General features: G+C 73.2%; 213 protein-coding genes and 2 pseudogenes (1 of these 215 only partly in view). 81 read left to right on the top strand and 134 right to left on the bottom strand.

All coding sequences use genetic code 11. The features are described from left to right. Positions 1-156 precede the first annotated feature (156 nt). Entirely contained in the window at positions 157-933 is a 777-nt protein-coding gene (locus IEZ27_RS28090; RefSeq protein ID WP_189650006.1) for a methyltransferase domain-containing protein, read from the bottom strand. Between the two features lie 85 nt (positions 934-1,018). Continuing rightward, the gene (locus tag IEZ27_RS28095; protein ID WP_189650007.1) at positions 1,019-2,131 is read right to left on the bottom strand and encodes a methyltransferase; all 1,113 of its coding nucleotides are present in this window, start codon (positions 2,129-2,131) and stop codon (positions 1,019-1,021) included. A gap of 321 nt (positions 2,132-2,452) precedes the next feature. On the opposite strand from IEZ27_RS28095, the gene IEZ27_RS28100 reads away from it, so the two are divergent. After that, a complete protein-coding gene (locus IEZ27_RS28100; protein WP_189650008.1) occupies positions 2,453-3,484 on the top strand; it encodes a hypothetical protein in 1,032 nt (343 codons plus the stop codon). A 28-nt stretch (positions 3,485-3,512) separates the two neighbouring features. Here IEZ27_RS28100 and IEZ27_RS28105 read toward each other — a convergent pair whose 3' ends face one another. The 10 genes from IEZ27_RS28105 to IEZ27_RS28150 form a co-directional block, all read right to left on the bottom strand. Continuing rightward, a complete protein-coding gene (locus tag IEZ27_RS28105; protein ID WP_229824406.1) occupies positions 3,513-3,968 on the bottom strand; it encodes a MarR family winged helix-turn-helix transcriptional regulator in 456 nt (151 codons plus the stop codon). A gap of 7 nt (positions 3,969-3,975) precedes the next feature. Further along, positions 3,976-4,599 (bottom strand): HPP family protein, encoded by a 624-nt coding sequence (locus IEZ27_RS28110; protein WP_189650009.1) that lies wholly within the window; start codon positions 4,597-4,599, stop codon positions 3,976-3,978. Positions 4,600-4,645: 46 nt separating this feature from the next. After that, on the bottom strand, positions 4,646-5,335 hold the full coding sequence (narI, locus tag IEZ27_RS28115) for a respiratory nitrate reductase subunit gamma (protein ID WP_189650010.1): 690 nt from the start codon (positions 5,333-5,335) through the stop codon (positions 4,646-4,648). Continuing rightward, positions 5,335-5,949: a nitrate reductase molybdenum cofactor assembly chaperone gene (gene narJ, locus IEZ27_RS28120; protein WP_229824407.1), complete on the bottom strand. Its 615-nt coding sequence runs from the start codon at positions 5,947-5,949 to the stop codon at positions 5,335-5,337. The genes narI and narJ overlap by 1 nt, the downstream gene beginning before the upstream one ends. Then, complete coding sequence (gene narH / locus IEZ27_RS28125; RefSeq protein WP_189650011.1) at positions 5,946-7,526, bottom strand: nitrate reductase subunit beta; 1,581 nt, start codon at positions 7,524-7,526, stop codon at positions 5,946-5,948. Before narH ends, narJ begins: the two co-directional genes overlap by 4 nt. Continuing rightward, positions 7,526-11,206, bottom strand: coding sequence for a nitrate reductase subunit alpha (locus tag IEZ27_RS28130; protein WP_189650012.1), 3,681 nt, complete (start codon positions 11,204-11,206; stop codon positions 7,526-7,528). The genes narH and IEZ27_RS28130 overlap by 1 nt, the downstream gene beginning before the upstream one ends. A 273-nt stretch (positions 11,207-11,479) precedes the next feature. Then, complete coding sequence (locus tag IEZ27_RS28135; RefSeq protein ID WP_185844879.1) at positions 11,480-11,896, bottom strand: MarR family winged helix-turn-helix transcriptional regulator; 417 nt, start codon at positions 11,894-11,896, stop codon at positions 11,480-11,482. Positions 11,897-12,180: 284 nt separating this feature from the next. Further along, complete coding sequence (locus IEZ27_RS28140; protein WP_189650013.1) at positions 12,181-13,134, bottom strand: CU044_5270 family protein; 954 nt, start codon at positions 13,132-13,134, stop codon at positions 12,181-12,183. Continuing rightward, positions 13,131-13,703: an RNA polymerase sigma factor gene (locus tag IEZ27_RS28145; RefSeq protein ID WP_229824408.1), complete on the bottom strand. Its 573-nt coding sequence runs from the start codon at positions 13,701-13,703 to the stop codon at positions 13,131-13,133. The genes IEZ27_RS28140 and IEZ27_RS28145 overlap by 4 nt, the downstream gene beginning before the upstream one ends. Positions 13,704-13,855: 152 nt before the next feature. After that, positions 13,856-14,689: an SAM-dependent methyltransferase gene (locus IEZ27_RS28150; RefSeq protein WP_189650014.1), complete on the bottom strand. Its 834-nt coding sequence runs from the start codon at positions 14,687-14,689 to the stop codon at positions 13,856-13,858. Positions 14,690-14,986: 297 nt separating this feature from the next. Between IEZ27_RS28150 and IEZ27_RS55055 the strand changes: the two are divergent. The 4 genes and pseudogenes from IEZ27_RS55055 to IEZ27_RS28165 form a co-directional block, all read left to right on the top strand. Then, positions 14,987-15,637: pseudogene (locus IEZ27_RS55055) on the top strand (CoA transferase); the annotation flags it as partial. Between the two features lie 137 nt (positions 15,638-15,774). Continuing rightward, positions 15,775-16,107 carry a CoA transferase gene (locus tag IEZ27_RS55060; protein ID WP_268246092.1) on the top strand — a complete coding sequence of 111 codons (333 nt, stop codon included), beginning with the start codon at positions 15,775-15,777 and terminating at the stop codon, positions 16,105-16,107. Between the two features lie 75 nt (positions 16,108-16,182). Next, positions 16,183-16,683 (top strand): SigE family RNA polymerase sigma factor, encoded by a 501-nt coding sequence (locus tag IEZ27_RS28160; RefSeq protein WP_189650015.1) that lies wholly within the window; start codon positions 16,183-16,185, stop codon positions 16,681-16,683. Continuing rightward, on the top strand, positions 16,680-17,552 hold the full coding sequence (locus IEZ27_RS28165; protein WP_189650016.1) for a PASTA domain-containing protein: 873 nt from the start codon (positions 16,680-16,682) through the stop codon (positions 17,550-17,552). The genes IEZ27_RS28160 and IEZ27_RS28165 overlap by 4 nt, the downstream gene beginning before the upstream one ends. A gap of 60 nt (positions 17,553-17,612) precedes the next feature. Here IEZ27_RS28165 and IEZ27_RS28170 read toward each other — a convergent pair whose 3' ends face one another. From IEZ27_RS28170 to IEZ27_RS28195, 6 genes are all read right to left on the bottom strand, one after another. Beyond that, positions 17,613-18,614: a hemolysin family protein gene (locus IEZ27_RS28170; RefSeq protein ID WP_189650017.1), complete on the bottom strand. Its 1,002-nt coding sequence runs from the start codon at positions 18,612-18,614 to the stop codon at positions 17,613-17,615. Then, positions 18,611-19,921, bottom strand: coding sequence for a hemolysin family protein (locus tag IEZ27_RS28175; protein WP_189650018.1), 1,311 nt, complete (start codon positions 19,919-19,921; stop codon positions 18,611-18,613). The genes IEZ27_RS28170 and IEZ27_RS28175 overlap by 4 nt, the downstream gene beginning before the upstream one ends. A gap of 182 nt (positions 19,922-20,103) precedes the next feature. Then, positions 20,104-20,508 carry a pyridoxamine 5'-phosphate oxidase family protein gene (locus IEZ27_RS28180; RefSeq protein WP_229824409.1) on the bottom strand — a complete coding sequence of 135 codons (405 nt, stop codon included), beginning with the start codon at positions 20,506-20,508 and terminating at the stop codon, positions 20,104-20,106. A 90-nt stretch (positions 20,509-20,598) separates the two neighbouring features. After that, positions 20,599-21,291, bottom strand: coding sequence for a sigma factor-like helix-turn-helix DNA-binding protein (locus tag IEZ27_RS28185; RefSeq protein ID WP_189650020.1), 693 nt, complete (start codon positions 21,289-21,291; stop codon positions 20,599-20,601). Next, positions 21,261-22,379 (bottom strand): hypothetical protein, encoded by a 1,119-nt coding sequence (locus tag IEZ27_RS28190; protein ID WP_189650021.1) that lies wholly within the window; start codon positions 22,377-22,379, stop codon positions 21,261-21,263. The genes IEZ27_RS28185 and IEZ27_RS28190 overlap by 31 nt, the downstream gene beginning before the upstream one ends. Further along, the gene (locus IEZ27_RS28195) at positions 22,376-23,554 is read right to left on the bottom strand and encodes a sensor histidine kinase (protein ID WP_189650022.1); all 1,179 of its coding nucleotides are present in this window, start codon (positions 23,552-23,554) and stop codon (positions 22,376-22,378) included. Before IEZ27_RS28195 ends, IEZ27_RS28190 begins: the two co-directional genes overlap by 4 nt. A gap of 294 nt (positions 23,555-23,848) precedes the next feature. Here IEZ27_RS28195 and IEZ27_RS28200 point away from each other — a divergent pair, with 294 nt between their 5' ends. Beyond that, on the top strand, positions 23,849-24,613 hold the full coding sequence (locus IEZ27_RS28200; protein WP_189650023.1) for a SpoIIE family protein phosphatase: 765 nt from the start codon (positions 23,849-23,851) through the stop codon (positions 24,611-24,613). A gap of 138 nt (positions 24,614-24,751) precedes the next feature. Here the strand turns inward: IEZ27_RS28200 and IEZ27_RS28205 are convergent, their stop codons facing one another. Continuing rightward, positions 24,752-25,285 carry a hypothetical protein gene (locus tag IEZ27_RS28205; protein WP_189650024.1) on the bottom strand — a complete coding sequence of 178 codons (534 nt, stop codon included), beginning with the start codon at positions 25,283-25,285 and terminating at the stop codon, positions 24,752-24,754. 45 nt (positions 25,286-25,330) lie between these two features. On the opposite strand from IEZ27_RS28205, the gene IEZ27_RS28210 reads away from it, so the two are divergent. The 3 genes from IEZ27_RS28210 (at position 25,331) to IEZ27_RS28220 (ending at position 29,022) form a co-directional block, all read left to right on the top strand. Continuing rightward, the gene (locus tag IEZ27_RS28210; protein ID WP_229824410.1) at positions 25,331-26,947 is read left to right on the top strand and encodes a PucR family transcriptional regulator; all 1,617 of its coding nucleotides are present in this window, start codon (positions 25,331-25,333) and stop codon (positions 26,945-26,947) included. 151 nt (positions 26,948-27,098) lie between these two features. Further along, the gene (locus IEZ27_RS28215; protein ID WP_229824411.1) at positions 27,099-28,469 is read left to right on the top strand and encodes a type III PLP-dependent enzyme domain-containing protein; all 1,371 of its coding nucleotides are present in this window, start codon (positions 27,099-27,101) and stop codon (positions 28,467-28,469) included. Positions 28,470-28,680: 211 nt separating this feature from the next. Next, entirely contained in the window at positions 28,681-29,022 is a 342-nt protein-coding gene (locus tag IEZ27_RS28220; protein ID WP_125637845.1) for a WGxxGxxG family protein, read from the top strand. Between the two features lie 83 nt (positions 29,023-29,105). Here IEZ27_RS28220 and IEZ27_RS28225 read toward each other — a convergent pair whose 3' ends face one another. After that, entirely contained in the window at positions 29,106-29,714 is a 609-nt protein-coding gene (locus tag IEZ27_RS28225) for a TetR/AcrR family transcriptional regulator C-terminal domain-containing protein (protein ID WP_229824412.1), read from the bottom strand. A gap of 22 nt (positions 29,715-29,736) precedes the next feature. Then, a complete protein-coding gene (locus tag IEZ27_RS28230; RefSeq protein WP_379478568.1) occupies positions 29,737-30,504 on the bottom strand; it encodes a putative protein N(5)-glutamine methyltransferase in 768 nt (255 codons plus the stop codon). Positions 30,505-30,713: 209 nt separating this feature from the next. Here IEZ27_RS28230 and IEZ27_RS28235 point away from each other — a divergent pair, with 209 nt between their 5' ends. Continuing rightward, positions 30,714-32,741, top strand: coding sequence for a S9 family peptidase (locus tag IEZ27_RS28235; protein ID WP_189650028.1), 2,028 nt, complete (start codon positions 30,714-30,716; stop codon positions 32,739-32,741). Next, positions 32,689-33,177, top strand: a complete 489-nt coding sequence (locus IEZ27_RS28240) for a YunG family protein (protein WP_189650029.1) — start codon at positions 32,689-32,691, stop codon at positions 33,175-33,177. The genes IEZ27_RS28235 and IEZ27_RS28240 overlap by 53 nt, the downstream gene beginning before the upstream one ends. On the opposite strand, the gene IEZ27_RS28245 is transcribed toward IEZ27_RS28240, so the two are convergent. Next, positions 33,073-34,077: an ArsR/SmtB family transcription factor gene (locus IEZ27_RS28245; protein ID WP_189650030.1), complete on the bottom strand. Its 1,005-nt coding sequence runs from the start codon at positions 34,075-34,077 to the stop codon at positions 33,073-33,075. The two genes, IEZ27_RS28240 and IEZ27_RS28245, sit on opposite strands and share 105 nt — an antisense overlap. Before the next feature lie 155 nt (positions 34,078-34,232). Here IEZ27_RS28245 and IEZ27_RS28250 point away from each other — a divergent pair, with 155 nt between their 5' ends. Then, positions 34,233-34,673, top strand: coding sequence for a hypothetical protein (locus tag IEZ27_RS28250; protein ID WP_189650031.1), 441 nt, complete (start codon positions 34,233-34,235; stop codon positions 34,671-34,673). An 11-nt stretch (positions 34,674-34,684) separates the two neighbouring features. Next, a complete protein-coding gene (locus IEZ27_RS28255; protein ID WP_189650032.1) occupies positions 34,685-35,119 on the top strand; it encodes a hypothetical protein in 435 nt (144 codons plus the stop codon). Positions 35,120-35,218: 99 nt separating this feature from the next. On the opposite strand, the gene IEZ27_RS28260 is transcribed toward IEZ27_RS28255, so the two are convergent. The 6 genes from IEZ27_RS28260 to IEZ27_RS28285 all read right to left on the bottom strand — a co-directional run bounded on the left by IEZ27_RS28260 (position 35,219) and on the right by IEZ27_RS28285 (position 40,235). Continuing rightward, on the bottom strand, positions 35,219-35,725 hold the full coding sequence (locus IEZ27_RS28260) for a DUF1707 SHOCT-like domain-containing protein (protein ID WP_189650033.1): 507 nt from the start codon (positions 35,723-35,725) through the stop codon (positions 35,219-35,221). Further along, the gene (locus tag IEZ27_RS28265) at positions 35,722-36,525 is read right to left on the bottom strand and encodes an ABC transporter permease (protein WP_189650034.1); all 804 of its coding nucleotides are present in this window, start codon (positions 36,523-36,525) and stop codon (positions 35,722-35,724) included. The genes IEZ27_RS28260 and IEZ27_RS28265 overlap by 4 nt, the downstream gene beginning before the upstream one ends. Beyond that, on the bottom strand, positions 36,522-37,487 hold the full coding sequence (locus IEZ27_RS28270; RefSeq protein ID WP_189650035.1) for an ATP-binding cassette domain-containing protein: 966 nt from the start codon (positions 37,485-37,487) through the stop codon (positions 36,522-36,524). Before IEZ27_RS28270 ends, IEZ27_RS28265 begins: the two co-directional genes overlap by 4 nt. Before the next feature lie 17 nt (positions 37,488-37,504). Continuing rightward, entirely contained in the window at positions 37,505-38,458 is a 954-nt protein-coding gene (locus IEZ27_RS28275) for a DUF4097 family beta strand repeat-containing protein (RefSeq protein WP_229824413.1), read from the bottom strand. Beyond that, a complete protein-coding gene (locus IEZ27_RS28280; RefSeq protein ID WP_189650036.1) occupies positions 38,446-38,976 on the bottom strand; it encodes a toxin-antitoxin system HicB family antitoxin in 531 nt (176 codons plus the stop codon). The genes IEZ27_RS28275 and IEZ27_RS28280 overlap by 13 nt, the downstream gene beginning before the upstream one ends. Positions 38,977-39,050: 74 nt before the next feature. Further along, positions 39,051-40,235, bottom strand: a complete 1,185-nt coding sequence (locus IEZ27_RS28285; RefSeq protein WP_189650037.1) for an MFS transporter — start codon at positions 40,233-40,235, stop codon at positions 39,051-39,053. Positions 40,236-40,302: 67 nt separating this feature from the next. On the opposite strand from IEZ27_RS28285, the gene IEZ27_RS28290 reads away from it, so the two are divergent. From IEZ27_RS28290 to IEZ27_RS28305, 4 genes are all read left to right on the top strand, one after another. Then, positions 40,303-40,650: an ArsR/SmtB family transcription factor gene (locus IEZ27_RS28290; RefSeq protein WP_229824414.1), complete on the top strand. Its 348-nt coding sequence runs from the start codon at positions 40,303-40,305 to the stop codon at positions 40,648-40,650. A 299-nt stretch (positions 40,651-40,949) separates the two neighbouring features. Next, on the top strand, positions 40,950-41,150 hold the full coding sequence (locus IEZ27_RS28295) for a ferredoxin (protein ID WP_189650038.1): 201 nt from the start codon (positions 40,950-40,952) through the stop codon (positions 41,148-41,150). Continuing rightward, on the top strand, positions 41,143-42,519 hold the full coding sequence (locus tag IEZ27_RS28300) for an NAD(P)/FAD-dependent oxidoreductase (RefSeq protein ID WP_189650039.1): 1,377 nt from the start codon (positions 41,143-41,145) through the stop codon (positions 42,517-42,519). Before IEZ27_RS28295 ends, IEZ27_RS28300 begins: the two co-directional genes overlap by 8 nt. A 16-nt stretch (positions 42,520-42,535) precedes the next feature. Further along, complete coding sequence (locus IEZ27_RS28305; RefSeq protein ID WP_189650040.1) at positions 42,536-43,774, top strand: cytochrome P450; 1,239 nt, start codon at positions 42,536-42,538, stop codon at positions 43,772-43,774. Positions 43,775-43,793: 19 nt separating this feature from the next. Here the strand turns inward: IEZ27_RS28305 and egtE are convergent, their stop codons facing one another. From egtE to IEZ27_RS28345, 8 genes are all read right to left on the bottom strand, one after another. After that, entirely contained in the window at positions 43,794-44,975 is a 1,182-nt protein-coding gene (egtE, locus tag IEZ27_RS28310; RefSeq protein WP_189650041.1) for an ergothioneine biosynthesis PLP-dependent enzyme EgtE, read from the bottom strand. Beyond that, positions 44,972-45,952, bottom strand: a complete 981-nt coding sequence (gene egtD, locus IEZ27_RS28315; protein ID WP_189650042.1) for an L-histidine N(alpha)-methyltransferase — start codon at positions 45,950-45,952, stop codon at positions 44,972-44,974. The genes egtE and egtD overlap by 4 nt, the downstream gene beginning before the upstream one ends. Positions 45,953-45,968: 16 nt before the next feature. After that, positions 45,969-46,679, bottom strand: coding sequence for an ergothioneine biosynthesis protein EgtC (gene egtC / locus IEZ27_RS28320; RefSeq protein ID WP_189650043.1), 711 nt, complete (start codon positions 46,677-46,679; stop codon positions 45,969-45,971). Further along, a complete protein-coding gene (egtB, locus tag IEZ27_RS28325) occupies positions 46,680-47,975 on the bottom strand; it encodes an ergothioneine biosynthesis protein EgtB (RefSeq protein WP_189650044.1) in 1,296 nt (431 codons plus the stop codon). Further along, complete coding sequence (gene egtA, locus IEZ27_RS28330; protein WP_229824415.1) at positions 47,972-49,237, bottom strand: ergothioneine biosynthesis glutamate--cysteine ligase EgtA; 1,266 nt, start codon at positions 49,235-49,237, stop codon at positions 47,972-47,974. The genes egtB and egtA overlap by 4 nt, the downstream gene beginning before the upstream one ends. Positions 49,238-49,413: 176 nt before the next feature. After that, positions 49,414-49,656: an anti-sigma factor family protein gene (locus tag IEZ27_RS28335; protein ID WP_189650045.1), complete on the bottom strand. Its 243-nt coding sequence runs from the start codon at positions 49,654-49,656 to the stop codon at positions 49,414-49,416. Between the two features lie 40 nt (positions 49,657-49,696). Then, positions 49,697-50,290, bottom strand: a complete 594-nt coding sequence (locus IEZ27_RS28340; protein WP_229824416.1) for an RNA polymerase sigma factor — start codon at positions 50,288-50,290, stop codon at positions 49,697-49,699. A gap of 233 nt (positions 50,291-50,523) precedes the next feature. Next, positions 50,524-50,922 carry a VOC family protein gene (locus tag IEZ27_RS28345; RefSeq protein ID WP_189650046.1) on the bottom strand — a complete coding sequence of 133 codons (399 nt, stop codon included), beginning with the start codon at positions 50,920-50,922 and terminating at the stop codon, positions 50,524-50,526. Between the two features lie 67 nt (positions 50,923-50,989). On the opposite strand from IEZ27_RS28345, the gene IEZ27_RS28350 reads away from it, so the two are divergent. Next, positions 50,990-51,478: a DinB family protein gene (locus IEZ27_RS28350; protein ID WP_125637823.1), complete on the top strand. Its 489-nt coding sequence runs from the start codon at positions 50,990-50,992 to the stop codon at positions 51,476-51,478. A 112-nt stretch (positions 51,479-51,590) separates the two neighbouring features. Here IEZ27_RS28350 and IEZ27_RS28355 read toward each other — a convergent pair whose 3' ends face one another. Both IEZ27_RS28355 and IEZ27_RS28360 read right to left on the bottom strand, forming a co-directional pair. Then, positions 51,591-52,454 (bottom strand): SMP-30/gluconolactonase/LRE family protein, encoded by an 864-nt coding sequence (locus IEZ27_RS28355; protein WP_189650047.1) that lies wholly within the window; start codon positions 52,452-52,454, stop codon positions 51,591-51,593. Between the two features lie 21 nt (positions 52,455-52,475). Then, a complete protein-coding gene (locus IEZ27_RS28360; RefSeq protein ID WP_189650048.1) occupies positions 52,476-53,402 on the bottom strand; it encodes an EamA family transporter in 927 nt (308 codons plus the stop codon). 77 nt (positions 53,403-53,479) lie between these two features. Here IEZ27_RS28360 and IEZ27_RS28365 point away from each other — a divergent pair, with 77 nt between their 5' ends. Then, entirely contained in the window at positions 53,480-53,977 is a 498-nt protein-coding gene (locus tag IEZ27_RS28365) for a MarR family winged helix-turn-helix transcriptional regulator (RefSeq protein ID WP_189650049.1), read from the top strand. Here the strand turns inward: IEZ27_RS28365 and IEZ27_RS28370 are convergent. From IEZ27_RS28370 to IEZ27_RS28395, 6 genes are all read right to left on the bottom strand, one after another. After that, positions 53,954-55,138 (bottom strand): MFS transporter, encoded by a 1,185-nt coding sequence (locus tag IEZ27_RS28370; protein ID WP_189650050.1) that lies wholly within the window; start codon positions 55,136-55,138, stop codon positions 53,954-53,956. The genes IEZ27_RS28365 and IEZ27_RS28370 overlap by 24 nt on opposite strands. Before the next feature lie 47 nt (positions 55,139-55,185). After that, complete coding sequence (locus IEZ27_RS28375; RefSeq protein ID WP_189650051.1) at positions 55,186-55,665, bottom strand: RrF2 family transcriptional regulator; 480 nt, start codon at positions 55,663-55,665, stop codon at positions 55,186-55,188. Positions 55,666-55,694: 29 nt separating this feature from the next. Next, a complete protein-coding gene (locus tag IEZ27_RS28380) occupies positions 55,695-56,606 on the bottom strand; it encodes a pentapeptide repeat-containing protein (RefSeq protein WP_189650052.1) in 912 nt (303 codons plus the stop codon). Positions 56,607-56,651: 45 nt separating this feature from the next. Further along, on the bottom strand, positions 56,652-57,419 hold the full coding sequence (locus IEZ27_RS28385; RefSeq protein WP_189650053.1) for a GNAT family N-acetyltransferase: 768 nt from the start codon (positions 57,417-57,419) through the stop codon (positions 56,652-56,654). A 41-nt stretch (positions 57,420-57,460) separates the two neighbouring features. Beyond that, entirely contained in the window at positions 57,461-58,435 is a 975-nt protein-coding gene (locus IEZ27_RS28390) for a small ribosomal subunit Rsm22 family protein (protein WP_189650054.1), read from the bottom strand. Positions 58,436-58,505: 70 nt separating this feature from the next. Then, positions 58,506-59,072, bottom strand: a complete 567-nt coding sequence (locus tag IEZ27_RS28395; RefSeq protein ID WP_189650055.1) for a TetR/AcrR family transcriptional regulator — start codon at positions 59,070-59,072, stop codon at positions 58,506-58,508. Between the two features lie 57 nt (positions 59,073-59,129). On the opposite strand from IEZ27_RS28395, the gene IEZ27_RS28400 reads away from it, so the two are divergent. After that, on the top strand, positions 59,130-60,095 hold the full coding sequence (locus IEZ27_RS28400) for a DsbA family protein (RefSeq protein ID WP_189650056.1): 966 nt from the start codon (positions 59,130-59,132) through the stop codon (positions 60,093-60,095). Positions 60,096-60,107: 12 nt separating this feature from the next. Here the strand turns inward: IEZ27_RS28400 and IEZ27_RS28405 are convergent, their stop codons facing one another. Beyond that, entirely contained in the window at positions 60,108-60,605 is a 498-nt protein-coding gene (locus IEZ27_RS28405; protein ID WP_189650057.1) for a MarR family winged helix-turn-helix transcriptional regulator, read from the bottom strand. Between the two features lie 98 nt (positions 60,606-60,703). Between IEZ27_RS28405 and IEZ27_RS55315 the strand changes: the two genes are divergently transcribed. After that, positions 60,704-62,143: an LLM class flavin-dependent oxidoreductase gene (locus tag IEZ27_RS55315; protein WP_189650058.1), complete on the top strand. Its 1,440-nt coding sequence runs from the start codon at positions 60,704-60,706 to the stop codon at positions 62,141-62,143. On the opposite strand, the gene IEZ27_RS28415 is transcribed toward IEZ27_RS55315, so the two are convergent. Beyond that, positions 62,067-63,311, bottom strand: coding sequence for an MFS transporter (locus IEZ27_RS28415; protein ID WP_189650059.1), 1,245 nt, complete (start codon positions 63,309-63,311; stop codon positions 62,067-62,069). The two genes, IEZ27_RS55315 and IEZ27_RS28415, sit on opposite strands and share 77 nt — an antisense overlap. A 55-nt stretch (positions 63,312-63,366) precedes the next feature. Here IEZ27_RS28415 and IEZ27_RS28420 point away from each other — a divergent pair, with 55 nt between their 5' ends. The 6 genes from IEZ27_RS28420 to IEZ27_RS28440 all read left to right on the top strand — a co-directional run bounded on the left by IEZ27_RS28420 (position 63,367) and on the right by IEZ27_RS28440 (position 66,543). Next, on the top strand, positions 63,367-63,756 hold the full coding sequence (locus IEZ27_RS28420; RefSeq protein WP_125637809.1) for a MerR family transcriptional regulator: 390 nt from the start codon (positions 63,367-63,369) through the stop codon (positions 63,754-63,756). Positions 63,757-63,778: 22 nt separating this feature from the next. Further along, complete coding sequence (locus IEZ27_RS28425; RefSeq protein WP_229824417.1) at positions 63,779-64,414, top strand: GNAT family N-acetyltransferase; 636 nt, start codon at positions 63,779-63,781, stop codon at positions 64,412-64,414. 70 nt (positions 64,415-64,484) lie between these two features. Further along, positions 64,485-64,889 (top strand): alpha/beta fold hydrolase, encoded by a 405-nt coding sequence (locus tag IEZ27_RS28430; RefSeq protein WP_229824418.1) that lies wholly within the window; start codon positions 64,485-64,487, stop codon positions 64,887-64,889. After that, positions 64,886-65,095: a hypothetical protein gene (locus IEZ27_RS54170; RefSeq protein ID WP_229824419.1), complete on the top strand. Its 210-nt coding sequence runs from the start codon at positions 64,886-64,888 to the stop codon at positions 65,093-65,095. Before IEZ27_RS28430 ends, IEZ27_RS54170 begins: the two co-directional genes overlap by 4 nt. A 162-nt stretch (positions 65,096-65,257) precedes the next feature. Next, positions 65,258-65,611: a hypothetical protein gene (locus tag IEZ27_RS28435; protein WP_189650061.1), complete on the top strand. Its 354-nt coding sequence runs from the start codon at positions 65,258-65,260 to the stop codon at positions 65,609-65,611. Positions 65,612-65,763: 152 nt separating this feature from the next. Next, the gene (locus IEZ27_RS28440) at positions 65,764-66,543 is read left to right on the top strand and encodes a TetR/AcrR family transcriptional regulator C-terminal domain-containing protein (protein WP_189650062.1); all 780 of its coding nucleotides are present in this window, start codon (positions 65,764-65,766) and stop codon (positions 66,541-66,543) included. A 21-nt stretch (positions 66,544-66,564) separates the two neighbouring features. Here IEZ27_RS28440 and IEZ27_RS28445 read toward each other — a convergent pair whose 3' ends face one another. The 4 genes from IEZ27_RS28445 to IEZ27_RS28460 are packed head-to-tail and all read right to left on the bottom strand — an operon-like array spanning position 66,565 to position 71,707. Next, complete coding sequence (locus tag IEZ27_RS28445) at positions 66,565-67,695, bottom strand: aminotransferase class I/II-fold pyridoxal phosphate-dependent enzyme (RefSeq protein ID WP_189650063.1); 1,131 nt, start codon at positions 67,693-67,695, stop codon at positions 66,565-66,567. Then, entirely contained in the window at positions 67,692-68,315 is a 624-nt protein-coding gene (locus tag IEZ27_RS28450; RefSeq protein WP_189650239.1) for a helix-turn-helix transcriptional regulator, read from the bottom strand. Before IEZ27_RS28450 ends, IEZ27_RS28445 begins: the two co-directional genes overlap by 4 nt. 47 nt (positions 68,316-68,362) lie before the next feature. Then, on the bottom strand, positions 68,363-69,487 hold the full coding sequence (locus IEZ27_RS28455) for a winged helix DNA-binding domain-containing protein (RefSeq protein WP_189650064.1): 1,125 nt from the start codon (positions 69,485-69,487) through the stop codon (positions 68,363-68,365). A gap of 60 nt (positions 69,488-69,547) precedes the next feature. Beyond that, on the bottom strand, positions 69,548-71,707 hold the full coding sequence (locus IEZ27_RS28460; RefSeq protein WP_189650065.1) for an alpha-L-fucosidase: 2,160 nt from the start codon (positions 71,705-71,707) through the stop codon (positions 69,548-69,550). A 150-nt stretch (positions 71,708-71,857) separates the two neighbouring features. Here IEZ27_RS28460 and IEZ27_RS28465 point away from each other — a divergent pair, with 150 nt between their 5' ends. Next, on the top strand, positions 71,858-75,229 hold the full coding sequence (locus IEZ27_RS28465) for an OmpL47-type beta-barrel domain-containing protein (protein WP_189650066.1): 3,372 nt from the start codon (positions 71,858-71,860) through the stop codon (positions 75,227-75,229). 91 nt (positions 75,230-75,320) lie between these two features. Next, positions 75,321-76,736: an amino acid permease gene (locus IEZ27_RS28470; RefSeq protein WP_189650067.1), complete on the top strand. Its 1,416-nt coding sequence runs from the start codon at positions 75,321-75,323 to the stop codon at positions 76,734-76,736. Positions 76,737-76,742: 6 nt separating this feature from the next. Here IEZ27_RS28470 and IEZ27_RS28475 read toward each other — a convergent pair whose 3' ends face one another. Genes IEZ27_RS28475 through IEZ27_RS28485 form a run of 3 tightly spaced genes read right to left on the bottom strand, consistent with a single transcriptional unit; the run spans position 76,743 to position 80,082 of the window. Beyond that, positions 76,743-78,482, bottom strand: a complete 1,740-nt coding sequence (locus tag IEZ27_RS28475; RefSeq protein ID WP_189650068.1) for a protein kinase family protein — start codon at positions 78,480-78,482, stop codon at positions 76,743-76,745. Continuing rightward, on the bottom strand, positions 78,479-79,378 hold the full coding sequence (locus tag IEZ27_RS28480; RefSeq protein ID WP_189650069.1) for a protein phosphatase 2C domain-containing protein: 900 nt from the start codon (positions 79,376-79,378) through the stop codon (positions 78,479-78,481). The genes IEZ27_RS28475 and IEZ27_RS28480 overlap by 4 nt, the downstream gene beginning before the upstream one ends. A 26-nt stretch (positions 79,379-79,404) precedes the next feature. After that, positions 79,405-80,082 (bottom strand): vWA domain-containing protein, encoded by a 678-nt coding sequence (locus IEZ27_RS28485; protein ID WP_189650070.1) that lies wholly within the window; start codon positions 80,080-80,082, stop codon positions 79,405-79,407. A gap of 234 nt (positions 80,083-80,316) precedes the next feature. Here IEZ27_RS28485 and IEZ27_RS28490 point away from each other — a divergent pair, with 234 nt between their 5' ends. The 4 genes from IEZ27_RS28490 to IEZ27_RS28505 all read left to right on the top strand — a co-directional run bounded on the left by IEZ27_RS28490 (position 80,317) and on the right by IEZ27_RS28505 (position 84,783). Next, complete coding sequence (locus IEZ27_RS28490; RefSeq protein WP_189650071.1) at positions 80,317-83,325, top strand: M4 family metallopeptidase; 3,009 nt, start codon at positions 80,317-80,319, stop codon at positions 83,323-83,325. 166 nt (positions 83,326-83,491) lie between these two features. Next, positions 83,492-83,977 carry a DUF4232 domain-containing protein gene (locus IEZ27_RS28495; protein WP_189650072.1) on the top strand — a complete coding sequence of 162 codons (486 nt, stop codon included), beginning with the start codon at positions 83,492-83,494 and terminating at the stop codon, positions 83,975-83,977. Positions 83,978-84,244: 267 nt separating this feature from the next. Further along, complete coding sequence (locus tag IEZ27_RS28500; protein WP_189650073.1) at positions 84,245-84,517, top strand: hypothetical protein; 273 nt, start codon at positions 84,245-84,247, stop codon at positions 84,515-84,517. Beyond that, positions 84,514-84,783 carry a type II toxin-antitoxin system RelE family toxin gene (locus IEZ27_RS28505; protein ID WP_125637793.1) on the top strand — a complete coding sequence of 90 codons (270 nt, stop codon included), beginning with the start codon at positions 84,514-84,516 and terminating at the stop codon, positions 84,781-84,783. Before IEZ27_RS28500 ends, IEZ27_RS28505 begins: the two co-directional genes overlap by 4 nt. Here IEZ27_RS28505 and IEZ27_RS28510 read toward each other — a convergent pair. From IEZ27_RS28510 to IEZ27_RS28525, 4 genes are all read right to left on the bottom strand, one after another. After that, the gene (locus IEZ27_RS28510) at positions 84,760-85,605 is read right to left on the bottom strand and encodes an FkbM family methyltransferase (protein ID WP_189650074.1); all 846 of its coding nucleotides are present in this window, start codon (positions 85,603-85,605) and stop codon (positions 84,760-84,762) included. The genes IEZ27_RS28505 and IEZ27_RS28510 overlap by 24 nt on opposite strands. Before the next feature lie 27 nt (positions 85,606-85,632). After that, a complete protein-coding gene (locus tag IEZ27_RS28515; protein ID WP_189650075.1) occupies positions 85,633-87,006 on the bottom strand; it encodes a hypothetical protein in 1,374 nt (457 codons plus the stop codon). Between the two features lie 131 nt (positions 87,007-87,137). Then, positions 87,138-87,710, bottom strand: a complete 573-nt coding sequence (locus IEZ27_RS28520) for a dienelactone hydrolase family protein (RefSeq protein ID WP_189650076.1) — start codon at positions 87,708-87,710, stop codon at positions 87,138-87,140. 127 nt (positions 87,711-87,837) lie between these two features. Then, the gene (locus tag IEZ27_RS28525) at positions 87,838-88,701 is read right to left on the bottom strand and encodes a TetR/AcrR family transcriptional regulator (protein WP_189650077.1); all 864 of its coding nucleotides are present in this window, start codon (positions 88,699-88,701) and stop codon (positions 87,838-87,840) included. Between the two features lie 63 nt (positions 88,702-88,764). Here IEZ27_RS28525 and IEZ27_RS28530 point away from each other — a divergent pair, with 63 nt between their 5' ends. Continuing rightward, a complete protein-coding gene (locus IEZ27_RS28530; RefSeq protein WP_189650078.1) occupies positions 88,765-90,480 on the top strand; it encodes a right-handed parallel beta-helix repeat-containing protein in 1,716 nt (571 codons plus the stop codon). A gap of 22 nt (positions 90,481-90,502) precedes the next feature. Here the strand turns inward: IEZ27_RS28530 and IEZ27_RS28535 are convergent, their stop codons facing one another. Then, entirely contained in the window at positions 90,503-90,820 is a 318-nt protein-coding gene (locus IEZ27_RS28535) for a helix-turn-helix transcriptional regulator (protein WP_189650079.1), read from the bottom strand. Between the two features lie 227 nt (positions 90,821-91,047). Here IEZ27_RS28535 and IEZ27_RS28540 point away from each other — a divergent pair, with 227 nt between their 5' ends. After that, positions 91,048-91,431, top strand: coding sequence for an STAS domain-containing protein (locus tag IEZ27_RS28540; protein WP_189650080.1), 384 nt, complete (start codon positions 91,048-91,050; stop codon positions 91,429-91,431). Further along, positions 91,431-91,817, top strand: coding sequence for an STAS domain-containing protein (locus IEZ27_RS28545; RefSeq protein WP_189650081.1), 387 nt, complete (start codon positions 91,431-91,433; stop codon positions 91,815-91,817). The genes IEZ27_RS28540 and IEZ27_RS28545 overlap by 1 nt, the downstream gene beginning before the upstream one ends. A 47-nt stretch (positions 91,818-91,864) precedes the next feature. Here the strand turns inward: IEZ27_RS28545 and IEZ27_RS28550 are convergent, their stop codons facing one another. From IEZ27_RS28550 to IEZ27_RS28560, 3 genes are read right to left on the bottom strand one after another with little or no spacing between them, the layout of a single operon-like run. Further along, a complete protein-coding gene (locus IEZ27_RS28550; protein ID WP_189650082.1) occupies positions 91,865-92,425 on the bottom strand; it encodes a YciI family protein in 561 nt (186 codons plus the stop codon). Positions 92,426-92,468: 43 nt separating this feature from the next. Further along, positions 92,469-93,641: a macrolide family glycosyltransferase gene (locus IEZ27_RS28555; RefSeq protein ID WP_229824420.1), complete on the bottom strand. Its 1,173-nt coding sequence runs from the start codon at positions 93,639-93,641 to the stop codon at positions 92,469-92,471. Between the two features lie 50 nt (positions 93,642-93,691). Next, on the bottom strand, positions 93,692-94,339 hold the full coding sequence (locus IEZ27_RS28560) for a CatB-related O-acetyltransferase (RefSeq protein ID WP_189650083.1): 648 nt from the start codon (positions 94,337-94,339) through the stop codon (positions 93,692-93,694). A 95-nt stretch (positions 94,340-94,434) separates the two neighbouring features. Between IEZ27_RS28560 and IEZ27_RS28565 the strand changes: the two genes are divergently transcribed. Then, on the top strand, positions 94,435-95,073 hold the full coding sequence (locus IEZ27_RS28565) for a TetR/AcrR family transcriptional regulator (protein ID WP_189650084.1): 639 nt from the start codon (positions 94,435-94,437) through the stop codon (positions 95,071-95,073). Between the two features lie 10 nt (positions 95,074-95,083). Here IEZ27_RS28565 and IEZ27_RS28570 read toward each other — a convergent pair whose 3' ends face one another. Further along, positions 95,084-95,446: an HAD domain-containing protein gene (locus IEZ27_RS28570; RefSeq protein ID WP_229824421.1), complete on the bottom strand. Its 363-nt coding sequence runs from the start codon at positions 95,444-95,446 to the stop codon at positions 95,084-95,086. Continuing rightward, complete coding sequence (locus IEZ27_RS28575) at positions 95,443-96,012, bottom strand: PadR family transcriptional regulator (protein ID WP_189650085.1); 570 nt, start codon at positions 96,010-96,012, stop codon at positions 95,443-95,445. Before IEZ27_RS28575 ends, IEZ27_RS28570 begins: the two co-directional genes overlap by 4 nt. Positions 96,013-96,094: 82 nt before the next feature. Here IEZ27_RS28575 and IEZ27_RS28580 point away from each other — a divergent pair, with 82 nt between their 5' ends. Further along, positions 96,095-97,420, top strand: a complete 1,326-nt coding sequence (locus IEZ27_RS28580) for a carotenoid oxygenase family protein (RefSeq protein ID WP_189650086.1) — start codon at positions 96,095-96,097, stop codon at positions 97,418-97,420. Here the strand turns inward: IEZ27_RS28580 and IEZ27_RS28585 are convergent. Continuing rightward, a complete protein-coding gene (locus IEZ27_RS28585; protein WP_189650087.1) occupies positions 97,417-97,875 on the bottom strand; it encodes an SgcJ/EcaC family oxidoreductase in 459 nt (152 codons plus the stop codon). The two genes, IEZ27_RS28580 and IEZ27_RS28585, sit on opposite strands and share 4 nt — an antisense overlap. A 140-nt stretch (positions 97,876-98,015) precedes the next feature. On the opposite strand from IEZ27_RS28585, the gene IEZ27_RS28590 reads away from it, so the two are divergent. Together IEZ27_RS28590 and IEZ27_RS28595 are read left to right on the top strand one after the other, a co-directional pair. Beyond that, complete coding sequence (locus IEZ27_RS28590; protein WP_189650088.1) at positions 98,016-98,441, top strand: MerR family transcriptional regulator; 426 nt, start codon at positions 98,016-98,018, stop codon at positions 98,439-98,441. A gap of 127 nt (positions 98,442-98,568) precedes the next feature. Then, entirely contained in the window at positions 98,569-99,759 is a 1,191-nt protein-coding gene (locus tag IEZ27_RS28595) for a MalY/PatB family protein (protein WP_229824422.1), read from the top strand. A gap of 67 nt (positions 99,760-99,826) precedes the next feature. Here the strand turns inward: IEZ27_RS28595 and menC are convergent, their stop codons facing one another. The 12 genes from menC to IEZ27_RS28655 all read right to left on the bottom strand — a co-directional run bounded on the left by menC (position 99,827) and on the right by IEZ27_RS28655 (position 114,715). After that, positions 99,827-100,948, bottom strand: a complete 1,122-nt coding sequence (gene menC, locus IEZ27_RS28600; RefSeq protein WP_189650089.1) for an o-succinylbenzoate synthase — start codon at positions 100,946-100,948, stop codon at positions 99,827-99,829. Further along, positions 100,945-101,697: a GNAT family N-acetyltransferase gene (locus tag IEZ27_RS28605; protein ID WP_189650090.1), complete on the bottom strand. Its 753-nt coding sequence runs from the start codon at positions 101,695-101,697 to the stop codon at positions 100,945-100,947. Before IEZ27_RS28605 ends, menC begins: the two co-directional genes overlap by 4 nt. 54 nt (positions 101,698-101,751) lie before the next feature. Beyond that, complete coding sequence (locus IEZ27_RS28610) at positions 101,752-103,341, bottom strand: PucR family transcriptional regulator (protein ID WP_189650091.1); 1,590 nt, start codon at positions 103,339-103,341, stop codon at positions 101,752-101,754. Beyond that, positions 103,338-104,927: an N-acyl-D-amino-acid deacylase family protein gene (locus IEZ27_RS28615; RefSeq protein WP_229824423.1), complete on the bottom strand. Its 1,590-nt coding sequence runs from the start codon at positions 104,925-104,927 to the stop codon at positions 103,338-103,340. Before IEZ27_RS28615 ends, IEZ27_RS28610 begins: the two co-directional genes overlap by 4 nt. A gap of 1 nt (position 104,928) precedes the next feature. Further along, positions 104,929-106,641, bottom strand: coding sequence for an ABC transporter ATP-binding protein (locus tag IEZ27_RS28620; protein WP_189650092.1), 1,713 nt, complete (start codon positions 106,639-106,641; stop codon positions 104,929-104,931). Continuing rightward, the gene (locus IEZ27_RS28625) at positions 106,634-107,491 is read right to left on the bottom strand and encodes an ABC transporter permease (RefSeq protein WP_229824424.1); all 858 of its coding nucleotides are present in this window, start codon (positions 107,489-107,491) and stop codon (positions 106,634-106,636) included. The genes IEZ27_RS28620 and IEZ27_RS28625 overlap by 8 nt, the downstream gene beginning before the upstream one ends. Beyond that, the gene (locus tag IEZ27_RS28630) at positions 107,488-108,435 is read right to left on the bottom strand and encodes an ABC transporter permease (protein ID WP_189650093.1); all 948 of its coding nucleotides are present in this window, start codon (positions 108,433-108,435) and stop codon (positions 107,488-107,490) included. Before IEZ27_RS28630 ends, IEZ27_RS28625 begins: the two co-directional genes overlap by 4 nt. Continuing rightward, on the bottom strand, positions 108,435-109,994 hold the full coding sequence (locus IEZ27_RS28635) for an ABC transporter substrate-binding protein (RefSeq protein WP_189650094.1): 1,560 nt from the start codon (positions 109,992-109,994) through the stop codon (positions 108,435-108,437). Before IEZ27_RS28635 ends, IEZ27_RS28630 begins: the two co-directional genes overlap by 1 nt. A 120-nt stretch (positions 109,995-110,114) precedes the next feature. Then, entirely contained in the window at positions 110,115-111,671 is a 1,557-nt protein-coding gene (locus tag IEZ27_RS28640; RefSeq protein WP_189650095.1) for a serine hydrolase domain-containing protein, read from the bottom strand. Between the two features lie 59 nt (positions 111,672-111,730). Further along, the gene (locus IEZ27_RS28645; protein ID WP_189650096.1) at positions 111,731-112,585 is read right to left on the bottom strand and encodes a M55 family metallopeptidase; all 855 of its coding nucleotides are present in this window, start codon (positions 112,583-112,585) and stop codon (positions 111,731-111,733) included. 12 nt (positions 112,586-112,597) lie between these two features. Beyond that, entirely contained in the window at positions 112,598-114,022 is a 1,425-nt protein-coding gene (locus IEZ27_RS28650) for an MFS transporter (RefSeq protein WP_189650097.1), read from the bottom strand. A gap of 63 nt (positions 114,023-114,085) precedes the next feature. Then, positions 114,086-114,715, bottom strand: a complete 630-nt coding sequence (locus IEZ27_RS28655) for a TetR/AcrR family transcriptional regulator (RefSeq protein WP_229824425.1) — start codon at positions 114,713-114,715, stop codon at positions 114,086-114,088. A 68-nt stretch (positions 114,716-114,783) separates the two neighbouring features. On the opposite strand from IEZ27_RS28655, the gene IEZ27_RS28660 reads away from it, so the two are divergent. Further along, entirely contained in the window at positions 114,784-116,097 is a 1,314-nt protein-coding gene (locus IEZ27_RS28660; protein WP_189650098.1) for a M14 family zinc carboxypeptidase, read from the top strand. 1 nt (position 116,098) lies between these two features. Here IEZ27_RS28660 and IEZ27_RS28665 read toward each other — a convergent pair whose 3' ends face one another. Genes IEZ27_RS28665 through IEZ27_RS28680 form a run of 4 tightly spaced genes read right to left on the bottom strand, consistent with a single transcriptional unit; the run spans position 116,099 to position 120,277 of the window. Next, positions 116,099-116,791: an alpha/beta hydrolase gene (locus tag IEZ27_RS28665; RefSeq protein ID WP_189650099.1), complete on the bottom strand. Its 693-nt coding sequence runs from the start codon at positions 116,789-116,791 to the stop codon at positions 116,099-116,101. Further along, a complete protein-coding gene (locus IEZ27_RS28670) occupies positions 116,788-118,113 on the bottom strand; it encodes an FAD-dependent oxidoreductase (protein ID WP_189650100.1) in 1,326 nt (441 codons plus the stop codon). Before IEZ27_RS28670 ends, IEZ27_RS28665 begins: the two co-directional genes overlap by 4 nt. Continuing rightward, positions 118,110-119,375 (bottom strand): kynureninase, encoded by a 1,266-nt coding sequence (kynU, locus tag IEZ27_RS28675; RefSeq protein ID WP_189650101.1) that lies wholly within the window; start codon positions 119,373-119,375, stop codon positions 118,110-118,112. Before kynU ends, IEZ27_RS28670 begins: the two co-directional genes overlap by 4 nt. 14 nt (positions 119,376-119,389) lie before the next feature. After that, positions 119,390-120,277, bottom strand: coding sequence for a tryptophan 2,3-dioxygenase (locus IEZ27_RS28680; RefSeq protein WP_229824426.1), 888 nt, complete (start codon positions 120,275-120,277; stop codon positions 119,390-119,392). A gap of 108 nt (positions 120,278-120,385) precedes the next feature. Between IEZ27_RS28680 and IEZ27_RS28685 the strand changes: the two genes are divergently transcribed. Continuing rightward, the gene (locus IEZ27_RS28685; protein WP_229824427.1) at positions 120,386-120,856 is read left to right on the top strand and encodes an Lrp/AsnC family transcriptional regulator; all 471 of its coding nucleotides are present in this window, start codon (positions 120,386-120,388) and stop codon (positions 120,854-120,856) included. An 11-nt stretch (positions 120,857-120,867) separates the two neighbouring features. Here IEZ27_RS28685 and IEZ27_RS28690 read toward each other — a convergent pair whose 3' ends face one another. The 7 genes from IEZ27_RS28690 to IEZ27_RS28720 are packed head-to-tail and all read right to left on the bottom strand — an operon-like array spanning position 120,868 to position 126,966. Then, positions 120,868-122,043, bottom strand: coding sequence for a carboxylesterase family protein (locus IEZ27_RS28690; protein WP_189650103.1), 1,176 nt, complete (start codon positions 122,041-122,043; stop codon positions 120,868-120,870). Then, a complete protein-coding gene (locus tag IEZ27_RS28695) occupies positions 122,040-123,017 on the bottom strand; it encodes an amidohydrolase family protein (protein ID WP_189650245.1) in 978 nt (325 codons plus the stop codon). Before IEZ27_RS28695 ends, IEZ27_RS28690 begins: the two co-directional genes overlap by 4 nt. 2 nt (positions 123,018-123,019) lie before the next feature. Further along, entirely contained in the window at positions 123,020-123,562 is a 543-nt protein-coding gene (locus tag IEZ27_RS28700) for a 3-hydroxyanthranilate 3,4-dioxygenase (protein WP_125637763.1), read from the bottom strand. Further along, entirely contained in the window at positions 123,559-123,987 is a 429-nt protein-coding gene (locus tag IEZ27_RS28705; RefSeq protein ID WP_189650104.1) for a RidA family protein, read from the bottom strand. Before IEZ27_RS28705 ends, IEZ27_RS28700 begins: the two co-directional genes overlap by 4 nt. After that, positions 123,984-124,730 carry a 2-keto-4-pentenoate hydratase gene (locus IEZ27_RS28710; protein WP_189650105.1) on the bottom strand — a complete coding sequence of 249 codons (747 nt, stop codon included), beginning with the start codon at positions 124,728-124,730 and terminating at the stop codon, positions 123,984-123,986. The genes IEZ27_RS28705 and IEZ27_RS28710 overlap by 4 nt, the downstream gene beginning before the upstream one ends. Beyond that, the gene (locus IEZ27_RS28715; protein ID WP_229824428.1) at positions 124,727-125,524 is read right to left on the bottom strand and encodes a 2-keto-4-pentenoate hydratase; all 798 of its coding nucleotides are present in this window, start codon (positions 125,522-125,524) and stop codon (positions 124,727-124,729) included. Before IEZ27_RS28715 ends, IEZ27_RS28710 begins: the two co-directional genes overlap by 4 nt. A gap of 8 nt (positions 125,525-125,532) precedes the next feature. Further along, positions 125,533-126,966, bottom strand: coding sequence for a 2-hydroxymuconic semialdehyde dehydrogenase (locus IEZ27_RS28720; RefSeq protein WP_229824429.1), 1,434 nt, complete (start codon positions 126,964-126,966; stop codon positions 125,533-125,535). Between the two features lie 173 nt (positions 126,967-127,139). Here IEZ27_RS28720 and IEZ27_RS28725 point away from each other — a divergent pair, with 173 nt between their 5' ends. The 3 genes from IEZ27_RS28725 to IEZ27_RS28735 are packed head-to-tail and all read left to right on the top strand — an operon-like array spanning position 127,140 to position 130,099. Continuing rightward, positions 127,140-128,450: an MFS transporter gene (locus IEZ27_RS28725; protein WP_189650108.1), complete on the top strand. Its 1,311-nt coding sequence runs from the start codon at positions 127,140-127,142 to the stop codon at positions 128,448-128,450. Positions 128,451-128,481: 31 nt separating this feature from the next. Beyond that, entirely contained in the window at positions 128,482-129,432 is a 951-nt protein-coding gene (locus IEZ27_RS28730; protein ID WP_229824430.1) for a LysR substrate-binding domain-containing protein, read from the top strand. A gap of 4 nt (positions 129,433-129,436) precedes the next feature. Next, positions 129,437-130,099 (top strand): GntR family transcriptional regulator, encoded by a 663-nt coding sequence (locus IEZ27_RS28735; protein ID WP_189650109.1) that lies wholly within the window; start codon positions 129,437-129,439, stop codon positions 130,097-130,099. Between the two features lie 30 nt (positions 130,100-130,129). Here the strand turns inward: IEZ27_RS28735 and IEZ27_RS28740 are convergent, their stop codons facing one another. Continuing rightward, positions 130,130-131,323: an amidohydrolase gene (locus tag IEZ27_RS28740; RefSeq protein ID WP_189650110.1), complete on the bottom strand. Its 1,194-nt coding sequence runs from the start codon at positions 131,321-131,323 to the stop codon at positions 130,130-130,132. Positions 131,324-131,469: 146 nt separating this feature from the next. Here IEZ27_RS28740 and IEZ27_RS28745 point away from each other — a divergent pair, with 146 nt between their 5' ends. From IEZ27_RS28745 to IEZ27_RS28780, 8 genes are all read left to right on the top strand, one after another. Next, positions 131,470-132,432, top strand: coding sequence for a helix-turn-helix transcriptional regulator (locus IEZ27_RS28745; protein WP_189650111.1), 963 nt, complete (start codon positions 131,470-131,472; stop codon positions 132,430-132,432). A 368-nt stretch (positions 132,433-132,800) separates the two neighbouring features. Then, on the top strand, positions 132,801-133,175 hold the full coding sequence (locus tag IEZ27_RS28750) for an STAS domain-containing protein (RefSeq protein WP_189650112.1): 375 nt from the start codon (positions 132,801-132,803) through the stop codon (positions 133,173-133,175). 176 nt (positions 133,176-133,351) lie between these two features. Continuing rightward, positions 133,352-133,648, top strand: a complete 297-nt coding sequence (locus tag IEZ27_RS28755; protein WP_229824431.1) for a hypothetical protein — start codon at positions 133,352-133,354, stop codon at positions 133,646-133,648. 8 nt (positions 133,649-133,656) lie between these two features. Then, the gene (locus tag IEZ27_RS28760) at positions 133,657-134,640 is read left to right on the top strand and encodes an ATP-binding protein (protein WP_268246093.1); all 984 of its coding nucleotides are present in this window, start codon (positions 133,657-133,659) and stop codon (positions 134,638-134,640) included. A gap of 129 nt (positions 134,641-134,769) precedes the next feature. Next, positions 134,770-135,114, top strand: a complete 345-nt coding sequence (locus IEZ27_RS28765) for a YciI family protein (protein ID WP_229824453.1) — start codon at positions 134,770-134,772, stop codon at positions 135,112-135,114. Continuing rightward, positions 135,111-136,337, top strand: a complete 1,227-nt coding sequence (locus IEZ27_RS28770) for an RNA polymerase sigma factor (protein ID WP_189650114.1) — start codon at positions 135,111-135,113, stop codon at positions 136,335-136,337. Before IEZ27_RS28765 ends, IEZ27_RS28770 begins: the two co-directional genes overlap by 4 nt. A 32-nt stretch (positions 136,338-136,369) precedes the next feature. Then, positions 136,370-136,957 carry an ArsR/SmtB family transcription factor gene (locus tag IEZ27_RS28775; RefSeq protein ID WP_189650115.1) on the top strand — a complete coding sequence of 196 codons (588 nt, stop codon included), beginning with the start codon at positions 136,370-136,372 and terminating at the stop codon, positions 136,955-136,957. A 1-nt stretch (position 136,958) separates the two neighbouring features. Further along, a complete protein-coding gene (locus IEZ27_RS28780) occupies positions 136,959-137,693 on the top strand; it encodes an SRPBCC family protein (protein WP_189650116.1) in 735 nt (244 codons plus the stop codon). Positions 137,694-137,800: 107 nt separating this feature from the next. On the opposite strand, the gene IEZ27_RS28790 is transcribed toward IEZ27_RS28780, so the two are convergent. From IEZ27_RS28790 to IEZ27_RS28825, 8 genes and pseudogenes are all read right to left on the bottom strand, one after another. Next, positions 137,801-139,897: a molybdopterin-dependent oxidoreductase gene (locus tag IEZ27_RS28790; protein WP_189650117.1), complete on the bottom strand. Its 2,097-nt coding sequence runs from the start codon at positions 139,895-139,897 to the stop codon at positions 137,801-137,803. 66 nt (positions 139,898-139,963) lie between these two features. After that, complete coding sequence (locus IEZ27_RS28795; RefSeq protein WP_189650247.1) at positions 139,964-141,259, bottom strand: M1 family metallopeptidase; 1,296 nt, start codon at positions 141,257-141,259, stop codon at positions 139,964-139,966. Continuing rightward, the gene (locus IEZ27_RS28800; protein ID WP_229824432.1) at positions 141,256-145,107 is read right to left on the bottom strand and encodes a Pls/PosA family non-ribosomal peptide synthetase; all 3,852 of its coding nucleotides are present in this window, start codon (positions 145,105-145,107) and stop codon (positions 141,256-141,258) included. Before IEZ27_RS28800 ends, IEZ27_RS28795 begins: the two co-directional genes overlap by 4 nt. 205 nt (positions 145,108-145,312) lie before the next feature. After that, entirely contained in the window at positions 145,313-146,251 is a 939-nt protein-coding gene (gene add / locus IEZ27_RS28805) for an adenosine deaminase (protein ID WP_125642809.1), read from the bottom strand. 11 nt (positions 146,252-146,262) lie between these two features. Then, positions 146,263-147,021, bottom strand: coding sequence for a class I SAM-dependent methyltransferase (locus IEZ27_RS28810; RefSeq protein WP_221762514.1), 759 nt, complete (start codon positions 147,019-147,021; stop codon positions 146,263-146,265). Between the two features lie 319 nt (positions 147,022-147,340). After that, positions 147,341-148,243 (bottom strand): annotated as a pseudogene (locus IEZ27_RS28815) (RNA polymerase sigma factor); the annotation flags it as partial. 458 nt (positions 148,244-148,701) lie between these two features. Next, a complete protein-coding gene (locus IEZ27_RS28820; protein WP_229824433.1) occupies positions 148,702-149,829 on the bottom strand; it encodes a winged helix DNA-binding domain-containing protein in 1,128 nt (375 codons plus the stop codon). Positions 149,830-149,968: 139 nt separating this feature from the next. Then, positions 149,969-151,024 carry a winged helix DNA-binding domain-containing protein gene (locus tag IEZ27_RS28825; RefSeq protein WP_189650120.1) on the bottom strand — a complete coding sequence of 352 codons (1,056 nt, stop codon included), beginning with the start codon at positions 151,022-151,024 and terminating at the stop codon, positions 149,969-149,971. Positions 151,025-151,033: 9 nt separating this feature from the next. Here IEZ27_RS28825 and IEZ27_RS28830 point away from each other — a divergent pair, with 9 nt between their 5' ends. Together IEZ27_RS28830 and IEZ27_RS28835 are read left to right on the top strand one after the other, a co-directional pair. Further along, positions 151,034-152,212: a cysteine desulfurase-like protein gene (locus tag IEZ27_RS28830; RefSeq protein ID WP_189650121.1), complete on the top strand. Its 1,179-nt coding sequence runs from the start codon at positions 151,034-151,036 to the stop codon at positions 152,210-152,212. Positions 152,213-152,299: 87 nt separating this feature from the next. Beyond that, a complete protein-coding gene (locus tag IEZ27_RS28835; RefSeq protein ID WP_189650122.1) occupies positions 152,300-152,896 on the top strand; it encodes an NUDIX hydrolase in 597 nt (198 codons plus the stop codon). A 22-nt stretch (positions 152,897-152,918) separates the two neighbouring features. Here the strand turns inward: IEZ27_RS28835 and IEZ27_RS28840 are convergent, their stop codons facing one another. From IEZ27_RS28840 to IEZ27_RS28850, 3 genes are all read right to left on the bottom strand, one after another. Beyond that, on the bottom strand, positions 152,919-154,574 hold the full coding sequence (locus IEZ27_RS28840) for an acetolactate synthase large subunit (protein WP_189650123.1): 1,656 nt from the start codon (positions 154,572-154,574) through the stop codon (positions 152,919-152,921). A 128-nt stretch (positions 154,575-154,702) separates the two neighbouring features. Beyond that, positions 154,703-155,014 (bottom strand): hypothetical protein, encoded by a 312-nt coding sequence (locus IEZ27_RS28845; RefSeq protein ID WP_189650124.1) that lies wholly within the window; start codon positions 155,012-155,014, stop codon positions 154,703-154,705. A 92-nt stretch (positions 155,015-155,106) separates the two neighbouring features. Further along, positions 155,107-157,068: a HelD family protein gene (locus tag IEZ27_RS28850; protein WP_189650125.1), complete on the bottom strand. Its 1,962-nt coding sequence runs from the start codon at positions 157,066-157,068 to the stop codon at positions 155,107-155,109. A 67-nt stretch (positions 157,069-157,135) separates the two neighbouring features. On the opposite strand from IEZ27_RS28850, the gene IEZ27_RS28855 reads away from it, so the two are divergent. The 5 genes from IEZ27_RS28855 to IEZ27_RS28875 all read left to right on the top strand — a co-directional run bounded on the left by IEZ27_RS28855 (position 157,136) and on the right by IEZ27_RS28875 (position 161,506). Further along, positions 157,136-157,750, top strand: coding sequence for a TetR family transcriptional regulator (locus IEZ27_RS28855; protein WP_189650126.1), 615 nt, complete (start codon positions 157,136-157,138; stop codon positions 157,748-157,750). Positions 157,751-158,006: 256 nt separating this feature from the next. Further along, positions 158,007-158,669 carry a lysophospholipid acyltransferase family protein gene (locus IEZ27_RS28860; protein ID WP_229824434.1) on the top strand — a complete coding sequence of 221 codons (663 nt, stop codon included), beginning with the start codon at positions 158,007-158,009 and terminating at the stop codon, positions 158,667-158,669. A gap of 78 nt (positions 158,670-158,747) precedes the next feature. Further along, positions 158,748-160,322, top strand: coding sequence for a penicillin-binding transpeptidase domain-containing protein (locus IEZ27_RS28865; RefSeq protein ID WP_229824435.1), 1,575 nt, complete (start codon positions 158,748-158,750; stop codon positions 160,320-160,322). 75 nt (positions 160,323-160,397) lie between these two features. After that, a complete protein-coding gene (locus IEZ27_RS28870; protein ID WP_189650129.1) occupies positions 160,398-161,042 on the top strand; it encodes a GntR family transcriptional regulator in 645 nt (214 codons plus the stop codon). Beyond that, positions 161,039-161,506: an OsmC family protein gene (locus tag IEZ27_RS28875; RefSeq protein WP_189650130.1), complete on the top strand. Its 468-nt coding sequence runs from the start codon at positions 161,039-161,041 to the stop codon at positions 161,504-161,506. The genes IEZ27_RS28870 and IEZ27_RS28875 overlap by 4 nt, the downstream gene beginning before the upstream one ends. A gap of 33 nt (positions 161,507-161,539) precedes the next feature. On the opposite strand, the gene IEZ27_RS28880 is transcribed toward IEZ27_RS28875, so the two are convergent. Then, the gene (locus IEZ27_RS28880) at positions 161,540-161,821 is read right to left on the bottom strand and encodes a DUF3040 domain-containing protein (RefSeq protein ID WP_125642768.1); all 282 of its coding nucleotides are present in this window, start codon (positions 161,819-161,821) and stop codon (positions 161,540-161,542) included. Positions 161,822-162,149: 328 nt separating this feature from the next. On the opposite strand from IEZ27_RS28880, the gene IEZ27_RS55320 reads away from it, so the two are divergent. From IEZ27_RS55320 to IEZ27_RS28895, 3 genes are all read left to right on the top strand, one after another. After that, a complete protein-coding gene (locus IEZ27_RS55320) occupies positions 162,150-164,324 on the top strand; it encodes an elongation factor G (RefSeq protein WP_189650131.1) in 2,175 nt (724 codons plus the stop codon). A gap of 276 nt (positions 164,325-164,600) precedes the next feature. Then, positions 164,601-167,771, top strand: coding sequence for a S41 family peptidase (locus IEZ27_RS28890; RefSeq protein ID WP_189650132.1), 3,171 nt, complete (start codon positions 164,601-164,603; stop codon positions 167,769-167,771). A 167-nt stretch (positions 167,772-167,938) separates the two neighbouring features. Next, positions 167,939-169,222 (top strand): glycosyltransferase family 4 protein, encoded by a 1,284-nt coding sequence (locus tag IEZ27_RS28895; protein WP_229824436.1) that lies wholly within the window; start codon positions 167,939-167,941, stop codon positions 169,220-169,222. A gap of 29 nt (positions 169,223-169,251) precedes the next feature. Here the strand turns inward: IEZ27_RS28895 and IEZ27_RS28900 are convergent, their stop codons facing one another. Continuing rightward, positions 169,252-170,172, bottom strand: a complete 921-nt coding sequence (locus tag IEZ27_RS28900) for a S1C family serine protease (protein ID WP_189650134.1) — start codon at positions 170,170-170,172, stop codon at positions 169,252-169,254. A gap of 152 nt (positions 170,173-170,324) precedes the next feature. On the opposite strand from IEZ27_RS28900, the gene IEZ27_RS28905 reads away from it, so the two are divergent. Beyond that, positions 170,325-171,038: an HNH endonuclease family protein gene (locus IEZ27_RS28905; RefSeq protein ID WP_189650135.1), complete on the top strand. Its 714-nt coding sequence runs from the start codon at positions 170,325-170,327 to the stop codon at positions 171,036-171,038. On the opposite strand, the gene IEZ27_RS28910 is transcribed toward IEZ27_RS28905, so the two are convergent. Next, positions 171,035-171,865 (bottom strand): SGNH/GDSL hydrolase family protein, encoded by an 831-nt coding sequence (locus IEZ27_RS28910; RefSeq protein WP_189650136.1) that lies wholly within the window; start codon positions 171,863-171,865, stop codon positions 171,035-171,037. The genes IEZ27_RS28905 and IEZ27_RS28910 overlap by 4 nt on opposite strands. Before the next feature lie 217 nt (positions 171,866-172,082). Here IEZ27_RS28910 and IEZ27_RS28915 point away from each other — a divergent pair, with 217 nt between their 5' ends. Continuing rightward, on the top strand, positions 172,083-173,312 hold the full coding sequence (locus IEZ27_RS28915; protein ID WP_189650137.1) for an isochorismate synthase: 1,230 nt from the start codon (positions 172,083-172,085) through the stop codon (positions 173,310-173,312). Between the two features lie 17 nt (positions 173,313-173,329). On the opposite strand, the gene IEZ27_RS28920 is transcribed toward IEZ27_RS28915, so the two are convergent. After that, positions 173,330-173,950, bottom strand: coding sequence for a YigZ family protein (locus IEZ27_RS28920; RefSeq protein ID WP_229824437.1), 621 nt, complete (start codon positions 173,948-173,950; stop codon positions 173,330-173,332). A gap of 133 nt (positions 173,951-174,083) precedes the next feature. On the opposite strand from IEZ27_RS28920, the gene IEZ27_RS28925 reads away from it, so the two are divergent. The 3 genes from IEZ27_RS28925 (at position 174,084) to IEZ27_RS28935 (ending at position 178,964) form a co-directional block, all read left to right on the top strand. Next, positions 174,084-176,111: a hydantoinase/oxoprolinase family protein gene (locus tag IEZ27_RS28925; RefSeq protein WP_189650139.1), complete on the top strand. Its 2,028-nt coding sequence runs from the start codon at positions 174,084-174,086 to the stop codon at positions 176,109-176,111. Next, entirely contained in the window at positions 176,108-177,760 is a 1,653-nt protein-coding gene (locus IEZ27_RS28930) for a hydantoinase B/oxoprolinase family protein (protein ID WP_189650140.1), read from the top strand. The genes IEZ27_RS28925 and IEZ27_RS28930 overlap by 4 nt, the downstream gene beginning before the upstream one ends. 124 nt (positions 177,761-177,884) lie before the next feature. Beyond that, positions 177,885-178,964 carry a right-handed parallel beta-helix repeat-containing protein gene (locus tag IEZ27_RS28935; protein WP_189650141.1) on the top strand — a complete coding sequence of 360 codons (1,080 nt, stop codon included), beginning with the start codon at positions 177,885-177,887 and terminating at the stop codon, positions 178,962-178,964. On the opposite strand, the gene IEZ27_RS28940 is transcribed toward IEZ27_RS28935, so the two are convergent. From IEZ27_RS28940 to IEZ27_RS28980, 9 genes are all read right to left on the bottom strand, one after another. Then, entirely contained in the window at positions 178,958-180,505 is a 1,548-nt protein-coding gene (locus tag IEZ27_RS28940) for a PucR family transcriptional regulator (RefSeq protein WP_189650142.1), read from the bottom strand. The two genes, IEZ27_RS28935 and IEZ27_RS28940, sit on opposite strands and share 7 nt — an antisense overlap. After that, positions 180,502-181,557 (bottom strand): DUF917 domain-containing protein, encoded by a 1,056-nt coding sequence (locus IEZ27_RS28945; RefSeq protein WP_189650143.1) that lies wholly within the window; start codon positions 181,555-181,557, stop codon positions 180,502-180,504. Before IEZ27_RS28945 ends, IEZ27_RS28940 begins: the two co-directional genes overlap by 4 nt. Beyond that, the gene (locus tag IEZ27_RS28950; RefSeq protein ID WP_189650144.1) at positions 181,554-182,489 is read right to left on the bottom strand and encodes a hypothetical protein; all 936 of its coding nucleotides are present in this window, start codon (positions 182,487-182,489) and stop codon (positions 181,554-181,556) included. Before IEZ27_RS28950 ends, IEZ27_RS28945 begins: the two co-directional genes overlap by 4 nt. Beyond that, complete coding sequence (locus IEZ27_RS28955) at positions 182,486-183,799, bottom strand: MFS transporter (protein ID WP_189650145.1); 1,314 nt, start codon at positions 183,797-183,799, stop codon at positions 182,486-182,488. Before IEZ27_RS28955 ends, IEZ27_RS28950 begins: the two co-directional genes overlap by 4 nt. Positions 183,800-183,932: 133 nt before the next feature. Further along, the gene (locus IEZ27_RS28960) at positions 183,933-184,313 is read right to left on the bottom strand and encodes a nuclear transport factor 2 family protein (protein WP_229824438.1); all 381 of its coding nucleotides are present in this window, start codon (positions 184,311-184,313) and stop codon (positions 183,933-183,935) included. Positions 184,314-184,398: 85 nt separating this feature from the next. Then, positions 184,399-185,358: an alpha/beta hydrolase gene (locus tag IEZ27_RS28965; RefSeq protein ID WP_189650250.1), complete on the bottom strand. Its 960-nt coding sequence runs from the start codon at positions 185,356-185,358 to the stop codon at positions 184,399-184,401. 108 nt (positions 185,359-185,466) lie between these two features. After that, on the bottom strand, positions 185,467-186,222 hold the full coding sequence (locus IEZ27_RS28970; protein ID WP_189650146.1) for an ATP-binding cassette domain-containing protein: 756 nt from the start codon (positions 186,220-186,222) through the stop codon (positions 185,467-185,469). After that, entirely contained in the window at positions 186,219-187,259 is a 1,041-nt protein-coding gene (locus IEZ27_RS28975; protein WP_189650147.1) for an ABC transporter permease, read from the bottom strand. The genes IEZ27_RS28970 and IEZ27_RS28975 overlap by 4 nt, the downstream gene beginning before the upstream one ends. Before the next feature lie 28 nt (positions 187,260-187,287). Then, entirely contained in the window at positions 187,288-188,268 is a 981-nt protein-coding gene (locus IEZ27_RS28980) for a sugar ABC transporter substrate-binding protein (protein WP_189650148.1), read from the bottom strand. A 129-nt stretch (positions 188,269-188,397) separates the two neighbouring features. Here IEZ27_RS28980 and IEZ27_RS28985 point away from each other — a divergent pair, with 129 nt between their 5' ends. Further along, entirely contained in the window at positions 188,398-189,036 is a 639-nt protein-coding gene (locus tag IEZ27_RS28985; protein WP_229824439.1) for a TetR/AcrR family transcriptional regulator, read from the top strand. Here IEZ27_RS28985 and IEZ27_RS28990 read toward each other — a convergent pair. Both IEZ27_RS28990 and IEZ27_RS28995 read right to left on the bottom strand, forming a co-directional pair. After that, positions 189,033-189,854, bottom strand: a complete 822-nt coding sequence (locus IEZ27_RS28990; protein ID WP_189650149.1) for an HpcH/HpaI aldolase/citrate lyase family protein — start codon at positions 189,852-189,854, stop codon at positions 189,033-189,035. The genes IEZ27_RS28985 and IEZ27_RS28990 overlap by 4 nt on opposite strands. Then, on the bottom strand, positions 189,851-191,038 hold the full coding sequence (locus tag IEZ27_RS28995; RefSeq protein WP_189650150.1) for a CaiB/BaiF CoA transferase family protein: 1,188 nt from the start codon (positions 191,036-191,038) through the stop codon (positions 189,851-189,853). Before IEZ27_RS28995 ends, IEZ27_RS28990 begins: the two co-directional genes overlap by 4 nt. Positions 191,039-191,097: 59 nt before the next feature. Here IEZ27_RS28995 and IEZ27_RS29000 point away from each other — a divergent pair, with 59 nt between their 5' ends. The 4 genes from IEZ27_RS29000 (at position 191,098) to IEZ27_RS29015 (ending at position 194,083) form a co-directional block, all read left to right on the top strand. Further along, positions 191,098-191,760: a GntR family transcriptional regulator gene (locus tag IEZ27_RS29000; protein ID WP_229824440.1), complete on the top strand. Its 663-nt coding sequence runs from the start codon at positions 191,098-191,100 to the stop codon at positions 191,758-191,760. A gap of 110 nt (positions 191,761-191,870) precedes the next feature. Next, positions 191,871-192,596, top strand: coding sequence for a hypothetical protein (locus IEZ27_RS29005; RefSeq protein WP_189650151.1), 726 nt, complete (start codon positions 191,871-191,873; stop codon positions 192,594-192,596). Then, positions 192,593-193,288, top strand: a complete 696-nt coding sequence (locus IEZ27_RS29010) for an HAD family hydrolase (RefSeq protein ID WP_189650152.1) — start codon at positions 192,593-192,595, stop codon at positions 193,286-193,288. The genes IEZ27_RS29005 and IEZ27_RS29010 overlap by 4 nt, the downstream gene beginning before the upstream one ends. 54 nt (positions 193,289-193,342) lie before the next feature. Next, positions 193,343-194,083 (top strand): GntR family transcriptional regulator, encoded by a 741-nt coding sequence (locus IEZ27_RS29015; RefSeq protein ID WP_125642707.1) that lies wholly within the window; start codon positions 193,343-193,345, stop codon positions 194,081-194,083. Here IEZ27_RS29015 and IEZ27_RS29020 read toward each other — a convergent pair. Further along, on the bottom strand, positions 194,027-194,674 hold the full coding sequence (locus IEZ27_RS29020) for a DedA family protein (RefSeq protein ID WP_125642704.1): 648 nt from the start codon (positions 194,672-194,674) through the stop codon (positions 194,027-194,029). The genes IEZ27_RS29015 and IEZ27_RS29020 overlap by 57 nt on opposite strands. 181 nt (positions 194,675-194,855) lie before the next feature. On the opposite strand from IEZ27_RS29020, the gene IEZ27_RS29025 reads away from it, so the two are divergent. The 5 genes from IEZ27_RS29025 to IEZ27_RS29045 all read left to right on the top strand — a co-directional run bounded on the left by IEZ27_RS29025 (position 194,856) and on the right by IEZ27_RS29045 (position 199,822). Then, positions 194,856-195,227 (top strand): hypothetical protein, encoded by a 372-nt coding sequence (locus IEZ27_RS29025; protein ID WP_148109016.1) that lies wholly within the window; start codon positions 194,856-194,858, stop codon positions 195,225-195,227. Between the two features lie 165 nt (positions 195,228-195,392). Continuing rightward, on the top strand, positions 195,393-196,472 hold the full coding sequence (locus tag IEZ27_RS29030; protein ID WP_189650153.1) for a hypothetical protein: 1,080 nt from the start codon (positions 195,393-195,395) through the stop codon (positions 196,470-196,472). Positions 196,473-196,501: 29 nt separating this feature from the next. Beyond that, positions 196,502-197,641 (top strand): toxic anion resistance protein, encoded by a 1,140-nt coding sequence (locus IEZ27_RS29035; protein WP_189650154.1) that lies wholly within the window; start codon positions 196,502-196,504, stop codon positions 197,639-197,641. Further along, positions 197,638-199,215 carry a VWA domain-containing protein gene (locus IEZ27_RS29040; protein WP_189650155.1) on the top strand — a complete coding sequence of 526 codons (1,578 nt, stop codon included), beginning with the start codon at positions 197,638-197,640 and terminating at the stop codon, positions 199,213-199,215. The genes IEZ27_RS29035 and IEZ27_RS29040 overlap by 4 nt, the downstream gene beginning before the upstream one ends. Next, positions 199,202-199,822 carry a hypothetical protein gene (locus IEZ27_RS29045; RefSeq protein ID WP_189650156.1) on the top strand — a complete coding sequence of 207 codons (621 nt, stop codon included), beginning with the start codon at positions 199,202-199,204 and terminating at the stop codon, positions 199,820-199,822. The genes IEZ27_RS29040 and IEZ27_RS29045 overlap by 14 nt, the downstream gene beginning before the upstream one ends. Here the strand turns inward: IEZ27_RS29045 and IEZ27_RS29050 are convergent. Further along, positions 199,819-201,924, bottom strand: coding sequence for an alpha-galactosidase (locus tag IEZ27_RS29050; protein ID WP_189650157.1), 2,106 nt, complete (start codon positions 201,922-201,924; stop codon positions 199,819-199,821). The genes IEZ27_RS29045 and IEZ27_RS29050 overlap by 4 nt on opposite strands. Before the next feature lie 332 nt (positions 201,925-202,256). Between IEZ27_RS29050 and IEZ27_RS29055 the strand changes: the two genes are divergently transcribed. Beyond that, a complete protein-coding gene (locus IEZ27_RS29055) occupies positions 202,257-202,589 on the top strand; it encodes an STAS domain-containing protein (RefSeq protein ID WP_189650158.1) in 333 nt (110 codons plus the stop codon). A 36-nt stretch (positions 202,590-202,625) separates the two neighbouring features. Beyond that, on the top strand, positions 202,626-204,038 hold the full coding sequence (locus IEZ27_RS29060) for an RNB domain-containing ribonuclease (protein ID WP_189650252.1): 1,413 nt from the start codon (positions 202,626-202,628) through the stop codon (positions 204,036-204,038). Positions 204,039-204,141: 103 nt separating this feature from the next. On the opposite strand, the gene IEZ27_RS29065 is transcribed toward IEZ27_RS29060, so the two are convergent. The 10 genes from IEZ27_RS29065 to IEZ27_RS29110 form a co-directional block, all read right to left on the bottom strand. Next, on the bottom strand, positions 204,142-204,312 hold the full coding sequence (locus IEZ27_RS29065) for a hypothetical protein (protein ID WP_185845040.1): 171 nt from the start codon (positions 204,310-204,312) through the stop codon (positions 204,142-204,144). 148 nt (positions 204,313-204,460) lie between these two features. Beyond that, positions 204,461-205,042 (bottom strand): TetR/AcrR family transcriptional regulator, encoded by a 582-nt coding sequence (locus IEZ27_RS29070; RefSeq protein ID WP_189650159.1) that lies wholly within the window; start codon positions 205,040-205,042, stop codon positions 204,461-204,463. A gap of 127 nt (positions 205,043-205,169) precedes the next feature. After that, entirely contained in the window at positions 205,170-206,849 is a 1,680-nt protein-coding gene (locus tag IEZ27_RS29075) for an ABC transporter ATP-binding protein (RefSeq protein ID WP_229824441.1), read from the bottom strand. A gap of 987 nt (positions 206,850-207,836) precedes the next feature. Beyond that, complete coding sequence (locus IEZ27_RS29080) at positions 207,837-210,563, bottom strand: DEAD/DEAH box helicase (protein ID WP_189650161.1); 2,727 nt, start codon at positions 210,561-210,563, stop codon at positions 207,837-207,839. A gap of 86 nt (positions 210,564-210,649) precedes the next feature. Continuing rightward, entirely contained in the window at positions 210,650-211,537 is an 888-nt protein-coding gene (locus IEZ27_RS29085) for a diacylglycerol/lipid kinase family protein (RefSeq protein ID WP_125642677.1), read from the bottom strand. Between the two features lie 16 nt (positions 211,538-211,553). Then, positions 211,554-212,423 carry a twin-arginine translocase subunit TatC gene (gene tatC, locus IEZ27_RS29090; protein ID WP_229824442.1) on the bottom strand — a complete coding sequence of 290 codons (870 nt, stop codon included), beginning with the start codon at positions 212,421-212,423 and terminating at the stop codon, positions 211,554-211,556. 32 nt (positions 212,424-212,455) lie between these two features. Continuing rightward, complete coding sequence (gene tatA / locus IEZ27_RS29095) at positions 212,456-212,812, bottom strand: Sec-independent protein translocase subunit TatA (protein ID WP_189650162.1); 357 nt, start codon at positions 212,810-212,812, stop codon at positions 212,456-212,458. A gap of 13 nt (positions 212,813-212,825) precedes the next feature. Further along, the gene (locus IEZ27_RS29100) at positions 212,826-213,044 is read right to left on the bottom strand and encodes a hypothetical protein (protein ID WP_189650163.1); all 219 of its coding nucleotides are present in this window, start codon (positions 213,042-213,044) and stop codon (positions 212,826-212,828) included. Beyond that, on the bottom strand, positions 213,041-214,012 hold the full coding sequence (locus tag IEZ27_RS29105) for a helix-turn-helix transcriptional regulator (protein WP_189650164.1): 972 nt from the start codon (positions 214,010-214,012) through the stop codon (positions 213,041-213,043). Before IEZ27_RS29105 ends, IEZ27_RS29100 begins: the two co-directional genes overlap by 4 nt. Further along, positions 214,009-214,971, bottom strand: a complete 963-nt coding sequence (locus tag IEZ27_RS29110) for a helix-turn-helix transcriptional regulator (RefSeq protein WP_189650165.1) — start codon at positions 214,969-214,971, stop codon at positions 214,009-214,011. The genes IEZ27_RS29105 and IEZ27_RS29110 overlap by 4 nt, the downstream gene beginning before the upstream one ends. Before the next feature lie 38 nt (positions 214,972-215,009). Here IEZ27_RS29110 and IEZ27_RS29115 point away from each other — a divergent pair, with 38 nt between their 5' ends. After that, a complete protein-coding gene (locus IEZ27_RS29115) occupies positions 215,010-216,077 on the top strand; it encodes a DUF3866 family protein (RefSeq protein WP_125642662.1) in 1,068 nt (355 codons plus the stop codon). On the opposite strand, the gene IEZ27_RS29120 is transcribed toward IEZ27_RS29115, so the two are convergent. From IEZ27_RS29120 to prcB, 8 genes are all read right to left on the bottom strand, one after another. After that, positions 216,023-216,502 (bottom strand): DUF3291 domain-containing protein, encoded by a 480-nt coding sequence (locus IEZ27_RS29120; protein ID WP_189650166.1) that lies wholly within the window; start codon positions 216,500-216,502, stop codon positions 216,023-216,025. The two genes, IEZ27_RS29115 and IEZ27_RS29120, sit on opposite strands and share 55 nt — an antisense overlap. A gap of 32 nt (positions 216,503-216,534) precedes the next feature. Next, positions 216,535-217,179 (bottom strand): helix-turn-helix transcriptional regulator, encoded by a 645-nt coding sequence (locus IEZ27_RS29125; RefSeq protein ID WP_189650167.1) that lies wholly within the window; start codon positions 217,177-217,179, stop codon positions 216,535-216,537. Positions 217,180-217,198: 19 nt separating this feature from the next. Then, the gene (locus IEZ27_RS29130; protein ID WP_189650168.1) at positions 217,199-218,098 is read right to left on the bottom strand and encodes an FKBP-type peptidyl-prolyl cis-trans isomerase; all 900 of its coding nucleotides are present in this window, start codon (positions 218,096-218,098) and stop codon (positions 217,199-217,201) included. A 79-nt stretch (positions 218,099-218,177) separates the two neighbouring features. Then, on the bottom strand, positions 218,178-219,119 hold the full coding sequence (locus IEZ27_RS29135) for an FKBP-type peptidyl-prolyl cis-trans isomerase (protein ID WP_189650169.1): 942 nt from the start codon (positions 219,117-219,119) through the stop codon (positions 218,178-218,180). Between the two features lie 87 nt (positions 219,120-219,206). Continuing rightward, positions 219,207-220,565, bottom strand: a complete 1,359-nt coding sequence (pafA, locus tag IEZ27_RS29140) for a Pup--protein ligase (protein WP_189650170.1) — start codon at positions 220,563-220,565, stop codon at positions 219,207-219,209. A 134-nt stretch (positions 220,566-220,699) separates the two neighbouring features. Next, positions 220,700-221,230 carry a hypothetical protein gene (locus IEZ27_RS29145; RefSeq protein WP_229824443.1) on the bottom strand — a complete coding sequence of 177 codons (531 nt, stop codon included), beginning with the start codon at positions 221,228-221,230 and terminating at the stop codon, positions 220,700-220,702. Positions 221,231-221,379: 149 nt separating this feature from the next. Next, positions 221,380-222,222, bottom strand: coding sequence for a proteasome subunit alpha (gene prcA, locus IEZ27_RS29150; protein ID WP_189650171.1), 843 nt, complete (start codon positions 222,220-222,222; stop codon positions 221,380-221,382). A gap of 21 nt (positions 222,223-222,243) precedes the next feature. Then, positions 222,244-222,858 carry the 3' portion of a proteasome subunit beta gene (gene prcB / locus IEZ27_RS29155; RefSeq protein WP_229824444.1) on the bottom strand. 234 nt of this gene lie beyond the right edge of the window, so the window shows 615 of its 849 coding nt (coding positions 235-849); the start codon falls outside the window, past its right edge; its stop codon occupies positions 222,244-222,246.

The raw sequence follows: 222,858 nt of genomic DNA on the forward strand, positions 1-222,858 counted from the left end.
TCGGCTCCCACCTCGCCCGCATGGAACTCCGCACCGCACTCGACGTCTGGCTCCAGCGCATCCCCGACTTCACCCTCGCCGACCCCGACGCCGTCACCTGGGCCACCGGTCAGGTACGCGGACCACGTACGCTCCCGCTGCGCATCGTCTGACCCGTCACGGTCCCACCTCGGCCGCGACCAGGAACAGCAGGGCCGAGGCCAGGAAGGGCCGGGAGGCGAGGTCGTCGAACCACTCCTCGGTGCCGGGTTCGAGACACCCGGCGCCGATCGCCCTGGCCACGTTGCGGCGCAGCCCGAGCACCCGGTCGGCGGTGGCGAGGTCGCGGAACACCGGCGCGACCGTCCCCACCGAACGCACCACGAGGCCGGCCTCGGCGCACAACCGGGCCAGGCGGCGGCCGACGGTGCCGTGGCGGACCACCCGGCGGGCGATGAACCGGGCCAGCGCCGGGCCGACGTCCGGGTCGGGCGAGTCGATCAGCATGCCCTCCCAGTCGGGCTCGGCCATGACGATCCGCGCCCCGGGACGGGCCACCCGGCGGAACTCCGCCAGCACCGCCGCCGGGTCGTCCACGTGCTGGAGCACCCGGTCGGTACGGGCCCGGTCGACGCTCCCGTCCGCCAGCGGCAGCGCGTGCACGTCCCCGGGACGCACCTCGACCAGGGGCCGTCCGGCCAGCCGGGTACGCGCCTCGGCGACCATCGCCGGGTCGCGGTCCACGCCGACGACCCGCCCGTGCGGGGCTACGGCGTCGGCCATGGCGGCCAGGTCGGTGCCGGGGCCGCAGCCGAGGTCGAGCACGGTCTGGCCGGGCCGCAGCTCCAGCAGGTCCAGGACCTGCCGCTTGTAGCCCCTGCCGACGTCGGTCGCGGCGACGTGGTCGAGGTAGGCGATCGGGTCCGGGCGGGACGAGGGGTCGATGTCGATCATGCGCACAGCCAACCAGACCGGTTCGCAGATCCCGGGGAGGCGAGGTGAGGATCTCGTGCAGCCTGGTGCTCCCGCCCGGACGCGGTCAGGTACGGCGCAGGCGCCACAGAGAGGTGATCTCGGCGGCACGGGCCGCGTGCAGGGGGTCGGTCGCGTCGGACGCGCGCGGGTGCCGGGGGCGCGTTTCGAGCCGGTCCACGACCCGCAGGCCCGCGTTCGCGAAGGCGGTCAGCAGGTCGGCGCGGGTCCGTAAGCCGAGCCGTTCGGCCAGGTCCGACAGGATCAGCCAGCCCTCGCCCGCCGGTTCCAGGTGCCCGCCCAGGCCGTCGAGGAAGCCGCGCAACATGCGGCCGCCGGGGTCGTACACCGCGTGGTCGAGGGGTGAGGCCGGTTTGGCCGGGAGCCACGGCGGGTTGCAGACGACGAGCTGCGCGCGTCCGGGCGGGAAGAGGTCGGCGTCCAGGACCTCGACGCGGCCGGCCAGCCCGAGCCGCCGCAGGTTGTCGCGGGCGCAGGCCACGGCGCGCGGGTCGCGGTCGGTGGCCACGAGGCGCTCGACGCCCCTGCGCGCGAGGACCGCGGCGAGCACGCCGGTCCCGGTGCCGACGTCGAACGCCCGCGCGAGCGGGCCGAGCGGCGCGCGGGCCACCAGATCGACGTACTCGCCGCGGACCGGCGAGAAGACGCCGTAGTGCGGATGGATGCGGTCGTTCAGGGCGGGCACCTCGACGCCCCTCCTGCGCCATTCGTGGGCCCCGACGATGCCCAGCAGCTCGCGCAGCGAGGTCACCGACGGCTCCGCGGCGGGGCCGTAGACCTCGGCGCAGGCCGGGCGCACGTCCGGGGCGCGGCGCAGGTGGACGGCGTGGTCCGGGCCGAGCGGCACCAGCAGCCGGCCGAGCGTGACGGCCCGCTGGGCGCGGTCCCGCCGGTGCCGGTGGAAGGCGTCGGCGGGCGACGGCGCGGGCCGGTGCGGTGGACGTTCGGTCCTGCGCGCCATGGCGCGCAGGAGCCGGCGGGCGGCCTGGAAGTCACCGCGCCAGAGCAGCGCCGTGCCCTCGCAGGCCAGTCGGTACGCGGTGGCGGCGGCGAGGCGGTCGTCGGCGACCACCACGCGGGCGGGCGGGGGCGAGCCGTTGGCGGAACGCCAGCGGGCGGACCGGGTCTCGCCGTCTTCGGTCCAGCGGATCTCGAGCACTCGGGCTCCTCATGATCGAACCAGTGATGGTCATGAAGAGCACTTCGACGCGGTGGATCAGCCTGTGGCGGCCTCCCGCGAGGAAGTGCGCGCCGGGGCGTCGCCGAGAACCATGCCGGGTGGTGGGAACGACATGATCGACCTCCTCGCTGGACGGGAACCCCTTCATCCTAGGGCCGCTCGCGCCCGGCGGACCTCACCGGCGCGGTCGAGCGGCGTCAGGTCCCTCTTGACCGCGTTTCGGAGACAGATCCGGTCCGGCCCGAATACGGTGGGCCGTTGACGCTCAGCCAACGCCCGTAAGCCTTCCGGAGTCTCTCCATGCGTACCGCAGCGGCAGTCCTCTCCTTCGTGCTCGCCCTCGCCACCCTGCTCGTCCTGCCGGTGAGCGCCGCGGTCGCCGCCGCGCCGCTGCCGGGCGGCAAGAGCACCTTCGTCGTCTCGCAGGGCCACCTCCAGGCCGCCTCCCGGCAGAACTGGGTACGCCTGGGCACCTACCGCTTCGCCGCGAACGGCACGGTGAGCGCCGCCCAGTACCTGTGGTGGCAGCGTTATCCGAAGGCCAGGCAGCGCACCGGCACCGTGCCCGACGCGAGCTGCACCACCAGGTCCGGCGGGGTGTCCTCGCGCCCGCGCGCCTGCGAGGTGCTCACCGCGGGCGGCTACACGGCCGGCCCGAACGAGACCCGCACCGGTACGTACACGCTGGCGGGCGACGTGCTCACCATCCGCTGGAAGATCGCCCAGACCTGGACGGAGCAGTGGTACGTGCGCACCTCGCCGGACCGCAAGCTGGCCCGCCTCGACCTCAAGCGCAGCACCCTGGCCACGCACGGCTACGGCTACGGCAGCAACGCCTCCCCCGCCACCCGCCGCGCGATGAGCTCGGTACGGGCCTTCCCCGGCTCGCTGCGCCAGGACCTGACGAGCTGGGCGAGCGGCACGCTGGTCAACTCCGGCAACCAGCCGTTCGGCCACTCCTCCTTCCGCGCCTGCGCCTCGGCCACCTCGTGCCTGACCTACCTCCAGCCGTCCTCGCGCGGGGCGTGCCAGAAGTCGGGCGGCTGCCCGAAGTACGGCGGCGGCACGAAGGCCAACGTCAGCTCCATCCAGTACTACCTGACGACGATCTCCAAGTCCGACCGTCGCGACACGCTGTGGCACTGGTGCACGTGCCTGGCGATGGAGCGCGGCGAGTTCTGCTACACGGGCAACTCCCACGTCAAGCCGCTGATGCAGATCATCGACGACTCGGGGGCCTTCCGGGGATGGGTCGGGGTGGAGGCGTCCTTCTCGACCGGCTCCCGGGCGACGGACATGCTCGCGGTCCTGCGCATCTCCGACTTCCGCTGACCGAGGGACGGCCGGGCCACGGCCGGGGTCAGGAGCCGGAGCGCAGGCGTTCGGCGGCCTCCTGGTAGGCCTGGGCGGCCCGGTCGAAGTAGTCGAAGAGCGCGTCGAGGTGCTCGGGCGGGCAGTCGGCCAGGATGTCGCCGATCTTCCGCCGGACGGGGTCCATGACCTGGTCGAGCTGGGCGGGCTTGCCGACCGGCTCGACGATCACCTTGCGGCGGTCGTCCGGGTCGGGGGCGCGGCGGACGTATCCGGCCTGCTCCAGCCGGTCGATGAGGCGGGTGGTCGGGCCGGTGGTCAGGCCGGTGCGGGTGCCGAGCTCGCCGGGGGTCATCGGGCCGGCCAGTTCGAGGATGTTCAGGGCGTACAGGTCGGTGGCGCCCAGACCGCAGGCCTTGGCGGCGGCGTGGCCGTGCAGCATGACCGCGCTGAGGTAGCGGCGGTAGAGCCGGCCGGCGTCCGGGCGGTCTGACGTGTTCGGCACGCGATCCTCACTTCCCGTTCCTCCTCCTGGAGAAGATAAATCTTCCAGGAAGTAGCTTCTCCAGAGAAGCTACCACGGAGGCGCGGCGCGGGCGTCCGAGAGCGAGCAGCACGAACGTCGTGAGCACGACGGCGGTGAGCAGGACGGCCAGGTTGAGCGGGGTGCGCAGGAAGCCCAGGGCCACGATGAGCGTGGTCGCGCCGCCCGGCGGGTGGGAGCTGTCGGTGGCCAGCATGCCCAGCGTCGTGCACGACAGCGCGATGACGACCGCGACCACCCGGCGGCCGTCGATGTGCCCCAGGTCGGGCGCGGTGCGCGTCAGCCCGGTGACGGTCAGGGCCAGGTAGCCGCCGGCGGCGCTGATGGCGTGCCCGGCGACCGTACGGCGGGGAGCCGACGCGGGCGCCCCCGGCGCGGTGAGCACCAGGTAGATCGTCGGCCCGAGGGAGGGGAAGACGAACGGCTGGCGGGCCAGCCAGGCGACGAGGGCGGGCACGCTGATGCACAGGGCGGCCTTCCAGGACACGGCGAGCGCGCCTGCCACCCGCGACCGCGCCCCGCCTCCCGCGCCTTCGGCCGCTCCCGGGCCTTCCGCCGATCCCAGGCCTTCCGCGGCGGCCTCGGCGCTCATGCCGTCCACCTCCTTCGGGCCGCCGGCGGCCGGGCGGGTCGGGTGCTCATCGGGGCAGGGCACCGCCGCGGGAGCGGTAGACGATGTACGGCCTGGCCAGATAGGTGACGGGCGCCGCGAAGGCGTGGACCAGGCGGCTGAAGGGCCACAACGCGAACAGGGCCATGCCGAGCAGCGTGTGCGCCTGGAAGACGAACGGCGCCGCCGCCATGGCGCCCACGTCCGGCTCCAGTTCGAGCAGGCTGCGGAACCACACCGACACCCCGAGCCGGTAGTCGTAGTGACCGGACGGCCCGAGCAGGGTGGCGATCAGCCCCGCCAGCAGCACGGTGGCCAGCACCGGGTACAGGACGCGGTCGGAGCGCCCGGTGGCGCGGCGTACGGCCCGCACCCGCAGCCGCCGCCACAGCAGCACCGCGAGCCCGGCCACGCTGGCCAGCCCCGCCAGCCCGCCGACGACCAGGGCGTTGAGCCGGTACATGGGCTCGGTCACGTGCACGGCCTCGGTGAGCCGCTCGGGCACGAGCAGGCCGACGAGATGACCGGCGATCACGAACAGCAGCCCGAAGTGGAACAGCGGCCCGCCCACCCGCAGCAGGCGGCTCTCGTGAAGCTGGGTGGAACGGGTGGTCAGCCCGAACCGGTCGTAGCGGTAACGCCAGATCACCCCGGCCACGAACAACACCAGGACGACGTACGGCGACACACCCCACAGGGCGATGTTCAGGTGCTTCATCAGCGGACTCCTCCGGGAACCTCGGGCAGGACGGTACGGCCGACCCGCTCGGCGGGCGGGCCGAGCGCCGCCCGCTCGCCCACGGCCCGGCGGTCGGCCGACGTGGGCCTCGGCAACGTCAGCAGCACGGCCTCCACGACGGCGGCGTAGCCGCTGCGCCGGTCGGCCAGACCGGCGTGCAGCAGGTCGAGACCGGGACGGTGGTCGCGCAGCAGCCGGCCGCCGGGGCCCGGCACGCGGGCGGCGAACTCCAGCATCACCGGCAGGAAGTCGGGCAGCTCGCCCGTGCCGGGCTGCCAGCCGTGGGCGCGGTAGAGGGTCTTGAGGTCCAGGAGCGACTCGCCGCGCCTGCGGGTGTCGCCGTCGCCGTAGTAGGTCATGTGGAGGGTCCGGCGGCCGCTGCGGTCGAAGGTGCTCACGTACGCGGCTCCGGCGTCGAGCGCGGACAGGGCCGCCGCCTCGGCGCAGAACGTACGCAGGCGCTCGCCCGCCGCACCACCCACAGGGCCGAGCGCGGTGCGTACCAGGTCGAGGCGGGCGGTCCAGTCCTCTTCCGGATAGCTCAGCAGGAGGGAGGCGGCCTGGTGGATCAGGCGGCCGTCGTGCCGGCTCACTCGGCCGCCTCGCCCCTGGACGGGAACAGGCCGTCGGGCGTGCCCTTGCCGTCCCAGTTGAGCAGGTTGACGCGGCCGCGCAACTGTTCGTCCTTGGTGACCGGCAGGCTGTGGAAGCCCTCGGCGAGCATGCCGGGGCCGCCGGGGACGTCGAGGCTGCAGCCCGCGCCCGCGGCGTGGTCGGAGGCGACGTAGGCGGTGGGGATGACGTACCGCTCGTCGTACTTGGCGAGGGCGAGCAGGCGGTACATGCGTTCCAGGCCGGCGGCGTCCAGACCGGTGCCGGCGCCGGCGTCCGGGTCGGGCTCGTCGCCGAGGTTGCGGGCCCGCATGTGGGCGCGCATGGCGGCCAGGCGCTGGAGCGCGGCCTCCACCGGGGCCGGATCGCCCGCGGTGAACAGCTCGGCGAGGTATTCGACGGGGATGCGCAGCGAGTCGATGGCGCCGAACAGGTTGCCCGCGTCCTCGCCGTCGTGCCCGGTGTCGGCGAGCGCGTCGACGATGGGCGACAGCGGCGGGACGTACCAGACCATGGGCATGGTGCGGTACTCCGGGTGGAGCGGCAGGGCGATCCGGAACTCGGTGATGAGCTGCCGTACGGGCGAGCGGCGGGCGGCCTCCAGCCAGTCGTGCGGGATGCCCGCCGCCTCGGCGGCGGCGATCACCCCCGGATCGGCGGGATCGAGGAAGCAGTCGAGCTGCGCCTGGTACAGGTCGCGCTCCTCGGGCACGGCGGCGGCCTCCCCGATGCGGTCGGCGTCGTAGAGCATGACGCCGAGGTAGCGCAGGCGGCCGACGCACGTCTCGGAGCAGACCGTGGGCTCCCCCGCCTCGATGCGCGGGTAGCAGAACGTGCACTTCTCGGCCTTGCCGGTCTGGTGGTTGAAGTACACCTTCTTGTACGGGCACCCCGACACGCACATGCGCCACCCCCGGCACCGGTCCTGGTCGACCAGGACGATGCCGTCCTCCATGCGCTTGTACATCGCCCCGGACGGGCAGGCGGCCACGCACGAGGGGTTGAGGCAGTGCTCGCAGATGCGCGGCAGGTGGAACATGAACGCCCGCTCGTAGTCCAGGCGTACGGTGTCGCTCACCTTGCGCAGGACGACGTCGGCGGCGAGCTGCTCCGGGCCGCCGCCCAGGTCGTCGTCCCAGTTCGGCCCCCAGGTGACGGCGGTGGGCCGGCCGTCGATCAGCGAACGGGGCGGCGCGGTCGGCACGTCGTCGCCGAGCGGCGCGCCGATGAGGTTGTCGTAGTCGTAGGTCCACGGCTCGTAGTAGTCGTCGAGGCCGGGGAACTCGGGGTTGGCGAAGAGCGTGGCCAGGCGGCGCAGCCGGCCGCCGGCCCTGGGCACCAGGCGGCCGTGGCGCAGCCGCCAGCCGCCCCGCCAGCGTTCCTGGTCCTGCCAGCCGCGCGGGTAGCCCTGGCCGGGACGGGTCTCGACGTTGTTGAACCAGACGTACTCGGTGCCCGGCCGGTTGGTCCACGTCTGCTTGCAGGTGACCGAGCAGGTGTGGCAGCCGATGCACTTGTCCAGGTTCATCACCATGGCGATCTGGGCCATCGGTCGCATCAGTAACGCACCTCCTGATCCCTGCGGCGGATGACGGTCACCGCGTCGCGCTGGTTGCCGGTGGGGCCGTAATAGTTGGGGGCGAAGGAGAGCTGGCCGTAGCCGCCGATCAGATGGGTCGGCTTGACGAGGAGCTTGGTGAGCGCGTTGTGCACGCCGCCGCGCCGGCCGGTGGCCTGCGACCTGGGCACGTTCACCAGGCGTTCCTGGACGTGGTACATGAACACGGTGCCGGCCGGCATGCGGTGGGAGACCACGGCGCGGGCCACGACGACGCCGTTGACGTTGACGGCCTCGATCCAGTCGTTGTCGGCCACGCCGATGGCGGCGGCGTCCTCGACGCTGATCCAGATGACCGGGCCGCCCCTGGCCAGCGTCTGCATGAGCAGGTTCTCCTGGTACTCCGAGTGGATCGACCACTTGGAATGCGGGGTGAGGTAGCGCACGTTCACCGCCTTGCCGCCGTCGGGCGCGGCGGGCAGGCTCTCGCCCAGCGCGTCGAGGTCGAGCGGCGGCCGGTAGACGGGGAGCTGCTCGCCCAGCTCGGCCATCCAGTCGTGGTCGAGGTAGAAGTGCTGGCGGCCGGTGAGCGTGTGCCAGGGCTTGCGGTGCTCGGTGTTGATGGTGAACGGCGCGTAGCGGCGGTCGTGCCCCTCGGCGCCCGACCACTCGAAGCTGGCCCCCGCGGCCACCGGCCGGTCCTGGGTGTCGGAGAACACCGTACGGTGCCCGGCGACCGACGCGCCGAGCTCCGACAACCCCGAGCCGGGGCCGCAGCGTTCGGCGAGCCGGTCGAAGCCCTCGGCGGCGATCCTGCCGTTGGTGGTGCCCGACAGGGCCAGGATCGCCTCGCACATCTTGACGTCGCTGTCCAGGAGCGGACGCCCTCCGGCGGGGCCGCCGTCGGCGGTGCCGCAGCGCGCGGCCAGCCAGGCCGACTCGGGGCCCGGCCGTACGGTGACGCCCTTGACGGTCATGCCCTGCCGCTCGGCCAGCGGCCCGAAGGCGGCCAGCTTGTCGGCGATCGCGGTGTAGTCCCGCTCGACCAGCGTCACGGCCGGCATGGTGCGTCCCGGCTCCGGCGTCGCGCCGCTCTGCCGCCAGTCGGGCACGCCGCCGCCCGGCTGGGCGATCTCGCCGGGCGTGTCGTGCTGGAGGGCGGTGCCGACCAGGTCGTGGGCGACGTCGAGGCGGCCCGCGGCCAGTTCGCTCAGCTTGCGGGCCAGGGAGTGGAAGATGTCGAAGTCGGTGCGGGCCTGCCAGGGCGGGTTGATCGCCGGGGTGAAGGCGTGCACGAACGGGTGCAGGTCGGTGCTGGACAGGTCGTGCTTCTCGTACCAGGTGGCGGCGGGCAGCACGAGGTCGGCGAACAGGGTCGTGGAGGTCATCCGGAAGTCGAGGGCGAGCAGCAGGTCGAGCTTGCCGCGCGGCGCCTGCCGCCAGGTGACCTCCCGGGGCCGGTCCGGCGGCGGGGCCTCCTCGGCGGTCGCGTTGTCGGCCGCGCCCAGCAGGTGGCGTAGGAAGTACTCGTTGCCCTTGGCCGAGGAGCCGATCAGGTTGGCCCGCCAGACGGTGAGCACCCGCGGCCAGTTCTCCGGCGCGTCGGGGTCCTCGCAGGCGAACGCCAGCCGCCCGGCCGCCACCTCATCGGCGATCCAGCGCGCCGGGTCCTGGCCGCTCTCGCGGGCACGGCGGCCCAGGTCGAGCGGGTTGGCCGAGAACGTGGGGTAGCTCGGCATCCAGCCCAGCCGGGCCGACTGGGCCACCAGGTCGGCGGTGTGCCGCCCGGCGAACCGGCGCGGCCCGGCGGGGCTGGACAGCGTCTCCGCCGAGAACCGTTCGTAGCGCCACTGGCCGGTGTGCAGATACCAGTACGGCGTGCCCGCCATCTGGCGCGAGGGGCGCACCCAGTCGGCCGCGGTGGACAGTTGTTGCCAGCCCGCCAGCGGCCGGACCTTCTCCTGGCCCACGTAATGGGCCCAGCCGCCGCCGTTGACGCCCTGGCAGCCGGTGAGCAGCAGCAGCGTCAGGAAGGAACGGTAGATGGTGTCGGAGTGGAACCAGTGGTTGGTGCCGGCGCCCATCACGATCATGGAGCGGCCGCCCGTGCGCTCGGCGGTGGCGGCGAACTCCCGCGCGATCCTGATCGCCTGCCCGGCGGGGGTGGAGGTGAGGCGCTCCTGCCAGGCCGGGGTGCCGGGGGCGTCGGCGTCGTCGTAGCCGGTGGGCCACCGGCCGGGCAGGCCGGGGCGGGCGACGCCGTACTGGGCCAGGAGCAGGTCGAAGACGGTGGTGACCAGCCGGTCGCCGACGCGCCGGACCGGCACGCCCCTGCTGATCACGCCGCCGGGCTCGTCGAAGCGCGGCAGGACCACCTCGGCGCTGTCGCAGCCGGGCTCGTGCAGGGTGAGCAGGGGATCGAGGTCGCCCAGGTCGAGGTTCCAGTGCCCCTGCTCGGTGCTCCAGCGGTCGGCCAGCGTGCCGTTGGGCGCGACCGGACGGCCGGAGGCGGCGTCGAGGATCATCGGCCGCCAGGCGGCCATCTCCTCCTGGCCGCCCGCCTGCGCCGAGGTCAGGAACTTGCCGGGACGCAGCCCGCCGTCGTCGTGCTCCTCCAGGGCGACCAGGAACGGCAGGTCGGTGAAGCGCCTGACGTAGGAGGCGAAGTGCGGCGCCTGCCGTTCGACGAAGAACTCGCGCAGGATGACGTGGCCCATCGCCACGGCGAGCGCGCCGTCGGTGCCGGGATGCGGGTGCAGCCACTCGTCGGCGAACTTGGTCGCGTCGGAGTAGTCGGGCGAGACCACGATCACCTTCTGGCCCCGGTAGCGGGCCTCGGTGACCCAGTGGGCGTCGGGGGTACGGGTGACCGGGACGTTGGAGCCCCACAACATGATGTAGGCCGCGTCCCACCAGTCGCCCGACTCGGGCACGTCGGTCTGGTCGCCGAACACCTGGGGCGAGGCGACGGGCAGGTCGGCGTACCAGTCGTAGAAGGACAACATCGGCGCGCCGATCAGGGACATGAACCGGGCGCCGACCGCGTGCGAGGCCATCGACATGGCGGGGATCGGCGAGAACCCGGCGACCCGGTCGGGCCCGTACGTCATGAGGGTGTGGACGTGGGCCGCCGCGGCGATCTCCAGCGCCTCGTCCCACTCGATCCGGACCAGGCCGCCCCGGCCGCGCGCCGACTGGTAGCGGTGCCGTTTGCGCGGGTCGGTGGTGATCTCCGCCCAGGCCGCGACCGGGTCGCCGAGGCGCGCCCTGGCCTCGCGGTAGAGCTCCACCAGGACGCCGCGGGCGTGCGGGTAGCGCACCCGGGTGGGCGAGTAGGTGTACCAGGAGAAGGCGGCGCCGCGGGGGCAGCCGCGCGGTTCGTACTCCGGCCGGTCGGGGCCGACGCTGGGGTAGTCGGTCTGCTGGGTCTCCCAGGTGATCAGGCCGTCCTTGACGTAGACCTTCCAGGAGCACGAGCCGGTGCAGTTGACGCCATGGGTGGAGCGCACGACCTTGTCGTGCGCCCATCGTCGCCGGTACGGGGAGTCGTTGACCTTGTCCTCGGCGCGGTACACCGCCCGCCGGTCCGGCGTGGTGTCGGCGCGCAGCAGCAGGGTGCCCGCCGCCAGCAGCCGCGCGGCCGCCGCGTCGGCGGCGCGCTCGGCTCGTGTCAGACGCATGCGTATTCCACCAGGCACGACGCATGACCCCCTTTATGTGGAAATGAGGCTTTTTTCGGTATCCGGGCTAGCTCTGCCGGGATGTGGCTCTCTTGCCGTGCCGCCGGACACCGGCGTATCGACTGACGGTGAGGTGCGCAGTCAGACGACTGTTTCTAGCATGCGACAGTGTCCATATGGAATGTGTTAGTTCCGCGAGAAGTTTTACCGCCCCCGAAAACGGCATTACACACATCGACCGTAATATCGGGAAAAGTCGACAGGTGGGGTGAATTAGGAGTCGGCCGCCTCGGTCAGCCTCCGCAGGACGTGCACCAGCGTCGTACGGTCGGCCGGGGCCAGCTTCTCCAGCGCGTGACCGATGCGCTGCCGCCGCGCCGCGCGCAATCGCTCCAGCACGTCCCGGCCCGCCTGCGTCGTGCTGATGCGGATCTCACGGCGGCTGTGGGCGGCGGGAGCCCTGCTCAGCAGCCCTGCCGTGTCCAGGCGGTCGACGACCCTGCCGGCCGCCGACAACGACATGTCCAGGCGCTCGGCGAGGGAACGCAGGTTCATCGGACCGTGCCGGTCTACCGCCAGCAGCACCCGCAGCCGGGGCACCGACAGGTCCCCGAGCGCGGCCATGGCGTCGAGCGTCGCCTCCACCAGCACCAGGGACGCCTCCTCGATGTGCCAGGCGGAGTCGTCCATCGCCGCATCCTCGAACGGGGTCACGGTACGACCAGAAAAGGTCGCTGGTCCGACATTTTTCCACATAACGGGCCACCTATTCATCGCTCTGCCGACGACGACCAGAAAGGACATGTCCTAGCAGCGGACGGCCCGTGACGCACCCCCGACCGGTTCGAACGCGAACGACACCGGACGACACCGAACGACACCGCCGCCCGGCCGGACGACGGTGTTCACCACCCATTACAGAGGTTTTCATCAACAGTTTAGTAAATGGCGGAGTATCGCGGGTGAGCCCGTTTTCAGGGCCGCCGTCCGGGCTCGTCCACGACGCCGGTCGTGAGCCGGGCCGACCAGGTGACCGGCGTGCCGGCGGGCACCTCGACGCCGCCCCCCGTCCAGGTGAAGGTCCTGTCGGCCACGCTCACGCCGTACACCCCCAGGTAGCGGTAGTCGCCGGGGCTGAGGATCAGGTCGTAGCGCGCCCAGTCGCCGGTGTAGCTGAAGGCGACGCCGTGCCGCCCGTCGGCGTCGACCGCGTCCGGGGTGACCTGGACGCCCGCGATCGTGGGCAGGGCCCGGAACAGCGCCGCCCGTACCTTGGGAGGCAGCGCCTGCTCGCCCATGAGCTGATAGATCGCCTGGAAGAGCCGTTCGTCGACGGACGGCGGCGGCTCCCCGGATCCCGGCTCGACCGGGCCCACCCGGGCGAGCGCGGCCCTGAGCCGGTCGAGCACGCTCTCCGGCGTGACCGGCTCCTCGGCCAGGTCGGCGGCGCCGAGGCCGGGATGGGTGCCCTGGACGAGGAGCTTGCCCTTCTCGTCGTACCAGGCCACCTGCCGGCCGTCGACGCTCGTCCACAGCTCGGAGATGATCCGCCTGCTCGCGTCCACGCCGTAGCCGCTGTAGGCGCCGGGGGCGGCGTTCCGTTCCTTGATGTAGAGCCACTGACCGCGGCTCGTTCCCGGGTCCGGGCCACCCTCGGCCGCGCCGGCCGCCCGTTCGCCCAGCGCCCGTACGCTCGCGACCGGGGCCGTCCCGTCCTCGCGGGTCGCGACCCAGGTGAGGCCGACCACGACGGCCAGGACGGCCGCCGTCGCCATCCGCCACGCCAGGCGCGGGAGCCGCGGGCGTCCCGGGCGCGGCCGTGACTCGCGCGCGGCGGCCAGCAGCCTGTCGCGGGCCGCCCGCTCCGCCTGCGGCGTCATCGCGGGGACGGAGCGGCGCACCTGCTTGACCGCGTTCAGGTCGTTCATCGGTTCTCCTCCTCCGCGGGGATCACGGCCTTGATCTTCTTGCGCGCGCGGTGCATGCGGGAGCGCGCCGTACCCGCCGGGATGCCGAGGGCCTGCGCGGCCTCCTCCAGGCTCATGTCCTCCCAGGCCACGAGCAGCAGGACGTCACGGTCGCCCGGCGACAGGGCGGCCAGCGCCGCCATCAGCCGGCGCTCCTCGGCCTGGGCCGCGACCCGCTGGGTGACGACGTCCCCGATCAGCTCGGGCAGCGGGTCCGCCCCGGTACGGCTCAGCGCGCGCAGCAGCCGCTCCTCGTCGCGCCGGTGCCGGGCGATCAGCTTGGTGGCGATGCCGTACAACCACGGCCTGGCCAGGCGGACGGAGGGATCGTAGGACTCGCGGCGGCGGAACGCGGCCAGGAACGTCTCGGCCACGATGTCGTCCGCCGCCTGTGTGCCGAGCCGGCGGGCGACGTACAGATGGATCTGCCGGGCGTAGCGGTCGAACACCGCGGCGAACTGTTCGGGGTCGTCCCTGGAACGGAGAATCACCTCCGCGTCGTCCTGCTCCGGGAGATTCAGCAGGGTCACATCGGTCCTTCCACGAGGATGGCGGTCACCCAGCTGTCTCCCGTGACCCGCGTCCGCGTTCGCGGCGGGGCCGGGGGCGGGTGCCGACAGGCGTGGAAGGCCCGGCGAGAGGATGCCCGCGGGCCGGCGACGGGCCGGCCCGCGGGGGCATGCTAGGGGATGTGAGCCACGGCGCCGTAGTTGCCCGACGAGCTGGGAGCGTCCGCGCAGGCGGGGTCGCCGTCTTCGGGACGCCACTCGGGCACCCACACCAGGCCGGGTTCCATCAGGTCGAGGCCGTCCAGCAGGTCCGCGACCTCGTCGCGGGTGCGCACGGTGAGGCCGGGCAGCGTCATGGCCAGCAGGCTGCGGATGGCGGGGGCCAGCTCCGGCGGCACCCCGTCGAACGTGATGTGCAACAGGCCGAGGAAGCTGCCTTCCGGCGCGGCGTGGCGCAGGCGTTTGATGGCGGTACGGGCGCACTCGTCATCCAGGCTGTGGGCCGACAGCAACAACACCGCCATGGGCCGGTCCCAGTCGAGGAACGTCTGGACCACCGGATCGCCGAGCATCTCGTCGATCTCCCGCACGTCGCCGTCCACCACGCGCACCAGGTCGCAGAACGGCTCAATGGTGGCCTGGGCCAGCGTCAACGCCATCGGGTCGCTCTCCACGTACACCACTCGTACGTCGGAGCCCGGGGAGGCCACCCGGGCCACCTCGTGCAGGCGGCTGCCGCCCGACGAGCCGTTCGGCACCCCGCTTCCCACGATCATGAATTGGTCCACGCCTTCGACAGCGGCCAAATGACGTACCACCCGGGACAGATATTCAAGTACTGCGCGGGCCGCGGTGGTGGCGACGGGAGTTACTTGATCGAAATGGCGAACCAGGTCCCGGTCGGCGAGGAAGTTGTTCTTCCCACCCGCGGCGGCGTCCAGAATCCGGGTGATCCTGGCGTGCGCCGTGCCGAGCCTGGCCAAGTTCCGGACAGCACGCTGGCGCATGAGCGTTGCCCCTTTCCCCTCGCCGCCACCCTCTTGCGGTAGGCGATCTTTGGACTTCACTCGTGACTCAGACCATATGTTCCAACAATTCCAGTTAATGACAATGGGGCAGACCGGTTATTTCGGGAAATGTTTGTTACCAGAACTTCCGTGTGAGATCTTGGGCCGCGTCCGCACATAAGATCAATGAGGTAATTGGAGGTGCTTGTGACGAACGTGACGGATGAGGAGATCGCGCCGCTGGCCGGAATGCGGGTGATCGAGCTGTCCAGCTTCGTCGCCGCGCCCCTCGGCGGAATGACGCTGGCCCAGCTCGGAGCGGATGTCGTACGTGTGGATCCGCTCGGCGGCGGGCCCGACGCGCGGCGCTGGCCGCTCGCGCCGTCCGGTCGCAGCCTCTACTGGGCGGGACTGAACAAGGGCAAGCGCTCGGTCACCGTCGATCTGCGTTCGGCCCGGGGGCGGGAGCTGGTCGCCGCCATGGCCGTCGCCGCCGGCACCGTGCTCACCAACGCGCCGCCCCGGGCCGGGCTGTCGTACGAGGAACTGGCCGAGCGCCGGCCCGACCTGGTGTACGCCCGCCTCCTCGGCCACCGCGACGGCCGGCCCGCCGTCGACTACACGGTCAACGCCGGGCTGGGCCTGCCGTACGTCACCGGGCCCGCCGGCCACGACGGCCCGGTCAACCACGTGCTCCCCGCCTGGGACGTGGCGTGCGGCCTCTACCTGGCCGTCGGCCTGCTCGCGGCCGAGCACCGCCGGGCCGCGACCGGACGGGGACGCCGCATCGACCTGGCCCTGCACGACGTGGCCCTGGCCACCGCTGGCAACCTGGGATTCCTGGCCGAGGCCCAGCTCCACGCCGCCGGCCGCCCGCGCATCGGCAACGACCTGTACGGCGACTTCGGCCGCGACTTCGTCACGGCCGACGGGCGGCGGCTCATGGTCCTGGTCCTCACCGAGCGGCACTGGCGCGACCTGGTCGCCGCGACCGGGCTGACGCGGGTGGTGTCGGCGCTGGAGCAGGCCCTGCCGACTTCCGCGCCGAGTCCGACCGGTACGCCCACCGCGAGGCGCTGGCCGGGCTGCTCGCGCCGTGGTTCGCCGCCCGTACGGCCGCCGAGGCTGAGGAGGGCCTGGAGGGCACGTCGGTGTTGTGGTCGCGCTACCGGACGTTCGAGGACCTGGCCGCCGGTGGGGCCGCGGCGCTGCGGGGCGAGCCGCTGATGGCCCCGCTCGACCAGCCGGGCGTCGGCCCCCACCTGGCGCCGGGCGGCCCGCTGCTCCTGGACGGCCGCCAGGTCCCGCCGTCGCCCGCCCCCGAGCTGGGCGAGCACACCGACGAGGTGCTGGCCGATCTGCTGTCCCTGTCGCCGCCGGAGCTGGCGTCCCTGCGCGCGGACGGCGTCGTCGCCTGACCACGAGCCCCCAAGAAGGCACTCAACCTCCGGGCGGGCTCGCGCGTTGGGGAGGGCGAAAGGGGACCTTCACTGATGACAGATGACGACGAGGCTGCCTTCGACGACTTCCTCGCCACCAGAAGCACCTCGTTGCTGCGTACCGCGATCCTGGTGTGCGGGGCGACGCGGCACGACGCCGAGGACCTGGTCCAGCACGCGCTGGAGAAGGTCTACCGGCACTGGCCTCGGATCAGGCACGACAACCCCGAGGCGTACGCGAGGAAGGTCGTCGTGAACGCGGCGATCAGCAGGGCGAGGCGGCGCAGGGTCGTCCAGGAGATCATGTTCGCCCGCCCGCCCGAGACCGCCGCCGACTCTCCCGACCTCGACCTGCGCGACACGCTCATCGGCGAGCTGCGCAGGCTGCCGCCCAGGATGCGCGCCGTGCTCGTCCTGCGCTACTGGGAGGACCAGTCCGAGCAGGCCACCGCGGCCCTGCTCGGCTGCTCGGCCGGGACGGTCAAGAGCCAGGCCGCGCGCGGGCTCGCCAGGATCCGCCAGAACATGGATGTCGCAGAGGAAGTGACGAGATGACGATCGAGGACGACCTCGCCGACGCCATGGCGGCGCACGTCGCCGATGTTCAGGCCGGGCCCGGACTGGGCGGCGCCGTACGCCGGGGGCACCGCGCCCGCGTGACCAGGCTCCGCGTGGCGGGGGCGGCGATCGTCACGGCGGCGGTGGCCGTGACCGTGCCGGTGATGCTGAATCCCGGCGAACCCGCCGACAGCGGCCAGAACCAGGTCGTGATGCGCAACGACGTGACCGTGCCCGACGTGACGGGCCGGCGCGCCACCGAGGCGGCGAAGGCGCTCCACGACGCCGGGCTGAAGGCCGCGCTCACCGGGATGCGGAGCGACAACGGCCTGGTGGGCACGCAGGAACCGGCCGCCGGCAAGGTCGTCGTGTGGGGCAGTACGGTCACGCTCGACGTCCAGTTGCCGCCCGCGCCGACGCCGCAGGCCCTGGGGGACCTCGGCGACGGGCGGGAGTTCGGCGGCATCCGGCTCACCTACCTGCCCGACGGGCTCGAATGGGGCAAATGGTCGAAGGACGATGTGGTCGGTCCCGGCAAGAGCTACACCACCAGCTTCCGGAAGCCGGGCCTCCAGCAGGCCGACTACGCCGTCCAGGTGATCGTGGCCCACGGCGCGTCCGCGGACGTGCTGTACGACTTCCGGCCGGAACGACAGACCAAGACGGCGGACCTCGGCGGGAGGCCTGCGAGGCTGTCCGGGGACGGCGACTCGGGGGCCGCCGGTGGCCCGGTCACGCCCACGGTCACCTGGAAGCTCCGCAAGGACCTGGCCGTCAAGCTGCTCATCGGCCCCGAGTACGCCAAGGAGATCGACGCCATGAGTGAGCTGAGGAAGATCGCGAAAGGCGTCCGCCCGGTCCGGTGACGCGCGGCGGCCGGCGCCGCCCGGCCCGGCCCGGTCGGCGTCGGCGTCGGCGTCGGCGCGTCAGCCGGTCAGGATGCCGCCGAGCACGTCGTCCAGGGTGACCACGCCGAGCACGCGTCCGGACTCGTCGGCGACGGCGGCGAGCTGGGCGCGGCGGGCGCGCATGACGGCCAGCACCTGGGCCAGGGTGGCGGTGGCGGGGACCTGCGGCAGGGCGCGCACGGGCAGCGGCTCGCGGGCGCCGTGCCCGTTCAGCGCGTCCAGGACGTGCAGGTAGCCGCGCAGCTCGGCGGGGTCGTCGCCGTGCACGGGGAAACGGGAGTGGCCGTGGCGGCCCGCGTAGTGTTGCAGGCCGGCGCTGTCGATGGTCTCGGGCACGCTGACGACCTCGCTCATCGGCACCATCACCGAGCCGGCCGGGCGGGCGTGCAGGGCGAGGGTGGCGATCATGCGGTCGCGTTCGTCCTGGCGGAGCAGGCGGTGGCGGCGCGACTCCTCGATGAGCACGGGCAGCTCGCCGGAGGTGTAGACCGTACGGACCTCCTCGGCGGAGGGGACGCGCAGCAGCCGCAGCACCACCCCGGCCATGGCCTTGACCAGCGCGAGCAGCGGGCGGGTCGCCCTGGCCAGCACGAACAGCGGCGGCACCAGCCACAGCGCGGCCACGTCCGGGGCGGACAGCGCCAGGTTCTTCGGCACCATCTCCCCGATGATCACGTGTGCGGCGACCACCAGCAGCAGGGCCAGCGCGAAGGCGACCGGATGGGTCAGCCGCTCGGGCAGCCCCACGGCGGCCAGCAGCGGCCCTACGGCCTCGGCCACCACCGGCTCGCCGACGGCCCCGAGCACGAGCGAGGCCAGCGTCACGCCGAGCTGCGCCGCCGCCAGCATGGTGGGGACGGCGTTCATGGCGGCGAGCACGGCCTGAGCCCGGCGCGAGCCCTCGCGCGCCCGCGGCTCGATCAGGGTGCGGCGGGCGGAGATGAGGGCGAACTCCGCGCCCACGAAGAAGCCGTTGACGGCCAGCAGTGACACGATGACCAGCCCGTCGGCGAGGGTCACGGCCGCTCCCCCGCCCGGCGCGGCGCGGTCAGGGTGACCTGCTCGACGCGGCGGCCCCGCATGGCCTCCACCCGCAGGGTCCACTCCCGCACCGCCACCTCGTCCCCCGGGCCGGGGATGCGGCCGAGCGCGGCCATCACCAGCCCGGCCAGCGTCTCGTACGGGCCTTCCGGCATGCGGAAGCCGGTTCGTTCCTCGACCTCGTCGGCGCGCAGCAGCGCGGGCAGGCCGACCGAGGCGCCCGGCGGGAGCAACACGGGCGAGGGCTCGTCGGAGTGCTCCTCAGGCAGGTCGTACTCGTCGGCGATGTCGCCGATCAGCTCCTCCACCAGGTCCTCGACGGTGACGACGCCGGCGAAGCCGCCGTACTCGTCGATCACGACGGCCATCTCGGCGCGGGCCGAGCCGAGGCGCTCCCGTACGATCTCCAGCCGCAGCGTCCCGGGCACCTGGAGGGCGGGCCTGGCGATCGCGGCCACCGGAGTGCCGTCGCGTTCGGCCAGGGGCACCGCGCACGCGCCCGGGACGCTCGCGATGCCGAGGATGTCGTCGCGTTCCTCGCCGCATACCGGGATGCGCAGGTGGCGGCGGCTCCTGGCCAGCTTGAGGAACTCGGTGACGCTGGTGGTGCCCGGCACGGTCACGCAGTCGGTACGGGGTGTCATGGCCTCGGCCGCGGTCTTGTCGCCGAAGCGCAGGGCCCGCTGGAGCATGGCGGCGGTGGAGGGCTGGAGCACGCCCGCCTCGGCGGACAGGCGTACCAGGAGGCCCAGTTCCTCGGGCGAGCGGGCGGAGGCCAGCTCCTCCTGCGGCTCGGCGCCGACCCAGCGTACGATCGCGTCGGCCACCGCGTTGCAGAGCCGGATCAGCGGCCCGAACGCCGCCGAGAACGCCCGCTGCGGCGGCGTCGCCAGCCGGGCCACGGCGAGCGGCCTGGACAGGGCGGCGTTCTTCGGCACCAGCTCGCCCAGCACCATCTGCGCCACCGTGGACAGGGCGATCGCGACCACCACCGGCACGACCTCGACGCCGCCGAGCAGCGGGTCGAGCAGGTCGGCGATGGCGGGTTCGGCGACGACGCCGAGCAGCAGAGAGGTGACCGTGATGCCGAGCTGGGCGCCCGACAGGTGGAACGACAACCGTTGCACCGCGGCCTCGATGCCCTGGGCGCCCCGGTCGCCGTCCTCGGCGAGCTGGCGGACCTGGCCGCGTTCGACGGTGACGAGGGAGAACTCGGCCGCGACGAAGACGCCGTTGGCCAGGATCAGGGCGAGGGCAGCGAGCAGGTAGACGGCGTCGAGGAGCACGTCAGCCGCGGCCCTGGGATAACACGGCGGGGGGTCGCGGACGGTCGGCCGCGGGATGTCGGCCGGGCTCAGACTTCACGGGCGAAAGCTAACATCCCTTCTTCGCCGCGCGGAAGACCACGACCTTCGCGCGGAAGACCACGACGACCCGCCTGCCCAGGGTCCCGACCGGCCGTCCGTGATCACACGTTGCCCAGCACGCGGGTCACCTGGATCTCCACCACCACCCGGGACGGGTTGGGCCGGGGCGGCTTGTAGCGGGCGGCGTAGCGGCGCTCGGCGTCGGCGACCAGCTCGGGGTCGGTGCGCAGCACGGCCCGCCCCTCCAGGGTGGACCAGCGGCGGCCGTCGACCTGGCACAGCGACACCAGAGCGCCGTCCTCGCCGATCAGCCGCGCCTTGTGCGAGGTCCCGGAGGTGATCACGCGGGCGGTCGCGGTCTCCAGGTCGAGGGTCGCGCCGACGGGCACCGCGTGCGGCGGGCCGCCGGGTCGCGCGGTGGCGAGCGTGCACAGGTGCCGCTCCTGCCAGAACACGGCGAACGCCTCGCCCAGCTCGGCCAGGTCCACGGTCCTCCTCAGGTCCACGGTCCTCCTCAGGTCTCGGGCGAGCGACATCGTACGCCCGCGCCGCCGCCGCCGGTGACCGGCGCTCCCGCCGGGGCCGGCCCGCGGGACTCAGGAGGCCGGGCCCTGGCGGGCGTGCGAGGTGTAGATCCCGACCTCGTCGGGCCGGATCAGGCCGTCCTGGATGGCGCAGATGAGCAGTTTCTCCTTCGTCGGCGCGGGCCGCCCGGCCGCCGCGTACTTGACCCTGGCCCGGTCGATGTACTGGCGTACGGTGCGTTCCTTGATGCCCATGCGGGCCGCGACCGACGCCTTCGACATCGACTGGAACCAGAACAGCAGCGCCGCCCGTTCCTTGTCGGACAGCTGGGGGCGGTGCGGGCCCTCGTCGGTGGCGATGGCCTGGGCCATGGGCAGCGTCACCGACGGCCGGTCGGCGGCCACCTCCATGATCGTCTCCAGGCAGGACTCCCGCGTGGCCCGGCCCTTGCCGATGAACGCCGACGCGCCCGCGTCCAGCACCGCCCGGACGATCTCGGGCTCCTCGTGCTCGGAGAAGACGATCACCCGCTGGCCCTCCGCGCACAGCCCGCCCACCCGGTCGGCGACCATCGTGCCGTTGAGGTTGAGGTCGAGCAGCAGCACGTCGGCGGCCACCCCCCGGACGGACTCGATCGTGGGCCCCTGCGCGACCAGCTCCACGCCGCTGCCCGGCCCGAACCACGAGCGCACGCCGTCCACCACCACCTGGTGGTCCTCCACCAGCGCGACCGTCACGGGCGCTGCCAGATGCTGTTGACCCATACCTCCCCTCCCTGGCGCTGGTAGGTGACCACGACCCCGCTGGGCTCGCGCACCGGGACGGGACTGACCGGCAGGTCGTCGTTGTCGGCGACGACGGCCACGCTCACCATGGCCGACATCGCCGACACGGTGACCCTGGCCCGCGAGCGGGCGCCGTCCAGCGCCAGGACGGGCGCCCTGAGCAGATCCTCCCGTACGCCCTCGGGCAGCGCGGGCAGGTTCTCCCCGAACGGCGGCGCGGTCACCAGCACCTGGCGGCGTTCGGCCGCGTCGATGCGCTCGCGCAGGGCCGACACCAGCGCGTCCGGCACGTCCTCGCGTTCGGTGATCAGGCGGCGCAGCCGCATGGCCCCGGCCGTGCAGTCCTCGCGCACCCGGGGGTCGCCGGGGTCGGCGCCGTCGGCGAGCTGCTGGAGCAGCGACTCGGCCACGTCCCGGATGGCGGCGTACCTGCGGATGCGGTCGGCGTGGATGCTCCTGGCCGACTCGCGCCAGGCGTCGTCGGCGGTGAGCCTGCGGGCCAGCAGCACGGCGTCCTCGGCGCGGGCGCGCAGCAGGGCGCAGCCGGCCGTGTAGCCGAGCTGCATGGTGACGCCGCCGACGATGACCACCAGGTACTTGGCGACCGAGACGCGGTCGAGCGTCCCCGCCACGGTCATCGCGGCCAGCATGACGACGGCGTTGACGGCCAGGAACGCGGCCAGCTCCGTGCGCCAGCGCGGCCGGTTCCAGGCCAGCATGACGCCCAGCCAGCCGACCGACCCCCACCCCCAGTCGCTGATGCCGAGCAGGTCCTGCGGGCGGCAGGCCACGATCACCGCGACGTCGGCGGCCAGCGCCGCGACGGCGAGCCAGAGGATCCGGCCGGGGCCGCGCGAGGTGCGCGAGAGCGACAGGCCGGCGACCACGCCGACGGCCGTGTAGAGGATCCAGGCCGCGGCGGCGAGCAGCGGCCAGCGGAAGGAGCTCCAGCCGGTGACGGTGACGGTGAGGTCGTAGCCGGTGTGCCAGAAGCCGGCGATGACGGCCGCGCCGAGCGCGGTGTAGCGGGCGTAGCGCTGGGCGACCTGCTCGATGTCGTCGGTCACGGCCGCCACCACAGGCTCACCCGGGTGCCGGTGTCGCCGGAGGAGATCCGGGCGCCGCCGCCGCGCAGCGCGTTCATCGTGTCGAGGATCGAGCCGCGTACGCCGAACCGGTCGGGCGGCAGGCGGTCCTGGTCGAACCCGTGCCCGGCGTCGGCGACCTCCACCCGGATCTCGCCGTCGTGCCTGCTGGAGACGAGGACGGCCTCGGCCACCCCGGCGTGCAGCGCGACGTTGGCCAGGGCCTCGGTGACGGCGCGGGCGAAGTGCTCGGCGACGTCGCCGGGGACGGTCTGCGGGGTCAGGCGGCGGCGTACGTCCAGGCCGGGCACGCGGCCGGCGACCTCGTCGAGCAGGGAGTCCAGGGCGATGGGCGCGGCCTCCGCGCGCGGCCGGTCGCGCAGCTTCTCCAGCGCCGCGAGGTCGGTGCGCACCTGGGAGCGCAGGGTGGCCGAGTGCTCGTCGTAGGTACCGAGGCCGACCATGGTCAGGGTGTGCAGGGCGGTCTCGTGGATGCTGGCGACCTGGCGTAACTCGTCCTCGCGGCGCAGCCGTTCGACCATGAGGGCGATCTCGGCCCGCGCGCTCTCCCGCAGGAACGCGTCGGCGGAGGCGGCCGAGCGGCGCAGCAGCGTCATCAGCATCACGATCGCGAGCAGCTGGACGGTGTGGATCCCCAGCGTGCCGGCCACGTCCTGGGAGGGCGCCGCGAGCCGCACCCCGGCCAGGTACGCCCCGGCCACGGCCAGTCCGGCGGGCACCGCCACCCGGGGCCGCCAGGTGACCCCGGCGACGATGATCGTCATGGTGACCAGCCCCGCGATCCAGCTCGATCCGGCGTCGAGCGCCTCGACGGCCACGAGGTGGCGCTGGGCCAGGCAGGCCGCCACGGTGGTCGCCGTGTCACCGGCCACCAGCCAGTTCGGCAGCGGCTCCTCGCGCCGCAGCCGGCGCAGGTACAGCCCGGTCCACACCAGACCGGCCGCCAGTACGGGCGCCAGCCACGCGAGCGAGACCGGCGGGACCGCGCCGAGCGCCGCCGCGACCACCGACACCAGGCCGACCGCGCCGCGCGCGCCCGCGGCGGTACGCGCGACGGCCTTCTCCAGCTGCCAGGTCGCGGAGTCGTATCTCGTGTCGGATCTCTTGCCGAGTCCGGTGGAGCCGGGGTGAGCCATGTGCGGTCCGCCCGCGAAGAGAGCACAGGACGGATCTCACGATATCGGTTATGAACAGGCTTGTTCCTGATATGACGGTCGGCAGCACGGCGGTTTCCATGGCTCTTTCCTCGGACCGGCGGCTCTCCGGTGGCGCGTGCGCCGCCCTGCCCCACTGTGGGCCGCCGGGGCCCGCCGGGACATGACGGCCGATCGGCCGTCGTGCCGCCACGACGGCCGATCAGCCGTCAGTCGCATCCCACGCAAGAGGGATGTACTGGGCAGGTGTCGTCGCGCGCGATGAGAGGGACGAACATGACCTTTTTCTCGATCTCGATTCTGCTCGGCTGCCTCTCCGTGATGGCGGTCCGCGGCCGCCGCGGGGGCTGGCCGCCGGGCATGCCCGCGGCGCGGCCCCGCCTGGTGACCGCGGGCGGCACGTACGACGGCTCGCACGGCCACCCCTCCGACGCCTACGTCGTCCAGGAACGGCTGATCGCGCTGGCCGACGGCCAGGGCGGCACGGAGGTCGCGCACACGGCCGCCGCCCTGGCCCTGGGCGCCGTGGTCTCCGCCCGCCCGCAGCACGCGGCCCGCCGCGACGAGGACATGGACGAGTGCGCCCAGTCCGCCCACCGGGCCCTGCGGCGGGCGGCGCTGCGCACGCCGTCCAAGCCGGGCCTGGTCACGACGCTGGACCTGCTGGTGCTCGACGCGGGTGAGACGCCGTGCCTGCGCTACGCCCACGTGGGCAACGGCGTGATCTGGCACTGCTCCAAGGGCGGCAAACCACAGCAGCTCACCACCTCGCACTCCTTCGACGACGGCCCGCTGCTGCGCGGGATCGGCCTGGCCTCCACGCTGAACCCCGAGATCGGCAGCGTGCCGCTGCGGCCGGGGGACCGCGTGGCCGTCGTCACCGACGGCGTGGTCAAGGCGCTGGGCATCCACCGTCTGACCGAGTTGCTGGCCGTCGGCCCGTCCGCCGCCGCCTGCCTGGACCGGCTGTACGACGAGATCTCCGCCGCCGCGCCCAAGGACGACTCCACGATCGTGGTCGCCGACTTCGTCACCGCCTGACCTCCGTCCCTCCCTGGAACGTGCCACCCGGTACGGCGGGGGCCGGGTGGCGCGGAGGGGATCAGGCCGGGCGCCGATATCGGCCGTATGCGGGAGGGGATCGGGCCGGGCGCCGATATCGGCCGTATGCGGGAGGCGTCAGGCCAGGCGCTGGTAGAGGCCGTACACGAACAGGGCGCGGCGGGGCGTGCCGTCGTGGGTGAAGTCGACCGCCCAGTGATGCGGGGCCGAGCCCTCGCCCTGGGCGCTCCCCGGGAAACCGGCGGCGACGTCGGCCACGACGCATCCCCACGGCGTCAGGTCCGCGAACGACACCGTCCGGCCGCCGCCCGGCCGCACGAACCACAGGTTCCACACCTCGCCGCCCGGACCGGTCAGCGCCTCGAACTCCAGCTCCGGCCAGGACGGCAGCCGCCAGCGCGCCACGTCGCAGGTCAGGCTGCCGAACTCGGCCGTGCCCGCGTACGGGGGCGGGCCGAGCGCCATCCGCAGCGCGGCCCGGCCCTTGGGCGCCGTCGCGGAGTGGGCCAGCCGCGTCCAGTGGGTGTGGGCGGCGCGCAGTTCGGCGCGGGTGGCGTCCAGGTCGGCCAGCGCCTGCTCGACGCGGAGGGGGTTGAGGTCGCGCATCCGGTGCATCAGGGCCAGCTCGAACTCTCGTACGCCGAATCGCATGGCCCCCAGCCTGCCAGGCGTCGCGACCTGCGTATGCTCGCCATCATGACCAAACGGGGGCAAATCACCCTCCGCGAGCTGCTCGCCTTCGACGAGGGCGGCGTGCTGCGGCTGCTGCTGGCGCCCTCGGGCCAGGACGTCCGCGTGACCGGGATGATCATCGGCGACGAAGGGCCCGCCCGCTCCTACGCGGGCCGGATCGTCCTGGCCGCCGGGCTGTTCCACTCCACCGGCGCGGCCACCGCCTCCATCCGCGAGGCGGCGCGGCGCGGCGCCGCGGCGGTCGTCGTGCGGGCGGGCGAGGACCTGGCCGCCGACGCGCTCGACGTGGCCGAGCAGGGCGGCATCGCGCTGCTGGCCCGCGCCGAGTGGGCCGACTGGGACGACGTCGCGACCATGCTGCGCTCGGCCGCCGCCTACGGCGAGGCCGGACGCGGCGACCGGATGGCCGAGGCCACGGCGGGCGGCGGGCTCGCCGCGCTGGCCTCGGTGGTCGCCGAGTTCACCGGCGGCTCGATCACCATCGAGGACACCCAGTTCCGCGTGCTGGCGCACTCGGCGACCGGGCCGGAGGCCGACGAGCTGCGCCGCTCCACCATCCTGGGCGGCCGGGTGCCGGACTGGCGGGTGGAGGAGCTGCGGCGCAGCGGCCTGCTGCGCACCCTGTGGTCCTCCGGCGAGGTGATCCACCGGCCCGCCGACGAGAGCACCCCCGAACGGCTGATCATCGCCATCCGGAGCGGGCGGGAGATGCTCGGGTCGATCTGGGCCGCCGCCGACGGCCGCAGCCTCACGCCCAACGCCGCGAGCGCGCTGAGCCGGGCCGCCGAGGTGGCGGTGCCGTACCTGGTGCAACACCGGCTGCGGGAGAGCGGCGCGCGGCGGCGCGAGGAGCACGCGCTGCGCGGGCTGCTGGCCGGGGAGGGCGACCTGAGCACCCACGCCTGGACCCTCGGCCTGCCGCCCGACCTGCGCTGCGCGGTCGTGCTCGCAGAGACCGGCCCCGACGCGCCCGCGCCGGGCGAGGGCGCGGCGGCCCGCGGGTCGGCCGCGGAGCGGGTGCTGGAGGTGCTCGCGCTGCACGCCGCCTCCTACCGTCCCGGGGTGCTGGTGCTGCGGGAGACCGGGCGGGTCGCGGCGCTGGTGCCGGTACGCGGCGGCGACGAGCGGGACGTGCTCGGGCTGGCCCGCGAACTGGACGCGCTGGCCGCCGCCACGCCGGGCGCGGCTCCGGTGTGGGTGGGGGCGGGGGCGGTGGCCCCCTCGCCGGCGGCCGCGTCCGGCTCGCGGGAGGAGGCCGACCTCGTCGTACGGGTCCTGCGCGCCCGGGACGGCGGCCCCCGCCACGCCCTCGCGGCCGACCTCGGCCCGGCCCTCGACGTGCTGCGCGTGCTGGACGCCGTACGCCCGGTGTGGGAGCGGGGCAGCGGCCCGGTGTACGACCTGGTCCGCACCGACCTGGCGGCGGGCGGCGAGCTGGTCCGCTCGATCGCCGCCTACCTCGACGCCGCCGGGGACGTCGGCCGCGCCGCCCGCCGCCTGGTCCTGCACCCGAACACCCTGCGCTACCGGCTGCGCCGCGCCCGCGAACGCTTCGGCGTCGACCTGGACGACCCCGACACCCGCCTTCTGCTCACCCTCGCCGTCCGCCTGGCCACCTGACCTGGGGCTCCGGGGTTTCCTTAGCCGGGTGGACAAAGCCGGAGGCGGGCTTTGGCCCATCGGATGAAGACTCGGCATGCGGTCATGCCCGAATCTCAGGTAGCCCCCCTCCGAAACTCTCTCTTTCCCGATGCATCCAGGAGCCTTGGACGTGATCCAGAGCAGTTCCACGCTCGCGCCCGCCCCTGCCCGCGGCACCACCGCCGAACGCGCCGCCCACGTGCTGCGCCACGCCGTACGCGGCGGCGCGCTCGGGCCGGGCGAGCCGGTCGCCGGTTTCATCGACACCGCCGGCGTGCGCGACTCGGTCAGCGCCCTGCACGAGGCGTTCGGGGACGTCCCGGACGTGCTGCACACCTTCGCGGCCAAGGCCGCGTCCCTGATCCCCGTCCTGCGGCTGCTCGCCGCGTCGGGCATGGGGTGCGAGGTGGCCAGCCCCGGCGAGCTGCGGATCGCCCTGGACGCCGGGTTCGCGCCGGGCACGATCGTCTTCGACTCCCCCGCCAAGACCCGCGAGGAGCTGCGCCAGGCCCTGTCGCTGGGCGTCGCGGTCAACGCCGACAGCCTCGACGAGCTGCGCCGCATCGACGAGCTGCGCGCGCCGGACTCCGCCTCCGTGCTGGGACTGCGGGTCAACCCGCAGGTCGGCACCGGCTCGATCGGCGCGATGAGCACCGCGACCGCGACCTCGAAGTTCGGCGTCGCGCTGCGCGACCCCGGTGCGCGCGAGGCCGTCGTCCGAGCCTTCGCCGAACGGCCCTGGCTGACCCGCCTGCACGCGCACGTCGGCTCCCAGGGTTGCCCGCTGGAGCTGATCGCGGCGGGCATCGCGGAGACGTACGAGCTGGCCGAGGAGATCAACGCCACGCTCGGCACCCGGCGGATCACCAGCATCGACATCGGCGGCGGCCTGCCGGTGAACTTCGCCGGCGACGAGGTGGCCCCCACCTACGCCGACTACGTCGCGACGCTGCGCGCGGCCGTCCCCGGGCTGTTCGACGGCCGGTACGCGCTGGTCACCGAGTTCGGCCGGTCGCTGCTGGCCAAGAACGGCTTCATCGCCGCGCTGGTGGAGTACACCAAGGACGCGGGCGGGCGGCGGATCGCGATCACCCACGCGGGCGCGCAGGTCGCCACCCGTACGGTGCTCATGCCGGACGCCTGGCCGCTGCGGATCGGCGCGTACGGACCGGCGGGCGACCCCAAGGACGGCCCCCGCCTGGCCCAGGACGTCGCGGGCCCGTGCTGCTTCGCCGGCGACGTGGTCGCGCACGCCAGGGAGCTGCCGGAGCTGGCCGAGGGCGACATCGTCGTGCTGCACGACACCGGCGCCTACTACTTCTCCACTCCCTGGGCCTACAACAGCCTGCCGTACCCGGCCGTGCACGGCTTCACCGTCACGGCGGACGGCGAGGTGCGGCTGAGCGAGGTGCGTCCGGCGCAGACCCTCGACGAGATCGCCGCGGCCAGCGGCCTGGCCCAGGCCGACGCCCTGACCGACCAGCTGGCCACCGCCTTCTGACCGCTCCCCCGGGGTCGGTGCGCCTTCCCGCTGCCTGTCCGTAGCGCGGCGGTATGTCCGGGTATGGGGGGATTGTTTTGGCGGGTGAGGGTATGTCTACCAGCGAGTATGGAGTCTCGCTCCATTTCGGGGGAACCTTCCGGGCCCTTGCCCGGAAGGCGCGACAGGCGGCCTCTCCGCCTTGAGAGCCGCCGGATCCGGGGGAACTCACATGCGCAAGACGCTCACCGGCCTGGGGCTGGCATTCTGCTTGGTGCTGGCCCCGGCCGCCACCGCTGTCGCGGACACGCCCGTCGCCCAGAGTCAGGCGACGCCGAGCCCGCAACCGACCGAGACCAAACACGAAGGGGGCGGCGGCAACGGCGGTCTGTGGGGCCTGCTGGGGCTGCTCGGACTGCTGGGCCTGGCGGGCCTGCGCAAGGGCCGCAACCCGGTAGGGACGGCTGAGCACATGTCCACCACCACCCGCACCACCGGCACCACAGGCACCGGCACGACAGGGACCACGACGACGGGGACCACCGCCAACCCCACCCGTCCGCAGCGTCCGTAGACAGGACGCGGACGGTGCCCGGCACGCTCCGGCGCGCCGGGCACCACACTGCCCCCACCTTCGGATCCGCCTGAGCCGATCCGTCAGGGCCGCCGGTCCGGCAGGGTGGCGCTCACCCCCGCGATGAGGGCCCGCAGCCCGAACGTGAACGCCTCGTCGCCCCCGGGCGTCCCGCCCTCGCGCACCCCCGCCACCAGCAGCGGGAACTCCGCCAGGTCCAGCCCGCTCGCCCGCTCGCCCCCGGCCTGCTCGCTGAGCACGAAACCGGTGGTGTAGTGGCTGACCGAGGCGATCGTGTGCAGCGCCTGGCCCGGCGTGAAGCCGAGCCCGGTGAGCACCCGCAACTCCTCCTCGAACGCGCGCGCGACGCCCGCCCCGGGATCGCTCCCGGCGACCAGGCGGGCCCCGTCGCGGTGGCTCAGCAGGACGCGCCGGTAGCGGTGGGCGCGGCGGGCGAGCCAGTCCTGCCAGGGCTCGCCGTCCTCCGGGCCGCCCATGTCCGGGGCCAGCAGGGCGCGGGTCATCTCGTCCAGCAGCTCCCGCTTGTTGCGGAAGTGCCAGTAGAGCGCCGGGTTCTGCACGCCGAGCGCGGCGGCCAGGCGGCGTACGGACAGGCCGTCGAGCCCCACCTCGTCGAGCAGTTCGAGCGCGGCGCGTACGACGCCCTCGCGCGCCAGTCCCTTCCGTGTCATAGCCCGACCACCCTAAGCCCGCTCAGGCGGGAAGGGTGCCGATGACGGCGGTGGCGTCCAGTTCCTCCGACACGGTGGCCCGCGCGGACAGGCCCGCGGCGACGGCGGCCTCGACGGTGGCCGCCGCCTGCCGTTCGCTGGTCTCCACCAGCAGGTGGCCGCCCGGCGCGAGCCACCCGGACGCCCCGGCGATCACCCTGCGCACCACGTCGAGCCCGTCGTCGCCGCCGTCGAGCGCCATCAGCGGCTCGTGCAGGCGGGCCTCGGGAGGCAGCAGGCCGACCGACTCGGTGGGCACGTAGGGCGGGCTGGCGATCAGGATGCCGACGCGGCCGCGGAGCGAGGCGGGCAGGGCGTCGTACAGGTCGCCCTGGTGGACGTGGCCGCCGGGGAGGTTGCTCCGGGCGCAGCGCACGGCGGCGGGGTCGAGGTCGGCGGCGTGCACCTCGGCCTCCCCGAGCGCCGCCGCGACCGCGGCGGCCATCGCGCCCGTGCCGCAGCACAGGTCGAGGACGACCGGCGGGCGGGCTGCCCTTCCGGCCAGCTCGACGGCCTGCCGGATGAGGAACTCGGTACGGGGCCTGGGCACGAACACCCCGGGCTCGACGACGACGCGCAACCCGCAGAACCGCGCCCAGCCCAGGACGTGCTCAAGAGGCAGGCCGCCGGCCCGGCGCTCGACCATCCCGGCCAGCTCGGACGGGGTACGGGCGGTGGAGACGAGGAGTTCGGCCTCGTCCTCGGCGAAGACGCACCCGGCGGCGCGCAGCCGGGTGACGACGGCGGACATGGAGACCTGAGTGGAGAAGACCGACATGGGGAGCCTTTCGGAATGCCTGTGGGCGCTCCCCGCGGTCACCTGGCTTCGGTGGGCCGCACGGCTGCCGGAAGGGAGCCCCGGACTGACACAGCGGTAATGGGTCTCACCTCCCAGGAACGACTCGGTCAGAGACCGTCACAGTACCAGAGCACGTATGGCCCGCCGGGGACGGCTCCTCGGTGTTGTTCCTGCGCAGCCGTGCCGGGGACGACCCGGCCTCCTGCCTGTGGGCGCTGGACGCCGGCACCGGCGAGGAACGCCTGCTCGCCGACCCCGCCGCCCTGCTCACGGCCCCCGCCGACGGCGGCGTCCCGGGGATCGGCGCCTATGCCGCCGACGAGGCGGGGACGCTGGCGGTGTTCGTGCTGGCGGGCGCGTTGTGGGCGGTGGACGTCGCCACCGGCCGCGTCCGCGGGCTGCCGGTGACCGGCACGCCCCGCGACCCGCGCCCCGACCCGTCGGGACGGCTGGTCGCCTACCTCTCCGGCGGCGCGCTGCGGGTGATCGGCGCCGACGGTACGGACGACCGCGCCGTGGCCGAGCCCGACGGGCCGGACGTACGGTTCGGCGCCGCCGAGTACGCCGCCTCCGGCTCGATGGGCCGTACCCGTGGCTACTGGTGGTCGCCGGACGGCACCCGCCTGCTGACCGCCCGCGTGGACGAGACCCGCGTCGCCCTCTGGCACGTCGGCGACCCCGCCGAGCCCGCGCGCCCGCCCCGCGCCGTGCGCTACCCGGCGGCCGGCACGTCCAACGCCGACGTCACCCTGCGGATCGCCGACCTGCGCGGCAGGCACGTCGAGGTCGCCTGGGACCGGGCCGCCTTCGAGTACGTCACGGCGGCGGGCTGGGACGCCCACGGCCCGTACATGTCGGTGCAGAGCCGGGACCAGCGGACGGTCCGGGTGCTGGCCGCCGACCCCGACTCCGGCAGGACACGGCTGCTGGCCGAGCAGTACGACAGGTGCTGGGTGCAGCTCGTCCCCGGCACGCCCGCCCGTACGGGATCGGGCCGCCTGGTGGCGCACGCCGACCTGGACGGCACCCGGCGGCTCACCCTCGACGGCGTCCCGCTCACGCCACCCGGCCTGCACCTGGAGGAGGTCCTCGGCGTGGACGGCGAGGAGATCCTGTTCACCGCCTCCGACGACCCGGCGCAGACGCACCTGTGGCTCCACACCCCGTCATCGGGCGCCCGCCGGATCAGCGTCACACCGGGCGTGCACGGCGGGACGCGCCGGGCGGGCACGCTCGTCCGCCTCAGCCGCACCGCCGAACACCCGGGAACACGCGTGCTCGTGGAACGCGGCGGGCGGCCCGGGATCGAGGTGGTGTCCCTGGCGCAGCGCCCGGTGTCGCCGTTGCGGCGGTTGTCGCTGGTCACCACCGCGCGCGAGCTGCGCAGCGACCTGCACCTGCCCTCCTGGCACCGCCCCGGCGACCCGGCCCTGCCCGTGCTGCTGGACCCGTACGCGGGGCCGGCCGCGCGCCGGGTCACCGCCGAGCAGGCGCCGATGATGTTCGTCTCGCAGTGGTTCGCCGAGCAGGGGTTCGCCGTCCTGGTCACCGACGGGGCCGGCACGCCCGGCCGCGGCCCGGACTGGGAGCGCGAGGTGCACGGCGACATGTTCGGCCCGGTGCTGGCCGACCAGGTGGCCGCCCTGCACGCGGTCGCGGCCCGCCGTCCGGAGCTGGACCTGGGCCGGGTCGCGATGCGCGGCTGGTCGTTCGGCGGCACGCTGGCCGTCATGGCGGTGCTGCGCCGGCCCGGCGTCTTCCACGCCGCCGTCGCCGGCGCCGGGACCAGCGACCAGCGCCTGTACGACACCCATTGGCGGGAACGTTTCCTCGGCCACCCCGACCGCCACCCCGAACGCTACGACGCCTGCTCGACGCTGACCGGGGCGGCGACCCTGTCCAGGCCGCTGCTGCTGATCCACGGCCTGTCCGACGACAACGTGTTCCCGGCGGGCACGTTGCGCCTGTCGTCGGCGCTGCTGGCCGCGGGCCGCCCGCACGAGGTGCTGCCGCTGGCCGGCGCCGCCCACGCGCCGACCTCCGACGAGGACGTGTTCGAGGGCATGCTGCTCCACCAGCTCGACTTCCTGCGCAGGCACCTCGGGGATTGTCGTACCCGTCTGCGAGGCTCGCGGGATGGTGAACCTGGACGTGTTGAAACCGGCCGTACGAGCCGCGTGGGGCCCTGACACCTGCGACACCGCCGCGCGGGAGGAGTGGCGGCCCGACAATCCGGCGAGAGGGCAGTGCGGCACGACCGCCCTGGTCGTCCATGACCTGCTCGGCGGCGACCTGATCCTGGCCGAGGTCCACGTCGACGGGGTCAAGGTGGGGCATCACTACTGGAACCGGCTGCCCGACGGCACCGAGATCGACCTCGCCGGTGACCAGTTCCATCCGGGCGAGGTCATCGTGGGCGGCGTCGTGCAACATCGGCCGCCGGACGCGCCCCGCCGGTGCCGTGAGGAGTACGAGCTGCTGCGCCACCGCGTCCTCACCGCGTTGTCGTCACCCCGTCCCTCAGGGGCGGGGCCGGTGGGCGAGGAGGGTGGCGCCGAGGCGGCTGACCTCGTGGATGACCATGTTGGCGTGGCGGGTGCTGGTGATCAGGCCGGTCCGGCGTAGCACCTGGGCGTGGGCGCTGGCCGACGACAACGACATCCCGGTACGCCGCGCGAGCTCGCTGGTGGTGCAGCCGTCGGTGGCCGCGACGCAGCGCAGGACCCGGGCCCGGTTCGCGCCGAGCAGGTCGGAGAGCACGTCGCCGGGCCCGGGTCCGGGTTCGGGGACGCGCCGGGGGGCCGGGAAGATCAGGACGGGCGGCAGGCTGGCGTCGGCCAGCGCGACCGGCGTGAAGCGGCAGAAGTAGGAGGGGATCAGGGTCAGGCCGCGGCCGCGCAGGTGGATCTCGTACCGGCCGGGGGCGTAGTCGGTCTCCAGGACCGGAGGCCGCCAGCGGGTACGCGGCGTCAGGGCCGACAACATGGCCTCCACGCCCTGGTCGGTGAGCAGGCGGGTGAGCCTGGCGCGTTCGCGGCCGAGCGCGTGCTCCATCGTGGCGCGGTGGGGGTCGAAGGCGACCTGGCAGTAGCGGCCCGCCAGCCGGGCCAGGTGGCGCAGCGGACGCCGGAGGCCCCGGCCCAGCTCGTCGAGGGTGCCGGGCAGGGTGACGTGCCGGCGTAGCCGGTCGATCTCGTGGCGTACGCGGACGGCCGGGGTGAGGGCGAGCGCGTCCAGGCCGTTCGCCGGCCCGGCCTGGGCCTCGTACGGGGTCAGGAAATCCGGGAAGTACGCCTTGATCGGCATCAGCGGCGCCAGCGTCTCGCGCACCGGCCGCAGCAGGCCCGATCCGGCCAGGTCGGCGCGGGCCCGCCGGCGCCAGTCCGCCATGTCGTCGCCCCCGCCGGGCCTCTGCAGCACGTGCAGGCTCATCGCCATCTCCCACAGCTCGTCCACGCGGGAGGCGATACGCACCCGGGCCAGGTCCTCGCCGGTAAAGACGATCTTCAAGGTTCCCCCGGTCATGCCCGCATTCTCCGGCGACCGGCTGGCAGCACGATCACCACCCGATTGCCGGCCTGCGACCTGGGTGTTCCGGCTCAGGCGGGAACAGGGTGACGTACACGACCGGCGCGGGGTGCACTTGGTCCCGAACCCACACCTCATGGAGAGGATCACGCATGACCCGTCGTGTCTTCATCCCGCTCGGCGCCGCCGTGCTGGCGCTGGGCTGTCTCGGCGCGCCGTCCGGGGCGACCGCGCAGAGCGCGTCCTGCTGGGGCGGCCCCACGGTCACCATCCCGAACGGCAAGACCTACTCGACCAAGGTCTGCCCGACCTGGACGCAGACCCGCGTCAGGGAACTGCCGGCGACGAACGGCGAGACGACCGGCTACCTGTTCCCGGCGAACAACTGGGTGGTCTGCCAGCGGTCGGGCGGCGAGAACGACCAGCTCGGCGGCGGCCGGAACAACATCTGGCTCTACACCGAGGGCGACACCACGCAGAACGAGTACAACGGCTGGGGCTGGATCCCCGCGACGTCCGTCTCCTACGGCGGCGACTACCAGGCCATCCCCGGCGTGCCGTGGTGCACCGGCACCAACCCCCGATTCCCGTGACAGGAGCGGTCATGAACCTTCGCCACACGCTCGCCGCGGGCGCCGTCCTGGCCGCGTCGCTGGCGCTCGCCACGCCCGCGGAGGCGCGGCAGGCGTCCGCGTCCTGCTGGGGCGGTCCGACCGTGACGGACTACAAGGGCCGTACGTTCTCCACCAGCACCTGCCCGACCTGGATCCAGACCTCCGTGCTCGACCAGGCGTCCCTGCCCGGCGCCGAGACGACGGGGGTGCTGTTCCCGGGCGACAACTGGATGGTCTGCCAGCGCAAGAGCGGCGAGAACCCGCAGTACGGCGGCGGGCGGAACAACTACTGGCTCTACACCCAGGGTGACACCAGCAGGATCCACGGCGGCTGGGGGTGGATCCCGGCGACGTCCGTCTCCTACGGCGGCGACTACCAGGCCATCCCCGGCGTGCGGATCTGCCCGGCGGACTTCTACGGCTGACGCGCCCCTGCCCGTACGGGAGGGGCAGGGTCGCGACGCCGGCGCGGGACGAGGGGACCGTCCCGCGCCGGCTCATCGGCGCCGGTCATCGGCGCCGGCTCATCCGCGTGCGGCGCGGATGCGGAGGCGGCCGTAGGGAAGGGCGCCGGTGACGTGGACGTGGGGCCTGCCGGGACGGGGGCGGCCGGGTGCCTTGCAGCTCACCCGGCCCCACTCGGAGCGCACCCCGTCGACGTTGGCGCTCGCGCCGGCGGGCACGATGATCGTGGCGCTGCCGTACGCCAGCCGCAGCTCGATGTCGATCCGCGCGTACGGCACGTACGCCCGCGACAGGTCGAGCCGCACGCTGCCGTACGCGGAGTCGACGCGCAGCCGGCGCGGGACGTCCCAGTCGCCGGCCCGCGTGACACTCCCGCCGGCGGAGGTGAGGTGCACCACCTCGTCCGGCAGGTCGGCGACGATCGGCTCCAGCTCGCCGGAGGAGGTGGCGGTGAGCGCCAGTTCGAGCCGCCGCTCCAGCTCGGCGGGGTCGAGCCGGCCGTCCGCGTACGCCTGCTGGACCAGCTCGACCGCGCGTTCGCGGTCCGGCCCCGTGACGCCGTTCACCGGCTGACGGCTCTCTTGTACAGCCGCGTGGCCAGCGGCACGAACACGACCAGGAGCACGACCGACCACAACAGCGACACCGGCACGGCGTGCCGCAGCGGCCACGCGCTGGGCTCGGGCAGGGCCGCGCTGGTGTTGCCGAACAGCTCGCGCGCGGCCTGCACGAGCGTGGAGACCGGGTTCCACTCGGCGATCGGCCGCAGCGGGCCGGGCAGGCGCGCGCTGTCGGCGAACGCGTTGGACAGGAACACCAGCGGCAGCGAGGCGATGGTGGCGATGTTGTTGAACACCTCGGGGGTGCGCAGGGCCAGCGCGACCGTGGCCGTCACCCAGGAGAAGGCGTAGGCGAACAGCAGCAGCATCAGGAAGCCGAGCGCGGCCTCCGGCGGGGAGCTGTTGATCCGCCATCCGACCAGCAGGCCGACCAGCGCCATCGTGACGATGCTGGTCACGTTCATGATCACGTCGCTGACGGTCTGGCCGGTGAGCACAGCCGAGGGGGACATCGGCAGCGTGCGGAACCGGTCGAAGATGCCCTTCTGGAGATCCTGGGTCAGCGTGTAGCCGGTGATCTGGGCGCTGGTGACGATCGTCATGACGAAGATCCCGGGCAGCAGGTACTCGCCGTAGGACATGCCGGGCAGCTCGATCATGCTGCCGAAGACGTAGGTGAACAGCAACACGAACACGATGGGCAACATCACCACGCCGCCCAGCAGGTCGGGGGCTCTGCGGATCTTCAGGGCGTTCCGCCTGGCGATCGTCATGCCGTCGGCGGCGGCCAGGCGCAGGGCGTTCATCGGACGGTCTCCTTGGTCTTCTCGTCGGCCTGGCGTCCCGTCAGGCTGAGGAACACGTCGTCCAGGGTGGGCCGGCGCAGGCCGGCGTCGCGTACGGCGACGCGCTCGGCGGCCAGGCGGCCGAGCGCCTCGGTGAGCGCGGCCGCGCCGCCCGCCACCGGGAGCGTCACCCGCAGGGCGGTGGCGTCGACCTGGACGTCACCGAGGGCCAGCGGCGCGAGGATCCGGGCAGCGCTCTCCAGGCCGGCCGTGCCGGTCACCGAGAGCTGGATGCGGTCGCCGCCGACCTGGTCCTTCAGCTCCTCGGCCGTGCCGCGCGCGATCACGCGCCCCTGGTCGACCACGACGATGCGGTCGGCGAGCCGGTCGGCCTCCTCCAGGTACTGGGTGGTGAGCAGCACGGTGGCGCCCTCCCGGACCAGCTCGGCGATGACGTCCCACAGGCCGATCCTGGCGCGGGGGTCGAGGCCGGTGGTGGGCTCGTCGAGGAACAACACGGGCGGGGCGGCGACCAGCGCGCCGGCCAGGTCGAGCCGGCGGCGCATGCCGCCGGAGTAACCCCGCACCGGGCGGTCGGCGGCGTCGGTCAGGTCGAAGCGCTCCAGCAGCTCGCGGGCGCGCTCGCGGCTGCGTCGCGGGCCCAGGTGGTAGAGGCGGCCGACCATCTCCAGGTTCTCGGCGCCGGTGAGGTGGTCGTCGACGGCGGCGTACTGGCCGGAGGCGCCGATGTGGGCCCGCAGCCGGCGCGCGTCGCGCACGACGTCGAACCCGGCCACGGTGGCACGCCCGGCGTCCGGTTTGAGCAGCGTGGTGAGGATCCGCGCCGTCGTGGTCTTCCCCGCGCCGTTGGGGCCGAGCAGCCCCAGCACCGTCCCCTCGGGGACGGTCAGGTCGATGCCGTCGAGGGCGGCGATCTCGCCGTACCTCTTGACCAGACCCTCGGCCACGATCGCGTCAGGCATGAGAACCTCCTCGGTTGTCAGGAACGGTGGACGACGATGTCGCCGTGGGTGGTGTGGGCCCGGACCTCGACGACGCGCTCGGCCGCGCCGGGGTCGTCGCCGGGTTCGAGGGAGACGGTCACGGTGCCGTACTCGGAGCTGACGTCCAGCCACGCGGCGGTGCCCTCCGGCACGCCGACGTCGAGGCCGCCGCCGGTGGTCTCCATGACGACCTTGCCGGACACCGCCTCCTCGATCTCCACCCCGGCGTACGCGGTCTTGGCGACCACGCCGGCCAGGGCCCGCTCCACGGTGATGTCGCCGTGGGCGCTGTTGAGCCGCAGCTCGCCGGTCACCTCGCCGATCCGTACGTCGCCGTGGGCGGTCTTGATGGCGGCGGTGCCGTCGATCTCGCCGGCGCGGATGCCGCCGTGGTCCGTGGTGATCTCGGCGTGGCCGCCGGCGTGGGTGACCGAGATGTCGCCGTAGGTGCTCTTCAGCCGTACGCGGGCGGCCTGCTCGACGCGGATGTCGCCGTAGGTGGTGGTGAGCGTCACCTCGCCGAGCGGGCCGCGGCACAACACGGTCCCGGCCGTCCTGGCGTCGAGGCGGGACCCGGCGGGCAGCTCGATCGTCACGTCCACCGAACCCGGTCCGAGCAGCAGTGAGCGCGCCCAGTCGGCGGGCGACTCGACGAGCTTGCCGAGCGAGAGCCCCCAGGAGGCGGCCGGTCCCGCGTGCTCCTTGTCGGGCCGGACCGTGAGCCTGCCGTCGGCGTACTGGACCTCGATCCGCCGGGCGGCCTGGACGTCGGCGTCGTTGTGCTCGTCGCTCGGGAGCACCTCGACGACGGTGTCGGCGCGGTCGCCCGCGATCACCCGTACGGTGGCGGTGGCCAGGTCGAGGCTCGCGACGATCGGTCGGGGCGTGTCGAACGCCGGCATTCCGGTCTCCCTGTCGTCATTGGTCGGCGAGATCATCAGCGCACCCATCCGCTGTAGCGTTTGCCGGTCTGCGGGGGCGGGCGCCGGGTGGACCGGCGGTCGGCGTCGCCGGGGTCGAGCGCGGCGGAGACGGCCCGGACCAGCCAGGCGTTGACCGACAGCCCGTCGCGGGCGGCCGCCTCCTCGATGCGCGGTTTGAGCGCCTCGGGAACCCGGAGCGAGATCCGGGACGTGCCGCCCTCGTCGGCCTCGGGGGGCGGCAGCGGGGCCCGCTCGCCGGCCGCCTCGGTGGGGACGGTCTCCTCGGGGAACGGGCGGGCGGCCGGCGGTGGCGTCACGACGAAGGCCGGGTCGCGCCCGCGCAGGCGCACTTCGACCGAGCCCGGCGCGAGGTCCTGGGTGATCTCGTCCGCGGCGGCCGACAGGGCCTCCAGCAGGGCGAGCCGGGTGGCCGACGCGAGCGTCGCGGCGAAGCGTTCGGCCAGCGCCCGAGCCTCCTCACCGCCGGTCCCGGCGGCGAGCATGAGCTCGCGGCGGAGTTGATCGACATACGGCGCAAGGTCCATGACGCCATCATGGCACGAGCTATGACGTCATGGCAATGCGAAGTGACGCCACAATGACGCCATAGCTGTCCGGGTTACCTCGGAAGCCTGCGCGACGCGACGGCCGTGAGCGCCGCGGCGGCCGCCGCCAGCGGCGCGGCCAGCCACGGCAGGCTGGCCGGGCCCTGCCATTCGAGGCCGATCGCCCCGGCGGCGCCCGACAGCGACACGGCGAGGTAGAGCGCCGACTGGTAGAGCGCGGTGACGGTTCCGGCGCCGGGGCCCGCCATAGTGATCACCAGGTGCTGCTGCGGCGCGGTGATGGAGAACGACAGGAAGCCGATCACCACGACGGCCGCCACGGCCGCCGCGAACACGTCGCGGCCCAGCGGGGTGAGGACGAGCGCGACGGCCAGGGCGAGCATCACGGTCACGACCACGCGCCGGGGCCCGTACCGGTCGGCCAGGCGGCCGGCGGTGAGGTTGCCCGCCGTACCGGACAGGCCGAAGACCAGCAGCAGGACCGCCAGCGTGGAGCCGTCGGGAGCGGCGGGGGCGAAGATCTGGCTGATGTAGGCGTACGGGATGTAGACGGCCACGAACGCCACGACCGTCGTCGCCAGCACGGCGACGATCCGCCGATCGCGCAGCGGGGCCAGGAAGGCTTGCAGGCCGCCCTTCCCGCCGCCGTGCACCGCCGGGAGGCGCAGCGCGATGGCCGGCGCCGCGAGCAGCCCCAGGGCGGTGACCGCCCACATCGTGACGCGCCAGTCCAGCAGCCCGCCGACCACCGTGCCGAGGGGGGCGCCCAGGACCAGCGAGGACGTCGCCCCGAGTATCACGGTCGAGATCGCCCGCCCGCGCTGACGCTCGCCCGCCAGCAGGGCCGCCGTGGCGGTCGCGGTGGCGGTGAACATCGCGGCGCCCGCCCCGGCGATCACCCGGGAGGCCAGGACCAGGCCGTAGCCGGACGCCAGCGCCGTGACGGCGTTGCCGGCGGCGAAGAGCGCGAGCGCCGTCACGAGGACCCGGCGCCGCGGCCACGACGTCGTCAGAGCGGCGAGCACGGGCGCGGACACCGCGTACGCGATCGCGAACACGGTCACGAGCTGCCCGGCCGCCGCCACGGTGACGTGCAGGGACGCGGCGATGGCCGGCAGCAGACCGGCGACCACGAACCCGTCGGTGCCGACGGCGAACGCCCCGAAGGCCAGGACGGCGGCATGCGGCCGCCAGCGCGCGAGAGGCAGGTCGGTGTACGACGTCGAGACCACGATCATCCTCCGATGAGCATCGTTAATTACGACCTTCATCGTAATACTGCTTCGACGGGTATCGTAAAGAGGGATGGCCATCGGAAGGAGCGGCGTGGTGGAGACCTGGATGGCTCAGCCGGACCTCGGTGAGATCGACGTGTCCACCGTGCTCCAGGCGCTGGCCGACCCGATACGGCTGCGCATCGTACGGTTGCTCGACCAGGTGGAGGAGTCCACCTGCACCGCGCTCGACCTGCCGGTGAAGGTCTCGACGGTGTCCCATCACGTCCACGTCCTGCGGCACAGCGGCATCGTCTCCACCCGCCTGGACGGCACGGCCCGGCCGAGCCGGCTGCGCAAGGACGACCTGGAACGCCGTTTCCCCGGGCTGCTGGCCTCGATCCTCGCCGCGTCCCCGCCCCGCCGCCCCGAGGACTGACGATCCGGAAAGCCTGACGATCCGGAAAGGCCGTACCGGTTGCCGGATGAGGGGAACCGGGCGGCCGTCGCGCGGGTCCAAGTCAAGGGCGACGTTCCGCGCCGGCGTCGGGCGCCCGGGACGCCGGACTGCTGTCCCGGTGGCGCAGACGGACCGGCCGACGCCGCGGGTGGCCCTTCCCACCCGGCGGCGCGAGGTGGACGCCGCCCCCTCCAACGGCCGCCGCCCAGACCGCATATCAGGAAAACTTGGGATCAGGTTGGAACGCGGCTGGAGCGGCCGTTCGTAACGTGGCGGACATGAGAGTGCTCGTCGACCTGAACCGCTGCCTGAGCTACGGGCAGTGCGTGTTCGCGGCGCCGTCGGTCTTCCGCTTCCACGGCGCCGAATCCCTCGAGTACGACTACGCCCCCGCCGACGCCCTGCGCGACCAGGTACGGGAGGCCGCCGCCGCCTGCCCGGTCCAGGCGATCACGTTCTCGCCGGGCGACCATGCGTAGCGCGGTGATCGTGGGCGCCTCGCTGGCCGGGCTGCGGGCCGCCGAGACGCTGCGCGCGGAGGGCTTCACCGGGGAGCTGACCCTGATCGGCGACGAGCCGTACGAACCCTACGACCGGCCGCCGCTGTCCAAGCAGGTGCTGGCCGGACGCGCCTCGCCCGGGGGCACCACGCTCGTCGCGGCCGAGGGGTTGCAGGCACGCTGGCTGCTCGGCGAGCCCGCCACCGCCCTCGACCTGCGGACACGGCAGGTACGCCTGGCCGGCGGGCGCGAGGTCGGCTTCGACCGGGTGCTGGTCGCCACCGGCACGCGGGCGCGCCCCTGGCCCGACCCCGCCGAGGCGGCCCTGGACGGCGTGTTCACCCTGCGCGGACGCGACGACGCCGCGCGCCTGAGGGCCGCCCTGGCCGCCGGGCCGAGCCGCGTACTGGTGATCGGCGGCGGGTTCACCGGCTCGGAGATCGCCTCCGTCTGCCGCGAGAAGGGCCTGGCCGTGACGGTCGCGGAACGCGGCCCGGCCCCGCTCGCCGGCGCCCTGGGCACGGCGGCCGGGAGCGTGGCCGCGCGGCTGCACCGCGAGCACGGCGTGGACCTGCGCGTGAACACCACGGTGATGGCCCTTGAGGGCGACGCGGCGGGCCGCCTGCGCGCGGCGCACCTGTCCGACGGCGACGTCCTGCCCGTCGAGGTCGCGGTGATCGCGCTAGGCGCGACCCGCAACACCGAATGGCTGGCCGGGTCCGGCCTGGCCGCGGACGCGCGCGGGGTGGTGTGCGACGCCGGGTGCCGGGCCTTCGACGCCGACGCGGTCGTCACCTCCGACGTGTTCGTCGCGGGGGACGTGGCCCGCTGGCCGCACCCGCACTACGACGGCCTGCTGCTGGCCGTGGAGCACTGGGACAACGCGGTGCGCCAGGCGGCCACCGCCGCGCACAACATGCTCGCCGACCGGCCGCGCCCGCACCGGGGGCTGCCGGCGTTCTGGTCCTACCAGTTCGGGGTGAGCATCAAGTCCGTCGGGCTGCCGACGATCGCCGACGAGGTGGTGGTCACGCAGGGTTCGGTGGCCGAACGCCGCTTCGTGGCCTGTTTCGGCCGGCGGGGCCGGTGCGTGGCGGCGGTCGCGGTGGACGCGCCGCGCTCGCTGCCCGCCTACGCCGCGCTCATCGAGTCGGCCGCGCCCTTCCCGCCCGACCTGCGGGCCGCCGACGGGCCGCGCACGCCGCTGCCGGTGCCCGCAGGACTGGCCGTGAACGGCCAGTCCACGCACAGCCCGACGGCCGCGGTGACCGGTCAGGGCCCGACCGCGCGCGAGGCGCCGCGCGAGCGCGACCCCCGCTCGCCGCTGACCGCGCCGCCCCTGGAATGAGAGCTGGAGGACGACCATGGCCCACCAGGTGACGCGGAACCTGTTCGCGCAGGTCCTGGACGAGGCGAGCCGCCCCGACCCGTACCCGCTGTACGCGCTGCTGCGCGAGACGCCCGTCGCGCGCCAGGGGAACGACCTGTACGCGGTCAGCACGTACGCCGAGATCGTCTCGCTGCTGTACGACCCGCGCGTCAGCTCCGACGAGCGCAAGAGCAGGAGCGGCTCGGGCTCCTTCGGCGCCTCCGGCAGGCTCATGGGCGGCGAGGACGGCCAGAACGCCCGCAAACCGGCGTTCATCTTCCTCGACCCGCCCGACCACGACCGGCTGCGGCGGATCGTGATGCGGCATTTCACCCCGGAACGGGTCGACCGGCTCGGCCGGCACATGTCGTCCCTGGTGGCCGAGCTGCTCGACCGGCGCGCCGGCCACGACTCCATGGACGTGGTGGACGACCTGGCCTACCCGCTGCCGGTCACGGTGATCTGCGAGCTGCTCGGGGTGCCCAAGGAGGACGAGCCGCGCTTCCACGGCTGGGCGTCGGCGCTGGCCCGTACGCTGGACCCGCCGGAGGGGTTGTCGGCCGAGGAGGTGCGGCAGGCCGAGGCCGCCGCGCCGGAGCTGCACGCCTACCTGGTCGACCTGGCCGGCGAGCGCCACGCCCGCCCGGCGGACGACCTGCTGTCGGCGCTGCTCACCGACCGCGCGGCCGAGCGGATGGACGGGCCGGAGATCATCGCGACGATGGCCCTGCTGCTCATCGCCGGCCACGAGACGACCGTCAACCTGATCGCCAACGGCATGCTGACGTTCCTCCGCAACCCGGACGCGCTGGCGCGGCTGCGCGCCGACCCCGGGCTGATCGTGCCCGCCGTCGAGGAGGTACTGCGCTACGACCCGCCGGTGCAGTTCCGCACCCGTACGACGCTGGCCGACATCGAGATCGCGGGCGTCACCATCCCCCAGGGGGCGGACGTGGCGCTGCTGCTGGCCTCGGGCAGCCGTGACCCGGCCCGCTTCCCCGGCGCGGACCGCTTCGACCCGGGGCGCCGGGACAACCAGCATCTGGGGTTCGGCGGGGGCGTCCACTACTGCGTGGGGGCGCCGCTGGCCAGGATCGAGGCGCGGGCCGCGCTGGGCGCGCTGGTCGGCAGGCTGGTCGGGCCGGAGCTGGCCGCCGATCCGCCGCCGTACCGGCACAGCGCGTCGTTGCGCGGGCCCGAACGTCTCGTGGTGGGCTTCGACCGGCTGCTCTGACGTCCGTCGACCGGCTGCTCTAACATCCGTCGAGGAAGCGGGCCAGCGCGTCCAGGGTCTCCTGCGGCGTGCCCGGGGGCGGGGAGACGCGCAGCACCGGCTCACGCAGGTCGAGCGGGGCTCGGGCGACCGGCGCGACGCTCACCAGCAGGCCCGCCCCGGCCGCCGCCGCGGCCGTCCGGACGGCGTCCGCGCCGGGCGGCGGGCGGAGGGTGACGACGGCCGAGGGCTCCTCGTACGGCTCCACCACCCGCCAGCCGCCCCTGCCGTCGAGGGTGTGCCGGGCCGCCGCGCCCAGCCCGGCGAGGTGGGCGCGGACCTCGGCCGGGCCCAGCGCGTGATGCTCCAGGACGGCGACGCCGAGGCCGACCCGGGCCGCGACGGCCGACTCGGAGCTCTCGTAGCGCGCGGCGCCGGGCAGCGGCCTGGTGACGGGACCCGGCTGCATCCCCGGCGGCATCCCCGGTGGCATCCCCGGCGGCGGGTCGGGCAGCCAGACGTGGCCGCCGAGCGTGGGCGCCGGGGCGTCCATGTCGCCGGTCAGGCCGGGCACGATCAGGAAGCCGACGCCGCGCGGCCCGGCCAGCCACTTGCGGGAGGTGCCGACGTAGGCGGTGGCGCCGGCGCCGGTGACGTCCACGTGGCCGAGCGACTGGCACACGTCCAGGACCAGCGGCACGCCGGCCTCCCGGCACAGCCGGCCGATCTCCCGTACCGGCTGGGCGGTGCCCCGGTGGGAGGGGAGGTGCGGGAGCGTGACCAGGTCCAGGCCGTGGCGCAGGGCGGCGGACAGGGCGTCGAGGTCGAGGCGGGCGTGGTCGTCGGCGGGCAGTTCGGCGAGGGTCCAGCCGCGTTCGCCGGCCAGGCGGCGCAGCAGCATGAGGGTGCTGCCGTACTCGGCGCGGGTGAAGCCGACGCGGGCGCCCGGCCGCAGGCGCCAGCCGCCGAGCAGCGCCGCCATGGCGGCCGTGCCGCTCTCCAGGAACGCGACGTCGGCCGCGCCGGCCCCGGTCAGGGCGGCCAGCGCGGACCTGGGCGCGGTGAAGCCGGGCACGGCGGCGTACCCGCCGCGCTCGCGTTCCCGCCTCAGGTGCGAGACCATCGCGTCCAGTACGCGGTCGCTGGGCACGTTGCAGCCGGCCGCGTCCAGGTGGCCGGGCGGGACGGACGAGCGCGCGGCCCGCCAGCGCTCGGCGATCACACCCCGGCCAGCAGCAGCCCGAAGTCGCCGTCGGGGTCGGTCCACGTCCGCAGGACGGTGAAGCCCGCGCCGGCCAGCTCCGCCCCCAGCGGCTCCAGCCGGAACTTGGCGCTGATCTCGGTCCGCATCTCCTCCCCCGCGGCGAAGTCCACGACCAGCCCGAGCGCGCCGACCGGCACCCGCATGTCCCGCGTGGCGCGCAGCCGCATCTCGATCCACTCGTTGCGCTGGTCGTACAGGGCGACGTGCTCGAACGCCTCCGGCTCGAACCCGGCCCGCAGCTCCCGGTTCACCACGCGCAGGACGTTCCGGTTGAACGCGGCCGTCACCCCGGCCGCGTCGTCGTAGGCGGCGACCAGCCGCCCGGTGTCCTTCACCAGGTCGGCGCCGAGCAGGAACGTGTCACCGGGCCGCAGCGTGGCGCGCACCTCCTTCAGGAACACCTGGCGGGCGGCCGGGTCGAGGTTGCCGATCGTGCCGCCGAGGAAGGCCACCATGCGCCGGCCCGAGCGGGGCAGCAGCCGCAGGTGCCGCTCGAAGTCGGCGCACACCGCCAGCACCTCCAGCCCGGGGTAGCGCCCGGCCAGCCGGCGCGCCGCCGCCTCCAGGGTGACGGCGTCCACGTCCACCGGCGTGTACGCGCGCAGCGTGCCCGCCCCGGTGAGCGCGTCGAGCAGCAGCACGGTCTTCTCGCTCGTGCCCGACCCCAGCTCGACCAGCGTGTCCGCGCCGGAGGCCGCGGCGATCTCGGCCGCCCGCGCCCGCAGGATCGTCAGCTCGCGGCGGGTCGGGTAGTACTCGGGCAACCGGGTGATGCGTGAGAACAGCTCGCTGCCCACCTCGTCGTAGAACCACTTGGGCGGCAGCCACTTCGGCGTGGCCGTCAGCCCGGTCCTGACGTCGTGTTCGAGCGCCTGGCGCAGGTAGCCGGGGTCAAGATGGTTGATCACATGGACGGTCGGCTGGGTGACGGGCACAGGGTCCTCCTGAAGATCACAACGGCTGGACGCGTACGTCGCCGGGCGCGGCGGTCAGCAGGCTGCGGTCGGGCACGGCCCGCCAGCCCGGCCGGTCGTCGAGCGGCTCGCTGGCCACGTACACGCCGTCCCGGTCGGCACGGAAGGAGAGGGTGTCGCCCCAGACGGTCGCGGCGAGCGCCGTGCCGTCGCAGGCGAGCAGGTTCAGGCGGGCGGCGGGGTCCTTCTCCCCCGCGCGGACGACGACGTCGGCCAGCGCCGCGGCCAGGCCGAGACCGGCGCGCCCGCGGGCGAACACGGCGGCGGCCAGCCAGGCCGAGTCACACGGGCTCTCGGGCAGGTCGTCGGCCAGGTCCCGGACCGCGTCGCGCTCGACCCGGCCGTTGTGGCTGAGCAGCCAGCCGCCGCCGGCGAACGGCGCGGTGGCGCTCTCCTCGACCGGCATGCCGGTCGTGGCGCAGCGTACGGCCGCGATCAGGCAGCCGGAGCGGGCGACCTCGGCGAGCGCGGGCAGGTTGGCGTCGGCCCAGATGGGGATCGCGCGGCGGTAGCGCACCGGTTCGGGACGGGCGGGGTCGTACCAGGCCATGCCGAAGCCGTCGGCGTTGACCGTGCCGTGGCGCTGCCGCCTGGGCGCGTACGACTGGGTGAGCAGGCCGTACGCCGGCTCGTGGATCAGCGTGGTCAGCGCGCGGGGAGCGCCCAGCCAGGCGGCGTGCCGGCACATCTAGGCCCGCTCGGCGTCGCGGGCGCAGCGGAAGCCGGTGAAGATCTGCCGCCGGATCGGATAGTCCCAGTTCCGGAACGTCGTGCGTACCGCCGCCGGGTCGGCCGCCCACGAGCCGCCGCGCAGCACCCGGTACTCCTGCCCGAAGAAGACCTCGCTGTACTCCTTGTACGGGAAGCTACGGAAGCCGGGATAAGGCTGGAACCACGACCCGGTCCACTCCCACACGTCCCCGACCATCTGCTCGGCCCCGTACGCGCTGGCCCCGGCCGGGTACGCGCCCAGCGGGGCAGGCCGGGCCGCCCGGTGACCGAGGTTGGCCAGGTCAGGACGGGGATCCTCGTCGCCCCACGGGTATTTGCGGGCCCGCCCGGCCGCCGGGTCCCAGCCGCAGGCCTTCTCCCATTCGGCCTCGGTCGGCAGCCGCCGGCCCGCCCAGCGGGCGTAGGCGTCGGCCTCGTACCAGCTCACGTGCTGGACCGGCTCGTCCATCGGGACCGGCTCGGTCCGGCCGAAGCGGGTGCGCCACCAGGTGTCGCCCTCCCGCGTCCAGAACAGCGGCGCGACGGCGCCGCTCTCCTGCCGCCAGCGCCAGCCGGCCGGATGCCACCAGCGCTGGTCGTCGTAGCCGCCGGACTCGATGAACGCGGCGTAGGCGGCGTTGCCGACGGGCAGGCGGTCGATCCAGTAGGCGGGCAGTTCGACCCGGTGCGCGGGGCGCTCGTTGTCGTAGGCCCAGGGCAGCGTCGCGGTGCCCATCTGGAAGGGGCCGGCGGGGACGTACACCTCGGCGGGGCCGGTGGCGCGGCCCGGCGGCAGGTCGCCGTCGCGGACCAGGCCGGGGCTGCGGGAGAGCTGCCAGGTGGCCAGCATCGTCTCGTCGTGCTGGTGCTCGTGCTGGATGACCAGGCCGAACACGAACCCGTCGCGGTGCAGCGGCGCGGCGGCCTCCAGGTCGATCGCGTCCAGCACGTCGAGCACGCGGCCCCGTACGCCGCCGATGTACGTTCTGGCCTCGTCCGGGCCGAGGATCGGCAGGGTGGGACGGTCCTTGCGGGGGTGCTTGAAGGCGTCGTAGATGTCGTCGATCTCGGGGCGCAGCGGGGTGATTCCGGCGGCCTCGCGCAGCACCCACAACTCCTCGTAGTTGCCGACGTGCGCGAGGTCCCACACCAGCGGGGACATCAGCGGGGAGTGCTGACGCAGCAGCAGGTCGTCCTCGGCCTCCGTATAGGTCAGCGAACGGTCGCGCACCGCGGTCAGCTCGGCGGCGATGCGTTCCTTGATGTCGTTCATGCCCGTCCTTCTCCGCTCAGCCAGGCCGGCAGGCGCCGTCCCGGGTCGGCCATCAGGTCCATCAGGTCGGCGGCCGGGGAGCGGCCCGCGCTCACGTACCGGGCGGCGAAGCCGGACACGGCGGCGACCAGGGCGGGGGACGCGCCGAGCCGGGGCAGCGCCTCGACGGCGGCGCGGAAGCACGCCTCGGCGGCACGGGCCAGGCGCGGGTCGGTCAGGCCGCACCTGGCGGCCACCTCGGCCAGACCCGCGACGGGCTCGGCGGCCGACAGGGCGGCGTCGGCGGCGCGATCGTCAGCGATCAGCGCGTGGGTGACGGCGACGCACACCGGCCAGTCGTCGGGGTGCTGGGCGTCGAGGTAGCGGATCTCCAGCCAGCCGCGCGGCCGGACCGGCGGGAAGACGGTGGTTGCGTGGTAGGCCAGGTCGTCGGGGGTGGGCGGGCGCTCACCCGCGCCGCCGAGCCAGTCGCGGAAGGTCGAGCCGTCGCCGACCGCGCGGTAGTGGTGCTCGTCCTCGCGGACGAGCATGAGCCGGGCGTCGAGCAGGTACGCCGCCCAGGCCGCCGCCGGATCGCCCGAGGCGGGCACGGGGGCGGTGCGCGTCGGGTCGAGGTTCTCCCAGACCGCCTGGCGGCCCGACATCCAGCCGCACGGACGGCCGCGGCTCAGCGGCGAGTTGGCGAAGGCCGCGGTCAGGACGGGGCCGAGCAGCCGCGCCCGCTCCCACCGGACCCCGGGTCGCTCCCCCAGGTCCACGTTGACCTGGACGGACGCGGTCGAGCACATCATCAGCGGACCGTACGGGCGGCCCAGGAACTCGGCCATGGCGTCGTAGCGGGGCTGGCGGAGTTGCCGCCTGGCCGGGCGCAGCGGGTCGAGCCCCACCCCGCCCAGCACCAGCCCGTCCTCCGCGAACGCCGTACGCACGGCGGCCACGTCGGCGGCCAGCCGGTCGATCGCCTCGGCCGGCGGCCCGGCCGGGCCCGACAACTCGATCTGCCCGCCCGGCTCGTACGTCACCCGGCTCCCGCCGGTCAGCGCCGGGACCGCCCGCCCGACGCGGTCCATCGGCACCTGCCGCGCCGGGTCCGCCCGGTCGAAGATCAGGAACTCCAGCTCCGCTCCCACCTGGTCCCCCGGGGCGGGGGCGAAGCACCGGCGTGCGAACTCCTCCACCTCCGGCACGCCCCTGAGCGGCTCGCCGGCCGCTCGCGAGGCGCCGGACCCGCCGGCCGCCTGGCCGGTCATCGCGTGGCGCATGGTCTTACAGACCCGCGAGCCCCGAGACCGTTACACGAAATCTGGGGACTTGTTGAAATTTGCCCCTTTCGCCCCCTCCCCCGGACCGGACGAGCCCGGGGGCGCGGATCAGCGGCAGCGGCGGGCCAGTGCGGCAGACCGGCGCGAGTGGCGGTGGCGGGTGGCGGGGGCGCGGGTCAGTGGCGGTGGCGGGCGCGGAAGGCGGACATCAGGCGGTCGCGTGTGCCGTCGGACAACTTGCGCTCCGGCGGCAGCTCGCCGAGGGCCCGGACCGTCTCGCGGAACTGGTCGAGCCGCCGCCCGCAGTCGGGACAGGAGCCCGCGTGCGCCTCGAACCCCTCGCGTTCGGCCCGGTCGAGGGCGTCGTCGAGGTAGGCGGTGATGAGTTCCACCAGTTCGTCGCAGGTGAACCGCTTCACGACGTTGACCGCCTTACCTCTGCACGTTGAACCGTTTAACCTATTCTGACCGCTTGACGGACTGGTAGTAGCCTTCGAGCCGGTCGCGTACCGTCGCCCTGGCACGATGGAGAAGAACCCGCTGGTTGGCGGCGGAGATCTCCAGGATCTCGCAAACCTCCTCGGACGTGCATCCCTCCACGTCACGCAGGGTGATCACGATCCGCTGCCGGGCCGGCAGCCCGGCCAGCGCCTCGCCGATGAGCCCGCGGGCCTCCGAGGCGAGCACCGCGCCCTCCGGCGTCGCGCCGTGCTCCTTCTGCACGGGCTCGGCGGGCGGCTCGAACGCGCTCCACGGCAGCGTACGGCTCTCGCGCAGGCCGCGCTTCTTGGCGGTGTTGACCAGGATGCGGTAGATCCACGTCTTGACCGAGGAACGCCCCTCGAACGCGTCGATGGCGCCGATGACCGCCAGCCACGTGTCCTGCACGACCTCCTCGGCCGAGTCGTCGGTGGACACGTAGGACCTGGCCGCCCGCAACATCCCGCGCGACCAGGTGTCGAGGAGCGCCGCGAACATCGACTCGTCCCCGGCCCGCAGCGCCGCGACGACGACGTCGTCCGGGGGCAGCCCACCGCCCGCGAAAGGCCCCACGATCGTTTCCTCCCGGTCGAGCGTCGGGGACATCATGACATCGGGCCGCGCGTCGTAAGCGCCCGGCCCGCCGCCGCGCCCGCGCGGGACGACACGCTCCAGGCTAGCCCTCGCCCCCTCGCACCTGAAGATCGCACACCGGTCCACGCCCGCACGTTATACGGCGGCACCGACAAGGAGCCTTCCCCCTCGGAGGCCGTCCAGCCCCCGGGCGCGGGACCGGGATCGGCGGGTCAGTCGCGGTCGTAGTGGCAGACGGCCTCCAGCATGACGCCGTGGGGGTCCAGCCAGAACGCGGCGTAGTAGGGCGGCGGGTACTCGGGGAACTCCTTGGGCTCGTGCAGAACCTCCGAGCCGAGCGCGACCGCCTGGGCGTGCGCCTGCTCGACCGCGGACCGGCCGCGCACCGCGAACGCGAGGTGCTGCAGCCCCGTACGGTGCCGCGAGTAGCCGCCGGGCTCCTGCGAGGGGTAGAGGAACAGGTACGTGCCGGGCTTGTCGTCCGCCGGCATGTAGCCGATCTCCTCCTCGCTGTTGAAGAACTCCTTGTAACCGAGGTAGGGCAGGAGGGCGTCGTAGTAGTCCTTGGCCGCCCGCATGTCGGGGACGTTGATGCCGATATGACCGATCATGCAGGGAGTATCGCGGTCCCCGTCCGGGCGCGGCAATGTGTCGGTCCCGGCTGTTACGGTCGCGGGCATGGGAAGAAGGGTTCCGCCGTCCGGCGGCGAGAAGGAGAGCCTGCGCGCCAGCCTCGACCGTCACCGCGACGTCATCCTGTGGAAGCTCCAGGGCCTCGGCGAGGAGGAGGTCAGGCGCCCGATGACGCCGTCGGGCACTTCCCTGCTCGGCATCGTCAAACACCTGGCCGCCGTCGAGTACGGCTGGTTCCGCACGACGTTCGGCCGGGCGGGCGAGCCGCTGTGGTTCGCCCCGGAGGACGACTTCGAGATCGGCGCGGAGGAGACCACCGAGCAGATCACCGCCTTCTACGGCCGCGCCCGCGCCGCCGCCGACGAGGTGATCTCCGACCTCGGCCTCGACGAGCCCGGCACCTCGTGGGCGGGCGAGCGGGTCACCCTGCGCTGGGTGCTCATCCACATGATCGAGGACACCGTGCGCCACGCCGGCCACATGGACATCCTGCGCGAGCTGATCGACGGCGCCACCGGCGACCACCCCCGCTGACCGCCGACCGGGCCGGAAAAGCGGCCGGTCAGAGCGTGGCGGGCAGCACGGGCCTCTCCCACACGCCGGGTCAGAGCGTGGTGGGCAGCACGGGCCTCTCCCACACGCCGGGTCAGAGCGTGGTGGGCAGCACGGGGCGGCCGCGTACGCCGGGGTCGGCCGCGAACAGCGCCCCCGCCTGCGGCTGCTCCCGCGGGTCCACGTCGAGCCTCGACGTCGTGACGTACAGCCGGTCGAGGTCCGCGCCGCCGAACGTGACCGCGGTGACCTTGCCGACCGGCAGCCTGACGACGGCGTCCAGCCGCCCGTCCGGGGTGTACCTGTGGACGGCGAAGCCCTGCCAGAGCGCCACCCACACCCCACCCTCCGCGTCGACCGTCAGCCCGTCGGGCGCGCCCCGCTCCGGCTCGATCGTCACGAACGGCCTGCGCCCGGTGAGCCCGCGTACAGGGTCGTGGTCGAGGACGTCCACCCGGCCGGTGTCGGTGTCGGCGTAGTAGGCCAGGCTTCCGTCGGGGCTGAAGTCGAGGCCGTTGGAAACGGTCACGCCGGTCAGCACCGGGCTCAGGGCGCCGCCGGGCCCGGCCACGTAGAGGGAGCCGCGTCCGCGGGTCCCGTCGTAGGCCATGCTGCCGATGTAGAAGCGGCCCTCGGGGTCGCAACCGCCGTCGTTCATGCGTACGGTGGGGTCGTTCCACGCCTGGCCGAGCGAGCGCAGCGGCGCGTCGAGGTCGTCGGAGTCGGCCAGCAGCAGCTCGCGCTCACCGGCGACCACGTAGCCGCCGGACACGCGAGGGCGCAGGGCCGCCGCGACCGCGCCCGCGTGCCGCCGGCGCACCCGGCCGGAGGCGTCGAGCGCGAGCACGTCGCCCGCGAGCATGTCCACCCAGCGCAGCCCGCCCCAGCGGCCGGACCACACGGGCCCTTCGCCGTGTTCGGCGACGGGCTCGGTCACGGGGTGCGCGACGATGTTCATACCGGCCTCCTCGTCGCGATCTTATCGGCGCGCGGTCAGGTCGTCTTCGGCGGGCACGCCGCGCAACGGCTGCGGCTGCGGCTCGGCTCGGCGCCGTACGGGCTGGACCTGCGCCGCGACGAGGGCGGCCAGCACGACGACCGCACCGATCACCTGGGCGAGCGTGAGCCGCTGGCCGAGCACCAGCCAGCCGAGCGCGGTGGCGACCACGGGGCTGAGCAGCCCGAGGAAGGTGACCTTGGTGGCCGACAGCTCGCGGATGCCGCGGAACCACAGGGTGTAGGCCAGGGCCGAGCCGATGATCGCGAGGTAGGCGTACCCGGCGAGGTTCTCGCCGGTCAGGTGGGCGGGCGGCGGGCCCTCGACGAGGAAGGTGACCGGGGCCAGCAGCAGGCCGCCGGCGGTGAGCTGCCAGCCGGTGGTGGCCAGCAGGGGCGCGGGCGACCTCCAGCGCTTGCTGAGCACGACCCCGAACGCCATCACCACCGCGCCGCCCAGCGCGGCGGCCACGCCCAGCAGGTCGAGCCGGGCGTCGGCGCGCAACACCAGCAGGCTCACCCCGGCCACGCCCGCCGCCGCGGCGACCGCGACCCGCCAGGTCAGCCGTTCACCCAGCAGTCCCGACGACAACAGGGCGACCAGCAGCGGCTGGATGGCGCCGACGGTCGCGGCCACCCCGCCGGGCAGCCGGTACGCGCCCACGAACAACAACGCGAAGAAGAACCCGATGTTGAGCGCTCCGAGCACCAGGGCGCGCCACCACCAGTTCCCCTGGGGCAGCTTGCGCGTGAGCGCGATCAGGATCAGTCCCGCGGGCAGGGCCCGGATCAACGCGGCCAGCAGGGGCCGGCCGGGCGGCAGCAGTTCGGTGGTGATCAGATAGGTGGTCCCCCAGATGGCGGGGGTGAGGGCGGTCAGCAGGACGATTCCCGTTCGATTACTTAGCACTAAGACAAATTAGCTCAGCGCCGGGCCGTGCTGCCAGGTGATTTTCCTCACCACTAAGACACTTGTAGGCTGCCAGGGTGGCTGACCAGGTCGACAACATCCTCAGGCAGTGGCATGCGCAGCGCCCTGACCTGGACGTTTCCCCCATGGCGGTGATCGGGCGACTGTCCCGGCTGTCCCGGCTGATCGACGCGGAGCTGACGCGCACGTTCGCCAGGCACGGGCTCGACCGGGCCTCGTTCGACGTGCTGGCGACCCTGCGGCGCAGCGACCCGCCCCACCGGCTGACCCCCGCCGCCCTGATGCGCGCCTCGATGGTCACCTCGGGGGCGGTCACCCAGCGGCTCGACCGGCTGGAGTCGCGGGGGCTGGTCCGGCGTACGCCCAGCGACTCCGACGGCCGGGCCGTGCACGTGACGCTCACGGACGAGGGCCTCGCGCTGATCGACCGCGTGCTGCCCGACCACCTGGCCACCGAGCAGCGGTTGTTGTCGGCGCTCAGCGGGCAGCGGCGCGAGAAGCTGGCCGCCACCCTGCGCGAGCTGCTCGAATCACTCGGCGACACCACCGGCTGACCGGGTGACCAGCGCGAACACCAGGGCCACGACCGCCAGCGCGGCGCCGGTCCCGTACGTGAACGCCGCCCCCGACGGCAGGGTGAGGCCGCCGAGCAGCGTGCCCGCGCCGATCCCCGCGTAGATCGCCGAGGAGTTGAGCGAGACGACCAGCGGCGCCTCCCGGGGCGCGGCGGCGATCAGCCGGTGTTGCTGCGGCGGCGTCTGGCACCAGCTGCTCGCGCCCCACCCGAGCACCAGCACGCCGATCGCCGCGCCGCCGATCGCCGCGCCGCCGGCCGCCGTCCAGGCGAGCAGGCCCAGGCTCACGGCCATGACCAGGTACGCGGCCGGGAGCACCCGCCCGGCGCCCCACCGGTCGGCGGCGTAACCGGCGGCCAGGTTGCCGAGGACGGCGCCGAGCCCGTACAGGAACAACATGCCCGCCGTGCCCTCGACGCCCACCGCGCGCAGGGCGGGGACGCTGTAGGCGTAGACCGTGTAACTGGCGCCCATCCCAAGCACCGTGAGCGGCAGGATGGCCATCACCGCGGGCCGCCTCAGCACGCCCAGCCGGGTACGCAGCGGCACCCGCGGCGCGCCCGGCAGCACCGGCATGATCGCGTACACGCCGGCCGCGACCGCCAGGCAGGCCGCGGCCACCGCGCCGAGGGCGTACCGCCAGCCGAGCCGTTCGCCGGCCAGGTCGCCGAGCGGCACGCCGAGCGCCGTGGCGACCGTCAGCCCGCCCACCACGACGGCCAGCGCCCGTGCCCGCAGCTCGGGCCGTACCAGGGCGGCCGCCACCGCGCCCGCGCCCGGTGTGTACGCCGCCGCCCCCGCCGCGGCCAGCACCCTGGTGGCGATCAGCACCGGGAAGGACGGCGCCAGCGCCGACCCCAGGTTGGCCAGCCCGAGCACGACGAGCGCCGCCACCAGCAGGGCCCGCCGCGGCACCCGGGCGGCGACGGTGGCCAGGACCGGCGACAACACGGCGTACGCCGCCGCGAACACCGTCACCGACTGCCCCGCCGCGCCCTCGGTGACCTCCAGCGAGGCGGCCAGGTCGGGCAGGAACCCGGCCACCACGAACGCGTCGGTCCCCACCGCGAACGTCCCCAATGCCAGCACCAGCGTCGGGGCGAGCCCTCGGGACTGCGTCTTGTTCGGGACATCCAACATCCCGATTCTCCTTCCACGTGTGCGCCCTGCGGGCGGTCATCGGAGGTTCAGCCGCGAAGGCGCGCGTAGTGGCGGCGGGCCCGGTCGGGGGCGTTCGCCGGGGCCGCGGCCATGAGGTCGGCCACGGTCTGGGCGGCCAGCTCGCGGCGCCAGGCGAGGTCGGCCCGGCGCATGGCCGCCGCCACCCCGCAGGCGTGCGCGAACTCGCGGGCGGGCGCCTCGGCCCCCGCCCCGCGCCGCCGGATCTCGGTGCACCTGAACGCCTCGTCCGGGCCCTCGACCGCGGCGACGACGTCCATGAGCGTGATCCGGGCGGGTGGCCTGGCCAGCTTGAACCCGCCCTGCGCGCCGGGCACCGAGGTCAGGATGCCGGCGCGGACCAGCGCCTGGAGCCGCTTCTTGAGGTAGACGGGCGGCAGCTCGAACAGCGCCGCCAGCCGCCCGGTGGACAGCGGGGCCTCGTCCTCCAGCCACGCCAGCACCAGGCAGCAGTGGAGCCCCCACTCGACGCCTTCGCCCATGCGCATGAAAGGGGATATTACCTGTCCCGTTCGGGTCAGCCTCGGCGGGGCGGCCTCTTGCGCGATCCGGCCCTGTTCCTGGGCCCCCGCGGCCCCGGCTCCCGGCCGGAAGCACGGTCGGAGGCGCGGTCGGGGGTCGTCCAGTGGGCGGGGTGGGTCAGGGAGGCGGGGAGTCGCGTGGCGGGGCTGCCCTTGGCGGCGTTGACCTGGGCCTGGGTGAGGAAGACGGAGCCGGTGAGGTCGGCACCGGACAGGTCGGCGCCCCTGAGGTCGGCGCCGATCAGGTCGGCCAGCCGCAGGTCGGCCCCGCGCAGGTCGGCCCCGATGAGGTAGGCGCCCCGCAGGTTGGCCGCGCGCAGGTCGGCGCCCTTGAGCCGGGCGCCGATCAGGTCGGCCCCGCGGTGCTCCCTGCCCCGGTGACCGGCCCTGACCAGCTCGCTCACGCGCAGCAGCAGCGTGTTGACCTCGGCCCGCCAGGCGGCCACGTCGAGCTTCTCCAGCACGCCGGGGCTCTCGCGGGTCAGGCGCTCGGTCGACTCGTACGCCGCGCGCAGCTCGGGGACGATCTCCGCGGCGGCGTCGAGGGTCAGCGCCTCGGCGAGGTACCACAGCAGCTCGTGGAGCTGCCGCATGACCGGGAACACCGTGAACATCTGGCCGGACGTCTCGGGCGCCTGTCGCCAGTCGCGGCCCTCGAAGGTGACCTGGGAGACCTTCTGCCCGGCGCCGAAGCAGTCGAAGACCGTGCAGCCGGGGAAACCGCGCTGCCTGAGCTGGGTGTGGATGCCGCAGCGGAAGTCGTCCTGGAGGTTGACGCAGGGGCGGCCGGCGTCCTTGGCGACGGCGAAGTCGGCCGAGGCGGAGAAGGGCAGGGCGACGCAGCACAGGCCGAAGCAGCTCTCGCAGTCGGCCAGCAGGCCGAGCTCGCGCGGGGTCCTCTCGGGCAACGCTCTCCTTCTCGCGTCGGGGGTACGCCCAGGGTACCGGCGCGGTCAGGACCGGACGTACGGCGTGGTCGTGGTCAGCGGGACGAACCCGAGCCCGAGCAGGATCGGCCGGCTCTGGTCGGTGGCGTCGACCTGGAGGTAGTCGTAGCCGCGGGCGGCGGCCACCCGGGCGCGCCAGGCGATCAGCGCCCGGTAGAGGCCACGCCCCCGCCAGCCGGGCACGGTGCCGCCGCCCCACAACCCGGCGAAGCTCGTGCCGGGGCACAGGTCCAGCCGGGCCGCGCTGACCGGCCGGTCGCCCGCCACGGCCAGGACGGGGACGACGGTGTCGTCGGACAGGCGTTCCAGCAAGTGGTCGCGGAGGCGGCGGCTGCTGGTCCCGAAGGCCAGCTCGTGCACCTCGGCCAGCGACTCCACGCCCGCCGCGTCGGTGACCGGCACCAGGCGCACGCCGTCGGGCGGCTCGACCGCGGTGTCGAGGTCGGCGACGCGGGCGACCATCACGGTCTCGGCGGGCTCGGCGGCGAACCCGGCCGCGAGGAGCCGGTCGGCCAGGTCGGCGGGCCGGTCGTGGGCGTAGAGCTTCCACTCGAACTCCAGGCCGCGCTCGCCGAAGAAGCGCACCTGGCGGGCGACGGCCGCGTCGGCGCCGTCCTCGTCGAGGCCGGACCAGAGCACGCCGTTCCAGGCGTGTGCGGGCCCGACCTGGCGGACGACGTCGCCGTCCCGCTCGACACTGACGCCCGGCCCGTCGGGGCGCGCCTCCCGCCGCATCTGCCGGTCGAACAGCGCCAGCACCTCGTCCTGATCCATTCCGCCGACCCTACCGGCGGGCGGACCACGGTGCGCCGGGGTCAGTCGGCGGCCGGCCAGTCGTCGCCCCAGTCCACGTCGCGGGCCAGCCGGTACAGCTCGCCCTGCCGCTTGGAGACGATCACGTCGCGTACGCCCTCGTCGCCGGTGCACAGGCGCAGCGACACCACGCCCTTACGTTTCTGCGGGTGGCGCAGCACCCGCGCCGCGGCCCGCGACCACTCCCCCCGTACGGCGGCCACGTAGGAGAACTTCTCGTCCTCGAAGCCGAGCGTGCCGGACTTGACCCTGCGGTGCAGGGACGTGCGCGGCAGGCGTACGGAGAAGTGGCACCAGTCGCGCCCCGGCTGGATCGGGCAGGGGCCGTCGTGCGGGCAGGGGGCGACGACGGTCAGGCCCGACTCGGACAGCGCCTGCCGGGCGGTGACGATGTTGGCCCAGCCGGCCGGGGTGCCTGGCTCGACGACGAGCACCATGGTCGCGTCCTTCGCCAGCCACCGCACGACGTCGGCGTGCCGGCGCGAGGGCAGCTCGTTCAGCGCGTACGACATGGTGACCAGGTCGGCCGCGGGCCGGTCGAGCCCGGGGTCGATCGAGGCGTGCCGCCAGGTGACGTCGCGCACGGGCGCGGTCCTGGCCAGCCGCCGGCCGAGGTCGATGATCTGGGGGTCGTGTTCGAGCACGGTGACGCGCTCCAGCGTGGGCCAGACGGCCCCGGCCGCCCAGAGCGCCGCCCCGGTGCCGCCGCCCACGTCGAGCTGGGTCCGCGGCGCGAAGCCCGGTGTCCTGGCGGCGGCCTGGCGCATGGCCGCGCCCGCGGCGGCGTACGTGGCGGGCATGCGGTAGGCGGCGTAGGCCGCGATGTCGGCCGGGGTGCGCAGGTGGGGGGCGGCGGCGGACGGGCCGGTGCGGTAGCGCTCGGCGAGCTGTTCCATGGCGCGGGACAGGTCGTGGGGCGCGTAGCGGGCCAGGGCCGAGTCGAGCGCGGTCCTGAGGTCGTCGGGCAGCAAGGTCATCGTGTCGTCCTGGAACGGGGGTGTGTCCCGCCGGGAGCGTACCAAGCGGGAGGGGTCGGATACGGGCGGGTCAACGGGCCGGGCCGGGGCTGCGGAACAGGCGCCAGAACGCCAGGGCCGCCCCCGCGTCCGGCCGCCCGTCGCACACACAGTGGGTGATCACGCCGATGAGCGCCCCGGCCAGGTAGGCGGCGTGCACGTCGGCGGGCACGTCCTCGAACCCGGACGGACGGCTGCCCGCGGCGAACCGGCCGGCCAGCTCGACGGTGAGCCGCTCGCGCATCCGGGCGGCGAAGCGGGCGCTGCCCTGGCCGCCCAGCATGCGCTCGTAGAGGGTGGCGTTGGCGGCCACGTGGTCGAACAGCTCCGCCAGCGGGGCCGGCGGCCGGTCGCGGGGGGCGTCGAGCGGGCACAGGGCCGCCGCGCGCGCCACGGCGGCGACGGCGTCCTCCATGGCGTCGGTGACCAGCGCGTCCACGTCGGGATAGTGCAGATAGACGGTGGCGCGGTTGACCTCGGCGTGCTGGGCGAGGGCGGACATGGTGATGCTGCCCAGCTCCTGCCGGGCGGCCAGCTCCAGCACGGCGGCCTTGAGGCGGGCGCGCGTACGCCGCGCGCGCGGATCATCCGGGTTCACGCCGCCACTATACGACACATGTTGACTAATCGACAGTTGTCGCATAGATTGCCGGTCATGCGAATCGAGATCTGGGCGGACATGGTCTGCGGGTGGGCCCATATCGGCAAGCGGCGGCTGGAGAAGGCCCTCGCGTCGTGGGAGGGCGAGCCGGTCGAGGTGGTCTGGCGGCCGTTCCAGATCGACCCGTCGGCGCCGGCCAAGGCCGAGCCCCTGGCCGGGCTGCTGAGCGACCCGATGGTCGAGGAGGCGTTGCAGGTCTGCTCGCCGGGCCTGTCCCCGTCCGACAACCGGGCCCGCGTGGCCGGCATCGCCGCCGGCGAAGGGCTGGGGGCGCAGTGGGGCGCGACCTGGCGGCCCAACACGCTGGACGCGCACCGGCTGATCGCCCTGGCGTACGAGACGGGCGGCGCGGCGCTGCAGTCGGCCGTGGTCGAGCGGGTGCTGACGGCCCACTTCGTCCAGACCCTCGACATCGGCGACCCCGGAGTGTTGTCGGCGATCGCCGCCGAGTCCGGGGTGCCGTGGGACGGGCGCGGCGCCGATCTGGTGCGGGAGCTGCTGCTCACGGGCAAGGCCAAGGGCGTGCGCACGTCGCCGACGATCGTGGTGGGCGGGCGTGCCCTGGCCGGGGCCCAGCCGCCCGACGTGATCAGGGACTTCCTGGCCGACGCCGCCGGTCAGCCGGCCAGGCGGCTGCCCGCCGAGGTGGAGCGCCTGCGGCACGCCGAGTCGCTGCTCGACCAGCGCGACCCGCTCGGCGCGCTGACGCTGCTGCGGCCGCTGCTCGACGAGCACGGCACCGACCGCGGGGTGCGGCTGCTGGCCGCGCGGGCGTACTTCGCCTCGGCCCAGCTCGGACGGGCGCGTACGGCCCTGGAGGAGCTGGTCGCCGACGTGCCCGACGACTCCTACGTCCGCCACCTGCTCGGCCGTACGCTCCAGCGGCAGGGGCGGCCCGAGGAGGCGGCCACCCACCTGACCCTGGCCGCCGTCATGACCCCCGACTACGGCGACCTGTGAGCCCAGGGGCTCTCACCGGCCGTTGACGCCGGCCGCGACCGGTCCCTCCGGCTCGGGACGGGACCAGGTCCGGCCCGTACGGGCGGCGTCCTCGGCCAGGATCGCCCCGACGACCCCGGTCAGCAGCTCCCGCTGCCGCGCGGGCAGTCCGGCGGCCAGCGTCTCCAGCCGGGCCGCCACCCCGTCGTGGGCCCGCGTCGCGATCTCCGCGCCCGCGCCGGTCAGCTCGATCAGGCAGGCGCGGCGGTCGCGCGCGTCGCGCACCCGGGCGACCAGCCCGCGTTTCTCGGCGCGGTCCACCAGCCCGGTCAGGCTGGACTTCTCCAGGTGCAGCGCCCGGGTCAGCCCGGACATCCCGATGGGCCCATCGACCAGCAGGCACAGGAGCTGGGCCTGCTGCGGGGTCAGGTCGTGCTCCCTGCTGACGTCGCCGTAGACCTGCTGGACCAGGTGCGCCAGGCGGACGAGCGCCTCGGTGAGGCTCAGGCCCGGCGCTTCAGTCGCCACCATGCGGCCAGTGTAGTTGACAGTAGTTGGCATCACGAACTAATTTACTTCACGACGCCAACAGTTCGCGATACCAACTAAATCTGTCCCGGGGAGCCCCCATGCCCGACTACGGTCACGACCTGATGTTCAGCGCCGGTCTCGTCCCGGCGGCCGCGCGGGCGGACGAGGTCGTGGCCCTCGCCCAGCTCGCCGAGCGCGCCGGGCTGGATCTGGTGACCGTCCAGGACCACCCGTACCAGCCCGCGTTCCTCGACACCTGGACCCTGCTCAGCTTCGTCGCCGCGCGTACCGAGCGCATCCGGCTGGCGGGCAACGTGCACCCGCTGCCGCTGCGCCCGCCGGCCATGCTCGCCCAGGCCGCGGCCAGCCTCGACCTGCTCAGCCACGGCCGGTTCGAGCTGGCGCTCGGCGCGGGCGGCTTCCAGGACGCCATCGAGGCCATGGGCGGCCCCCGGCGCACCCCGGGTGAGGCCGTGGCCGCGCTGGAGGAGGGCATCCGGATCATCCGCGCGGCCTGGGACACCGGCTCGCCCGGCGGCGTCCACCACCGCGGCGAGCACTACCGGGTGGACGGGCTCAAGCGCGGCCCGCGACCGGCCCACGACATCGGGATCTGGATCGGGGCGTACAAGCCGCGCATGCTCCGCCTCACCGGGCGGCTGGCCGACGGCTGGCTGCCCTCCCTGCCCTACCTCAAGGACGTCGCCGCCCTCGCCGAGGGCAACGCCGTCATCGACGAGGCCGCCACGGAGGCCGGGCGGTCGCCGTCGGACGTCCGGCGGCTGCTCAACCTGGGCGAGGAACTGCCCGCCGAGCAGTTGGCCGAGCTGGCCCTCGTCCACGGTGTGAGCGTCTTCACGCTGCTGTCCGGCGATCCGCGTCAGATCCAGCGCTTCGCCGCCGAGACCGCCCCGGCCGTACGGGAGCTGGTGGCCGCCGCGCGCACGGGCGGTCAACCGCGGGAGCCGCAGGCCCCGGCGCGCCTCACCGGGACGGGGGTCTGGGACGAGGCCACCCGGCCCACCGCGCCCGACCCCGAACCCGGCCGCCGTTACACCCCGCAGGAGCAGGCCGCCGGGCAGCACCTCGTGGACGTGCACGACCACCTGCGCGCCGAGCTGGCCCAGCTCCGCGACCTCGTCGAGCAGGTGGCCGCGGGGACGATCGACGCGGGCGCGGCCCGTTCGCAGATCGCCACCATGACGATGCGGCAGAACAACTGGACGCTGGGGGCGTACTGCGAGTCGTACTGCCGGCTCCTCACCATGCACCACACCGGCGAGGACACCATGCTCTTCCCCCGGCTGCGCCGGGCCGAGCCGGGCCTGACGCCCGTGCTCGACCGCCTCCAGGAGGAGCACCAGGCGATCCACAAGATCATCGAACGGGTCGACCGCACGCTGGTCGCCTTCGTCGGCGACCCCGGCGGCCTGGACGACCTGCGCGCCGCCGTCGACCTGCTCACCGACGCGCTGCTGTCCCATCTGTCGTACGAAGAGCACGAACTGGTGCCGCCGCTGTCGAGGCACGGGTTCTAGCGGCACGGGTTCCGGCGGCCGGGAAGGCGTGCCGGCGGGCCACGGCCACGACCGCCAGGGCGACGGCCGCCGCCGGGAGCGCGGCCCACGGCAGCGCGCCCGCCCCCGCGCCCTCCAGCACCAGCCCGCCCGTGAGCGACCCGGCCGCGATGCCCGCGTTGTAGACGGTGGTCTGCATGGACGTCGCCACGTCGGCGTTGTCCGGTCCGGAGGCGGCGATCAGCGCGGTCTGCAACAACGTCGGCGCTCCCCCGAACGCCGCACCCCACAACGCGACCGCGCCCAGCAGCACCCCGGCCGACCCGGCGTACAGTCCGAGGGCCAGCATCGCCCCCGCCACCACGGCCAGCACCGCGAGCAGGGTCGCCCGCGGGCGCCGGTCGATCACCGCACCGACCACCCAGATCCCGGCGACCGTGGCCACGCCGAACACCAGCAGCACGGTCCCCGCCCGCCCGAACCCCGCGTGCTCGGCGAACAGCGCCAGGTACGTGTACATCGCCTGGTGCCCCAGCAGCACCAGCACCGTCACCGAGAGCACGATCCGGACGCCGGGGATGACCGCGACCCGCCGCAACGGCACCCGCCGCGCCGCCGGCTCGCCCGGGAACGGCGGCACCTTCCACAGGACCCAGCCCACGAGGATCACCGCCACGGCCGACAGCGCCCCGAACGCGGCCCGCCATCCGACGGCCGCCGCGAGCTGCGTGCCCGCCGGGATGCCCGCGCACAGTGCCACCGTGATCCCGGCGGAGACGATGGCGATGGCCCTCCCGCGACGCTCGGCGGGGACCATGCGGGCCGCGTACCCGACGAGCATGGCCCACAGGATCCCGCCCATCACCCCCGCGCCGACCCGGGCCGCGAACGTCAGCGCGTACGATGACGAGACCGCTGTGACCGCGTTGAGCAGGGCGAACCCGAGCAGCGCGGACACCAGCACCTGCCGCCTGGGCAGCCCGCGCAGCAACGCCGTCATCGGGATCGCGGCCAGGAAGGAGGCGACCGCGTAGGCGGTCACGAGGAAGCCCGCCGTTCCCTCGGGCACGTCGAGGGCCCGGCCGAGCTGCGGCAGCAGGCCCGCCGGGAGGAGCTCGGTCATCACGGCCGTGAACGCCGCCGTGAACAGCGCGAGCAGTCCCGCCCACGGGAGTTTCGCAGGAGACATGCCGCCTATGCTGAAACCTTCACATCAGTGTGAAGGCAAATCATCCGAGGAGAGCATGAAGATCGGACTGTTGTCCCAGCGTACGGGCGTGCCGACGCGCATGCTCCGCTACTACGAGGAGCAGGACCTCCTGCACCCCGAACGCGCCGTCAACGGCTACCGCGACTACCCCGAGTCCGCCGTGTACCGGGTGCAGCAGATCCGCGGCCTGCTCGACTCCGGGCTCACGACGGAGATCATCCGCCGCATCCTGCCGTTCCTGACCAGGCCGGACGAGATCCACCTGCATCCGGAGTGCCTGACGCCCGAGCTGGCCGAGCTGCTGCAGGCGGAGGCGGGCCGCATCCAGCAGCGCATCGACTGCCTGTCCCGCAACCGGGACGCCATCCACGCCTACCTGGCCGCCGTACGGTCCGCCTCCGACGGGGGCACGGCCCCGGCCTGAACGTTCTGCTGGAATGGGGGGCATGGAGACCCTGGCCGACCTTCTCTCGGACGCGGCGGCGGGCCGCCCGCCCGCCCCCGACTGCTCCGTGACCGTCCTCCCCCAGCCGTCGGAGCGCGACGCGGGGATCATCGCCTTCACCGCCCACACGGTGGTCTTCGCCGACGTCGATCCGGCGTGGGTGCACGCCCGGCTGCCCGCGGGCGACCTGTCGGCCCCGCTGCTGCCGGCGTTCCTGACCGCGATGGAGGCGGCGACCGGCCGGCGGGCCGGCAACCTCGACCTGCTGGCGCTGGCCGCCCCTCTTCCCGGCCCTCCCCCGCTCCCGCTGGAGGAGCTCACCGGCGGCGACCACCCGAGGGTGGCCAGGGCCCGGCGGTACCGCGACGCCGTCCGCGTGTGGGTCGCCGGCGACGAAGCCGGCCTGGTCACGCTGGGCCAAGGCGTGGGGGGCCGCTGGGAGGTGGCGGTGGAGGTCGAGCCAGGACATCGCGGGCGCGGGCTCGGCAGGACGCTGGCCACGGCGGCCAGGCACCTGGCTCCCGGTCCGCTGTGGGCGCAGATCGCGCCGGGCAACGCCGCCAGCGTACGGGCCTTCCTCGCCGCGGGTTACCTCCCGATGGGCGCCGAGTCGCTGCTCGTCCTGGACGACGATTGAACGCAGGTGTCTGTCCGCGCGGGTCCCGTTCGTCGGTTGGGCATCGACCCGATTCGGGAAAGGGATACCGATGAACACAGTCATCTCCGGTGACGGCACCCGCATCGCCTACGACCAGGTGGGCGAGGGGCCCGCCGTCGTCCTGGTGGACGGCGCCATGTGCCACCGCGGCGCCGGGCCGAGCACGCCGCTGGCCGCCGAGCTGGCCCGCGGCTTCACCGTCCTCACCTACGACCGGCGCGGGCGCGGCGACAGCGGTGACAACGACGCCTACTCCGTGGCGCGCGAGGTGGACGACCTGGCCGCCGTGATCGGGCGTACGGGCGGCGGCGCGCGGCGCGGCGCGGCGCGGCGGTCGAGGCGTTCCAGCTCGCGGTCGGCATCCCGCCCGAGGTGGTGGCCGCGATGGCCGGGGCGCCGTTCCGGCCCGCGCTGGAGGCCCTGGCGTCCACGCTGGTCTACGACGCGCGCGTGACCGGCACGGACACGCTCTCCCGGTACGCCGCCGTCACCGTGCCCACACTCCTGATCGACAGCGAGGCCAGCCCCGAGAGGCTGCGGGCGTCCACGGGGACGGTCGCCGGGACGGTGCCGGGGGCGCGGCGGCGCAGCCTGCCGGGCGGGTTCCACGACGTCGAGGCGGGCGTGCTCGCGCCGGTGCTGGCCGGGTTCTTCGCCTGAGCCGCGGCCGGCCGGCCCAGCACAAGTCCGGCCGGTGGCGCACGCGAGTTTGCCGGTCGGGGGCCCGCTGTTGGGGCAACCCTGGTGTGGCGCTGCGGAAGGCCTCCAAGATCGCTACGTATAGTGATGGCCGATGTCACTTCGTGATTACAGGGGGAGCTCATGAGAGGTAGCCTCATCGCCACTGGCGGTGCGCTGCTCGTCGCGGCCGCGGTGTTCGGCATGGCCGGCGTGGCCGGCGCCGACACCTGGAGCGACGAGAAGCACTGGCACCCGGACAACTGCAGCCTCGGAACGAACGACGACTCGACCTACCTCCACGTCACGAGGGACGGCGTGTTCGCCGGCACCCGTGACGCCGACGCCTGCGAGAAGAAGAAGGACCACCACGGCTTCGCCCCCTGGGAGTCGTGGGGCAGGGACCACGACCACAAGGGCCACCACGACTGGTCCGGCAGCGGCAACGGCAACTGGATCGGCCACGAGTCCGGTCCCGGCCTGGGAGGCGGCGTCTAGAGCGGCTCCCTGACCCACCTCGATCCCGGCGCCCGCCTGACGGGTGCCGGGATCGTCACGTCTCCACCGTTGTCCCCTCCACCGACCCCTCTCAGGGCGGGCCGCTGATATCTTATGCCGTAAAGAGATCTGGGCATGGGGAGATCGGTACTGTGGTCGTCTTCGCCGGGCAGGGTGACGCGCGCCGTTCGATGGCGTTGTTGTGGCGGACCGAGGAGCCGGGCGAGTCGCGTCCCGGCCCCAAACCAGGCCTGAGCGTCGACGTGATCGTCGACGCCGCCATCGCCGTGGCCGACGCCGAGGGCATGGCCGCGCTGTCCATGCGCAAGGTCGGCGAACGGCTGGGCCGCACCGGCATGGCCCTCTACACCTACGTCCCCAGCAAGGGCGAGCTGGTGGACCTCATGTACGACAAGGCCCTGGGCGAGCTGCCCACCGCCCACGACCTGTCACGCGGCTGGCGGGCGGCGGTCACCGCGTGGGCCGAGCACCTGTGGGAGTTCTACCAGCGCCACCCCTGGGTGCTCCAGGTGTCGCAGGCGCGCCCGGTGCTCGGCCCCAACGAGTTCGAGCTGCTGGAGAGCCTGGTCGGGATCCTGCGCGAGACCGGGCTGCGCCCGCGCCGGCTGCGCGGCGTGGTGTCGCTGGTGTTCGACTTCGTCCGCGGCGCGGCCAGGACGGTCACCGAGTCGCGGCAGGCCCCCTCGGCGACCGGCGTGTCGGACGAGGAGTGGTGGCGTACCCGCTCGCACCTGCTGGAGGAGGTCGCGCCGGGCTTCGCGGCCCGCTTCCCCATGGTGGCCTGGGTGGAGAGCGAGGCCGGCGTGCCCGGCGAGGGCGAGCCGTACCTGGAGCACAAGGTGGACGAGGCGTTCACGATCGGGCTGACCGTGCTGCTCGACGGCGTGGAGGCCGCCGTACGGGACGCCTGACACCCCCGCCGGTCCGGGCTGTCAGCGCCCGTCGAGGAAGGAGGCCCAGGCCTCCAGGGCGGGACCGGGGTCGGCGCGGCCCACGCCGAGGCGGAACCGGTCGTCCGGCGTGGACGTGAGCTCCGACCGGTAGACGCTCCCCGGCAGCAGCAGCACACCGGCCCGCTCGACCAGCTCCGCGCAGAACGCCTCGACGCCGTCGGCCCCCAGGTAACGCGGGAAGGTCACACAGCCGCCGTCGGGCGCCCGCCACTCGAACAGGTCGCCGTACGCGCCGAAGAACGCCTCGAACCGCGGCAGGTTCGCGGCGATGATCCCGCGGTTGCGCGCCAGGATGTGCTCGCGCGCCTTGATCGCGATCCGGGCGAGGATCTCGCTCGGCGCGGAGTTGCAGATCGTCGTGTAGTGCTTGGCGCGTTCCAGCCGGGACCGCAGCTCGCGGTCGCGGCAGGCGATCCAGCCGATCCGCAGGCCGGGCATGCCCAGGGACTTGGAGGTGACGTTCAGCGACAGCGCCGTGGGCGACAGGTCGGCGGCCTGCGGCAGCGTACGGGCGGGGTCGAGCTCCAGGCCGCGGTAGACCTCGTCGCTGAACAGGTGGATGCCGCGTTCCTCGCACAACGCGGCCAGCCGGGCCAGGTCGGCGGCGGGGATGACCTTGCCCGTCGGGTTGCCGGGGAAGTTGACCGACACCACGCGCGTGTTCGGCCGGATCGCGGCGGCCACGGCGGCGAGGTCGAGCGCCCAGTCGTTCGCGGGGTCGAGCGCGACGCCGGTGACCTCGCACAACGCCATCGGCACGGTCTCGGCGGACTGGTAGCAGGGCGTGACCACCACGGCGTGGTCGCCTGGGCCGAGCAGCACCTGCATGGCCAGGTACAGGGCCTCCTGCGCGCCGGCGAAGACGAGCACGTCGTCCGCCTCGACCCGCTCGTACGTGGCGGCGACGGCCCGGCGCAGCCCGGGGTCGCCGAAGGTCTCGGTGTAGCCGAGCGACAACGTCTCCCAGGCGTGCCTGTCCTCGTCGTCGGCCAGGGCGAGCAGCTCGGCCATGGTCATGGTCTGGGCGTCGGAGGCGGCCAGGTGGTACCGGGCGGTGAACTCCCAGCGGGAGAAGTAGACCTCCAGCCGGAAGTCGGGCAGTCGGGTCACGGTCGGCTCCTCCTGAGCTCGGCGAGCAGGGCGTACAGGGTGGATCGGGAGATCTGCAGGACACCCGCGACGACGCCGGTCGCGCGCCGGACGGCGAAGATCCCGGCCCCGTCGAGCTCGGCCAGCACGGCCAGGCGGTCGTCGCGGGTCAGCCGCTCGACCGGCCGGCCGTGCTCGCGGACGAAGGCGCCGACGATCTGCTGCACGCGCTCGGTCCAGTCCTGCTCGAACAGGGCCTCGGGGCGGGGGGCCGACGGCGCGGCGAAGGCGGCCAGCAGCGCCGCCGCCTGCTCCAGCGGGGTGCGGTCGAGGTTCACGCAGAGCAGGGCGGACGGCTCGCCGCCGGGGTCGCGCAGCACCGCGCTCACCGACGACAGCCGGCGGCCGTCGGCCAGCACCTTCTCGTACGGGCCGTAGACGCCGCCGGGCGCGGGGTCGAGCCGGTCGAGCTCGCCGAGCAGCGACGGGCTGCCGGGGCCCCGGCTGGACATCGGGTTCCACACGGCGAGGACCCGGTCGTCGCGTACGTCGTGCAGGACGACCTCGGCGTACGGCGCCAGCAGCGCCGCCACCGCCTCGCACACCGGCGACCACAGCCGCACGCGGTGATCTGTCTCCATCACGTCCCGGATATTACGTCCAATCCGGACACTTCGTCCAATCCAGGTCAGGCGTGCGCGCCCACGGTGACCGGCCCGATGGTCAGGCGCGGCCTGCCCTCAAGGATCTCCCCGACCCGTTCCACCTGGTCGTCGAGCTCGCGGAGCTGCGCGGCGGTCAGGCCGGCCAGCGGTTCCACGGTGACGTCGATCCGGCTGCCGGAGCGCCGCTGGTGCCACACCCCGCGTACGACGCCGTCCACGAGCAGCACCGGGAAGTTGCCCGCCTGCCCGCCGGACAGCGCCCGCTGCCAGGCGGGGCCCGGGTAGAGCAGCTCGCGCGGCCGGCCCGCCACCAGGTAGGCGTCGAAGTACGGCAGCAGCCGCACGCCGCGCGGCGGCCCGTCCGGCACCGCCGTGTCCCCGGCCAGCACGCGGGCCGGCGAACCGTCGAACAGCACCTCCTCGGTCTCCACCGACGCGAACGCCTCGGCCGCCCACCGCACCGGCGCCCCGATCCACTGGGCGAACTGCGCGGGCGTCGCCGGCCCGTACGCCGTCAGGTAGCTCCTGACCAGGCCGGCCCGCCCGTCCGGCGGCAGAGGCGCGGCGGGCGCGGCCCGGTAGGTGACCTTGCGCCCCCTGACCGGCCCGAACACGAACGCGCCGCGATGGGCCGCGACGAACATCACCTGCCGCCAGCGCGGCCACATCGTCTGGAACGCGGGCATGACCAGGTCGCCCGCCCACGGCCCGGTGGCCGCGACGACGGCGTCGCTCAGCTCGTCGATCGTCATGTCGGCCACGGACAGCACGTCGCGGACGGCCTGGACGACCTGGTCGGTCTGCTCGGCCGTCAGCCTGATGCCGTCGGGCTGGCCGGGCCCGGCGGGCATCGACGACAGGGCGCCCAGCCACATCGGCAGGTCGCCCGCCGGGAGCAGGTGCACGGTGCCGCGCGGCCCGTGCGTCTTGACCAGGGTGCCCTCGCCCCACAACGCCTCGCGCACGTGGGCGCGGGTGACACCGTCGAGCCGCAGGCCGATCGAGAGCTCGGCCGCCGACATGACCTGCGCGTGGGCCCCGCACATGGCGGCCACGACGGCGGCCTGGCTCTTGTCCCCGGCGGGGGCGGCCAGGTGCGCACGTTCCAGACGCCTCGCGCTGACCTGCGGCCACGACAGTTCGATCACAGATTCCTCCTCGGTGGGTCCTCCTTCACCGTAGGGCCCGAAGCGGCAAGGTACGTTCCGCTATTGCCGCCCTCTGACCTGCACCTCGGCCAGCGACAGCGGGTTGGACGGCGAGGCGAGCTGGATCCTGACGTACCGGCCCGTGGTGCCCGCGGGGAACTTGACCGTGCCGGGCGAGCCGGCCTGGGCCTCCACGTGCACGGCGGTCACGCCGGGCGCGGTACGGGCCCGGTCCAGGTCGTCGTCGGTGAACGGCTGCTCGGAGGCCATCACCCAGAAGTCCTTCAGCCGGTCGGCGCAGCAGTCGAGCCGGTTCCAGACGTCCACGCCGTCGAGCGGGGCGGAGGCGCCGAGGTCGACCTGCCACCACGCCTGCCGCTCGGGCTCGGCGGTGTGCGTGGTCGTCCCCGCGCCCCAGTTGCCGTCGGTGTTGCCGTCCACGGCGCGGGAGGCAGGGGCGTCGTAGCCGGTGCTCTTCTGGGTGGCGGGCCGGCCGAGCGAGAGGTTGGGCAGGTTGACCCGCAGCGGCAGGGCGGTCGTGGTCGTCATGCGGCCGGTCCGCATGCCCAGGCCGAGCGTGTACGGGTCCGGCGTGACGTCCGCGGGGGCGGTCACGGTGATCGGCACCCGTGCGCTCTCGCCGGGGCCGAGCGGGCGCACCCGGGAGGCGCCGAGCGTGGCCGTCCAGCCCTGCGGCGCGGTGAGGGTGAGCGCGGTGGCCGGGGCCTGCCGGGTGCCGGGGTTGGTCACGGTCAACTCGCCGCTGACGGTCCCGCCGGGGGCGACCTCCTTGGCCAGGCTGGAGGAGGTGCGCAGCAGGCCGCGCACGCCGGGCGTCTCGATCTTGAAGACGTACGCGTGCCGGCCGGTCTCCGGCGGGGTGTTCACCACCACGCGGCCCTGCTCGTCGCGGCTCCACGTCAGGGGGGCGCCGGAGCCGAGCATGGTGATGCGGGTGCTGTGGTCCACGGGCAGGTCGGCGCCGAGCGTGAGCTGTTCGCCGGGCCACTTGAGCGCCGTGGCGTACAGGGTTCCGTCCTTGACGGTGTAGCGCACGTCGTCCGGGCCGCCCTTCTCCTCGGCCCGGTTCCAGTACGTGGTGCCGTAGATGGCCTCGCCGTTGACCTTGAGCCAGGCGCCCATGTCGAGCAGGCGCTGCCGCTGGAGCTCGGGGATCGTGCCGTCGGCCTTCGGGCCGATGTCGAGCAGCAGGTTGCCGTTCTTGCTGACGATGTCGACGAGGGAGTCCACGAGCTGGTCGGAGGTCAGGTGGTCCTCCTCCGGCTCGTTCTGGTTGTAGCCGTAGGAGTGGGCGATGCCGCGGCTGGACTCCCACTTGACCGGGTCGATGTCCGGCTTGACGGCGTACTCGGGGGTCTGGAAGTCCAGTTCGGGGCTGTCGAGGTTGCCGGTCTCGATCTTGCACCGGTTGGCGACCGCGACCTCCTTGCCGCTCCTGAGCGCCTTGTTGTAGTAGTCGGCGATCACACCGGCGGTCTTCCAGTAGGAGGCCGGCTTCTCCCACTGGCCGTCGCACCAGATGATGTCGGGGTCGTAGCCGTCGATCAGCTCGCGCATCTGCGGGAGCATGTAGTCCTTGACGTAGTCGCCGACGACCGGCGCCCCCGCGTACGGGATCTGCGCCCCGGTGTACGGGTTGGTCGGCTGGCGTCCGGTGTAGGAGGGGTTGTACCACTCGTAGAGCGAGTAGTAGAAGCCGGCCTTCAGCTTGTCCTCGCCCTTGCGGGCCGCCGCGAACAGCTCCTTGGCCAGGTCGCGGCCGGGGCCGAGATCGACGGTGTCGCGCCCGCTGACCTTGCTGTCCCACAGGGCCATGCCCTCGTGGTGCTTGGAGGTGAGCACGAAGTACTTGGCGCCGGCGTCCTTGAAGAGCTTGACCCAGTCGTCCGGGTCGAACTTGTCCGCCTTCCACTGCCGCAGGAAGTCGTCGTAGCCGGCGTCCTGGCCGTAGGTGGCCTTGTGGTGGGCGTTGGTCGGGCTCCCGGGGGAGTTCATGTAGTTCCAGTACCACTCGGCGTAGCTGCCCCGCGGCCCCCACGCGGGCACCGAGTACGCGCCCCAGTGGATGAAGATGCCGAACTTGTCGTTGTCGAACCAGCGCGGCACGGGGTGGCTGTTCAGCGACTCGGTGGTGGGCTCGTACGCGGGCGGCGCCTCGGCGTACGCGGCCGGCTGAGCGACCAGAAGAGATCCGACCATCAGGAGACCAGAAAGGGGACTTAAGAGCAGTTTTCGCCTCATGTGGAGACTCCAGTCATTGATTGATCGGATGAAACGTAACCTTGACGTGATCGCCTTCACAAGAGGGGTGCGGCCACAATGAGGGCCATCCCCCGACTGGAGGCCCTTGTGCGCCATGGCAAGCCCTGGCGGCTGCTCCTCGCGGCATGCCTCGCCGCGAGCGGACTGACCGCTCTCACCCCCGCCTCCGCCCACGCGGCCGGCACCGTCTTCCACGTCTCCCCCGGCGGCGACGACGAGGCCGCCGGCACCGAGACGGCCCCGTTCAGGACGATCGCGCGTGCCCAGCGCGCCGTGCGCGCGGCCCTGCCCGGCGCGTCCGAGCCGCCCCGGGTACGGGTGCGCGGCGGCGTCTACCACCTCGCCGAGCCCCTCACCTTCACCCCCGCCGACTCCGGCGCCGTCTACGAGGCCGCCGCCGGGGAGCGGGTCGTGCTCAGCGGCGGCCGGCAGCTGACCCCCACCTGGAGCCCCTACCAGGGCGCCACCCTGGTCGCCGACATCGGCGCCGGCCTCGACTTCGACGAGCTCTTCCTCGACGGCACGCGGCAGGTCCTGGCCCGCTACCCCAACGTCGACCCCAAGGTCACGGTGCTCGACGGGTACGCCGCCGACGCGATCTCCCCCGCCCGCGTGGCCCGCTGGAAGAACCCCACGACCGCGCTGGTCCGCGGCCTCCACCAGGGCGAATGGGGCGGGAACTCCTTCAGGGTGACCGGCGTCGGCGCCGGCGGCGAGCCGAAGCTGCAGTGGGTGGGCGACAACAACCGGGGCGACGGGCTGCACCCCGAGAAGCGCATGGTGGAGAACGTCCTGGAGGAGCTGGACGCGCCCGGCGAGTGGTTCTACGACAAGGACGCGGGCCGCCTGTACCTCCAGCCGCCCGCCGGGCTCGACCTGGCCGGGGCCCGCGTCGAGACCGCCGAACGCGAGGAGCTCGTCCGCGTCGTCGGCGACTCGCCGTCCGCGCCGGTGCAGGACCTCACCTTCACCGGGTTCACCTTCACCCAGACCCACCGCACGCTGTTCAGCCGCCCGTACGAGAAACTGCAGCTCGGCGACTGGGCGATCGTCCGCGCCGGCGCCGTCTACCTGAAGGACAGCAAGCGCATCACCATCCGCGACGCCCGGTTCGACCAGGTCGGCGGCAACGCCGTGTTCATGGACGGCTACGCCGAGGGCAACGTCGTCACCGGCGGCGAGTTCCGCGAGTCCGGGGCCAGCGACGTCGCGGTGGTCGGCTCCCCCGCCGCCGTCCGCGAGCCCTCCACCTGGGACGACATGCGGCGGACGATCACCGACACCACGCCGGGCCCGAAGACCGAGGACTACCCGCGCGACATCACCATCAGCGGCAACCACATGACCCGCAACGGGCGGTTCGAGAAGCAGAGCTCAGGCGTGCAGATCTCGATGAGCCGCCGGGTCACGGTCTCCGGCAACACCGTGCACGACGGCCCGCGCGCCTGCGTCAACATCAACGACGGCACGTGGGGCGGGCACGTCATCGAGGACAACGACATCTTCGACTGCGTCAAGGAGACCTCCGACCACGGGCCGATCAACTCCTGGGGCCGCGACCGGTTCTGGCCGCTGTCGGCCGGCGACGCCCAGAAGAAGGCGTACGCCAAGCTCGACGCGACGGAGACCACGAAGATCCGGCACAACCGGATCCGGCACTCCTCCCAATGGGACATCGACCTCGACGACGGCTCCTCCAACTACGAGATCACCGGGAACCTGCTGCTCAACGGCGGGGTGAAGCTGCGCGAGGGCTTCCACAGAACCGTGCGCGGCAACATCCTCGTCAACGGCGGCGGCCACTTCCACGTCTCCTACGAGAACAACGACGACGTCGTCGAGAAGAACATCTTCGTCACCGACGACCCCTACGACTTCATCCAGAGCGACCCGTCCACCTCGCGCACGGTCTACGACGACAACCTGTTCTGGAACAACGGCAGGCCCGTCGCCGACATCTCCGCCGCCTGGCGGGCCCGCGGGCTCGACACCCGCTCGGTCGTGGCCGACCCGCTGTTCGAGGGGCCGAGCCCGTACGCCGACCCGGCCAAGCTCGACTACACGCTCAAGGCCGGCTCCCCCGCCCTGGCGCTGGGCTTCGAGCCGTTCCCGATGACCGGGTTCGGCAAGCCGGGCGCGCCCACGCCGCCGCCGCTCACCTGGCGTGAACCGGAGACCGGCATGACGATCGGCAACCTGGCCGAACCGCTGATGGGGGCGACCGCCACCGAGATCCACAGTGACGTGGTGAAGTCCTCGGTGGGGCTCACCGACTACGACGGCCTGTTCCTCGCCGCCGTCCCGGCCGGTTCGTACGCCCACGGGCAGGGCCTGCGCACCGGGGACGTGATCAGGGAGATCGCCGGGACCAAGGTGACCGACCGCGACAGCTTCTGGAAGGTCTACAACCGCACCCCCGCCGGACGTCCGGTGCCGCTGAAGGTCTGGCGCGCTCAGGCGCTCACCGACCTGAGCCTGACCAGGGCGTACGGCGTGGAGACGATCGACAACGTGTCCGGCGTCACCTACACCGGCGGCGGCTGGGACTGGAAGAACGACCGGCGCGGCGGCGCGGGCTCGACCCTGGACGACCTGCACGCCACCCAGACCGACGGGGACGCCTTCGAGCTGTCCTTCCACGGCACCGGCGTCGAGTACATCGCCCAGGTCAACTCCGACGAGGGCAAGGTCGACCTCTACCTGGACGGCAAGCTCGACGCCACGATCGACAACAACAACCCCACCCGCGTCTACCAGAAGGTCGTCTACAGCAGGACCGGCCTGCCGCCCGGCCCGCACACGCTCAAGGGCGTCAAGAAGGACGGCTCGTACTTCATCGTGGACGGCTTCAAGATCCACTCCGCCCCCGACTCCTCCGAGGACGGCGAGGCGCCCGTGACGACCGCGTCCGGGGTGCCCTCCGGCTGGTCGGACGGGCCCGTGGAGGTGGTGCTGACCGCCGCCGACGCCGGCTCCGGCGTGGCGCGCACCGAGTACCGGCTCGGCGAGGGCCCCTGGCGGCCCTACACCGCCCCGGTCCGCGTGGACGCCGAGGGCGAGAGCGTGCTGGCCTTCCGCAGCGCCGACCAGGCGGGCAACGTCGAGGAGCCCAGGACGGTCACCGTCCGGATCGACACGACGGCCCCCGAGCTGACCGTCACGCCGGACCAGAGCCGGCTGTGGCCGCCGAACCGCAAGTTCGTGCCGGTCGAGGTCGCGCCGAAGGCGTCCGACGCCGGTCCCGTCACCGTCACGCTGGTCTCGATCACCAGCTCGCGGGGCGAGATGGCGGACGACGTGCGCGACGCCGCGTACGGCACCGGCGACACCTCCTTCGCCCTGCGCGCGGAGCGGGACGGCGGCCGGGACCGGGTCTACACGATCACGTACCGGGCCGTGGACCGGGCGGGCAACGCCACCGAGGCCCGCGCCCTGGTCACCGTGGGACGCGCCGGTTAGGTCGCGGACGGGCCGGTCCACCTGGGGGCCGGCCCGTCTGACTTCCGTCATGTCAGGCATGGCGGGCATGTTGTCAGGGCAGGACCTCGCCATGATGTCAGCGCGAGGCTTCGGCGGCGGGTCGGGGATCTTCCGCCGCAAACCGGTAGAACAGATCGCCAGCGAGCACGAGGGCGAGCTCAACCGCGTCCTCGGGCTCTGGCAGCTCACCGCGATCGGGGTGGGCGGCATCATCGGCGCGGGCATCTTCGCGCTCGCGGGCGCCGTCGCCAACCAGACCGCCGGGCCCGCCGTCGTGATCTCCTTCCTCATCGCGGGCATCGCCAGCGCCGCCGCCGCGTTCTCCTACGCGGAGTTCGCCGGCATGATCCCGAAGGCCGGGTCGGCGTACACGTACGGCTATGCCGTGCTCGGCGAGATCGTCGGCTGGTTCATCGGCTGGGACCTGCTGCTGGAGTACACGGCCATCGTGGCGGTGGTGGCGATCGGCATCTCGGGCTACTTCGGCTTCCTCGTCGGCCAGCTCGGCCTCGACCTGCCCGCCTGGATGCTCGGCGCGCCCGGCACCGGGCCGGGGCACGTCGTCGACCTGTTCGCGGTGATCCTGTGCCTGTTCATCGCGTTCCTGCTCAACCTCGGGATGCGGTCGGCCGCCCGGTTCGAGACGTTCGTCGTCGCGATCAAGGTGGCGGTGGTGCTGCTGGTGATCGTGGTGGGCTTCTTCTACATCGACGGCGCCAACTACACGCCGTTCTTCCCCTTCGGGTTCGGCGGCGCGGTGACCGGCGCCGCCACCGTGTTCTTCGCCGTCTTCGGCTACGACGCCATGAGCACGGCGGCCGAGGAGTCGAAGGACGCCCGGCGGCACATGCCCAAGGCCATCCTCTACTCGCTGGCCATCTCGATGGTCCTGTACGTGCTGGCCTGCCTCGTGCTCACCGGCATGCAGAACTACCAGGAGATCGACCCCGAGAGCGGTTTCTCCTCGGCGTTCGCGTCCGTCGGGCTGTCCGGGCTGGCCACCGTCATCGCGGTCGGGGCCATCGTCGGCATTTTGACCGTCATGTTCACCTTCATGCTCGGCGTCACCCGTGTGTGGTTCTCGATGAGCCGCGACGGGTTGTTGCCGGCCTGGTTCGCCAAGCTCCACCCCGTACGGCACGTGCCGGTCAGGGTGACCTGGATCGTCGGCGTCGGCTCGGCGCTCATCGCCGGTTTCCTGCCGATCAGGGAGGCGGCCGAGCTGACCAACATCGGCATCCTGCTGGCGTTCGTGGTGGTGTGCGCGGCGGTGATCGTGCTGCGTTACCGGCGGCCCGACCTGCCGCGCGGCTTCCGCCTGCCGGGCATGCCGGTGGTGCCGGCCATCGGGGTGCTCTTCTCCATCTGGCTGATCACCTTCCTGGAGCCGCTGACCTGGCTCAGGTTCGTCGTGTGGTTCGCGATCGGGCTGGTGATCTACTTCGCCTACGGGCGCCGGCACTCGGTGCTGAACCGGCGCGACTGAGCGGGGTCAGTTCGTGTCGTGGTAGACCATGGGCCCGATCGCCTTGAACGCCGCCTTAGAGGCGTCCTTGAGCCAGGGCCGCGTGCTGGTGGCGTTGGCGCGGTTGGTGTAGACGGCCATGGTGTGCAGCAGGTAGCGGTGGGTGTAGCCGACCCACCCCCAGGTCTGGGCCCTGCTCCAGCTCGTCGAGTGGCACAGCCCGGAGCCCGGCCCCTTGCGCGGGCACACGATGCCCCAGGCGTCGGCGTAGGCGTCGTCGAGCCGCGCGTACGCGGTGTCGGCCCGGCCGTCGTTCTTCAGCGGCACGACCCACACCGACACCATGATGCGCTTGTTCGCCGGGGCGTTCGGGTTGACGTACGAGCCCTTGACCATCTTGCCGCAGTGCGCCTTGCGCAGGACGGCGCGGACGTTGCTGGCGTGGTAGGCGTCCGGGCACTTGTCCACCCCGCTCGACCGCAGGGTGTAGCGCACGCCCTTGGCGCTGGTGAAGGAGTGGGGCAGCAGCGCGCCCGGCGTGATCGGGGTCGGGTCGCTGTCCTGCCGGTCGAGGTCGCCCGGGTCGAACGGCTCCTCGGTGGGAGGCTCGAACGTGGGCGTCTGCGAGGGTTCCTGCGACGGCTCCGGCGTCGCGGAGGACACCGACGGCCAGGGTGTGGAGACGTCGGACGGCGTGCCGGAGGACTCCGCGCTCAGGCGGCTCTCCCCGTCCAGGCGCTTGACCGCCGAGACCAGGACCACCGCCCCGAGGACGACGAGCACCACGCCGATCACCCCGGCGCCGGCCCCCAGGCCGAACTTCATCCCCGTGCTGAGTCCGGCGGCGGGCCGCGGCGCCATGCCGGGGCCGGGAGGCGGCGGCGGTCCCGGAACGGGCGGCGGTACGAGGGTGGGCGCGGTCGAGGCCGACCCGGCCGCCTGCCGCAACTCCCCGGCCCAGCGCCCCGGAAGCGGCCGCTGGTCCGGCGGCCCGTGGAGGCCCGCCGCCGCGAGGGCGGCCAGCGCCGGGCTGACGGCGGCCAGCCGGCCGGGGTCGGCGGAGCTCTGGTCGCGGGCGAAGACCCGGACGGCCAGCAGCGCGAACTTGTAGGCGTCGCCGTACGGCGTGCCCTTCGGCTCGTCGGCGGGAAGCTGCCAGTCGGGCGTCTCCACCTGCGGTAACGCCTCCGCGCCGGCCAGCCGCATCGCGTCGCAGTCGATGAGGAAGCACTCCGGGGAGCCCTCCGTGGCGAACAACAGGTTCTTGGGCGACAGGTCGCCGACGACGATGTCCATCGTGTGCAGGCGGGCCAGCGTGTCGGCCAGGTCGGCCAGCACGAGCAGGCGGTCGCGGTCGCTGACGCGCAGGCCGACGCCGCCGACGTAGGCGTCGTCGTTGAGCAGGAACTCCATCGTGGCCGGCCTGCGCACGCTTCCCGACAACGTCCGCAGGTCGAAGGAGAAGCGGTGGGGCACCGAGCGCATGAGGAAGCCGGTGACCTCGCCCTCGGACTCGACCACCTCGGCGGGCCAGGCGGTCTTGTCGCACAACCAGGCCGCGTCCCAGCCCGGGAGCCGGCCGATCAGCCCGGCCATCGCGGTGAGGGCGGCGACGTCGAGGTGGGGCAGGACGCCGGGGTCGTACTCCTTGTAGGCGACGTCCCACTGGCCGTTGATCCGGCGGCCGGGCACCTCGTGAACCGTGCCCTGGCCGCCCTGCCCGAGCCGCCGGCCGAGGGTGAGGGCGGCCCGGTCCGTACGGCTCACCGGGTCTCGTTCCGCGGCCACAGGGCCAGCAGGGTGCGGTCGTCGTCGAAGGTCTCGCGGGAGAAGTCGAGCAGGTGCGCCAGCCACGACGCGGACGGCGGCGCGGCCAGGTGCTCGGCGAACAGCGCGCCGACCCGGCCGTCCCCGTCGCCGAGCGGGTCGCCGAACCCGTCGGTGCCCACCAGCAGCACCTGGCCCGGCGCGAGCGCGCCCGACCACCGCTCCGGCCGTTCCGGCACCCTGGGCAGGGCGGTGACCGAGGTGGGGACCACGTCCCCGTCCGTCTTCGGGACGAACAGCGGGCGGTACCGGGGCCCGGCCGGGTCGAGCGTCCAGGCGCCCGAATCGCCGACCCGGATCAGGGAGACCTCGACGCCGTGCGGGCCGGGGCGGGCCGTACCGGTGACGAGCGTGGTGGCGAGCAGGTCTTCGACCTGAGTCACGTCCGGTTCGCGCCGGAGCATCGCGGCCGCCTGCCGGTGCAGGGTCTCGGCCGCGTACCGCAGGACCGCGGCGAGGTCGGGCGCCGGACGGCCCTCGTCGAGCTGCGCGTGGAGCGCCCACACCGCCGCCCGGCACGCCTCGGACGCCCCGACCGTCGAGGCGGACGCGCCGGACAGCCCGTCGGCCACGGCGAACGCCACGGTGCCGGTGGCCTCGTGGACCACGGCGCAGGTGGCGTCCTGGCGGGGCTGCCGGTAGTAGCGGTGGCGCTCGCCCCGGACGGAGGCCGACCGCAGCGTCACCCCAGGGGTGGACCACCCGTCGCACTCAGTGTCGGGGCACGTGCCCCCGAGCGGGCGCGGCGGCGCCGGTTCGAACTCCGGGCCGGGCACGCCGACGACGACCCGATCCCATGCGCGGGTCCCGCCCGTCTGCTCCGGTGTCTGCCGCACGTCCCCTCCCGTGTCCGGGCCCGTCCTCAGACCTCGTCGATCGCCAGCCGGAACTGGTCGGGCCGGTTGACCACGAGCTGCGGGGCGCCGTCGGCCATGGCCCGGCCGGAGGCGACCAGGCTGGCCGTCAGCGCGTGGAAGAACTCCGCGATCGCCGTGCCGATGTCGGCGCTGGGCAGCGCCACGAAGGCGAACTCGCGGCGGGTGGCCACCCGCGACATCGTCTCGGCCCGTGCCTCGCCGACGCCGCAGGCGATGATGTTGGGCGCGACGGGCAGCGTCTCCCGGTCGACGAGCCGCTGGTGGGGCCCTTGCCAGTGGCGGCCGTCGGTGGGCTGGCCGTCGCTGAGGAAGAACACCACCGGGCGGTGCACCTTGTAGCCGTCGTTCTTGAGCATCCGTACGTCATGGGGGATGCGGCCGAGCAGGTCGGCGAAGACCGCGCCGTAGCTGGTGGCGCCGCGGACGGCGAGCTGCGGCAGCCGGTCGACCATGCGCATGTCGCTGAGCCCCTGGCGCTCCCGTACGTCGTCGGAGAAGCCGAGGATCGCCAGGCGCACCTTCGCCGCGATCATCGGCTCCGCGCGTAACCCGTTGCAGAGCGAGGCCAGGCCGCCGGACAGGGCGTGGTGGTACGGGCCCATCGACGCGGACTCGTCCGCCGCCACGTAGGCGGGCAGCAGGACTCCTCTGGTCTCGGCCATCGTGCGCCCCACCGCCCTTCGAGCCCGCCCTTTTTCGGAGGATATCAGCGTCCATATGACGAAGATCAAGGATCTGTGAACCGAGATCTCCCGGTGCGTGAGGCATACCGTGGCGTTATGGAAAAGTGTGAGCTGTTCGCCTGACGACTCTGGGTGACAACTTTAATCAAGCCCAGGCCAAACGGGCTCCTTGATCCCCACACCCCCGGGGACATGTGAGAGGAGTCACCCAGAGTGAACAGCACGTTCAAGTCGGGCACGATCGCCGCGCTGGCGGCCGTGGCCCTGACGACCGCCTCGATGACGGGCGCCGCCGGCGCCGCGTCGGCGGCTCACTTATCCACCGCGGCGACCACCGTCGCGAAGGCCGATCCCCCGGCATTCGCCCCCGCGGACCCCAAGTCGCGCGACCGCGCGAAACTGAACGCCGACGCGGCACTCGCCGCCGGCGCCGGACGCCTTCACAAGGGCTCCGGCGACGCCTTCACTCTGTCGGCCAACACCGCCGGAACCTACGGCCTGCAATATCTGACCTACGAGCGCACCTACAAGGGCCTGCCCGTCTTCGGCGGCGAGGTCGTCGTCGGCACCGACCGGGCCGGACAGGTGATCCAGCAGGTGGTCACCGGCCAGACCGCGCAGATCAAGGTCGCCACGAAACCGTCCACGACGGCCGCGCAGGCGGCGGCGACCGCCCGCGCCCTGCTGCCCGACGTGGACGACGCGACCTCGGCGAAGCTGGTCGTGCACGCGACCACCGCCACCCCCAAGCTGGCCTGGCGGCTCCAGGTCAGCGGGCGCACGGCCACCGGCAGGCCCAGCATCCTCGACGTGTTCGTGGACGCGCGGACCGGCTCGGTGATCGACAAGTTCGACAAGGTGCGCGAGGGCACCGGCCGCGGCTACTACAACGGCACGGTGACGATCGACACCAGCGGCTCCAGCGGCTCGTTCCGGATGGTGGACAGCACCAGGCCGGGGCTCCAGTGCGGCGGCCAGAACGGCTCGGCGTACACCAAGAGCACCGACTCGTGGGGCAACGGGTCGGGCACCGACCTGGAGACGGCCTGTGTGGACGCCCTGTACGCCGCCCAGCGCGAGTGGGACATGCTGCGTGACTGGCTGGGCCGCAACGGCCACAGCGGCACCGGCAGGTCCTTCCCCATCCGGGTCGGCCTCAGCGACGTCAACGCCTTCTGGAACGGCTCGTACACCACCTTCGGCCACAACCAGGCGGGCAACCAGCAGGCCACCCCGATGGACGTCGTCGGCCACGAGTTCGGCCACTCCGTCTTCACCAACACCCCGGGCGGCGACACCGGCAACAACGAGGTCGGCGGCCTGAACGAGTCCACGGGCGACATCTTCGGCGCGCTGACCGAGGCCTTCGCCAACAACCCGAACGACCCGCCGGACTACGAGGTGGGCGAAGAGGTCAACCTCGTCGGAAGCGGCCCGATCCGGTACATGTACAACCCGTCCCAGGTCGGCGACCCCAACTGCTACAGCTCCACGATCCCCAACACCGAGGTGCACAAGGCGGCCGGGCCGCAGAACCACTGGTTCTACCTGCTGGCCGAGGGCAACAACCCCGGCGGCGGCAAGCCGAGCAGCCCGATCTGCCAGGGCGGACCGGCATCGGTGACCGGCATCGGCATCCAGAAGGCCGGCAAGATCTTCATGAGCACGCTGCTGGCCAAGACCCAGCCGTGGACCCACGCCAAGGCGCGCGTGGCCTCGCTCAACGCCGCCAAGGCGCTGTTCCCGAACAGCTGTGTCGAGTTCAACGCGGTCAAGGCCGCCTGGGAGGCCGTGAGCGTCCGGGGCACCAGCGACCCGACCTGCGTCGCCAACCCCGACACCTTCTCGCTCCAGGTCAGCCCCGGCTCCGGCGCGGCCGACCCGGGCGGCAGCGCCACGACCACCCTGAGCACGGTGACCACCGGCGGCAACGCCCAGCAGATCCAGCTCCGGACCGGGACGCTCCCGGCCGGCGTGACGGCGAGCTTCAACCCGGCCAGCATCCAGTCGGGCCAGTCGTCCACGCTGACCCTCAACGTGGCGGCGAGCGCGGCTCCGGGCGCGTACACCGTCCAGGTGATCGCCCAGGGCACGGCCCAGACGCAGACGCAGAACTACTCGCTCACCGTCAACCGGCCGATCCCCGACCAGTTCTCGGTGGCGCTCAGCCCGGCGTCGGGCTCGGTCGACGCGGGCGCCAGCACCAACTCGACCCTGACCACCACGACCACCAGCGGCAACCCCCAGCAGATCCAGCTCCGGACCGGGACGCTCCCGGCCGGCGTGACGGCGAGCTTCAACCCGGCCACCATCCAGTCGGGCCAGTCATCGGCGCTGACGATCGGCACGGCGGCCAGTGTCCCGGCCGGCACGTACCCGATCCAGGTGACCGCGCAGGGCACGGCCCAGACGCAGACCGCGACCTACACCCTGACCGTCACCCGGCCGGGTGACCCCGACTCGTTCTCCGTCCGGCTCGACCCGGAGGCGGGCACCGCGACGGCCGGGAGCACCGCGACCTCCACGGTGAACACGGCGACGACCGGCGGGCAGCCACAGCAGGTCACGCTGTCGGCCACCAAGCTGCCGAACGGCGTCACCGTGGCCTTCGACCCGGCCACCGTCCAGTCGGGCCAGTCGTCCAGGCTGACCTTCACCGTGGCCTCGACGACCAAGAACGGCACGTACCCGATCACGGTGACGGCCACGGGCACGTCGCAGACGCAGACCGCCAGCTACGCGCTCACGGTCACGGGCGGCACGTCGACGGGCGACTTCACCGTCGCCGTCAGCCCGTCGTCGGCGACCGTACCGGCGGGCGGGTCGGCGACCACCACGCTGAGCACGCAGGTCACCACCGGCCGGCCCATCCCGCTCACGCTGGCGGCCGACGGCGTCCCGCCGGGCGCGACCGTGACGTTCAGCCCGTCGTCCATCAACTCGGGCGAGTCGTCCACGGTGACGGTCGCCACGTCGTCCAGCACGCCGGCTCAGACGTACACGATCACCCTCAACGCGAACGGCGCCGTCAGCCACGGCACCTCGTTCTCGCTGACGGTGAACGGTGGCGGCGGCGGGGACGAATGGCAGGAATGGCACAGCTACAACGTCGGCGACGAGGTCACCTACCAGGGTGCCCGCTACCGCTGCGTGATCGCCCACACCTCGCAGCCGGACTGGACGCCCAACATCGTGCCGGCTCTGTGGCAGCCGATCGGATGACGATCCGGCCGCTGCCCCGTAATCCCGGGGGGTAAGTGAGGGCCGGGGCGGAGGGGGTCCATCGGACCCCCTCCGTACTGGCCTTATCGGCCCCCCGGACCGGTCCCGCCGGCGCGCGCGGCGGGCCGGTCATAACTTTCGCCGTGTTCCCGGCGTCCAACAAGACATGAGACGCTTCACCACCGCCACGATCGTGGCCGGGCTGCTGCTGGCGGGCGGGGCCGCGCCGGCGCTGGCCGGCGAGTCCGCCGCCGCCCCCCGCTGCACGGCCGCCCAGCTCCAGGTACGCCTGGGCACGGTCGACGCCGGCGCCGGCAACCGGAACGCGCCGCTGGTGTTCACCAACCGCTCGCGCACCGCCTGCACGCTCTACGGCCATCCCGGCCTGATCATGATCGACAAGCAGGGCGACACCCTCCGCACCCGCGTCCGCCGGACCACCGGCCCCAAGCGCCAGGTGACGGTCAAACCGGGCGCCACCGCCCGTACGTCGCTCCACTGGACGGTCATCGAGACCGGCGACGAGAAGAACTGCCCGAGCCCGTCCCGCCTGCTGGTCATCCCGCCGGACGAGCAGTCGTACGTGAACGTGCCGTTCGCGGCCGGCCCGGTCTGCGACGGCGGCCGGCTCGACGTCACCCCGCTGACCTGAACCCCGGGCAGGGACGGTCAGAGCAGCCTGTTGACCACGACCGTCAACACGATCGACAACAGCAGCGAGATCAGGATCATCACCAGGCAGCCCGCCCAGCCGCCCAGCGGTCGCATCTCCCAGTCCCCGAACCTCATCCCGTGTCCCTACCCGGACTCGGCCGGTTCGTACGCGGGCCGGTCCGCGACCGCTTCGGAGCTCAGAAGTCCGGGTACAGGCCTTAAGCTGGAGGAACCGCAAGGCCCGTGAACGGAGAGCCATCCGCGAATGAGAAAGCGCACGTTGCGGATCCCCGCCACCGCCGCCGCCCTCCAGGAGGCCGTCGAGCAGGCGGCGGCGGGAGAGGTCGTCCTGCTGGAGGACTCCGGCCGTCTGGTGGCCGCCGTCGTCCCCTTCGAGGTGGCCGCCGCCGGTGTCGACGCGCTCCATGAGGCCGGCGACGCCGCCGACCGCCTGCGAGGCCAGCGGCTGATCGCGGAGCTCGGCGCCGGCATGGAGACGACGCGGCTCGGCGACCTGCGCCGCGAGCTCGCGTCATGAAGGGCTATCACGAGATCCAGCTCGCGTCGCCCGCCGTACGCGAGCTGCGTTCCCTGCACGCCTGCGACCCGACGGCCGCCGCGTTCGTCCTCGACTGGCTGGAGTACGTGTCCACCGACCTGGAATCGGGCGCGCTGCGGACGCTCGACAAGGAGGCGGGGCTGCTGAAGGCGGAGATGGGCGACTTCGATGCCTTGTGCTGGATACGTCCCGAGGAGATGAGCCTCGTGGTCCTCACCGTCTCAAGGCGTCGTCACCCAGCGTGAGGCCGCGTCCTCGTTCGCCCGGTCGGCGAAGTCGAGGACGTCCCGCAGCCGCCCGACTCCGGCCGGCTCGGCGTAGATGTAAGGGCACATGTCCGACCGCGTCATCTTCGACCGCTGGTAGAGCGAGAAGTCGCACCACGTGTAGTCGTGCCGGGTGAGCTGCTCGATCACCTCCGTCCTGATGCCCTCGCCGTACATGGAGTCGTGCATCTCGATCAGGAGGGCCGGCCGGTGGCGGGCGATCGTCTCGTACGCGCCCGCCAGCGCCTTTCCCTCGTGCCCCTCGACGTCCATCTTGACGAGCCCGATCCGTTCCGGCGAGCGGGCCGCCACGTCGTCGATCGGCAGGGCGGCCACCTCGCCGAGGAAGGCGCCGTACCCGTCCTGGCCGGAGTGGAGCATGGAGGTGTCGCAGTCGGCGGGGACGGTCGCCGGCTCACCGGGAGCCAGCGTGCGCGTGCAGGGGCCCGCGGTGACGTCGTAGGGATCCCAGAGCCGCAGCCGCGCCCGGGACGCGTGCGCGGCCACGGGGTGGACGTCGACGTTGCCGACGTCGTTGAGCCGCAGGTTCAGGCTCAGGCCGTGCAGGGCGACCGGGTTCGGCTCGATGGCGATGACCTTCGTGAAGTCCCTGGCCATGCGGAGGGCGTAGTGGCCGACGTGGGCTCCGACGTCGAGGAAGGCGGAACCCGGCGCGGCGAAGGACCGCATGAGCCGCCAGATGTCCTGCTCGTGCGGCCCCGGTCCGGCCCGGTCACCACTGGACGGCCTGAGCGCCCAGGTGAATCCGTCGCGGCGCAGGAGGGCGGGTGTTGTCGACATCGGGGCTCCCGGGGAAGTGTGCCGCGCTCACCGGCTCGTGATCGATCTCGCGTCGGAGGAGATCCAGTTCCGGTGCGGGTAGAAGTTCCTGAGGTCCCGCATGCGTGCGGAGTCCGCGAAGAACACGAACTCGATGTTGGCGCGCCGCAGCACGCTGCTCTTCGTCCCCTCGCCCATCATGCCCCCGACCAGCGGCACCGCGTTGATCGCCACCTCGGTGAGCGTGGACAGGCCGCTCACCGCGAACCGTTCGGCGACCTTGGCGAGCCGGGGCATCTTCCCGCGCAGGAAGATGCCGAGGCGCGTGGGCCGGACGGTCAGGTGGGGCCGCGTCGCCCGGATGTGGTCGCAGACACGCTGCCAGTAGTCGGCGGCGCAGTCGGCCAGGGCCGTGGCCAGGGCGTCGTCCACGTCGCGGGCGTCGGAGACCTCCAGGTAGGACTGGATCTCGAACAGCTCCCTGGCCTGTTCGCGCAGCTCGACGATCTCCTCGAAGCGGAGCATGGCGAGCAGGTCGGGCGGCGGGCCCTCGACCATGCGGTAGGCCGTCTCGACGAGCTCCTCCGGGTCGAGGCGAGCACCTGGCTGCCCGCGCTCGAGCCGCCCGTCGGTGAGGACGGCCTCGGCGAGCCCTGTGCCGTCCTCGGAGTTCCAGTCGGATCCCATGATCCTCGCGTTGAACGCGCGTGCGTGCGCGGTCTCGTCGAAGAGGCCGTGGATCTGGATCAGTTCGCTGCTGACCGGCAGTCCGGATTCGTGGAGCAGGGCGAAGATCGGCGTGTGCGAGAAGCGCGGCCTCGCCAGGATCTTGTCGTACCGTCTTCGCAGCTCGATCGGCTGTGCCGACAGCAGGGCGGTCAGCACCGAGTCGGGCGAGTTCGCCGCGTCGCGGACCTGCCGCATGAAGTCGTCCTTGGCGCTGACGTAGTCGTAGCGGACGACGACGGGACCGTCGCCGGTGAGAATCCCGTCGAGTTCCTCGATCATCTCGTTGCGGGCGACCGAGATCGGCGAGATGACCCAGCCCTTGCCGTCCGGGCTGTTCCGCTTCCAGCTCTCCAGCACCTCGGCCAGGGAGTCGCACGCATCGAGGCGGTCCTCCCGGTAGAGGTAGTTGTGGGAACGCAGCCCGACCGCCACGACCCCCGCCGCGATGAGCTGCCTGAGCAGCCGGTAGAAGTTGTTCTCCCGCAGGTCGGACCTGCTGAAGTCACCCACGACCCGGGGATTGTCCACGAGCTGCGTGTCGTGGACGTAGACCCGCTCGTTGAACAGCGCCCCGAACACCAGCAGGGCCCGCAACTGCATGGTGGAGCTGATTCCAGCCCAGATCGGTTCGAGAGCGGCGAACTGGGACGTGGCCCGCAAGGCGTCGATGGAGCGGGGGTCATCGCGCTTCATCTCTCCGAGATACCACCCTTCAGCGGCCACCACAGCTAAGACAAGCACAGCCGGGTACCGCAGGGAAGGTCATCGCCGAGAGTGGGCCACGTCGCGGGACCCTCCTGGGGACCGACGTGGGAGGGGTGCTGTCAGAGGTCGGCGAGGAAGTCGAGGGCCACGGCCCAGGCGCGTTCGGCGGCGACGGCGGCGTGGTCGGGCAGGTCGGGGTCGGTGAACAGGTGGCCGACACCCGGGTAGCGGAAGACCTCCACGTCGGCCCGTGCCCGGCGCATCCGGAGGTACCAGGCGTTCAGCCAGTCGGCGGGCTCGTAGAAGTCGGGGTCTGCCACGTGGAGCTGGACCGGCAGGTCGTCGGCGGAGACGTCCTCGGCCATGTCGGAGGTGCCGTGCATGAGCAGCAGGCCCCGGGAGCGCTCGTCGCCGAGGGCGAGGTTCTGGGCGACGGCGGCGCCGAGCGAGAAGCCGGCGTAGACCAGGCCGTCGGCGGACAGCGGGGCGGCCGCGGCTATGGCCCGCCGCAGCAGTTCCTCGCGGCCGATCTCCTCCTTGATGGCGATCCCGGCCTCGGGCGTGTCCACGACGCGGCCGTCGTACAGGTCGGGGACGTGCACCTCGTGCCCCGCCGCACGGAGCCGGTCGGCGGCCTGGTGGACGGCGGGCCGCAGGCCGTACATCGAGTGGAGGAGGAGGATCCGCGCCATACGCGCAGCTTAGCAACCCCGCCACGACTCCCACGCCCATCACCCGCCCGCCACGACTCCCGCCCCCAGCCACCCCGTTGCCCGGCTGCCCGGCAGCCGATGGACCGGGGGCGGGCGCCGGGTTGGGTCAGTCGGCCGATCTGCGTTTGCGGTAGGCGCGTTGTTGGCAGGCTCGTGAGCAGTAGACGCGGGGGCGGCCGGAGGGGGCGGTTTCCAGTGGCGTGCCACACTCGGGGCATCTTTCGTCACGGCTTTCGTCACGCTCCCGGATGAGCACCTCGACGCCGTCCAGGAGGCGGCGCAGGCCGAACGTGAAGGAGTCCTCCGGGTCGTCCCAGCCGCCCGTCTCCCACAGGCGCGAGAGGGCGGGATAGCGATCGAGGCGTTCGTACAGGGAGTCGCGGGCGCCCCACCACTCCTGTTCGGACACGCCGCTGCGGCGTTCCTCGCGCCGGGTCTCGGCCAGGAGCAGCGCCTCGGCGTCCACGAACCGGCCGAGCAGGCCGACCACCGCGACCACCTCGGACGGCCGCAGCGCGGTGCCGGTCAGCGCGCCGAGCATGTGGTCGTAGTGGGCGACCGCGTTCGGGCCCGGCAGGTGGCGGGAACCGCGCACCTCGGCCAGCCACGGGTGGCGCATGCGGAGCTCCCACGCCCGCCGGGCCGCCTCCTCCAGCCGCCCCCGCCAGCCACCTCCGGCGTCCGGGGCGGCGTCCGGGGCGGTGGCGAGGGCTTCGCCCAGCACTTCGTCGCGCATCAGGTCCACGAGCTGGTCGCGGCCCGGTACGTGGCGGTAGAGGGACATGGTCGTGAAGCCCAGCCGGTCGGCGACCTTGCGCATCGACAACCCTTCCAGGCCTTCGGCGTCGGCCAGCTCGACCGCGGCCCGCACGATCCGGCCCAGGCTGAGGCCGGGCCGCGGCTCCCGTTCCGCGTACCGCCACAGCAGCTCGATCCCGTGGTCCGGGTCCCCCGCCACACCTCGCGCCATTGGCACCTCCCTCGTTTATGGTGTATTACTCCGTGTACGCCATAAACAGCAAAGGGGATACCTGTGTTCCACTTCCATGTCGCACCCGGCGGGGACGACTCCTGGCCCGGCTCCCTCGAACGTCCCTTCGCCACCCTCGAACGCGCCCGCGAGGCCGCCAGGGAGTCCGGCGGTGAGTCCGTCGTCCACCTCAGGGGCGGCGTCCACGTGCTGGGCGAGCCGCTGGAGCTCACCGAGGCCGACTCGGGCACCGTCTACCAGGCGTACGGCCACGGCACCCCCGACCAGGAGGACGCCGTCCTGAGCGGCGGCCGGACGATCACCGGCTGGCAGGTGAGCGACGGCGTCTGGCTGGCCGGCGTCGGCGACCTGGAGACCCGCCAGCTCTACGTGGACGGCCGCCGCGCCGCCCGGGCCGGGATCGAGGGGCTGCCCGGTTCGTCCCCGGCCGCGACCGCCACCGGCTACGTCACCGACAGCGCCGCGCCGCTGGCCTGGACCAGCCCGCGCGACGTGGAGTTCGTCCACCGCGGCGTGTACCCGTGGACCGAGGGCCGCCTGCCCGTCGCGGACGTCGCCCAAGACGGCGACCGGACCGTGATCACCATGGCGACGCCCGCCTTCGAATGGGCCGCCGAGCTGTACAACTCCACCTGGGAGGGCACCCCCTCCGCCGGCCCCGGCCTGCCCACCAGGATCGAGAACGACCCGAGTTTCCTGCGCGAGCCGGGCACGTTCGTGCTCGACCGCTCACGGCCGGGCCGTCACGTGCTGCGCTACCTGCCCCTTCCCGGCGAGGACCCGGCGCGTACGCGGGTGGTCGCCCCGGCGCTGGAGACCCTGGTACGCGGGTCCGGCGCGCGGCGGGTGACCTTCCGCGGGCTGACGTTCGCCGAGGCGACCTGGTTGCGCCCGAGCCGTCCCGAGGGCTTCGTGCACTATCACGGCAGCGGCTTCTACGAGGGCGGCGGCGTCGGCGTGGCGGAGCTGGGCGAGGGGGCGTCCGTGACGTATCCCACGGCTTCCGTGACGATTCCCGCCTGCGTCACGTTCGATGACTGCTCGGACGTGGTGATCGAGGGGTGCCGGTTCACCAGGCTGGGGGCGTTCGGGCTGGGGGTGTCCGGCGGCGAGGGGCACGTCGTGCGCGGCTGCGACTTCGACACGCTCTCGGCGGGGGCCGTCGTGGTGACGGGCAGCCGGGGCACGGCGATCGAGGACAACCTGGTACGCGGCGTCGGGCTCGAATACCCGGGATCGCCGGGGATCGCGGTGATGGGGACGTCCGGCTGTGTCATCGCGCACAACGAGGTCAGGGACGTGCCGCACTGCGGGATCACCGCCGGGCCCGGCGAAGGCACCCGGATCGTACGCAACCGGACCGTCGACACCATGCGGGTGCTGGCCGACGGCGGCGGCGTGTACGTGTCGGGGCCGCAGGGCGGTTCCCACGACGACGGCGCGCTGGTGCTGGGCAACGTCATCGAGGACACCCGCACGCCGTACAACTTCGGGCTCTACACCGACTACGGCGCCTCCTGGGTGCGGGTGGAGGAGAACGTCGTCGCGCGCGCCGACAACACGGCGGTGCTGCACGTGGGCCCGCCGCTGGAGAACGTCGTCTACCGGGGCAACTTCTGGGACGCCGACCCGCTCGGCCACGACGCCCCGCCGCCCGGGGTCACGTACGAGGAGAACCGCACCATCAAGGACGCGCAGGAACTGAACGCCGCGACCGCCGCCATCCGCGCCCAGGCGGGCCCGCGCCGCACCCTCTGACGGCCGGACGCCCGAGCCGGGATCAGTCGTCCCGGCCGGGCCGGTCGCGGGCGATGAGCAGCTCGATCAGCAGGCGGACCGGCAGCCCCGCCTCGGTCGGATGGCGGAACTGCCGGTCGAGGTCGAGGCTGTAGCGGTTGCGGCGGCCGATCCGCTCCCGGGTCAGGTAGCCGTCGCGGTAGAGGTCGGAGACGATGTTCTGCACCGCGCGCTCGGTGATGCCGATGCTGGCGGCGATGTCGCGCAGCCGTACGTCGGGATCGCGGGCGATCTCCACCAGCACGCGGGCGTGATGGGTCAGGAACGTCCAGGTCGCCGGATGGTCATCAGATGCGGGCACGGTCTTCGGCGCCTTCTCTGCCTGGGCGTCCCGGATCCGCGGGGCGGCGGACAATCGTCACGTGAAGATCCTATGACGAAAACTCTTTCCGGTAACCGGCTTCGCCCCTAACCTTGGATCTGAGGCGGCTCGATGCCGTCCCGACCGGCCAGGCCCACTTGGGGATCACCGATGTCCGTCACCCAGACGTACCTTGCCGTCGCGCCGAGCGCCACGTCCAGGCCGCCATGTCGCTGCTCGACATGACCTGCCGGCCGGTCCGGGGTGGCGTGCTGGTCACGGTTTCCGGAGAGCTCGACGCCACCAACACCCACCGCCTGGCGTCGGCCATCCGCGACGCCCACCGGCCCGGCCACTCCCTGATCCTCGATCTGAGCGGGCTGGCCTTCATGGACAGCAGCGGCCTGCACGTCCTGGTACGCGCCCACGACGACGTCCGCGAACAGGGCGGGACCCTGCACCTGGCCGCCGTACGGGACATCCCGGCCCGGATCCTGCAGATCACCGGGGTGTGGGACGCGCTGACCATCCACGCCGACGTGGACGAAGCCGTCATGGCGGTCCGGGAGGCCCAGGCCGACCGGCGTCCGGACGACGCGGAGCGGTTGTGATGCACCTGGCCAGCAGCCACCTGCCGGGGATCACACTGGTCACGATCGCCGGCGAGGTGGACGCCGCCTCCTCCGGCCACCTGGAGACCTACCTCGACCGGGTGCGCCGCGGCCTGGACGAGCACCTGATCATCGACGTGAGCCGGCTGGCGTTCCTGGACAGCTCCGGCCTGTCCGTCCTGCTCGCCGCCGCCACGCTGGCCCGTGCCCATGGCGCGGACGTGCATCTGGCGGGGCTGCGGCCTTCGGTGGCGCGGCTGCTGCAGATCACCGGCACCGTGGAGCTCGTGCGGATCCACGGTCATGTGAGGCAGGCGGTCGCCGCGGTGCAGGCCCGCCGGGACCCTGCGGCGTTCGGCCGCGCCGAGCCCCCCGAGGCCGTCTGACGGCCCACGTCATCACGGGAGACCGGCCTGTCATGACAGGCCGGTCGTCACCGGCGGCCGCCGAACTGCCAGTCGTGCACCTCGACGGCGGCGTACCGGTCCGTGGTCAGGACGGCGCGCGCCGCGTCGGGGTCCGGCGCGCGGACCAGCGCCGCCGTACCGAGCCAGGCGGCGCCGTCGTCGGACAGCAGCGGCCCGTACGCGATCAGCTCGTCCCCGCCGCCCGGCGGGACGAGGTCGGCGGGCTGCCCGGCGGCCAGGCCCAGCACCAGGTACCGGTTGCCGCCCTCGCGTCCGCCGGGGAACTCCCACATGGTGCGGCCCAGGACGTTGCGCCACCTGCGCAACATCACGTCCCGGTAGACCCCGGCCTGGTAGTTGGGCTCGTCGAAGACGAACGCCCGCGCGGTGGCGAGGTCCGGCAGGTCGACGATGTGCACGCTGCCGGTGGCCGTGCCGCCATCATCGCCGCCGTCGCGGTCGAGCGTCGGGCCGCGGGCGATCAGCTCCGCCTCGAACCGGTCCATGTAGGCCCAGTGGGCCTCGCCCAGCTCGGTACGGAGCGCCCCGGAGCCGGGCCGGTCACGGTGATAGCAGAAGAACTCCATGCCGTGAGTACCTACCACGAACAGCCGCGTCCCGCGCCGTCCCTCAGGGCAGCAGGTCCTCGACGAGGCCGGCCGCGCGGACGGTGCCGCCCTCGGCCCGTGCCTCGGCCTGGAGGCGCGCCAGGCGGCGGGCCACCTCCGGGTCGGCGGTCAGCTCGGCCAGGGCGGCGCGCAGGGGCTCGGCCGTCGCGTCGGCGGTGTCGAGGCGCCGGGCCACGCCCAGCTCCACCAGCCGGTCGGCGTTGGCGAACTGCTCGGCGGCCTGCGGTACGGCGATCATCGGCACCCCGGCCAGCAGCCCCTCGCAGCAGCCGCCCATGCCGGCGTGGGTGACGAACGCGTCGGCCTGGTCGAGGATCGCCCGCTGCGGCACCCAGGAGCGCACCTCGACGTTGGACGGGATCTCGCCCAGCTCCGCCACCTCGGTGTACTTGCCGATCTGCAGGACGACGTGCCAGCCGGGCAGGTCGCCGAAGGCCGCCAGGCACTGGCGGTAGAACTCCGGCTGCCGCGTGTACGCCGACCCCAGGGACACCAGCAGGACCTTCTCCGCCCCGGCGGGACGGGTCCAGCCACCCTGCGGCCCGCGCGGGTCGTGGCAGGGGCCGACGAAGGTCACGACGGCGGTGTCGACCTGGTCGGCGTGCGGTTGCATGGCCCGCGGGATCAGGGCCAGCGCCCGCGGCGGCAGGCCGGAGAAGGCGTCCACGTCGGTGGTGGCGGCCCCGGAGTCCATGAGCCAGCGGGCGAACCTGTCCCGGTAGGCGTCGGCCCCCGGCAGTTGCCACAGCTGCGCCGCCACCTCCTCGTGGTAGCCCTTCCAGGCCACGAACGTCGGTGACAGTTGCAGCAGCGGGCGGCCCTGCGTCTCGGCCAGGGCCCGCGCGGCGTAGGCCCCGATGTCGTACAGGTAGAGGTCGGCGGGGTCGGCGTCGTAGGCGGCGCGCAACTGCGGGAGGGCCTGCACGGCGTCGTCGAGGAAGAGGCCCATCGCCGCGATGGGGTCGTCGGGCCAGTTGTTGTCGGCGACCGGCAACGTGGACGTGCACGGGACCAGCTCGGCGCCGGTGCCCGTGATCAGGTCGCCGACCGCCGGGTCGTTGGCGTACGTCACCCGGTGGCCGCGGCTCACCAACTCGCGGACGATCTCAAGGCTCGGCAGGACGTGGCTCACGGCGGGGATGCCGATCATGGCGATGTGGGCGCGGCGGGACATCGTGGATCACTCGTTTCAGGTCTGACGGCGGAACGGGCGCGGGCGGCGCGTCACGCGCCCGGGGCGGCGGCCTCCAGGTCGGCGACGCTGCCCGACATGATCGTGCGCACGTGTCGGGTGATGTGCTCGGCGGGCCAGTCCCACCAGGCCACCGTGAGCAGCCGGGCGACGTCCTCCTTGCTGTGGCGCAGGCGGATGAGGCGGGCCGGGTTGCCGCCGACGATCCCGTAGTCGGGCACGTCGGAGGTGACGACGGACCCGGCGCCGATGATCGCGCCGTGCCCGATCCGCACGCCGGGCATGACCGTCGCGCCGTAGCCGAACCAGACGTCGTTGCCGACGACGGTGTCACCGCGGTTGGGCAGGCCGGTGAGCAGGTCGAAGTGCTCGGCCCAGGAGCCGCCCATGGTGGGGAAGGGGAAGGTCGAAGGGCCGTCCATGCGGTGGTTGGCGCCGTTCATGATGAACCGCACCCCGGTGCCCAGCGCGCAGAACCTGCCGATGACCAGCTTCTCCGGGCCGTAGTGGTAGAGCACGTTGCGGGTCTCGAACGCGGTCGGATCGTCCGGGTCGTCGTAGTAGGAGTACTCCCCCACCTCGATCAGCGGGGACGTGACCAGCGGCCGGAGCAGCACGACCCGCGGCTGGCCGGGCATGGGGTGCACGACGGTGGGGTCGGCGGGGACGTGGGCGTTCATGGAGCGTTTCCCTTCGTGAACCGCCGTTAATGCGACAACTTCTACATTAAGATGGTGTCATGATGCTGTCCGCGTAGCAAACCGGAAAGGGAGCCATGACGTCCGCGAGTCCGTCGCCGGCCCGGCGCAGCCGTCCGGGTGGCCGTACCGGTCGCATTCGTGCGCAGGTTCTCGACGCGGTCCGCGCCGAGCTCGCGGAGCGCGGCTTCGACGGGCTGACCCTCGACGCCGTCGCGGCCCGCGCGGGCGTCCACCGCGCCACGGTCTACCGGCGCTGGCGGGACGTCGGCGGCCTGCTCGCCGACGTCCTGGAGGCGACGGGCGACGACGACTGGCAGCCCGAGGACACCGGTTCCCTGCTCGGCGACCTCTCGGCGCTCAACCACGAGAACCAGGCGGCCCTGACCGAGCAGCCGTCGATGGCGGCGGCGCTGATCGCCGCGTCGTTCCGTTCGGAGGAGGCGGCGCGCGGCGTGCGGCGGCTCTGGGAGGACCGCTACACCCGCTGCGAGGTCATCGTCCGGCGGGCCGTCGAGCGCGGCGAGCTCCCGCCGCACACCGACGCGCGGCGGCTGCTGGTCGCCGCCGTCGCGCCGCTCTACCACCACCTGGTGTTGTTGCGTACGCCACCCGACCCGGACCTGCCTGACCAGGCGGCCAGGACGGCCGTGCTCGCCGCGTCGGCGGGCGCGTTCGCCGCCACCGAGCCCCCACCGACTGAGGGCCCGCGGTAACCGAGGTTTCTCAGCTTTGGGCGTCCTCGGCGGTCGTCGCGCTTCCGCGCAGCCACGTCCGCCCGTCGAGCTCGGACGGTTCCGGCCAGGTCGCCACCGGCAGGCGCGGCAGGCCGAGCAGCGGGGCGACGCAGTCGTTGGCGTCGTCCATCCAGGTCGTGGCCCAGACCAGGTCGCACGGCAGCGCCTTCAGCCGGGGCCCGTGCGCGGGGTCGACCCTGGCCAGGAGCGGGTTCGCGGAGGCCGTACGGAAGGTCGGATGTCCGCCCGGGACCGGGCCGAACGGGATGAGCGGCCCGTCGACGTCGAGGAAGAGCAGCGGGCGCCGGACGGGACCCGCAGGGCTGGGCGGCGTCGCCGCGCCCGGGGTCACGAATCCGCCTCCGGGTGTCGCCGCCCCGGCTTGTCGGGTTCGCCAAGTTTATCGAGTTCGCCTAGTGCCCAGGTGGCCCAGTCGTGGGCGGCCCGGTACTGGCGCAGCCCGTAGCCGGCGGCGAGCCAGCCGAACGGGAGCCGTCCGCCGGGTGAGACCGGGGTGTCCACCGCCATCGCCGGGCCGAGCTCGGCGAGCTGCCGCTCGCTGTTGGCGGCGATCTCGCGCAGCACCGTACGGGCGTCCTCGGGGTCGAGGGCGGACAGCAGGAAGAGCCGCAACACCGGCTCGTTGCGGACCGCGCCGCCCTTGCGGGGCGCCAGCAGCCACGCGCGCAGCTCGGCGCGCCCCGCCTCGGTGACGCCGTACGCGCGGCGCCCCCGCACCCCCTCACCGGCGGGCTCGATCAGCCCTTCCTCGGTGAGGCGGGCCAGCTCCGGATAGATCCGGTTGTAACCGGCCTGCCAGGCATGACTTCCCAGCTCGCCCTCGAACGCCTTGGCCAGGTCGTATCCGCTCGCCGGCCCCTCCGAGAGCAGGCCGAGCAGGGCGTATCGCAGTGCCATGCGCCCTACCTTACCTCTCCAAATTGACATATCCAGTTGGATAGGTGAAAACTTCGGTGCCGCACGCGACGAAGGAGCTGACATGTCCTACATGGCACCCGTGCCCGATGAGATCGACGCCTACGACCTGCCCGTGTCGGGGGCGCTGCCGCCGGAGCTGACCGGCCGTTACGTCCGCAACGGCCCCAACCCCCTGCCCGGCGAGCGACCGGGCCACTGGTTCAACGGGCACGGCATGCTGCACGGCATACGGCTGCGCCACGGCCGCGCCGAGTGGTACCGCAACCGCTGGGTGCGCACCGGCAAGCTCGCCGGGCTGCCGTACGTGCGGCCCGGCGGCGGCCGCGACCTCACGGCGGTGTCGGCGAACACGCACGTGATCGAGCACGCCGGACGCGTCCTCGCGCTGGTGGAGAACGGCCTGCCGTACCGGATCAGCCCCGACCTGGGCACGGACGGCCCCCTCGACTTCGGCGGGCGGCTGACCACCGCCATGACCGCCCACCCCAAGCAGGACCCGGTGACCGGCGAACTGCACTTCTTCGGCTACGGCGTACGCCCGCCCTACCTCACCTACCACCGCCTGGACGCCTCGGGAGAGCTGGTGCACAGCCGCGAGGTCGCGGTCCCGGGCGGCACGATGACGCACGACTTCGCCATCACCGAGCACCATGTCGTCTGGCTCGACCTGCCCGTCACCTTCCAGCCCCACCTGGCCGGCCGGACCATGCCGTACCAGTGGGACGACGGCTACGGCGCCCGCCTGGGCGTGATGCGCCACGACCGGCCCGGCGCGCCGGTGCGCTGGTTCGACGTCGAGCCCTGCTACGTCTTCCACGTCGGCAACGCCCACGAGGACGCCTCCGGGCGCATCGTGCTCGACGCCGTCCGCTACGGCCGCGCCGACTTCACCGCCGTCTGGCGCATGGCGGGCGGCAGCGGCGATCCGGCCGCGTCCGCGTCCTTCGAGGGCTCGGCACGCCTGCACCGCTGGGTTCTCGACCCGGCCACCGGCACCGTACGGGAGCAGGCGCTCGACGACCGCGCCGTGGAGTTCCCGACGCTCGACGACGACCGCGTCGGCCGCCCCGCGCGCTACCTCTACACCAGCGACGACTCCGCGATCGTCAAGTACGACCTCGCCGGCGGCGGCGCCGGCAGCCACCGGCTGGAGCCGGGGACGTACATCGGCGAGGCGGTGTTCGTCCCGGCCGTCTCCGGCCCGCGCGGGGAGGACGACGGCTGGCTCCTGTCCATCGCCACCCGGCACGACGGCAGCGCCTCCCGCCTCCTGGTGCTCGACGCCTCGAACCTGGCGGCGCCGCCGGTCGCGGCGGTCGACCTGCCCCGCGCCGTCCCGGCGGGCTTCCACGGCTCATGGATCCCGGACGCCCCACGACGCCGCTAGAGGGCGTGGGCGGCGGGCTTGCTCGCGGGCTGGAACCTGAACGAGATGGCCTCCATGACCGCCTGGTGCTTGGTGTTCTGGAAGGCGGCGATCTTCCAGTCGCCGTCCGCCTGCCGGACCAGCGTGTACGTCTGGATCTTGTGGAGCTTGCCCGGCCTGCCCTTGTAGGTGTCGCCGCGCGTGACGACGAGAGCGGTGCCGGGGCCGGCGAGGCGGATGCCGACGGTCTCACTGGCCAGCCTGGTGCCCTTGACGAAACTGTCGAACAGCGCCTGGTGGGCGTCGCCGATCTCCTTGGCGCCGATGTAGAGGGTGCCGACGTACGTGACGTAGGTGGCGTCCGGGGTGAACAGGGCGCCGTAGGCGTCCCCGTCGCCACGACTCCAGGCGTCGGCGAGCCGGTCGAGCACTGCGGTGATGGCGGCGGTGTCGGCGGCGGCGGGGATGCTGCTCATGATCGTTACCCTTCTTTCGAGCATTTGCTTCTTTGGAGATTTATCTTCTCTAAAGAAGAGATTAGGAGAAGGGCATGCCGATGTCAACGTCCGGCTCCGCCCGGGTGCGGCGGGGGCGGTTCACGTAGGCTTGAGGTCATATGGATGAGCAGTTGACGATCGGCGAGCTGGCCGGACGTACCGGTGTCGCCGCCTCCGCGCTGCGCTACTGGGAAGAGCTCGGTCTGCTGCCGGAGCCGGAGCGCGTCTCGGGTCAGCGGCGTTATCCGCCGTCGGCGGCCGGGCTGGTCGGCGCGATCTTGTTGCTGCGCGACGTCGGGTTCACGTTGCGCGAGGTCAAGGCGTTCATCGCGGCGCGTACGGCGGCCGGTGACGGCTGGCGGGAGCTCCACCGGCGCAAGGTCGCCGAGCTCGACCAGCTCATCGCGCGGGCCCAGGCGGCGCGTACGGCCATCGCGCACAGCCTGGCCTGCCCGCACGAGGACATCTTCGACTGCTCCACCTTCGCCTGCGTGGTCGAGGCGCGCCTGGCGGGCACGCCCCTGGAAGAGGCCCACAAGCACTGACCCCGGCCGACGCCGCGCGGGTCCGGCACGGTGTCCGCCGGGCGGAGGCGACCCCCGTGAAATCGCCTCTTACCGCCTGGATACCCTACCCGTCTATGGTTCAAGGCCATTTGTAAGGAAGGTGCTGTTGACCACGGACCCGCACGGCCTCCTCACCGCCTACACCACCGACGAGCTGCTCCGGCGGCGCAGCGTGAAGTGGCGTGAGTTCCCGCCGGACGTCCTGCCCATGCGCATCGCGGAGATGGACACCCCGCTCGCCGAGCCCGTCGCCGCCGCGCTGATCGCCGCCGTCGAGCGCGGCGACACCGGTTACGTGCTCCCCGGGCGGCTTCCCGAGGCGTACGCGGGCTTCGCCGACCGGCACTACGGCTGGCAGCCCGACGCCGGCGCCATCCGGCTGGTCCCGGATGTCATGTCCGGCATCGTGGAGATCCTCCAGATCGTCTCCGAGCCCGGCGACGGCGTCGTCGTCAACACCCCCGGACACCCGCCGGCCTCGTACTGGATCGACCGCGTCGGCCGCCGGGTGATCCCCAGCCCGCTGGCCTCCGGGTCGGACGGGCACCGGCTCGACCTGGACCGGCTGGAGCACGACTTCGCGTCCGGCGCGCGGGCGTACGTGCTCTGCAACCCGCACAACCCCACCGGCCTGGTCCTCACCCGGGAGGAGCTGACGGCGGTGGCGGCGCTGGCCGAGCGCTACGACGTGCGGGTCGTCACGGACGAGATCCTCGCGCCGCTCACCTACCCCGGCGCGCGGCACGTCCCGTTCCCGTCCCTCGACAACCCGGCCGCGGCGCGGTCCGTCGCGGTCGTCTCGGCCTCCAAGGCGTTCAACATCGCCGGTCTCAAGGCCGCCCTCGTGGTGCCGGGGCCGGAGGCGTACGCCGACGTGGCGGCCGTTCCTCAGGAGGTCAGCGAGGTGGCCGGGCTGATGGGCGTGCTCGCCGCCGAGGCCGCCTTCGCCCACGGCGACGCCTGGCTGGGGAACCTGCTCGCCGCCCTGGACGGCAACCGTCGCCTGCTGGCCGCCCAGCTCGCCGACCAGCTCCCCGGCGTCGGCTACCACCTGCCGCGCGCGGGCTACACGGCCTGGCTCGACTGCCGCGCGCTGGGCCTGGGCGACGATCCCGCGCGGGTGTTCCTGCGGCGGGGCAGGGTCGGCGTGGGGTCGGGGCCGAGGTTCGGGGCGGAGGGGCGCGGGTTCGTCCGGTTCAACTTCGCCACGTCGCCGGACCGGGTCGCCGAGGCTGTCAGCCGCATGGTGACCGCCCGGGACCACGCGGACGCCGGGGTGGACGAGCGGCGCGACTGAGCTCACACGGCGACCGGCCCCGGCGCTGCCGGGGCCGGGGCCGGGGCCGGGGCCGGTGGACGCGCTGTCAGAGGGTGTCGGGGGTCAGGCGTTCCGGGGGGCCGGAGGTGAAGGCTTCCAGCGCGGCCGGGTCCGGGGTGACGCCGATGCCGGGGCCCTCGGGGACCGCTATGGAGTCGCCGTCCAGGACGACGGGCGCGGTGATGTCCCGCTCGTAGTAGCGGGCCGTCGCCGAGATGTCGCCCGGCAGCGTGAAGCCGGGCAGGCTGGCCAGCGCCAGGTTCGCCATCCGGCCGAGCCCGGTCTCCAGCATCCCGCCGCACCACACCGGTACGTCGGCCGCCAGGGCCAGGTCGTGGATGCGGCGGGCCTCCAGGTAGCCGCCGACCCGGCCGGGCTTGATGTTGACGATGGAACAGGCCCGCGCCCTGATCGCGGCCGTGGCGGCGCGGGCCGAGGTGATCGACTCGTCCAGGCAGATCGGGGTGTCCATCCGGGCGGCGAGCCGGGCGTGCCCGTCCAGGTCGTCGGGGGCGAAGGGCTGCTCCAGCAGGGTCAGGTCGTAGGCGTCGAGGCGGGCCAGGTGGCGGGCGTCGGCGGGGGTGTAGGCGGTGTTGGCGTCGGCGGTGAGCATCAGGCCGGCGCCGAACGTCTCGCGTACGAGCCGGACCGGTTCCAGGTCCCAGCCCGGTTCGATCTTGAGCTTGATCCGCGCGTAACCGGCGCTGACGTGCCGGTCCACCGTGTCGAGCAGGGCGTCGAGGCCGGTGGCGATGCCGACCGACACGCCCACGCGCACACTGCGCCGTACGCCGCCCAGGTAGGCGGCCAGCGACAGGCCGCGGGCCTTGAGCACGGCGTCCAGGACGGCGGTCTCGACGGCGGCCTTGGCCATCGGATGCCCGCGCAGGTGCGCCAGCGCGGGCGCGACACCGGCCGGGTCGAGGTCGGGCAGCGCGAACAGGGCGGGCAGCAGGAAACGGCGGATGAGGTCGGCCGCGCCCTCCAGGTACTCGGGACTGTAGGTGGGCTCGTCCTCGGCCACGCACTCGCCCCAGCCCTCCTCCCCCTCGGTCCCGCGCACCCGTACCAGCAGCGCCCTGCGCACGGTCTGCGTGCCGAGCGAGGTGCGGAACGGGGTGAGCAGCGGCAGGGCGACCGTGCGCAGCTCGGCTTCGGCGATCCTCATGCCGCACGCTCCAGCACGTACCAGCCGTCCTTGGTGAAGGCGGTGATCCGGTAGCCGCAGGCGAGCGCGCCGCCCAGGGCGGCTCGCTGGGCGGCCCGCCACCGCGCGGCCTCCTCCGGCCACTCGCGCCGCAGCCGCTCGGCGTCGGCGGGCGTGGCGCAGCGCAGTACGGCCGCGCCGCCCGGCTCGCGCGGCGTCCCGCGCTCGTCGAGGATCACCTCGGCGTCCCCGTCCCCCAGGGGCCCGGTCACGGTCGCGGCCGGGTGTACCGGCCAGTAAGCGAACAGGCGGTCGGTGACGTCGCCGCCGTTGATGCCGTCGTTCATCGGCCCGTAGAAGTCGGGCACGTAACGCTCGGCCCGCGCGCCGAGCCTGGCCAGGTTGAAGAAGGCGTTGCGGCGTACGAGCGGGTCGAAGGTCCAGGAGATGGAGTTCAGGCCGCGTTCGGCGGCCCACTCGCGCTGGTGCGCCTTGATCGCCTGGCCGATCCCCCGGCCCTGCGCCTCGGGGGCCACGCCCACGACGTGGGAGTGCAGGCTGCCCCCCTCGGCGAGGAACCCGGACGCGGCGGCGACGAGCTCGCCGTCGAGGAAGGCGCCGCCGACGTAACCGCCGGTGTGCGCCAGGGCGCACATGAGGTCGACGGCCACCGGCGGGTCTTCGCCGGCCCTGGTGTTCCAGATGCGGCGCAGCAGCCGGTCGGCGGCCTGGAACTGGGACGTACCGTGGAGGATGCGGAGTTCGGCCATGGGCACCAGCATTCCGCCGGGCCGCCGCCGGGGCGTTGGCGTGCAAGCCGAACTTCAGCCGCCGCTGTTTGTGCCGGACGCCCGGATCTCGGCCAGCCGGAGCTGAAGGCCCAGGACGAGCCTGACGTCGGGGTCGTCGAGCGGGATCAGCTCGCCGATGCGGCGCAGCCGGTACCTGAGCGTGTTGGGGTGCAGCGACAACGTCTCGGCCGCCCTCGGCACGTCGTAGTGGGCGGCCAGCCAGACGCGCAGGCTGTGGACGTAGTCGGTGCCGTGCCCGGCGTCGTGCTCGGCCACCAGCGACAGCGGCTCGCCCGCCGGGGCGGGGCTGGCCCGCATCGAGGCCCCCGCGTCCAGCAGGAACAGCGCCGCGGCCAGTTCCTCGTGCAGGCCGACCTCGCCGCCACCGAAGGGCCCGCACATCGCGCGCAGCGCGTCGTCGGCCTGCCGGGCGCTGGCGGGGGCCTGGGCGACCGTGGGCGCGGTCCTGCCGACGCCGGCCCGCCACCGGCCGCCGAGCCGGTCGGTGATCTGCGTGAGGGTGTCGGCGGTGATGCGCCGCAACAGCGGCGTGCCGGCCCCGGCGGCGACGACCGCGTACGTCCGGCCGTCCACGGCGCCGACGGCGGCCCTGATCCGGTAGGCGGCGTAGGCGGTGCGCAGGAGGTCGGCGGCGTGCGTGGCGGCGAAGGCGTCGGTACGGCCGCCGACCTCCCGCGTGCCGACCGCCACGACGGTGACCGGTTCCTCCGGGTGCAGGCCGAAGGAGGCGGCCAGCTCGCCGACGTGGCCGACGCCGCGCAGCAGCCAGCCCAGCCACTCGTCCCTGGTCCGGCGGGCCTTGTCGGCGGCCAGGCTGATGCGGGCCAGGTGCGGGGCGGCGGTCCTGGCCGCCTCGGCGAGCACGGCGGGGGCGTCCGGCGCGAGCGGCTCGTCGGCCTGGATGGCCCAGATCGTGCCGAGCGCCTCGCCCCTGGCGCGGACCGCGATCGCCAGCCTCGGCAGGTACTCGCGCGGCTGGTAGCTCCACACGGCCTGCTCGCAGCGCAGGACGGCGGCGTACTCCTCGGCGTTCGTCGGGTGCTCGGGGACGCGCCGGCCGAGGATGCCCTCCCTGCGCAGCTCGTCGATGGGCTGGCCGCCGATCGTGGAGTAGGCGAGCACGCGCATGGCCAGGTCCTCGATGGCCACCGCGCCGCCGACGCGCTGGGCCACCTGGTTGGCCAGCGCGAACAGGTCGCCCGCCTGGACGCCGCCGCCCAGGTCGGCCGCCGGGGCGACGAGCGCGAGCAGGGCGTCGACCAGCGCGTAGAGCTGGCCCCAGGCCAGGCCGGGCGCGGCGGCCAGCAGCGCCACGCCCGCGTCCCGCGCCGCCTCGGTCAGCGCGGCGGCGTTGCCGAGCCCGGCCCGTACGACGACCGCGCTCACGCCCGCCCCGGCCGCGTCCTCCAGCAGGGACGGCTCCGGCCGGCCGGTGGCCAGCAGCAGCGCGCCGGCGAACGCGGTCATCGGCTCGTCGGAGCCGTGGATGACGGGCGCGCCCACCATGGCCTGGCGGCCGGACGGCAGGCAGAGGGCGGTCACCGCCTCCGCGCCGAGGCTGTCGAGCAGCACGCCGAGCGTCACCCGGCCCTGGGCGCTCACGCCTGCCCCCCGCGCAGGAGGCGTCCGTGCCGGCCGCCGGTGAACTCGCCGCCGTCGATCACCATTCGGCCGCCCAGGAGCACGTGGACGACGCCCGCCGGGCGCGTCGCGGGCTCGTCGTAGGTGCCGTCGTGGCGGAGGGCCTCGGGGTCGAACACGCACACGTCGGCGACCGCTCCCCGTCCCAGCCAGCCGCGGTCGGCCAGGCCGAACTGGGCGGCGGTGGCCGAGCCGACCTTGCGGATCGCCTCGGCCATCGGCACGATCCCGCGCTCGCGCACGTACGCGCCGAGGAAGGTGGGGAAGGTGCCGTACGTGCGGGGATGGTTCGGGCCGCCGGGCGGGCCGCCGTCGGAGCCGATCGACACGAGGGGATGCCGCATGATCCGCGTCACGTCGTCGTCGTGCATCGTGTGGAAGACGCCGTCGGCGTGCGGGTCGGCGATGAGCAGGTCGCACAGCGCGTCCCAGGGGTCGCGGCCGTCCAGCACGTCGGCGAGCCGGCGGCCGGTCACGGCGGCGGACGCGTGCCGCAGGAGGTGTACGTCCTCGGGATGCGCCTCCCGCCACAGGCCGACGCCGGTCGTGCGCAGCGGGTCCTCGGCCAGCGCGCGCAGCGCCCGCCGGGCGTCCGGGTCGGCCAGCCTCCTGACCAGCTCCGTCTCGCCGCCCTCGCAGGCAGCGGGCGGCAGCAGCGCGACCAACCCGGTGCAGAACGCCCGGTACGGGTAGACGTCGGCCCGTACGTCCACTCCCCTGACCCGGGCGGCGGCCAGCTTGTCCAGCAACATCGCCGAGGAGCCGTGCACGGCCCGGCCCGACGCCTTGCAGTGGGAGACCTGGAGCCGTATCCCGGCCGCCGTCGCCACCTCCAGGGCCTCGTCCAGGGCGTCGGCCAGCCCCTCGCTCTCGCTGCGCAGGTGGGTGGCGTAGACGAGGTTCCGGCGCCGGGCGGCGCGGGCCAGCGCGATCAGTTCGCCGGTGGCCGCGTAGGCGCCCGGCACGTACTCCAGGCCGCTGGACAGCCCGCACGCGCCCGCCGCGAACGCCTCCTCGGCCAGCTCGGTCATCCGCGCCGGCGCGCCGGGGCGCAGCGCGGCGTCCATGCCGCAGGCGGCCGTGCGCAGCGTGTTGTGGCCGACGAGCACGGCCAGGTTGTTGGTGGTGCCCTCGCGTTCCACGGCGTCGAGGTAGCCGCCGAAGGTGGCGAACGTGTGCTCGCTGAGGACCTCCGGCGTGAAGCCCGCCGACTCCGGCGTGGCCGGCCCGCAGGAGAAGCCGCAGTTGCCGACGATCTCGGTGGTGACGCCCTGCCACAACTTGAACGGCTGCGCCCCCGCCATGAACGGCACGGTGTCGGAGTGGCTGTGCGGGTCGACGAAGCCGGGCGCGACGACCAGGCCGTCAACGTCCACCACGCGGGCCGCGCGCCCGAGGTCGCGGCCGGTCGCGGTGACCCGCCCGCCGCCGATCGCCACGTCCGCGGTGCGGCCGGGCGAGCCGAACCCGTCGTGCAGGGTCCCGCCGCGCAGGATGAGGTCGTGCATGCGGTTGTGCCTTTCCCGGTACGAGGTTCGGTCGGTCATGTCATGGGACGGCGGCGACCAGGCGCCTGGTGTAGTCGTGGGCGGGGGCGTCCAGGACCGCCGAGGTGGTCCCCTCCTCCACGATCGTGCCCTTCAGCAGCACCACGGTCCTGGCGGCGACCTGGCGGACGACGGCCAGGTCGTGGGTGATGAACAACATCCCGGTGCCCAGCTCCCTTCCGATGCCGCGCAGCAGTTCCAGCACGTGCGCCTGGACGGACACGTCCAGGGAGGCGACCGGTTCGTCGCAGATCAGCAGCGCGGGCCGGACGGCCAGGGCCCTGGCGATGGCGACGCGCTGGCGTTCGCCGCCGGACAGCGCCTTGGGGCGGCGGGTGGCGTACGCGGCGGGCAGGCCGACCAGTTCCAGCAGCTCGGCCACGCCGGTCCGGTCGTCCGGCTCGGCCCTGGCGATCGCCTCGGCCAGCGTCGCGCCGACGGTCATCGCGGGGTTGAGCGAGGTGGAGGGGTCCTGGAAGACGCACTGGACGAGCCGGTGCACCCGGGCGCGGTCGCGCGGGTCCATGGCGGCGCGGTCGGTGACGTCGAGGCCGCCGAGCCGGATCCGGCCGCCGTCGGGGGTGAGCAGGCCGAGCACCGAACGGGCCAGCGTGGTCTTGCCCGAGCCCGACTCCCCCACCAGGCCGACGGTCTCGCCCGCGCCCACGTGCAGGCTGACGCCGCCGAGCGCGGTGTGGGCGCCGTACCGTTTGCGCAGGCCCTCGACGCGCAGCAGCGGCTCGCCGCCGGCGGGGGCGGCGGGCGGCGCGACGGCGGGCCGCGTCGTGCGGGCGCTCCCGGCGGTGTCGTGGACGCAGGCGGTCAGCCGGTCGCGGCCGATGGCGCGCAGCGGCGGCCTGGCCTCGGTGCAGACGGCGGTGGCCCGGTCGCAGCGGGCGGCGAACGCGCAGACCTCCGCCACCGCGTCCGCCCTCGGCACGCCGCCCGGGATGCCCGCCAGCCGCTCCAGCGTGTGCTCGACCGACGGCAGCGCGCCCAGCAGCCCCGACGTGTACGGGTGCGCCGGCGCCGCGGCCAGCTCGGCGCCGGGGCCCTGCTCGACGACGCGCCCGGCGTACATCACGGCGACCCGGTCGCAGGCGGCGAATGCCACACGCAGGTCGTGGGTGATGAGCAGCACGCCCATGCCCCGCGCCTCCTGCACCCGGCGCAGCAGCGCCAGGATCTCGTGCTGGGTGGTCGCGTCGAGCGCGGTGGTGGGCTCGTCGGCGACGAGCAGGTCGGGGTCGCCGGCCAGCGCGGCGGCCAGGGCGACGCGCTGCCGCATGCCGCCCGACAGCTGGAACGGGTAGCGCCCGGCCACGGCGGGGTCGTCGATGCCGACCTCGGCCAGCCGGCGGGCGATCTCCTGCCGGGGCGTGCGGCCGCGCAGGGTCTCGGCGATGTGCGCGCCGGCCGTGCGCAGCGGGTTGAGCATGGCGAACGGGTCCTGCATGAGCAGCGAGATGCGCCGCCCGCGCACGCCACGCAGCAGCCGTTCGGAGGCGCCGGCGAGCTGCGTGCCGCCGACCTCGACCGAGCCCTCGGCGCGCAGGCCGCGCGGCAGCAGGCCGACGAGGGCGCGGGCGGTCAGCGACTTGCCGCTGCCGGACTCGCCGACCAGGCCGACGGTCTCGCCCGCGGCGACCGTCAGGTCGACGCCGTCCACCAGGACCCGGTCGCCGACGACTCTCAGGCCGCGTGTCTCAAGCATCGGAGAGCCTCTCGAAGAGCTGGTCGCCCAGCAGGGTGGCGGCGGTGGCGGCGACGGTGACCAGCGCGGCGGGGACCACGGCGGCCCACGGGTTGAGGTCGAGCAGGCCGCGGTTCTCCTCGATCATCAGTCCCCAGTCGGGCGTGCCGGCGGGCAGGCCGATGCCCAGGAAGGACAGTCCGGACAGCGCGACCAGGGCGGCGACGAAGCTGAGCAGCGCGCCCGCCACGACCGTCGGGGCGATGTTGGGCAGCAGGTGCCTGAACATGATCCGGGCGCGGCCGAGCCCGAGCGTACGGGCCGCCTCGGCGTAGGCCAGCTCGCGCTGCGCCATGGTGAGGCTGCGTACGACCCGGATGTCGCCGGGGGTGAACAGCACCGCGATCGCCAGCACCGCCCAGCCGATGCCGCCGCCGAGCACGCCCACCAGGACGATCAGCATGAGCAGGCCCGGCATCGCGATGAGCAGGTCGACCACGCGCATCATGACGGCGTCGATCCAGCCGCGCCGGTAACCGGCCAGCAGGCCGAGGGAGGTGCTCATCGCGCACGTGCACAGCGCGACGACGACCGGCCACAGCAGCGCCGAGCGGGCCCCGGCCAGGCAGCGCGACAACACGTCCCGGCCCAGCTCGTCGGTGCCGGCCCAGTGTGCCCAGCCCGGCATCGTGGCGCCGAGCGCGAGGTCCTGCGCGGCCGGGTCGTAGGGCGCGATCCACGTACCGAGCAGGGCGGCGGCCGCCATCAGCGCGAGCACGCCGCCCGACAGCAGCGTCACCGGCCCCGGACGGGCCCGGCGCAGCCGCCGCGCCCGCCCGCCGAGCCGCACGGTCCCCGGTACGACGCTCACGCGGCCACCGCCCCGTGGCGCACCCGCGGGTCGACCGCGAGATAGGCCAGATCGATCAGCAGGTTGACGGCGACCACCACGGCGCCTCCCATCAGGACGAGCGCCTGGACGACGGGCAGGTCCTTCTGCCCGACGGCGCTGACGAGCAGTTCGCCGACGCCGTGCAGCCCGAAGGCCCGTTCGACGAACAGCGCGCCGGTGAGGTTGGCGGCCAGCAGCAGGCCGCCGACCGTGAGGACGGGCAGCGCGGTGTTGCGCAGCGCGTAGCCGATCCAGTAGCGGACGCGGCCGACCCCGCGCGCCCGCGCGAACGTCATGAAGTCCTGCCCGGCCAGGTCGAGCGCGGCGGCCCGCATCTGCCTGATGACGACCGCCACCTGCCCGGTGGCCAGCGCGATCGCCGGCAGCGTCAGGTGCGCGACCCGCTCGGTGAACGTCTCGCCCGCGCCGAAGACGGGGAACCAGCCGAGCGTGACGGCGAAGCCGTACAGCAGCAGGATGCTCATCGCGAACGGCGGGATCGCGAGGGCGACCAGCGCCGACAGCGTGATGCTCCGGTCGAGCGGGCCGCCCCTGCGCATGGCGGCGGTCAGCCCGGCGGGCAGGCCGACGGCCAGGGTGAGGACGATCGCGTAACCGGCCAGGCCGGCGGTGACGGGCAGGCGGTCGGCGATGACGCCGGTGACGGATTCGCGGCTGTAGAGGGAGGCGCCGAAGTCGCCGCGCACGGCGGCCCCGAGCCAGGCGGCGTAGCGGACGGGCACCGGGTCGTCGAGGTGGTACTCCGCGCGGACGGCGGCGCGCGACTCGGCGGTGGAGGGCCGCGGCCCGAGCAGGACCTGCTCAGGGTCGCCGGGGGCCAGCGCCAGCAGCGCGAAGGTGAGCACGGACAGCACGCCGAGCAGGAGCAGCGCGGCGGCCAGGCGGCGGGCGACGAAGGCCATCAGGCACCGGCCGCCGGGCGGATGGTGCTGAAGACGTCGACGGTCCAGGTGCCGAACTCGCCGGTGAACCGCTTGCGCAGCGCCACGGCGGCCTCCTTGGTGTAGAGCGGCACGTACGGCACCTGGTCGGCGACCTCGGCCAGCACCTCGGTGACGGCGGCGGCCCGGTCCGCGCCCTCGTACCGGCCGAGGTCCTCGAGCCGGGCGTCCGTCTCGGGCGAGCCGTAGCCGCTGAAGTTGAAGCCCTGGGGGCCGGCCGAGGCGCGGCTGACCAGGTCGGGCAGCACCTCGCCCGGGTCGGGGGTGCCGTAGAGCAGGTCGACGAGTTGCAGCGGGGTGTCCTGGTGGCTGAACATGCGCTGCCGGTACTGCTCGGTGGGCAGCGGCTGGAGTTCGAGCTTGACGCCGATCGCGGCCAGGTCGGCGGCGATGGCCTGGAGCGCCTTGACGTCGTCGCTGCCGCTGTCGTACGGCGCGGTCAGGGTGAAGCCGCCAGGGTGGGCCGACTTGGCCAGCTCGGCCTTGGCGGCGTTCACGTCGTGGGGGTAGGCGCGCAGTTTCGGGGGGTTGTCGCCGTACAGGGCGAGGATCTGGGGTTTGGGGAGCATCAGGTCGGCGACGCCGCCGTGGCCGTTGGTCATGAGCGTGGCCAGCGCGCCGCGGTCGAGGGCGTGGGCGACGGCGCGGCGCGCGTGCACGTCCTTGAGCGGGCCCTCGCGGACGCCCAGGGACAGGTAGGCGATGTTGTTGGCCGGGTAGAAGGAGGTCGTGACGCCGGGCAGGGTGCTCCACTTGCGCACCTCGCTGGCCGGGATGTCGTTGGTGCCGTCCACCTCGCCGGAGGAGATCGCCAGGCGCAGCGTCTCCGCGTCGCCGATCGCCTTGATCTCGATCCGGCGCAGCTCCGGTTTGGGGCCCCAGTACAGGTCGTTGCGTTCCAGCGTGACGCCGGAGGCGAGGGAGAACTTCGTGACCTTGAACGGGCCGGAGCCGAGCGTGCCGACCTCGGGCGAGCCGAGGTCCTTGGGGTGCGCGGCGGCCAGTTTCCTCGGCACGATCTGCCAGGCCAGCGCGGCGGTGGCCAGGAAGGTGGGGCTGGGTTTGCCGAGGGTGACCTTCACCGTACGCGGGCCGGTGACCTCGACCTTCTTGACCTGCGTGACGTAGCTGGCGGCCTGCGAGGTCACGGCCGGATCCAGGTGCCGGGTCAGGGAGTAGGCGGCGTCCTCGGCGGTGACCGGCGTGCCGTCGCTGAACCTCGGGCCCTCGCGCAGGGTGAAGACGTAGGTCCGCGGGTCGGGGTGGGTCCAGGAGGCGGCGATGCGCGGGACGACCTGGCCGTCCGGGCCGAGCCCCACCATCGTGTCGAGGACGGCGAACTGCACGGTCGTGGATGCGTCGTTGAAGCCGTGGGCGATGTCGAGGCTGCTGGGGGCGGTCCCCATCGCCCAGCGGAGCGTGTCGGGGGCCGCGCCGGAGCCGGCGGCTCCGGCGCAGCCCGTCGCCAGCAGGAGCAGGGCGCCCGTCGCGAGCCTGGCGAGCACGGTTGCGGATGTCATGGAACCACCTCGGAGAATGAGCGGGGGGATAGTCGGACGCTAGAAGCCCGACCTCCCTCGTTCACTGACCCGGCAGCCAAACTCTGCGTGCCCAAGCTCGTCCTGGAGGCCAACACGCTCCTAGACCAGGCCGGGCGGGATGCCCACGGGCGCGGTGCCCCCGGGCTGCGCGGCGAAGCGCAGGCCGAGCAGGCCGCCGCCGCTGAGCAGCAGGTCGCCGTCCGCGTCGAGGCGCAGGGCGAACGGGCCGGCCCGCCACGTCCCGGCGGGCGCGGGCGTGACGGGCGCCTGGAAGGTCAGGCCGACGCGCAGCACGCCCTCCTCCAGCACGGCGAGCACGCCCACCTCGTCGTTGAGCCAGGCGCCCTCGGGGGCGGGGCCCTCGACCGGCGCCTCGCACGGCTCGTACGCGTCCGGCCACCGGATCGAGCCGTCGTGGCCGATCAGCAGCCGTCCGTGTTCCGGCACGAGCCAGACCCGTTCGGCGTCCGCCTGCCCGTGCCAGCGGCCGTCGTCGCCGAGGGCGAGCTCGAAGTCGGCGCCGCCGGTCAGCGAGATCCTGCCGTCGGCGGCGGGCCCGAGCGTGACCGTGGCCTCGCTCGCCGGGTCGTGCCAGTGTCCGAGCAGCGCGGCCCGTGCCGCCTCGGCCGTGGCCGGGCGGGCGGGGGCGGGCCGGGGGGCCGGATCCTGGCCGGTGAGGGCGCGGGCCAGGCGGATGCTGAGGCCGACCGGGTCCAGGCCGCTGTGGTTGGTCAGCACGGCCACGCCGACGCCGGGTTCCGGCAGGTGGAGCAGGTTGCCGACGTAGCCGTGCATGCCGCCGGCGTGGCCGTACGCGCTGAGGTCGCCGACGGACAGGTGGCAGATGCCGCGCGCGTACCGCAGGACGGTGCCGTCGGCGAGCACGGTCCGCTCCAGCAGCGCGGCGCGTACGTCGTCGCCCAGCACCCGGCCGTCGGCCAGGAAACCGAGCCAGGGGGCGAGGTCGGCGACGCCGGTCACCACGCCGCCGTCGCCGACCGCGCTCTCCAGCGTGTCGGCCCGCGCGCCGGCGCCGTTGTAGCCGTAGGCCATCTGCGGCAGCGGGACGGAGGCGTCGTCGCGGAAGACGGTGTCGTCCATGCCGAGCGGGCCGAACAGCCGGTCGCGGGCGAAGTCGGCCAGCGACCGGCCGGTGAGGCGCCTGACCACGACGGCGGCCAGGATGTAGCCGGTGTTGGAGTAGGAGAAGCGGGTGCCGGGTTCGAACATGGTCCGGCGCACGCCCGTCACGATCCTCATCAGCCGTTCCTCGTCCAGCAGGTGGAACGGGACGCCGGTGACGGCCTGGAGGCCGTACCACTCGGGCAGGCCGCCGGTGTGCCGCAGGCACTGGTCGATCGTGACGGGCACGCCGAGCCGCAGCTCGGGGACGTGCGCGCGGACGTCGTCCGACAGGCTCAGCCTGCCGTCGCGCTCCAGCAGCAGCAGGCACGCGGCGGTGAACTGCTTGCTGATGGAGGCGATGTCGAAGCGGGTACGGGAGTCGATCGGGACGCCGAACTCGACGGTGGCCACGCCCCTGGCCGCGGTGTGCAGCACCTTGCCGTCCGCGTAGACGCCGACCGCCAGGCCCGGACCTCCGGGGTGGAGGCCGGGGAGGGTGGCGAGGGCGCGGTCTACCTGCTCAAGATCCATCGTTCCAGTATCTGGATGTCCGGGTTGTTTAGGCTTGTCCGGTGCGGCAAACCTGAGGGCTAGCGGGTTGGTCTGCCGTACAGGGCCATTCTGGTGATCATCGCGTCGGCGGCCAGGTGATAGCAGGTCGTCACGCATCCGAGCACCTCCCTGGGGGTGGCGAAGGTGGCCGCGAGCGTCTTGTCGGCGATCCGGCGTACGCCCGGGACCAGCTCGCCCAGCTCGGCGGCGGGCGTGGTGGGCATGTCGATCTCCAGCTCCAGCACGTCCGGCAGGTCCAGCGGCCGCAGCTCCCCGGCCGAGCGCACGGTCTCCGCCGCGGCCTCCCCGATCAGCCGCCGCGCCTCGGCCGGCGAGAGGCTGTCGGCCGAGGTGTGCCCGTGGGCGATCTTGACCGCGACCGTGCGCACCCCGGGGAACGCCTTCCCGGCGACGCCGCAGATCACGTCGTCGCCGGTCAGCAGCCCGACCGGGACGCCGACGGCGGCCGCCTGAAGGGCGTTGACCTCGGCCTCGGAGACGATCGCGCCGTTGAGCCGCACCTCGTAGAAGTGCGAGGAGTAGGTGTGGGCGAGCACGCCCGGCGACCCGGCGGCGGCGTGGTAGCCGAGGAACAGGGCCACGTCGTGCTCGGCCGAGATGCCCTCGGCCATGCAGTCGAGCTTGGGAGTGCCGAAGATCAGCCGGGCGCGCGGGTCGAGCTCGTCGTGGAGCAGGTTGTCCATGGTCCCGTGGCTGTCGTTGACCAGGACGCGGTCGGCCCCGGCCGCGAACGCGCCCTCGATGGCGGCGTTGGCCTCGGCGGTCATCAGGCGCTGCGACCGCGGATAGCCGTGGCCGCCGCGGACGACCTGGTCCATGGTGGCGATGCCCGCCACGCCTTCCATGTCGATGGAGATGTAGACGTTCGTCATCGTCACAGGCTTTCACCCGGCCGTACGGGCGCGCTTCGTCGCCGGGGCAGAAAGCTCGGGCCCGGCTTGCGCCTTCCGTACAGCGGCGGGGATCACGAAGGCGGCGCCGACGGCCAGCAGGCCGAGTGCCGCCGACAGCAGGTACGTCTCGACGAAGCTCTGCTCGGTGGGCACCCCCTCCACCGCGCCGGAGGCCAGCACCATGGCGCCGAACTGCGCCCCGAACGTGCCGCCGACGCTCTTGGCGACGAAGACCACGCCGCTGACCCCGGCCGCGCGGTCGCCGGGCACATCGGAGGCCACGGCGTTGAGCCCGGCGGTGAGGCCGACGGAGGCGCCCAGCCCGATGACCGTCACCGCGGCCACGACCTGCCACGGGGAGGCGTGCCACAGGGCCAGCCCGCCGGTCCCGGCGCAGACGAGCGCGCTGCCGAGCACCAGCACCGCGCGCCGTCCCAGCAGCCTGGTCATCGGCCCGACCAGCGGCGCGACCACCGTGCCCGCGACGCCCATGGGGAACATGTAGATCCCGATCCACAGGGTGTCGGCGCCCAGGCCGTACCCGGTCCCGGCGGGGGCGGCCAGCATCATCGGCAGGGCGACGACCAGTCCGAAGGAGGCGAAGCCGAACAGGACCCCCATGGCCGTCACACCGGCCGGGGTGCGTCCGGCCAGCAGCCGCAGATCCACGAGCGGGTCGGCGACGCGCAGCTCGACGACCGCCCACGGGCCCAGCGTCAGCGCGGCGGCGGCGAACAGGGCGAGGGTGGCCGGAGCCGTCCAGCCCCAGGTGGAGGCGACGGTCAGGCCCAGCATGAGCAGGGCGAGGCCGCCGCCGAGCAGCAGTCCGCCCGCCCAGTCGACGCGACCGCCCGCCGCGCGCGGGGTGGCCGGTACCGTGAACCAGGCCAGGAGGCCGGCCGCCGCCACACCGGCCACGGCCAGGAGGAACAGCCACCGGTAGCCGAGGGCCGAGCTGATCGGCCCGGCCAGGACGAGGCCGAGCGCGCTGGCCAGCGCGGCGACGCCGATGACCAGGCCGTTGCCGGTGGCGGCGCGCTCGGGGGTGAGAGTGTCGCGGAACAGCCCCACGGTCAGGGGCAGCACGCCCAGCCAGACGCCCTCGACCGCCATGCCCGCGATCAGCACGGTGATGTTCGGCGCCAGGGCGGCCAGCAGCACCCCGGCGCCGCTGATCGCCATCAGCGCGAGCAGCACACGGCGCTTGTCATACATGTCGGCCAGGCGGCCGACGATCGGGGTGCTGATCGCCGAGCTGATCAGCGAGCCGGTGAAGATCCAGGCGAGCGCGCCGGGCGAGGCGCCCAGGTCCCGCTGGACGAGCGGGAGCGCGGGCGAGAGCGTCATCTCCATCGTCTGGAGCACGCCGATGAACAACACCGGCGCGCCGATGACGCCGAATCCGGATCTGGACATGGTTCTGCCTTTCGGGGTGGGGTTGCGTACGGCCGTGCGGTCCCCCCGAACCCCGGCCGTGTTCTAGGCCGGGCCGAGCACCTTCGGCGTGATCAGCGCCCGGGCGGCCTCGACGAAGAACTCCTCGTCGGCCTCGCCGGCCTCGTGGGCGCCGAGCACGACGCCCTGGCCGAGCCCGGACAGCAGGGCCTTCAGCGCGCGGGCCAGGCGACGTGCCTGCTCGCCCGTGACGGCGGCCCCGGCGTGCTCGCGGCCCGTGAACAGCGCGGCGAGGTCGCCCTCGGTCGACCTGATCGAGGTGTTGAGCCTGCCGCGCAGGTCGGGGTCGTTGAGCACGAGGTCGAGCACGCGCGTCTCGAACAACATCTTGCCCGCGGCCTGCGGGTCGGCCGACATGCGCAGGAAACGGCGGGCGATCTCGGCCACGACCTCCTCCAGCGGCCCGCCGGCCCCGGCCGCCCCGGCCGCCCCGGCCGCGCGCAGGTCGAGCGGGCCGACGTAGTCGTCGACCATGGCGGCCATCAGCTCGTTCTTGCCGCCGAACAGCGAGTAGACCGCGCCCGTGGTCAGGCCGGCCAGCTCGGCGATGTCCTCCAGCTTCGCCTTCGAGCCGTCCCTGCCGACGATCTCGCGGGCGGCCTCGATCAGCGCGCGCTTGTTGGCGGCCTTGCTCTCCGCTCTGGTCAGCCGCATGGCGTCTCCTGCATGCCGTAAAGATAATCTGGTTTACTAGAATAATCCAGATTATCAGGAGGCTCGAAATGGACGTCGCCCCCTACATGAGCCGCGTGCCCGAGTTCGCCGCGTTCCCGACGGTGGACCAGATGCACGCCGAGCTCGACGACCTCGCCGCCGCCCACCCCGACCTCGTGCGCCTGCGCCGCATCGGCACCTCCCGCCTGGGCGAGCCGCTGCGCGTGGCGACCATCGGCGCGGGCCCCCACGACGCCGTGATCATCGGCGGCCCCCATCCCAACGAGCCCATCGGCGCGCTCACCGTCAGCGCGCTGCTGCGGCAGCTCGTCGAGGACGCCGAGCTGCGCGAGGGCTTCGGCTACCGCTGGCACCTCGTCCCGTGCGTGGACCCCGACGGCGCCCGGCTCAACGAGGGCTGGTACGCCCGCCCGAGCGACCGCCGCGCCTACGCCGAGCACTTCTACCGCCCCGCCGAGGCCGACCAGGTCGAATGGACCTTCCCGCTGACCGGCGAGGACCACTTCTTCGACCGCACCCTGCCGGAGACCGAGGCGCTGATGCGGCTGATGGACGAGGTCAGGCCCACCTTCGTCTACTCCCTGCACAACGGCGAGCTCCAGGGCGCCTTCTACTACCTCAGCCGGAACGACCCCGCCCTCGCCGCCCGTCTGACCGCCATCGCCGCCGCCGAGGGCCTGCCCCTGCACATGGGCCCGCCGGAGGTGCCGGGCGCCGTCCAGATCGGCCCGGCCGCCTACATGACCCCGCGGGGCGCCGAGCTCGCCGCGACGTACGGCGTCGGCGGCGGCAGCGTCGACTACGCCGACCGCTTCGGCGCCCTGCACCTGGTGACCGAGCTGCCCTACTGGGCCGACCCCCGCGTAGCCGACCGGACGCCGACCGACCGGCAGTACGGCGAGTCGATCCGCGACTCCCTGACCGGGCAGCGCGCCCTGATCGCCGAGCTGGCCGCCTCCCTCGCCCGCGTCAAGGGCGACCTGACCGTGCGCTCCCCCTTCCGCCGGGCGCTGGAGGACTTCGTGGGCACCCATGACGAGTTCATCTGCGAGTGGGAGGGCCTTCCCGGCACCGACCGCCCGGCCACGGTGGCCGAGGTGGTCGGCGGCCGGCAGCTCGTGCACCTCATGCGGCTCAGATACTGCGGCACCTACCTGCGGATGCTGGACGCCGAGCTGGCCGCGGGCAACCTGACGCCCGCCGTCCGGACCGAGCGGGCCCGGCTCGGCGCGCGCTTCGACGAGTGGTTCGAGGAGGCCGAGGCCGAAGCCGAGAGCACACCCATCCCGCTCCGCTCGCTGGTCGCCGTGCAGCTCGGCGCGGCGCTGCTCGCGGCCGAGGCCGCCGGGACGGGCTCGTAGGTCAGCCGGGCAGGAGGGCGGCCAGTTCGCGCAGCACCGGCAGCCAGGCCGAGCTCTCCGGGTCGATGAGCCCGTAGTGGTCGGCCTCCGGGACGCGTACCAGCGAGACCGCCGGGTGCGCGGCCACGTACGACTCCGACACGCCGAGGGGCACACGCCCGTCGGCGGTGCCGTGCACGATCACCACCGGGCCCCGCGGATCGGGCCGCCGTACCGGGTCGAGGCCGGGCCATCCCTCGGCAGGCCCGCCGAGGAAGTCGGTCACCGCGCCGTCGTCGAGCCCCAGCCGCGCCGCGAGCCGCAGGTCGGCGACCGGGGCCAGGGCGAGGACGGCGGCCCCGGGGACGGGGGCGCACAGCGCGAGATGACCGCCGGCCGAGTGGCCGACGACCACCGACGGCCCGACCACGCCGAGGGCGGCCCGGACGTCCTCGACCGCCGCCGCCGGGTCGCCGGGCCTGCGGCGGTACTCGACCGCGGCCACGCTCCAGCCCGACCGGTTCAGCGCGTTGGCCATCGGGCGAAGGTGCGTCCGGTCGTACTCGGGGCGCCAGAAGCCGCCGTGGACCAGCGCCACCACGGGCCCGTCGGCCGGCCAGAGGTCGATCACCTGGTCGACGTCCGCGCCGTAGCGCAGGGTGCGGACGGGCCCCGGCGCCGGACGGGTCAGCACGCTGCGGTTCTCCACGGTCACCGCCCCCGCGATCGGCGGGAGGAGAGCGCGGCGATCGCGGCCGCGCCCGCCGCGAGCAGCGTGGCACCGGCCGCGGCGAGTGCCAGGTGCTGCCGGCGCACCCGCCGCCTGACCTCCACGTACGGCACCGTCGAGAACGACACCAGCTCGTACCGCGACACGTAGCGGCCGGGCAGCGCCCGTTCGAGCCGGTGCTCGACGCTCTTGACCAGCCGGTGGACCGGGGAGGCGACCTTGTCGCGCATCTCGACGAAGTTGGCCAGCGCCATCTCGGCGATCGCGTCGGTGTTGTCCTTGCGCCGCCGCTCGAACAGCGGCAGGGCGCGGGCCCAGTCGCCGCCGCACTCCTCCAGGCACCGGTCCAGCACGGTCACGTCCTCGAAGCCGCAGTTGGCGCCCTGGCCGTAGAAGGGCACGATGGCGTGCGCCGCGTCGCCGATCAGGCCGACCCTGCCGTCCGTCTGCCACGGCGAGCACCGGACGGTGCCGAGCCGGCCGACCGGGTTGTCCTGGTACTCCCGTACCAGACCGGGCGCGAGGGGGGGCACGTCCGGGTAGTGGGTGCGGAAGTGGCGTTCGATCGCCGCCGGGGTGCTCAGCGAGGCGAAGCTCGACGTGCCGCCGGTCGGCCAGAACATCGTGCAGGTGAAGGAGCGGTCGGGGTTGGGCAGCGCGATCATCATGGAGGTGCCGCGCGGCCAGATGTGCAGGGCGTGCGGGTCCAGCGCGAACTCGCCGTCCACGGCCGGGATCGTCAGCTCCTTGTAGCCGTGGTCCAGGAAGTCCAGGCTCTCCTCGATGCCCCGGTGCGCCAGCAGCTCCCCACGTACGGCGGAGCCGGCGCCGTCGGCCCCGAGCACCACGTCGGCGCGGGCCCGGACCGGGCCGTCCGGGGTCTCGAACGCCATCGCCCCGGTCGCCGGGTCGAGACCGGTCAGCCGGTGGCCGAACAGGATCTTGACGCCGGGCGCGGACTCGGCGGCGTCCAGCAGCGTGTCGTTGAGCGCGCCCCGGCTGATCGAGTTGATCGAACGCACCCCGTCATGGCTGTACGGCTGGAAGTCGAGCGGCCCGTCCACCGGATGGATCATCCGGCCGCGCATGGGCAGCGCGTCGGCCATGATCTTCTCCTCCAGGCCGATCCGGCGCAGCGCGTCCAGGCCGCGTTCGGAGATGGCCAGGTTGATCGACCGGCCGCGCTCGGCGAGCCCGGCGCGCGGGTCGGGCCGCCGCTCGTACACGGTGACGTCGAGGCCGTGCCGGGCCAGGTAGCAGGCGAGCAGGCAGCCGGTGAGGCCGGCGCCGACCACAGTGACGTTCATCGCTCCTCCGCGACGCACTCGGCCAGCGCGACGGCCGCGCGCCAGCAGTCGTGGTAGGTCGAGTACAGGGGTGTCGGGGCGAGGCGGACGACGTCCGGCTCGCGGGCGTCGGCGACGACCCCGTGCTCGTGGCGCAGCCGCCGGGTCAGCTCCGCCGCGCCGCCGCGGCCGACGCGCAGGGAGAGCTGGCAGCCCCGGCGTTCGGGGTCGCGCGGCGTGATCACGGTGAGCGGCCTGGTGGGGGTGATCCGGTCGAGCAGGCTCTCCAGGTAGCCGGTGAGCCGTACGCTGCGGGCCCGCAGGGTGGTCATCCCGATCTCGTCGAAGACGCCGAGGGAGGTGCGCACCGGGCCCATCGCGTAGATCGGCGGGTTGGAGATCTGCCAGGCGTCGGCGGTGGCCGGCGGCCGGGAGACCGGCGCCATCTCGAACCGGGTCGCCTGCTCGGTGCTCCACCAGCCCTCCAGGCGCGGCAGCGCCGGGTCGCCCAGGTGCCGCTGGTGGACGAACACGCCGCCGAGGGCGCCGGGCCCGGCGTTGAGGTACTTGTAGGAGCACCAGGCGGCGAAGTCCGGCCCCCATTCGTGCAGCTTGAGCGGCACGTTCCCGGCGGCGTGCGCCAGGTCCCAGCCGACGGCCGCGCCGCTCGCCCGTCCGGCCGCCGTGACGGCGGGGATGTCCAGGAGCTCGCCGGTCAGGTAGTTGACGCCGCCCAGCAGGACCAGCGCGACCGTGTCGCCCTCGCGGGCCAGGAAGTCGAGCACCTCCCGGCCGCCGGCCAGCCGGACCACGGTCTCGTCCGGGTCGAGGCCGTGCAGGCGGGCCTGGCTGCGCACGGCGTAGCTGTCGGAGGGGAACGCGGTGTCCTCGATGAGGATCCGGGTGCGCGCGCCGCGCGGCCGGTAGAACGACACCATCAGCAGGTGCAGGTTGACGGTCAGCGAGTTCATCACCACGGTCTCCTCGGGCAGCGCCCCGACCAGCCGGGCGGCCGGTCCGGTGAGCCGCTCGTGGTAGGGCAGCCAGGGACGCGCGCCCTCCAGATGTCCTTCCACGCCGAGCCGTTCCCATGCCTCCAGATCCTCGGCCAGCTCCGCCCGTGTCGCCCGGGGCTGGAGGCCGAGGGAGTTGCCGGCGAAGTAGGCACTCTCGGGGTGGCCGCCGCCCGCGGCGGGCGGGATCAGGAAGAGCTCGCGGTGGCCGGGGTCGTCGCGGTCGCGCCGGAGGGCCTCCTCCTCGGCGGGCTTCCAGGACTCGGACATGGGTGCCTCCCCTTTCACATGTGGGTCCTGGCGGACCACAGCTCGGGGAAGACCACCCGAGCCATGCTGCGTTCCAGCCAGGCCAGGCCGTTGGAGCCGCCGCTGCCGGGCTTGGCGCCCATGGCCCGGCGGACCGCCGTGACGTGCTGGTGACGCCAGTCGCCGAACTGCTCGGCCACGTCGGTCAGCACCTCGCCGAGCAGCCGCGTCCCGTTGCCGGGACCCGTGTCCCGGTACACCTCCACCCAGGCGCGTTCCACGGCCGGATGCGGCTCGTGCTCGGCGGCGAAGTCGCGGTCCAGCAGCTCGCGCGGCAGGTCGTGGCCGTGCCGGGCGAGCAGGGCGACGGCGTCGTCCCAGAGGCTCGGCGCCTCCAGGGTCCGCAGCAGGTCGTCGTGGGTCCGGACCTGGCGCTTGAAGGGGCGCAGCAGGGCCGGGTTCTTCAGCCCCAGCAGGAACTCCACGTGCCGGTACATCGCCGACTGCAGGCCGCTGGCCTCGCCGAGCTCGTCCCGGAAGCGGTTGAAGTCCGCGGGGGTCATCCAGCGCAGCCCGCGCCAGCTCGCGTTCAGGCCCTCCAGGTGCAGCGCCGTGCGGCGCAGCGGGTCCAGCGCGCCCCACACGTCGTCGGCCCGCAGGCGTTCCTGCGCGTTGCGCAGTTCGAACGCGATGAGCTTGAAGTACAGCTCCATCACCTGGGTGATCATCAGGAACGACATCTCGCCCGCGTCGTCGCTCAGCGGGTGCTGCAACCCGTGCAGCACGTCGGTGCGTACGTAGGCGTCGTAGGGCGTGCGGGTCCCGAACTCCAGGGTCGGGGCCCCGCCGGTGGTCCTGGCTCTTTCGGCGCGTTCCTCCGCCGTGGTCGGCCGCAGTGCGGATGACTGTCGCGTAGCGTCCACGCGCTTTGCCCCTCTCGTAGCCGGCCATCCCATGATGGCGTCGGGAGGATGGAGAAGGAATGCCATTTGGAAGGCTATATCGCCATATAGCCGTATATTTGGGGCTATATGGTGAAATGTGCTTTACGAACGGAAGGTGCGATCGTGGACGAGACGGACTGGGAGCTGCTACGTGAACTCCAGGACAACGCCCGGCTCTCGCTCAAGGAGCTCTCGCGCCGGATCCACCTGTCCGCGCCCGCCGTGGCCGACCGCGTACGCAAGATGGAGGAGTCGGGCGTGATCACCGGCTACCACGCGACGGTCGACCCGGTCCAGGCCGGCTGGCCGGTCTCGGCGTTCATCCGCATGTCCTGCTACGGCTCGCGCTGCGTGCTGCGCGATCCCGAGCTGGCGGCCTGGCCGGAGGTCCGCGAGATCCACCGGGTGACCGGCGACGTCTGCAGCATCCTGCGGATCGTGGCCGTCTCCATGGTGGCCTTCGAGGACCTGATCGACCGCCTGGCGGTGTACGGCCCGCCGTCCAGCACGATGATCCTGTCCACCCCGCTGCCCGGCCACCCGCTGACCGCCCCCTGAGACCACCCGGCTCACCCCTCCGTCACGAAGCGGGCGAACCCGGTGCTCATGGAACGGGCCAACGCCTCGACCTGCGGGCCCGTACCGGTCAGGGGTGTGCCGTGGGTGCCGAGGTAGAGGGGGACGTCCACCAGGTGGCAGGCGCCCAGCTCGATGCCGCCGTGGCTCATCGGGGAGCGATGTCCGCAGACCCGGTGCTCGGCGGGGCCGTGGTGGGCGTCGGCGAGCTCCCGCGCCGGACCGGTGAAGAGCGTGCCGGTGTCCAGGCCGTCCTGGCCGATCGCGGTGAACAGGCGGGTCTCCTCGGCCGTCGTCGTCAGCAGCAGCGGGACCGGCGCGGCGGCGCCAGAGCGGATCGCCTCCAACGGATGGACGGCCAGCAGGTCGCCGTCCACGACGGGCGCCGCGGGCAACAGGCCGCCGGCCGGGGCGCACGCGCGTACGGCGGCCTCCTCGGCGGCCAGCAGGTCCGCGAGCGGCACCTCGAACGGGTCCGCGCCGAGCGCCGAACGCGCCGCCGCGGTCCAGGCCGTGGCCTCGGCGGGCGTGCGGAACCCGTACGGGACGGGGCTCATCGCCGCCGCCCTGGCGAACAGGCCGGGGGCGCACGTCATCAGGGCCAGCACGCAGGTGCCGCCCGCCGAGTGACCGGCCAGGGTGACGTTCCGCGGGTCGCCGCCGAAGGCCGCGGCGGTGTCGCGTACCCATTCCAGGGCGGCGATCTGGTCGCGCAGGGCCAGGTTGGCCGGGACGCCGTCGCCGTGCCAGAAGCCGGGCAGGCCGAGCCGGTAGTTGACGGTGATCACGACCAGGCCGTGGTCGCGGGCGAGCGCGGTGCCGTCGTACATCGCCTGGGCGCCGGAGCCGAAGACGAACGCGCCGCCGTGCAGGAAGACCAGCACCGGGCGGCGGCCCTCGCAGGAGGGCGTCCAGACGTTGAGGAACAGGCAGTCCTCGGCCGACGCGGCCGGGTCGATCTCCAGGCCCGGCACCCAGGCCATGCGGCCGGGCCGCTGCGGGGCGGGCGGGCCGGGCGTGAGCGCGTCGGCGACGCCGCGCCAGGGGCGCGCGGGCTCCGGCGCGGCGAGGCGGCGGGCGGGCGCGGCGTACCGCACCCCCTTGAACGTGCTCACCCCGCCGGCGCGCACGCCGCGCAGCACCCCGAGCGGCGTGTGCGCGAGCGTCATCCCGCGAGCCTCAGGAACGCGGCGGCGTTGCCGCCGAGGACGGCGGCGCGGCCCTCGTCGTCCAGCTCCGGGCAGGCGCGTACGACCGCGCCCGGGTCCTGCTCCCCCAGCGGGAACGGGAAGTCGGTGCCGAGCATGACCCGCTCGGCCCCCATCACCTCGACCAGCAGCCGCAGGGCGCGCGGGTCGAACACGGCCGAGTCCACGAAGAAGCGGTCGGTGTAGGCCGACGGCGGCCTCGGCGAGTGCTCGCGGACGATGTCGCGCTGGTGCCAGGCGTTGTCGGCCCGGCCGAGCAGGTAGGCGAAGCTGCCGCCGCCGTGGCAGAAGCACAACCGCAGCGAGCTCGGCAGCCGCTCGAACGCCCCCGACAACATCAGCGACAGGATGCCGAGATGGGTCTCGGCCGCCATGCCGACCAGCCACGGCATCATGTGGCCGCGCATGCGGTCGGCGCCGAGCATGTCCCAGGGGTGGACGAGCACCGGCATGTCCTGCTCGGCGCAGTGCGCGAGGAAGGCGACGATGTCGGGGTCGTCCAGGTTGCGAAGGCCGACGTGGTTGCCGATGTGCACACCGCGGTGCCCGGCCGCCTTGGCCTCGGTGACCGTCCTGGCCGCCAGGGCGGCGTCCTGGAGCGGCACCTGGCACAACGGCAGCAGCCGTTCGGGGGCCTGCGCGCAGTGGGCGAGCACGCGGTCGTTGACCAGGTCGCACCACTCGGCCGCGCGGGCCGGGTCGGCCGCGTAGCCGAACAGCAGCGGGGTCGAGGAGACGGCCTGCACGTCCACGCCGGTACGGTCCATCGCGGCCACGCGGGCCCCGGCGTCCCACAACTCCGGCGTGACCGGGCGGTAGTCGTCCTCGCCGCTCATCATCATGCCGTCGCGCAACCACGGCTCACCGGCGCCGGTGAGGATGCGCGCCTCCTCGCGGGTGATCCGCGGGAAGACGTGCGCGTGCACGTCGATCATGGTCACCGGACCACCGGCCGCAGATGCTCCGGCCAGTCCTTGCCGGGGTGCTCGGCGCCGCAGTGGGGGCAGGTGCGGTCGCCCTCGTGGAAGGCGCGGAAGACCGGCGGCAGGTCGTCGACGATCGACTGGAGCTGCATCTCGGCGCGGTGGACCAGGTGGTGGCAGTTGACGCAGTACCACTCGAAGGCGTCCAGGGCGCCCTGCGGCCGGGCGAACTCCACGACCAGCCCGATCGAGCCGGGCACCGGCCGCTGCGGCGAGTGCCGTACGTGCGGCGGCAGCAGGAAGACGTCGCCCTCGCCGATCTGCACGTCCACGGGAGGCTTGCCCTCCTCCTCCATGACCCGCAGCACCATTCCGCCCCTGAGCTGGTAGAAGAACTCCTCGATCGGGTCGTCGTGGAAGTCGGTGCGCTGGTTGGGGCCGCCCACGATCGTCACCATGAGGTCGGCGTCCTTCCAGATCTGCGCGTTGCCGACCGGCGGCTTGAGCAGGTCCTGGTGCTCGTCGATCCACTTGTTCAGGTTGAAGGGGGGGATCATGCCGGGCTCCTTTGCGGGATGAGGGCGATGCAGGAGATCTCGATCAGCAGGTGCGGGTGCGGGAGCTGGTGGACGGCGACGGTGGTGCGGGCGGGGCCGCTCTCGTCGAAGTACGTGCCGTAGACCTCGTTGTAGCCGCCGAAGTCGTTCATGTTGACCAGGTACGTGGTCACGTTCACCACGTCCGCCAGGCCGCCTCCGGCGGCGGCCAGCAGGTCGGCGATGTTCTCGATCACCGCCCTGGTCTGCTCGCGGATGTCGAGGCTGGTGGTGCCCAGCTCGTCGGCGCTCGCCCCGGCGAAGGAGCCGTCGGGGCGGCGCGAGCTGGTGCCGGACACGAACACGAAGTCGCCGGCCCGCTTGACGTGCGGGAACCTGCCGCGGGGCCGGGCCTTGCCCTCGACCAGCAGCGCGTCGTCGCTCATCGGGTGGTCACCTCCACGTGTCCGAGCCCGGCGGCGGCGACGCGCACGTGCGCCCCGGCGGGCAGTGGCACGGCCGCCGTGGCCGCTCCGGCCAGGACGATCCAGCCGGCCTCCATCTCGATGCCGGCGGCCCTGGTCAGCCGGGCGGCGGCGGTCAGCGCGCGCAGCGGGTGGCCGAGGATGGCCGCCGACGAGCCGCCGGCGACCTGGCGGCCGTCGATCTCCATGACCAGGCCGACGTTGCCGAGGTCGCCCGCGTCCTGCGGACGGCGCCAGGGGCCGAGGCCGAACCCGCTGGCCGAGGCGTTGTCGGCGATGACGTCGGGCAGGGTGAAGCTGAAGCCCTCGTAGCGGGAGTCGAGCACCTCGTAGCCGACCGCGACGCCGCCGACGGCCGTGGCCACGTCGGCGGGCGTGCGCACCGGGCGGTCCAGCAGGAACGCGATCTCCGGCTCGATCCGCGGATGGATCAGCCCGCTCGTGTCGAGCCGGGACTCGACCAGCATGGCGTCGGTGAGCAGGCCCCAGATGACGTCGTCCACGCCCATCTGGATCATCTTCGCGCGGCTGGTGAAGCCCATCTTGACGCCGATGATCCGTTCGCCGCGGGCCAGCCGCCGCTCGATCAGGGCACGCTGCACCTCGTACGCGGCGGGCACGTCGAGGTCGGCGGCGTCGGTCAGGCGGGGGATGGCGCGGCCGGTCAGGGTGGCCTCGTCCAGGCGTTCGGCGAGCGCGTTCACCGGTCCTCCTCGGGGGTGTCCTGGGCGAAGGCGGCGCGGACGTCGCCGAGCCCGTCGATCCGGGCCTCCAGCACGTCGCCCGGCCGTACCGGTACGACGGGGCCGAGCGCGCCGGTCAGCACGGTGTCGCCCGCCCGGAGCGGGCGGCCGAGCGCGGCCAGCGTGTCGGCCAGCCAGACCGCGGCGTGCAGCGGGTGGCCCAGGCAGGCCGCGCCGACGCCGGTCGAGACCTGCTCGCCGCGGCGTTCGATGACCATCCCGGCCAGCCGCAGGTCCAGGTCGCGCAGGGAGACCGGGCGGTTGCCGAGCACGTACAGGCCGGCCGAGGCGTTGTCGGCGACGGTGTCGGCCAGCGTGATGTCCCAGTCGCGGATGCGGCTGCCGACCACCTCGATCGCGGGCAGCGCGAACGCCGTCGCGGCGATCACGTCGGCGACCGTGTGCCGCTCGTGCGGCAGATCGCGGTCGAGCACGAGCGCGACCTCGGCCTCGGCGCGCGGCTGGAGCACCGCGCCGGCCGGGATCTCCGCGCCGTCGGGCACGGCCATGTCGGCGAACAGCACGCCGAAGTCCGGGGAGCCGACGCCGAGCTGCCGCTGCACGGCCTCGCTGGTCAGCCCGATCTTGCGGCCGGTGATCCGCCTGCCCTCGCCGAGCCAGCGCTCGGTGAGCAGGTTCTGCACCGCGTAGGCCGCCTCCAGGCCGTCGACCAGGTCGCGGACCGGCTCGCACGGGCGGCCGGACGCGTACGCCTCCAGCAGCCGCGCGGCGGCGGCGCGATGGTTGTCTGTCACTTCGGTCCTCATATCTTGACGCACACGTTGACGGGCTCGGAGAAGAAGTCGAGCGAGTACTCGCCGCCCTCGCGCCCGATGCCGGAGGCCTTCACGCCGCCGAACGGGGTGCGCAGGTCGCGCAGGTTCCAGCAGTTGACCCAGACGATCCCGGCCTGGACGCGCGGCGCGACGCGGTGGGCACGCGACAGGTCCGTGGTCCAGACCGTGGCGGCCAGTCCGTACGGGCTGTCGTTGGCCAGCCGGACGGCCTCGTCCTCGTCGTCGAAGGGGGCCACGTGGCAGATCGGGCCGAAGACCTCCTCGCGCACGGTCCTGGCCTGCGGCGGCAGGCCGGTGAGCACGGTGGGCTCGACGTGGAAGCCGCCGTCGCGGTCGTCGCCGAACTCCGGCACGCCGCCCCCGGCCAGCACGGTCGCGCCTTCCTCGACGGCGAGCCGGTAGTAGGACAACACCTTGTCGCGGTGCTGCGCGGAGATCATCGGCCCGTAGTCGCGCAGGCCCCTCGCCCGCTCGGCCAGCGCCCGCGTGAACTCCTCGAAGATCGGGCGCTGGACGTAGACCCGTTCGGTGCACAGGCAGATCTGGCCGGAGTGGGTGAAGCTGGACCTGATCGTGCCCTCGACGGCCTCCTCCAGGTCGGCGTCCGCGAAGACCAGGGCCGGGTTCTTGCCACCCAGCTCGAACGAGACCGGCGTGACGTGCGCGGCGGCGTTGCGCATGATGGCGCTGCCGGTGGCCGAGGCGCCGGTGAAGGCGATGGCGTCCACGCCGGGGTGGGCGGTCAGATGCTCGCCGGCCGCTCCCGCGCCGTGGCCGTGGACCAGGTTGAACGCGCCGGCCGGCAGGCCCGCCGCGTCGATCACCTCGGCCAGCAGCGTCGCGGTCGAGGGGGTCTCCTCCGACGGCTTGGCGACGACGGCGTTGCCCGCGGCCAGGGCGGGCGCGACCTTCCAGGTGAGCAGCAGCAACGGCAGGTTCCACGGCGAGATGACGGCGACCACGCCGAGCGGGCGGCGCACGGTGTAGTTGAGCGCCTGCCCGCTGCCGCTCCAGGCCGGGACGCTGGTGGGGTAGGCGCGCTCGGGCCGGCCGTAGGCGAGGTCGGCGTAGGCGCGGAAGTTGCCGGCGGCGCGCGGGATGTCGACCGTGGCGGCCAGTTCGCGCGGTTTGCCGGTGTCGGCGGCCTCGGCCGCGACGAACTCCTCGAACCTGGCCTCGATCCCGTCGGCGATCCGGCGCAGGTACGCGCACCGCTCCTCGACGCCGGTGGCTCCCCACGGGCCGTCGAGGGCGGCGCGGGCGGCCCGGACCGCCTCGTCGACGGTCTCGCGGGACGCCTCGGGGACGGTCCCGACGATGCGTCCGTCGACGGGCGAGATGAGTGGGAAGTCCGTCCCCGCCGTCGTGAAGACGCCGTTGACGTAGTGCGCGGGCTTCATGACCGCCATTCTGCTGATCTCCGGACATAACAGTCCAATACCGAAATATCGCCCAGCTATCTGAATTTCGTCATATGTCAGTTCTGCTATACGACTCGACCGAACAGGTATTCGTTCTGGCATACCCCCTGCGTGCATCCTCTTCCGTACCCCCATTTGGAAGGCACAGAGTGATGGACACAGATCGCCGCCTGGCAGCCCGCCGCGTCTCGCGGGCCGCCTTCATCGGCACCGCCATCGAGTGGTACGACTTCTTCCTCTACGGCACCGCCGCGGCCCTCGTCTTCAACAAGCAGTTCTTCCCCGCCCTGGACCCGGTCGCCGGATCCATCGCCTCCTTCGGCACCATGACCGTGGGATTCCTCGCCCGTCCGCTCGGCGGCATCGTGTTCGGCCACTTCGGCGACCGGATCGGGCGGCGCAACACGCTCGTCGTCTCGCTGCTCATCATGGGGATCGGCACGACGCTGATCGGCGTGCTGCCGACGTACTCCAGCCTCGGCATCTGGGCCGCGGTGCTGCTCGTGGTGATGCGGATCGCCCAGGGCATCGGGCTGGGCGGCGAGCTCGGCGGCGCGGTGGTGCTGACGATGGAGCACGCGCCGAAGGGCCGGCGCGGCCTGTTCGGGGCGTTCCCGATGATGGGCACCCCGGCGGGCATGCTCTGCGCCAACGCCGTCTTCCTCGGCACCTCCTCGCTGCTCGGCGAGGAGAGTTTCATGGCCTGGGGCTGGCGGGTGCCGTTCCTGCTCAGCATCGTGCTGGTGGCGGTCGGCCTGTACCTGCGGCTGCGCATCGAGGAGAGCCCCGAGTACGCAGGCCTGGTCGAACGGCGCAAGCCGGTCAAGCTGCCGATCGCGGTGGTACTGCGCGACCACTGGCGCGAGGTGGTGCACACGATCGGCGTGATCATCGGCAACAGCGCGCTGGCCTACATCTTCATGGTCTACATCCTCGGCTACGGCGAGTCCGCGGCCGGCCTGTCGCGGACGTTCCTGCTGAGCTGCGTGATCGGCGGCGCCGCCGTCTGGCTGGTCACCGCGCCGCTGTGGGCCCACCTCGGCGACCGGCACGGCCTGCGTGCCGTCTTCACCTGGGGCTCGGTGGTGCTGCTGGCCGGCGCCCTGGCGATCCTGCCGGTCGTCAACACCGGCAACAAGCCGCTCATCGTGGTGTTCATGCTGGTGATGGGCGCGGTGCTGGCCATGACGCACGCGCCGCAGGGCACGCTGACCGCCAGCTTCTTCCCGGTCGCGATCCGCTACTCCGGCACGTCGGTGGCCTACCAGCTCGCCTCGCTGCTGGGCGGCGGCATCACGCCGCTGGTGGCGGCCTCGCTGTTCGCCTCGACCGGGACGTCGGTGTCGATCACCGCCTACCTGGCCGTGGTGACGGTCATCAGCCTGGTCGCCGCGCTGCTGATCCCCCGCAACGACGCCGAACGCCTGGGCGACCAGCCGGTCACCGCCGATATAGCGAAATAGCGCACGTACGTCCTGGTCATATGATGTTTTCGTGATATCTCGCCCGCTGGACCTGCTGAACGGCCGGCTCAAGCTGAGACACCTCGTGCTCGTGACCACCATCGCCGAGCAGGGCGGCGTCCTGCGCGCCGCCGAGCACCTCCACCTGGCCCAGCCCGCCGTCACCCGGGGGCTGCGGGAGGTGGAGCAGATCCTCGGCGTGGAGCTGTTCACCCGCGGGTCGCGCGGCGTCACCCCCACCCTCTTCGGTGAGGCCTTCATCGAGCACGCCCGCGCCGTACAGGCCGAGCTGCGCCGCGCGGGCGAGCGCATCGCCGGCCTCGCCGACGGGACCGCCGGCACCGTCACCGTCGGCACCCTGCTGGCCGCCACGAACGTGCTGCTCCCCCGCTCGATCGCCGCGCTCAAGGCCGAGCGGCCCGGCATCACCGTGATCGTCAAGGAGGGCACGTTCGACTCGCTGGTGCCCCAGCTCGCCGGCGGCGACCTCGACCTGATCCTCGGCCGGCTCAACCCGATCGAGGACCGCCCCGACCTGCGCCAGATCCCGCTCTACAACGAGCCCGTGCTGCTGGTGGCCCGCGCCGGGCACCCGGGCGGGCAGGCCCGCGCGCTGGCCGACCTGCTGGACTACCCGTGGATCCTGCCTCTGGAGCAGACCTCGCTGCGGCGGGAGCTGGAGCAGGTGTTCCACCGCGACGGGCTGCCGCTGCCGCCCGACCGCACCGAGTGCACCTCCATCCTGACGATCCGCTCCCTGCTGCTCGGCACGGACATGATCGCCGCACTGCCCGCGCTGTTCGTCAGGACCGACCCCCAGCTCCTCGAACTCCAGGTGCCCCTGCCCTCGGTACGCCGCTCGGTGGGCGCCACCCTGCCCGAGACCCGCGCCCTGACTCCCGCGGGCAAGGTCATGCTGTCCCACCTCCAGCAGCAGGCCCGGCACCTCGACGCGAGGGAGCCGGGCCCGGTGGGAGACTGAGGTCATGGTGGCAGGAGGCGGGTTCGAGCCCGAGTCCGTACGCGTCATCCGGCGGTTGCGCGACGACATCCTCGACGGCGTCCGCCCGCCGGGCAGCAAGCTCGTCGAACGCGATCTCGCCACCGAGCTCGGTGTGAGCCGGGTGCCCGTCCGCGACGCGCTGGCCACCCTGGCCGCCGAGGGGCTGGTGACGTTGCGGCCCCGCACCTGGGCCGTGGTGCGCGAGTTCACCGCCCGCGACGTCGCCGACCTCATCGAGGTGCGCTCGGCGTTCGAGGCCGTGACGTTCCAGCTCGCCGCGCGGCGGCACGACGCGGAGGGCCTGCGCCGGCTGCGCGCCGACCTCGACGCGGAGCTGCGGGCGGCGCGGGCCGGCGACGCCGTACGCGCCCGGCGGGCGGCGGCCGACTTCCACGAGACGGCCACCGTGATCGCGGGCAACGACCTGCTGGTCGAGCTGGGGCAGGTCCTGCGCAGCCGGATGCGCTGGCTGCTGGGGCGGCACGACGACCTCCGGCTCGTCGCCGACGAGCACCGGGAGCTCTACGAGGCGATCGCCGACCGCGACGCGGCCCGCGTCGGCGAACTCGTCGCCCGGCACGTGGAGACCAGCGACCGCCTCACCCGCGAACACACGACCCGCCACGAGCCCGCCGCCCGCCCCTGAACCGGGGTCGTCCCGAGCCCGTTCTGTGGGTCAGGCGTTCAGGAGGACTTCGCCGTCGCGGGCGACGACCCGGCCACCGGCGACCACGAGGGCCCGCGGCGGCACCCGTACGAGCGCGTCCGGCACGTTCTGGGCGTCGATGAGCACGAGATCGGCCCGCGCCCCCGGAACCAGGTCGTGCCGCTCCCGGTGCACGAACGGCGCCGCCTTGGTCGTGGCCAGCTCGACGGCGGCCGTGAGCTCCTCGTCGGTGCGCAGCCCGTGCAGGCGGGCGAACCCGAGGGCGATGCGCAGCAGGTCGCCGTCCCCGAACGGGGACCACAGGTCGCGGATCCCGTCGGTGCCGAGGCCGAGGCCGATCCCGCGCTCGGCCATGCCCCGCCAGGGAAGGGGCGCCGTGCGCACGGGCGCGACCGTCGCCCAGGAGATGCCCGCCTCGCCGAGGTCGTCGAGCAGGGCGCGCTGCCGGTCCGGGGCCAGCTCCCCGAGGGCGAAGCCGTGGGAGACGGTCACCCGGCCCTGGAGGCCCGCCCTGAGCGTGCGGTCGATGATCAGCTCGTACTGGAAGGCCCCCAGCTCGCCGCCGTCGTGCAGGTGGATGTCCAGGCCGACGCCGCGCCGCTCGGCGATCTCGAACAGGCCGTCGAGCTGGGCCACCGGGTCGCGGTCGATGCCGGCGGGGTCGAGGCCGCCGATGCTGGTCGCGCCCGCCTGCGCGGCGCGGTCGAGCAGGTCGAGCACGCCCGGCCGGCGGATCACGCCGTCCTGCGGGAAGGCCACGATCTCGACGTCGATCGCCCCGTCCAGCCGGTCCGCGGCCTCGCGGACGACCTCGATGCCCCGCAGGCCGAGGCCGAGGTCGACGTCCACGTGCGTGCGGGTGGCGGTGGTCCCGTGGCGCAGGTACTCGCGCAGCACCGCCACCGTCCCGTCCACGCCCGGGATGCCGTAGCGGTCGCGTTCGGCGCGTTCGTGGGCGATCCGGCCCTGCGTGGTCGGCTCGCCGCCGTACGACACCCAGGGCTGCCCCCACCAGCTCTTGTCGACGTGGGCGTGCGCGTTGACGAATCCCGGCAGGGCGAGCAGGCCGCGGCCGTCGACGCTCTCGCCGTCGGGCCGGGCCGTACCGGCCGGGCGCACGCCGGTGATCTCGGTTCCGTCGATGGTCAGGTCCACGGGCGCGGCGCCCCAAGGGCGCACGTTGGCGATAGTCCAGGAAGTCACTCAAAAATGGTATACCAAACGCGATCGTGCCTGGTCGAGGGCCTGCTTCCGCCGATGTCCAGGCCACTGTCGTACCGGCCTGAGAGGATTTGCGCGGAGCTCGGCAGGTGCGGCTCCCGGACCGATGGGAGAAGTGGGAGGGTCAGATGGAGCCACAGGTCTTCGACAGCCGTGACATCGGCGAGACCGAGGAGTTCCTCAGCAAGGCGTACGCCAAGATGCGCATCGGCGCCGACGTCAAGAGCCCGCGCACGTGGATCTCGCGCCAGGTCATGGGCTCGGTCAGCGTCGACCAGCTCCACCTCGAGTACGCCATGCGCTACGACGTCAACCCGCTCGGCAAGGTGTGCCTGTGCGCGGTCGAGTCGGGCAGCATCGCCCACCAGATCGCAGGCCAGGACGAGGACGTCTTCGGCCCGGGCGACACGGTGTTGTTCGCCCCGCCCGACCTGCCCTACACCGGCGAGATCCGCCGCTCCCGCTACGACATCGTCATGTTCGACGCCGCCCTGCTGCAGCAGGTGGCCGGCACCCTTCCCGGCCGCAGGGCCGAGCCGGTGCGGCTGGTGGGAAGCCGCCCGGTCTCCGCCTCCGCAGGCCGCCATCTGCGCCGTACGCTCGCCTACCTGCGCGACGACGTCCTCACCGATCCCGAGCTGGCCGCCGAGCCGCTCGTCGTCTCCACCGCCGGGCAGCTCCTGGCCGCCAGCGTGCTCACCGCCCTGCCCACCAACGCCGACGACGCCGCAGCCCCCGGCGAGGCCCGTCCCCAGGCGCTGCGCCGCGCGACGGCCTTCATCGACGACCACGCCCACCTGCCGATCGGCCTCGACGAGATCGCCACCGCCGCCCGAGTCAGCCCCCGCGCCCTCCAGTACGCCTTCCGCCGGCACCTCGGCACCACCCCGTTGGGCTATCTGCGCCAGGCCCGCCTGGCCCACGCGCACGCCGAGCTGAGGGAGGCCGATCCCGGCGCGACCACGGTCACCGCCGTCGCCGCCCGCTGGGGCTTCTTCCATCCCGGCCGGTTCGCCCAGCTCTACCGGGCCGCCTTCGGCCGCGCTCCCGGCGACACCCTGCACGCCCCGGCGGCGCCGCGACGCGGCTGATCCCCCTCGCCCGTCCGGCGCCGGTTTCGTTCCGTGGACAGGGTGCGGCGAATCCTTCGTCCGGCGTGCTGACCGGCCACCGCTCCGGGGGAAAGGGTGGGGGCGAGCACGGATCGCCGCGGCGCAGGAGGAGTTGATCGCGATTGAGCCCCCGCCGGAGCAGCATCACGCGCGCACGGCGAGGCCAGGGTTCCAGGCCGGGCGATCGCGGACCGGCACCGGGCACACCGCCGCCACGGCGCGGAAGACCTGCTCCGGTGCACGACGGCGGTCATGTGACTGAGCCGATCCCGCCGGCTCGTCATGCGTGACGCCGTCCGCCGGCCGCGACCGGCGGGTCCTCATGCCGCCCACCGTGCGGAGGCGGCATGACGCCACTGACGTTGAGCTGCCACGACCTGCCCGGCGGCGTACTGGTGACCGTGGCGGGCGAGCTGGACTCCAGCAACTCGCAACGGCTGGAGTCCTACGCCGAGCGGCAACGGCGTCCCGGGGCGGGGATGGTGCTCGACCTGGCCGGGCTGACCTTCATGGACAGCCGCGGCCTGCACGTGTTGTTGCGGCTCAACGCCGCCGTGCTCGACCAGGGCGGCGTGCTGCGCCTGGCCGCCGTGCAGGAGCTGCCCGCCCGCGTGTTGCAGGTGACCGGCGTGTGGTCCTCCCTAATCGTCCACGCCGACGTCGGGGAGGCCGTCGCCGCGATGGGCGCGCAGCGTCCGGACGGCCTGCGCGAGTCCTCGTGACCTCCCGGATCACCCGGGAACACGGGACTGAACGCCACGAGCACCGGCTCCGGAATCCGGATGGACATCGACCGCGACTGTCCCGTTCATGACCTCGATCCCGGTCTCCCGACCGAGGCCGTTCGCGAGGTCACCACAGGACAGTCCGCACAATTCCGCAGGACAACGAGGGTGACATGAGCGAAGCGATGACCGGCGGCTCCCGTACGACGTCCGGGGGCGCCGAGGTCGACGAGCTTCGGCTGCGTCAGCTGCTCGGCGGGCTGACAGCGGTACGGGACGGCGACTTCCGCACCCGCCTGCCCGAGGACACCGACGGCCGACTCGGCGGACAAGCCGACGTCCCCTCGGTCTCCGGCACCTGGAAAGACCTCACCGAATCGGTCAACGCCATAGCCGACAACCTCACCGCCCAGGTCCGCAGCACGCCCAGCGCCTCGGGCGTATCGGCGGGTTCGAGGAGAACCTGCTGACCGGCGAGATCGTCTGGAACGCCCAGCTTCACGGCATGTACGGCATGGCCCCCGACGAGCCGCCCATCCCGCTCGAACAACTGGCCGGGCACGCCCATCCGGACGACGCCGTGGCCATCGGCCGTTTCGTCCGCGCCGTGCTGCACCACCGCCGCCCGGCCTCCACCGCGTACCGGCTCCGGCGTTCCGACGGCACCGTACGGCACATCAGGGTCGTCGCCGAGCCGGTCTTCGACGACAGCGGCCTGCTGCTGTCCATCCGCGGCGCCTACCAGGACATCGCCCGGCAGCCCGCGGCCACCCTGGAGCAGCGCCTCGAACCCACAGCAACTCCGACACCGACGACGACACGTGCATCATCGGCGCCCGCCTCCAGTAGCGCCGCGCGCCGAGGCCACACCACCGGACGCCGGTCCCGGAAGGGGCGCCGGTGGTTTGCCGGGCCTTCGTCTGGAAAGCACCCAGAACCGGGTCCCCCGCCACGCCACATTCAGGCAGGACTGATCAAGACCATGGGCATGGAACCGGAGCTGCGCTGCCCCATCAGCACCGACCTCGACGCCATCCGCGGCCTCGTGCGCGGTTACGCCGGGCGGGGCGGGCTGGCCGGGGAACGCCTGGACAACTTCGTGCTGGCGGTCAACGAGGCGGTCACGAACGTGCTCGACCACGGCGGCGGCGCCGGCACGGTGCTGGCCCGGGGCCGTCCCGGGGGCGTCACCGTGGAGATCGCCGACACCGCCGGCCTGCTGAGCGCCGGCCACCTGGCCGCGGCCAGGCACGGCCGGGCGCGTACGGAGGGGTTCGGCTTCGGCCTGTGGCTGATCCAGCACCTGTGCGACGGCGTCGATCTCGACCAGAGCGCGGACGGCTCCCGGTTACGCCTGCACATGGACGTACGGGAGGCGGACGTACGGCGGCCCGCCGGCCCGCTCGTCCGGCACGAGGCGGAAGCAGAGTGGCCGGACCAGCCGGCGGCCGGGACCGGTTAGACCGACACAATCCGCAATTTCCAGTGTTATTCCGATTTTTCCGGAAAAGGCATGAGCAAAACCCCGGCCGGTAATTCGGCGCGCCCTTTCCGCTGGTCAGCTGCCCCTAGGATGAGGCAGGTGAAATACATGCTGCTGATCTACAGCAACCCCGCCGCCCAGCAGGCCGTGGCCGACGGCTTCGACCAGGTCATGGCCGAGGTCGACGCGCTCATGCAGGAGCTGGAGGAGAGCGGCGAGCTGGTCGGAGGTCAGGCGCTGGGCGATCCCGCCTCGTCCAAGACGGTCATGGTGCGCGACGGCGTGCCCGCCGTCACCGACGGGCCCTTCCTGGAGGCCAAGGAATACCTGGCGGGCTACCTGACCGTCGACTGCGCGAGCGTCGAGCGGGCCACCGAGATCGCCGCACGCTGGCCCGACGCGCGGCTGTGCGCCATGGAGGTGCGGCCGGTCCTCGACGAGGTGGCCGAGTGATCGAAGGGCTGCTGCGCGAACTGGCGCCGCAGGTGCTCGGGGTGCTCGTCCGCCGTTACGAGCAGTTCGACGCGTGCGAGGACGCCGTGCAGGAGGCCCTGCTCGACGCCGCCGTGCAGTGGCCCGCCCAGGGTGTCCCGGACAACCCGCGGGCCTGGTTGATCACGGTCGCCTCCCGGCGCGTCATCGACCACATCCGCAGCGAGAGCGCGCGCCGGCGGCGGGAGGAGAGCGCGGCGGTGGCCGTGCCTGCCGACGAGTTCGTCGCGCCCGCGCCGGGCGAGGAGCGCACTCCGGCCGGTGACGACACGCTGACGCTGCTGTTCCTGTGCTGCCACCCGTCGCTGTCGGAGCCCTCGCAGCTCGCGCTCACGCTGCGGGCCGTGGGCGGCCTGACCACGGCGCAGATCGCGGCGGCGTTCCTGGTGCCGGAGGCGACGATGGCCCAGCGCATCAGCCGGGCCAAGCAGCGCATCAAGTCCACCGGGGTGCCGTTCGGGCCGCCGCCGGAGCCGGAGCGCGCCGAACGGCTGCGCGTGGTGCTCCACGTGCTCTACCTGATCTTCAACGAGGGTTACACCGCCACCTCCGGGCCCGACCTGCAGCGGCCCGAGCTGACCGCCGAGGCGATCAGGCTGGCCCGGCTCGTGCGCCGGCTGCTGCCCGACGACGGCGAGGTCGCCGGGCTGCTGGCGCTCATGCTGCTGACCGAGGCGCGGCGGGCGGCGCGCACCGGGCCGGGCGGGTCGCTCGTGCCGCTCACCGACCAGGATCGTTCCCTGTGGGACCGGCGGCTCGTCGAGGAGGGTGTGGAGCTGGTCAGCAAGGCGCTGGCCACCAGCGCGCTCGGCCCGTACCAGTTGCAGGCGGCGATCGCGGCCGTGCACGACGAGGCGCCCACGGCCGCCGAGACCGACTGGCCGCAGATCCTCGCCCTCTACGGCGTGCTGGCCGGGCTGGAGGACAACCCGATGGTCCGGCTCAACCAGGCCGTGGCCGCCGCCATGGTCAACGGCCCGCGCGCCGGGCTCGACCTGCTCGACGGCCTGGCCGCCGACGACCGGCTCTCGGGTCACCACCGGCTGGCCGCCGTACGCGCCCATCTGCTGGAGATGGACGGCGACACCGAGGGGGCCGCGCGCGCCTTCCGCGAGGCGGCCCGGCGTACGCTGAGTCTGCCTGAGCAGCGCTATCTCGAAGGCAAGGCCGCCGCGCTCGCTTGACAACGATTTTTTTCGGTGCAATCGTTTCACCCATGTACGAAGTGGCAGTGATCGAAGACGCGGCGGCCGCCGAGGCGTCGCTCGACCCGATGCGGTCGAAGTTGCTGGCCGAGCTGGTCGAACCGGGCTCTGCCACGTCCCTGGCCGCCAAGGTGGGCCTGGCCAGGCAGAAGGTCAACTACCATCTGCGCACCCTCGAACGCCATGGGCTGGTCGAGCTGGTCGAGGAGCGCAAGAAGGGCAACGTCACCGAGCGCGTGATGCAGGCCACGGCCGCCTCCTTCGTGATCTCCCCCACGGCGCTGGCCTCGGTGCAGCCCGACCCGGCCAAGTCGCCCGACCGGCTGTCGGCACGCTGGCTGCTGGCGCTGGCGGCCCAGCTCGTCCGCGACGTCGGCACGCTGCTCACCGGCGCGGCCAAGGCGCAGAAGAAGGTGGCCACGTTCGCGATCGACGGCGAGGTGCGCTTCGCCTCGGCCGCCGACCGGGCCGCGTTCGCCGAGGAGCTGGCGCACTGCGTGACGTCGTTGGTCAGCAAATATCATGACGAGTCCGCAGAAGGCGGGCGGGAACATCGCCTGATCGTCGCCGTGCACCCGTCCGTGAAGAAGGGCTCCTGAGGTGGGGCGCGAGTTCGAGATCCCCCTTGAGTCCCTGGTCGAGGCGACGCCCGAGCAGGTGTGGTCGGCCATCACGACCGGGCCGGGCATCGACTCGTGGTTCATGGGGCGCAACGAGGTCGAGGGCGGCGCGGTCCGCACCGCCTTCGCCGGGGCCGAGCTGCCGGAGTCCCGGGTGAACGCCGACGAGCCGCTCAAGCACTTCGCCCACTCCGCCACGCCGGGCCCCGACGGCCGCTTCGTCGCCTACGAGTTCCTGCTGGAGGGCCGCGGCCAGGGCAGCACCCTCGTCCGCATGGTCACCAGCGGCTTCCTGCCCGGCGACGACTGGGAGCACGAGTACGAGGCGATGTCCGCGGGCACGGCCCTGTTCTTCGCCACGCTGACGGAGTACCTCAACCACTTCGCCGGCCGCGGCGCGACCCCGCTCACCGAGTCCGGCCCGCCGGTGGCCGACTGGCCGCGCGCCTGGCGGGCCCTGCACGCCGCGCTCGGCGGCCCGCCCGAGCCCGGCGACACCGTCCGGCTCACCCCGCCCGGCCTGCCCGCGGTCCAGGGCGTCGTCTACTTCCGTAACGCCCAGACCGTCGGCGTCCGCACCTCCGACGCCCTCTACCGGTTCGTCCAGGGCATCGGCGGCACCATGCTCGTCATGCACCTGCTGTTCGGCGACCCCGAGGGCCAGGCGGCGGCCTGGCGGTCCTGGCTGGAGGATCTGTACGCGGATCGGGCATGACTTCCGCATGAACGTGGTGGCACTGTCGGACACCCACGCGCCGAGACGGTGGCGCTCCTGCCCGCCCCGGGTGGCCGAGCACCTGCGCGGGGCGGAGATCGTGCCCGTCACCTGAGGGGCTCGACGGTGACCGGGACACCGTTGAGCGCGGCCGTGCCGGAGAGCTCGTCCAGGCGGGCGGGGTCGGTGAGGTCGTTGGCGCTGGCGCCGCCGAGCGTGGACGCGACCGACAGCAGCACGCCCGGCCGGTCGTGGCCGTAGCCGTGCGGCAGGCTGACCACGCCGGGCATGACGTCCTCGCTCGCGCTGACCTCCACCGTCACCTCGCCGCTGCGCGAACGCACCCGGACCGGCCCGCCGTCGGTCAGGCCGCGGGCGCGCAGGTCGTCGGGGTGCATGAGCAGGTGGTGGCGCGGCCGGCCCTTGACCAGCCGGGCCGAGTTGTGCAGCCAGGAGTTGTCGTCGCGCAGGTGGCGGCGGCCGATCAGCAGCAGTTCGGCGGCGCGCGGCGCGGTCAGGAGCTCGTCGCGGGCCCGTTCGAGCCCGGCGAGCAGCACGGGCGGCGCGGCGTCCACGCGCCGCCCGCGGGTGCGCAGCCGGCCCGGCAGGCTCGGCCGGAGCGGGCCCAGGTCCAGCCCGTGCGGGTGGCGGCGCAGCTTGGCCACGCTCAGCCGGTACGGCCCCGCCCGCAGCCCGAGATCCACGATCCGCTCGGGCGTGAGCCGCAACACGAGCCGGTCGGAGAGCGAACCGGCGCGGACCAGGCGGCGGTAGCGCCGGGCCAGCTCGCGCAGGATCTCCCAGTCGTGCCGGGCGTCCGGCGTCCTCGGCAGCACGGCCGGGGTGTAGCGGGCGCGGTCGCGGACCGCGACCAGGTTGAAGACGAGGTCGTAGTGGTCGCGTTCGAGCAGGTCGGTGGGCGGGAGGATGACGTCGGCGTGCCGGGTGGTCTCGTTGACGTAGAAGTCGAGGCTGACCATGAAGTCCAGCTCCCCGAGGGCCCGCGACAGCTCGTGCCCGGCGGGGGCCGAGCGCACCGGGTTGCCGGCGATGGTCAGCAGCGCCCGCACCTGTCCCTTCCCCGGGGTGCGGATCTCCTCGGCGAGCGCCGCGGCGGGCAGTTCGCCGCCGAACTCCGGCAGGCCCCGCACCCGGCTGCGCCACCTGTCCTCGTGGCCCGGGTCGATCATCCGGTTGCGTACGGGATCGACGGCGGGCCTGCTCATCAGCGTGCCGCCGGGCCGGTCGAGGTTGCCGGTGACCAGGTTGAGCAGCTGGATCCCCCACTGGCACAGGGTGCCGAAGCGCTGCGTGGACACGCCGACCCGGCCGTAGGCGGCGGCAGCGCCCGCGGCGGCGAACTCGTCTGCGACCCGGACGATCACCTCGGCCGGCACGCCGGTGACCGCGGCGGCCCGCTCGGGCGTGAACGCCGCCAGCGCCCGCGTCAGCCGGTCGAGCCCGTCCACGTAGGGCGCGGGACGGGCGGCGCCCTCGGCGATGATCCGGCCGACCATGGCCAGGATGAGCGCCGCGTCCGTGCCGGGCCGGACGAAGTGGTGCTCGTCGGCCAGCCGGGCGGTCTCCGTACGGCGCGGGTCGAACAGCACCATCCGGCCGCCGCGGGCACGCAGGTCGCGGATGCGCCTGACGATGCCGGGCGCGCTCATCACGCTGCCGTTGGAGACGGCCGGGTTGGCGCCGAAGGCCAGGAAGTAGGCCGTACGGTCGATGTCGGGCACCGGGAGCAGCCATTGGCTGCCGTACAGGTGGCGGGCGACGTACTGGTGGGGTAGCTGGTCCAGGGAGGCGGCGGAGAACCGGTTGCGGGTGCCCAGCAGGCGGGCGAACGGCGGCGCGTGCGTCAGCGCGCCCATGCTGTGCACGACGGGGTTGCCGAGGTAGACGGCGACGGCGTCGGCGCCGTGCTCGGCGCGTGTCCGGGCCAGCTTGGCCGCGACCAGGTCGAACGCGTCCGGCCAGGGGATCTCCCGCCAGCCGTCCGGGGTGCGCAGCACGGGACGGCGCAGCCGGTCGGGGTCCTCGCGTATGTCCTGGAGGGCCAGCGCCTTGGGGCACAGGTGCCCGGCCGACAGCGGGTCGTCCGCGTCGCCCCGGACGCCGGTGATCCGGTCGCCGTCCAGGTCGAGGCGCAGGCCGCACATGGCCTCGCACAGGTTGCAGGTCGCCAGCCGGGTCGCCATGTGACCAGGCTATGAGCGATCACGCCCGTACCGGCGACGCCACCCCGGCGACCCGGCCGCGGCGGGTCAGGCGCCGCGCCACCGGCTGAGCGTGCCACCGGACGCGGGCGGCAGCGGCCGGTCGCGCAACCACGCCGTCAGCAGCGCCCCGGCCGGGACGTACCGCTCGGCGTGCGCGGCGAACTCCTCCGTGGTGACGCTGCCGTGCCGGCGGCCCTCGGCCCAGGACCGCAGGAGCGTGAAGAACACCTGGTCGCCGGCGGCCCGGCGCAGGGCGTGCAGGGTCAGCGCGCCGCGCTTGTAGACGCGGTCGTCGAACAGCGCGGCCGGGCCGGGGTCGGCCAGCGCGAACTCCTGCGGCAGCGCGGCGAGCCTGCGGTGCCAGCGCAGCGCGTGCTCGTCGGCGGGCGGGCCGCCCGACCGCTCCGACCACAACCACTCCGCGTACGTGGCGAAGCCCTCCTGGAGCCAGATGTCGGACCAGCGGGCCACGGTCAGGCTGTTGCCGAACCACTGGTGCGCCAGCTCGTGCGCGACCAGCCGCTCGCAACCGCGGGCGCCGTCCACGTGGTTCCTGCCGAAGATCGACATGCCCTGGGCCTCGACCGGGATGTCCAGGTCGTCGTCGGTCACCACGACGGTGTAGCCGCTGAACGGGTAGGGCCCGAACAGCTCGCCGAACAGCGCCATCATCTCGCCCTGCCGGCCGAAGTCGTGCCGTACGCGGGCGGCCAGCCGCGCCGGGTGGGCCAGCCGTGTCCCGCCCGTCTCGGAGAGCTGGTAGCGCCCGATCTGCACGCTGGCCAGGTACGTCGCCATCGGCTCGGCCTGCTCGTAGACCCACGTCGTGGTCCCGGCCGCCCGCCGCCTGGCGGTGAGCACGCCGTTCGCGATCACCTGGTACGCCGGCGCCGTCGTGACCGAGATCCGGTAGGACGCCTTGTCGTCCGGCCGGTCGTTGCACGGGAACCAGGACGGCGCGCCGATCGGCTGGCCGGCCACGAGCGCGCCGTCGGACAGCTCCTCCCAGCCGAGCCCGCCCCAGGGGCTGCGCACCGGTACGGGACTGCCCGCGTACCGCACCTCGACGACGGCCCGCGCCCCGGCGGCCACCGGTCCGGGCAGGGCGAGGCGCAGCTTGCCCTGGCCGTGGGTGTGGCGGACGGCCCGGCCGTCCACGCTGACGCCCGAGACGCGGAAGTGCCCGAGGTCGAGCACGAGCTCGCCGAGCGGCTCGGCGGCCGTGACCGTCAGGCGGGCCGTGCCGTCGAGCCGGTTGGCCGCGATCCGGTAGTTCAGCGACAGGTCGTAGTGCTCGACCGCGTACCGGTGGTCGCCGTGCCCCGGGAAGTACGAGGTCATCGCCACGCCGAGACGGGGTTGCCGAACCACCGGCTGCCGCCGGGCACGGCCTCGCCACGCATGACCAGGGACGCCGGTCCGACCGTCGTCCCCTCACCCACCCGCGCGGCGGGCAGGACGACGCCGTGGGGGCCGAGCGTCGCGCCGGCCTCCAGCGTCACCGTGTCCATGCTCATCACCCGGTCGTGGAACAGGTGCGTCTGCAACACGCACCCCCGGTTGACGCACGCGCCGTCGCCGAGTGTCACCAGATCCGCCTCCGGCAGCCAGTACGTCTCGCAGGTGACCCCACGTCCGATGCGTGCCCCGAGTGAGCGCAGCCACACGTTCAGCGCGGCGGTCCCGAGCCACGGCTGGGCGAACCAGGGCGCCGCCAGCACCTCGACGAAGTTGTCCGCCAGCTCGTTGCGCCACACGAACGAGCTCCACAGCGGCCTGTTCCCGGCCGGGATCCGGCCGACCAGCACCCATTTGGCGGCCGTGGCGACCGCCGCGGCGAGCACCCCGGCGGCCAGCACGACCACGCCGCCCAGCGCGGCCGCCACCGCGAAGCCGTACCCGGCGGCCAGCCACTCGAAGGCCGCGACGGCCAGGACGGCCAGCGCGACCACGCCCATCGCGGGCACCACCCGGCACACCTCGACCAGCGCCCGCGCGGCCCTGAACCGCGCGGGCGGGTCGTAGGTCCTGCTGGGGTCGGCCTCCTCGGCGGTGCGGCGCAGCTTCATGGGCGGCATGCCCACGTACGAGGAGCCGGACTTGGCCTTCTTCGGCGTCGCCGACAACACGCCGACCAGGCCGTCCTTGGGCACCTTGCGGCCGGGCGCGGTCATCCCGGAGTTGCCGAGGAAGGCACGCTTGCCGATCCGCGCCTCGGCCAGGCGCATCCACCCGCCGTCCAGCTCGTACGGGGCCACCATGGTGTCGTCGGCCAGGAACGCGCCGTCGCCGACGGAGGTCATCGTGGGCAGCGCGAGAACCGTGGACAGCTCCGCGCCGCGGCCCACCTTCATGCCGAGCGCCCGCAGCCAGACGGGCGTCAGGACGCTGGCGTACAGCGGGAACAGCCACACGCGGGCCGCGGCCATCAGCCTGCCGGTGACCCACGCCTGCCATGCCTGGCGGCTGTGCACCGGGTGGTGCCCCGGGTTCAGCCCCAGGCCCAGGAGCCGCACGCTGACCAGCGTGACCAGGGCGAAGGCGGCCATTCCGGCGAGCGTGGCCGGCGGCACGGCGAGCAGGGCGGCGGCCAGCGCGCCGCCGAGCGTGGGCTCGTCCCCGGCGAAGGCGGCCAGGACCGCGAGCGCGACCCCGGCGGCGGCCACCGGGAGCAGGCTGAGCACGACCGCGCTCACCCCGTACAGCGCCACCCACGGGCGGGAGCGGGCGGCGCGCTCGGCGGGGCGGGAGCGGCGCGGCTTGCCCTGGCGGAAGGCCGGGACGCCGGCCCAGCGCTCGCCCGCGGGGACCGTACCGGCGACCGCGGAACCCGGCGCGACCTGGGAGTTCTTGCCGACGCGGGCGCCGGGCAGCAGGGTCGAGCGGGAGCCGACCGTGGCACCGGCGCCGATGCGGATCTCGCCGACGTGCAGCCGGTCGCCGTCGTACCAGTGGCCGGCGAGGTCGACCTCCTGCTCGACGGAGGCGCCCCTGCCCAGCTTGAGCAGGCCGGTGATCGGCGGGGGCGAGTGCAGGTCGGCGTCCGGGCCGACGGTGGCGCCGAGCAGGCGGGCGTACCAGGCCATCCAGGGCGCGCCGGCCAGGTCGGGCACGCCGAGCCGTTCGGCGAACCGCTCGGCGAACCACAACCGCAGGTGCACGCCGCCGCCGCGCGGGTACGTCCCGGGCCGCACGCCGCGCAGCAGCAGCCGGGCGACCGCCGCCGACAGGCCCATGCGTCCCATGGGGGTGACGAACGCCAGCGCGCCCAGCGTCACCCACCACCACGACAGCGACGGCGCCCACGGCGGGGCGAGCACGTTGCCGAGTGCGGCGAGCGGCACGATCCAGCGCAGCGCGCCCACGGTGAGCAGCGGGATCATGAGCACGGTCTGCGTCAGCGCGGCCCGCCTCGGCATGGGGGCCACGGGGGCCGCCTCCACGGGCGGCCGGTCCTGCGGGCCGCCCCTGGCGGTCAGCAGTTGCGCCAGCCCGGCGAGGGTCGGGTGCGCGTAGACGTCGCCGACCGCGACGTCGGGATGCGCGGCCCGCAACACCGACACCAGGCGGGCGGCGGCCAGGCTGGTGCCGCCGTCGGCGAAGAAGTCCGCCTCCGGCCCGTCCGGGCTCACGCCCAGGATCTCGGTCCAGTGCTCGGACAGCAGCGCCTCGGCCCGGGTCAGACCGGCGGCGGCCTGAGCCGGTCCTTCCAGGGGCCACGGCAGCGCGTCCCGGTCGATCTTGCCGGAGGTCCTGGTGGGCAGCTCGTCCACGGGGGCCAGGCGCGGCACGAGCGCGGCGGGCAGCGAACCGGCCAGCAGCTCCCGCGCCTGACCGGCGTCGAAGCCGGGCCCGGGGACGACGTAGCCGACGAGCACCTGATGGCCGCCGCCCGCGGTGCGGACGGCCGCCGCGGCGCCGGTGACGCCCGGCAGCGCGCTCAGGGCGGCGTCCACCTCGCCGAGCTCGATCCTGCGCCCGCCCAGTTTCACCTGGTCGTCGGCGCGGCCGGCGAAGAGCAGTCCTTCGGGCTCGGCGCGTACGAGGTCGCCGCTGCGGTAGGCGCGCTCCCAGCCCAGGGACGGCAGCGGCGCGTACTTCTCGGCGTCCTTGGCCGGGTCCAGGTAGCGGGCCAGGCCGACGCCGCCGATGATCAGCTCGCCGGTCTCCCCCATGGCGACCGGCTCGCCCGTCTCGTCCACGACCGCCAGGTCCCAGCCGTCCAGGGGCAGCCCGATGCGTACGGGCCCCTCGCCGGTGAGCCGCGCGGCCGAGGCCACCACGGTCGCCTCGGTGGGCCCGTAGGTGTTCCACACCTCGCGGCCGGGGACGGCCAGCCGTTCGGCGAGCTCGGGCGGGCACGCCTCGCCGCCGAAGATGAGCAGCCTGATGCCGTCGAGGTGCGCGGCGGGCCAGAGCGCGGCCAGCGTCGGCACAGTTGAGACGACGGTGACACCCTGCTCGGCGAGCCAGGGGGCCAGGTCCATGCCGGTGCGTACGAGGGCCCTGGGCGCGGGCACCAGGCAGGCGCCGTGCCGCCAGGCCAGCCACATCTCCTCGCAGGAGGCGTCGAAGGCCACCGACAACCCGGCCAGCACCCGGTCACCCGGGCCGAGCGGCCGGTCCTGGAGGAAGAGCCCGGCCTCGGCGTCGGCGAACGCGGCGGCCGACCGGTGTGTCACCGCGACGCCCTTCGGCCTGCCGGTGGACCCGGAGGTGAAGATGATCCAGGCGTCGTCGTCGGGGGTGGGCCGCTCGGGGGCCGCGGTCTGCCTGACGCGGACGGGCGGGCCACCGTCGAGCACGGCGTCCACGTCGGCCTCGGCGAAGACGAGTTCGGCGCGTTCGTCGGGGTCGTCGGCGTCCACGGGCACGTACGCGGCGCCGGCCGCGAGCACGGCGAGGATGGAGACGTACAGGTCGGCGGTGCCGGAGGCGATGCGTACGCCGACCCTGGCGCCGCGTCCGACGCCGGCCGCGGCGAGGGCGTCGGCGACCCGGTCGACCTCGGCGCGCAGCGACCGGTAGTCAAGACGGACGGTGCCGTCATCCAGCGCGGGCGCCTCGGGGTGGCGGCGGGTGGTCTCGTCGAGGATGTCGATCAGGGTGCGGGGCGGCGGGGCCAGCATGCCCGCGGGGTAGACCGCCGACGCGGTCCGCAGTCGTAAATCAGCCGAGTCGGTGCGCAAACGCTGCTCCTTCGGTCGGACGGTCGGCCATGGCCCATCCATGCCGCGGCCCGCCACTGTCGTGGCGTTCGCGCCACCTCCGTTCGCAACGGTCGTCGATTCGCCAACTATTCCACGATGTGACGGAGATCGCCGTCCATGGCGGCGCGCCGCCCGAGCCCGCCGACGCCTGCCACCAGGAGATCGGCCGGGCCGGGCGGGCGGGTCAGCGTAGCCAGGACTCGACGCCGGCCAGCAGCTCCGCCTTGAGGGCGGCGGGCGCGAACGAGGCGGTGATCGAGGCGCGGGCCAGCTCGGCCAGGACGTCGTCGCCGTACCCGAAGATCTCGCGCAGGCGGACGTACTCGGCGGCCAGGGCCGTCTCGCCGTCGGTGTTGACCGTGACCGCGAGCCCGGCGGCGCGCAGGCGCGGCAGCGGATGCTCGGCCAGCGACGGCACGAGCCCGAGCAGGACGTTCGACGTGGGACAGACCTCCAGCGGGATCCCGCGCTCGCGCACCTCGGCGACCAGGTCCGGGTCGTCGAGCACCCGGATGCCGTGGCCGAGCCGCTCGGTGTGCCCGAGGTCCAGCGCCTCGCGGATGCTCGCCGGACCGGCCGCCTCGCCCGCGTGGTGAACCAGGTGCAGGCCCGCGTCCCTGGCCGCCTCGAACACCTCGGCGAACGGCGCCAGCGGGTACGCCTCGTCGCCCGCCAGCCCGAGCCCGATCACCTCGTCGTAGCGGGTGGCCAGCTGGTACGTCTGCCACAACCGCTCCAGGGGCCGCCGCCTGGAGTGGTCGAGCAGCACCCGGGCCTCGATGCCGTACCGCCTGCCCTCGGCCAGCCCGTCGAGCACGGCCTCCAGCGGCATCTCCGGCGCGCCCACCCGCTCGCCGTGGGAGGCGGCGGTGAAGGTCACCTCGACGTAGCGGGTGCCCTGGGCGGCCTCGTCCTCGCAGAACTCCAGGGCGACGCGCCGGAAGTGCTCGGGCGTGCGCAGCAGGTCGCGTACCTTGGCCCGCTGGTCGGCGAACTCGCGGAAGCTCGCGAACGCCCCCTCGGGCTCCGGCGGCCCGCCCAGCTCGCGTACGGTCCGGGGACGTACGGTGCTCTCCAGGTGGACGTGCAGGTGAGCCTTGGGCAGCAGGCGGAGGTCTCTCACAGCGGACGACGTTAGCGCCGGGTGATGCGGATTTTCGACTGCTTATGTGGTGACTGCTCCCAATCGTCCATGAACGTCGCCTTCAGTCCGTACCGGCGGGCCAGCTCGACCAGCGTCTCGGTGCGGTAGTAGAAGTCCTCGCGCAGGACGTGGTGCTCCTTGCCCTCGGTCCTGTCGAAGGTGAAGTCGAACCAGCCGTCCGGCTTCATGATCCGGCCCACGTGGGCGAAGCACTCCTCGATGACCTCGATCGGCGAGTGCGAGAAGACGCTGTGGGCGTGGACGACGTCGAAGTGCTCGTCCGGCAGGAACGCGAAGCGCAGGTCGCGCACCGGCGCCAGGTACGGCAGCTTGTCCTGCAGCGCGTGCTTGTCGATCGTGTCCTGGGCGGCCAGGAGGATGTCGGGCGAGATGTCGATGCCGTAGTAGTTGCCGGTGAACAGGTAGCCGATGAACAGGCGGCCGGCGCGCAGGTTCCCGCAGCCGATCTCCAGCATCCGGCAGTCCGGCTTGAGCCCGTGCTCGACGAGGTAGTCGAACTGCATGCGCCCCAGAGCGAGCCATCGCCGGTGGTTGTGCGAGCCCACGGCGCCCGCCGGGTCGCGGGCCGTGTCGGACCTCATGACGGCGCGGTAGTAGTCGACGTGGTCGTGGGCGCGGAGCCTGAACCAGGTGTCGCGGGCCAGCCGGCGCAGGTGGGGGGCGATCCTGTCGGGGTGCCTCAACGCGTATGCGGCCTGGTGGACGAGGCTCGTACGGGAGCGTTTCACGTTGGGCAATGTAGGTGCGGGCCACCCGATACGGTCCGGGGACGCGACACTCTTGAGCCGCCGTTTACCCGCTCTTTCCCGGTCCCGGGACGCGTCACCGGGAGCGCGCCGGGAGCGCCGGAAACACCGCATGCACCGGGAGCGCCTGCGCTCGGCGCGGACGGAGGTCGTGCCTGTCGCTGGTCCCGCTGACGTGGCGGGTCGGTTCGTCGACAGTGCGGTGACGCTCCACGTCCGCACGGCGAGCCCTGCTCGGTGCGCTACCGCGTGTGTGCTGCTCGGTGTGCGCTGCTCGGCGTGTCGGGTGTGGGCCCGGCGGTCAGCTCAGGTAGTCGCGCAACGCCATCGCCCGGGAGGGGTGGCGCAGCTTGGACATGGTCTTGGCCTCGATCTGCCTGATGCGCTCGCGGGTGACGCCGTAGACGCGGCCGATCTCGTCGAGGGTCCTGGGCTTGCCGTCGGCGAGGCCGTAGCGCATGGTGATCACCCCCGCCTCGCGCTCGGAGAGCTGGTCGAGCAGGCTGTGCAACTGCTGCTGCAACAGCGTGAACGAGACCGCGTCGGCCGGGGAGACGGCCTCGGTGTCCTCGATCAGGTCGCCGAACTCGCTGTCGCCCTCCTCGCCGAGCGGGGTGCTCAGCGAGATCGGCTCACGGCCGTAGCTCTGCACCTCGGCGACCCGTTCGACGTCGAGGTCGGTCTCGGCGGCGATCTCCTCGGGGGTGGGCTCGCGGCCGAGGTCGGACTGCAGGCGGCGCTGCACGCGGGCCACCTTGTTGATCAGCTCCACCATGTGGACGGGGATGCGGATCGTCCGGGCCTGGTCGGCCATGGCCCGGGTGATGGCCTGCTTGATCCACCAGGTGGCGTACGTGGAGAACTTGTAGCCGAGCCGGTAGTCGAACTTCTCGATCGTACGGATCAGGCCGAGGTTGCCCTCCTGGATCAGGTCGAGGAAGAGCATGCCGCGACCGGTGTAGCGCTTGGCGATGGAGACGACGAGCCGGAGGTTGGCCTCCAGCATGCGGCGCTTGGCGCGAAGGCCGTCGTCGGCGATCCACTCCAGGTCGGCACGCAGGTCGGAGGACAGGGCCGGTTCGGTGTCGAGGCGTTCCCTGGCGAACAGGCCGGCCTCGATGCGTTTGGCCAGCTCGATCTCCTGCTCGGCGGTGAGCAGCGGGACGCGGCCGATCTCCTTCAGGTAGGTCTTGACCGAGTCCGCGCCGACGGCCGTGCCACCGTCGGCGATGGTGTCGTCCAGTTCGAGAACCTCTGCTGCTTGGGACAAAATTCTCTCCTCGCTCGCGTTGGGTGGACGCTCAGTGACTGAGCCGGCCTGCGGGCAGGTCCGGCGGGGAAACATCGCGGGCCGATAGGCGTCGGAACCTTCAGGACATGGGGGAACGGAAGAAGCGGGGCCTGGCGTGGCCGTCAATGACCAGGCTACCCAACGCTTCCTCGAACGCGGCTTCGACGGGACGGCCGTCACCGCCGCCCCGTAATCGGCATCTGCCCTGTGACCAGCGCCGCAAGCCGGGCACCCCGCTCCGGCCCCCTCCCCGTGTCGGCACTCCAGAAGACGACTCCCCTCTCCGATCACACTTCTCCGCTCAGGGCCCTTCGATCAGGGCCCCTCGATCAGGGCTCTCCGTTCGCGGCTCTTCGTGCACGCCTCTCCGATCACGGCTCGCACCGGGCCACGGTCACGCTCCCCTCCTCGACCCCGGCGAAGGCCAGCAGCCGCGCGCCCTCCGCGGCCAGTTCCTCCGCCACGCCGTCGCTCAGCGGACGGAAGGGCCTCAGCGTCAGCACGCCATCCTCAAGGTCCCACATGCCACCGACAGTTCCGCCGACGAGGAAGGTCGGATGGACGAGGGAGCCCACGCACACCTGGGCGCGCTGCTCGGGGGTCATCAGGCGGCCGCGGTCGGCGAAAGCGACGATCAGGTTGTCGAACGCCGGCAGGAAACGTACGGGAGCGGGCGCGTCCTCGGGGACGAGCGGGGCATCGGGCAGGTCATAAAGCACACGTCCCTCGCTGTCCTGATATTTCTGGAGAAAGTGCATGGATTCGAGGACCGGGCGGAGCCGCGTGAGGCCCGACCACATCTGCACGTCCATCACGCCCGCCGGCCCGAAGGCGGCCAGATACCGTACGACCAGGCGCTCGACGCTCGGCTCCGGGTCCAGAGAGCGTCCCAGCCACTCCTCCGCCAGCGTGAACGGCGTCGCCCCGCCGCGCCCCCAGGTGCCGTTCGGCGGCGTGTGCACGATCGGCAGCAACCCCTGGGGCGAGAACGCGAGCGCCGTCGGGTCGGCCTCCGGCCAGCGCTCACGCAGCAGGTCACGAAGCCGCGGACGGGTCAGCGTACGCCCGGTCAGGTGGCCGCGGGCCAGCCGCTCCAGCTCCTCCGGGTCCACGCCGGGCATCGTCCTGCCGACGGTCGCCCGCGCGGCCCTGGACAGGGCGCGCTGCACCAGGGGCCTGATCCAGACGTAGTCGTCGGCGGGCGTCAGGTGCTGGGTGCCGCGCAGCAGCGAGCCGCGTACCACCTGCCTGCCGTACAGCAGGGCGGTGAGGTCGTCCTGGGTGAAGGCGGCCAGGCGCGTCCAGAGCCCGATATAGGGCGCGTTGACGTCCTGCCCCTGGAGGGCGACGAGCCGCCCGACGGCCTCCAGCGGCGACAGGCCCGAACGGGCCAGGAGGAGCTGGCGGTCGAGCGTTGTCCGGTTGAGGACACCGGCACTGAGCACCACAGGCGCCCTGGACGTGGAGGCGGGGGCGGAGGCTCGCTGGTCGAGGGTCATGGGGCCAGCGTAGGAACCATTGCGGCAAGGTTCTTTCCGCATCTCGCGGCGGATCGGCCGACCCACCGGGACGCGTTCGAGATCACGCGGCGGATCGGCCAACCCGTCGGGACGCGTTCGAGGTCGCGCGGCGGATCGGTCAGCTCGCCGGGACGTGTTCGAGGGTGTGGCTCGTGGCGTCCGGCTCGGCGAAGGCCAGCAGCGCCAGGCCCTCCTCCTCCAGGACGTCCAGGGGCGTCGGCGCGGCGAAGGGGCTGATGAGCAGCTTGGCCTTCTTACCCGACCGCTTGATCTGCCACGTCCCCGCGGCGAACCCGTCCACCAGGTACGTGGCCTTGATCCGCAGGTTCTTGGTCGCGACCAGCGGCCGGAACTCGTCCTCCAGCACCCGCCTGCGGTCGGCGTGCCCGAGGACGAGATTGTCGAAGTCGGGCAGGAACCGCACCGGCGCGGGCACGTCGCCACCCGGCCGCGGGGCCCCGGGCAGGTCGAACAGCTCGCGCCCGGACTCGTCGGCGAGCCGGTCCAGGTCCATCGCCTTCATGACCGCCCGCAGCCCGCCGAGCCCCGACCAGGTCTGCACGTCGGCGGGCGTGGCAGGACCGAACGCGGCGAGATAGCGCTCGATCATCGTCTCCGTGCTGGGCGCCGGGTCCAGGCCGACGGCGGGCAGGCCGAAGGCGGACTCGCGCGGGAAGCTCCACCGGTCCTGCGTCGGCACCATGACCAGGGGCGTCATCATGCGCACGGCGTACCCGAGCACCCGCTCGTCGGCGCCCGGGAACTCCTCCAGCAGCAGGGGACGCAGCTCGTTGAACGTGAGCGGCCCGCCGGCCAGCAGCCGGTCGGCGACCGCGGCGACGGCCTCGAAGTCGACGTCCTGGAACCGGCGCGCCGCGGCGGCCAGCATGGGCCGCAACACCGGGCGGAAGGCCGCGAAGTCCTCCGCCGTCACCAGGTGCAGCGTGGCCCGCATCATCGTGGCCCGCACCAGGCTGCCCGCGTGCAGCTCGTCGTGCAGGTGGTCGCGCTCGAACCCCTCCAGCCGCGTCCAGATCCCCAGGTACGGCGGCCGCGGCTCCTGCGCCTGCAACCCCGCCAGCCGGTGCACGACGTCGGCCGGCCGCCCTTTGTGCCGGGTGAGAAGGTGCTGCCTGGCCAAGGTGGCGCGGTTGAGGTCTCTGAGGCTGAGCATCTACATATCATGCCTTTCCCCCTGGAGTCCGTACGTTCCTCCTATCCTGCGCTCGCTGACGGCTTCGCCTATCTCGACGGCGCGGCGGGCACCCAGACGCCGCAGCCGGTGATCGACGCCATCTCCGCCGCCTACCGGGCGGGGCTCGGCAACGTGGGCGGGGCGTTCCCCGCCAGCCGCCGGGCGGACGAGATCGTCGCCGCCTGCCGGGCCGCCGTGGCGGACCTGGTCGGCGGCGATCCCGGCGGGGTGATCCTCGGCCCGAACATGACGACGCTGACGTACCGGCTGGCCAGGGCGCTGACCGGGCCGGGCGACGAGGTGGTGGTCTCCAGGCTGGACCACGACGCGAACGTGCGCCCGTGGACCCAGACGGGCGCCGCCGTGCGCTGGGCCGAGGTGGACCCGGTGACCGGCGAGCTGCCGGTCGAGCAGTACGCCGACCTCATCGGGGAGCGGACGAAGGTGGTGGCGGTGACGGCGGCGAGCAACATCATCGGCACCCGTCCCGACGTGCCCGCCATCGCCGAGCTGGCGCACCGCGCGGGCGCCCTGCTGTACGTGGACGGCGTGCACGCCACCCCGCACGGCCCGGTGGACATGCGGGCGCTGGGCGCCGACTTCTACGCCACCAGCGCGTACAAGTGGTCGGGCCCGCACGTGGGGGCCGTCGTGGCCGATCCGGCACTGCTGGAGACGGTCCGGCCGGCCAAGTTGCGGCCCTCCCCCGACACCGTGCCCGAGCGGTTCGAGACGGGCACGTCCGCGTTCGCCGACCTGGCCGGGGTGACGGCGGCCGTCGACCACCTGGCCGCCATGGCGCCCGGCTCGGGCACCCGCCGCGAACGCCTCCTGACCTCGATGGCCGCCGCCGAGGAGCACGAGCAGGAACTGTTCGCCGCCATGACCGCGGGCCTGGAGACGATGCCCCACGTCACGCTGTACGGCAAGCCCGCCCGCCGTACCGCGACGGCCTACTTCACGGTCGCCGGCCACACCCCGCGCCAGGTCGCCGAGCACCTGGCCGGCCTGGGCGTGAACGTCTGGAGCGGCCACAACTACGCCTGGGAGCTGACGGGCGCGCTCGGCGTGCGCGAGTCGGGCGGCGCCGTCCGCGCGGGCCTGGTCCACTACAACGACGGCTCGGACGTGACCCGCCTCCTGGAGGGAGTGGCCCGCCTGGCCTGAGCGGCCCGTTCCGCCTGAGGGCCCGGCTCGCCTGACCGCGACCCGGCGCGAGGCAGCCGCGCCGGGTCGCCGTGAGATCCTGGACGGATGCTGCCCCCGATCGACGTGCTGCGCGAGCAGGTCGTCGCCCATCTCGCCGCCTTCGACCGCCGGGAGGTCCCGCCGGCCGCCGGGGTGCGCCGGGCGGCGGTGACCGTGTGCGTGCTGGAGGACGCCGGGCGCGTCCCGTACACGGTGCTGATCCGGCGGGCGGCCCGCGGCCGCAACGCCGGGCAGTGGGCGCTGCCGGGCGGGCGGCTCGACGACGGCGAGCTGCCCGTGGAGGCGGCGCTGCGTGAGCTGGCCGAGGAGGTCGGGGTGACCGGCGTGGAGGTGGCCGGGCTGCTCGACGACTTCGTCGCCGACTCCGGGTTCGTGATCACCCCTGTGGTGGCGTTCGGCGGCGGTCAGGAGCCGGTGGGCGACGCCTACGAGGTGGCCTCGGTGCATCCGGTGCCGCTGGAGCGTTTCCTCGCGCCCGGGGTGCCGCGCTGGGAGGGCGAGCTGCTGCAGATGCCGCTCGGGCCGGACATCGTGATCCACGCGCCGACCGGGGCGATCCTGTGGCAGTTCGCCGAGGTGGCGCTGCGCGGACGCGAACAGCGGGTGTTCGACGTCGCACAGCCCCACTGGACGCGAACCTGACCGTGGGCGCGGACCCGACCGGTCAGAACGGCCCGGTCAGCTCGCCGAGCTTGGCGGTCAGCTCCAGGTTGGCCTTGTAGTCGACGGGCACCGCGATCACCGACACCGCGTCGTCGGCCAGCGCCTTGCGCAGCGTGGGCAGCAGCTCGCCGGCGCTGCTCACCCGGTAGCCGCGGGCGCCGAAGCTCTCGGCGTAGGCGACGAAGTCGGGGTTGCCGAACCGGATGCCCGAGTGGCGCCCGAGCTCCAGGTCCATCTTCCACTCGATCAGCCCGTACGCGTCGTCCACCCACACCAGCACCGTGATCGGAATACGTTCGCGGACGGCCGTCTCCAGCTCCTGGGAGTTCATCAGGAACGCCCCGTCACCGGTGGCGGCCAGCACCCTGCGCCCCGGAAAGGCCAGCTTGGCGGCCAGCGCCCCCGGCACCGCGAACCCCATCGAGGACAGCCCATTGGAGACCAGCATCGTGTTGGGCTCGTACGTCGGGTACATGCGGGCCATCCACATCTTCACCGCCCCCGTGTCGGCCAGCACGATGTCCTCGCGGCCCATGGCCTCGCGGATGTCGGCGACCACGCGCCGCGGCGACAGCGGGAAGGCGTCCTCCGAACGTCCCTGCTCCAGCTCCTCGCGCATCAGGCGGCGGATCTTCTCGCCGGTGCCGTTGACCTCGAAGCGGCGGTGGACGGCGTCGGCGAGCGCGTCGAGAGAGCGGGAGATGTCGCCGTGGACGCCCACGGCCACCGGGTAGTGGTCGTCGACCTCGGCCGGGAACCGGTGCAGATGGATGATCTTCTTGTCCCGGTTCGGGTTGATCTTTACGGGGTCGAATTCCTGCAACTCGTACCCGACGCTGATCAGCACGTCGGCCTCGTCGAACCCGAAGTTGACGTAGTCGTGCCGCATGAAACCGACCGCGCCCAGCGCGTGCGGGTGGTCGTCGGGGAAGACGCCCTTCCCGTTGAACGTGGTGGCCACCGGCAGCCCGAGCCGCTCGGAGAAGCGCACCAGCGCGGCGGAGGCCCCGGCCCGGCCGGCGCCGTGGCCGGCCAGCACGATCGGGCGGCGCGCCCCGGCCAGCACCTCGGCGGCGCGGGCGATCTGGGCGGCCGAGGGGTCCTGGGGGCGTACGACGTTGACGGGCAGCGGCGCGAGGTCGGCCGGGACGGGCGCCGACTCGACGTCCTCGGGGATGGCCAGGTAGACGGCGCCGGGCCGTTCGGTCTGAGCGGTCTTGAACGCCTTGCGGATCATCTCGGGCAGCGCCAGGGCCGTCGGCGCCAGGTCCGCCCACTTGGTGATCGGCCGGAACAGCGACACCAGGTCGACCACCTGGTGGGACTCCTTGTAGATGCGGTCGAGGCCCACCTGGGCGGTGATCGCCACGACCGGGGTGCTGTTGGTGGTGGCATCGGCCACGCCGAGCTGCAGGTTGATCGCGCCGGGGCCGAGCGTGGCCGAGGCCACCCCCGCCTTGCCGGTCAGCCTGCCGTAGATCTCGGCCATGAACGCCGCGCCCTGCTCGTGCCGTACGAGGATGTACCGGATGGAGGAGTCGTTGAGCGCGTCGACGAAGTGGATGTTCTCCTCGCCGGGGATGCCGAAGACGTACTCGACGCCTTCCGCCTCCAGGGCTCGAACGATCAGATGGGCCGCATCCGCCTGCGGGGACATGGGTAACGCCTTCTTCCATGAACGACTGCGTCCCTGTCAGCACCGCGCGGGCGCGCTTCATTCCTGGTGGCGGCCGGTGCCCGCGCGACGGCGGGGCCGCCGGCGCGGGCTCACGCGGGCGCCGCGGGTCAGGCGCTCAGCGCGCGCGTGACCAGCGCGCCGAGGATCATGCCGACGACCGTGCAGACCGCCGCGGCGATGGCGGCCCACTTGCCCAGGGACTCACCGCGGGTGTGGCCGACGATGCCCAGCACGATGCCGGCCAGGCCGAACAGGATCGGTATGAACAACACGGCCACCGCGGCGCTGACGAACCCGATGATCGACAGGACCTGGGCGCCCTGCCGCCGCGGCGGTTGCGGATAGGGCGGCGGCTGTGACCACTGCCCTTCCCGCGTGTGCTGGTCGTCGCCTTGCGGCGGGTCTTGCGAAGAGGTCATCTCCGGCTCCCTCGTGAGGTGAATCACATCACACACCAGAGCCGTGGGCCTGTCGAGCCGTCCAGTCCAGACATCTGCCCATTTCAGAAGGCTTATGACGGGCGAGAAAGCTGGGCCGGAAGGGGCTGCGCGTGGACGACGTCGAGCCGGGAGACCGCCCGGGTGAGGGCGACGTACAGGCGGTTGAGGCCGCGTGGCTCGGCCGCGACGACGGCGGCCGGCTCGGCCAGGACCACGTGGTCGTACTCCAGGCCCTTGGCCGTCGAGGCGGGCATGACGCTCAGCCGCTCGCCGAGGTCCAGCCCCTCGTTCCACAGCGCGCAGGTGATCGCCTCGACGTGGGCATCGGCCGCGATCACCCCGATCGACCCCTCGAACGCCCGCGCCTCCCGTACGGCCTCCACGACGCCCTTCTCCAGCTCGGCCACCCGGACGACACGCAGCCGGCCGTCCGAACGGTGGGAGCGGGTGGGCGGCACGCCGGCGTCGAGCGCGGCCAGCAGCCTGTTGGCCAGCTCCACGACCGCGCCAGGCACGCGGAAGCCGGTGGTCAGCTCGACGATCCGGCCGCCGGGCTTGCCGAGCAGGTCCAGGTGCTCGGGCCACGACCTGGCCGCCCACGGGGTGGTGCCCTGGGCCAGGTCGCCGAGGACGGTCATCGAGCCGTGCTCGCTGCGCCTGGCCACCGCGCGGCACTCCATGGGCGACAGGTCCTGGGCCTCGTCCACGATCACGTGGCCGTAGCCACGGGGGCGTTCGAGCAGGCAGGCCAGCTCGTCCAGCAGCACCAGGTCGGCCGGGGTCCACCTGGCGGCCTTGACGCCGCGCGGCGGCCTCGGCCAGGCGATGGCCGCGCGTTCCGCGTCGGTCAGGATGCCCTCCGGCGGGGCGCTGAGCACCTCGCACAGCACGTCCTCGGGGCGGGCGGCGGGCCAGGCGGCGTCGAGCGCCGGGGTGACGGCGCGGCCGATCCGGCGTTCCCAGGCCGCGTTGCAGGTCTGGCCGCGGGCCTCGGCCTGCCGACGCATCGACGCGACCACCCTGGCCCTGACCCGTTCGCGGCCGACCCCGTACGGGAGCCCGGCCCGCCTGGCGTCCTCCACGACGCGGCGCAGTTCGTCCTCGCCGACCCGCCAGTGGTAGGAGCCGTCGGAGGCCACGGCCGGCTCGGCCGGTCTGCGGATCCGGCCGTACAGGGCGCGGCGCAGCACCTCGGCCATGCGGGCGTCGTGCTTGACCGCCGCGGCCGGCGCGGAGTCGGCGGCCCGTACGGGGTAGGCGCCGAGCAGTCCTTCCAGGGTGGTCTGCTCGACGTCCACCTCGCCGAGGGCGGGCAGGACGGCCGAGATGTAGCCGAGGAAGGCCCGGTTCGGGCCGAGCACCAGGACGCCGGCGCGTTCGAGGCGGCGGCGGTGGGCGTACAGCAGGTAGGCGGCCCGGTGCAGGCCGACCGCGGTCTTGCCGGTGCCGGGCGCGCCCTGTACGCAGATCGTGGTGTCGAGGTCGGCGCGGACCAGGTCGTCCTGCTCGGGCTGGATGGTGGCGACGATGTCGCGCATGGGGCCGACGCGGGGGCGTTCGATCTCGGCGGCCAGGATCGTGCTGCCGCCCTCCTCGCCCGCGCCCAGGCGTTCGTCCTCGAAGCCGGTCAGCGTGCGGCCCGACCAGCCGAAACGGCGGCGTACGTCGACGCCCTGAGGGTCGCGGGCGCTCGCTCGGTAGAACGCGCGGGCCACGGGCGCGCGCCAGTCGATCACCACGGGCGGCCCGCCGTGCTCGCCGGTGATGTGCCGCCTGCCGATGTGGTACGCCCGGCCGCCGTGCTCGGCCGAGTCCCGGCCGAAGTCGAGCCGGCCGAAGAACGGCGGCCCTTCGGGCTCCTCGCTCAGCTCCTTGGCCAGGCTCTTGAGGTGGCGGCCCAGGCGTTCGGCGCTGTATCGGTCGCCGGCCACGGTCTCACCGACGATCACGTTCTCGCGTGCGCCGTCCAGCATCCTGCGCAGCCCCGCCCTGCATCGTTCGACGTGGCGCCGTTCGTCGTCGAGCGTTCCCATGCCCACCCCCCAGAGCGTTAACTCGGTTAAGACATTAACCAGGTTAACACTTTGATAGGCTGTGGTCATGACAGGACTGCGGGAGCTGCAGCGGCAGCGGGTGCACGAGGCCATCTCGACGGCGGCGATCGCGCTCTTCCTGGAACGGGGCTTCGACGAGGTGCCGGTGACCGAGATCGCGGCGGCGGCCGGGGTGTCCAAGCCGACGCTGTTCAAGTACTTCCCGACCAAGGAGGACCTCGTCCTGCACCGGTTCGCCGACCACAAGGGCGAGGCCGCCCGCGTGGTGCGCGGGCGCGCGCCCGGCGAGCACCCGGTCGCGGCGCTGCGCCGCCACTACCTCGACGGCCTGGCCGCCCACGACCCGGTCACCGGGCTCAACGACCACCCCGAGGTGCTGGCCTTCCACCGGATGGTGTTCGACACCCCCAGCCTGGCCGTACGGCTGTTCCACCACATGACCCAGGACGAGGCCGAGCTGACCCACGCCCTGGCCGAGACCATGGACGAGCTGACCGCCGCGCTGCTGGCCGCGCAGGTGCTGGCCGCGCAGCGGGTGCTCGCCCGCCGCACCTGGGCACAGCTCGCCGGCGGACGCCCCTTGGCCGAGGCGGAGGCCGACGCCGTACGCGCCGCCGAGCACGCCTTCGCGCTGCTGCCGGACACGCCCGCCGCGTCCTGAGCCCTTGCGTGCGGGTCACGCCCGTGCCATCTGGTGGGCACGATTACCTCCAACGCCGGAGGCTGTGCTTAACTCGGAAATGCCGATGTGGCTGTGTCCCCCGGGCCGCAAATTACCGCCTTCACGGAATACCGTTCGGCTGGAGCCGTGTTGTGCACCTCGCCGAGGAGGCGACCACCACATCGGCCTTTAAGCTTTCCGGGGCCCCGCTGCCTTAGGGTGTCATGGCTGACCGCCGATGATCCAGGAGAGCCCGTTGCTGTACGAAGTGGTCAAGTTCGCCGCCGCGCCGCTCGCCCACGCGATGTGCCGGCCGCACATCACCGGCGCCGCGAACGTGCCGAGGAGCGGGCCCGCGATCCTGGCGGCCAACCACCTCTCCGTGCTCGACTCCTTCCTGCTGCCCGCGCTGCTGCCGCGGCACGTCACGTTCACCGCCAAGAACGAGTACTTCGACGGCAACCCGGTCTCCGGCTTCTTCATGCGGATCGGCGGCAGCCTGCCGATCGACCGCGAGAGCGCCCACGCCGCGCAGGCCATGCTCGACGCCGCCGCCGACCTGCTGGAGCGCGGCGAGCTGTTCGGCATCCACCCCGAGGGCACCCGCTCCCCCGACGGCCGCCTCTACCGCGGCAAGATCGGCGTGGCCTGGCTGGCGCTCAAGACGGGCGCGCCGGTGTTGCCGGTGGCGCTCAAGGGCACCGAGAAGGTGTTGCCGGTCGGCGCGAAGGTGCCCAGGCCCGCCAAGATCGGCATCTCCATCGGCGGGCCGTTGCGCTTCGAGGGCGACCACACCAAGGCGCGCGACCGGCGCCGGGTCACCGACGAGATCATGGCCGCCATCCAGAAACTGTCCGGCCAGGAGTACGTCCCCGCCTACGCGGCCAGCCACAAGAGCACATCCGAGGGGACGGCCTGATCCAGGACCGCTAGGCTCTGACACCTGTCGTCGAGGATCGGGGGGCTGACCGTGGCGCGGGGCCGCACCATCGCGATCGTGTCCGTGTCCGCCGTGCTCGTGGCGGGTGCCGCGGGCGGGGGCGCCTACTACCTGCTGCGTACCAGGGGCACGCCGGCCGAGACGGCGCAGCGTTTCGCCGCCGCCTGGCAGGCGGGCGACAAGGCCGCCATGACCGCCGAGCTGGCCACGCCGCAGCAGCTCACGGCCTACGACCAGCAGCGTTCGGCGCTCGGCGTGGAGTCGGCCACGGTCAAGCTGGGCCGCATAACCGAGGGCGACGGCCGGGCGCGGGTCCCCTACACCGCGACGCTGGCGCTCAAGAACATCGGCTCCTGGTCCTACGACGGCCAGATCGACCTCGTGGTCGCCGACCGTACGTGGAAGGTCGACTGGCGGCCCACCGCGCTGCACCCGCAGCTGACGCAGGGGGCGACGTTCGCCGTCAAGACGAACTGGCCGCAGCGGGCCGCGATCACCGACGCCGACGGCGGCCGCATCGACGGCGGCACCTCCGGCGGTTCGGTGCAGCAGCTCGTCGGCTACCTCGACAAGGCCACCAAGAAGGACGTCGCCAAGCTCGGCTCCTCCTACAAGACCGGGCAGGCCATCGGGCGCGGCGGGTTGCAGGAGACGTTCCAGAAGCGGCTGGCCGGCACCCCCACCACCCAGATCCAGCTCGGCGGCAAGACGCTCGGCACCATCGAGGGCACCGGCGGCAAACCGGTCGAGACCTCGCTCGCCCCCCGCGCCCAGGCGGCGGCGGTGGCCGCGGTCAAGGGCGTCGAGAAGCCCACCTCCATGGTGGCGATCCGGGCCTCGACGGGCGAGATCCTGGCCGTGGTCAACAACCAGGGCGGCTTCAACCGGGCCCTCGACGGCCGTTACGCGCCGGGCTCGACGTTCAAGGCGGTCACCGCGATCGGCCTGCTGGCGGCCGGCATGTCCCCTGCGGACAAGGTCACCTGCCCGATGTACGCCACCGTGGGCGGCATGAAGATCCGCAACTCCGAGAAGGAGGAGTTCGGCTCGCTGTCGTTCCTCGACTCCTTCGCCCACTCCTGCAACACCACCTTCGCACCCCTGGCCGAGCAGCGGCTCGGCGCCGACAAGCTGCTGAAGACGGCCGAGGCCGTCGGCTTCAACCAGCCCCTGAACATCGGCGTGCCCGCCACGAAGGCCAGTTTCCCGAGGGCCCAGTCCGACGCCGAGCTGGCCGCCGAGTCCTTCGGCCAGGCCCGGATCACCGCGAGCCCGCTGTCGATGGCCTCGGTGGCCGCCGCGATCGCCGACGGCACCTGGCGCCCACCGACGCTGGTGCCCAGCCTCAAGCAGAAGGCCGAGGACCAGGCGCTGCCCAAGGGGGTCAAGGAGCAGTTGCACGGCATGATGGCGGCCGTGGTCTCCAAGGGCACCGCGCGCAGCTCCGGGCTGCCCGCCGGCACGTACGGCAAGACGGGCACGGCCGAGTTCGGCACCGGCGAGAAGCTCGACACCCACGCCTGGTTCATGGGCTTCAAGGGCGACGTGGCCTTCGCGGTGGTCGTGGAGGGCGGCGGCACGGGCGGCAAGGTCGCGGCCCCGGTGGCGGCGACCTTCCTCAAGGGCCTCTGAGCCCCTCCCCCACGGCTCTTCGCCCGGCGCGGCCACCTTTGCATGCAATGTATGCAAAGCGCTAGAGTCCCGTACGTGCAGAGCGATGTGGCCTGGAGCCGGCTGCGGGAGCTGATCCTCGACGGGACCTACCCGCCGGGGGCGCGGCTGACCGAGACAGACGTGGCGGCGGCCCTGGAGATGAGCCGTACCCCGGTGCGCGAGGCGCTACGGGCGCTGACCGCCGACGGGCTCGTACGCCCGGCCGGGCGCGGGGTGGTGGTCGTGGCCCTGGAGGCGTCCGCGCTGGAGGACGCCTACCAGGTACGCGCGGCCCTGGAGGCGCTGACCGCCGAGCTGGCCGCCACCCGCCAGGGCGAGGGCCGCATCGCCCCCGCCGACCTGGTCTCGTTGCGCGACGTCGCCGACGCCACGGCGGACGCCACCGCGCGGGGCCGCATGGCCGAGGCCGTCGGGCTCAACCGCCGTTTCCACCGGCGGATCGCCGAGCTGGCGGGCAACGCCGTCGCGCTGCACACGCTGGAGCGCGTCTGGGACCAGATCCAGGTCTCCACGCTGCGCTCGCTGGCGCCGCCGTCGCGTCCGGCGCACGTCTCCAGCCAGCACGAACAGCTCCTCGCCGCGATCATCGAGGCCCGGCCGCAGGACGCGGCGGCCATCGCCAGGGCGCACGTCCTCGACACCCGTGCCGTCACCCACAGCAAGGACGGATTCACATGACCCGGAACCACACCTACGACACCACCGTGTCCTGGACCGGCAACCAGGGCACCGGGACCAGCGGCTACCGCGACTACAGCCGCGCCCACGACCTGGCGGCCGAGGGGCCGCCGGTCATCGCGGGCAGCTCCGACCCCGCCTTCCGCGGCGACCCCGCCCGCTGGAACCCCGAGCAGCTCCTGGTCGGCTCGCTCTCGCAGTGCCACATGCTGTCGTACCTGCACCAGTGTGCCGTGGCGGGTGTCGTGGTCACCGGTTACACCGACAACGCGGTCGGCACGATGGCCGAGAGCGGCGTCGGCGGCCACTTCACCGAGGTCGTGCTCCGGCCCGAGGTGACCGTCGCCGTGCCGGAGATGGCCGAGGCCGCCCTCCGGCTGCACGAGGACGCCCACAAGGCGTGCTTCATCGCGGCCTCGGTCAACTTCCCGGTACGCCACGAGCCGACCGTGCGCACGGCCTGAACGTCCCCGGAGGCCGGGACGCGATGAAAGCGGTCAGCGCGAGGCGGCCAGGGCCACGGCGGTGGCGGCCTCGTGCTGGAGCACCATGATCAGCAGGGTGGCCACCAACGTCGCGATGAGCACCCAGCTGATCACGATGATGACCGTCGACCGGCGCGGCCGGCGCCGGGCACCCGGCTGCCCCTTCGCCCTCGCCTCGCTGCGACGGGCCCGCTCGTTGAACGACTCCAGCCGGGCGACGAGACGTGGATCGTCATCGACGAGGTGCTGCTCGATCTGGGCCAGCATTCGTTCCTCGTCCTGCGACCAGGCCATAGGGGCACCTCCGGAACGCAAGCTCTGTGGCGTGTTTCTCCCCAACCATGAAGATCATTAGCCTTCGCATGACCGGCCAATTACCGGCTCTTTTCAGAGGGCGTTTCGCGGTCGAACGCCTGTTCTAATCATGGGCTGTGCTGCGAGGATCCCCGCCTGACCGGCCCGGCCCTCTGTGGGCCCGGTTAAATCGGTGGTCCGCCGGTTCGCCTCGGTGACAGGATGGCCGGGCACTTGCCGGACGACGTTCAGGAGCATGAGATGCGGCGCCGCCACGGAATCTCCCAGCGCCCCATTGGCACGAGAGTTTTCGAGGGCTCCTCCACTCATGCACATCCTGAACATCGGCATCCTCGCGCACGTCGACGCGGGCAAGACCAGCCTCACTGAACGGCTGCTGTTCGAGACCGGGGTCATCACGCGCCTCGGCAGCGTCGACGGCGGCAGCACCCAGACCGACACCGGTGAGATCGAACGCCGTCGCGGCATCACGATCCGTTCGGCGGTCGCCTCGTTCACCCTGGGCGATCTGCGGGTCAACCTGGTGGACACCCCGGGCCACGCCGACTTCGTGGCCGAGGTCGAACGCGCGCTCGGCGTGCTCGACGGGGCCGTCCTGGTGGTGTCGGCCGTGGAGGGCGTACAACCGCACACGCGGGTCCTGATGAAGACGCTGCGGCGGTTGCGGCTGCCCACACTGATCTTCGTGAACAAGGTCGACCGGATGGGGGCGCGGGAGGCGGGGGTGCTCGCCGAGATCCGGCGGTGGTTGTCGCCGCGGGCGGTCCCGCTGAACACGGTGACCGACATCGGCGTCGCCTCCGCCGCCACGCGTCCCTACGCCTTCGCTCCCCTTCTCGCGGCTGGCCACGTGCCGGCTGATCGGGCCGCCGTCGGCGCCCTCCCCGTCGGGGTGACGGCGCGCGGTGGCGTGGAGGAGGTGGTGGGGGCCGGTGGGCCCGTCGAAGCGGCGGGCGTGACCGCCCTCCCGGACGCCGACGGCCTCGCGGAGGGCCGTCCCGAGGGCGAGGGAGGCGCCGGTGGGCTTGCGGGGGTCGGGGAGGCGGCTGAGGTGTTGGCCGACGGGGACGACGGGCTGCTGGAGCTGCTGGTCGACGGGGTGGCGCCGGGGGCGGGGCAGGTGCGGGCGGCGCTCGCGGCCCAGTGTGCGGCGGGCGAGGCGCATCCCGTGTTGTTCGGGTCGGCGATCACCGGCCAGGGGGTGGCCGAGTTGCTGGGCGCGGTCCGGTTGCTGCCCGCCGTGGCCCAGCCGCCGTACGACGACGAGCCGTACGGCCCCACGGCGACGGACGGACCCGCGCCGGCCGCGAGCGCGGCGACAGCACCGGCGCCAGGCATACCGGAACCCCACCCTGCCGGGCCCCAGGGGGCTGCGGTGGGGGTCGTGTTCGCCGTGGAGAGGGGGCGGAGTGGCGAGAAAGTGGGTTATGTGCGGTTGTGGGGTGGCGGGTTGCGGGGGCGGGAACGGGTGACGTTCCTGCGAGGGGAAGTGGGAGGTGGGGTCCGGGAGTATGACGGGCGGCCCACCGCGGTGGTCGTCGTCGGGTCCGGGGCGCGGCGGGCGGTGTCGGGGGACATCGCCAAGGTCTGGGGGGTGCCCGAGATCAGGGTCGGCGACCGGCTGGGCGAGCCGGGCCCGGCCGGGCAGGCCCACTTCGCCCCGCCCAGCCTGGAGACCGTCGTACGTCCCCGCCTCCCCGGCCACGAGCCGCGCCTGCACGCCGCGCTGATCGCGCTGGCCGAGCAGGACCCCCTGATCGCCACCCGTACGCTGCCCGGCGGCGAGACGTCGGTCCTGCTGTACGGCGAGGTCCAGAAGGAGGTCATCGGCGAGACCCTGGCCAGGGACTTCGGCGTCGAGGCCGGGTTCGAGCCGAGCCGTCCGGTCTACTTCGAGCGCCCGTCGGGCACCGGCGAGGCCAGGGAGGAGATGCGGTACGCCGGGGGCGCGTTCATGGCGACCGTCGGCCTGCGGGTCGAGCCGGTCGCGCCGGGCTCCGGCGTCGTCTACCGGCTGGAGGTCGACCTGGGCTCGTTGCCGCCGGCCTTCCACCGGGCGATCGAGGAGAGCGTACGGCACACCCTGGGCGAGGGGCCGCACGGATGGCCGGTCACGGACGTGCTGGTCGCGTTGACCGCGACCGGGTACGCCTCCCCGGTCACCGTGGCGGGCGACTTCCGCGGGCAGGCGCGGGCCGTGCTGACCGACGCGCTGCGCCGGGCCGGGACCAGGGTGTACGAGCCGTGCCACCGCTTCGAGCTGGAGGTGCCCGCCGACGCCTTCAACGCGGTGTCCGCCCGCCTGGCCGGTCTGGGCGCGGTCCTGGACGGCACGAGCAGGCAGGCCGAGACCTGGGTGCTCGAAGGGGAGATCCCGGCGGCGGCCGTGCACGAGGCCGAGCGGCAGTTGCCGGGCCTGTCGCACGGCGAGGGGGTGTGGTGGTCGCAGCCGTCCGGAGATCGCCCGGTGCGCACGCGATAAGCGGCATGTCGGTTTTCCGGGGATAGATGGGTATTAAACCGCCATAGTGTGCCAATCGGGCGCAATCAGTACAGGGGGGATATTCGATGGCTGACACGAAGAAGAAACCCGCCGCCAAGTCCGGCAAGGCCAAGAAACAGGCCATCAAGTCCAGCCGGCAGGCCAAGGAGACCAAGAAGGAAACCAGGAAGACCGACGAGGGATGACCTCGTGAGGTGAGTCGCGCAGCCGAGGGCCGGCGGCCCTCGGCTGTCCGGTGGAGGAGGAGCTGCACATATGTCGGCCTATCTCCGCTTTCCGACTGTTTTTCAGGACGTGGTGGTGTTCGCCGCCGAGGACGATCTGTGGATGGTGTCGGCCCAGGGCGGCCGTGCCTTCCGCCTGACCGCCGGCGCCGCCGAGGCCGGCTACCCCCGTATCTCCCCGCGCGGTGACCAGATCGCGTTCGTGGGCCGCGAGGAGGGCCCCGAGGAGGTGTACGTGATGCCGTCCGTCGGCGGCGCCGCGCGCCGGGTCACCTTCCACGGCGCCCGCTGCACGGTCACCGGCTGGGACCACGAAGGCCGCATCCTGTACGCCAGCGACCAGTCCCAGCCGTTCGCCGGGCGCAAGTGGCTGCACCGGGTGACGCCGGGCGGGGTGCCGGAGCGGCTGCCGTACGGACCGGCGAACTCGATCGCCTACGGCCCCGACGGCATGATCGTGCTCGGCCGCAACACCGCCGACCCCGCGCGGTGGAAGCGCTACCGCGGCGGCACGGTCGGCGACCTGTGGATCGACACCGACGGCGACGGCGAGTTCAGGCGGCTGATCCGGCTGCCGGGGAACCTGGCCTCGCCGTGCTGGAGCGGCCGGCGGATCTGCTTCCTCTCCGACCACGAGGGCGTCGGGAACGTCTACTCGTGCCGCCCGGACGGCCGGGACCTGCGCAAGCACACCCACCACGAGGACTACTACGCGCGCAACCTGTCCGGCGACGGCCACCGCCTCGTCTACCACGCCGGCGCCGACCTGTACCTGCTGGAGCCGGACAGAGAGCCGGACAGAGAGCCGGGCGGGGAGCCGGGTGACGTCCCGGGAGGGGAGCCGGGTGAGCGGCCGCGGCGGCTGGACGTGCGGCTGGCCAGCTCGAGGACGCAGCGCAACCGCAGGTTCGTCGACGCCGAGGACTACCTCGACAGCGCGACCCTCAGCCCCGACGGCAGCGCGCTGGCGATCACCGCGCGCGGCAAGGCGTACGCGATGGCCGACTGGGAGGGCCCGGTCAGCCAGTACGGCGAGCCGGACGGCGTCCGCTACCGTTTCCTGACCTGGCTCAACGACGGCGTGCGGCTGATCGCGGCGGCCAGCGGCGAAGCCGACGAGGAACGGCTGGTGATCCTGGAGGGCCACGAGGGCGGCTGCGGCACCGAGGTGGCCAGGCTGGGCCGGATCAACGAGCTGGTCCCCGACCCCGCGCACGACCGCGTGGCCGTGGTCAACCACCGCCACGAGCTGCACCTGCTGGACCTGGCGACGGGCGTGGCCACGCTGGTGGAACGCAACCCGCACGGGCCGCCCGAGGACCCCGCCTGGTCGCGCGACGGGTGCTGGCTGGCCTACGCCGGGCCGCTCAACGCCCAGACCACCGCGATCAAGCTGCACCACCCCGAGTCCGGCCGGACGGTGGCCGCCACCGAGCCGGTGCTCAAGGACTCGATGCCGGCCTTCGACCCGCAGGGCCGCTACCTGTACTTCATCGGCCAGCGGGTCTTCTCGCCCGTCTACGACCAGTTGCAGTTCGACCTGGGCTTCCCGCTGGGGACGCGGCCGTACGCGATCGCGTTGCGGGCCGACGTGCCCAACCCGTTCGTGCCCGGCCGGCGTCCGCTGAACGGCAAGGACGAGGAGGAGGACGAGCCGGAGGAGGCCGTCCGGGTGGATCTGGACGGGCTGGCCCGCCGCGTCACCGCCTTCCCGCTGCCGGAGGGCCGCTACGAGGGCGTGGCCGGGCTCAAGGGCAAGGCGCTGCTGCTGACCAGCCCGCTGGAGGGCGAGAACACCCTGCACCTGTACGACTTCGCCAAGGGCAGGAACGAGACGTTCGCCGAGGAGGTCACCGCGTTCGAGCTGGGCCGCGACCACAAGACGCTGCTGTACCGGGCTGGGAGCCGGCTGCGGGTGGTCAAGGCGGGCGAGGTCCCCGAGCACGACGACGACCCGCCGGGACGCGAGAGCGGCTGGATCGACCTGACGCGCATCAAGGTGTCGGTGGCCCCGGAGTCGGAATGGCGGCAGATGTTCCGCGAGGCGTGGCGGTTGCAGCGGGAGAACTTCTGGACCGAGGACATGGCCGGCGTCGACTGGCCGGCCGTCTACGACCGCTACGAGCCGCTGGTGGACCGGGTCACCACCCGGGGCGAGTTCTCCGACCTGCTGTGGGAGCTGCACGGCGAGCTGGCCACCAGCCACGCCTACGAGAGCGGCGGCGAGTACCGCCCGGGGCCCGACTACAGCCAGGGCAAGCTGGGCGTCGACTGGGACTTCCACGACGGCGTCTACCACATCCGCGCCGTCGTGACCGGCGACCCGTGGGACCCGGAGGCCACCTCGCCGCTGAACCGGCTGGGGCTGGACGTACGTCCCGGGGACGCGGTGCTGGCCATCAACGGCGCGCCCATCGGCCTCGCGGCCACCCCGAACGAGCGGCTGGTCAACCAGGCCGGCGAGGAGGTCGAGCTGACCCTGCGGCGCGCGGAGCGGGTCTTCACGGTGACCGTGCGCGCCCTGGCCGACGAGCGGCCGGCCCGCTACCGCGACTGGGTCAACCTCAACCGCGCCGAGTGCCACGAACGTTCCGGCGGGCGGGTCGGCTACCTGCACGTCCCCGACATGGGCACCGAGGGGTTCGGCGAGTTCCACCGGGGTTTCCTGGCCGAGTACGACCGGCACGCGCTCATCGTGGACGTGCGCTTCAACGGCGGCGGGCACGTCTCGGCGCTGCTGCTGGAGAAGCTGGCCAGGCGGCGGCTCGGCTACGACTATCCGCGGTGGGGGGATCCGGAGCCGTACCCGCCGGAGTCGCCGCGCGGCCCGCTGGTGGCCATCACCAACGAGTGGGCGGGCTCGGACGGCGACATCTTCAGCCACACCTTCAAGCTGCTCAAGCTGGGCCCGCTGGTCGGCAAGCGCACGTGGGGCGGGGTGATCGGCATCTGGCCGCGCCATCAGCTCGCCGACGGGACGGTGACCACCCAGCCGGAGTTCTCCTTCGCCTTCGACGACGTCGGCTGGCAACTGGAGAACTACGGCACCGATCCCGACATCGAGGTGGACATCACCCCGCAGGACTACGCCAGGGGCGTGGACACGCAGCTCGAACGGGCCATCGACGTCGCCCTCGACCTGCTGGCGGAGCATTCGCCGCATACGCCGGATCCGTCGCATCGGCCGGGAATGCAACCTTAGGCAGCCCTCCGGCGTCTAAAGATCATAGGTGGGGTAAGCGCACAGGGGATGAATTGTGCACTCCGCCCACGCGCGGCACGGCCGCCGGCCACGCGCGTCAGCGAAGACAACCGAGCACAAGGGGGATCATCCAGGTGCGCGCATTGGCACGCAGGGGCAAATCGGCGATGGTCCGGTTGTACAGGGGGTACAACCGGCGCAAGGCGCGCAACGCGCCGCCGCCCTCGACCGACCGCATCCGGATCCTGCTGTTGCACGCCAACGGTATGGGCGGCACGATCAGGACTGTGTTCAACCTGGCCGGCTACCTGGCCGAGCAGCACGACGTCGAGATCGTGAGCATTCTGAAGGAGACCGAGGAGCCGTTCTTCCCGATCGACCCGCGGGTGCGGTTCCGCTTCCTCGACGACCGGCTCAAGCCCAGCCCGGATCCGCTGCGGGCGATGTTGTCGAAGTTCCCGAGCAAGCTGATCCCGCCGGAGGAGACGGCCTACCACCGCTTCACGCTGTGGACCGACTACAAGCTGGCCCGCTTCATCCGTTCGCTCGACACCGGCGTGCTGATGGCCACGCGTCCGGGGCTCAACCTGGCCATGACGCAGTTAGCGCAGCCGGGCGTCATCACCATCGGGCAGGAGCACGTGGCCCTGCGCACCCAGGCCGAGCCGATGCAGAAGCTGATCAAGTGGCGGTACCGGCGTATGGACGCCCTGGTCACCCTCACCAAGGCCGACCTGCGCGACTACCGCAACACCCTGCCGAAGAAGCCCAAGAAGCTGGCCCGCATCCCCAACGCCGTGCCGCCGATGACCGGCGAGGTGTCCAAGCTGGACGCCAAGGTGGTCGTCGCGGTGGGCCGGATGACTCGGCTCAAGGGCTTCCACCGGCTGATCACCGCGTGGGAGACCGTCGCCGCCGCGCATCCGGACTGGAAGCTGCGCATCTTCGGCGCCGGGCCGCAGGAGGAGAACCTGGCGGCGCAGATCGTCGAGGCCGGGCTCGAGGGCAAGGTGGAGCTGCCGGGGCCGACCAGCGACGTGGGGGCCGAGCTGGAGAAGGCGTCGATCTTCGTGCTCAGCTCGCGGCACGAGGGCTTCCCGATGACGATCCTGGAGGCCATGGCCAAGGGGCTGGCCATCGTCAGCTTCAACAGCCCGCACGGGCCCAAGGAGATGATCACCGACGAGGTGGACGGGCTGCTGGTCAAGCCGCGTACCAACGCCAATCTGGCGTCCTCGATCATCCGGGTGATCGAGGACGAGCAGCTACGGCGGTCGCTGGCGGCCGCGGCGCTGGAGACGGCCCGCACCTACGACGTGGACGCGATCGGCCAGAAGTGGGACGACCTGCTGGCCGAGCTGCTGGCCCGCCGCAACGGCACGTACGTGCGCCCGCCCCGCCCGGCCCCCGAACCCGCCGACGAGCCCTCCGCCCCGGCCGAAGTGCCCTAGCCGCGGGGACGAGAGGCGTTCACACGCGTTCACACCTCCGAGCCGGTGAGCTCCACCGGCTCGGCGATGACGTCGACCAGGGCGCCGTTGCGGTGGACCGTGATCTGCAGCGGCCGCCCGATCGCCTCGGCGAACATCAGCCGCTGCAGGCTCTGCGCGTCGCCCACCGGGTGGGCGCCCGCGCTCAGCACCAGGTCGCCGGCGCGCAGCCCGGCGCGTCCGGCGGGCGAACCGGGCACGACCTCCACCACGCGCAGCGCGCCGACCTGCCCGGTGCGCCGCCGCAGGTGCTCGGGCAGCGGCGCGGGCGAGGTCACCAGGCCCAGGAACGCCCTGCGCACCCGGCCGTCCCTGATCAGCGCCGCGATGATGGAACGCGTGGTGGCGTTCATCGGCACCGCCAGGCCGACGCCGACGCCGGCCACCGCCGTGTTCACGCCCACCACCCTGGCGTGCGAGTCGGCCAGCGCGCCGCCGGAGTTGCCGGGGTTGAGCGCGGCGTCGGTCTGGATCACGTCCTCGATCAGCCGTACGTTGGAGCCGCTGCGCGCCGGCATCGACCGGCCCAGCCCCGAGACCACCCCGGCCGTCACCGACCCGGCCAGCCCGAGCGGGTTGCCCACGGCCACCACGAGCTGCCCCACCACCAGCTCGTCGCTGTCGCCGAGCACGGCCGGCTCGGGCGTGGGCGTCCGGGCCCTGATCACGGCCAGGTCCGACAGCGGGTCGCGGCCCACCACCTCGAAGTCGCCCGACGTCCCGTCGGCGAAGGCGACCGTGCCCGCGCGAGAGGAGCCGACGACGTGCGCGTTGGTCAGCAGGAACCCGTCGGCGGTGAACACGACCGCCGACCCGCTCCCCCGGCCGGCCCGCACACCGGCCACCTTCGGCAGCAGCTCGGCCGCCACGGACGAGACGACGCGCGAGTAGGCGTCGAGGGGATCCGCCATCACGTGCTCCTTTGCTTACAGGATTACACGGTAACTCCGGAACAGCCCGTACGCTCGCCCGAGACGATCAGTCAGCAAAGCCTTCCGTGTCAAATCCCGCGATGCCGGGAATTCTCTAGACAACTTCGCCCATCGGAGCCACGGAGAGCCGCTTGAGCACGAAGGACGCCATCGCGATCCTCGCCGGAGCCGTCATCGTCGTCTCCTTCGTCAGCACCGCCAAGAGCCCGGCCGCCACCGCCGCCAGCCCCCTCAGCAACGCCAGCGGGACGCTGCCCGGCCTCGCGCCCGTCCTGTCCGGCGGGGACAAGGCCAGGGCACGCGCCCTCATCCACCGCTTACGCGTCAAGGGCCGCGGCCCCGGCACCGGCTACGCCCGCAGCCGCTACGGCGAGAACTGGGCCGACAACGCCACCGGCGTCCCCTACGCCCGCAACGGCTGCCGTACCCGCGACGACCTGCTCGCCCGCGACGGGACGGGCGTGACGTACCGCCCCGGGTCGAGCTGCGAGGTCGTCGCCATGAAACTGACCGACCCCTACACCGGCCGGCTCATCTCCTGGCGGAAGGCCGACGCCGACGAAGTGCAGGTGGACCACGTCGTACCGCTCAACTACGCCTGGCACATGGGCGCGCCGCGCTGGGCGATGGCCAAGCGGCTCGACTTCGCCAACGACCCGCTCAACCTGCTGCCGGTCGACGGCCGGGCCAACGAGGAGAAGGACGCCTCGGGCCCGGCGGGCTGGCTGCCGCCCCAGCGCCGCGTCCGCTGCGCGTACGTCACCCGCTTCGCCCAGGTCGCCCTGAAGTACGGCCTGCCGGTGACCGGGGCCGACAAGGACACCATGCTGGCCCAGTGTCGTTAGCGGGGGTCGATCCAGGCGAAACCATGCTCGAACGTCTGCTCGGCCAGGGCCCGCTGACCGTCGATGTTGGGGTGGAAGAAGTCCCACTTGCTGACGTGGTCGAGCGTGAACGGGAAGGAGAAGATCGCGCCCTCGTCGGTGTCGCAGGACGGGCCCATCTCCGCGCAGGCCCCTGCCGCCTCCCTGTTGTAGGCCATCACCCGCGCCCGCACCCGCGCCCGGCGCTCGGCGTCGGCCTTCTTCATCGAGGCCGGGTCGGCCAGCATGGTCGGGCAGATCTTCCCGACCGTCCAGAACGTACGGGCCAGCGGGTTGTCCTTGCCGACCTGCCACAACCGCCGCAGGTCGGGGACGCTGGCGATGAACACCCTGGCCTGGGGCACCCCGGCGCGCAGCGCCGACAGCGCCGCGTCCAGCCGCTGGCGGTAGAGGGCGACCGGGGTCATCTCCCGTTCGGTGCGGCGGCAGGCGTCCTGGGCGCCTATGAGGATCGTCACATAATCGGCCTTGGCCGCGATCGCCCTGTCGACCTGGCCGGCCAGATCGGCGCTCGTCGCGCCCGGCACGGCGAAGTTGTCACGCTGGAGCGTTCCACTCAGGTCGTGCAGTCGCAGGTAGTGGCTGACGACCTGCGCGTTGTCGCCGGCCGACCAGGAACGGGCCTCGCAGGAGACGTACCAGCCGCAGGAGTTGAACCCCGTGGAGATGGAGTCGCCCAGCGTCGCCATCGTCTCGGGGACGGGCTGAGCTGCGGCGACGGCCTGCGCGGGCCCGGAGGCGGCCAGGACCAGGACAGCGGTGACGACGGGGGACAGACGACCGATCATGGTGCCAAGGTAGGGAGCTGATCAAGGTCGCACCATGACCTTGAGGCAAGGTCTGTCATTTCAGGACCGTCTTCCTATCACCGCTTGACAGTCCGTACGCGTGCAGGTTGCCCCCCACACACCTCAACGTCCGGTTTTTTCCTGGTTCGTGGGCCGTAACAACGCATTCACGGGGGTCCGAGTCGAACGTGTTCAGTTCCCGCATAGAGTGTCTTGAGTGAGTGTCGCGCTCGGAACAACCCGCCCGCTACCGGTTCGCACCACCCCTGTAGGCGACCCCGGTGACCTGCTGGCATCCCTCCCGAAGACGGCGCCCTACGCCTGGGTCAGGAACGGCGAGGGCCTGGTGGGGTGGGGTCAGGCCGCCCAAGTCGCCGTGCCGCCCGGCCCCGGCCGGTTCGCCTGGGCCCGCCAGTGGCTGCACACCGTCTTCGGCGACGCCCACGTCGACGACGCCGTACGCACCCCCGGCTCCGGGCCCGTCGCCTTCGGCACCTTCACCTTCGACGAGGACGCCCCCGGCTCGGTCCTCGTCGTCCCGCGCGCCGTCCTCGCCCGCCGCGGCGGCCACGCCTGGCTCACCACCATCGGCGAGGCCCCGCTGGAGACGTTCAGCCCCGTCCGCGAGCCCGGCCGCATCAGCTACGGCGACGGCAGCCTCAGCGCCCCCGAATGGGAACACGTCGTCGCCCGCGCCGCCCGCCGCATCCGCGACGGCGAGCTGGAGAAGGTCGTCCTCGCCCGCGACCTGGTCGCCACCGCCGAGCACCCCATCGACGTACGCCTGCTGCTGACCCGGCTGGCCCGGCGCTACCCCGAGTGCTACACCTTCTCCGTCGCCGGGCTCGTCGGCGCCACCCCGGAGCTGCTCATCCGCCGTACCGGGCAGGAGATCGAGTCCCTCGTCCTGGCCGGCACCACCGCCCGCGGCACCGGACCCGCCGACGACGTCGCCCGCGGCGCCGCGCTGTTCGCCTCCCAGAAGGACCGCCACGAGCACGAGTGCGCCATCGCCTCCGTACGCCAGACCCTCGCCCCGCTCTGCGCCTCGCTCGACACCCCCGACGAGCCCGAACTCCTCGTGCTGCCCAACGTCCAGCACCTGGCCAGCCACGTCACCGGCCGGCTGGCCGACGGCGCGTCCGTCCTCGACGTGGTGGCCGCCATGCACCCCACCGCCGCCGTCGGCGGCACCCCGACCGACACCGCCATCAAGGTCATCCGCGAGCTGGAGGGCATGGACCGCGCCGGCTACGCGGGCCCGGTCGGCTGGATCGACGCCCACGGCGACGGCGAATGGGGCATCGCCCTGCGCTCGGGGCTGATCGAGGGCAACCGCGCCCGGCTGTTCGCCGGCGGCGGCATCATGGGCGACTCCGACCCGGCCGCCGAGCTGGCCGAGGCCCAGGCCAAGTTCCGCGTCATGCAGTACGCCCTGGAGGGCTGAGCGCTCCGGACAGGCCCCTATCCGGGCACGTGCACGCCCTCGCCCACGTCGACGCGCGCCCGGCCGGCCGTCAGCCCGGCCACCCACTCCCCGAACGCCGCCACCTCGTCCTCCCCCACCGCCACCGCGAACGTCACCCCGGCCGCGTACGTCACCTCGCGCAGCGCGTACCGGGAGGCGCGCAGGTCGTTCTCCACCCGGCCGGCCTGGTCGTGGGCCACCGAGATGCGTACCAGCCTGGCCGGGACCATCCGCACCGGCTCCACCTGGTCGAGCGTCTCGGTCACCGCTCCCCCGTAGGCGCGCACCAGCCCGCCGGCGCCCAGCAGGACACCGCCGAAATAGCGGGTGACGACCGCGACCACGTCGTTGAACCCCCGGCCGACCAGCGCCTGGACCATCGGCGTGCCCGCCGTGCCGCCGGGCTCGCCGTCGTCGTCGCCCTTCTGCAACCGCTGCCCGATCACGTACGCCGTGCAGTTGTGGGTGGCGCCGGCGTGCTCGCGGCGGCGCCCGGCGATGAAGGCGGCGGCCTCCTCGACGGTACGGGCGGGGGCCAGCGCGCAGACGAACCGGGAGCGCCGCACCTCGGTCTCGTGCTCGACGCCGGCCGCGAGGGTGAGGTAGGGCTGGGACACGTCCGCCAGGCTACCGCCTTTACGTTGTAGATTCGCAGGCGGGAGCCCGTCCGAGCAGGATGCACGGGAAGGGACCCGCCACTGTGCAGGACGCACAGGAGGCGGGCCCGGCCCGGCGCGTACGGTGCGGCGCATGACCTATCGCGTCGCCATGGACATCGGCGGCACCTTCACCGACGTCGTCTGCTACGACGAGCGTACGGGGGCCGTCACCGCCTCGAAGGCGCCCACCACGCCGGGAGACCTGGCCGAGGGCGTGTTCGCCGCACTCGCCCGGGTCGTGGACGACCCCGCCGCCATCTCGTTCTTCGTGCACGGCACCACGCAGGGCCTCAACGCGCTGCTTGAGCGCAAGGGCGCGCGGGTGCTGCTGCTGGCGAGCCGGGGCGGCGGGGACGTCTACACGATCGCCCGCGGCAACCGGGACCGCATGTTCGACCTGCGCTACCGCAAGCCGTCCCCGCTCGTGCCGCGCCGGGACGTCATGGAGGCCGGCGGCCGCCTGGACTACCGGGGCCGCGAGCTCGAACCCCTCGACGAGGAGGCGGTGCGGCGGGCCGCGCGGCGGGCCCGCGAGGAGGGCTTCGACGCGGTCGCCGTGTGCCTGCTGTTCTCCTTCGCCGACCCGGCGCACGAGCTGCGGGCGGGCGAGATCCTGCGGGCCGAGCTGGGCGAGGACGTGCTCGTGGTGCTCTCGCACGAGGTCGCGCGGGAGTGGCGGGAGTACGAGCGCACCTCCTCGGCGGTGCTGGAGGCCTACACCGGGCCGGTCGTGCGCACGTACCTGGCCGGGATCGAGCGGCGGTTCGCCGAGCGCGGGCTGCCGGTGCCGGTGCACGTGATGCAGTCGTCGGGCGGGCTGGTCAACGCCTCGTACGCGATGCGGCGGCCGTTGCAGACCCTGCTGTCGGGGCCGGTCGGCGGCACGATGGGCGGCGTCGCCGCGGCCCGCATGCTGGGCCGGGAGAACGCGATCTGCGTGGACATGGGCGGCACGTCCTTCGACGTCTCGCTCGTCGTCGGCGGCCGTCCGGACGTCAGCGCCGAGGCCCGCGTCGAGGGTTACCCCGTCCTCATGCCGATCGTGAACCTGCACACCATCGGCGCGGGCGGCGGCTCGATCGCCTACGCCGAGGCGGGCGCGCTGCGCGTCGGCCCGGAGTCGGCCGGCGCCGTGCCCGGTCCGGCCTGCTACGGCCGGGGCGGCACGCGGCCCACGGTGACCGACGCGAACGTGGTGCTCGGCCGGGTGGACCCGGCCTGGTTCGCCGGCGGGCTGATGACGCTGGACGAGGAGGCCGCCGGGACGGCCGTGGTCACGCTCGCCGAGGAACTGGGGCTCGACCCGCTGCGGCTGGCCGAGGGCGTGTGCGACGTGGCCAACGCCAAGATGGCGCAGGCGATCCGTACGCTGACGGTCGAGCACGGTGTGGAGCCTCGGGAGTTCGCGCTGGTGGCCTTCGGCGGCGCGGGGGCGATGCACGCCGTGTTCATCGCCCGCGAGCTGGGCATCTCCGAGGTCGTCGTCCCGCGTTTCCCGGGGGCGTTCTCGGCGTGGGGCATGCTGGAGGCGGACGTGCGGCGGGATCTGACGCATCCGTACTTCCGGCCGCAGGACACGCTCGACGGCACCGACATGTCCCGAAATTTGGGGACTTTGGAGCGGGAGGCTCTGGAGGCGCTGGCCGGGCAGGGTGTCCCGGAGCGGCGGCGCCGGGTCGAGCACGCCGTCGACCTGCGCTACGAGGGCCAGGACTACACGCTCACCATCCCGCTGCGCGACGCCGCCGAGCCTGGCGAGCCGGGCTTCCTCGCCGCGATCGCGGCCCGCTACGCCGAGGCGCACACCAGCCGCTACGGCCACGCGACGCCCGAGGCGCCGGTGGAGTTCGTCATGCTGCGCAGCACCGGCTTCGGCTCCTTCCCCCGGGCCGCCGCCGCCACCGGGCAGCCACCGGAGGAAACGGCCGGCGACGTCCGGGACGTGATCTTCGACGGCGTGCCGCACCGTACGCCGGTCCTGCGGCGGGCGGGCCTGACCGGCTCGTTCGCCGGGCCCGCGATCGTGGTCGAGGAGACCGCGACCACGGTCATCCCGCCGGGCTGCCTGGCGGCCATCGACGACAACGGCTTCCTCATCGTGAAGGTGGACGTCCAATGAGCGACCCGACGATCGGCCCGGCCATCGACCCGGTGACCACCGAGATCATCCGGTGCGCCCTGCTCCAGGCGGCCGAGGACATGAACACCACCCTGATCCGCAGCTCGTACACGCCGGTCATCTACGAGGCCAAGGACTGCGCGGTGGCGCTGCTCGACCGCGACCACAACGTGCTCGGGCAGTCGTCCGGGCTGCCGATCTTCCTGGGCAACCTGGAGGTCTGCACCCGCGAGACCGAGCGCGTGTACGGCCGCGAGGTGTGGGAGGAGGGCGACGTGTGGGTGCTGAACGACTCCTACATCGGCGGCACCCACCTCAACGACGTGACCGTCTACGGCCCGATCTTCGCCGGCGGCGAGCTGGCCGGGTTCGCCGCCTCGCGCGCGCACTGGCTGGACGTCGGCTCCAAGGACCCCGGCGGCTCGATGAACTCCACCTCGATCTTCCAGGAGGGCCTGCGGCTGGGCCCGGTCAAGGTGTACGCGGGCGGCCGGCCGTGCCGCGACCCGCACGAGGTGATCTCCAGGAACGTGCGTTTCCCGCACGCCACGCTGGGCGACCTGCGGGCCCAGGTGAGCTGCGCGATGACCGGGCAGCGGCGGCTGCGGGAGATCGTCTCGCGCTGGGGCCTCGAGACGGTCATGGCCGCCCGGGACGAGATCTTCGCCCAGACCGAGCGCATGGAGCGCGCGGCCATCGCCGCCATCCCCGACGGCGTGTACGAGGCGTCCGGCTTCCTCGACAACGACGGCATCGACCTGGACACGCCGCTGCCGGTGAACGTGACGGTCACGGTGTCGGGCGAGTCGGTGCACGTGGACCTGACCGACTGCGCCGACCAGGCGCTCGGGCCGGTCAACTGCGGCGCGGCGCAGGCCGTGGCGGCGGTGCGGGTGGGGTACAAGCTGCTGGTGTCGGGGGACGTGCCGCTGAACGGGGGCTCGTTCCGGCCGCTGAGCGTCGAGACCAGGCCGGGTTCGATGCTGGCCGCCGAGGCGCCGGCGGCGTGCCAGTACTACTACTCGCACCTGGGGCTGCTCATCGACCTGGTGGTCAAGGCGCTGGCCCCGGCGCTGCCGGGCAAGGCGGCGGCGGCCTCGTACGGGGACTCGATGATCGTGCAGTTCACCGGGACGGACCCGCGTACCGGGAAGTTGTACGTCTCCCAGGAGGCCACGGTCGGCGGCTGGGGGGCGTGGGAGGGCGGCGACGGCGAGTCCTGCCTGATCAACAACGTCAACGGCTCGCTGCGGGACATGCCCATCGAGGTGCTGGAGACGTTGTTCCCGGTCCGGGTGCGCCGCTACGAGATGCGGCCGGACACCGGCGGCGCCGGACAGTGGCGCGGCGGGAACGGCGTGGTGCGGGAGTACGAGTTCTGCGGCGACACCTCGCTGTCGTTGTGGTTCGAGCGCTCGGTCACGCCCGCGTGGGGCCTGGCGGGCGGCGCGGCGGGCGCTCCCCCTCGGGTGACGCTCAATCCGGGCACGCCGGGCGAGCGCGAGATGCTCAAGGTCAACGCCCTGCCGGTGTCGGCCGGGGACGTGCTGCGCTGCGAGTCCGGCGGAGGCGGCGGCTACGGGCCCGCCGAGCGCCGCTCCCCGAGTGCGCGGGCCGCCGACCTGGCCGAGGGCATGACCACAAACTGATCCACATTCGTAGGAGAATCGAACGGATTGTCCGCCGGTCTGTGAGGATGATCGACAACGCGGGGGCACGCGCAGCCTGGGGAGGCTGTGTCCCCGTCATGACCCTCTTCACGAGGGGACTTTCATGCCTACGTTACGTACGCGCCTGATCGCGGGCTCGGCCGCGCTCGCCGCGGGCCTGGCCGGTGTCGCCGTCCTGGCCCCGGCCGGGCCCGCCTCGGCCACGCGGGTGGAGGCCGCCTGCTCCGACGCCGCCGGCGACGCCGCGACGATCCAGGCCGCCATCGACTCCTCCAAGGAGGGCGACGAGATCGTCATCAAGGGCCCGTGCCTGATCGACGCCACGATCAGCCTGGCCGACCGGCGCACCTACCGGGGCGACGCCAAGGCCGGCACGGTCGGCCTGCTGTTGCGCTCGTGGAACACCCGGGTCTACGACCTGGACATCTACGGCACCCCGTCCGACGGCATCCGCATCAGCAACCCGTCCAGGAACGGGACCACGCTGCGGAACACGATGGTCAACAGCGTCATCAGCGACGTCTACATCGAGGGCGCCGCCGAGGCCGGCATCCGGGTCGTCGACCCCGGCGACTCCGTCACCGACTGGACGCTGCAGCGTTCCTGGATCGGCTTCAGCGGCACGCACGCCATCCAGTCCGACAACGCGGCCGGCTGGACGATGAGCGGCCTGCACCTGTACGCGACCCCGAAGAACGCCATCGACGCCCACCGCTGCTTCGGCACCTCGATCGAGGACAACTACATCGAGGACTTCGGCGCCGAGAGCACGGCCGGCCAGACGTACTACGGCATCCGCTGCGACCTTCAGGGCGACGCCGCGACCACGATCACCGGCAACCGGGTGCACAAGTTCCTGCCGCCCCCGAACGCGCTGGCCGAGCTGCGCAAGGCCCGCCAGAGCGGTTCGGCGCCGCCCGAGCGCAAGTTCGCCGCGACCGGCCCGCTGCCGGACGGCGTGGACTTCGTCTACATGGCGCTGGACGCGGTCAACTACGCCGCCGGCCACGCCGCGATCACCGGCAACACCGTCGTCGGCCACGGCACCAAGCGCGAGACCGGCATCCTGCTGGCCAAGGGCGAGGGCGAGTCGATGTCGGTCGCCTCGTCGGGCAACCTCCTCGACGGCGTCGGCGTCCGGCGCAAGGTCGGCGCGGGCGTACGCCTGACCAGGGGTTACTGATCCCCGGGCGCCGCGTGCGGACCCGCCGCGGCGCCCCGGTTCAGCAGCACGTGACAGGCGAGCTGGAGCGCCAGGCGGGTGGCGGCGTCGTCCAGGTCGAAACCGGCGGCCTTGATGCGTTCCAGGCGGGTGGTGACCGTGTTGCGGTGCACGCCCAGGCGTTCGGCCGCCTTGAGCGCGCCGCCCTCGTCCAGGACCGCGGCCAGCGTCACCAGCAGCGTGCCGTCCTTGTCGACGGCCAGCAGCGGCTGGAGCACGACGGCCGCGGGCGCGCGCAGCACCCCCGCCGGGAGCGCGCCGAGCAGCTCGGCCGGTCCCATCCGATCGGCGCGGGCCACGGTGCCCGCGCCGGCCACGAACGCCGCCGCCTCGGCGCCGAGCAACGACTCCCCGACCGACTCCAGCCCCTCCACGGCCGCGCCCACCCCGGCCGCGCACGGCCAGGGCATGCCCTCCACGCAGTGCCGCAGCCGGTCGGCCAGCTCGCCGGGCGGCTGCGCCGACCAGCCGGCCCAGCCCTCGCCGCGCCGCAGCACCGGCGCCTGGCCCAGCGCCGCGGTCACCAGCGCCTGGACCAGCGGCCCGTCGTCGGCCACCGCCCCCACCGGCCGGACGTGGTACGCGGTGAGCGTCCCGCGCACCGGCCATCCCAGCGCCACGGCCTCGGCCGACGCCCCTTCCAGCCAGATGCCGCCGTCGTCGGCCGGCTCGTGGGCGGGCGGGCCCTCCGCGAGCAGCCGCCGGGCCAGCGCCGACTGCAGGGCGAAGTCGCGCGAGGCCCGCAGGCGTTCCTGGGCCGCCCACGCCGTCAGCGGGGCCACCGCCAGCCCCAGCACGGTCCGCACCACGGCGGGCCAGCCGGGCGAGCGTGACGTCCCGGCGGCCACCAGCGTCCCCAGGGCCGGGCCCTCCTGGCCGGGCACCTCGATCTCGGCCGCCCACCGCGCCCCCGACGGCCGGGCGTGCTCGTGCTCGCCCGGCGGGCGGCCGGCGCTCTGACGGCCCGCGACGTGCAGGCCGTACCGGTCGAGGAAGGCGACCGAGGTGCCGGGCAGCTCGGCGTTGAGCACCCCGAGCACCCGCCTGGCCGAGGGGCCCGCGTCGGCCAGCCGGGTCGCGCAGCGGGCGACGAGCTGGGTACGGGCGGCCTCGGGGCGGGCCGCCGCCGAGGCGACCCGGACCGCGACGATCAGCGGGTCCTCGTCCACGAAGATCAGCGTGATGCCGAGCCGTTCGGCCAGCACCTCGCCCGACCCGGCGCTCACGCCGCGCGACGGCGCGATCACGCAGGCCGCCGCCTGCTCCCAGGCCCGGCGCATGGCCATCTCGACCGCCCAGCCGCCGCCCGCCGCCGATCCGATCAGCACGACCGCCGTGTGCGGCGTCACCACGCCGAACACCGACAGGTCGTCCACGATCCGGACCTGGTGCACGGGGTTGTCGCCGCTGCCGTACATCCTGGCCCCGGCCAGCGGCCCGGTGTTGACCAGCTCCGCGACCGTGACCGGCGCCTCCCAGCCGGGCGCGCGCAGGCCGTTCACGGCGACTCCGCGCGCTGCTCGAACGGGATCCCGAACGCCCGCAGACCGCCCAGCACGAGCCCCGGGCCGGTGTGCCACATCGGCGCCGCCCTGACCACCATGATCTCCACCTCCATGCCGGGCGCCGCCTTGTCGACGTCCACGACCATGCCGTCGGCGACCGAGATCATGCAGATCTGGTCCGGCGCCATGGCCACGGGCGCGCCGTCGGCCAGGGCGAGCACGATCTCGTTGTGCGCCTCCAGCCGTACGAGCCGGCGCAGGCCCGCCGACTCCTGCACCACGATGCTGGCGGGCAGCGAGGGCATCGCCACGTCGGCGCCGTGTCCCGTGCTGCCCTCGACGGTCAGGATGCGGCCCGAGCACAGCGTGCGCACCCCGTACGGCGCGGCGGCCGAACGCGGCGCGCCGGGCTCCCCGGCCGCCAGCAGCAGGCTGACCGTGCCCGGCACCAGCACCCGGGCCAGATCCCGCGCCGCCATCGGGTAGCAGGCGGCCACCGCCCACCCGCCCACCGACAACACGACCGGGCGCAGCAGCTCCTCGACCCGGTCGGCGGCGGTCTCCAGCAACACCAGCTCCCCCGACGCCCCGGCCAGCGCCAGCGGCGTCGCGCTGAGCCCGCCCAGCCGGTACGTCGTCTGCTCCACCAGCGGGAACACCCGTCCCGTCCCGTCGCCGTCCACCAGCGGCAGGCGTAGGACCGCCGCGGCGACCAGCGGGATCAGCGCGTTCTCGGCGGCCAGGTTGAGCGCCACCACGGCCCCGGCCCGCTCCCCCATCCACCGCTCCAGCGCCCGCACCGCCCGTACGGGCTCGTCCCCGGCCGGGAGCTGCTCGCCGAGCGCGGTGGTGGACCCGACCAGGCTGACCACCATGCACAACGTCTCCGGGTCCAGCTCCGCCGCGGCGGCCAGCTCGACGCCCTCGCCGAGCACCGACTCCGCCCAGGCGAAGGTCAGGCCGTAGGAGGACTCGGCGGCACCCGTGGCGAACAGCCGCGACCCCGCCGAGAAGCGGCGCAGCTCGGCGGGTCCGATGAGCCGGGTCACGGCGTGGCCCCTTCCGCGGTGACGCGCACCCGGTAGAAGCCGTCGGGCAGGTAGGACAGGGGGTTGACGGTGGTCTCGGCGATCCGGGCGAAGCCGGGGGCGGCGCCGGCGCTGACCACGCGGGTCAGGGCCTCGTCCCTGGCGTCCTGGAGCGCCCGGTCCAGCTCGGCCCGGCCGCGTGCCTGCACGATGCGTTCCACCTGGGCCTCCGGTCGGGCGAGCGCGGCGCCGTACGCCGCCGCCACCAGGTCCTCCGAGCCGGGCGCGATCACCTCGAACGGCGTCGCGCCGCCCGCCGCGGCCAGCGCCGCCCGGCCGCGGCGCAGGCTGGTCGTCCCGCCCAGGTCGCAGGCCCGCGGGTACCTGCGGAAGTAGTGGGCCGACACCAGGCCGCTGCCGGTCCTGGCGAAGTACACCGGCACGCCGGGCAGCTCCCGTGTCACCCGGTCGGCGATCCGGCCGGCCTCGGGGCCGAGCGCGGCGTTCCTGATCGCGTGCGCCTCGCGTTCCCGCAGGCCGGGGCGGCCGAACTCGTACGAGAGGGTGATCTCGGCCCCGGGCACCTCGGCCGCCACGATCGCGGCGACCGCCAGCTCGTGGTCGGCCAGCATGGGCGAGCCGGTCGCCGTCACCGCGAAGTCGCTCAGCCCGCAGCCGGCGGCGAACTCGCGTACCGCGGCGGTGTCCAGCGGCGCCAGCGGGCGGCCGGTCAGGCTGTGCCCGCCGCGTACGATCGTGGCCACCCCGGGGTCGGCCACCGGCCGCAACACCGGCGGGCACAGGCCGCCCACGCGGATCGCGGCCACCGGCGCGCGCGGCGTCCCGTCGAGGTCCACCGCCACGCAGGCGCGTATCGCGGCCGACGGCGGCGCGCCGTCGCCGACGGCCACCACCACCGGTGACGGCCCGTCCAGCGCGACGCCGAGGATCACTCCAGTTCGCGCCCTTCGGTCTCGGGCAGCGGCATGGCCAGCAGCGCCGTGGCCACCATGAACGCGTTGATGACCAGCATGGTCGCGGTGAAGCCGGTGGCGTGGGCGAGCAGCGCGCCCACGGCCGACGGCGCGACCGTGGTGGCCACGAGCTGGGAGGCCGTGGCCCAGGAGTAGCCGGTGCCGCGCAGGGCGGTCGGGTAGAACTCGCCGTTCCAGGTGTTCCAGACGCCCCACGCGCCCAGGCTGAAGAACGACAGGACGAAGTTGCCCAGGTACAGGCCGGTCAGGCTGCTCGCGGTGGCGAACCACAGGCCGCCGAGCACGGCCGCGACGACGTAGAACAGGAAGACCTTCTTGCGGCCGAAGCGCCCGGTCAGCAGGGACGCGCTCACGTAGCCGGGGATCATCATCAGCGCGCTGAGCGCGGCGAAGCCGAGCGAGGCCGACAACGACAGGCCCTTGGCCTGCAACAGCGTGGGCAGCCAGGTCTGCAGCCCCCAGTAGCCCCAGTTGAAGACGAAGTTGAGCGCCAGCATGAGGACGGTGATCCTGGCCAGCCGGCCGCGGAGCAGGTCCATGGGGTTGCCCGCCCGCGCGCTCGCCGACGCCACCGTGAACGTCGCCTCGGCGTCGGGGCTGCCCAGCTCGCGCAGCACGGCCCGCGCCTCGTCCTGCCGCCCCCGGGCGGCCAGCCAGTACGGCGACTCCGGCACCCACGCCCTGATCGCGAACGCCCACAACCCCGCCGCCGCGCTGGCGATCACCACGACGTGCCAGCCCAGGTCGCCGAGCGTGACCGAGGCGGCGATGGCCGCCAGCATGCCGATGGGCCACCCGATCGACAGGTACACCGCGGCCCGCCCCCGGTGCCTGGTGGGCAGCAGTTCGAGGAAGAAGGGGAAGGTGATCGTGTAGACGCCGGCCAGTGCGAGCCCGGAGGCGACCCGCAGCGCGACCAGCGTGGCCAGGTTCGGCGCGAACGCCGAGGCGAGCGCGATCACGCCGTAGGCCAGCAGCGACCAGAACGCGGTCGGCTTGCGTCCGATGCGGTCGGCGAGCGGCCCCCAGACCAGCACGCCGGGGATCATGCCGAACGCCACCGCCGACAACACGATCCCGACCCCGGCCTCGTCGATCCCGAACGCCGGGCCGAGGTCGCCGGAGACGTAGACCAGCGCGAGCTGCTCCCACGACTCGATGACGAAGGCGATGAACAGCGCGAGCGCGATGAGCACGTGCCGGCGGGAGAACGGCATCCGGTCGAACGCCGCCCCGATGGGGAGTGTCCGTGCGTCGGTGGCGGTCATGCAAGCTCCTCGGAGGGGGGCGCGAAGTATTGCCGCACCATAGGGCCGTCCCCCTTCCGCACCGGTGTGCGCGACGCCCGGCCGGGGGCCGCGCGGCTGTGCGCGGCGCACTGCCCCCGTCGTGGGGTCGCTGTCAGGGCTGCTGCTGGAGCACGTTCTCGTGCACGTGGACGATCCGCCACTCGCCGTCCGCCAGGCGCAGCACGCTCGTCGTCCGGACCAGCTCCGGCTCGCCGCTCTCGAAGTCCACGCGCAGCATGTACCGGGCCAGGGCGGTGTCGCCCCACACGTCCACGACCTCGTCGTAGGCCCGGACGGAGGTCTCCGCCGGGCCGTCGGACGGCCGCGCGTCGCGTACCTTGTCGAGCTGCTGCCTGCTGGTGATCAGGCCGGGCTCGGCCGAGTCCCAGATCGTGGCCTGCGGGTGGAGCAGCCGGTCGATGCCCTGCCTGTCGCCTCGCGCGTAGGCGTCGTACATGCCGGTAATAACGGCCCAGACAGCGTCGCGTGCCACGCTTCCGTTCTCCCTCGTGTCGGTGAAATATGGTTCTTTCTCACCGTATGGGCAGCGTGGAACGCAGGCGTCTTTACGTTGTAGATCAGGGATTGAGCCACTCGCGCAGCTTGGTGACGGCCAGGCTCATGGCGGCCTTGTTGGCGTTGGTGTCGCGCAGCAGGTCCACCATGGCGAAGTCGTGCACCATCCCCGCCAGCTCGACCGCCGTGACGTCGTTCCCGGCCTCGCGCAGCCTCGCCGCGTACGCCTCGCCCTCGTCCCGCAGCACGTCGGCCTGGCCGTTCAGGACCAGGGCCGGCGGCAGGCCGCGCAGCTCCCGGTCGCTCGCGCGCAGCGGCGAGGCGTGACTCTCCGCGCGCTGCGCCGGATCTGTCGTGTACTGGTCCCAGAACCACTTCATGCCGTCCCGGTTGAGGTAGTAGCCCGTGGCGAACTGCTTGTAGGACTCGGTGTCGAAGTTCGCGTCCGTGACCGGGTAGAACAACACCTGGCCGCGCAGGGCGACGTCGCCGCGCTCCTTTGCCATCAGCGTCAGCACGATCGACATGTTGCCGCCCACCGAGTCGCCGGCCACGGCCATGCGGGAGGCGTCGAGCCCCTTCTCCGCGCCGTGCTCCATCACCCATTGGGCGGCGGCGTAGTTCTGCTCGATCTGCGTCGGGTACTTCGCCTCGGGCGCGCGGTCGTACTCGGGGAAGACGACGGCGGCGCCGGTGCGTACGGCCAGCTCGCGGACGAGCCGGTCGTGCGTGTGCGCCGAGCCGAACACCCAGCCCGCGCCGTGGATGTAGAAGATGACCGGCAGGGTGCCCGTGGCGCCCTCGGGCTTGACGATGCGCACCGGCACGATGCCCGTCGGCCCGCCCTGGACCTGGATCCACTCCTCCTCGATCTCGGGCTTGGGCACGCCCGGGTCCGACTGAAGCTTCTCCAGCACCTCGCGGCCCTGCTCGGGCGGCAGCTCGTAGATGAAGGGACGCTTGGCGTTGGCCTCGGCGAACTCCCGCGCCGCCTTCTCCAGCACGACCTGCTTGCTCATCATCGTGGTCACGGTGGCGCCCTCCGGCTGTCGTCGTCCACCAACGATGTGTTCCTGCCTTGACGCACCTCGATCCGATCGCCCGGTTCCGTCAAATTCCACCCAAGCGGCTCACTCGCGGCGCAGTTCGTGGGCCAGTTCCTCCAGTTCGGCCCCGCCGGCCATCAGGGTCGTCAGCTCGTCCTTGCCGATGTCGGCCTTGGCGTACTCGCCCATGCTGGTCCCGCGGTTCAGCAGCAGGAACCGGTCGCCCACCGGGTAGGCGTGGTGCGGGTTGTGGGTGATGAACACCACGCCGAGCCCCCGGTCGCGGGCCCTGGCGATGTAGCGCAGCACCACGCCCGCCTGCTTGACCCCCAGCGCCGAGGTGGGCTCGTCCAGGATGAGGACGCGGGCGCCGAAGTACACGGCCCTGGCGATGGCGACCGACTGCCGCTCGCCGCCCGACAGCGTGCCGACGGGCTGGTCCACGTCCCGGATGTCGATGCCCATCGCGCGCAGTTCCTCCGCCGCCACCCGGCGCGCCCTGGCCACGTCGAACGCCGGGCCCCTGCGCGGCTCGGAGCCGAGGAAGAAGTTCCGCCAGACCGACATGAGCGGGATCATCGCCAGATCCTGGTAGACCGTGGCGATCCCGCGGTCCAGCGCCTCGCGCGGGCTGGCGAAGCGCACCTCGGCCCCGTCCACCAGGTACGACCCCGTGTCGTGCTGGTGCACCCCGGACAGGATCTTGATCAGTGTGGACTTCCCCGCGCCGTTGTCGCCGAGCACGCAGGTGACCGTGCCCTCCTCCACGCCCATCGAGACCCCGCGCAGGGCCAGCACCGAGCCGAACGTCTTGCCGATGTCCCGGGTCTGCAGGATCATCGCCGCACCTCCTCGGCGTAGCGCCGGACCAGGCGGTTGGCCAGCGTCGCCAGCAGCAGCATGGCCCCGAGGAAGAACTTGAACCAGTCGGCGTCCCAGCCCAGGAACACGATGCCCTTGTCGGCCATGCCGAAGATCACCGCGCCGATGGAGGCGCCGACGGCCGAGCCGTACCCGCCGGTGAGCAGGCAGCCGCCGATGACCGCAGCGATGATGTAGATGAACTCCTGCCCGATGCCGATGTTGGCCTGGACGGAGGTGTAGCGCAGCGCCAGGATCGAGCCGACCAGCCAGGCGGCGACCGCCGTCGTCATGAACAACGCGATCTTCGTACGGGCCGCGGGCACCCCGACCGCCCGCGCGGCCTGCTCGTCGCCGCCCACCGCGAAGATCCAGTTGCCCGGCCTGGAACGCATGAGCACCCAGGTCGCCAGCGCGGTGATCGCGATCCACCACAGGATGGCCACCCGGAACGACGTGCCGCCGATCTGGACGGTGCCCGCCAGGACCGCGCTCGCCGCCTCGAACCCGGACGCCCGCCGCAGCCCGCCGACCTGCACGGTCCCGGTGATGGCCTTGGTGACGCCGAGGTTGACGCCCTGCAGCATGAGGAAGGTGCCCAGCGTGACGATGAAGCTGGGCAGCTTCGTCCGGGTCACCACCAGCCCGTTGACCAGCCCGACGGCCAGCGCCACGACCAGCCCGGCCAGCATGGCCGCCCACACGCTGAACCCGTAGCGGGTGGCCAGGGTGACGAGGATCAGCCCGCTGGTGCCGGTCAGCACGCCCGCCGACAGGTCGAACTCGCCGCCGATCATCAGCAGCGCGACCGCGACCGCCATGATGCCGAGCGTGGCCGCCGGGTCGAGCCAGTTGGCGACGCCGGCCGGCGAGCGGAACACCGCCGACTGCGCGGCGAAGAACGCGAACACCGCGACCAGCCCCACCACGGCCCCGAGCTCGGGCCGGACGATCAGACGGCGGGCCAGGCCGACCCGCGCGACCCGTTCGTCGGCCCGCGCGGGAGCGGCCGTCATCGGCGGCCCTCCCCGCCCCGGCAGGCGCTCATCGGGTGCCCGCCTCGGCCAGCTTGGCCACCTGCTCGGCGTTGTCCTTGGTGACGAACCCGGGCCCGGTGTTGACCGGCAGCCCGCCGCCGACCGTGTTGAGGTTGTCCTTGTAGAGCGTGAGGAACGTGATCGGCAGGTAGCCCTGGAGGTACTGCTGCTGGTCCACGGCGAACAGGATCTCGCCGTCCTTGATCGCGGCGACCACGTCGCCCGACAGGTCGAAGGTGGCGAGCTTGGCCTGCGCGCCCGAGTCCCTGATCGCGTCCCTGGCCGCCACGGCGACCGCCGGGTTGAGCGCGAGGACGCCGTTGACCTGCTTGTCCGACTGGAGCTTGGCGGTGACCTTGGAGGTGACGTCGGCGAGGTTGGCGACGTCCACCTGGAGGCGTTCGACGGTGCCGCCGAGGGTCTGCTCGGCGCCCTTGCAGCGCTGGTCGAGGCCGACGTTGCCGGCCTCGTGCACGACGCACAGCAGCTTGGTGACGCCCGCGGCCTTGAGCTGCTCGCCCGCGCCGCGTCCGGCGACGTCCTCGGACTGGCCGACGTGGGTGATGGCGCCGAACGCCTTGGAGGAGTCGGCCCCGGAGTTGATGGTCACGACCGGGATCCTGGCCGCGACGGCCTTGCCGATGGACTCCTTGAGCGCGTCCGGGTTGGCCATGGAGACCACGATGCCGTCCACCTTCTCCGAGACGGCCTGGTCGATGAGCTGCGACTGCTTGGCGGGGTCGCCGTCGCCCTGGTAGGTGACCTTGACGCCGTACTGCTTGCCGGCGGCCTCGGCGCCGTTCTTGACGACGTCCCAGAAGGCGTCCCCGGCGCCGCCGTGGGTGATGACGGCGAAGCTGCCGCCGCTTGCCGCCGGGGCGGCGGCGGAGCCGGGTGCGGCGCTCTGCGCGCCCTCCCCTCCCGAGGAGGAGCAGCCGGTCAGGGCGAGCACGCCCACCAGCGCCAGCACGATCGGGGTACGTCTCATCGGACACCTCCAAGACCAACGGGCTAGCCCCGGTTCTACCCCAATGTGATCTCTTTGTATAGACATGCGGACCAATGCAAGGAACGCGAAGTAGTAGAACGGAATTATTCGTTCCCGTATGATGGAGGCATGACCAGCGCACCCATGAGCGGCCGCAAGGCTCAGGCCGCCCGTAACGACGAGTTGATCCTCCAGTCGGCCAGGGCGGTCTTCACCGCCGACCCCGGCGCGCCCATCGCGGCCGTGGCCGAGAAGGCGGGGGTCGGGATCAGCGCGCTCTACCGCCGCTATCCCAGTAAGGAGGCGTTGCTGCAGAAGTTGTGCGGCGACGGGCTCAAGCTCTACGTCGCCGTGGCCCAGCAGGCGATGGACGACGAGGGCGACCCCTGGGAGGCGTTCGCCTCCTACCTGCGGGGCATCGTGGACGCCGACACCAACTCCCTGACGATCAAGCTGGCCGGCACCTTCCAGCCCACGGAGGAGCTCTACCACGACGCCGTACGCGCCGGCGACCTGGCGACGCGGCTGCACCACCGGGCCGTGGCGGCGGGCGTGCTGCGAGACGACGTCACCGTGGCCGACATCGCGCTGCTGTTCGAGCAGATCGCCTCGATCAAGCTCGGCGACGAGGAGCGCACCTCCCAGCTCCGCCACCGCTACCTGGCCCTGGTGATGGACTCCCTGCGGGTCCCGCCCGCCCACCGCGACCTGCCCGGCCCGGCCCCGGACGACGAGGAGCTGCAGGTCCGCTGGTACCCCTCGCGCTAGTCCGCGAGCCGGCGCGCCAGGTCCAGCACGCGGCGGGCCTTGGCGACGATCGGAGCGTCCACGAAACGGCCGTCGGGCAGGGCGACCGCGCCCGCGCCCGCACGCTCGGCGGCCTCGGCGGCCTGGACGATCTCGGCGGCCCTGGCCCTCTCCTCCTCGCCGGGACGGAAGGCCCGCCGGATCACCGGGAGCTGCCGGGGATGGATGGCGGTCCGGCCGAACAGGCCGAGCGCGCGGCCGGCCCGGCAGGAGGCGAGCAGCCCGTCCTCGTCCTTGACGTCGGGGTGGACCGACATGGGCACCGGCGGCAGGCCCGCCGCCGCGGCGGCCAGCACGACCTGCAACCTGAGGTGGTTCACGGCGCTCTCGTCGGTGATCGACAGCTCGGCGGCGAGGTCCTGCTCGCCCAGCGCCACGCCGGCCACGCGCGGGTGGGCGGCGACGGCCCTGGCCTCGACGATCCCGGCCGCCGACTCCAGCAGCGCGTACAGGGGGGCCGCGCCGGGCAGGCCGTCCAGCGCGGCGGCCGACTCGACCTTGGGCAGCCGTACGGCGTCGGCCAGCTCGCCGACGGCCGCCAGGTCCGCGCGTCCGCGGTCGGTCGCCACGTCGTTGACCCGGACGTGGATCCGCGGCTCGGCGGCGGCCTCGCGCCCGCGCAGGTAGGCGACGGCGTTCGCGCGGGCGGCGTCCTTCCCGGCGGGGGCGACGGCGTCCTCCAGGTCGATGATGACCACGTCGGCGCCGGAGGCGGCGGCCTTGGCGAAACGTTCGGGGCGGTCGCCGGGGACGTACAGCCAGGTGACGGGGGCGATCACGCGATCACCCCGTCCGCGCGCAGGGCGGCGACGGTCTCGGCCGGGTAGTCCAGCTCGCCGAGCACCTCGTCGGTGTCGTGGCCGAGCGGGCGGCCGGGCCAGCGGATCTCACCGGGCGTCTCCGACAGGCGGAACAACACGTTCTGCAGGGTGACCGTGCCCAGTTCCTCGTCCGGCAGGTCGACGAACGTGCCGAGCGCCGCGTACTGCGGGTCCCGGGCCAGGTCGGTGACGTCGTAGATCGGGGCGACGGCGGCCTGCGCCTCCTCGAACCGGGCGATGACCTCCTCGGCGTCGCGGGCGGCGATCCAGGTGGCGACGGCCTCGTCCAGCTCGTCCACGTGCTGGACGCGGCCGTGGCCGCTGGCGAACCAGGGCTGCTCGACCAGGTCGGGACGCCCGACGAGGGTCACGACGCGCTCGGCGATGGGCTGGGCGCTGGTGGAGATCGCCAGCCAGCGGCCGTCACGGGTCCGGTACGTGTTGCGCGGCGCGTTGCTGCTGGACCGGTTGCCGGTGCGCTCCGGCACCACCCCGAGCGCCTTGTACGCGGTCATCTGCGGCCCGAGCAGGCCCAGGATGGGCTCGATGATCGCCAGGTCGATGATCTGGCCGCGCCCGGTCGCCGCGCGGGCGTGCAGCGCCACCATGATCGCGTACGACATGGCCAGGCCCGCGATGCCGTCGGCCAGGGCCAGCGGCGGCAGGGTCGGGGGCCCGTCCGGCTGGCCGGTCATGGCCGCGAACCCGCTCATCGCCTCGGCCAGCGTCCCGAAGCCCGGCCGCCCGGCCATCGGGCCGACCTGCCCGAACCCGGTCATCCTGGCCACGATCAGCCGCGGGTTGGCCTTGAGCAGGTCCTCGGGGGCCAGGTGCCAGCGTTCGAGGGTGCCGGGCCGGAAGTTCTCGATCAGCACGTCGGAGCGTTCGGCCAGGCGGCGCAGGATCTCCTGGCCCTCGGCGCGCGACAGGTCGACGGCGGCGGTGCGCTTGTTACGCGACAACGACTTCCACCACAGGCCCACGCCGTCCACCGAGGCGCCGTGGCCGCGCGAGGGGTCGCCGCGGCGCGGGTGCTCGATCTTGATCACGTCGGCGCCGAAGTCGCCCAGCATCATCGCGGCGGAGGGGCCGGCGAACAACGTCGCCGCGTCGATGACCCGCAGGTCGGCGAGACTTGTCATAAAATGTAAGTTATAAGAAATAAGTCATAGGCGCGACCGCCCTGCGAGAGACTGGTGACATGGCAGCCACAGAGCCCACGCCGCCCACGCCGCCCATGAGCAAGGCCGACTACGTCTACACCGTGCTCCTCGACGAGATCCGCGGCGGCCGCATCCCGGGCGGCACCGCGCTGCGCGCCGGAGCCGTGGCCCGGCGGCTCGGCGTCTCGATCACCCCCGTACGCGAGGCACTGCGCCGCCTGGAGAAGGACCGCCTGATCAGCTACGAGGCCCACCACGGCGCGACCGTGATCGACCTCGGCGACGAGGCGCTGGCCGAGTACTACGGGCTGCGCGCGGTCGTCGAGGGCCTGGGCGCGCGCCTGGCCGCGGCCAGGATCACCGAGGACGACCTCGCCGGGCTGCGCGACCTGCACCGCGCGATGACCGCCGACGCCGAGCAGGGCAGGCACGACCGGCTCGGCGACCGGAGCAGGCACTTCCACCTGCGTATCGTCGACATCGGCGGCCCCGCCTTCCTCGGCGCGCACGCCCGGTCCGTGCGCAACGGCGTCCCGGTGCCCGCCGAGGCGTCGCTGTGGCTCGACCCGGAACAGGTCAGGCGGCAACTCCAGGCCCACGAGGAACTGCTGGCCGCCCTGGAGGCCGCCGACGCCGACGCCGCCGAGCGCGTCATGATCGACCACATCCGGCAGGCGGGCGAGTACCGCAAGCACCACTGATGACAAACATCATCGTTCACACCCGGTTCATTGATTCACCGTGACGGGTGTTGCACGATGAGTCACTCTGATGGTCTTGCCGCGATCCCGACGCCGAAGGAGCCGACACTGTGGCGGACGCGTGGACGCTCAATCCCGACTACCGCACCCCTCCGGTCCCCACAGACGACGCCATCGAGCCGGGCTCCTGGCGCCACCCCGACGGCCAGGTGATGAACGGCGTCTACGAGCGCAGACGCCCCGAACGGCAGACCGAGGTCGTCACCGTCTGGTACGGCTACGCGCTGAGCCACTGGCTCGGCCCCCGCATGCCCCGCTTCAGCAGCCCGCTGGTCTCGGCCTGGAACCCGGTCCTGGCCCAGGGCCTGAGCTGCGACCCCGGATCGCCGACGCCGTACCGCGACGAGCGGTGGTGCGACCGCTGGATCGCCGAGGCCCTGCTGTACGGGCGCAAACCGTACGGGACCTTCACCCTGCCCGCCGAGGAGGCGCTGCGCTGGTTCGTCAAGAGCGGCGGCACCGGCCTGGTCTACCGGGCGCGGGCCGACGGCTCGGCGGTCCGCGTCGTGGCCGGCACGACCGAGCCGTACGAGCGGCTCTTCGACCTCCCCGCCCTGATCGCCGACTACCGCGAGGCGCTGCCCGGCCGGACGGCCGAGGCCGAGGTGGCCGCGCTGGAGTCCCACCGCCACCACTCCCCCGCCCTGAACTACGTGTTGTGCGAGGACGCCGAGGCGCGCTTCGCGCAGGCGCCGCCGTCGGTGCGCGGCCTCACCCTGGGCTACCCGCCACGCGAGACGGCCGCCCGGGTCGTCGCCGATATGCTCACCGGGTGAACGGCGCGATCAACGGCATCCTGTTCGACCTCGACGGCACCCTCCTCGACCATCGCGGCGCCGCCGACGCCGCGATCACCGCGTGGGTGTCGGCGCTGGCGCCCGGCCATCCGCGCCTGGCCGAGGCCGCGGCGCTGTGGGCGGCGCTGGAGATCCCCCACCTGGCGGCCTGGCAGGCGGGCGAGTGCTCGTGGCAGGAGCAGCGCCGCCGCCGCGTGCGCGCGTTGTGCCGGGAGCTGGGCGTCGAGCCGCCCGCCGACCTCGAAGCGGCCTTCGCCACCTACACCGAGCACTACCGGCGCGGCTGGGCCGCCTACCCCGACGTCGCGCCGGCGCTGGCGAAGCTGCGGGGCCACACGTTCGGGATCCTGACCAACGGCTCGCAGGGGGTGCAGGAGGCGAAGGTCCGCGCGCTCGGCCTCGACCTGGGCCCGGTGCTGACCGGCGAGTGCCTGGGCGGGCAGTTCAAGCCCTCCCCCGGCTGCTACACCGCCGCCGCGCGGGCGCTCGGGCTGCCGCCCTCGCAGGTGCTGCTGGTGGGCGACGACCTCGACAAGGACGTACGCGGCCCGGCGGCGGTCGGCATGCCCTCGGTGTGGATCGACCGGCTGGGCGCCGAGCCCGCGCCGGCCGGGTTCCCGCGCATCACCTCGCTCACCGAGCTCCCCGCGCTGCTCGCGGCCCGCCCATGACCTTACGTGTTCGCTATTTGTCTGGACATTCTGACCTCGGTTAAGCTGATCAGCATGACCCCGAACCTGGCCATCGACCTGGACCGATCCAGCCCTGTGCCGCTCTACTTCCAGGTGGCCGAGCAGATCGCCGAGGCGATCCGGCGAGGCGACCTGACGCCCGGCTCCCGGCTGGACAACGAGATCCTGCTCGCCGACAAGCTCGGCCTGTCCAGGCCGACGATCCGCCAGGCGATCCAATACCTGGTCGACAAGGGCCTGCTGGTACGCAAGCGCGGCGTCGGCACGCAGGTGGTGCACGGTCAGGTCAAGCGTTCGGTCGAGCTGACCAGCCTCTACGACGACCTGCGCCGTTCGGGCCAGGAGCCGGCCACGCAGGTGCTCGCGCTGGAGCCGCGCCCGGTCGAGGAGGACAAGGCGGCCATCCTCGGCGTCGAGCCCGGCAGCGAGGTCCTCTACCTCGAACGCCTGCGCTTCGCCGCCGGCGAGCCGCTCGCCGTCCTGCACAACTGGCTCCCGCCGGGGCTGGCCCAGCTCTCCTCCGCCGACCTGGAAGTGCGCGGCCTGTACGAGCTGCTGCGCGGCGCGGGCGTGCGCATGCGGGTGGCCAACCAGCGCATCGGGGCCCGCGCCGCCGGGCAGGTGGAGGCCAAGCTGCTCGACGAGCGCCGCGGCGCGCCGCTGCTCACCATGGTCAGGACGACGTACGACGACCAGGGCCGGGCCGTCGAGCACGGCTCACACGTCTACCGGGCCTCTCACTACTCCCTCGAGGTCACCCTCATCGAGCGCTGAGGCCGCGCGGCGCTTGAGATAGAGCGTGGTGCAGATGCCGAACACCACGGCCACGCCGAGCCCGACCCACGAGAAGCCCTTCAGCCACTTCTCGGCCACCAGCCCGAGATAGAAGATCACCGCGGTGGTGCCGCCCGCCCAGACGATCCCGCCCAGCACGTTCGCCACCGCGAACCGCCAGTACGGCATGCGCAGCGCCCCGGCCAGCGGCCCGGCCAGGATGCGCAGCAGCGCGATGAAGCGGCCGACGAACACCGCCCACACGCCGTAGCGGTGGAAGTAGCTCTCGGCCTTGGCGACGTGGCGGGGGCCGAAGTGCTTGGGGAAACGCCGGCCCAGCCGGTCGAACAGCCGGCGTCCGCCCTTGCGGCCGATGGCGTAGCCGGCGGAGTCGCCCAGGATCGCCCCGGCGCTGGCGCACGCGCCCACCGCGACCGGGCTGACCACGCCCTTGGCGGACAGAATGGCGGCGCTGACCAGCACGATCTCGCCGGGCAGCGGGATGCCGAGGCTCTCCAGGCCGATCACCAGCGCGACCATCGCGCACAACCAGGCGGCGGGGATCGCTTGCAGCCATTCGTCGATATGCACGCGGCCACCCTAACGCCGCCCGCCGGGTCTTCCGGCCCTCCGCCACCCGAACCTCACGCCCCGGCACCCGGGGTGCAACCGGTGATCAAGCGGAGGTCAAGCCCGCGGCCGCAGACTCCTTCGAGATCGGACGAGACGAGCCGCCCGGACGCCGGGCGGAGGACAGAACTGGGGAAGCACAGTGACCACGGGAATCTTGTTGGCTGTGGCGATCATCGGCGCGACGACGCTGATCACGGCCGCGGTCGGGCTGCCGTTCCTGATCATGGCGAGGAACGGGCAGCGGCTCCTGGCGACCGGGATTCCCGCGCAGGCCGTGGTCGAGTCGATGGCCGACACCCACATGACGGTCAACGACCAGCCGGTCGTCAGCTTCGGGCTGGTGGTGCAGCCGGTTGAGGGGCCCGCGTACCGGGTCGTCCACCGGCAGACGTTGCCGCGTGTCCCGATGGGCCTGGTGGTGCCGGGCGCGGTGCTGCCGGTCAAGGTGGACGCGGCTCGTCCCGACCGCGTCCGCATCGACTGGGCGTCCTGGCGTCCCATCGCCCACTGAAAACGCCGGGAACCTTCGGGCTCCGCTGAGCCGGGGGCCGGTGGATGTCCGAGGCTCGTGAACGGCGGGTGAATTCTGGCGTAAGGTCGGCTTTCCGACGCGCTCCCCCGACAATCGCACTCCCATAATCCCTGCCATGGGGGATATTTCGCGAAATGGGATGCGATGAAGCGATGGATCGGCGTCGCCTTGGCCGTCGTCCTGGCCGGGGTGGCGGTGGTCGCGATCGTCCTGGGGAACCGCTCGGCCGAGGCGCCGGAGCTCAGTGTCGTACGGGGTGTCATCGGCTCGGAGAAGAAGCCGTTCTTCGACGACCCGGCGGTCAGGGCCGCCTTCGCCCGGCACGGCCTGCGGGTCGAGGTGGACACCGCCGGTTCCCGGCAGATCGCGACGGAGGTGGACCTCGGCCGGTACGCCTTCGCCTTCCCCTCCAGCGCGCCGGCCGCCGAGAAGATCAAGCGTGACCGGGGCGCGACGACGACGTTCTCACCGTTCTACTCGCCGATGGCGATCGCCACGTTCGAGCCGATCGCGGGGCTGCTGACGAAGGCCGGCCTGCTCAGCAATTCCGGCAAAGGCCCACAACTACTCGATATAAAGAAATATCTGGAATTAACGGCTAAAGGCACTCGATGGGATCAAATCCCGGGTAACGATGTCTATCGTGCCCGGAAGCGGGTCCTGCTCACCACCACCGACATCCGTACGTCCAACAGCGCGGCCATGTACCTGTCGGCCCTCGGCTACGTCGCCAACGGCGAGAACGTGATCACCTCCGACGCGCAGATCGCCGGCATCGCGCCGGTCCTCGCCCCCGTCGTGCTCGACCAGGGCTTCTCCGAGACCACGAGCGAAGCCTCCTTCGACGACTATCTCGCCCTCGGCGCGGGCAAGACGCCGATGCTCGTCGTGTACGAGGCCCAGTACCTCTCCCACGTCTTCGCCCGCGACGGCGCGATCCGGCCCGACATGCGGCTGGTCTACCCCGCCCCCACCGTGCTCAGCAAGCACACCCTGGTCCCGCTGTCCGCGCCGGGAACCCGCGTCGGCGAGCTGCTGACCGGCGACCCCGAGCTGCGCTCCCTGGCCGCCGCGCACGGATTCCGCACCGCCGACCCGCGGGCCTTCGCCGACCGGGCCACCAAGGCGGGAACGCCGGTCGCCGACCTGGTGGACGTGGTCGAGCCGCCCGTCTACGAGCGCCTGGACAAGCTGATCACCACGATCGACGCCTCCCGCCCGTGACCGCCTCTTCCAGCAAGGAGAACTCCGACGTGTCCGATCTGGTGCTCACGCCGCCCGCGCCGGTCCAGCCGGTGCCGGCCGAGACGGCGGCCACCATGCTCCCCCTGCCCGACGGGCGCGCGGCCGAGCTGGCCGCCAAGGCGCGGGACTTCGCCGGCGAGCTGAGCGGGCTCGACCCGCGCTCGCCGGAGTTCGGCCGCAAGGTGCACGACCTCGCCTCGATGGGCGACACCGAGATCAGGTCGGCCTCCCAGGTGGCCAACCGCATGCTCAAGCGCCCGGTCGCGGCCCTCGACGCGGCCCGCGGCGAGGGCGCCGACGCCCAGGCCAAGGTGGCCGCCGACCTGGTGGCGCTGCGCCGTACGGTGGTGGACCTGGATCCCAAGCAGGCGGCGGGCGGGCCGCGCAGGCTGCTCGGGCTGATCCCGTTCGGCGACCGGCTGCGCGACTACTTCGCCAAGTACCGCTCGGCGCAGCAGCACCTCGACGACATCATCCGCGCGCTGAAGTCCGGCCAGGACGAGCTGCTGCGCGACAACGCGGCCATTGAGGGCGAGAAGGCCAACCTGTGGGAGGCCATGACCCGCCTCCAGGAGTACGCGGTCATGGCCAAGGCCCTCGACGCGGCCCTGGAGGAGCGCATCACGCTGGCCGACGAGGAGCGGGCCACGGCGCTGCGCTCCGACGCGCTGTTCGCGGTGCGCCAGAAACACCAGGACATCCTCACCCAGCTCGCCGTCTCCGCCCAGGGCTACCTGGCGCTCGACCTGGTACGCAAGAACAACCTGGAGCTCAGCAAGGGCGTGGACCGGGCGACCACGACCACGGTGGCCGCGCTGCGCACGGCGGTGACGGTCGCGCAGGCGCTGGCCAACCAGAAGCTGGTGCTCGACCAGATCACCGCCCTGAACGCCACGACGAGCGACCTCATCCTGGCCACCAGCGAGATGCTGCACACGCAGGCGGGCGCGATCCAGAACCAGGCCGCCTCGACGACCGTGGACCTGGACACGCTGCGGCAGGCGTTCGACAACGTGTACGCCACCATGGACACGATCGACGCCTTCCGCGCCAAGGCCGTGGACAACATGGCGGCCACGGTGGACAGCCTGGGCGCCGAGCTGGAGCACGCCCGCGTGTACCTGGAGCGTTCGCGGGAGTCGGCGTGAGGCGCTGGGCCGGATGGGCGCTCGGGGCCGTCCTGCTGCTGGCCGCCGCCTGCGGGGGCGTTGACGGCGGCGGTGACGGTGACGGGGGCGTGCCCGCCGACGGCCCCGACGTGCTGCGCGTGCTGGCCGGCAGCGAGATCAAGGACCTCGAACCCCTGCTCAGGAAGGCCGCCGGCGAGATCGGCGTCCAGGTGCGGCTGACGTACACCGGCACGCTGGACGGCGCCGAGCGGGTCGCGGGCGGGCGCGCCGGCGGCGAGCTGGACGCGATCTGGTTCTCCTCCAACCGCTACCTGTCGCTCATCGACGGCGCCCAGGCCAGGCTGTCCACCCAGACCAAGATCATGGTGTCTCCGGTGGTGCTCGGCCTGAAGCCCGCCAAGGCCCGGGAGCTGGGCTGGGACAAGAGCCGGGTGTCGTGGTCGGACATCGCGGCGGCTGCCAGGCAGGGCCGGTTCAGCTTCGGCATGACGAACCCGGCCTCGTCCAACTCGGGTTTCTCCGCCCTGGTCGGGGTGGCCGCCGCGCTGTCGGGCGCCGACGGCGCGCTCAGCGCCGAGCAGGCCCGCGCGGTGACGCCCAGGCTGAAGGACTTCTTCTCCGCGCAACGGCTGACGGCCGGCTCGTCGGGCTGGCTGGCCGACGCCTACGCCCGCGACCCGCGGGTGGACGGCATGGTGAACTACGAGTCCGTCCTGCTCGGCCTGCGCGACCCGGTCACGCTGGTCTACCCGGACGACGGTGTGGTCAGCGCCGACTACCCGCTGACGCTGCTCGCCTCGGCCGCCGAGCCGAAGCGGCGGCTGTACGGCAAGCTGGCGGAGTGGCTGCGCACCCCGGCCGTGCAACGGGAGATCGTGACGGGCACGCACCGGCGGCCGATCACGCCCGGCGTGCCCCCTGATCCGCGTTCCGGCGCGGCGCAGCTCATCGAGCTGCCCTTCCCCAACCGGCGCGGCACGGCCGACGAGCTGATCGCCACCTACCTCGACCGGGTGCGCGTCCCGGCCGAGGCGATGTTCGTGCTGGACACCTCCGGCTCGATGCAGGGCGACCGGATCGAGGCGCTGCGGCAGGCGCTGGTGGCGCTGACCGGCGCCGACACCTCGGCCTCGGGCGCGTTCTCGCGGTTTCGCAGCCGGGAGGCGGTGACGATGATCCCGTTCAACGACCGGCCGGGCACGCCGGTGCCGTTCGCCGTCCCCGAACGTGACCCGGCGCCCGCGCTGGCGCGGATCAAGGAGTTCGCGCAGGGGTTGCGGGCCGGCGGGGGCACCGCGATCTACGACAGCCTGGCCGCCGCCTACGACCGTCCCGTGACGCCCGGCCACTACGGCTCGATCGTGCTGATGACCGACGGCGAGAACACCGACGGCTCGGACTACGCCGCCTTCGAGTCGCGTTACCGGGCGCTGCCGGAGGAGCGGCGGCGTACGCCGACGTTCGTGGTGCTGTTCGGCGAGAGCGACGACGGGGAGATGCGCAAAATCGCGGCGCTGACCGGCGGGGCCGTGTTCGACGCCCGTTCCACGTCGCTGAGCGGCGCCTTCAAGGAGATCCGTGGCTATCAGTGAGCGGGTCCTGCGCTATCTGGGCTCGACCAGGAACATCGCCGGCTGCGTGCTGGCGCTGCTGGGCCTGGTCGCGCACCTGTTCGGGCTGGCGGGCGCGTTCTGGCCGGTGGTCGTGGCGGCCCTGTACGGTGCGGGCGCGCTGCTGGCCCCGCCCGAGCGCCTGAGGTTGCGGATCTCGCACGCCGAGGTCGAGACGTCGGCGCTGCGGGACGACCTCGACGCGCTGCTGCGCCGGATCGAGGGCCGCTTCCCGGCCGACGTGCAGGCGGCCGTGGCGGGGCTGGCCGAGGTGGTCAGGGGCGTGCTGGGCCGGGCCGAGCAGCTGGCCGCCTCCCCCGACCGGCTGCACGTGGTGTCCCAGACGATCCGCAGCTACCTGCCGGCCAGCCTGGAGGCGTACGCGAACCTGCCGCGCGGGTACGCCCTGACCCGGCGGGCCGGCCGGGAACGCAGCGCGCACGAGGAGCTGCTGGCCCAGCTCGCCCTCCTGGACGCCGGCCTGCGGGAGGTGGCCGACGCCGTCCACCGGGGCGACGAGCAGGCGCTGCGCGACCAGGGCCGGTTCCTGCGCGACAAGTTCGGCGGCTCGGACCTGGACCTGGGCTAGCCGGCGGACACCCGTACGACCTCGAAGACCAGCGCGGAGGCCGGGAGCAGCGCGGGCGCGGGCAGTCCCATCTCGACCAGCACCGAGCCCGGCAGCCGCACCGGCGCCAGCACCCACTGCGGCAGCCCCGCACCGGCGGGCAGCGGGCCCGCGACGCGCACCTCGTACAGGGCGGCGGGGTCGAGCCCCGGCAGCCGCAGCGGATCGGGGCTGACGGTGACGCGGCTGGCGAGCTGGACGCAGGCGAACACGGCCCGCTCGGGCAGCACGACGCCGTGCACCAGCGTCGAGGGGTCGGGGTGGTCGGCGCGCACCACGCGGCCCGCGTGCAGCACCGGGCGCAGCCGCTTGTGCAGCGCGATCCAGACCGCCAGCTCCTCCAGCTCCTCGGGGCTCGCCGAGGTCAGGTCCCATTCCACGCCCATGTGGCCGAACATCGCGGTCGCCGCCCGGAAGGCGAGCGGCAGCGCGCGGCCGGTGATGTGGTCGTGGGGGGCGCCAACGTGGCAGCCCATCCGGTCCGGCGGCACCAGCAGCCCGGTCCAGCGCTGGATGGCCTGCCGGTCGAGGGCGTCGTTGCAGTCGGAGGCCCACACCCGGTCGGTACGGGCCAGGACGCCGTAGTCGATCCGCGCGCCGCCCGACGAGCACGACTCGATCTCCAGCCCGGCATGGCGGCGGCGCAGCTCGTCGATCAGCCGGTAGGCCGCCTCGGTCTGCGCGTGCACACCCGGCACGCCGTCGTGGACGGGCTCGGCCAGGTCGCGGTTGTGGTCCCACTTGATGTAGTCGAGGGCGTACTCGCCGGTCAGGGTGTCGAGGCGGTCGAGGAGGTAGTCGTAGACCTCGGGCCGGGCCAGGTCGAGCACCTGCTGGTTGCGCCAGAGCGCGGGCGGCCGGTCGGCGCGGGCGAGGATCCAGTCGGGGTGGGCGCGGGCCAGGTCGGAGTCGGGGTTGACCATCTCGGGCTCGAACCACAGGCCGAACTGCAGGCCCAGCCCGCGTACGTGCTCGGCCAGCGGGTGCAGGCCGTCCGGCCACACGTCCTCGTCGACGTACCAGTCGCCGAGCCCGGCGCGGTCGTGGCGGCGGTGGCGGAACCAGCCGTCGTCGAGCACGAACCGTTCGATCCCGGCGGCGGCCGCCTTGTCGGCCAGCTCGCGCAGCCGGTCGAGGCCGTGGTCGAAGTAGGTGGCCTCCCAGTTGTTCAGCGTGACCGGGCGTACCGGGAGCGGGCGGGCGGCGCGCAGGTGGTCGTGCAGGCGGCCGCCGGCGTCGTCCAGGCCGCTGCCGGACCAGGTGAAAAAGACCCAGGGGGTGGTGTAGCTCTCGTCCTGGGCGAGGGTGATCTCGCCGGGTTCGAGCAGTTCGCCGGCCGCCAGCACGGCCTGGCCCTCGACGAGCCGTTCGGCGTAGTGGACGTGGCCGCCGCTCCAGCCCGCGTGCACGGCCCACACCTCGCCGGCGCGGAAGCCGAAACCGGGCGTACCGGCCACGAGCAGGCCGGTCGCGTCGTGCCCGGTGCGGCCGCGGCGGCTCTCCCGCGCCCACACCCCCTGCCCGAACTCCCTGCGCTGCGGCACCTTCTCCAGCGCCCAGCGGCCGGTGAAGTCCAGCAGTTCCCCCGCCCGCGCGGGCAGCGGCAGCGCGCAGGTCAACCCCTGCACCCGGTACGGCGAGGCGGCCGTGTTGGTCACCGTGTGCCGCATCGTGACGACACCGGAGGCGTCCATGGCCAGCTCGCTGACCAGCCGCAACCCCGCCTCGGCGTCCACGGCGGCGACGGTCGCCCGGCCGCCGGCGCCCGGCTCAGCCGCCGTCTCGACGTTCTCGGCGCTCCAGCGCACCGGCCAGTGCTCGCCGGCCCGGTCGCCGGACAGGCCGGGCCTGCCGTACCAGGAGTCGCCCTGGCCGGGCAGCAGCGGCAGCGCGGCCGTCAGCGACAGCAGGGCGGGCAGCAGGTCGGCTCCGGTGACCGGCCCGAGGTCGGCGCCGAAGTGCCGCACCCGCGGCAGGCCGGGGCCGGAGACGTCGAGCACCAGGGCCGAGCCGGCCGCGGAAAGGATGACGGGGGGCACGTCACGCTCCTCATGTCGGTACATCACACCGAATATCACGTGAAACGAGACGTTACCGGGCATGTCGCCGTCGTGGATCATCGCGGCGCGCGCGTCCCCGCCGGGCCCGCCGCCCCTGTGGGGACGGCCTTCCCAGCACCGCGCGACCTCCTCCCGCCCGCGCCCGCCGCCCATCCGGCCGGGCGTTCGCCCCCAGGGGGGCTGCTCCGCGAGGCCGGACAGGAGGGCATGTACACTCCTCTTCGGAAACAGACAGTAGCGCTGCGTGACGCATCATGGCATCCGGACCCTCCGGCCGAGGGCGGGTCCCCGTAGTCAGCAGCACAATCCCCCGTCCGGACCGACAGCGGGGAGCCATGGATTCTCTTCACCTGACCACCAGCCGCCAGGACACGACCGTGACCGTCTCCCTGGCCGGCGAGCTCGACATCGCCACCACCGAGGCCGTCCGCGGCCATCTGCTCGGCGCGCTGGAGGAGGCCGGGCGGGCGCGGCGGCCGGACGTGTCGGTGGTCATCGAGGTGAGCGGCCTGTCCTTCATCGACGCGGCCGGGCTCGGCATCCTGGTCTCGGTGCACAACCAGGCCGCGCGCCGGCACACCACCCTGCGGCTGGCCAACGTCCCGCCCAACATGAGGCGCCTGCTGCGTATCACCGGCCTCGACGCCCATCTGACGCCCCAGTCGTAACGGTCCGCCCGCCTTGAGTAGGTTGTGGGCGTGTCGATGATTCAGGTTCCTGGCCCGATCCCCGCCAGGCTGGAGGACGGGTTCGAGCGTGTGCTGCGCGAGCAGCGGCTGCCCGCCGGTTTCCCGCGGGCGGTGCTGGACGAGGCCGACTGGGTGGCGCAGGTGCCCAGGCTGGACGCCAAAGACCTGACCGACGTGCCGTTCGTGACCATCGACCCGCCGGGCTCGATGGACCTCGACCAGGCCCTCCACCTGGAGCGGCTGCGTGACGGCTACCGCGTCTGGTACGCCATCGCCGACGTCGGAGCCTTCGTCCGGGTGGGCGGGCCGGTCGACGCGGAGGCCCGTACCAGGGGCGAGACCGTCTACCTGCCGGTGGGCAGGGTGCCGCTGCATCCCAAGGTGCTGTCGGAGGGCGCGGCCAGCCTGCTGCCCGGTACGACGCGACCGGCCGCGGTCTGGCGGATCGACCTGGACGCCGACGGCCAGATCGTCGGCGCGGACGTCCAGCGCGCCCGCGTACGCAGCCGCGAGCGGCTCGACTACGCCTACGTGCAGGCCGCCGTGGACACCGCCACCGCCGACGGCACCCTCGGCCTACTGGCCGAGATCGGCATGCTGCGGCTACGGCTGGAGCGGGCGCGCGGCGGCGTCACCCTGCCCACGCCCGAGCAGGAGATCGTCCGGGACGACGGCGGCTACCGGCTGGAGTACCGCATGCCGCTGCCCGCCGAGGCGTGGAACGCGCAGATCTCGCTGCTGACCGGCATGGCCGCCGCCTCGATGATGCTGGACGCCGAGATCGGCATCCTGCGCGTCCTGCCCGCGCCGCAGCCGGACGACCTGGCCAAGGTGCGCAGGGTCGCGAAGGCGCTCGGCGTGCCGTGGCCCGAGGGCGCCGGTTACGGGGAGGTCGTGCACGACCTCGACCCGAAGAACCCGCAGCAGGCGGCGTTCCTGCACGAGTCGAAGGTGCTGCTGCGCGGCGCCGGTTACGCCGCCTTCGACGGCGCGCCGCCCAAGCTGGCCGAGCACGCGGCGGTGGCGGCGCCGTACGCGCACGTCACGGCCCCGCTGCGGCGCCTGGTCGACCGGTACGCGACCGAGGTGTGCCTGGCGGTCGCGGCGGGCGAGCCGGTGCCCGCCGACGTACGGGCGGTGTTGCCGCTGCTGCCCGACATCATGGCGGCGACCGGCCGGCGGGCCGGGGCGGTCGACCGGGCCTGCGTGGACCTGGTGGAGGCGTTCCTGCTGCGCGACCGGATCGGGCAGGCGTTCGAGGCGATGGTGATCGACGTGGACGAGCGCCGCGGCGGCGGCCAGGTGCAGCTCGTCGAGCCCGCCGTGATCGCCCGCTGCGACGGCGAACTCCCGCTGGGCGAGCGCGTCACCGTACGCCTGACGCAGGCCGACCCGGCCACCCGCGAGGTGCGCTTCACCCTGGCCTGAGCCCCGGCGGCCGGCGACCGGACACGTCGAGCGGCACAGCGAGGGGCCGCGCGCGGACGACCTCGCGCGCGGCCCCTCTCCGTACCGCCGGTGGACCGGCCGTCTACCGCTTGAGCGGCGACCAGCCCGCGCCGACGCCCAGCAGGTGGAGCGCGACGCACAGCAGCCCGGCGGTGGTGAGCGTGCCCGAGGTGAGCACGTTGCCGACGGCCGTGCCGGCGATGTCGAAGATCAGGGCGACCAGGAAGAACAGGGCGGCAATGAGAGCGAACACGGGCTACCTCCCGACATGACCGGACCCCGGCTGTTGCCCGAGGGGGATCCTTTGTCTACGCCTTGGGGATGTCCGCCCCGATCAGCAGAGAAACTGGCCCGAAGGTGACGATGTGTAGCGATATGATGACACCGTCTTGACCGGCCGGTCAGTCGGCCCCGGCCCGCATGCCGTCGCAGATCACGGCGGCCATCCGCCCGGCCGCTCCCCTGCCCCGCGCGTGCCGTTCGGCCGCCAGCGAACCGCGCAGCAGATCCCGTACGTCGTCGGCGGACAGATCCCGGCGTACGGCCCCGGCCCGCTGCGCGCGGGCCAGCAGCCGCCCGAGCGCGTCGGCGAAGTCGGCCTCCAGGGTCGAGCCGGGCCGCAGGCCGAGCCCGGCGCCGCCCTCCAGCAGGTCGCACAGCGCCTGGTTGCCCGCGGCCTGCTCGGCGACCCGGCAGAACCAGGCGAAGAAGGCCCGCCCGGCGTCGGCCGCGGTGGCCAGCGCGCGGGCGTCGGCCACGAAACGTTCGACCCGGCCCAGCAGCACCGCCTCGAACAGCGCCTCTTTCGTGGGGAAATGCCGGTAGACGGTGCCGACCCCGAACCCGGCTCGGCGGGCGATCTCGTCGAAGGAGATGGTCAGCCCGTCGGCGGCCAGCGCCTCCTGCGCGATCTGCAACACCCGCTCGCGGTTGCGGCGGGCGTCGGCGCGTAACGGCCGGGCCGAGCTGTGGTCGTCGCCCATGGGGGACCTGCCTTCGGCAAGCGGAGGGAACTCTCCGATTCTACCGGGCGGTAGCCCGGCATGGCGCGGCCGCCCGCCCTGGCCGGAGCCAGGAGGGGCGGCCGCATCGGACCTCGCGCGCCACCGCTCAGGGCGGCGCCGCTTCAGGCGCCGCCGCTCCGGGGGGCGCCCCCAGACGCGGACGCAGGCCGAACGAGCCGACGCGCTTGAGCCTGATCCGGTCCTCGCGAGGCACCGGCTCCAGCTCCACGATGCGCGCGCCGTCCGGCACGTGGCGCAGGTCGTGGGTGATGAGGATCGTGGTACGCCCGGCCATCAACCGCCGCAGCGGCTTCATGACCTGGGCGACCGTGGCGTCGTCCAGCCCGGTCATCGGCTCGTCGAGCACCAGGACGGGCGCGTCGCGCAGGATGGCCCTGGCGATCCCGATCCGCTGCCGCTGCCCGCCGGACAACAGCCGGCCCCGCTGCCCGACCGGGGTGTCGTACCCCTGGGGCAGCAGCTTGACGAAGTCGTGCACGCCGGCCGCCTCGGCCGCCCTGATCACCTCGCCGAGCGAGGCACCCGGCCGGCCGTAGGCGATGTTGTCGCGTACGGATCCCGAGAACAGCAGCGTCTCCTGGTGCAGGATCGCCACGTTGTCGCGCAGCGAGTCCCGCGTCAGGCCCCGGATGTCGCGGCCGTCGAGCAGGACGCGCCCCCGGTCCGGGTCGTAGAAGCGCAGCAGCAGCTTGGCCAGCGTGGACTTGCCGCTCCCGCTGGGCCCGGTGCAGACGACCAGGTCGCCGGGCCCGGCGGTGAGCGACACGTCGCGCAGGGCCGGGCGCGTACGTCCCGGATAGGTGAAGCCGACGCCGTCGAACTCCACCCGTCCCTCGCTCCGGCCGGGCAGCGCCACCGCCGACTCGGCGTCGGTGACGAGGGGCCGGGCCCGCAGGACCTCGATGACACGGTCGGACCCGGCCGCCGCCTCCGACACCGTCAGCGCGATCTCCCCCAGGCCCTGGACGGCTGGGTAGAGCATCGCCAGGTACGCGGCGAAGGCGAGCAGGCCGCCCAGGGTGAGCCGTCCGGCGACGATCTCCCAGGCGCCGAACCCGATGATGACGATCAGGCAGACCGTCTCGATGACCTGGACGACGGGCTGGTAGAGGCCCGACAACCAGGCCTGGGACAGGTTGGCGCGCAGCCAGCGGCGGCCCTCGCCGTGCAGGCGTCCGGACTCGGCCCCCTGCCGGTTGTAGGCCTGGACGAGCGCCTGGTTGGCCAGGCCCTCCTCCAGCACGCTGTTCATGGCGCCGTTGCTGAACCGCTCCCGTGCCGCCGCCGTCCTGAACCTGGCCGCGAACAACTTCGAGACGACCAGGAACGCCGGGATCAGCGCCATCGTGACGAGGGCGAGGTCCCAGCGGATGAAGAAGGCGGCGCCGGCGAAGAAGATCACACTGGCCGCCGTGGTGAACAGCTTGACCAGGCCGGAGCCGACGAGCTCCTCGATGGCCTGGATGTCGTCGGTGAGCCTGGCCATGAGGTCCCCGAGCCGGCGGTTCTCCGAGAAGTCCGGCGACAGGCTCTGGATGTGCGCGAACACGCGGTCACGCAGGGCGAGCAGGAACTTCTCCGCGCCGTACGCCGTGGCGTACGCGCCGGCGAAGGACGTCACCCCGGCGACGGCGGCGAGCCCGAGCCAGGTGAAGGCGGGCGCCCAGAAGGCGTCCAGATCGCGGGTGGCGAGCACGTCGTCGGTGATGTGCCCGAACAGGCGGATCGCGGCGACCTCGCAGAGCGCCGCGAGGACCGCGAACACCACGCCACACGCGAAAAACCGGCGCAGGCCTTTCGTGTCCGGCCAGAACTCGCGAAAGGTTCGGCGAATGGAAACTGCGGGAGCGAGTTCTCGGCCGGAGAGCGCAAGGGAGAGCCGGCGGCTGGGCCGCCGGCTCTCAAGGGGTTGCTCTACCACCCCCAGCCCCACCACCTACGGAAGTTGCAGCAGCGACGGCGACGCCACCGACGGCGGCAACGCCAGGACTCCTGGAAGCCGGGCTGGGTCAGCTGGTTGCTAGCCATGTCTTCCTCCCCCGTATGGCTGTTCCATTCGACAAAAGGGACGCTACCCGCTAATTCGCCATATATCACCAGAAGTTCGGGCGTTAAAAGGAGACTTGACCGGTGAATCCCGGCCACAAAGGCACTCCTGACGGCCTGTTAAATGAGCCGCAAATCACCGAAGCCGCTAATAGCGGTAACGGAAGGCTCAAAGATGCTACTCAGAACTGGTTCTCACCTAAAACACAACACCGCTGTCGGGCCGCCCTGGAGAACTCCGGGGACCCCAAATCCCCCCGACGCCCACCAACCGCGCCACCCCGGGCAACCGCAACCCACCCGGCCCGGCCACCCACCACCCCAGGCCAACCGCCCGAACGAGCCGCCCACCACGCCCATCGGTCAGCCACCCGTATGCGCCACCCACGACGCCCAGCGACCAATCACCCGTGCCTGCCGCCAGCCCCCGGCGGCCGCAATCGCACGCGCGCCCACCGCCCGCGCCCTGGGCGTCCTTCCGGCGCCCCAAGCGTCACGCCCTCAGACGCCCTGCACCCACTCTCAGGCCGCGCTCCCAGGAGCACGCCATCCGGCGGCACCATCCACGCTCCCAGGAGCCCTGCCGCCCCCACAGGCGCCCGCCCATCAGCGAACGCCGCGCCCTCAGACGTCCCCAACCCGCACCCACAACCCGCGCCAACGGGTGCCCGCAGCCCGCCACCGGCCGCCTCCGGGCACCCGCCGCTCAGGTCAGCGAGGAGTACGCCACCACACCCCGCCGCATGGCGTCCATCGCCTTGCCCGCGGTCTGCTTGATCTTGCTCCCCTCCGGAGCCGCGTTGCCGAGCTGACCCAGCAGGTCCATCAGCTGCTTGATCCACCGTACGAAGTCACCGGCCGCCAGCTCGTTGCCCGCCACGCCCTCCATCAGCACCGCGTCGAGGCTGTGCCCCTTGGCCCACCGGAACGCCGCCCACGCGAACCCCAGGTCGGGCTCACGGATCGTGGACAGCCCGTGGTCGGACTCGATGCCCTCCAGCTCGCCCCACAACCGGATCATCGACGACAACGCGTCCTGCGCCCGCCCGGCCGGCACCTTGGGACGGCGCGCGTCGTCGGACTGCCGCGACTCGAACACCAGCGCCGACACGCACGCGGCCAGCTCGGCCGGTTCGAGCTCCTCCCACAGGCCACCGCGCAGGCACTCGGCGGTCAGCAGATCGAGCTCGGTGTAGAGGCGGCCCAGGCGGCGCCCCTCGTCGGTGACGGTCTCGCCCTCCAGGTAGCCGAGCTGCTCCAGCACCGAGCAGATGCGGTCGAAGGTACGGGAGATGACGTGGGAACGCCCCTCGACCCGGCGGCGCAGCCCCTCGGTCTCGCGCTGGAGCTTGTAGAAGCGCTCGGCCCAGCGGGCGTGGTCCTCGCGCTCGTCGCAGCCGTGGCAGGGGTGCTGGCGGATGCGCCGGCGCAGCTCGTTGACCTCGTCGTCCTCGATCGAGTGGTCGCGCGCCCTGGCCGGCTTGCCGAGGTCGCGATCACCGATCTTGGCCAGCAGCGTGGAGACGAGATTGGCGCGTTCCTTCGGCGAACGGCCGTTGAAGTTCTTCGGGATGCGCAGCTTCTCCAGCGGCTCGACCGGCACCGGGAAGTCGGCCGGGTCGAGCTTCTTGACCTGCTTGCCGATCGTCAGCACCAGCGGGCTCGGGCCGTGGCCGCGCGGGTTGCGGCCCGGGTCGAGCACGATCGCCAGGCCCGCCCTGCGCCCGCCCGGCACCCGGATCACGTCGCCCGGCTGCAGCGCCTCCAGCGAGCGCACGGCCGCCGCGCGCCGGGCCGCGCCACGCTGCTTGGACAGCTCGGCCTCCCGGTCGGACAGGCGCCGGCGCAGCGCCGCGTACTCGGGGAAGTCGCCCAGGTGGCACGTCATGGCCTCCTGGTAGCCCTCCAGGGCCTCCTCGTGCTTGCGGAGCTGCTTGGCCAGGCCCACGACCGCCCGGTCGGCCTGGAACTGCGCGAACGACTCCTCCAGCAGGGTACGGGCCCGCTCACGCCCGAACTGGCCCACCAGGTTGACGGCCATGTTGTAGGACGGCTGGAAGCTGGAGCGCAGCGGGTAGGTGCGGGTGCCGGCCAGCCCGGCCACCGACAGCGGGTCCATGCCCACCTGCCACAACACCACCGCGTGGCCCTCGACGTCGATGCCGCGCCGCCCGGCCCGCCCGGTGAGCTGGGTGTACTCGCCGGGGGTGAGGTCGGCGTGGGTCTCGCCGTTCCACTTGTCGAGCTTCTCGATCACGACGCTGCGCGCGGGCATGTTGATGCCGAGCGCCAGCGTCTCGGTGGCGAAGACGGCCTTGACCAGGCCGCGGGTGAACAGCTCCTCCACGACCTCCTTGAAGGCCGGCAACATGCCCGCATGGTGGGCCGCCAGGCCGCGCTCCAGGCAGTCGCGCCACTCCAGGTAGCCCAGGACGGCGAGGTCCTCGTCGGGCAGGTGGGCCGTACGCTCGTCGACGAGCTGCCTGATCTCGTGGCGTTCGCGGTCGGTGGTCAGCCGGATGCCGGCGTGGAGGCACTGCTGCACGGCCGCGGTGCAACCGGCGCGCGAGAAGATGAACGTGATCGCCGGGAGCAGCCCCTCGGAGTCGAGCTTCTCGATCACCTGGGCGCGGTCGGGCGGCCGCGAGCGCTGGACCCGGCCGTAGCCGCCGCGCCCGCGCCGCCCGGCCGTGAGGCGCTCGGCGTCGCGCGTCACCCGCATCAGGGTGGGGTTGATGCGCAGCGTCAGGTCGTCGCTCATGAACATGTCGTAGATGCGGTTGCCGACCATCATGTGCTGCCACAACGGCACCGGCCGGTGCTCGTCGACGATGACCGTGGTGTCGCCGCGCACCTCGCCCAGCCACTCGCCGAACTCCTCGGCGTTGCTGACCGTCGCCGACAGCGCGACCAGGCGCACCGACTCGGGCAGGTGGATGATGACCTCTTCCCACACCGCGCCGCGGAAGCGGTCGGCGAGGTAGTGGACCTCGTCCATGACGGCGAAGCCGAGCCCGGCCAGCGTGGGCGAGCCCGCGTAGAGCATGTTGCGCAGGACCTCGGTGGTCATGACCACGATCGGGGCCTCGCCGTTGACGCTGTTGTCGCCGGTCAGCAGGCCGACCTTGGCCGTGCCGTAGCGTTTGACCAGGTCGTTGTACTTCTGGTTGGACAGCGCCTTGATGGGGGTGGTGTAGAAGCACTTGCGGCCCTGCTCCAGGGCCAGGTGTACGGCGAACTCGCCGACGACCGTCTTTCCCGACCCGGTGGGCGCGGCCACCAGGACGCCGTCACCGGCCTCCAGGGCCCGGCAGGCGTCGAGCTGGAAGTCGTCGAGCTCGAAGTCGTAGAGACCGCGGAACGATCTCAGAGCGCCTCCGTCGTCACCGTGCTTCTGACGGAAGGCCGCGTAGCGTTCCGCTGGCGTTGTCATACCTGCCAGCCTACCGAAATCGCCATTCCGGTCCGTCCCGCCATGGTCGGCCCGCGGCGAACATCCGGAGCCCCCGGGGCAGCCGGTCAACTGATCACCCGGAGCGCACCGGGCTGGATCTCGCAGGTGACCGGCACCGGGCCCACGCGTTCCCCGTCGGCGTACGCCACCACGTCGGCCGCTTCCAGCCGCACCCGCCGCGCCCGGCGCACCGAGACCGCCCGATGGCTCACGTGCGTGCCCCGGTAGACGCCGGGGAAGACGCGCAGGAACTCGCCCTTGGACACCGCGCCCACCATCATCACGTCCAGCAGGCCGTCGTCGGGCGAGGCGTCGGGGCACACGCGCATGCCGGCGCCGTACGAGCTGGTGTTGCCCACGGCGACCATCATGGCCTCCTGCTCGACCACCTCGTCGTCGTCGAGCGTGACCCGGAACGGGATGGGCCGGAACGCGCGCAGCTCCTCGGCCACCGCCACCAGGTAACGGCCCTTGCCGGGCGGCCAGGTACGGCGGTTGGCGCGCTCGTTGACGCGCGAGTCGAAACCGCAGCACAGCACCCCGGCGAACAGCTCCTCCGACTCCCCCGCCCGCACGCGCGCCGCGTCGAGCGGCCGGGCCCGCATCCGCAACACGGTCCTGGCCGCGGCCAGCGGGTCGCGGTGGGCCAGGCCCAGGGCGGCGGCGATGTCGTTGCCGGTGCCGGCCGGGATGATGCCGAGCGGCACGTCGGTGCCCGCCACGGCCTGCACGGCCAGGTGGACCAGCCCGTCGCCGCCGAAGGCGACGAGCGCGTCGGGGCGCTCGGCGACGGCGGTGCACGCACGTTCGAGGGCGTCGGCGGCGTCGGAGCCGACGATCACCGACAGCTCGGCGCCTCCGGCCCGCAGGCGGCGGGCGACGGGTTCGAGCAGCCGCAGGGTACGCCCGCCGCGGGCGGCGGGGTTGACGAGCAGGGCGATTTGGGGGGCCACGCCCGGAACCTATCGCCTATCGCGCGTCGCCGGAATCCTCCGGCTCCGGCGGGACGTCGGCCAGCGGGGAGGCCTCGTCGTCGGACAGGTGGGAGAAGTCCTCGCCCGCGGGCCTGCGGCGCTCCCGCACGTACATGAAGAGCTCGGCGAGGAAGTACAGGATGATCATCGGCGCGGCCAGCGCCATCATGGTGAGCGGGTCGCCACCGGGGGTGATGACCGCCCCGAACACGAACATCGCGAAGATCACCGTACGCCGGTGCTTCTTGACGGCCGCGTGGGACAGGACGCCGATGACGTTGAGGAAGACCAGCAGCAGCGGCAGCTCGAACGACACGCCGAAGATCAGCAACATGATCAGGACGTAGTCGAGGTACTCGTCGATCGAGATCGTCGCGACGGTGTCCTCGAGCGAGAAGCTCAGCAGGATGCCGAGGCTGGTGTCCATGATCATGTAGGCCAGGCCCGCGCCGAACACGAACAGCGGGACCGCGAGACCCAGGAACGCGATCGAGTAGCGCTTCTCGTTGCGGTAGAGGGCCGGGGTGACGAAGGCCCAGATCTGGTAGAGCCAGACCGGTGAGGCCACCACGACGCCCACCATCGCCGAGACCTTCAGCGTGATGAAGAAGGACTGGAAGATGCCGTTGTAGACCAGGCTGCACTTGTCGTTGAGCTGGTGCGACTGCGGTGTCTCGCAGTAGGGCGCGCGCAGCGCCTCCCACACCGGGTCGAACAGGATCCACCCGACGACGATGCCCACGACGATCGCGAGAACCGCGATGAGCAACCTGTTGCGCAGTTCGCGCAGGTGCTCCATGAGCGGCATCCGGCCCTCGGGGTCGGGGGCCGATCCGGAATCGCTCGACCGTTTGAGCAGCGCCATTCGCAGTCCAGGGTGAGGAGGAGGAACGGGGGTCAGGCTTGCTTGTCGGCCTGGGCGGCGCCGGCGCGCAGGCGGGCGGCCTGCTCCTCCAGCTGGCGGGCCTGCTCCTCGACCGACGGCGCGGGAGCGGGAGCCGGGGCGGGGGCGGCGTTGATCGGCTGCGGCGCGGCCTGCTGCTGCGGGGCCGGAGCCGGAGCCTGGGCCGGCTGGGCCTGGACGGTGGTGTGGGGCGTGTCGTCGTCGTCATCGCGGAGCTTGGCGGTCTCCGACTTGAAGATGCGCAGCGACCTGCCGACACCTCTGGCCACGTCGGGCAGCTTCTTGGCACCGAACAGCAGGACGAGCACGCCTGCGATGATCAGGAGCTCGGGAACTCCAAGGTTCGACATGAAACGTCCTTTATCAGCGAGTGCCGGTCTTCAGCCCCGATGGTACGCCCCCGAGGCCCGTGGTCTCATCCTCCTGAGACGTCAATCTGCGCATTTCCGACTCCAGGCGCGACTTCGCCGCGGCGACCTCCCTGCTCAGCGCCCGCGCCGCGGCGGCGGCCCGGGCACCGGTCACGCCGAGCACCACCAGCCCCGCCAGGATCAGCCCGGCGGCCAAGAAGATCCACGTCATGACTGCTGAGCGTACAGGCCGAGGGCCCGCTCGGCCTCCTCGCGCACGGTCTCGGCCATCCGCGGCGGCGAGACGACCCGGCCGGTGTCGCCCAGCCGCAGCGCCAGCTTGACGATCCACTCCTCGTCACGCGCCCGCAACGTGATTTTCAGCCGTCCTTCACCCAGCTCGGCGACCTCCTCGCACGGGTAGTACTCGGCCACCCACCGCCCGGCGGCGCTGACCTCCAGCTCGACCAGCTCGTCGGTCGGCGAGGGACGGAAGACGCCCTGGGTGACGTCGATCGGCTCGGCCCCGGCGGGCGGGTCGGCGGGCACGTCGAGCACGTCGACGCCGAGCACCCGGTCGAGCCGGAACAGCCGCATGGCCTCGGCCCGGTAGCACCAGCCCTCCAGGTACGTGCGGCCGTCGACGACCACCACCCGGGTCGGGTCGACCTCGCGCGGGGTGACCTCGTCGCGCCCCGGCACGTAGTAGCGCAGCGAGAGCCGGCGCCGGGCGGTCAGCCCCTCGCGCACCCGGCCGAGCGCGTCGGGGGCGGCCTCGACGTCGAAGGCGACCTGGCTGCTGACGGTGGCCGCGCCCTCGCCCGCGGCGCGCTCCAGCTTGGCCACCACGCGCGACAGCGCGTCACCGGCGGCCTGGACCCCGGCCAGCTCGGGCGTGGCGGCCAGCATCCGCAACGCGACCAGCAGCGCGCTGGCCTCGTCGATGCCGAGCCGCAGGGGCCTGGCGATGGTGTCGGCGTTGTCGATGAGGATCTCGCCGCCGTCCCAGGAGACGTCGATGAGGTCGCCGGGGGTGTGGCCGGGCAGGCCGCACATCCACACGAGCTGCAGGTCGTCGATGAGCTGCTTCTCGCTCAGCCCGAACACCTCGGCCACCTCGCCGACCTGCGCCCCCGGGTGGGACATCAGGTACGGCACCAGCGACAGCAGCCTGGGCAGCCGGTCAGCCGAACCGCTCATGCCAGGGTTCCCTTCAGTCTGCGGATGACGGCCTCGCGGGCGTCGGGCGGCCCGGTCACCTCGACGTCGCCGCCGAGGCTGGCCATCCAGCCCGCGAGGCGCTCGGGGTCGGTGAAGGCCAGCTCGGCCTCGTCCCAGCCGCCCTCTCCCGGGCGTACGGTCCTGGCGAGCTGGCGCAGCCCCTCGCACGCGCCCTGGCGCACCCGGATCACCGCGACGCGCTCGTCCATGGGCTCCTCGGGGAAGCCGACCATGGCCCGCAGGTCGACGCCGTGGGGGACCTCGACCGTGCCGGGGCGGCCGACGGCGGTGACCTGGCCGGCGATGCGGCTGAGGCGGAAGGCGCGCGGCGCGTCGCGGTCGCGGTCGAACCCGGCCAGGTACCAGCGTCCGCGCCGGCTGACCACGCCCCAGGGCTCGACGGTGCGGGCGCGTACGGTCTCGCTGCCGGAGGCGCGGTAGTCGAAGCGCACCACGCGGCGGTCGCGTACGGCGTCCCACAGGGCGGGGAAGGCCGGGTCGCGGGTGTCGACGCGCAGTTCGAGCGCGCCGCCGCCGATCGGGTCGCCGACGGGCTCGTGGGTGGCCACGCCGGCGGCGCGCAGCTTCAGCAGCGCCCCCGAGGCGGCCTCGGCCAGGCTGGCCCGCTGCCACACCTGCGCGGCCAGGCCGAGCACGGCGGCCTCGTCGGCCTCCAGGGTGATCTCCGGCAGCTCGTACGACTGGCGCTCGATCCGGTAGCCCGGCTCGTCCTCCCACGGGTCGCGTACGACGTCGATGGGGATGCCGATCTCGCGCAGCTCGTTCTTGTCGCGTTCGAACATGCGCTGGAACGCCTCGTCGCCGTCCCGGTCGTAGCCGGGCACCGCGTGGCGGATCTGCTCGGCCGACAGCGGGCGCCGGGTGGCGAGCAGGCAGATCACCAGATTCAGCAACCGCTCGGTCTTACGGCGCGACATCTGCCTCACTCCTCCTTCATCGACGCTACCCTGCCCCCGTGATCAGATGGCGCAAGGGCGAGGTTGTCCGGATCCGACGCGAGTGGCCGGGAGCGGTGGAACTGGATGTCGCCGTCCCCGAAGGTGAGTGCCGGGCACTGGCCTACCCCCCGTTGGTGGGCCGCCCGGAACCCGGTGACGAGGTGCTGCTCAACACGACCGCACTCGCGATGGGTCTCGGTACGGGAGGTTACGCCATGGTGGTGGCCGTCCCGAACCGTTTGCCGCAAGATCCGCAGGGTCCGGGGCACCTGGTGAAGGCTCGATACACCCCGCTGCAGGCCACGGTCCTGGGCGCTGACGAGCAGGATTCCGAGTTCCACGAGGTTCTGAGCGAGGCCGACGACCTGGCGGGGATGCCGGTGATCGTGGCCGATCTGCATTCCGCGCTGGCCCCGATCCTCGCCGGTCTGTACGACGGCGCCCCCGGCGTCCGGGTCGCGTACGTGATGCAGGACGGCGGCGCGCTGCCCGCGTGGTTCTCGATGTCGGCGGCCCGGCTGCGCGAGACCGGCTGGCTGGCCGGGGTCGTGACGACGGGCCAGTCCTTCGGCGGCGACGTCGAGGCGGTCACCGTCCACACCGGGCTGCTGGCGGCCAGGCACGTGCTGGCGGCCGACGTGGCGGTGGTCGCCCAGGGTCCCGGCAACCTGGGCACGGGCACCCGCTGGGGCTTCTCGGGCGTGTCGGCGGGCGAGGCGGTCAACGCCGCCGGGGTGCTGCGCGGCAGGCCGGTGGCGGCGCTGCGGGTCAGCGAGGGCGACGCCCGCGAGCGGCACGTCGGCGTCTCCCACCACTCGCTGACCGCCTACGGCCGGGTCGCGCTGTCGCCGGCCGACGTGGCGGTGCCCGAACTGCCCGGCGCGTTCGGCGAGCGGGTGCGCGACCAGGCCGAGCTGCTGGCCGTACGGCACCGCCTGGTGTCCGTGCCCGTGGACGGCCTGCACGAGGCGCTGCGCGCGGCTCCCGTGAAGCTGTCCACCATGGGCAGGGGCCTGGAGGAGGACCTGGCCTACTTCCTGGCCTCGGCGGCGGCGGGCAGGCTGGCGGCCTCGCTGCTGTCGTAGGAGTCCTTGAACGTGAACGCCTCGGGGCCCGGACCGTCGGCCCTGAGGCGTTCCAGCCGTGCCATGCCCTCGGCCAGCGAGGGAATGTGCCCCTCGGGCACCCACCACATCACCATGTACGGCTCGGCCGCGCGCAGGAACCACTCCCTGCGCCGGCGCAGCACGCCCAGGTGGACGCTGCGGTAGGCGTAGTCCCACAGGGTCTCCAGTGACTCCCACAGCGAGAAGTTGATCAGCAGGTGGTCGCCGTAGTCGTGCAGCACGGTGGCGGTCGGGTCGGACTCGCTCTCCTTCAGCCGCCACACGAAGCCGGGCGACTCGTCGGCGACGGCGTTGACGGGTTCGAGCAGGGCGACGAACTCGGCGAGCTCGGGGGCGTCGATGGGCGCGCGCAGGTGCGCGACGTTCAGCTGGGCCAGATGCATGGGCTCAGCACACCACCACTCCGCCTTCTATGTCAATCTTCATTTGTTTTAGAAAGGGAGACGCAGCACTCCCCCGGCCTCGGATCCAGCCGCGCCCGGCCCGGGTTCTCGCCCATGCCCTCCAGCAGCCCCTGGCACAGCGCCAGGTTCATCGAGCACACCAGTAGCGGCTGCTCCCGCGCCAGCGCGTGGAAGGGGCAGTTGCGCAGCCGCAGCGCGCCGCCCTCGTCGTAGGGCTCGTAGCCGCGCCCGCGCAGCACCCGGTCCACGGGCTCGCCAGGATGCCGCCTGCCGATGCGCGCGCCCGCCCCCCGGGCCAGCTCCTCGGCCTGCTCCTCGGCGCCCAGCAGCTCCACGACACCGGCCAGCACCGAGGCGGGGGTGGCGTAGTCGCGCGGCGGCAGGCTGACCGACCGCTCGCCCCTGGCCCTGCGGTAGACCTTGGCCGGACGGCCGCTGCCCGGCCCCTTCTTGTCCGGGGCGCGAAAGCCGCTCTCCAGCAGGCCGGCCTCGACGAGCTTGTCCAGGTGGTGGCCGGCCAGCGTCCTGGACACGCCCGCGGCCTCGGCGGCCTCGCCCCTGCCGACGTCGCCGCCGCCGGCCGTCACGGCCTCGTACAGGCTGCGGCGGACGGGGTCGTGCAACAGGCCGAGTGCCTGGAGGTCGTCACTGCTCACAGCCGGAGTCTACGGAGGCTCAGTAGGCGGCGAGGACGTCCACGACGAACACGAGGGTGTCGGTGCCCTTGATCCCGTACGCGGGATGGCCCGGGGCGCCGTAGCCGTAGGCGGGCGGGACGATCATCAGCACCCGGCTGCCGACCGGCACCCCGACCAGCGCCTTGTCCCAGCCCTTGATCACGGTGCCGTCGCCGATCTTGAACGCCTTGGGGCGGCCGGCCGGCCAGGTCGCGTCGAAGACCCGCCGCCGCTCCCAGATCGTGCCCTCGTACTGGGTGACCAGGAGCTGCCCCGCCTGTGCAGGGCTCCCGTCGCCGCGCGCGAGCACCCTCGACTCGAAGCCGTGCGGCGGCGCGGCGTCCGGGATCGACACCTCCGGACGGGCGCCGCCGCTCACCCGTACGCCCTCCAGCGACCCGCCGAGCCCCTCGACCGAGGCGCCCTTGTGGTGTGCGCCCAGGATGTCCACGACGTAGAACAGGTCGTCCTCCGGGCCGATGCCGCGCGGCGGGTTCGTGCCGAAGCCCTGCTCGGGCGGGATGGCCGCGATCACCCGGCTGCCCACCGTACGGCCCCGCAGCGCCCGGTCCAGCCCCGGCAGCAGCCCGCCCACCGGGAAGGCCGCCGGGGTGCCGCGGTTGAAGCTGGAGTCGACCAGGCGGTTGTCCCGGCCGTCCCACACGTGGGCGGTGTACTGGACGATCGCCACGTCGTCGTCGCCGAGCCGGGAGCCCTTGCCCGTGGTCAGCTCATCGATCCGCAGGTCGGCGGCGGGTCTGCCGCCGGGGAAGACGATCTCCGGTCTGGCTCCGAAGGCGCCGCCCACCTTGAGGTCGAGGTCGCCCGCCGTCGTGCTCGTGCACCCGGCCAGCAGGAGCAGCGACACCAGCGGCGGCACGATCGTACGGCGGCGCATCGGTCCTCCCCACGACGGAGCGGCCCGGCGGCGAGACGCCACCGGGCCACGAGATGCTACCGCGTCGTCAGACCGGCCGTCAGGAGGCCGCCAGCACGTCCACCACGAACACCAGCGTGCTCTTGGCGGGGATGTTGTCCTGGGCCTGGTCGCCGTAGCCGAGGTCCGGCGGGATGCTCATGACGACCCGGCTGCCGACCGGCACCCCGGCCAGGCCCTTCTGCCAGCCCTGGATGACGTTGGCGAGCGGGAAATCGGCCGGCTGGCCGCGCTCCCAGCTGGAGTCGAACTGCTTGTCGGTGCCCCAGATCTTGCCCGTGTAGTGGACCGAGAGCGTCTGGGTGGGCAGCACCTTGGCGCCCGTGCCCTGGATCAGGGTCTTGACCACGAGCTCCTTGGACGGCTTCTCGTCGGTCTTGGTAGTCAGCGTCGGGGCCTTGTCGCCGCCGGGGCTGACGACCTTGACGCCCTTGAGGCTCTCGCCGGTCTCCTTGCCGGTGGCCGCCTTCAGCGCGGCTGGCCGGGCGCCGACCACGTCGAGCACGAACACCTTCGTCGGCTCGGCGCCGGCCGTGGCCTGCCCCTGCGGCACCGAGTCGTTGGCCAGCACGGCCAGCAGCCGGCCGCCGTGCTTGACCTTGGTGAAGCCCTCCTGGAGCACCTGCGGGAGCTGCTCGTTGACCGGGACGGTCTCGGGCTGCTTGGTGTCGTAGGAGGAGCCCTGGATCGCGTTGCCCTTGCCGTCCCAGTTGTAGACGGTCAGGTTGACGATCAGCTTGTCGCCCGACTTGACCTCCGGGCCGGTGCCCTGCTGGATCACCTCATAGGAGGACTTCGTCGCGGGCGAGCCGGCGGGGAAGGTCACCGTGGGCTTGGCGCCCATGTTCCCGGTGACCTTGAGCCCGGCCGAGCCGCCGGTGCTGGTGGCGGCGCCTCCGTTCGCCCCGGCGTCGGAGTCGCCGCACGCGGCGGCGAAGAAGATCAAAGGCACGGCTGCCAGTACGGCCAGAGCGCGGCGCATGGATTTCCCTCGGAAAGACGTCAGATTCGCGTCACCTTACCTGACTTCGAGGTAGGGCCGGGGTAAACACCACGCCCCGGCCGTGCCTCACATGCCCGCGATGAGCTTGTCCACCCGCTCGTCCACGCTGCGGAACGGGTCCTTGCACAACACCGTGCGCTGGGCCTGGTCGTTGAGCTTCAGGTGCACCCAGTCGACGGTGAAGTCGCGCCGCTTCTCCTGCGCCTTGCGGATGAACTCGCCGCGCAGGCGCGCCCTGGTCGTCTGCGGCGGCACCGACTTGGCCTCGAAGATCTTCAGGTCGGAGGCCACCCGCTCCACCGAGCCGCGCTTCTGCAGCAGGTAGAACAGGCCGCGCTTGCGGTGGACGTCGTGGTAGGCCAGGTCGAGCTGGGCCACCCGGGGCGAGGACAGCGGCAGGTCGTACTTCCTGCGGTAGCGCTCGATGAGCTGGTATTTCGTGACCCAGTCGATCTCGCGCGAGACCAGGTCGAGGTCGCCGGTCTCGACCGCGCGCAGCGTGCGCTCCCACAACTCCAGCACCCGGTGGGTGATGGCGTCGCCGCCGCGCCGGTCGACGAAGTCCTGGGCCTTGGACAGGTATTCCTGCTGGATCTCCAGGCTGCTGGCCTCACGGCCGTTGGCCAGGCGCACCCGGCGGCGGCCGGTCATGTCGTGGGAGACCTCGCGGATGGCCCTGATCGGGTTCTCCAGGGACAGGTCGCGCATCACCGTGCCGGCCTCGATCATGCGCAGCACCAGGTCGGTCGCGCCGACCTTGAGGAGCATCGTGGTCTCGCTCATGTTGGAGTCGCCGACGATGACGTGCAGGCGGCGGAAACGCTCGGCGTCGGCGTGCGGCTCGTCGCGGGTGTTGATGATCGGCCGCGAACGGGTGGTGGCGCTGGAGACGCCCTCCCAGATGTGCTCGGCCCGCTGCGAGACGCAGTAGACGGCGCCGCGCGGCGTCTGGAGCACCTTGCCCGCGCCGCACACGATCTGCCGCGTCACCAGGAACGGGATCAGCACGTCGGCCAGGCGGCCGAACTCTCCGTGGCGGCCCACCAGGTAGTTCTCGTGGCAGCCGTAGGAGTTGCCGGCCGAGTCGGTGTTGTTCTTGAACAGATAGATGTCACCCGCGATGCCCTCTTCGCGCAGGCGTTTCTCGGCGTCGACGAGAAGGCCCTCAAGGATGCGCTCGCCCGCCTTGTCATGCGTGACGAGTTCGATGACGTTGTCACACTCGGGTGTTGCGTACTCAGGATGGCTGCCCACGTCGAGATAGAGACGTGCGCCGTTGCGGAGGAAGACGTTGCTCGATCGGCCCCAGGACACGACCCGCCGGAACAGGTAGCGCGCGACCTCGTCGGGGGACAGCCTGCGCTGTCCCCTGAACGTGCAGGTCACGCCGTACTCGTTCTCCAGCCCGAAGATGCGACGATCCATCACCTCACACTATGCCCACGGATCGGCGAGCGGGAGAGATCTTCGCAGGTGTTTTCCGGCGCACGTCCCGTTTGCCGGATTTTCCAGCGGGCTTTACCAGGTCCGCGCCCGCCCCCGCGAAGCGCGGAACCGGGTCACGGGGTGTAGATCTCCTGAACCTTGACGATCTTGCCCTGGTACACCGTGATGAGGGACGGCTGCCGCTGCTTGGCGTGCCGCTTGACCAGGACGGACATGTCGCAGCGCTTGGCGCCCAGGCCGGTCTTGCGGTCGACGGTCATGGCGGTCATCGTCGGCTTGCAGCCGTAGGCCGACAGGAAGACGACGTCCTTGGCGATCGGGGAGGCGTAGGCGGTCACGTCGCCCTCGGGCGGTCCGACGAAGTAGCCCTCGGTCTCCACGGCCCGCTTCCACTTGATCGGCTCGTACTCGGCGGTGGTGCCGCGCACGTGGGTGATCCAGCCGCGCAGGATGCCGTTGCGGCGGGAGTGGATGCCCTTGGTGAAGTCGTGGCCGGGGTCGGCCTGGAAGCTCGTACCGAAGATCGCGGGCTTCTTGTACGCCGGGTAGGCCGCGGTGGTGCCGGCGTGGGCGGCGACGCCGGTCGTCAGCAGCGCGGCGGCGGCGGTGCCGCCGGCGAGGAGGGTGCGCATCACAGTGTTCACGCTTGCTGAGATCCTCTGGCGCCCGCCTCGGTTCGCCGGCGCGCGAGTGAGACAGGTCACACTCGTCGCCCTGCGTGTCCAGGGGGTCACGACGGAACAGGGCGAGGGCCGCCGTGGCGGCCCTCGCCCTGTTCGGGTGCCTTATGGCCTTACAGCGGCCCTGACCCGTCGTCCACGTCGCCCTCAGGGCCCGTGGGCGGGCCCGTAGGAGGCGCGGACGGGGGCGCCGTGGGAGGCGTGGCGGGCGGCTCCGCATCGGGGCCGGTCGGCGGGGTCGCGGGCGGAGTGGCCGGCGGGGTCGCGGACGTCGTCGTCTGGGCGAGCAGGCGCTCCAGGCGGGCGCCCGTGAGCCGCAGGAACTTGCGGTGCTCGCGGTTGCGGTCGAGCACCGCAACCTCCAGCTGCGCCAGCGGCGGACGCTCGCCGCCCGGCTCGGTGAGCGCGGCCAGCGCCACCTCCAGCGCGTCGGCCAGCGACATCGACTCGCGGTAGCGCTCCTTCAGCCGCCCGGCCACGGCGTCGGCCTGGCCGCCCATGGCCGCGAAGCCGTGCTCGTCGAAGACCGAACCGTCGAAGGTCAGCCGGTAGATGGCGTCGCCGTCGCGGTTGTCGCCGACCTCGGCGACGACGACCTCCACCTCCAGCGACTTGATCGACTCGGTGAAGATGCGGCCCAGGTTGGAGGCGTAGAGGTTGGCGAGCCCGCGGCCGGTCACGTCGGAGCGGTCGTAGGTGTAGCCGTTGATGTCGGCGTAGCGGATGCCGCCGAGGCGCAGCTCCTCGAACTCGTTGTAGCGCCCGACGGCGGCGAACCCGATGCGGTCGTAGATCTCACTGATCTTGTGCAGCGCCCGCGACGGGTTGGGCGCCACGAACAGGATGCCGTCGACGTACTGGAGCACGACGACCGACCGGCCCCGCGCGATGCCCTTGCGCGCATAGTCGGCCTTGTCCCGCATGATCTGCTCAGGGGACGCATATCCAAAAGGCATGGACACGTGCAGTGGTCCTTTCTAGCGCAGCGGGGCGATGGGGCCGTCGGGCGAGATCATCCGGGCCTCCAGCATCTGTTCGACCTGGGTGGCCACCTGCTGGTCGGTCAGCCTGCGGAAACCGTCGGCGTCGATCACCGACACGATCGGCCAGATCTTCCGCGACACGTCGGGCCCGCCCGTCGCCGAGTCGTCGTCGGCCGCGTCGTAGAGGGCCTGGATCACCGTCATCACCATGTCGTCGGCCGAGGCGCCGTCGCGGTAGAGCTTCTTCAGCGAGCCGCGCGCGAAGATCGAGCCGGAGCCGATGGCGTCGTACCTGTCACGCTCGTACGGGCCGCCCGCCACGTCATAACTGAAGATGCGGCCCTCGTCGCGGTCGGGGTCGTAGGCCGCGAACAGCGGCACCACCACCAGACCCTGCATCGCCATGCCCAGATTGCCGCGGATCATGGTGGCCAGCCGGTTGGCCTTGCCCGCCACCGAGAGCGTGCGGCCTTCCATCTTCTCGTAGTGCTCCAGCTCGACACGGTAGAGCCGGGCCATCTCGATGCCGGTGCTGGCCGTGCCGGCGATGCCCATGCACGAATAGTCGTCGGCGCGGAACACCTTCTCCACGTCACGCTGCGAGATGAT

The sequence above is a fragment of the Nonomuraea spiralis genome (genome assembly GCF_014648435.1).
Classification (GTDB): domain Bacteria; phylum Actinomycetota; class Actinomycetes; order Streptosporangiales; family Streptosporangiaceae; genus Nonomuraea; species Nonomuraea spiralis.

What these genes read in the sequence shown, in the direction of transcription:
- IEZ27_RS28090 (WP_189650006.1), bottom strand. Translation starts at nt 933, where the DNA reads ATGATCGACATCGACCCCTCGTCCCGCCCGGACCCGATCGCCTACCTC.
- IEZ27_RS28100 (WP_189650008.1), top strand. Translation starts at nt 2,453, where the DNA reads ATGCGTACCGCAGCGGCAGTCCTCTCCTTCGTGCTCGCCCTCGCCACC.
- IEZ27_RS28110 (WP_189650009.1), bottom strand. Translation starts at nt 4,599, where the DNA reads ATGAGCGCCGAGGCCGCCGCGGAAGGCCTGGGATCGGCGGAAGGCCCG.
- narI (WP_189650010.1), bottom strand. Translation starts at nt 5,335, where the DNA reads ATGAAGCACCTGAACATCGCCCTGTGGGGTGTGTCGCCGTACGTCGTC.
- narH (WP_189650011.1), bottom strand. Translation starts at nt 7,526, where the DNA reads ATGCGACCGATGGCCCAGATCGCCATGGTGATGAACCTGGACAAGTGC.
- IEZ27_RS28130 (WP_189650012.1), bottom strand. Translation starts at nt 11,206, where the DNA reads ATGCGTCTGACACGAGCCGAGCGCGCCGCCGACGCGGCGGCCGCGCGG.
- IEZ27_RS28135 (WP_185844879.1), bottom strand. Translation starts at nt 11,896, where the DNA reads ATGGACGACTCCGCCTGGCACATCGAGGAGGCGTCCCTGGTGCTGGTG.
- IEZ27_RS28140 (WP_189650013.1), bottom strand. Translation starts at nt 13,134, where the DNA reads ATGAACGACCTGAACGCGGTCAAGCAGGTGCGCCGCTCCGTCCCCGCG.
- IEZ27_RS28150 (WP_189650014.1), bottom strand. Translation starts at nt 14,689, where the DNA reads ATGCGCCAGCGTGCTGTCCGGAACTTGGCCAGGCTCGGCACGGCGCAC.
- IEZ27_RS28160 (WP_189650015.1), top strand. Translation starts at nt 16,183, where the DNA reads ATGACAGATGACGACGAGGCTGCCTTCGACGACTTCCTCGCCACCAGA.
- IEZ27_RS28165 (WP_189650016.1), top strand. Translation starts at nt 16,680, where the DNA reads ATGACGATCGAGGACGACCTCGCCGACGCCATGGCGGCGCACGTCGCC.
- IEZ27_RS28185 (WP_189650020.1), bottom strand. Translation starts at nt 21,291, where the DNA reads ATGGGTCAACAGCATCTGGCAGCGCCCGTGACGGTCGCGCTGGTGGAG.
- IEZ27_RS28195 (WP_189650022.1), bottom strand. Translation starts at nt 23,554, where the DNA reads ATGGCTCACCCCGGCTCCACCGGACTCGGCAAGAGATCCGACACGAGA.
- IEZ27_RS28200 (WP_189650023.1), top strand. Translation starts at nt 23,849, where the DNA reads ATGACCTTTTTCTCGATCTCGATTCTGCTCGGCTGCCTCTCCGTGATG.
- IEZ27_RS28205 (WP_189650024.1), bottom strand. Translation starts at nt 25,285, where the DNA reads ATGCGATTCGGCGTACGAGAGTTCGAGCTGGCCCTGATGCACCGGATG.
- IEZ27_RS28210 (WP_229824410.1), top strand. Translation starts at nt 25,331, where the DNA reads ATGACCAAACGGGGGCAAATCACCCTCCGCGAGCTGCTCGCCTTCGAC.
- IEZ27_RS28220 (WP_125637845.1), top strand. Translation starts at nt 28,681, where the DNA reads ATGCGCAAGACGCTCACCGGCCTGGGGCTGGCATTCTGCTTGGTGCTG.
- IEZ27_RS28225 (WP_229824412.1), bottom strand. Translation starts at nt 29,714, where the DNA reads ATGACACGGAAGGGACTGGCGCGCGAGGGCGTCGTACGCGCCGCGCTC.
- IEZ27_RS28230 (WP_379478568.1), bottom strand. Translation starts at nt 30,504, where the DNA reads ATGTCCGCCGTCGTCACCCGGCTGCGCGCCGCCGGGTGCGTCTTCGCC.
- IEZ27_RS28240 (WP_189650029.1), top strand. Translation starts at nt 32,689, where the DNA reads ATGGTGAACCTGGACGTGTTGAAACCGGCCGTACGAGCCGCGTGGGGC.
- IEZ27_RS28245 (WP_189650030.1), bottom strand. Translation starts at nt 34,077, where the DNA reads ATGACCGGGGGAACCTTGAAGATCGTCTTTACCGGCGAGGACCTGGCC.
- IEZ27_RS28250 (WP_189650031.1), top strand. Translation starts at nt 34,233, where the DNA reads ATGACCCGTCGTGTCTTCATCCCGCTCGGCGCCGCCGTGCTGGCGCTG.
- IEZ27_RS28255 (WP_189650032.1), top strand. Translation starts at nt 34,685, where the DNA reads ATGAACCTTCGCCACACGCTCGCCGCGGGCGCCGTCCTGGCCGCGTCG.
- IEZ27_RS28265 (WP_189650034.1), bottom strand. Translation starts at nt 36,525, where the DNA reads ATGAACGCCCTGCGCCTGGCCGCCGCCGACGGCATGACGATCGCCAGG.
- IEZ27_RS28270 (WP_189650035.1), bottom strand. Translation starts at nt 37,487, where the DNA reads ATGCCTGACGCGATCGTGGCCGAGGGTCTGGTCAAGAGGTACGGCGAG.
- IEZ27_RS28275 (WP_229824413.1), bottom strand. Translation starts at nt 38,458, where the DNA reads ATGGGTGCGCTGATGATCTCGCCGACCAATGACGACAGGGAGACCGGA.
- IEZ27_RS28280 (WP_189650036.1), bottom strand. Translation starts at nt 38,976, where the DNA reads ATGGACCTTGCGCCGTATGTCGATCAACTCCGCCGCGAGCTCATGCTC.
- IEZ27_RS28285 (WP_189650037.1), bottom strand. Translation starts at nt 40,235, where the DNA reads ATGATCGTGGTCTCGACGTCGTACACCGACCTGCCTCTCGCGCGCTGG.
- IEZ27_RS28290 (WP_229824414.1), top strand. Translation starts at nt 40,303, where the DNA reads ATGGCCATCGGAAGGAGCGGCGTGGTGGAGACCTGGATGGCTCAGCCG.
- IEZ27_RS28295 (WP_189650038.1), top strand. Translation starts at nt 40,950, where the DNA reads ATGAGAGTGCTCGTCGACCTGAACCGCTGCCTGAGCTACGGGCAGTGC.
- IEZ27_RS28300 (WP_189650039.1), top strand. Translation starts at nt 41,143, where the DNA reads ATGCGTAGCGCGGTGATCGTGGGCGCCTCGCTGGCCGGGCTGCGGGCC.
- IEZ27_RS28305 (WP_189650040.1), top strand. Translation starts at nt 42,536, where the DNA reads ATGGCCCACCAGGTGACGCGGAACCTGTTCGCGCAGGTCCTGGACGAG.
- egtC (WP_189650043.1), bottom strand. Translation starts at nt 46,679, where the DNA reads ATGTGCCGGCACGCCGCCTGGCTGGGCGCTCCCCGCGCGCTGACCACG.
- egtB (WP_189650044.1), bottom strand. Translation starts at nt 47,975, where the DNA reads ATGAACGACATCAAGGAACGCATCGCCGCCGAGCTGACCGCGGTGCGC.
- egtA (WP_229824415.1), bottom strand. Translation starts at nt 49,237, where the DNA reads ATGCGCCACGCGATGACCGGCCAGGCGGCCGGCGGGTCCGGCGCCTCG.
- IEZ27_RS28345 (WP_189650046.1), bottom strand. Translation starts at nt 50,922, where the DNA reads ATGATCGGTCATATCGGCATCAACGTCCCCGACATGCGGGCGGCCAAG.
- IEZ27_RS28350 (WP_125637823.1), top strand. Translation starts at nt 50,990, where the DNA reads ATGGGAAGAAGGGTTCCGCCGTCCGGCGGCGAGAAGGAGAGCCTGCGC.
- IEZ27_RS28355 (WP_189650047.1), bottom strand. Translation starts at nt 52,454, where the DNA reads ATGAACATCGTCGCGCACCCCGTGACCGAGCCCGTCGCCGAACACGGC.
- IEZ27_RS28370 (WP_189650050.1), bottom strand. Translation starts at nt 55,138, where the DNA reads ATGTTGGATGTCCCGAACAAGACGCAGTCCCGAGGGCTCGCCCCGACG.
- IEZ27_RS28375 (WP_189650051.1), bottom strand. Translation starts at nt 55,665, where the DNA reads ATGCGCATGGGCGAAGGCGTCGAGTGGGGGCTCCACTGCTGCCTGGTG.
- IEZ27_RS28385 (WP_189650053.1), bottom strand. Translation starts at nt 57,419, where the DNA reads ATGGATCAGGACGAGGTGCTGGCGCTGTTCGACCGGCAGATGCGGCGG.
- IEZ27_RS28390 (WP_189650054.1), bottom strand. Translation starts at nt 58,435, where the DNA reads ATGACCTTGCTGCCCGACGACCTCAGGACCGCGCTCGACTCGGCCCTG.
- IEZ27_RS28400 (WP_189650056.1), top strand. Translation starts at nt 59,130, where the DNA reads ATGCGAATCGAGATCTGGGCGGACATGGTCTGCGGGTGGGCCCATATC.
- IEZ27_RS28405 (WP_189650057.1), bottom strand. Translation starts at nt 60,605, where the DNA reads ATGGTGGCGACTGAAGCGCCGGGCCTGAGCCTCACCGAGGCGCTCGTC.
- IEZ27_RS55315 (WP_189650058.1), top strand. Translation starts at nt 60,704, where the DNA reads ATGCCCGACTACGGTCACGACCTGATGTTCAGCGCCGGTCTCGTCCCG.
- IEZ27_RS28415 (WP_189650059.1), bottom strand. Translation starts at nt 63,311, where the DNA reads ATGTCTCCTGCGAAACTCCCGTGGGCGGGACTGCTCGCGCTGTTCACG.
- IEZ27_RS28420 (WP_125637809.1), top strand. Translation starts at nt 63,367, where the DNA reads ATGAAGATCGGACTGTTGTCCCAGCGTACGGGCGTGCCGACGCGCATG.
- IEZ27_RS28425 (WP_229824417.1), top strand. Translation starts at nt 63,779, where the DNA reads ATGGAGACCCTGGCCGACCTTCTCTCGGACGCGGCGGCGGGCCGCCCG.
- IEZ27_RS28430 (WP_229824418.1), top strand. Translation starts at nt 64,485, where the DNA reads ATGAACACAGTCATCTCCGGTGACGGCACCCGCATCGCCTACGACCAG.
- IEZ27_RS28435 (WP_189650061.1), top strand. Translation starts at nt 65,258, where the DNA reads ATGAGAGGTAGCCTCATCGCCACTGGCGGTGCGCTGCTCGTCGCGGCC.
- IEZ27_RS28450 (WP_189650239.1), bottom strand. Translation starts at nt 68,315, where the DNA reads ATGGAGACAGATCACCGCGTGCGGCTGTGGTCGCCGGTGTGCGAGGCG.
- IEZ27_RS28460 (WP_189650065.1), bottom strand. Translation starts at nt 71,707, where the DNA reads ATGGTCGGATCTCTTCTGGTCGCTCAGCCGGCCGCGTACGCCGAGGCG.
- IEZ27_RS28470 (WP_189650067.1), top strand. Translation starts at nt 75,321, where the DNA reads ATGATGTCAGCGCGAGGCTTCGGCGGCGGGTCGGGGATCTTCCGCCGC.
- IEZ27_RS28485 (WP_189650070.1), bottom strand. Translation starts at nt 80,082, where the DNA reads ATGGCCGAGACCAGAGGAGTCCTGCTGCCCGCCTACGTGGCGGCGGAC.
- IEZ27_RS28495 (WP_189650072.1), top strand. Translation starts at nt 83,492, where the DNA reads ATGAGACGCTTCACCACCGCCACGATCGTGGCCGGGCTGCTGCTGGCG.
- IEZ27_RS28500 (WP_189650073.1), top strand. Translation starts at nt 84,245, where the DNA reads ATGAGAAAGCGCACGTTGCGGATCCCCGCCACCGCCGCCGCCCTCCAG.
- IEZ27_RS28505 (WP_125637793.1), top strand. Translation starts at nt 84,514, where the DNA reads ATGAAGGGCTATCACGAGATCCAGCTCGCGTCGCCCGCCGTACGCGAG.
- IEZ27_RS28510 (WP_189650074.1), bottom strand. Translation starts at nt 85,605, where the DNA reads ATGTCGACAACACCCGCCCTCCTGCGCCGCGACGGATTCACCTGGGCG.
- IEZ27_RS28515 (WP_189650075.1), bottom strand. Translation starts at nt 87,006, where the DNA reads ATGAAGCGCGATGACCCCCGCTCCATCGACGCCTTGCGGGCCACGTCC.
- IEZ27_RS28520 (WP_189650076.1), bottom strand. Translation starts at nt 87,710, where the DNA reads ATGGCGCGGATCCTCCTCCTCCACTCGATGTACGGCCTGCGGCCCGCC.
- IEZ27_RS28525 (WP_189650077.1), bottom strand. Translation starts at nt 88,701, where the DNA reads ATGGCGCGAGGTGTGGCGGGGGACCCGGACCACGGGATCGAGCTGCTG.
- IEZ27_RS28540 (WP_189650080.1), top strand. Translation starts at nt 91,048, where the DNA reads ATGTCGCTGCTCGACATGACCTGCCGGCCGGTCCGGGGTGGCGTGCTG.
- IEZ27_RS28545 (WP_189650081.1), top strand. Translation starts at nt 91,431, where the DNA reads ATGCACCTGGCCAGCAGCCACCTGCCGGGGATCACACTGGTCACGATC.
- IEZ27_RS28550 (WP_189650082.1), bottom strand. Translation starts at nt 92,425, where the DNA reads ATGGAGTTCTTCTGCTATCACCGTGACCGGCCCGGCTCCGGGGCGCTC.
- IEZ27_RS28555 (WP_229824420.1), bottom strand. Translation starts at nt 93,641, where the DNA reads ATGTCCCGCCGCGCCCACATCGCCATGATCGGCATCCCCGCCGTGAGC.
- IEZ27_RS28560 (WP_189650083.1), bottom strand. Translation starts at nt 94,339, where the DNA reads ATGAACGCCCACGTCCCCGCCGACCCCACCGTCGTGCACCCCATGCCC.
- IEZ27_RS28565 (WP_189650084.1), top strand. Translation starts at nt 94,435, where the DNA reads ATGACGTCCGCGAGTCCGTCGCCGGCCCGGCGCAGCCGTCCGGGTGGC.
- IEZ27_RS28575 (WP_189650085.1), bottom strand. Translation starts at nt 96,012, where the DNA reads ATGGCACTGCGATACGCCCTGCTCGGCCTGCTCTCGGAGGGGCCGGCG.
- IEZ27_RS28580 (WP_189650086.1), top strand. Translation starts at nt 96,095, where the DNA reads ATGTCCTACATGGCACCCGTGCCCGATGAGATCGACGCCTACGACCTG.
- IEZ27_RS28585 (WP_189650087.1), bottom strand. Translation starts at nt 97,875, where the DNA reads ATGAGCAGCATCCCCGCCGCCGCCGACACCGCCGCCATCACCGCAGTG.
- IEZ27_RS28590 (WP_189650088.1), top strand. Translation starts at nt 98,016, where the DNA reads ATGGATGAGCAGTTGACGATCGGCGAGCTGGCCGGACGTACCGGTGTC.
- menC (WP_189650089.1), bottom strand. Translation starts at nt 100,948, where the DNA reads ATGAGGATCGCCGAAGCCGAGCTGCGCACGGTCGCCCTGCCGCTGCTC.
- IEZ27_RS28605 (WP_189650090.1), bottom strand. Translation starts at nt 101,697, where the DNA reads ATGGCCGAACTCCGCATCCTCCACGGTACGTCCCAGTTCCAGGCCGCC.
- IEZ27_RS28615 (WP_229824423.1), bottom strand. Translation starts at nt 104,927, where the DNA reads ATGACCGACCGAACCTCGTACCGGGAAAGGCACAACCGCATGCACGAC.
- IEZ27_RS28620 (WP_189650092.1), bottom strand. Translation starts at nt 106,641, where the DNA reads ATGCTTGAGACACGCGGCCTGAGAGTCGTCGGCGACCGGGTCCTGGTG.
- IEZ27_RS28630 (WP_189650093.1), bottom strand. Translation starts at nt 108,435, where the DNA reads ATGGCCTTCGTCGCCCGCCGCCTGGCCGCCGCGCTGCTCCTGCTCGGC.
- IEZ27_RS28635 (WP_189650094.1), bottom strand. Translation starts at nt 109,994, where the DNA reads ATGACATCCGCAACCGTGCTCGCCAGGCTCGCGACGGGCGCCCTGCTC.
- IEZ27_RS28640 (WP_189650095.1), bottom strand. Translation starts at nt 111,671, where the DNA reads ATGGATCTTGAGCAGGTAGACCGCGCCCTCGCCACCCTCCCCGGCCTC.
- IEZ27_RS28645 (WP_189650096.1), bottom strand. Translation starts at nt 112,585, where the DNA reads ATGACGAACGTCTACATCTCCATCGACATGGAAGGCGTGGCGGGCATC.
- IEZ27_RS28650 (WP_189650097.1), bottom strand. Translation starts at nt 114,022, where the DNA reads ATGTCCAGATCCGGATTCGGCGTCATCGGCGCGCCGGTGTTGTTCATC.
- IEZ27_RS28655 (WP_229824425.1), bottom strand. Translation starts at nt 114,715, where the DNA reads ATGCGGCTGACCAGAGCGGAGAGCAAGGCCGCCAACAAGCGCGCGCTG.
- IEZ27_RS28660 (WP_189650098.1), top strand. Translation starts at nt 114,784, where the DNA reads ATGGACGTCGCCCCCTACATGAGCCGCGTGCCCGAGTTCGCCGCGTTC.
- IEZ27_RS28670 (WP_189650100.1), bottom strand. Translation starts at nt 118,113, where the DNA reads ATGAACGTCACTGTGGTCGGCGCCGGCCTCACCGGCTGCCTGCTCGCC.
- kynU (WP_189650101.1), bottom strand. Translation starts at nt 119,375, where the DNA reads ATGTCCGAGTCCTGGAAGCCCGCCGAGGAGGAGGCCCTCCGGCGCGAC.
- IEZ27_RS28685 (WP_229824427.1), top strand. Translation starts at nt 120,386, where the DNA reads ATGGTGAAATGTGCTTTACGAACGGAAGGTGCGATCGTGGACGAGACG.
- IEZ27_RS28690 (WP_189650103.1), bottom strand. Translation starts at nt 122,043, where the DNA reads ATGACGCTCGCGCACACGCCGCTCGGGGTGCTGCGCGGCGTGCGCGCC.
- IEZ27_RS28695 (WP_189650245.1), bottom strand. Translation starts at nt 123,017, where the DNA reads ATGATCGACGTGCACGCGCACGTCTTCCCGCGGATCACCCGCGAGGAG.
- IEZ27_RS28700 (WP_125637763.1), bottom strand. Translation starts at nt 123,562, where the DNA reads ATGATCCCCCCCTTCAACCTGAACAAGTGGATCGACGAGCACCAGGAC.
- IEZ27_RS28705 (WP_189650104.1), bottom strand. Translation starts at nt 123,987, where the DNA reads ATGAGCGACGACGCGCTGCTGGTCGAGGGCAAGGCCCGGCCCCGCGGC.
- IEZ27_RS28720 (WP_229824429.1), bottom strand. Translation starts at nt 126,966, where the DNA reads ATGAAGCCCGCGCACTACGTCAACGGCGTCTTCACGACGGCGGGGACG.
- IEZ27_RS28725 (WP_189650108.1), top strand. Translation starts at nt 127,140, where the DNA reads ATGGACACAGATCGCCGCCTGGCAGCCCGCCGCGTCTCGCGGGCCGCC.
- IEZ27_RS28735 (WP_189650109.1), top strand. Translation starts at nt 129,437, where the DNA reads ATGGTGGCAGGAGGCGGGTTCGAGCCCGAGTCCGTACGCGTCATCCGG.
- IEZ27_RS28745 (WP_189650111.1), top strand. Translation starts at nt 131,470, where the DNA reads ATGGAGCCACAGGTCTTCGACAGCCGTGACATCGGCGAGACCGAGGAG.
- IEZ27_RS28750 (WP_189650112.1), top strand. Translation starts at nt 132,801, where the DNA reads ATGACGCCACTGACGTTGAGCTGCCACGACCTGCCCGGCGGCGTACTG.
- IEZ27_RS28755 (WP_229824431.1), top strand. Translation starts at nt 133,352, where the DNA reads ATGAGCGAAGCGATGACCGGCGGCTCCCGTACGACGTCCGGGGGCGCC.
- IEZ27_RS28765 (WP_229824453.1), top strand. Translation starts at nt 134,770, where the DNA reads ATGCTGCTGATCTACAGCAACCCCGCCGCCCAGCAGGCCGTGGCCGAC.
- IEZ27_RS28775 (WP_189650115.1), top strand. Translation starts at nt 136,370, where the DNA reads ATGTACGAAGTGGCAGTGATCGAAGACGCGGCGGCCGCCGAGGCGTCG.
- IEZ27_RS28790 (WP_189650117.1), bottom strand. Translation starts at nt 139,897, where the DNA reads ATGGCGACCCGGCTGGCGACCTGCAACCTGTGCGAGGCCATGTGCGGC.
- IEZ27_RS28795 (WP_189650247.1), bottom strand. Translation starts at nt 141,259, where the DNA reads ATGACCTCGTACTTCCCGGGGCACGGCGACCACCGGTACGCGGTCGAG.
- IEZ27_RS28820 (WP_229824433.1), bottom strand. Translation starts at nt 149,829, where the DNA reads ATGACCCTCGACCAGCGAGCCTCCGCCCCCGCCTCCACGTCCAGGGCG.
- IEZ27_RS28825 (WP_189650120.1), bottom strand. Translation starts at nt 151,024, where the DNA reads ATGCTCAGCCTCAGAGACCTCAACCGCGCCACCTTGGCCAGGCAGCAC.
- IEZ27_RS28830 (WP_189650121.1), top strand. Translation starts at nt 151,034, where the DNA reads ATGCCTTTCCCCCTGGAGTCCGTACGTTCCTCCTATCCTGCGCTCGCT.
- IEZ27_RS28835 (WP_189650122.1), top strand. Translation starts at nt 152,300, where the DNA reads ATGCTGCCCCCGATCGACGTGCTGCGCGAGCAGGTCGTCGCCCATCTC.
- IEZ27_RS28840 (WP_189650123.1), bottom strand. Translation starts at nt 154,574, where the DNA reads ATGTCCCCGCAGGCGGATGCGGCCCATCTGATCGTTCGAGCCCTGGAG.
- IEZ27_RS28845 (WP_189650124.1), bottom strand. Translation starts at nt 155,014, where the DNA reads ATGACCTCTTCGCAAGACCCGCCGCAAGGCGACGACCAGCACACGCGG.
- IEZ27_RS28850 (WP_189650125.1), bottom strand. Translation starts at nt 157,068, where the DNA reads ATGGGAACGCTCGACGACGAACGGCGCCACGTCGAACGATGCAGGGCG.
- IEZ27_RS28855 (WP_189650126.1), top strand. Translation starts at nt 157,136, where the DNA reads ATGACAGGACTGCGGGAGCTGCAGCGGCAGCGGGTGCACGAGGCCATC.
- IEZ27_RS28875 (WP_189650130.1), top strand. Translation starts at nt 161,039, where the DNA reads ATGACCCGGAACCACACCTACGACACCACCGTGTCCTGGACCGGCAAC.
- IEZ27_RS28880 (WP_125642768.1), bottom strand. Translation starts at nt 161,821, where the DNA reads ATGGCCTGGTCGCAGGACGAGGAACGAATGCTGGCCCAGATCGAGCAG.
- IEZ27_RS55320 (WP_189650131.1), top strand. Translation starts at nt 162,150, where the DNA reads ATGCACATCCTGAACATCGGCATCCTCGCGCACGTCGACGCGGGCAAG.
- IEZ27_RS28890 (WP_189650132.1), top strand. Translation starts at nt 164,601, where the DNA reads ATGTCGGCCTATCTCCGCTTTCCGACTGTTTTTCAGGACGTGGTGGTG.
- IEZ27_RS28895 (WP_229824436.1), top strand. Translation starts at nt 167,939, where the DNA reads ATGGTCCGGTTGTACAGGGGGTACAACCGGCGCAAGGCGCGCAACGCG.
- IEZ27_RS28900 (WP_189650134.1), bottom strand. Translation starts at nt 170,172, where the DNA reads ATGGCGGATCCCCTCGACGCCTACTCGCGCGTCGTCTCGTCCGTGGCG.
- IEZ27_RS28910 (WP_189650136.1), bottom strand. Translation starts at nt 171,865, where the DNA reads ATGATCGGTCGTCTGTCCCCCGTCGTCACCGCTGTCCTGGTCCTGGCC.
- IEZ27_RS28925 (WP_189650139.1), top strand. Translation starts at nt 174,084, where the DNA reads ATGACCTATCGCGTCGCCATGGACATCGGCGGCACCTTCACCGACGTC.
- IEZ27_RS28930 (WP_189650140.1), top strand. Translation starts at nt 176,108, where the DNA reads ATGAGCGACCCGACGATCGGCCCGGCCATCGACCCGGTGACCACCGAG.
- IEZ27_RS28935 (WP_189650141.1), top strand. Translation starts at nt 177,885, where the DNA reads ATGCCTACGTTACGTACGCGCCTGATCGCGGGCTCGGCCGCGCTCGCC.
- IEZ27_RS28955 (WP_189650145.1), bottom strand. Translation starts at nt 183,799, where the DNA reads ATGACCGCCACCGACGCACGGACACTCCCCATCGGGGCGGCGTTCGAC.
- IEZ27_RS28965 (WP_189650250.1), bottom strand. Translation starts at nt 185,358, where the DNA reads ATGATGAGCAAGCAGGTCGTGCTGGAGAAGGCGGCGCGGGAGTTCGCC.
- IEZ27_RS28970 (WP_189650146.1), bottom strand. Translation starts at nt 186,222, where the DNA reads ATGATCCTGCAGACCCGGGACATCGGCAAGACGTTCGGCTCGGTGCTG.
- IEZ27_RS28975 (WP_189650147.1), bottom strand. Translation starts at nt 187,259, where the DNA reads ATGACGGCCGCTCCCGCGCGGGCCGACGAACGGGTCGCGCGGGTCGGC.
- IEZ27_RS28980 (WP_189650148.1), bottom strand. Translation starts at nt 188,268, where the DNA reads ATGAGACGTACCCCGATCGTGCTGGCGCTGGTGGGCGTGCTCGCCCTG.
- IEZ27_RS28985 (WP_229824439.1), top strand. Translation starts at nt 188,398, where the DNA reads ATGACCAGCGCACCCATGAGCGGCCGCAAGGCTCAGGCCGCCCGTAAC.
- IEZ27_RS28995 (WP_189650150.1), bottom strand. Translation starts at nt 191,038, where the DNA reads ATGACAAGTCTCGCCGACCTGCGGGTCATCGACGCGGCGACGTTGTTC.
- IEZ27_RS29000 (WP_229824440.1), top strand. Translation starts at nt 191,098, where the DNA reads ATGGCAGCCACAGAGCCCACGCCGCCCACGCCGCCCATGAGCAAGGCC.
- IEZ27_RS29015 (WP_125642707.1), top strand. Translation starts at nt 193,343, where the DNA reads ATGACCCCGAACCTGGCCATCGACCTGGACCGATCCAGCCCTGTGCCG.
- IEZ27_RS29030 (WP_189650153.1), top strand. Translation starts at nt 195,393, where the DNA reads ATGAAGCGATGGATCGGCGTCGCCTTGGCCGTCGTCCTGGCCGGGGTG.
- IEZ27_RS29050 (WP_189650157.1), bottom strand. Translation starts at nt 201,924, where the DNA reads ATGTACCGACATGAGGAGCGTGACGTGCCCCCCGTCATCCTTTCCGCG.
- IEZ27_RS29055 (WP_189650158.1), top strand. Translation starts at nt 202,257, where the DNA reads ATGGATTCTCTTCACCTGACCACCAGCCGCCAGGACACGACCGTGACC.
- IEZ27_RS29060 (WP_189650252.1), top strand. Translation starts at nt 202,626, where the DNA reads ATGATTCAGGTTCCTGGCCCGATCCCCGCCAGGCTGGAGGACGGGTTC.
- IEZ27_RS29070 (WP_189650159.1), bottom strand. Translation starts at nt 205,042, where the DNA reads ATGGGCGACGACCACAGCTCGGCCCGGCCGTTACGCGCCGACGCCCGC.
- IEZ27_RS29080 (WP_189650161.1), bottom strand. Translation starts at nt 210,563, where the DNA reads ATGACAACGCCAGCGGAACGCTACGCGGCCTTCCGTCAGAAGCACGGT.
- tatC (WP_229824442.1), bottom strand. Translation starts at nt 212,423, where the DNA reads ATGGCGCTGCTCAAACGGTCGAGCGATTCCGGATCGGCCCCCGACCCC.
- tatA (WP_189650162.1), bottom strand. Translation starts at nt 212,812, where the DNA reads ATGTCGAACCTTGGAGTTCCCGAGCTCCTGATCATCGCAGGCGTGCTC.
- IEZ27_RS29100 (WP_189650163.1), bottom strand. Translation starts at nt 213,044, where the DNA reads ATGACGTGGATCTTCTTGGCCGCCGGGCTGATCCTGGCGGGGCTGGTG.
- IEZ27_RS29105 (WP_189650164.1), bottom strand. Translation starts at nt 214,012, where the DNA reads ATGAGCGGTTCGGCTGACCGGCTGCCCAGGCTGCTGTCGCTGGTGCCG.
- IEZ27_RS29110 (WP_189650165.1), bottom strand. Translation starts at nt 214,971, where the DNA reads ATGTCGCGCCGTAAGACCGAGCGGTTGCTGAATCTGGTGATCTGCCTG.
- IEZ27_RS29120 (WP_189650166.1), bottom strand. Translation starts at nt 216,502, where the DNA reads ATGCATCTGGCCCAGCTGAACGTCGCGCACCTGCGCGCGCCCATCGAC.
- IEZ27_RS29130 (WP_189650168.1), bottom strand. Translation starts at nt 218,098, where the DNA reads ATGCGCCGCCGTACGATCGTGCCGCCGCTGGTGTCGCTGCTCCTGCTG.
- IEZ27_RS29135 (WP_189650169.1), bottom strand. Translation starts at nt 219,119, where the DNA reads ATGCGCCGCGCTCTGGCCGTACTGGCAGCCGTGCCTTTGATCTTCTTC.
- pafA (WP_189650170.1), bottom strand. Translation starts at nt 220,565, where the DNA reads ATGGATCGTCGCATCTTCGGGCTGGAGAACGAGTACGGCGTGACCTGC.
- prcA (WP_189650171.1), bottom strand. Translation starts at nt 222,222, where the DNA reads ATGCCTTTTGGATATGCGTCCCCTGAGCAGATCATGCGGGACAAGGCC.